Here is a 208,968-nt window from a genome sequence, read left to right as displayed (position 1 = left end):
GTGGCGGCCGCTCCGGTTCTTGGCCGTGTTCACCCGTCGAATTCTTCGCCCGCGCTTCTGAGCGCCTGGGTCGGGAGAGTTCCGGGGTAACGGACACGGGCCTTGGAGCAGGCCGCCATCACTGTTTTTTCATGCCGCCGTTCGGGCCCCTTGAGGTGCGGACGGCCAGAGCAGTGCCAGGCTCGTGATGTACTGGTACGTCTTCTGAACAGTGGTGGCCGCCGGTACACGGTGGAGCAGGGCGCCCGTCATCCGGCGCGCCCGCCCGGGCCCAAGCAGCTTCCGCGTGCGACGACGACGTTCTCAGGCACGAGCACACGAACGAAGCACCAACAGCAATCACGAAGGATTGGGAGTCATGGCCGGCGAGCCCGACAGGCAGCGTCCTCGATCGAACGACTACGGCAAGGGCGGTTCCGGTAGAGGACCTGCCGGCCCCCGTGGTGGTCGGGACGGGCAGTCGCGCGCGGGCGACCGTGACCGCGCCCCGTCCCGTGGTGGCAACAACTTCAGCTCCGGCCGAGTAGCCGGTCAGCGCAACTCCCGCTCGTCCGGCGAAGGTCGTGACGGCGCTCGTTTCGGTGGCGACCGTGACTTCCGTTCCGGCGGTGGCCAGGGCGGTTTCCGCGGTGGCGACCGTCCCGGTGGTTTCCGCTCAGGCGGTGCCGGCGGCGATCGCGGCGGTTTCCGTTCCGGTGGCTCCGGCGGCGACCGCGGTGGCTTCCGCTCTGGTAGCGATCGCGACAACCGTTCCGGCGGTTTCAACCGTGACGACCGTGGCGGCTCTCGCCCGGGTGGTTCCGGTGGGTTCAACCGTGATGACCGTGGCGTTTCGCGTCCCGGTGGTGACCGTGGTGGCTTCCGTTCCGGTGGTCCGGGTGGCGATCGTGGTGGTTTCCGCGGGAACGACCGTGGCCAGGGCGGTGGCTTCCGTTCCGGTGGCCCCGGTAGTGACCGTGGTGGTTTCCGCTCTGGTGGCGATCGCGACAACCGCTCTGGCGGTTTCAACCGTGACGACCGTGGCGGCTCTCGCCCGGGTGGTTCCGGCGGCTTTAACCGTGACGATCGCGGTGGTTCGCGGCCTGGTGGTGACCGTGGTGGCTTCCGTTCCGGTGGTCCGGGTGGCGATCGTGGTGGTTTCCGCGGGAACGACCGTGATCAGAGCGGCGGCTTCCGTGGCGGCGATCGGGACAACCGTTCCGGTGGTTTCAGCCGTGACGACCGGGGCGGATCGCGTCCCGGTGGTGACCGCGGCGGGTACCGTTCCGGCGGTCCGGGCGGCGACCGTGGTGGATTCCGTGGTGGTCGTGACTCCGGTGGCGAAGGTGGTCGCGGCGGGTTCGGCGGCGACCGGGACAGCCGTTCCGGTGGTTTCAGCCGTGATGACCGGGGCGGTTCGCGTCCCGGTGGTGACCGTGGTGGCTTCCGCTCTGGTGGTCCGGGCGGCGACCGTGGCGGCTTCCGCGGTGACCGGGACAGTCGGCCGGGTGGGTTCAACCGTGACGACCGGGGCGGATCGCGTCCCGGTGGTGACCGTGATGGCTTCCGGTCCGGTGGCGACCGCGGTGGGTTCCGCGGCGGTCGTGACTCCGGCGGCCAGGACGGTGGGTTCCGTGGCGGCGACCGCGACAACCGTTCCGGCGGCTTCAACCGTGACGACCGTGGCGGCTCTCGCCCGGGTGGTTCCGGTGGCGACCGTGGTGGATTCCGTGGTGGTCGTGACTCCGGTGGCGAAGGTGGCCGCGGCGGGTTCGGCGGCGACCGGAACGACCGTGGCGACCGTGGCGGTTTCCGGGGCGACCGCAGCGCTGACCGCGGTGGCTTCCGCCCTGCTCAGCGTGAAGGTGGTTTCCGTTCCGGCGGTGACCGCGACAACCGTTCCGGTGGGTTCAACCGTGACGACCGGGGCGGCTCTCGCCCGGGTGGTTCCGGTGGCTTCCGGCCCGGTGGTCCGGGCGGCGACCGCGGTGGTTTCCGCGGTGGTCGTGACTCCGGCGGCCAGGGCGGTGGGTTCCGTGGCGGTGACCGCGACAACCGTTCCGGCGGCTTCAACCGTGACGACCGTGGCGGCTCACGCCCGAGCGGTCCCGGCGGCAACCGTGGTGGATTCAGCGGTGATCGCGACAACCGGGGTGGATTCTCTGGTCAGAAGCGCAGCTGGGGCGATGACAGCCGCAGCGGTTCTGGTGCTCCGCGCGCCGACCGTGGTGGCGAAAGCGGGTTCTCCGGCCAGAAGCGTGGCTGGGGCGCCGACAAGCCTCAGGAAGCGCGTTCCGGTGGCAGTGACTTCCGCAGCGACCGTCCCCAGGCTGACCGTGGTCCCCGGCGCGAGCAGTCGCAGGGCTACGGCGGGCGTGAGAAGCGTGAGCGTCGTCCCGCGGCCCTCACGCGTGACCAGCGTTCCGACGACGGGCGTTCGCTGCGTCCGATGCCGGTGCGCAAGGCCGCCGGCCGCGACCCGGAGATCCCCGAGGGGATCAGCGCGAGCATGCTCGACAAGACGGTTCGCCACGAGCTCTCGGGGCTGAGCCGCGAGGTCGCCGTGCAGACCGGCGCGCACCTGGCCGCCGCCAACTACTTCATCGAGTCCGACCCGGAGCTGGCCTGGGAGCACGCCGTTGCTGCCCGGAAGCGTGGGTCGCGGCTGGGCGTGGTTCGTGAGACCGCCGGCCTGGCGGCTTACCGGACCGGTCGTTACGCGGACGCTCTGGCGGAACTGCGTACGGCGCGCCGAATCACGGGCTCCAACCAGCACCTGCCGGTGATGGCCGACTGCGAGCGTGGCCTGGGCCGTCCGGAGCGGGCGCTGGAGCTGGCGCGCGGCGAAGAGGCCAAGACGCTGGACGCGGACAGCCGGATCGAGCTGAAGATCGTGGAGTCGGGCGCCCGGGCCGACATGGGCGAGTTCGACGCCGCGGTCGTGGTCCTGCAGATTCCGGAGCTGGAGAGCAACCGTCGTTCGCCGAGCCTGGCGCGGCTGCGGTTCGCCTATTCCGAGGCGCTGAAGCAGGCCAAGCGGTCGCAGGAGGCCGACACCTGGCGGGACCGGGCGATCGCCGAGGACCCGGACGGTTCGGCCGGCGTGAACGACCTGGACGATGATGATCTCGAGGTCATCGACCTGGAGTGGGACGGCGACGAGGACGGCGAGGGCGCCCAGAGCTCGCTCGACGACCAGGAAGACGGCCAGGAAGACGACCTGGACGAGGACGACGACCAGGACGATGAGGACGAGGACCGGGACGCCCGGGCCGCGGACTCGGCCGACGTCGATGACCTCGCCGACCAGGACGACGAAGACGGCCAGGACGACGAGGACGACGAGGACGACCTCGACGACGCGGCCGACGCCGAGCTGACCAAGCAGACCGACGACGACAAGGCCGGCAGCAGGGTCGACGGCAAGGTCGGCGAAGCTCAGTTCACGGACGCCGAGCCCGAAGGTGGCAAGGGCACGAAGCCGGAGGGTTCCAAGGCAGAAGCTGCCTCGGGGACCGCTTTCGAGATGCGCTTCGCCCACGGTGCGCAGGAAGATGCCGAACGGAGCGCCGACCGGCAGGACTGATCAGGGCTGATCCAACGGCCGGCGGCCTGAGCTTTCGAGCTCGGGGCGTCGGCCGAGTCCGTTCCAGCGGCGGAACAGGAAAACCGGGTTCAAGCACCGCCGAGCCCGGACCACCCTGATTCGGCCGTGCCGGGGCCGGACGGCATTACGCCGCCCGGTCGCACGGACGCCGGCGCCCGCCACGGACGGAGCACAGCCATGGTCAGTTCGACGGAAGTCTCGGACGGCGGGTACGAGGGCGACAGCCTGGAACTGATCACCGGCGCCGAACTCGAACCGGAACGGCCGGAGCCCGGTCAGGGGCTCCACCATCCGGATCAAGGGCCGGAGCGCCACACCCTGATCCTCGGTGACCAGGCTGAAGAGCCCGTTGAAGAGACCGAGGCGAGCACCCCGTCCTCAATCACCGAAACCACCGACGAGACCGCCACGCCCGCGGTCCCGCACGACGACGTCTATGTGGGCGACGGCGACGAGATCGATCTGATCGACGGCATCGACCCCGAGCCGGTTTACGAGCCCGCGCTGATCGACTTGGACAACGAATGATCACGGGGACGGGCTACCGTGACCTCCTGTGAGTTCTTCCTCCACGCTGATCGGGCTGGACCGCGCCCCGTCCGCCGAATTCGACACCGTGCTGCTCGACCTGGACGGGGTCGTCTACATCGGCCCCAAGGCAGTTCCTGGCGCCCCTGAAGCGCTCGAGCGCGTACGGGCGGCCGGAACGCGTACGGCCTTTGTCACCAACAACGCTTCCCGTCCGCCGCGGGTGGTCGCCGAGCATCTGCGTGAGCTCGGCGTCCACGCCGCGGACGACGACGTGGTCAACTCGGCCCAGGCGGCCTCGGCGCTGTTCGCCAAGCGGCTGCCCGCAGGGGCACCAGTTCTCGTCGTAGGGGGCCTCGGGCTGTACGAGGCGCTCGAGGAGGCGGGGCTGAAGCCGGTCGGCTCCATGGACGAGGACCCGTCCGCCGTGGTGCAGGGATTCTCCCCGGACATCGACTGGAAGCTCCTGGTGGAGGGCACGCGGGCGGTACGGGCCGGGCTGCCGTGGATCGCCACGAACATGGACGCGACGGTTCCCACGCCGTACGGTCCGGCTCCGGGCAACGGCACCATGGTTCAGGCCGTCATCACGGCCACGAAGGTTCAGCCCGAGGTCGCGGGCAAGCCCCAGCCGACGCTCTTCCTGGAGGCGGCGCACCGGTACGGCAGCCAACGGACGATTGTGGTCGGCGACCGTCTGGACACGGACCTTGAGGGCGCCCGGGCGGCGGACATGGTCGGGTTGATCGTGTTCACCGGCGTCCACCGCGTGAGTGAACTGGTCTCCGCCGAGGCCCACACGCGTCCCCACTTGATTGCCCGTGACCTCGGCGGGCTCATGGAGGCGCACAACGGGCCGGAAATTGAAGACGGTGTGGTAGCCGTGGGTACGTCGCGTGCCCGGGTGGTGGATGGTTCGGTCTCCGTGGTGGAAGCCGGTACCGACGCGCTCGATCTCGTCCGCGCCGGCGTGGTTGCGGCCTGGGAGCACCGGGACGCTTCGGGGGAGATCGCCGATGCGCAGGCACTGCTGAACGCTCTGTATGCGATGGAGGGCGACGGCCCCTGGGGCCGGTAGCGTGGCGCCCAGCATGACGAGCTCAGAGCAGGACCCGCAGCAGCACCCATTCGGAGGCCACCCCGTGACGAGCGAGTATCCGCCCGTCGTCGAAGACCTCCCCGATGCCGATCAGCCCGACGAGGCGACCTCGGAGCTTGAGGCGACCACCCCGTCCGTTGGTAGTGAAGCCCATGTACCCCCGAAGCCGCCGGTGACCGGGGACCGAGAAGTGGACGAGGCGATGGAACTGGTCTCGGACGCGTTCGGGGGCGACCTGGATTTCCAGCTCGAGGCGTACGAGTCCGCGCACCAGACGCTGCAGGACCGCCTCGCGGACGTCGAGAGCTAGCACGTTCGATGGGACGACTACGACGGCTCGACAGCGAACTGGTGCGGCGGAAGCTGGCTCGTTCGCGTGACGCAGCGCAGAAACTCATCCTTGACGGCCGGGTGAAGGTGGGGGGAACGATCGCCGCCAAGCCCGCCACCCAGATCGACCCGGCGGTCGCGATCCTGGTCAGCGAGGACGATTCCGATCCGGGGTACGCCAGCCGCGGGGGCCACAAACTGGCCGGCGCGCTGGACCATTTCACCGACCTGGACGTGACCGGGCGACGTTGCCTGGATGCGGGAGCCAGTACTGGTGGCTTCACCGACGTACTGCTGCGCCGAGGAGTGGCCCACGTGGTCGCGGTCGACGTGGGGTACGGCCAACTGGTCTGGGGTCTGCAGCAGGACCCGAGGGTCACAGTGCTCGACCGGACCAACATCCGGGAGCTGACCCCCGAGCAGGTCGCGCCGGCGCCGTCACTGGTGGTGGGCGATCTGTCGTTCATCTCCCTGCGGCTGGTGCTGCCCGCCCTGATCGGCTGCACCGCCCCGGACGCCGATCTGCTGCTGATGGTGAAGCCGCAGTTCGAGGTCGGGCGCGATCGCCTGGGAGCCGGTGGGGTGGTGCGGGATCCGCAGATCCGTGCCGACGCCGTGCGCACCGTCGCGGACACCGCGCTGGAGCTGGGCCGCGGCGTCCGGGGGGTTGTGGCCAGCCCGCTTCCGGGGCCCAGCGGGAATGTCGAGTACTTCCTGTGGTTGCAGGCGGGGGCGCCGGCGCTGGAGACAGCCGATCTGGAACACGCCATCGAACAGGGACCGCGCTGACACGAGCAGGGACCGCACTGACTGAGGGAGCTTCATGAGCACACCCGATCGCCGGGTGCTCGTCCTGGCCCACACCGGCCGCGAGGCCGCCGTGCTGGCTGCCGAGGAACTCGTCCATCTGCTGGTCGACGCAGGGATGAAGCCGATCGTCAGGTCGAGCGATTCCGAAGGACTCACCGACAAGACGCTGGAGCTGCTGCACCCCGCCGGTTCTGCGGACCCGCTGGACGAGATCGAGCTGGTGATCGTGCTCGGCGGCGACGGCACCATCCTGCGCAGCGCCGAACTGGTGCGTGGGCACCAGGCGCCGTTGCTGGGCGTGAACCTGGGGCACGTCGGATTCCTGGCGGAGTCCGAGCGGGACGACCTGGCGTACACGGTGCAGCGGGTGGCCGCGCGCGACTACGAGGTCGAGGAACGGATGACGCTGGACGTCACCGTGCACGTGGACGGGGAGCGGATCGCCGACCTGTGGGCGCTGAACGAGGCGTCGGTTGAGAAGGCCAATCGTGAGCGGATGATCGAAGTGGTGATCGAGGTGGACGGCCGCCCGGTCACCGAGTTCGGGTGCGACGGGGTGGTGATGGCTACCCCCACGGGTTCCACCGCCTACGCGTTCTCGGCCGGGGGTCCGATCGTCTGGCCCGAGGTGGAGGCACTTCTGCTGGCGCCGCTGAGCGCGCACGCGTTGTTCGCCCGGCCGATGGTGGTGGCGCCGACTTCGGTGCCGGCGGTGGAACTGGTCCCGGACGCGCCCGGGCGGGCGATGCTGTGGTGTGACGGTCGTCGCAGTCTGGATCTACCCCCGGGAGCGCGCGTCGAGGTCCGGCGCTCGGCGATTCCGGTGCGTCTGGCTCGTCTGGCCCGACCCCCGTTCACCGATCGCCTGGTGGCCAAGTTCGGCCTGCCGGTGCACGGCTGGCGTGGGCGGGCGCTGCGCGGACCGGAAGCGCCGGTGAGTGGGTGGGGTGCCGTGGCCCACTCCGATTCGTCGCGAGGTCAGGCAGAAGGTCCGGAATATCCTTCGAACACCGTTTCGAACGGCGGATCCGGGAAGAACCCGGGCACAACCGGGCCACACGTCTCGCCGCCCGTCCGAAAACTGCCCTAGAGTCGTCGACGTGCTTCAGGAGATGCACCTGCGCGGTCTCGGTGTGATCGACGATGCGGTGCTGGAATTCGGACCCGGCCTGACCGTCGTGACAGGTGAGACCGGCGCCGGTAAGACCATGGTCGTCACCGGACTAGGCCTGCTCATGGGTGGCCGCTCGGATGCGGGCGCGGTCCGTGAGGGCTATCAGAGCGCGCTGGTCGAGGGCCGGCTCACGCTCGACCCCGAGGGCCCCGCGGCCGTGAAGGCGGTGGAGGCGGGGGCCGAGCTGGACGACGGCGACACGCTGGTGATCTCGCGGACGGTCGCGGCCGAGGGTGGCCGCTCGCGGGCGCACCTGGGTGGCCGGGGCGTTCCGGTCGGGATCCTCGGCGAGCTGTCCGGCGACCTGGTCGCGGTGCACGGGCAGAGCGACCAGATCCGGCTGCAGTCCACCACCCGCCAGCGCGAGTCGCTGGACCGGTTCGGTGGCGGTGCCGTGTCCAAGGCCCTCGCGGCGTACCGCAAGACGTACGCGGAGCTGCGCAAGGCCGAGAAGAAGCATCAGGAGATCACCCAGCAGTTCGCCGAGCGCGCGGCCGAGGCCGAGCGGTTGCGGACCGGGCTGGAGGAGATCGAGAAGGTGGCTCCCCAGGCCGGGGAGGACCACGAGCTGAAGGCCGAGTCGCAGCGCCTCTCGCACGCCGAGGGACTGCAGCAGGCGGCGGCCACGGCCAACCAGGCGCTGTCGGACTCCGAGGGCAGCGGCTTCGCGGTCGCCTCGCTGATGAACACGGTGCGGCGGGCCCTGGAGAGCGGGGCCGCGCACGATCCGGCGCTGGGTGAGCTGGGCAAGCGGGCCGCCGAGATCGGCTACATGGTCGATGACCTGGCCACCGAGTGCGCCTCGTACGCGGCCGGGGTCGAGGCCGATCCGGTCCGGCTGGCCGCGGTGGAGGACCGCCGGGCCACGCTCAGTCATCTGGTGCGCGGGTACGGCGAGGACGTGGACGCCACGCTGGCCTGGGCCCAGACCGCCTCGGTGCGGCTGCTCGAGCTGGACAACGACGAGCAGGCCGTGGACGAGCTGGCCGCGCAGGTCGCCGAGCGGCGGCAGAAGCTGGCCCAGCAGGCGTTGGTGCTGACCAAGGCCCGGCGGGCGGCGGCGGCCCGGCTGGGCAAGGCCGTCACCTCGGAGCTGCAGGAGCTGTCAATGGTCGGCTCCCGGTTGTTCGTCGAGGTCAACCACCGCCCGGACGAGGACGGCCTGGTCCTGGACGGCGAGGGGACGATCGACCTGACCGACCCGGCCGGAGACACGTCCACGATGCTCGGCGAGGGCCCGCCGGTGGCGTTCGGCCCGGACGGTGCCGACGAGATCGAGATGCTGCTGGCCCCGCACCCGGGCGCCTCGCCCCGGCCGCTGGGCAAGGGAGCCTCAGGTGGTGAGCTCTCCCGGGTGATGCTCGGCCTGGAGGTCGTGCTCGGCGCGGTCGACCCGGTGCCCACGTTCGTCTTCGATGAGGTCGACTCCGGGGTGGGCGGTAAGGCCGCGCTGGGGATCGGCCGCCGCCTGGCCCGGCTCGCCCGCAACAGCCAGGTGCTGGTGGTGACCCACCTGCCACAGGTCGCGGCGTTCGCCGATCAGCACCTGCTGGTCCGCAAGGCGCATTCCGGCGAGGTCACCAGCAGCGGGGTGCACACCCTGGACACCGAGGGCCGGATCCGTGAGCTTGCTCGCATGCTCGGTGGTCTGGAGGACTCCGGCTCGGCCCAGGCGCACGCCGAGGAGCTGCTGGAAATGGCCGAGGCGGACCGGCAACTGGTCTGATCCGGCTGCGGCACTCGGGTTCGAATCAGATTCGGAGTTGGGTGATCGGTTCCGAATCGTTGTCATCCGGGCCCTTCCCCGGCCGAGGCACGTGGGCGGACATGGCACGATCGTTCCCGTGAAGTTGCCGTCGCTGTCTCGAGGTCGCCGTCCGGAACCGGCCGAAGGCCCTGGCCTGCACGGCATCGCCAAGGTGGACAGGCGCACCAAGGACCTGACCAAGCGGATCCGGCCGGGCGACATCGCGGTGATCAACCACACCGACATCGACCGGGTGGCCGCCGACGCGCTGGTCGCGGCCAAACCCGGCGCAGTGGTGAACGCGGCGGCCAGCATCTCCGGCCGCTACCCCAACCTGGGCCCGCAGATCCTGCTCGCGGCCGGGGTCCCGCTGATCGACGGGGTGGGCGAGTCGGTCCTGACCACGATCACCGAGGGCACCCCGGTCCGGATCGACGGCAACGAGATCTGGGTCGGCGACAAGGTGGTGGCCCGGGGCACCAAGCAGGACGCGGCCACGGTGTCGGCGGCGATGGACGACGCCCGGGCCGGACTGAACGTCCAGCTGGAGTCGTTCGCCGCGAACACCATGGAGTACCTCAAGAAGGAGCGCGACCTGCTCCTGGACGGCGTCGGCGTGCCCGACGTGACCACGTCGTTCGAGGGCCGGCAGACGCTGATCGTGGTGCGCGGCTACCACTACAAGGAAGACCTGGCCACGCTGCGCCCGTACATCCGCGAGTACCGCCCGGTGCTGGTCGGGGTGGACGGTGGGGCCGACGCCATCCTGGAGGCCGGCTACACCCCCGACATGATCGTCGGGGACATGGACTCGGTCTCCGACAAGTCGCTGACCTGTGGCGCCGAGATCGTCGTGCACGCCTACCGGGACGGCAACGCACCCGGACTGCAGCGGGTGCGCGAGCTCGGGGTCGACCCGGTGGTCTTCCCGGCCACCGGGACCAGCGAGGACGTGGCCATGCTGCTGGCCGACGACAAGGGGGCCTCGCTGATCGTGGCGGTCGGCACCCACGTCACCCTGGTCGAGTTCCTGGACAAGGGCCGGGCCGGCATGGCCAGCACCTTCCTCACCCGGCTACGGGTGGGCAGCAAGCTCGTCGACGCCAAGGGCGTGTCCCGGCTGTACCGGCAGCGGATCAGCAACTGGCAGCTGGCCGTCCTGGCCATCGCCGGGCTGGTCGCGCTCGGCGTCGCGCTCGCCTCCACCGAGGGCGGGCAGACCTTCTACTCCCTGATCGGGGCCCGCTGGGACGACCTGACCGCCTGGGTGCGGAGCTGGTTCACCGACCCGGCCCCCGAGGCACTGACTCAGAACTGGCGGGGATTCCTCAGCTCATGATCGACTTCCGGTACCACCTCGTCTCGCTCATCTCGGTGTTCCTGGCCCTGGCGGTCGGCATCGTGCTGGGCGCCGGGCCGTTGCAGAACTCGATCGGCACCCAGCTCACCGAGCAGGTCAACCAGCTGCGGGCCGACCGGGACGAGCTGCGCGAGCAGCTGGCCACCTCGACCGCCGCGGTCACCCACCGCGACGAGTTCACCCTGGCCTCCACCCCGGCCCTGGTCTCCGGCACGCTCACCGGCCGCTCGGTCGCGGTGATCGAGCTGCCCGGGGTCGAGCAGGACGTGGTGGAGCCGCTGACCGAGGCGATCGCCACCGCGGGCGGCAGCGTCACCGGCCGGATCCGGATCACCGAGAACTGGACGGCCGCCGACAAGGAGGCCGACCGCACCGGCGCGCTGAGCAGCCTGACCGGGGAACTGCCCAGCGGCTACGTGCCCACCGACGGGAGCACCGCCGAGCGGCTGGCCCAGGTGCTGGCCACCTCGACGGTCACCTCGGCCGGGACCACGCTGACCGGCACCAGCTCGACCGATGCCGCCAAGGCGCTGAACGGCCTGTCCACCGCCGAGCTGATCGAGGTGGACGGCGATCTGAACGGCCTGGCCTCCGGCGCTCTCCTGGTCGCTCCGGTCAACCCCGAGGCCACCGGGGCCGCGCAGGCCACGGCTCCGGTCACCGGCGAGGTTGCCTCGGCCTACGTGGCCCTGGCCGGCCGGCTGGACTCGACCGGCGGCGGCGCCGTGATCACCGGCCCGGCCTCCTCGGCGGCTTCCGGCGGCGTGCTCACGGCGATCCGGGAAGACGACGCGGTGAGCTCCGACGTGTCCACGGTGGACACCGGCAGCACCGCGATGGGCGTGATCACTGCTGTGCTGGCGCTGGAGGAACAGCTGTCCGGCGGCTCCGGGTCCTACGGTTTCGCCGAGGGGGTCGACGAGATCTCCCCGCCGATCACCGCCCGTACCTCTACTTCCGAGCCTGAGTCCGGTAGCAGCGCCAACTCATCGAAGAAGGGGGACGGCGAGTGATCCGTCGTCTGATCGGGACCGCCTCGCTGGCCGCCTGCGCCGCCTTCGCGGCCCGGGACGCCTGGAAGCTTCTGAAGAAGTACCCGCCCGGTGGCGCCGAGCTGTGGGAGCGGCAGAACCACCGCGGCGAGACGCTGACCCTGCTGGAGGGCCCGGCGTACACGCTGGGTTCGGCGGCGGCGGTGCTGATCGCGCCTGGGGTTCCGGCCCGGACCAAGGCTGCGGCGGTGGTGGCGACGCTGGGCAGCGGGGTGTTCGGCGCGGTCGACGACCTGCGCGAGACCGGCAAGAGCAAGGGCCTGCGCGGTCACCTCGGTGAACTGGCGCGTGGGCACGTGACCACCGGTGGGCTGAAGGTGCTCGGCATCGGGGCGACCGGCCTGGTCGCGGCACTGCTGGTGCCCTCGCGGCGGGAGCTGGGCGATGCCGGGGCGGTGGTGCGCGGTCTGAGCCGGACCACCGACACGCTGATCTCCGGTGCGGTGGTGGCCGGTTCGGCCAACCTGATGAACCTGTTCGACCTGCGCCCCGGCCGGGCGATCAAGGTCATGCTGCTCTTCGCGCCCGCCGTCGCGGCCCCGGAGAAGGCCGGCAACCTGGTCGCGGTGGTCTGCGGTGCGGGGGCCGGGCTGCTGCCGTACGACCTGGCCGAGAAGGCGATGCTCGGTGACACCGGGGCGAACGCGGCCGGTGCGCTGCTGGGTACGGCGGCGGTGAGCGGGCTGGACCGTAAGGGTCAGCTGGCGGTACTCGCGGTGGTCGGCGGTCTCACCCTGGCCAGCGAGAAGATCAGCTTCACCAAGGTCATCGCGAACACGCCGGTACTGCGGGAGCTGGACCAGCTGGGCCGCCGCCCGGCCCAGTGAGCACTCCCGTAGCCAGAGGCCTGCTTGCCTCGGCCGCCCTGATCGCCGCAGTCACCGCGGTGGCCCGGGTGGTGGGATTCGGCCGCTGGTTGGTCTTTTCCACCCAGGTCGGCGCCGAGTGCATCGGTGGTGCCTACGCGGCGGCGAACCTCCTGCCCAACCTGCTGTTCGAAGTGGTCGCCGGCGGAGCTCTGGCCAGCGCGGTGGTGCCGCTGCTGGCCGGCCCGCTGACCCGGAGCAGCCGCGAGGAGATCGACAAGATCGTCTCGGCGCTGATCGGCTGGGTGCTGGTGGTACTGGTGCCGCTGTCGGTGCTGCTCGCGCTGCTGGCCGTTCCGCTGTCCAAGATCCTGATCACCGAGAACCCGGATTGCGGTGGGGGTCAGCAGGAACTGGTGGCCCGGATGATCAGCGTGTTCGCGCCGCAGATCGCGCTTTACGGCATCGGGGTGGTCCTCACCGGGACGCTGAACGCGCATCGCCGTTTCTTCTGGCCGGCTGCCGCGCCGCTCCTGTCCAGCATCGTGGTGGTGGGCGCCTACTTTGCCTTCGGAGCTACTAACCAGGGCGCGAGGACGGTGGAGAATCTGCCGGGGACCGCGGAGGCCTGGCTCGCCTGGGGGACAACCGCGGGGGTAGCGGTGATGACCTTGCCCTTGTTGTGGCCGGCCTACCGCGCCGGAGTTCGGATTCGCCCCACGCTCACTTTTCCGCCGGGGGTAGCCAGGCGCGGTCTGGCGCTCGCCTCCGCGGGTATCGCGGCGCTTCTGGCGCAGCAGGCGGCGCTACTCACCGCAATGCTGTTGGGCAGCCGCAGCGGGGACACCGGCGCTTTCGTGGTGTTCCAGTACACCCAGGCCGTTTACTTCCTTCCCTACGCGGTGCTCGCGGTGCCTCTGGCCACCAGCGCCTTCCCGCGTCTGGCAGAGAGTGCATCAACAGGGGACGAGGCGGGGTTCGCGGCCACCGCGGCCTCCAGTACCCGAGTGGTTGTGTTGGTCTCGCTCTTCGGCACGGCGGTACTGGCCGGCGTCGCCGTCGCGGTGGGGGAGTTCTTCACCGGCATCGACGCGGCCAAGAAGGCATCGGTGAGCCTTGGGGAGATGGGCAACGCTCTCACCGTGATGGCACCCGGTCTCGTGGGTTTCGCACTGATCGCGCACATCGGCCGGGCGCTCTACGCCCGGGAACGTGGCCGCGCGGCTGCAGTGGCAACGTCGCTCGGCTGGGCGGCCGTCATTGTGGGCTCCATCGCAGGCGTCCAGATGGCGCCTACGGTCACGGGTTTGGCGTGGGGTAACACCATCGGCATGGTCGTGGCCGCAGCGCTCCTCGTCGTGGCGCTGCGGCGGGTGGCCGGCGCTGCTTCCACCGCAGGTCTGGCCCGGCTCCTGCTTCTGGCCGGGGTAGCAACGGTGGTCGCGGCGGTCGCCGGTCGAGAAATCTCCTACCTGGTGCTGGACGGGCGGCAGTCCACCGTGATCTTGTCGCTGTTCGCCGGTGTGGTTGCTGCAACCGTCTCGGCGGTGGTCTTCGCCGGGCTGCTCGCAGTGCTGGACCGCAAGAACCTGGGCATGCTGATCGGACGGATCACCCGGAAGGCGTAGGTATGAGTGCGGATCGTGTGCTGCTGGTGACCGGACCGGCCACCGGGGGAGTGGCCGGGCACGTCGCCGGGCTGTCCTCCGGCCTGGCTGAGCTGGGCTGGGACGTAAGCGTTTTCACCAGCCCGATCACGGCCACCCGGGTCACCGACGCCCGGGTCGAGGTCGTCTCGAACTGGCCGGCGGGGCGGCACAACCTTCTCGCCTCGATGAAGACGTTGCGCCGGATGATCGGCGAGGCCGGGGTGGTGCACGCCCATGGGCACCAGGCCGGCCTGCTGGTCGTGCTCGCGGCCGCCACCCTGAAGCAGCGCCCCCCGGTGATCGTCACCTGGCACAACGCCGTGCTCGGCTCCGGGCCCAAGCGCCGCGCGCTCGGAGTTGCGGAGCAGATCCAGGCCAAGCGCGCCGACCTGCTCACCGGCGCGTCGTCGGACCTGGTCGCCCGGGCGCAGGAGCTGGGTGCGAAGCAGGCTGAGCTGACGATCGTCTCGGCCGAACCCCCGCAGGCGAGCGTTGACGCGTCTCAAATTGGCTCTGAACTGCCGCCCCGCCGCGGACCCCTGGTGCTGACCGTCTCCCGGATCGCCCCGCAGAAGCGCCTGGACGTCCTTGTCGACGCCGCCGCCCTGGTGGCCGCGGACGTCCTCGGGGTGCAGTGGGTGGTGGCCGGAGACGGCGATCTGGAGCTTCTGGACCGGCTGGAAGTGCGACGCAACCGAGCGAACGCCCCTGTCACGTTTCTGGGCCGCCGCGAGGATGTTGCCTCCCTGCTGGCCCAGGCCGACGTGTTCGCGCTCGCCAGTGAGTGGGAGGCGCGTCCGCTGGCCGTCCAGGAGGCGATGACGGCGGGGGTACCGGTGGTCGCCACCCGGGTCGGTGGAGTGGCCGACCTACTGGGCGACGCGGGTGTCCTTGTCGGGCCCGGATCCGCGCCGGCACTGGCGGCTGCGGTCCGCGATCTGCTGACCGATCCGGCCCGGGCCGGCGAAATGGCCGAACGGGCGCGCGCCCGGGTCGCCACTTTCCCCAGCGAGGGTGATGTCACTCAGGGTTGGCACGATCGCTACCGGCGGTTGGTGGCGGCGGCCGTTCGAGGCCGGTAAAAGGGGACTTCCGTCGCCCTCTTGGGCATACCGGGCGGGTGATGTCTCGGTGAACTGCAGACCCTGATAACGTGAAAGCCCGTGGCTCAGCGGATACCAGAACGCACTAAGCAGATCTTCGTCACGGGTGGCGTCGCCTCCTCTCTCGGTAAAGGCCTGTCGGCGTCCAGCCTGGGTCACCTTCTCCGGGCCCGTGGCCTTCGGGTAGCGATGCAGAAGCTCGACCCGTACCTCAATGTCGACCCCGGCACGATGAACCCGTTCCAGCACGGCGAGGTCTTCGTGACCGACGACGGCGCCGAGACCGATCTCGACATCGGTCACTACGAGCGCTTCCTGGACGTGGAGTTCGGTGAATCGGCCAACGTCACCACCGGCCAGGTCTACTCGGCCGTCATCGCCAAGGAACGGCGCGGCGAGTACCTCGGTGACACCGTGCAGGTCATCCCGCACATCACCGACGAGATCAAGGCCCGGATGCGGGCCCAGGCCAGCGTGGCCGACGTGATCATCACCGAGATCGGCGGCACGGTCGGTGACATCGAGTCGCTGCCCTTCCTCGAGGCCGCCCGGCAGGTGCGGCGCGACGTGGGCCGCGACAACGTGTTGTTCATCCACGTCTCGCTGGTGCCCTACCTGGCACCCAGCGGTGAACTGAAGACCAAGCCGACCCAGCACTCGGTCGCGGCGCTGCGCAACATCGGCATCCAGCCGGACGCGCTGATCTGCCGCTCCGACCGCGAGATCCCCGAGAGCATGAAGCGCAAGATCGCGCTGACCTGCGACGTGGATGTCGAAGCGGTGGTCAATGCGGTCGACGCGCCCTCGATCTACGACATCCCGAAGGTGCTGCACTCCGAGGGCCTGGACGCCTACGTGGTGCGCCGCCTGGGTCTGTCGTTCCGCGACGTGGAGTGGGACAGCTGGAACGACCTGCTGCGCCGGGTGCACGAGCCGGCCCACAAGGTCGAGCTGGCCCTGGTCGGCAAGTACATCGACCTGCCGGACGCCTACCTGTCGGTGACCGAGGCGCTGCGCGCCGGTGGTTTCGCCCAGGACGCCAAGGTCAACATCCGCTGGGTCGCCTCCGACACCTGTGACACGCCGGAAGGCGCCGCCAAGGCGCTGCGCGGGGTAGACGCGATCTGCGTTCCCGGTGGCTTCGGTGTGCGGGGTATCGAGGGCAAGCTGGGCGCCCTGCGCTACGGCCGCGAGAACCAGATCCCCACCCTGGGGCTGTGTCTCGGCCTGCAGTGCATGGTGATCGAGTACGCGCGCAACGTCGCCGGCCTCAAGGACGCCAGCAGCACCGAGTTCGAGCCGAAGGCCAAGCACCCGGTCATCGCCACCATGGACGAGCAGAAGCACATCGTCTCGGGCGAGGGCGACATGGGCGGCACCATGCGCCTGGGCGCCTACCCCGCGGTGCTTGCCGAGGGCAGCATCGTGCGGGACGTCTACGGCGCCGCGAAGGTCTCCGAGCGTCACCGGCACCGCTACGAGGTCAACAACAAGTACCTCAAGCAGCTTGAGGACGCTGGACTCTCGTTCTCCGGGATGTCTCCCGACCGGTCCCTGGTCGAGTTCGTGGAGCTGCCGCGCGAGGTGCACCCGTACTACGTGGCCACCCAGGCCCACCCGGAGTTCAAGTCCCGCCCCGACAAGGCGCACCCGCTGTTCTCCGGTCTGATCGGTGCGGCCGTGGACCGTCAGCGCGCCGAGCGTCTGGTCGAGGTCGAGGCCCCGCGTTCCGCCGAGCCGGTGGCTCAGGACGCCGCCCCGGTGACGGCGTGAGTTCCGTCCCGGAGTTCGAGGACTTCCTGGCCCCGCGGCCGGTGCTCTCCCACGACCTGATCCACCAGGGCAAGGTCTGGAACATCGTCTCGGAGAAGGTCGACCTCGGTGAGGGCGGCCAGGTCACCCGCGAGCTGATGGACCATCCCGGGGCGGTCACCGTGCTGGCCCTGGACGAGTCCGACCGGATCCTGATGATCCGTCAGTACCGCCACCCGGTGCAGATGGAACTGTGGGAACTGCCCGCCGGCCTGCTCGACGTGCCGGGGGAGAACCCGGTCGAGGCGGCCAAGCGCGAACTGCTGGAAGAGGCCGACCTGAGGGCCTCGCAGTGGGACCTGCTGGGTGAATGGTTCAACTCGCCCGGGGGCAGCAACGAGGCCCTGCGGGTCTACCTGGCCCGCGGCGTCTCCGAGGTGCCCGAGGCCGAGCGGTACCAGCGCGGCGAGGAAGAGCTGAACATGCCCACCCGCTGGATCCCGCTGGACGAGGCCCGTGACGCGGTCCTGGCCGGCAAGATCCACAACCCGGGCGCCGTGATCGGCATCCTGGCGGCCGTGGCCTCCAAGGCGGCGGGCTGGTCCACCCTGCGTCCGGCCGACGCACCGTGGCCCGCGCACCGGCACTATCGCTAGCGCTTGAGGACCCCAGGGTCCCGGCCGGAGAACCTGGCCGGGACCCTGGGGCGCTTAACAAAAAGCGACCCTCCTGCTGATCGCTCCGTAAAGCTCAGGTCAGCGGCTTGCGTTGGCTCACCGGGAGTGGATTGTTCAGCAATCTCCTGGGAGCCGTTTCCTGCCCGGCCCAGCCACCCAGCTCTGGTGACTGTCACTTCTCCGGTGCGTACGCCGTCCCCCATTTTCTCTGTGGCTCTTGGCCACAACCTCGGCAAATATTGCCACCGGCGCGATGGACCGCCCACGCGTCGGCGTCACCAGGGCCTTACGCTGTGCAGCTATGCGGCGATACACGCGCGACGGCCTGAACTTCGACGTCCGTGACAGTGGCCCGGACAACGGCATCCCGGTGATCCTCCTGCACGGGTTCCCCCAGACCTCCACCAGCTGGAGCAAGGTCGAACCCCTGCTGCACTCGGCCGGCATCCGCACCATCGCCCCCGACCAGCGCGGCTACTCACCCGCCGCCCGACCTCTCGCCCGCCGCGCCTACGCCATGACCGAACTGACGGCCGACGTCGTAGCCCTCCTCGACGCGATCGGCCACAAGAGCGCCCACGTCGTAGGCCACGACTGGGGTGGCGCCGTGGTCTGGGGCCTGGCCGGCCAGCATCCCGACCGATTCCGCTCCGCCACCGTGCTCTCTACCCCGCACCCGGCCGCCCTGACCAAAGCCTTCCGCACCAGCACCCAGGCCCTCAAGTCCTGGTACATGGCCGTCAACCAGATCCCCGGCCTGCCCGAGTTACTGGTGCGCGACAAGGCTTTCAAGCGAAACCTGATGCGCACCGGCCTGCCCGAGGCGATGGCCGAGCGAGACGCCGGCCGCCTGCGCCAGCCGCACGCCGCGACCGGCGCCCTGAACTGGTACCGCGGCATTCCGTTCACGGGCCCGATCGGCCGCGCCAAGCTGCCGCTCACCTACATCTGGGGCTCTCAAGACGCCTTCCTGGGCCGGGCCGCCGCCGAACTCTCCGAAGAATTCGTCGCCACCAGCCACCGCCCCGACTACACCTTCATCGAACTGGACACCGGCCACTGGCTGCCCGAAACCCATCCCGAAGACGTAGCCCGAGCCGTCATCGCCCGGGTCCGCAGCGCCGACGGTGCCCCGCCGAAGTCGCCCCCGCGGAGCAAGCCGCTCAGGCACCAGCCCTGACCTGTTTCGGGCGTGGTCTGTTCGGCACCGCTGGTGCTATTTCAGGCCGGCTGATCGCAATTCCAGCGCGGCCAGCCGTTTGACCACTTCCTGATCGCCCGTGCGCCACCCCTCCAGCGGATCTGCCGAGACCCCCAGCAGCTTGGGCATCGGCCGGTTGGCCAGCGCTCGCAGGGCCAGCAGGTTTTCACCACCCTCGCTCCTGGCCAGCGCAATGGTGGCCCCGGCCCGCCGGGCGAACCGCAGCCGCAGCAGCAGCCAGGGCAGCACCAGGGCCAGGATCGGCGGGACGGAAACTGCAAGGGCCAGCAGGATGGCCAGGAGCGTGGCCTTCTCGTCGAGCCCCTGCCCGGCCCCGGCGATCTCCTGCGCCGCCCCGGCCGCGGCGTTCAGCGGCTTGGCCAGGGTGTCTCCGGCCAAGGGGATGTTGCCCGCGCTGTCTCCGGCGCCGTTGAGGTTGCTGGAGATGCCGTTGGCGCCGTTCTGCACGTTGGCGCCGACCTGGGCGATGGCCGACAGCGCCGCATGCACGGCCTTGGCGACGTAGTACCAGAGCACCACCCACAGCAGCACGCTGATGTCGGCGACGACCTGCACGAGAGCGCGACCGGGGGTGGCCGCGTAGGGAACGAACCGACCGCTCATGCTCATGATCAGATCACAACGCACCGACACTTTCCGGTTCAGAAGCCCGCCGGGGCGGCCCGCGGCCGGTTTGCCGCCTCCGCCGCGTCGCGTCACGCGGTGACTGTCGGACGTCCGTCCTAGAGTGGGCCTCGAAGCGATCATTGACCGGGTCTGCTGACGAGAGGCGGCTGATCGAGTGAGGGTCGGGGTTCCGCGCGAGATCAAGAATCACGAGTACCGGGTCGCGATCACCCCGGCCGGGGTGCACGAGCTGGTCAGAGCCGGGCACGAGGTCGCGATCGAGCAGTCCGCGGGGGAGGGCTCGTCCATCTCCGACGCTGACTACGTCTCGGCCGGAGCCCGCATCCTGCCCAGCGCCGACGAGGTCTGGGCCGGCGCCGAGCTGGTGCTCAAGGTCAAGGAGCCGATCCCGGCGGAGTACCAGCGGATGCGCCCGGGGCAGGTGCTCTTCACGTACCTGCACCTGGCCGCCGACCGGCCGCTCACCGAAGAGCTGATCAAACGCCAGGTCACCGCGATCGCCTACGAGACGGTGCAACTGCCGGACCGTTCGCTGCCGTTGCTGGCCCCGATGAGTGAGGTGGCCGGCCGGCTCGCACCCCAGGTCGGTGCGCACACGCTGATGCGGGCCCAGGGCGGGCGGGGCATCCTGCTCGGCGGTGTGTCGGGGGTCTACGCGGCCAAGGTGGTCATCATCGGCGCGGGCGTGGCCGGGGCCAACGCGGCCGCGATCGCGCTGGGCATGCAGGCCGAGGTGGTGCTGCTCGATCGCAACATCGAGCGGCTGCGCGAGATGGACCGGATCTATCAGGGGCACCTGCAGACGGTGGCGTCCAACTCGCTGGAGATCGAGACCGCCATCCGCGACGCCGACCTGGTGATCGGCGCAGTGCTGGTGGCCGGGGCCAAGGCGCCCAAGCTGGTCACCAACGAGCAGGTGGCCACCATGCGCCCGGGCAGCGTGCTGGTCGACATCTCGATCGACCAGGGCGGCTGCTTCGAGGACTCCCGGCCCACCACGCACGCCGACCCGACGTACCAGGTGCACGAGTCGGTCTTTTATTGCGTGGCCAACATGCCCGGCGCGGTGCCCCACACCAGCACGTACGCCCTGACCAACGTCACGCTGCCGTATGCCGTCGAGTTGGCCAACCGCGGCTGGCGCGAGGCGCTCAAGGCCGATCCGCCGTTGGCCCTGGGACTGAACACGTACGACGGAGCAGTGGTCAACGCCCCGGTCGCCGCGGCGCACGAGATGCCGTACGTGGCCCTGACCGAGGTGCTGGCCTGACGGCGACCCCGACGTCCGCCCCGGGGGCGCGGGGGTCGAAGCAGGGGACGGCTCGGCAGCTACGAGGGGAGAGTGGCGCTCGCCGGGATCAGGTTGCGGACAAGGGTGTTCGGCGAGAACAGGCGAGCGACGGCGTCGCTCGGCCGGATCAGATTGAGGACGTGGTTGCTCACCGAGAGCAGCTTGAAAACGTGGGTGCCGGGCGGGATCCGGCCGGGAACAAGGGTGCTCGGTCAGATCACCTTGAGGACGTGGGTGTTCGGCTGACCGGGTTCGAGGACGTGGGTGCCCGGTCGGCTGGGTTGGAGGACGTGGGGGTTCGGCTGACCGGGTTCGAAGGCGTAGGCGCCCGGTCGGCTGGGTTCGAAGACGTGGATGCCCGGTCGGCTGGGTTGGAGGACGTGGGTGCTGGGCGGGCTGGGACAGGGGACGTAGCTGGTGGGCGGGTTCAAACGGCGAGCGCGGGTGTTGAGCGGGATCGGAAAGTGAAAGTGGCCGGCGGGCGGGACCAGGTAAGGGCTGTGGCCGACGAGCGTGGCCGGGCTGAAGCCACGCGCAGCCGCAGCAGCACGGCCGAGAGGCCGCGGGCCGACGAGCCGCGGGTAGAAGGACCAGGCGGCGAACCGGCGCGAGCCGGCCAGGCGCGCGCCGAACCGCCCGTCCGCCGAACCCCGCTGGACGAGGCACTGACCGGCTACCTGGACCATCTCGCGGTCGAACGCGGCCTCGCGGCGAACACGCTCGGGGCCTATCGCCGGGATCTGCGCCGTTACGTCGACTTCCTCTTGTCCCTGGGCCTGGACGATCCGGCGAAAGTCGCGGAGCGAGACGTCACCAGTTTCCTGGCCGCCATCCGCACCGGCGAGGACGGGGCCGCAGCCCTTTCCGCCAGCTCCGCCGCCCGGCATGTCGTTGCGGTAAGAGGGTTCCACCGGTTCCTGCTGCTCGAGGGCCGCACCGCCATCGACCCGGCCGGTCAGGTCCAGCCCCCGTCCCCACCCAAGCGCCTGCCCAAGGCGATCAGCCTGGACGCAGTGGAACGAGTGCTCGCCGCAGCAGGCCCGCCCGAGACCGCCACGGGTCTGCGCGATCGGGCACTGCTGGAGCTGCTCTACGGCTGCGGCGCCCGGATCAGCGAGGCGGTGGGCTGCGCCATCGACGACCTGGATCTGCAGTCCGGCCTGATCCGGCTCAAGGGCAAGGGCGACAAGGAACGCATCGTCCCGGTCGGCAGCTACGCCGTGGCCGCGCTCGAGGCCTACCTCGTCCGGGGCCGCAAGAGCCTGGCCGAGAAAGGACGGGGGTCACCTGCGGTGTTCCTCAACGCCAGGGGAGGACCGCTGTCCCGGCAGAGTGCATGGGCAGTTCTGGCCGGGGCCGCGGACCGGGCCGAGCTGTCCGGCAAAGTGTCTCCGCACACCCTCCGGCACTCCTTCGCCACCCATCTTCTGGAGGGCGGGGCCGACGTCCGGGTGGTTCAGGAACTGCTCGGCCACGCCTCGGTGACCACCACCCAGCTCTACACCCGTGTCACCGCGGATACGCTGCGTGAGGTGTATGTAGCGGCCCATCCCCGGGCCCTACAGGCCTGACATCCGCTCATAGCGCGGAAGTCGGCTTGAGTACCAGGCGACGCGCCGACTAGCCTCGCCAGGTCCCGACCGGCGACGCGCGAGGATGGACATCGACGAAACGCCCGGTGTCATGTCCCGATGTCGGACAGGCGTCGACAAGCGCTACCGAGGAGACGACGTGACGAACAACACGACCGCTGCGGCTGTGTCGACGAACATAGCCGTCGAGCGGGGCGGCGGCGACGGCCTGCTGCTGGTGAGTTCCGGTGGTGACGGCCCGACCGGTCGGCCGATGCCGGCCTTCCCCGACCCGCATCCGCTCACCGCGCACGGACCCGCGCGGATCATTGCGATGTGCAACCAGAAGGGCGGGGTCGGCAAGACCACCTCGACCATCAACCTGGGGGCGGCGCTGGCGGAGTACGGGCGCAAGGTGCTGCTGGTGGACTTCGACCCGCAGGGCGCGCTGTCGGTCGGCCTGGGGATCAACCCGCACGAGCTGGACCACACCGTCTACAACGTGCTGATGGACCGTTCCACCGAGGTCGGTGAGGTGATCCGGCCGACCGAGTACGAGAACCTGGACCTGCTGCCGGCCAACATCGACCTGTCCGCGGCCGAGGTGCAGCTGGTCAGCGAGGTGGCCCGGGAGACGGTGCTGAGCCGGGCGCTGCGGCCGGTGCTGGACGAGTACGACGTGGTGCTGATCGACTGCCAGCCCTCGCTCGGCCTGCTCACGATCAACGCGCTCACCGCCGCCCACGGTGTGGTGATCCCGCTGGAGTGCGAGTTCTTCGCGTTGCGCGGTGTGGCCCTGCTGGTCGAGACGATCGAGAAGGTCAAGGACCGGCTGAACCCGGGCCTGGAGGTCGACGGCATCCTGGCCACCATGTACGACCCGCGCACCCTGCACAGCCGGGAGGTGGTGGCCCGGGTGGTCGAGGCCTTCGGCGAGCGGGTCTTCCACACCGTGATCGGCCGGACCGTGAAGTTCCCGGACGCCTCGGTGGCCGCCGAGCCGATCACCACCTACGCGTCCTCGCACGCCGGCGCATACGCCTATCGCCTGCTGGCCCGCGAGCTGATCGCGCGCGGCGACGCCGCCTGAGACCTGCCAACCCTGACTTGAACAGCGAAGAACAAGAACCAGCAACGGACGCCCCCCGCGCGGAAGTCTCGGAAGGAGACTTCGCTTCGGGGTCGGGTGGAGCGCGGACGCAAACGCTCGACGACGTCCCTGATCCGGACGCAACCGCAGCGCCAGGTGACGGTGAGACGCAAAGGCCCGAGAGCGTCTCCAGTTCCGAAACCACACCCGGGGGAGTTCTGCCCGGCCGTAGTTCCGGCTTCGAGGTGCACCTCGACAACTTCGACGGCCCCTTCGACCTGCTGCTCGGCCTGATCTCCAAGCACAAGCTGGACGTCACCGAGATCGCGATCGCCCAGGTCACCGACGACTTCCTGGCCTACGTCAAAGCCCTCGGGGCGGACTGGGACCTCGGCGAGGTGAGCGAGTTCCTGCTGGTCGCGGCCACCTTGCTCGACCTCAAGGCGGCCCGCCTGCTGCCCGCCGCCGAGGTCGAGGACGACGAGGACCTAGCCCTGCTCGAGGCCCGCGACCTGCTCTTCGCCCGGCTGCTGCAGTACCGCGCGTTCAAGGACGTGGCCAAGACCCTCTCCGGCCGGATCGAGGCCGAGAACCGCCGCGCCCCGCGCGACGTGCCGATGGAGGAGCAGCTCACCAAGCTCCTGCCCGAACTGGTGCTGGGCCTGACCCCGCTGCAGTTCGCCGAGCTCGCGGCCAAGGCGCTCACCCCCAAGGAACCACCCAAGGTCAAGCTCGACCACCTGCACAATCCGGCGGTCAGCGTGCGTGAGCAGGCCGCCCTGATCGTGGACCGGCTGCGCCGGGCCGGGACCGCCAGCTTCCGCCAACTGGTCACTGATGCCGACGGCAAGCTGGTGGTGATCGCCCGGTTCCTGGCCCTGCTGGAGCTGTTCCGCGAGGCCGCCGTCGCGTTCGACCAGGTCTCCCCGCTGGGCGAGCTGACCGTGCGCTGGACCGGCGCCGACCTGGGCGAGATCGACGTGGACGAGTTCGAGGGCATCGAGGCCGTCACCGAGGAGCCGGGCCCCGACCCCGACGGCATCGTGACCGAGGAAGACCTCCGGGCCCTCTCGTGATGTCAGAGCTCGCCGCTGGACAAGGCATGATAGAGCGGTGAGCGACGAGGAACCGCCCGAGGTGGGCAACGGGAACAGCGAGGCCGAGGGCGAAGACCCCGCGGCCGGTGACGTCCCCGACCTCGACGACCTTCCCGGCGGCGCCCGTGCCGCGCTGGAGGCCGTGCTCATGGTGGTCGAGAACCCGGTGGACGAGGTGCAGCTGGCCTCGGCGCTGGACGTCACCGTCGAGCACGTCACCGAGCTGCTGGCCGGCCTGGTGGCGGACTACGACAACGATGCCCGCGGTTTCGAGCTGCGGCGGGTGGCCGGGGGCTGGCGGATCTACAGCCGTCCGGAATTCTCGCCGGTGCTGGAACGCTTCGTCCTGGACGGGCAGACCTCCAAGCTCAGCCAGGCCGCCCTGGAGACTCTGGCGATCGTGGCCTACCGCCAGCCGGTCAGCCGCGCCCGAGTCTCCGCCGTCCGGGGCGTGAACGTGGACGCGGTGATGCGCACGCTGGTCACCCGCGGCCTGGTCGAAGACGCCGGCAACGATCCGGAGACCGGCGCCACCTTGTACGCAACCACCCAGACCTTCTTGCACAAACTGGGCCTGACCTCGCTGGACGCGCTGCCTTCCCTGGCGCCGTTCCTGCCCGAGATCGACGCCCTCGACGACTTCCCGGCAGGTGTTTCATGACTCCCCCCAAGCCCCGTAAATCCGCGCACCGCGGCCAGAGCCCCAAGGTTCCCGGTGCCCGTAACGCCATTCGTGGCGGGCGTGACCGCAGTGGCGCCGCCTTCGGCTCCAAGCCGGTCGCGCGTGCCCCCAAGGAACCGGCCAAGGACGTGCACGACCCGGACGGCGTGCGTCTGCAGAAGGTGCTGGCCCAGGCCGGCGTCGCGTCCCGGCGCGCCAGCGAGGACCTGATCGAGGCCGGCCGGGTGCAGGTCGACGGCGCCACCGTGCGTGAGCTCGGGGTCCGGATCGACCCGGCCAAGTCGATCGTGCACGTCGACGGGGTCCGGCTGCAGCTCGACCAGTCGCTGATCTACCTGGCGCTGAACAAGCCCCCGGGCGTGGTCACCACGATGAGCGACCCGGAGGGCCGGCCCTGCGTCGGCGACATCCTCTCGCAGCGGCCCAACGCCCTGGACGAGCGGCTGTTCCACGTCGGCCGGCTGGACACCGCCACCGAGGGCCTGCTGATCCTGACCAACGACGGCAACCTGGCGCACCGGCTGACCCACCCCTCGCACGAGGTGCCCAAGACCTACCTGGCCGAGGTGGCCGGGCCGGTGGCCAAGGACATCGGCAAGAAGCTGCGCTCGGGGATCGAGCTGGAGGACGGCCCGGTCAAGGCCGACTCCTTCCGGATGGTCGACTCCCGCCCGGGCAAGGCGCTGCTGGAGATCACCCTGCACGAGGGCCGCAACCACATCGTCCGGCGGATGCTCGCCGAGGTCGGCTACCCGGTGCTGCAGCTGTGCCGGATCCAGATCGGCCCGGTGGTGATGGGCGGCCTGCGTTCGGGCCGCACCCGGGCGATCCACGGCGAGGAACTCAGCAAGCTGTTCGACGCAGTGGACCTGTAACCGGCGATGAGTCTCGATCCGGCGGCCGCGGCCGAACTCGGCACCGTCCGCATCGTCGGCACCGGCCTGCTCGGCACCAGCATCGGGCTGGGCCTGCGCAGCATGGGTGTGCGGGTGCTGCTGCACGACCCGTCGCCCACCGCGCTGGCCCTGGCTCGCGATGTCGGGGCGGGCGAGCCGGACCCCGGTGGTGTGCCGGTGCAGCTGGTCGTGGTCGGGGCGCCGCCGGACGTGACCGCCGAGGTGGTGGCGGCCGAGCTCCAGGCGCACCCGGAGGCCGTGGTCACCGACGTGGCCAGCGTCAAGGGCGGGATCACGGCGTCGATCAAGGACGTCGTGGGCGCCGAACGCTACACCGGTGGCCACCCGATGGCGGGTCGGGAGCGATCCGGCCCCACCGCGGCGCGGGCCGATCTCTTCCTGGGCCGGCCGTGGGTGGTGTGCGGCACCGAGCGGCGCTACACCGAGCCGGTCCGGATGCTGGCGATCTCGCTGGGCGCCTCACCGGTGTTCATGCCCGCGGCCGAGCACGACGAAGCGGTGGCGCTGATCTCGCACGTGCCCCAGCTGGCGGCCAGCCTGGTCGCCTCCCGGCTGGTCAAGGCCGCCGATCCGGCCGTGGGCCTGGCCGGGCAGGGGCTGCGCGACGTCACCCGCATCGCCGACAGCGACCCGATGCTGTGGGCCCAGATCCTCTCGGCCAACGCCCCGCAGGTGGCCGAGGTGCTGAAGGACGTGCAGCAGGACCTGATCGGCCTGATCGCCGCCCTGGACGCCCTCGGCACCGACGACGCGGTGGGCGCCCGGGCGGCGGTGGCCCAGGTCATCCACAACGGCCGCGAAGGCCGCGAGCGCATCCCCGGCAAGCACGGCCAGCCGCCCACCCGGTACGCCGTGGTCACCGCGCTGCTGCCGGACCGGCCCGGTCAGCTGGCCCGGCTGTTCGAGGACATCGGCGCGGCCGGGATCAACGTCGAGGAGTTCAGCCTGGAGCACTCGCCGGGGGCCCGGGTGGGTCTGGGCAGCGTCTCGGTGCTGCCCGCGGTGCGCGAGGAGCTGGAGACCGCGCTGCGGGCCAAGGGCTGGAACGTGGCGTAACCGGCAGATCGGGCGAGCCGTAAGGGTGGCCTGATCGGCGCGATGTCGGATGTGGCCCGCGACTCGACTAACCTAGGAAGGTCACGGGTCTGCCAGGCGTTGTTCACCACCGTCGCCGGTAGCCCGGCCATGCCGTCAAAGCCGAACCAGTCCACGGAGGTATCACCGTGTCCGCGCAGTCCGACCGGATCGCAGACCTGATCGAAGCGCGACCCCTGGTGATCGCCGTGGACGGCCCGTCCGGGTCCGGCAAGTCCAGCGTCTCGCGTGAGGTGGCGCGCCGGCTGGGCCTGGAGTACCTGGACACCGGCGCGATGTACCGCGCGGCCACCTGGTCGGTCGTGGAGTCCGGGATCGACCTGGCCGACGCCCCGGCGGTGGCCGGGCACGTGGCCGGGTTCGACCTGACCATGGCCACCGACCCGTCTGCTCCCGGGGCCTGGGTGGCCGGTCACGACGTCAACGCCGCCATCCGCGAGACCCGGATCTCGACCATCGTCTCCAAGGTCGCCACCAACCTCGACGTGCGGGCCAACATGCTCAAGCGTCAGCGTGACCTGATCGCGGCCGCCGCGGCCGGCCCGCACGCGGGCGTGGTGGCCGAGGGCCGGGACATCACCACCGTCGTCGCCCCCGACGCCGATGTGCGCATCCTGCTCACCGCCAGCGAGGCCGCGCGCCTGGCCCGGCGGGCCAAGGAGCTGCACGGCACGGCCGACGCCGCCTCCGTCGAGGCCACCCGCGACCAGATCGTGCGCCGGGACTCCGACGACTCCACCGTTTCCAACTTCGAGGTCGCCGCGGACGGCGTGCTGCACCTGGACTCCTCGGCGCTCGACTTCGAGCAGACCGTCGATGCCGTGCTGACCGCCATCGCCCGGACCGTCACCGGTACCGGCTCCGTCGCCGACCTCGACGAAAATGCCAGGGCTGGTGCCGTTTCCTGATGTCCACGCAAGACCCCTCCGAGTTCGCCGAACCGACTGTCGTCCACGACATCGCCGCGGGCTACGGAGCCGAAGAACCTGAGACCCCCGGCCTGGACCACGCGCTGCGCGCGGGCCTGGCCGACTACGACCTGTCCGAGTCCGACCTCAAGCTGCTTGACGCCGAGGGCGAGGACTTCGACGAGGACTCCTCCGCCGGGGCGCTGCCGGTGCTGGCCATCGTCGGACGGCCCAACGTGGGCAAGTCCACGCTGGTCAACCGCGTGCTCGGGCGCCGCGAAGCGGTCGTCGAGGACGTCCCCGGCGTCACCCGCGACCGGGTGCGCTACGAGACCGAGTGGGCCGGGCGGCGTTTCGTCGTGGTCGACACCGGTGGCTGGGAGCACGACGCCAAGGGCCTGGCCGGCCGGGTGGCCGAGCAGGCCGAGATCGCGATCGAGCTGGCCGACGCCGTGCTGTTCGTGGTCGACGGCCAGGTCGGCGCCACTGCGACCGACGAGGCCGTGGTCAAGCTGCTGCGCCGGACCAAGAAGCCGGTGATCCTGGCCGCCAACAAGGTCGACGACACCCGCGGCGAGCTCGAGGCCGCGTCGCTGTGGTCGCTCGGCCTGGGCGAGCCGTACCCGGTCTCCGCGCTGCACGGGCGGGGCAGCGGTGACCTGCTGGACGCGGTTCTGGCCGCGCTGCCCGAGGTTTCGGCGGTCGGCGAGGAGCGGGCCACCGGCCTGCGCCGGGTCGCCCTGCTGGGCCGGCCCAACGTGGGTAAGTCCAGCCTGCTGAATGCGCTGGCCGGGGAGAACCGGGTGGTGGTCGACTCCACCGCCGGCACCACCCGCGACCCGGTCGACGAGATCATCGACATCAACGGTCGGCAGTGGCAGTTCGTGGACACCGCCGGCATCCGCCGCCGCGTGCACCTGACCCGCGGCGCCGACTTCTACGCCTCCCTGCGCACCCACGCCGCGCTGGAGAAGGCCGAGGTCGCGGTTATCCTGCTGGACTCCAGCGAGCCGCTGTCCGAGCAGGACCAGCGGATCATCTCGATGGTCCAGGAGTCCGGCCGGGCGATGGTGATCGCGTACAACAAGTGGGACCTGATGGACGAGGAACGCCGCAAGTTCCTCGAGCGCGAGTTCGAGACCGACCTCGTGCAGATCCAGTGGGCCCCCCGGATCAACGTCTCGGCGAGCACGAAATGGCACGTCAACCGGCTCACCCCGGCGCTCGACACGGCGCTGGAGTCGTGGGAGACCCGGGTGCCGACCGGCAAGCTGAACTCGCTGCTGGCCGAGATCATGCAGTCCCACCCGCACCCGGTGCGTGGCGGTAAGCAGCCGCGCATCCTGTACGGCTCGCAGGTCTCCACCAAGCCGCCGCGCTTCGTGCTGTTCACCAGCGGCTTCTTCGAGGCCGGCTACCGCCGGTTCATCGAGCGGCGGCTGCGTGAGACGTTCGGGTTCGAGGGCACCCCAATCGAGGTCTCGGTGCGCCCCCGCGAAAAGCGTTCCCGCAAGAAGTAAGTCAGAACCAACGGACGCCCGACAGCCTCACGCTGCCGGGCGTCCGCTGGTTTGTGGGTCGCCTTCCAGGCTTTCGGGGAACGTCGTGTCGTCGGTGGGGGCGGCCTGCTCGAACGGCAGGCCGAAGTGCGACATCCGGAGCAGGGTGTGGCTGCTCTCGGGGTAGATCCAGCGCGACTGCCCGTCCGAACTGCTGCCCGCGGAGAAGCCGCTGTCCACCATGAGCCAGCGATCGAACCGGACGACCCGGCCCGAGGAGTCCAGGCAGATCTGGACGTCCATCGTCTCGATGTAGTCGAAGTCCCCGCTGCGCAGGCTTGCGTACAGGCGCGGCTCGAGGTACTCGATCGCCTCGACCGCCAACTGCCCGGAGATCCTGGTCGTGGTGATTCCGTCCTCCTGATGATCGGGCAGGATCGAGACGTGCGGCTGCTCGAGCAGGCTGCGGGCGTAGCCGTTCACGTCCGGAACAAGCAGCGGATTGGGTGAGTACTCGTGTTCCAGCCACGGATCCGGCTTCTCGTCCACCTTCTTGAACGCGGCGGAGTCGGTCCGGATCCACTCCTCGTGGTGGGCCGGAGTGTCTTCGGTGGCGAACGTCTTGGTCCTGAAATGGCCCGTGGTGTCGTCGTCCTCAAAGGTGGCCCAGGCGTCGAACGTGTAAAAGGTTTCGGTATCCGACTCTTCGGTCATGGAGACGCGGGCTGAGTGAGGCTCGTTCTGCGGACTCTGCAGCAGCAACTCGCCGAGCTCGTCAGCGGTGCGAGCAGGCTGGCGCTCGGCCGCCGGTTCGACAGCTTTCGGGCTGGACGAGCAGCCGGCGATGAGGGCGGAGACCACGAGAAGGCAGGCGGTGCGGGTGAACACACAGTGAGTGTACTAGGGTAAAACGGTCTTTTCGCCCACTGGACCACCAATGAGGGACGCCCGCCAGCGGTAGGGCTGGCGGGCGTCCCTCATTGTGCTGTTGGGGTTTTCAGCTACTGGCACTTGCCGTCGGCTGCGGAGCGCCGCTGGGCGGGGTACCCATCTCGCCGGAGGGCGCGCCGCTCGGGGGAGTGCCGCCCTCACCGGGACCACCGCTCGGAGGGGTACCGCCCTCGCCGCCGGGGGCGCCGCCACCGCCACCCATCTGAATTTCGTCGTCCGTACCCGTCGGATCGATTGCGGCGGTCAGCTTGGCCACGTACCCCGCGGAGACGCTTCCGGTGACAGTTCCCATCTCGGTGGCCGCATCGTCGTCCCCAAAGACGTTGTCGTCCTCCAGCGTCACCTGGCTCATATTGCTGACGCTCGCGCTGTAACCGTCCTCGGCGTAGACCACGTCGTTGATCTCTTCCGGCAACGCCATCTGCGAGGTCTTGCGGATCGTCCCCTCGCCACTGGTGGCGTCGGCCAGCGAGTCGTAGACCTCGAAGTGGATGTGCGGCCACCGGCCGGTGTAACAGGCCGGGAAGATGCTGGTGAAGCTGACCACGCCGTTGGCGTCGGTCTCCTGGATGCCGCGCAGGTAGTTCTCCTCGGTGATGCCCTCGGAGTACAGCGAGTACAGGCCCTCGCGGTCGCAGTGCCAGACGTACACGGCCGCGCCGGACAACGCCGCGCCGGTGAGGTCGGTGATGGTGAACTCGATGGTCAGGGGCACGCCTTCGGCGGTCTTGGTGGAGTCGCCGAACGAGGAGGTGATGTCGCTGCGCACGATGCCCGACTCGGTGCGCACGTCGATGCCGTTGGTGCCGTCGGCCGGGTAGGGGCCGTTGGTCTCGGACTCGATCTCGGTGATCCCGCTGCTGGTGGTGCTGCTCGCGTCGGAGCTGTCCGAGGTACCGCCGCAGGCGGCGAGCAGGAACACCGAGCCCAGACCGCCGAGCATGTTGCGCCGCGACATGGTGCGCAGGTCGAAGCCGAGCCCCTTGTCGTGCACGGCCCGCACATAGGCGGCGTTGTCCGTGACCGGGTCGGGAATCTGCTGGTCGGTGCTCACATCGGCTCCTGAAGTGTGCTGGCTTCTTGAACGGTCCCCAGCACACCAACGGCAGCTATCGATCTGCTGTGGAGGGTCTGCGGCCGATCTCCAAGATCTCTGGGAGTTCCCTGGGAGCGCTCGGGTTGTGATCCGAGCAGCCGATGCTTTTAGTCCACTAGGCTTGGAAGGTCAACCCTCCGGTTTCGCGTAGATGTTGGACATGATGAGCGAGCATGACGAGCGGCGGGACACCGTCGACCAGATCGACCTGGACCAGTGGGTCAAGGTATGGGAAGAGCGCAGGACGTTCGAGGCCAAGGGCCTTACCGCGCCCGAGCCCGGCCTCGACGAGACCGGCCAGAAGCGCTCGTACATCGTCAGCATGTACCCCTACCCCTCCGGCGACCTGCACATGGGGCACGCCGAGGTGTATTCGATCAGCGACGTCATCGCCCGGTTCGACCGGCTGCGCGGCTACAACACGCTGAACCCGATCGGCTGGGACAGCTTCGGTCTGCCCGCCGAGAACGCCGCGATCAAGCGGGATCTGCACCCGCGCACCTGGACGTACGACAACATCGCGGTGCAGGCGGCGTCGTTCAAGCGCCTGGGCGTCTCGTTCGACTGGCGCACCCGGCTGCACACCTCCGACCCCGAGTACTACCGCTGGAACCAGTGGATCTTCCTGAAGCTGTTCGACCAGGGCCTGGCCTACCGCAAGGCCTCCCCGGTGAACTGGTGCCCGAAGGACCACACGGTGCTGGCCAACGAGCAGGTCGTGCAGGGCCACTGCGAGCGCTGCGGCACCGCCGTCGAGCGCCGCAACCTGACCCAGTGGTTCTTCCGGATCACCGACTACGCGCAGCGCCTGCTGGACGACATGGACCAGCTGCAGGGTGAGTGGCCGGAAGACATCCTGGCCATGCAGCGCAACTGGATCGGCCGGTCTTCCGGGGCGCACGTCGACTTCAGGATCGTCGGCCGTGAGGAGCCGGTGCGGGTCTTCACCACCCGCCCCGACACCCTGTACGGCGCCACCTTCTTCGTGGTCGCCGCGGACGCCCCGCTGGCCCGCGAGCTGGTCACCGACGAGCACAAGGAGGCCCTGGAGGCGTACATCGCGCAGCTGGGCGGCACCTCCGAGGTCGAGCGGCTGGCCTCCGACCGCGCCAAGACCGGTGTGTTCCTGGGCACTTACGCGATCAACCCGGTCAACGGCGAGCAGATCCCGGTCTACGCCTCCGACTACGTACTGGCCGACTACGGCACCGGTGCGCTGATGGCGGTGCCGGCCCACGACCAGCGCGACCTGGACTTCGCCAAGGCGATGGGCCTGCCGGTCCGTAAGGTGGTCGAGACCGGCGAGGACGACCCGGCCGAGACCTGGGTGGCCACGGCCGCTCGCGGGACGATGGTCGCCTCGGGCGAGTTCGACGGCCTGAACTCCGGCGACGCGCTGCCCGCGATCATCGCCCACCTGGAGAAGCAGGGCGTCGGCGAGGGGGCGATCACCTACCGGCTGCGTGACTGGCTGCTGTCGCGGCAGCGGTTCTGGGGTACGCCGATCCCGATCATCCACTGCGAGGACTGCGGCGAGGTCGGCGTCCCGGTCGAGCAGCTGCCGGTCAAGCTGCCGGAGAGCGGCTTCTCGCTGAAGCCCGACGACAACCAGTCGCCGCTGGGCACCGCCACCGAGTGGCTCAAGGTCGAGTGCCCCAAGTGCGGCAAGCCGGCCCGCCGGGACACCGACACGATGGACACGTTCGTCGACTCGTCCTGGTACTACCTGCGTTTCCCGAACCCGGACTACGACCAGGGGCCGTTCGACCCCGAGGGCGTCAAGCGCTGGCTGCCGGTCGATCACTACATCGGCGGCAAGGAGCACGCGAACCTGCACCTGCTCTACGCCCGGTTCATGACCAAGGCCCTGCACGACGCCGGTCTCCTGCACTTCGTCGAGCCCTTCAAGCGCCTGACCAACCAGGGTCAGGTGATCATGGAGGGCAAGGCGATGAGCAAGAGCCTGGGCAACATCGTCAACCTCCAGGAACAGATCGCCCAGTACGGCCCGGACGCGGTCCGCGTCACGATGATCTTCGCCGGCCCGCCGGAGGACGACATCGACTGGGCCGCGGTCTCCCCGGCCGGCTCGGTGAAGTGGCTCAACCGGGTCCGCCGCCTGGCCTCCCTGGTGCCTGAGTCGTCCCTCGGCGCGGATCTCGCTTCGGGGGACCAGAAGCTCCGCCGCGGCGTGCACGTCCTGCTGGACGAGATCACGCAGAAGATGGAGGGCGGCCGGCAGAACGTCGTCATCGCCCGCCTGATGGAGCTGACGACCCTGCTGCAGCAGGCCGTCGACAGCGGTGCCGGGGCAGCCGACCCGGCCGTCCGCGAAGGTGTGGAAGGCCTGGTCATCGCGTTGTCCTGTTTCGCCCCGTTCACCGCCGACGACGCCTGGGTCAAGCTCGGCCACGAGCCCTCGGTCGCCACCACCAGCTGGCCCCAGGTGGACAAGTCGCTGACGGTCGCCGACGAGGTCACCTGCATCGTCCAGGTCAACGGCAAGGTCCGCGACCGGCTGCAGGTACCGGCCGGGATCACCGAGGACGACCTGCGCGCCCTGAGCCTGGAGTCCGACGCGGTGAAGAAGGCGGTCGGTGAGGCCACCATCGCCAAGGTCGTGGTGCGGGCGCCCAAGCTCGTCAACATCGCCCTGGCCCGCTGACGCGGGCGCACTCCGGGCCGTGCACGAGCATGGTCCGGAGTGCGCTAAGCTAGCGGAGCGTTCTGAGGCACTGAAAAGGGCCTGAGGAGCGGTTCGGGCTGTAGCGCAGCTTGGTAGCGCACCTGACTGGGGGTCAGGGGGTCGCAGGTTCAAATCCTGTCAGCCCGACCATCGTTCGAATGGCTGGGGGCTTTCAAAGCTCCCAGCCATTCTGCGTTTGGCACTTTCGTCAGACGCTCATCCGAGATCAGTACGAGGTTGGCTGAGCGTTCTTGAGCCGCTGCCCGGCTCGGCATCCCCCGCGAGGTGGATTTCCGCAGACCCCCTGCGGATGGACGACGCCCGCCCGGCCGATCCCTAGCGTGGGGTGAGGCGAAGGCGCTGCAACGGTCTTCGCTCAGCTAGTTCCTTTGCCGAGAGAGGACCTCACCTCATGAAGCGCCCCAGCATCCTGGCCCTGGTGACCGTGGTCGCCGGGCTCGCCCTCACCGGCCCTTCCGCGGCTGCCGCCGCGCCCAACGACCTGCAAAGAACGGCCCAGGCAGTGGTGGACGCCGGCCCGGTCGGATACCTGGCCCGAGTGAACGCGAAGGACGGTGTCCACACCGCCACCGCCGGACTTGCCGACCAGGCCACGCAGCGCCGGCTCAAGAACAAGGACCAGTACGAGGCCGGCAGCCAGACCAAGACCTTCGTCGCCGTGTTGGTCCTGCAGATGGTCGCCGAAAAGAAGGTCGCGCTCGACGCCCCGATCGAACGCTACTTGCCCGGAACAGTTCCCAACGGCAAGAACATCACCGTGCGGATGCTGCTCCAGCACACCAGCGGACTGTTCAACTACACCAACGACAGCGACTTCGCCGTTCGGGCGCTCGGTGAGCCGACCAAGCCGATCCCGGTCGAAGAGATCCTGGAGACCGCGTTCTCGCATCCGGCGGACTTCGCCCCGGGCACCGGCTGGTCGTACTCGAACACCGGGTACGTGGTGCTGGGCGAGTTGCTTCAGGAAGTGACGGGCAAGCCGGTCGGCGAACTCCTGCAGCAGCGCATCGCCAAGCCACTGCGGCTGCGGGACACGTACTTGGCCGACCCCTTCGCCAAGAACACTGGTCCGGGATTCGCGCACGCCTACATCAGCGATCTAAGCACCGACCCCGCTACCTACATCGACACCGCCGACTGGTCGCTGAGCTGGGCCGGTTCCGCCGGCGCGCTGGTGTCCACCTCCCGCGACCTGAGCACGTTCTACTCGGCCTTGCTGTCGGGAAAGTTCCTGCCCAAGGCCCAACTGAAGCAGATGCGCACCACCGTCGACGTCAGTGAAGGCATGGGCTACGGCCTCGGCGTGTACTCCTTGGAGACGCCGTGCGGCACGATCTGGGGCCACGACGGGGCCACCTTCGGCAGCGTGAGCATGACGTTCACAACCCCCGACGGCAAGCGCTCTTTCGCGCTGGACACCACCACCCGTCTGTACGGCCTGGACCCGGCCGACCCCCGGCTCCAGAACTTCGCGGCCGCGTTCGGGCAGGCCCAGATGACGGCGATCTGCAAGATGCACGGCAAGCCAGTCCCGTCGGGGACCGCAACTCAGCGGACGTCGTCGCCGGAACTGCAGTTCCTCGACCAGCAGCAGATGCAGACCGCTGTGGCGAAGGCCATCGCTGCATCCTGACGGTTCGTTCGGGATCTGAGGTTCTCGGCCCATGCCACCTGGTGGGGACGGTCGCCGTCCCCACCAGGAGCGCTGTTCACCGTTACAGCGGATGGCTGCTTGGCGAGCCAGGCCGTGAGGGTCGGCCGCAATAGCGCCGAAGGGCCGGTATGATTCGGATAAGGAGATTCAAGAACGGATTAGCCGATGGGGGATGGAAATTGTCCAGGCTTGTTCATGGACGACGTGGTCGCCGAGTCGTACGCTTAGCGGTACGCCTCGAAGGGAAACTGATGGAGATCAACGCGTCCGAAGCCCGAGCCAACCTGTACAAGCTGATCGAGCAGGTCGATCGAGAACAGGAGATCGTCACCGTCACCACCCGCGATGGCAAGCGAGTTCACCTTGTCCCCGACGACGAGTTGTCCGCCATGCAGGAGACGCTGCATCTCCTGGCGAGCCGACGTGGTGCCCGTCGCCTGCTCGACAGCCTTGACAACCTGGAACGTGGTGAAAGTGTCGCGATGACCCTGGAGGAGTTCAACGAGTTCGCCGACCGAGCGGTAGCCGTGGCTGAGGTTCGCAATCCGAAGAGCGCATGAAGATCCAGTTCAGCCCCGAAGCTTTTGACGACCTGCTGCACTGGGTGACTATCGGCGAACATCGTACGTTTCGGAAGATTCATCGTCTGATCACCGATATCCAGCGCGATCCGGAGAATCCTGGTCTGGGCAAGCCTGAACGACTGAAAGCTCCTCTGGCGGGCTGGCTGTCGCGCCGCATCACGCAGGAGGACCGGCTGGTCTATCGGATCGAGGGCGATACTTTGCTTGTCATCAGTGCCCGCGGGCACTACTGAGGAAAGTTTCACGGGAGGTGCGGCATCCACGTCTCATGGCGTGATCAGCGGAGTGAACGGGACGGCGAGGCCGCCTGGAACCACGTTCGTTCCGGCGCCGTCGAGGGTCGCTTCCTCCGGTAGCGGCTGGGCAGCACCTACGGTGAGCTGGGCGTCGTAGGTGTGCACCGCAATCTCCTGGACCTGGTGCCGGGCGACCGCGCCCGAAGTGCTCGGCGACTGCGACCGGCTCCACCACGTCCAGCACCTGCGATCCGGACCGGCCTCCTGCAGAGCGTCCAAGAGCAACTGAGTCGAGGTCGCCAGCCAGGCCAGCAGGGCTTCCCGCTCCTGAGGCGCAACCGTGTCGCCTTTCGCTGCGACCTTCGCCGTGGCAGCAGGACCCGCGGCGACAGTGGCGGCCCAGGAGCGGCGCCCGACCCCGATGTGCTGCGCCAGATCGAACAGCGTCCAGTCCGGGCAGGTCGGCACCTGCACATCGAGACCGGGCGCGGCCGCCATCGCGGCGCGGAAGGCGCTCGATCGCTCCTCGATCAGGCGCAGCAGGTCAGAGAACTCCAAGGACTCTTCCACCGGGATTGTCTATCAACGTGCTCCGTGCCACGCCAACGGTTTGATGCGTTCTACGGAACCCGGTAACCCGCAGCCCGGAAGAGCTCGTACCACTCCGCCCGCGACAGCGGGATGTCCGACCCGGCCGCCGCCGCGGTGACCCGCTCGGGCTTGGTGGTGCCCAGAATCACCTGAATACCGGCCGGGTGGCGGGTGATCCAGGCGGTGGCGATGGCCGTCGGGGTGACGTCGTACTTGGCCGCGAGACGATCGATGACCTGGTTCAGCTCGGGGTAGTCGGGCGAGCCGAGGAACACCCCGTTGAAGAACCCGGCCTGGTAGGGCGACCAGGCCTGAACGGTGATGTCGTGCAGCCGGCAGTAGTCCAGGATGCCGCCGCCGTCGATCGTGACCGACTGCTGCAGGTCGGCCATGTTCGCGGCCACCCCCTGGGCGATGATCGGGGCGTGGGTGATCGACAGCTGCAGCTGGTTGGCCACCAGAGGCTGCTTCACCGACTTCTTCAGCAGGTCGATCTGCCGCGGCGTGTGGTTCGAGACGCCGAACGCGCGCACCTTGCCGGAGCTTTCGAGATGATCGAAGGCCCGGGCCACCTCGTCCGGCTCGACCAGGGCGTCGGGCCGGTGCAGCAGCAGGATGTCGATGTAGTCGGTCTCCAGAGCCCGCAGCGAGCCTTCGGCCGCCTCGATCAGGTGCTCGTAGGAGTAGTCGAAGTACGGGCCGTCCGGCACGATCCCGGCTTTGGTCTGCACCGTGACGTTCGCGCGATCGGCCGGGCTGAGCTGCATGGCCTGGGCGAAGCGCCGCTCGCACTCGTGCAGGCTGGGGCCGTAGACGTCGGCGTGGTCGAAGAAGTCGATGCCGGCGTCCCGGGCCGCCCCCACCAGCTTGCGAATGGCGTCGTCGTCGAGTTCGGCGATCCGCATCAGGCCGAGCACCACGTTCGGCACCTGCTGCTGGGTCGGGCCGAGGGGGACGAGCTTCATGGGGTCTCCTGTTCGATATGGGTCGCGCCCCATCCTGGCACCTGCGCCGCTACGCGCTCGGTCAGCCGTACCTCAGAACTGTGCGTCGAACCCCAATTCGTCGGCCAGTCGGGCCAGCACCTGGTCGAAGTACCCGGCCAGGTCCGACACCGAATAGGTGTAGTGGCCGAACAATTCGAACGACACCGTGCCGAACACGGTCGTCCAGGCACTGAGCGTGCGCAGCACCATCTCGGGCGGCGCTGCGTCCTTCTGCCCGCGTGCTTCGAGAAAATCCAGAGCATCCCCAACAACGGACGCGACTGGCGCGGGTGCCGTCGCGGGCGTCACCGCTGCCTCGGATCGCCAACCGCTGGTCCCCGTCGCGTCGATCACGATCCCGATGAGCACCAGGATCGCGCGCGTTGCCGGTGTCACCGTGTCTCGAGGCGCTGAGTATCCGGGCACAGGACTGCCGAACAACAGGGCGAAGTCGCTGGGATGCGCCAATGACCAGGCCCGGATCGCCCGGCCGGCAGCCACCCAACGTGCGCCGACCTGCTCACGGGGATGCGACGCGTCCCCTTGTTCGGCGGCCGCACCGAGTTCGTCGTACGCCTCGACCAGCAGCGCGGTGAGCAGGTCGTCGCGGCTGGGGAAGTAGCGGTACACGGCCGAAGAAACCATCCCGACGTCGCGGGCGACCGCGCGAAGGCTGAGCTGGGCTGGGCCTTCGTCGGCCAGGCGGGCTCGGGCGGCGCGCAGGATGTTCGCCCGGACGCTCTCACGTGCCAGTTCGCGGGCGGTCGGGGCCTTGGCTGACATGTCCTCACCCTCTCATTCAAGAGCGATGCTCACAAAAGAGAGCGCTGCTCTTGCTTTGGCAGCGAGGGAGCGTCATGCTGCTGGAAGCGAGAGCGGTGCTCTCTCAAAGCGGAAGGATCTGTCATGTCCGAGGTTCATTTCATCGTCGGCGCCGGTCCCGTCGGCCGGCACCTGGCTGCCCTGCTCGTCGAGCGCGGCCACGAGGTCGTCGTGGCCACTCGATCCGGGCGCGACACCGGTATCGACGGCGTGCATCATGTGGCGATCGACGCTGCGGATGCCGAAGCGCTGACGTCTGAATCGAAAGGCGCTGCGGTGCTGTACAACTGTGCAAACCCAACCGATTACACCCGGTGGGCCCGAGAGTGGCCGCCGCTCGCCGCGTCCATGATTGTTGCTGCTGAACGTACTGGTGCCGTCTATGCTGCCACCGAAAACCTTTACGCTTACGGGCCGGTCGACGTGCCGATGCACGAAGGTCTTCCCGAGATTGCCACCGATTCCAAAGGTGCGCTCCGTGCGCGACTCTGGGCGCAAACCCGAAAAGCTCACAATGATGGACGTATCCGCGCAGTCCAGGTGCGCGGCTCGGATTACATCGGGCCGGGTGTGGGTGCCAATGGGCATCTGTCCCGCGTGTTGCCAAAGGCTTTGGAAGGCAAGAACGTAACGGTCATTGGTTCGCCCGACCAACCCCACACTTTTACCTACGTGAATGACGTGGCGCGCACTTTGGCTGCTGCCGCAGCCGACCCGACCGCTTACGGACGATCGTGGCACGTGCCGTCCAACGCGCCCCGAACGCAGCGGCAGGCTCTCACCGACCTGCTTGCGACTGCGGGACGTCCGCCAGTCAAAATTCGCGGTCTGCCGCCGATTCTGCTGCGCACACTGGGCCTGGTTTCCCCACTGATGCGGGAGGTGGCCGACATGAGTTACCAGTGGACGCGTCCATATGTTCTTGATGATTCGGCGGCTCGGCAGCACTTCGGGCTGGAACCGACTCCGTGGGAGGAGATTTGCCGACGCTCCATTCAGCCGGCCGAGGCCTCGGTCTCCCGGTGATCGGCTGAATCGGCAATGTGCTTGGCCACCCGCTTCGCCTCGATCCCGACCTGACGCAGCATCCCGCCCAATGTCACGTCGTAGCCGACGAAATACAGCCCGGGTCGGACCGGATCACCCGCATGAACCACCGGAATCCCGTCGCTGTTGATCAAAGTCGGATCGGCCAAGAGCTCACGTAGTCCCGTGGCGTAACCGGTAGCCGCGATCAAGACATCCGGCTGCAGCCTCGTTCCGTCCTCAAGCTCTACGGAATCGGCCGAAAAGCTCTGCACGGCAGCAACGGGCTGCACTCGCCGCTGCCGAATGTCCGTGACGATCCCGACGTCCTGCAGAGGCACATAACGCCTGGTCCGAAGGCGCTTCTTCAGACCTTCGGACGGTCGGGCCAGGCCGTACGGCCGCAAGTCTGGCATCTGAACCTTCATCAGGCCGGCCGCTATCGGGTCAAAGATCCGCTCCGGCAGACCGCCCAGCAGGATACCGTTCATCTGTGCAGGCCAGCCCGCCACCGCGCGAGGAACGATGTGCGGCGGCGTACGCACCGCCAGACTTACCGACGCAGCGCCGCCCTCGGCAAGATCACTGGCGATCTCGGCGCCGCTGTTGCCGGTTCCGACGACCACTACGTCCTGGCCCTGAAACGGTTTCGCATTGCGGTACTGAGCCGAGTGAATAATCCTTTCGGACCAGGATTCCCGACCAGGCCACGCAGGAATGAATGGGGTGTGCAGGTACCCGATGGCGACGATCAGAGTGCCAGTGCTGCGGGTGGTGCCGTCCGCCAGCTGCAGCGACCAGCCGCCATCAGGCGCCGCCTCAATCCGCTGAACCGACGCCCCGGTCCGCACATCAAGCTCGAACTTCTCGGCGTAGTCCTGGAGGTAGCTGACCAGGTCGTTCCGGCGAACCCACCGCCCGTACTCACGAGGAATTGCCAGCCCAGGCAAGGCCGACAGCCGTCGGGTGGTGTGCAGGCGCAGACGGTCGTATCGGCCCCGCCAACTGGCCCCGACGCCGTCCCCACGTTCCAGGACGACGCTGTCCACCCCGCGGCTCTTCAGCTGCGCGGCCACGGCCAGGCCGGCCGCCCCGGCGCCCACGATCGTCACGTCAGACACGAAAGACCCCTCATCTTCGAGTCGCCATAAGGTACAGAAGATGGCATAGCGGACCCTGGGCGGCAATGGGGCATTGTCCGTCTGTTCTTCCGTGTTTACGGTCTGGCCCACACAGTCCCGCGGTCCGAGCACGAGCCCAGAGCGAGGGACGGTGTCCGCGCCGGAGCGGCGAGGCGTCCCCAGTTTGTTGCCCTGCTGAACGGCTACCGTAGGCCGAATGGAGCTGGTGATCGCCCGTAACCCCGACCCGGACAGCCGCCTGCCCTACCTGCTGCGGCTGCCGCTGGGGGAGGGGCTTGTCTTCGCGACGAAGGACGTCTGGCCCCGCACCACGGGTCTGTACTGTCATCCGCTCCCGCTGGACGCGTGGCCGATCGACGCCCAGGAGGTCGAACGGATCTCCCTGCGAGCGTGCACCAAGCGGGGAGCCGCGATCGACGTCGTGGCCGATCGGTCCCGGGAACACCGCTCACAGATCGTCTACACGCAGGCGCGCGGACGTCAGATGATCTTCTGGCAGTCTCCCCGCACCCGTAAGCAGTCGCGTCCGCAGGTCAGTACGCCCACCGCCAGGGCGGCGGGCCTCCGGGAACTGGAATCCTGGTAGACGCTCAGGAGAAGTACCCCTACAAGTTTCCTCAGCAGGCGGTCACCACCAACAAAAGGACGCTTGCGGCTGGGGATTACGCGGTGGCGTTGGGAACGCGGGTGGTGGCGTCTGTGGAACGCAAGTCGATGGCCGATTTCGTGGGTTCTCTGACCAGCGGCCGGCTGCGGTACGCCCTGGCCGAGATGGCCACGCTGCCGCGGGCTGCAGTCGTGGTCGAGGAGCCGTACTCCAAGATCTTCGCGCAGGAGCGGGTGCGTCCGGCCCTGGTCGCCGACGGCCTGGCGGAAGTGCAGGTGGCCTGGCCGTCCATCCCGATCGTGTTCTGCGACAACCGGAAGATGGCTGAAGAATGGACGTATCGCTGGCTCGCGGCTGCGCAGGTGTGGGCTGAGAACGAGCTGGAGATGCCGCCGGAGGTTCCAGCCGGCGAGCCCTCGACCAAGGAGTTGCGGGCCTGGGCCCGGGCACAGGGGATAGAGGTGCCGGACCGGGGGAGACTGCGACCTGAGATCTTGGCTGCCTGGCGGGCTACGCAGGATTGATCGGTCTCAGTCCAGCAGATTGCGGATGTCGTCGGCGGTGCGCCCGGTCGACGGCCTGGGCCCGGTTCCTGGTCTTGCCGTCGAGGTAGGAGTACTTCAGACCGGGGTTGAGGCTAGGTGCTGGGATAGGCTCCAAAAGGACGGTAAAAGCGTCGCAGCAACGGATAATCCGTATCATCATCTCGGGCATCGCACGGTTGCGCCGGCCGTGAGACGGCGACGGTTCGTACGTACTATCCGTGGAGGAGCGATCATGGCTGCTGACCCAGGTCGTCCGGACGAGCTGACCCGGCTGTTGGCTCTGAACGCTCAACGGCCGCTGACCGTCCATGACCTTCCTGCCGAAGGTCCCCGCTTCGGGCTGATCGACGGGGAATTGTTCGTGGTCCCACTGATGGCAGACGGGCCGCACCAGCAGGTGGTCGGCGACCTGACCTTCCAGCTCAAGTTGCGGGCGGCCGATCCGGGCAGCGGCCTGCCGTCTGGGCTTCAGATCTGGCCCGGCGGCAACGTCATCGAGAACGACGAGACGATCGTGGCACCGGATGTGATGGTGGTGGATCCGGCCTTTCTCGTGCACGGCGATCTCGGTATCGCCCCGCCGGGAATGCTTCTGGCGATCGAGGTCAGCTCGCCGTCCACCCGCCGTCATGACTTGATCGACAAGCGCGCGCTCTACGAGCGGTGGGGCGTTCCGTTCATTTTCGTCGACCGTGAACCGGATCCGTGGGAGATCCGGATCTTCGGGGATTTGCCGCAGTGGGCCGAGAACCTTCTCTGAACCTGCTCGGGCTGACGGCGACGGGCCCAGTGTGTTCCCGTCGCCGTCCGACTGCCGCCTCGTGCAATCAGGTGGTGGACTTGGCCACCGGCAGCAAGGTGTACACCGGCATGTTGCTCGTGCCGGTCACCGGGCTCTTGTAGACGGTGTACGTGCCGTCCTTCTGGACGTAGTAGTCCCGCTTACGGCCCATCTCGTCCCAGACATAGATCCCGCTGACGTAGTACTTGCCAGTGGCAGCGGTGGCCGGGATGCGTCCGTAGACGGTCCAGAGGCCGTCCGCGGTGCCCGGAGCGTTGGAGTCCAGGCGGGCGCCTCCACCGGTCGTGATGAAGTTGATCGCCACATGGGAGACACCGCTGACGTCGTCGCTGACGCGCAGTTTGATCTGGACGGGGCGGTCGGTGCTGTTGTCGCCCGAGGTCGCGCCCACCATCTCGCCGTAGGACATGTCGACCGTGGGCGGCTGCAGGTCCGACTTCGTGCCCGTGATCATCAGGGGAACGAGAGTTTTCGGATCCGGCGTGACGGTTGTCGTGTGGCCGACCCGGTCAGTGGCGGTGATGTCCGTGACTTTCCAGTCGCCGACCGGCAGGTACTTGGGCAGGGTTCCGGACACGGTCCAGATGCCGTTGGTGGAGGAACCAGATGACAGCACTCCTCGGCTGAGGGGCACCTCGAAGTCGTCGTTGCCGGTCTCCAGTGTCGCCTTGACCCCGGTGACGCCGCTGTAGTCGTCGGTGACCGGGATCCGGAAGCTGACCGAACGTTCATCCTCGTTGGTCAAGGCGGTCGACGAGATCCACTCGGCAGCAGCAGTGTTCGCCTGAGGTGCTGTGACGTCAGAAGTGCCGGTGACGACCAGCGGAGGGAGACCGATCTTGCCCTGATAGCCGTACTCGCTACCGGTGTAGGTCCCGTCCGGCTGCACCGTGTAGCGGGTGTAGCCCTTGGCCCGGTCCTGGACGTAGACCTCACTCACAGTCCAGGAGCCGGTGGCGGACTGCGCGGGCAGTTCGCCGCTCACTTCCCACACGCCGTCGGTGAGTGTTCCGGAAACCAGTCGCTGACTACTGAATCCCATGGTCAGAATCGGGGCGGCCGGATCCGGGCTGCGCAGCCGCACACCCACGTAGACTACGCCGCTCACATCGTCCGTCGCTCGAACCCGAACCTTGATCTGACGGTCCTGGCTGTTGTCGACCGTCGGCGTTGTCACCCAGGTCAGTGAGTTCATGTCCGCAGCCGGGTAGCGCAGATCCTGGGCGGGAGCGGGTGCGGTGGGTTGTGTCGTGGGGGTGGGAGGAATCGTGACCGGCGGGGTCGTCGGACCCGGAGCCGGCGTCGTCGGCTGGACCGTCGGGGTTGGGGGCGTCGTGGGGACGACCGGAGTCGTCGGGGGCGTCGTCGGTGTAGCCGGTGTGGTGGGGACAGGTGTGGTGGGGGTCGGAGCGGGTGTACCGATGCAGATCTCGCCGTTCAGGATGCTGCCGGAGCCTCCCAGGCAGATGTTGACGCCGAGACCGGGAAGGACGATGTCGATGCCGGCCTGAGCATCGGTGCGGTTGGTTCCCTTACCGCCGTCGATGGTGTCCTTGCCGGCTCCGCCGAGTAGCTTGTCGTTGCCGTCACCCCCGAGCAGCTTGTCGTTGCCCGCGCCACCGCTGAGGGTGTCACCGGCGGCCGCGCCGATCAGTAGGTCGTTGCCGGCACCCCCGGTCAGCAGGTTCGCCAGAGCATTCCCGGTGATCCGGTCATTGCCGGTTCCGCCGAGAACGTCCTCGATACCCGCGAAGATCCGGTCGTTCTCGTTCTTGCCGCCAACCCCGGCCTTGCTGCTCAGGTCGACGGTGACGGGCGTGGTTCGGTCGGCATACGAGAGGGTGTCGGTTCCGGAGCCCCCGATGAGGACGTCGGCGCCGAGGCCGCCGTTCAGGATGTCGTCCCCCGCACCACCGTCCAGAGTGTCCTTGCCGGCGGAACCGAGCAAGACATCGTTACCGCCCAAGCCGCACAGGACGTCCCCAATGCGCTTGGCGACCAATCGGTCATCGCCCTTGGTCCCAATGACCGTACAGGTCTGGCCATTTGCGGCGCGAAGCGCGCCTGCCTGAGCGGGGTAGGCACCCAGGCCCTGGATCAGGCCGAAGGTCGCCACCAAGGCCAGGCCCATCCCGCCGGTACGACGTAGCGGAGCAGAAATGTGTCGGAACGTGGACATCGATCATCGCCTTTGGTCGCTCGGTCGGCAGGGCAGTGGCCTGTCCGTCGGCGTGGACCCAGAGGACGTGAGAAGGGGGTTGCGTTACGGCCAGTAAGCGGATGAGCCGACCGAGAAGGGCAAGTCGTCTCGTAGGGGCGCAGCGTCGTACATCCAGTAGCGCTCAGATCGTCATCGGGACCGCATTGGCCCGAAATATTCGGTCAGGTAAGCCGCTTGGGCGAATGTGTGAGTGCCCGGTCACAGGGACGTGTGCCGGTGAGGCAGGGGATGATCAGCCCAGCCGCTCCACCTCTACTGACGTCACCGAGGTGGTCTCCGTAGTAGCCCAGATCCCCGCAGGGACGAAGCCCGGATCAGGACTGTGGAGTTCATTTTCGGAATTCGCTTCACGCAGGAGGGCTGTCAATCTGTCCGGCATGGGGAATCGAAAGAAGCGGCGGCCACACCGGACAGCTACACGGGGAACGACGTCCGCGTCACAACCCGCAGTCGGTACCCTGTCAGGGACTGTCCCGGAATTGGACCTGAGTCAGGTACCGGTGCTGATGCCGGCTGATCAATTGCCCCCGGAGTTCGGTGCCGCGGTCCCGGAGATCGCCGCCGGGCTGCTGAACCAGATGCATGAGAGCCGGCACCGCTACGACGCGGAGCTTGCTCTGCTGGCCTTCTTCGAGGCGCTGGACGAAGGAATGCCTACTGACTTCAGCGACACCAGGCGTGATCTGAACATCGCCAACCTGACGATGCTGGTGATCGAGCGCCTGGTGTTGAGTCCGAGCTCCACCGTCCTCGGAGTCCTGACGATTGTGGGTGACTTGGGGCCTGCGCCGAGTCGGCAGATGGCCCGCGAGGCAGCGCGGCAACTACGGGTGGGTGGGCTGGAGCTGCCCCGGTGGGCGGCAGCGCAGCCGCTCAAAGTTCTGCGGGCGTGGAGTTACGAGGACATCGGCCCGGACGAGCAGATCCTGGGGATGGTGTTCGCGTACGGCCACCGCGAGCACGCCTTTCTTGCCTCTTCGGTGGGCAACTATTCCGAGGTGCATCAATTGCGACAGCTGTGGCTCCAGGTGCCGGACAGTATCGACGAAACCCGCGTCCAGTTGAACGAGCGCGCGGCAGGTCCGCCGCTGACCCGCCATCAGAGCCTGGACGAGCGTCAAGTCCTGAACGAGATCCGGTATCTGCTGGAGGCCGAGCCCGTGAGGCCGGAGAGCGGGGGGACCGAATTCCGGATCCGGTCCTACCTCCTGCGCCTGCGTGGGTCACAGCTGGCCCAGGCCTTGGGGGAGACCGAGGTGGAGCTGTGTCACGACCTGATCCTCGATGACATTGTCCAGCACGGCCGGAGCGAGACCCTGCAGGAACAGGGATATCGCCTGCGGCTGGCGATATTCGGAACACAGTCACCGGTCTGGTGCCAGGTCGAGCTCGGGAGTGATGCCACGCTGGAGCGGGTGCACGAGGTCGTCGCCGATCAGTTCGGCTGGGAAGGAGAGAGTTTCGCCTTCGCCGAAACGATCGAAGCCGGTGGTGAGGTGGTGGAGGAGTTCCCTGCGGGTCGCCTCTCCTACACCACGCTTTCCTCGATGCTTCGGCGGACCGGTGGTCGGCTCCTGTGCCTCCATGGAAACGACAGGCCGTTCTTGGTCGTGATCGACTTGGAGGCGACGTTCCCGCCTGATCCGGAAGTCCAGTACCCGCGCAGGATCGGTGGGAGTGGCATACCCCCGAGTGACAGGTACTACGACGAGGAGGGCGAGGGCATTGAGTGGGAAGTCATCGATCTTGCGCAGGCTGAAAAGGGGATCTTTGCGAAAGATCGAGATTGATCGACCTGGTTCATCTTTGGGGCAGGCCCGAGCTCCGGACACCGGCGCGACCAGGATGACTCGCAAGAGCGCGTGCAGCTGCTTGACGTGACGGTGGGTGAACGAGTGATCCACTGCGCGAGCTGCACAGGAACCACTCTCTGAACCTGTGACGATGCGAGTCGCAGCCATCTGCATAAGGAATGCTGCTTATGTCACCCAGATGGGCGAGCCTAGAGTCATTTGGCGACGCTCGTCACGTGTTCCGGATGCAGCGGCCAAGGTCTGCGGATGGCTATGCTGACGCACCGATCAGGATGGCGTGGGGTGGAGCGACATGTCCGGTGGCCCCCGCTCAGAAGCTGAACGACGCCGCTGACACCTTCGATGCCTACGCCCAGGCCTGCCGCGACCGCATCGAGATGATCGCAGCCGCCGAGCGCCGCGTCACCGGCTGGCTGTCAGATCTAGGCACCGATCTTCGCAACGCCTCGGAAGACATGGCTGTTGAGGCCACGAAGCACCTGGTCGAAGTGAACAAGTACTCCGCAGGACTACCGCTGCCCGGGCACCTGGACTGGCTCAGCCTTCCCACCACCGTCAGCGGTCCCTGGCCCGGTTCCGCACTACCCTTCCCCTGGCTGTCCCGATGACCGATGCATCCGTCGCAGCGCCGCAGCCCCAAGTCCGCTTCAACGAGCGGGCGCCGGTCCCTCCGGCCCGCCGACTGCTTCTGTCCGAGGCTGCCTGGTCGTTCCTCGTCGCCCTGACCCATCCTTCTTTGCCGTCCGAATTCGCTCCTCAGGCAAAATCGGTCGTCTCAGACCCAGTGGCCCAGCACAATGCGGGAAGCATCCTCGCCGCGCTGAGTGGTGCCCCACTTGCAGACGAATCAACAGACACCACAGATGAACTCGAGCAAGCCGGCGTCCTGGAACGCGACGGCTCCAGCACCCGTCCCATGGTTCATCGCTCGGTCATTTCCAGCCGCAACCCGGGTGCGTGAGCTTGATGCCGCCCCGGAACCGCAGAACGGCCCTCAGCCTCTAGTGACAATATGCTCATAAGGGGTATCTTTCCGTCGACAGATGTCGGAGGGGCGAGGGGTGCCGAATGCGCGATCGAGTGCTGGTGAAGCAGTTCAAGGACGATGCGGGCCTGGCATTCATCGAGGTGATCCGACGCACCGGCGATCCCGTCCGGACCCAGGAGATCAAGGCCGAGATCATCGAGGCCGGTGCGGCGAAGGCCGAGGTGGATCGCTGGTGGAAGAAGCTTCAGCCGCTCTTCAAGGAACATCCGCGAATCACCTGCCCCCGGCCTGGGGTGTATGAGTGGTCGCTCAGCACCGAGTTGTCGCACGACTCGCTGGAGAAGCTGAGTGCTCTGGCCGGCAAGCGCTCGGCCGGTCGTGCTTGGCTGGTCGAGGCGTTCACCGACAACATTGCCGACACCCTCGCCCAGGTTGAGAAAAGCGGTTCTGGGGCTCAAATTTCATGGTCCCAGCAGCGAGAGCGAGAGAAAGCGACCTTGCTGGCCGAGGTTGTCGCATCGGTGGATGCGCTGACGTCTGACGGAAGCTCCAGCGCGAGTATTCTCGAGTGGCTCACGCAGCAGGCGCGAAACCAGCGCCTCACTCCGTTGGGCCGTTCCGGCGAGAAGGCCGAGTTCGATCGAGAGCTGCACGAGCCAGTGGGAGCAGCCAGGCCCCGCCCCGGTCAGGCCGTACGGGTGGTGCGCGCGGGTTATGCCTGGTCAGGAGCCGGTCCGGAGCGTGTCGTCGTGGTCAGAGCGCTGGTCGAGGAGAGCTGACCGGAGTTCTGCTCGCTGATCCGGATGCGTGATGAGGGGGCCGCATTGACGGGGGCGTCGCAGCCTGAGCAGATTGTCTCTGCCCGAGGCATCACGGTGGGGCAGGCATTCGAGGACCGGGCCTACTATCTGGAGAGCTACCAGCGAAGCTACGTCTGGCAGCAGGCGCAGGTTGAAAAGCTCATCGATGACCTGCGGAAGAAGTTCGAAAGGGATTGGCAGCCAACCCACGACGACGAGGCGTACCGCAGTTTTCCCACGTACTGTCTGGGCTCGATCGTCGTGTACCGGGAAGGTACCAGGATCTACCTGGCGGACGGCCAACAGCGGATCACCACCCTGCTGCTTCTGCTGATCATTCTGTACGACCTCGCCCAGGAACACGGGGATGCACAGCACGAGGTCTCCCGGCTCGGAGGCACCATCCGGGGCGAATCCCGATCGGACTTCGCGGTTAAAGTGGCAGAGTACGAGCCGGCCTTCAGAAGCCTGCTGCAGCGGCACCCGTACAACCCGGATACCCTTGCCACGCGGATGATCTGGGATGCCGGTGAGCAGATGGCTGCGCACCTGCCCGCAACTATCACGGGTGAGGCGCTGCCCCACTTCGTGAACTGGTTGCTGGACCGCGTCTCGCTGGTGGAGATCGACGCCGGTGACTCGCAGCGCGGGAACGAGCTCTTCAACCGGATCAACGATCGCGGCGTGCGTCTGTCCCCGGTCGATCACCTCAAGGACTACCTACGCAGCGACATTCCGGCACGGGAGCGAGACGACTTCGATCCTCAGTGGAAAGCCATGACGGACCGCTTGGGATACAGGGACGCCAACGAGCCGATGACGTTCATCAGAAGTATTCTGCGCTCGCAGTACTCGGATGTCCCGCAGAAGTCGTCGGAGCGCGAACGGGCCCGCAAGATGCTGGATGAGTCACCGCACGATTGGCTGGTCGAGAACCAGTCAGAGATATGGCCGAGGCCCAAGCACGGCGATCGTTACCTACTGTTCAAGAGCCAGATTCTGCCAAGGCACGAGTGGTACAGCCGGATGCTGGATCACGCCAAAGTTTTCAACGCCGACTTCCCGACCTTGTGGCTCAATCAGCGCAACGGTCTGCTGCAGCAGTTCGACCTCACGCTGGCCGCGATGGTTCCAGGCGAGAGCCGGACCGCGGTGGAGAAGAAGACCAATCTGGTGGCCAACTTCATCGACCTCTTCGTGCTGAAGCAGGGCTTGCTGGGCCAGTCGTACTCCCAAGCCGAACTGGATGCAGAAGTGGACCGGATGCTGCCCCGGCTGAGGCAGGCCAAGGACGTCAAGGACGTGGCTCGAGAACTGGGATCGGCTTCCCAGCCCTGGTTCGCGAGTCTCGACGAAGTAAGAACGCTCCTCTACGGTCAGGCCAATCGTCCCTTCGTCCTGTACTTCCTGGCTCGGATCACCGCATGGCTGGAACAGCATGTGGCGGAACGAGGTTCCGTCGCCGATCTGCTCGCCCGTCCTGACGGACGCCGTCCGGTCGAGATCGAGCACCTCGTCACCCAGAAGCCCGGTGTATACCTGGACAACGGGATGAACGCGTTCGAGATCAAGCGACTGCGGAGCCAGATCGGTGGTCTGGTTCTGCTGGACGGCAGCGAGAACGCCAGTTTCGGTCCGTTGAGCCTGATCGAGAAGGTCGAACGTTACGCACCATACAACTGGCTGGCAGCCTCGCTGGCACCTAGCAAGTATGAGGGCCGTGGTGTCACCAGATTCCGGCAGTTCCGCAAAAAGAGCGGTCTGGAAGCGCACTTCAAACCGTACGAGTCGGGACAGTCGCTCGGGGCCCTGGTGGAAGAACGATCCCGCCTGTACGAGGAAATGGCCCGTCGCATCTGGTCGCCTTCATCGCTGGGGTTCATTGTCGGCAAAACCCCCGCTGGCCCGGCCTCTGCTACCTCCGAGCCGGTCGCTTCCGGCGCCCGCGGCGTGCGGTTGTCCGACCTGATTCGCACCGGGCTGCTGCTGCCGAACGAGTCACTGCTGGGCAACCGTTCAGGCCAGAAACACCGCGTGACGCTCTTGGCCAATGGTCACATCCAGACTGAGCTCAAGACCTACACCTCCCTCAGCACTGCCGAACAGCAGTTGTGGGAAACGACGTCGTCCCGGGGCTGGAAGATCTGGCAGGTCGAGTCCAACGGCGAGCGGCTGGAGACGGTGCGGGAGCGATACCTGAGATCGCGCTACGCTCAGCGGCGTCCGGGTTCGGCCTGAAAGTGGAGGAGCCACCGTACGGGGGTGAGCCAGCAGGCCGTTCTGCTGATCGATCTCGAAAGCAGGGTCGGGCAGAAGGCCCGATCCAGCGTTCTGGCATCCAAGATGGAGGCTCTGCTGGGCCTACGCCGACCCGCAGGCCCAGATGGTTGCTGCCTGCGCAGGAAGCCGGATCAGCGCCGAATCACGGAAGTTCTGCGCGAGCGTGGCCTCAGGCTGCTCGTGGCCGGCGACGGCAAGGGTGCTGCGGACGCTGTGCTTCTGAGTGAAGCACAGCGGCTGGCTGACTCTGCGGTGCACTGGACCGCTCCGGCTCAATGCACCAAACGTCCTACGCCGCCGCTTCAGAAGCAGCGCGATCGTCTGCTTGTCCGCATCGACATCGCCGGTCAGGACCAGGCTGTCGGCCGGTTCGAGCAGCAGCTGACTGAACACCATTCCAACGACCCACTGGACGGGCGACAGTCGCCGTGCTGCCGTTGATCGGGAGCATCAGCTGCACGGGTCGTCCGGCCATGTACCACTGTGGCGGATCCGGTTCGAACTCATATTCCCCCATAGATCCAAGACGTTTCACAAACGGACCAGCCTGCACCGAAGATCTCCAGGAACAGGCCGAGAGCGAGGGACCGTCCCAAGGTTAGAGCCCAGGCGGCAGATTCAGTACGGCACCGATGGTTTGTGGGGCACGAGTACGGTCGTCGATACCGAGGCCGTGGATCACGAACGCCCGATCGCGCGGATCGCCTTGGCGAACGAGGCCTTGCTGATCCGCGTTGCGCAGCGGATTGCCTTCATCCTGCTGGCCGACCCGATCGAGCAGTTGCCGTACCCGCCGCGGATCACTCTGGGCGATTACGAAATTGACGACGTCCGGGTGCGGGAGATCACCGGGCGCCTGGTCGAGGCGGCGGACTTCGTGGAAACCCTGGGCTTCTCGCGACGTCCACGGTTGGTGCTTCGTGGCTGAATCGACCGAGTCACTGGGTTGCCCGATAGCGGCTCTCGCGTCGGCCAGGGCTGCCGATCAAGGTGACCAGTCCGGCGTCTCTCATCTGCTGAAGGGCGTACTGGATCTGCCGGGCGCTCAGGCCCGTGGCCTCGGCCAGTTCTGAGGCTGACTTCTCGCCGGTCTGCAGTTGTTGCTGGATGGGCTCCCAGTTCTGGTGTCTACCCGATCCACGGCCTGAAGGCACTGAGACAGGGAAGCCTGCAGGCACCGAAGCGGGAGGGGACGACCGGCGTCGGCTGGCCGGGGCAGGTGCGATTCGGTAGACGCGTCCGCCGCGTTCGCCATCGGCGGTGGCGACGCCCGCTTCTACAAGCCCGGCGAGTTCGGCGCGGGCTTGGCGAGAATCCATCGGGAAGGTCTCGCGGAAGCTCTGGTTGGTCCAGGTCTGGCCGTGCCGCATGGCCACCAGGGCGTGCCGTTGCTGGTCGCTGAGACTCGCGGCGGCGGGGAGAGAACCTAGCCAGGCCAGATCGTCTACTGCGAGAAGCGCGTGGTTGGGCACAACGACGGTGAAGCTGATGCCCTGGTCGCGGAAGAGGGGCGGCACCATGCCTGCGTTGCGCAAGCTGGACAGGACGGTGGGGATGCCGGAGGCGAGGGCTTCGACCACGCGACTACCTTCCTGGCTGCGCACGTTCTGGCAGATTCTCAGGAGGTGGCCGTTCCGCGCCGAGGTGGTGCCGGTCTTTCCTAGCCGGTCGACGGTGATCCCCCACAAGCCACCGGGGTTGGACAGCACCAGTTGTTTGTCGTCGAGCCGCAAGGTGATGGCCTGAGTAAGGGTATGGGGGCCGAGATCTCGGTGGATCAGGGCATTGGACAGCAGTTCACGCACTGCTTCGACGGGGAATTCGGGTTCGTCGCGGCCTTGGCCGTCAACCCCGAATCGGACCCGGGTGCGGGTATTGCGCTGCACCCAGCGCAGAGCCTCGTCGAGCATCAAGGGGATCGGTCCGTCGAAGCGGCGCACGTCGGCGGCTCTGGTTCCCGACGGGTCGCTGTCGCGAGGGGCTACAGAGGCCTGGATCACGCAATTGGGAAGGTGCTGCTGGGGGTAGGTGCCCAGGGCGAGCAGGCCGGCGAGGCTGGGGATTCGGTCGGGGTCGGTGGTTACGCCCGTGCGGAAAAGAATCTCCTCATCGGGCATAGCGGCCAAGGCAGTGGAGGACGCCCGGCAGGAAGCGAGGTACCCGGACAGGAGGTCTGGGCGCAGGTCGTCTGTCGTGGTTCCGGAAACGGGTTGTCGGTCGAAGCCGGGCGTACTGCGGTTGGCGATGAACGCTTGTTCTTCGACCTGGGAGAGCTCGTAGTCGCCGTCGTAGGCTCGCAGGTACGCCTTGCCCGACGCGATGACTCGGCACGGCTTGCCATGAGCGGGCTGCTCATGGATCTTCACCACCAGGACAGCGGCACCTTCGAATGTCAGATCCCAGGACTCGAAGGTGACTGGCGGGTCGAGTGCCTGACGAGATTTCGCAGCAAGCGCGGATTTGCAAGCAGCGGTGTCGTAGACGCCTACGGCGGCAAAACCGGCCTTTTCGTCCAAGCCGAAGAGAACCGTTCCGCCGCCTGGCGTGTTGGCGAAAGCGGACATCGTAGGCGACAGGCTTTCGGGAAAGCCGTTCGACGCCCGCTTGACCTCGACTGCGGGTGTGTCGCTGCCCTCTTGTCGAAGGTCGGCGACCAGGACTGCGAGTTCAGCAAGCTGCACAAAATAAATATACACAAAAATTGTAGAGCTGCGGGGTTGTAGAGGTGGCCCTCTCGGGGACGTCATCGCCTTCCTGACGACGCAGAGCAAGCTCGCCCGGACCGCTGGCACCGTGCCTACTGCGCTGAGGCACTTCTATCCTGAGGGTTGCGAACGCAGGGGTGCGACGTCAGCTGAACCTGTATTGCCGTTCTATGAGCATCTGGTCGCCGGCCCAGCACACCGTGCATCAGAAAGTAGGGCCTCCACCATGGGACGCGCGTTCTGGGTGGGCCGGCTTGCGGTCTGTCTGGGTGAGGGCGGTGACCTCGTCGGCGTCCACGGTTGGTGCCTCGTGGTTGAGGAGCGTCTCAGCTCACCAGGGTTCGCAGCCCCAGCCGTCTCCGTCGGCGTCCAGGTCATAGATGTCCGAGCCGACGATCTCGGCCGGCTCGGAGAGGTAGGCCGGACCGTCACCGCTCCCACCGGCGCAGTCCACGTCGCTGGCGATCGGGACGCAGGCGCCCGTGTAGTTGGGGTCGCAGGAACTGTTCTCCTGCTGGGGTTTACGCTCCTCCCGGGTCTTGACCGGCTTTGGCTCCGGGTCTGCGGTTGGTGCCGCCTTCGACTTCGTTTCGGGCTCGGCTGCAGCCTGCGGTTCGGGTTCATCCAGGGCAGAGATACCGGTGGGCACCTCCTTGGTCAGGATGTACAGGCCCTGGCCGGGAACGAGGGTGGCCCCGGCCCGGGGCCAGGTCCCGGCGACCGGGTCGTCACCTGCAGCCTCATGCAGAGCCGGAGGTTTCAGCTGGGCGTGGCGCTTGGCCATGGCCTTGGGTGCGTTCGGCAGCAGCGCTGGCACCGGCGACGGGTCCGCCTGACGAGGTTTCTGTCCCCGCAGGTAGGCGGGCTGGCGGCCCTTGGCGTAGTAGAACTCGACCAGTTCGTCCACGCCGGCGAACGACCCGCCGTCTCGGGTGAGGTCCGACGCGGACTGCACCTTGCCCTCAACTTTGGGCATCTCGGCGTGCTTCGCGAACCACTGGGCCTCGGAGTTCTTCAAGACGTAGAGCATGATCTCGTCGGATTCGCTGACCTGCTCGCCAGCAGCAGGTACCTGGTCGATGACCGTCCAGTTGCCTCTGTCCCAGACACTGCGGTCCAGCGTGGAAGCATCGATGTCCTCACCGCGCAGATCGAGGTCGTCGAGCCGGTCCTGAGCCTCGTCGAATACCAGGCCGACGACCTTGGGCATCGACGCGGGAGGCTCGTCCGCGCCGGGAACGTCGCTGCAGCCGCTCGCCACGCCGATCACGGCGAAGACCAGCAGAGCCACCCGCCAAGGCGAAGACGAACGTGAACCCGAAACCCAACCTGCCATCGTCCTGTGCTCCCCGTGTCTGGTGTGATGGCAAGGTTAGGAGGAATAAATCGGGACGCGGGGCTAATACCCCAGAACGTAACCGGTCAGAGACCTGACTCAGCTGAACGTCCCGGGCCGGCCGGCCGTTCGGCGCTTCATCAGGTGCGGCGGGTCTGGAATTTCGCTGGATCGGTTGTGAAACGGGTTAAGGGGTCGAGGAGAGCCCTTGCTCGGGTGAGTAACCGGGGTAGTTGCTGATGAGTAGCTAGATGCGATCCAGCGTGACTGGTCTGCAGGCCACTTTCGGGCCCGACGACCTGTTCCCGGCCGGGCAGCCCCGAAGCTGACGCCTCAGGGTGCGCTCAGCGGGGTGAACGGGATCGCCAGACCGGTCCAGTCGCCCAAGGCCATTCGCAAGAGAAGGAACAACACGCGCTCCAATTCCCAGGTCGCGGAAAGCACAAAGCACGGGCACTCGCTGAGGGGGATGCCAGCCCGCTGGCAGAGGGCGATGCCGAGCATCTGCAGGGCACGGGCCGCCGCCAGATCCGCCTCGCTGCTCTGCGCGGCGAGCGATGATGACGTTGCGGTAGCAATCTCTTCTATTGCGCTGGGTCCGCCGAAGAGCTCCCACAGGAACCCCCACCCCTGCGAATCAGGCTTTCTGGTATAGCCTTCCATGAGAAGGAGGGCTACTGCATCCGCGATTTCCTGACAGTCGGCGGCGGCAAGTTCCAGCGTTCCGCTGGTCTTCGTTCGCTGGATCGCCTGATGGAGGACGCCGTCGGACCAGTCACGCTTGCATCGAGCCTCGGCCTTGCCAGCACGTTTACGGAGGCGATCCCGCCGGTTGCGCTGCTTGGCCTTGGTAGGTGGCGTCGCTCCAGCCGCCCAGGGGCGGTTGGATCTCCCTTGGGCAATGGGTCTTTGCGGTGGCTTGTACTTGCTCCGGCCTTCAGGATGATGGCGGCAAAACGTCCGGTGCCCGGCAACGCGACAGCCGCAGGGCTTGCCCTTCGTGTTGAGCACTCCGCAGGTTCTGCTGGCCATGGGTCTCCCAACGCTTCGAGAAGTGCGCGGCGGATCACGGTAGGCACAGAGTTCGGCGAGAAGGTACCCCCTCTGATTCGGCACCGTGGTGTAAACGACCTCCGCCGAACGCTTGCTGCACTCCTCGATGCCCGAGGAAGCGGCTATCGTCTTCAATTGGGCTCTGATTCTTGGTTCTTCGGCGAGCCGAACGGGGGAGCAATGTGATGTGGGAGGCTCTTTCAGATCCGAAGAGCATCGCCTCGATCAGCGGTTTCGTGTTCCTTCTGCTGACCTTTGGTGTACCGCTGCAGTGCAATCACCCGAAGGGTCCGGCGCCCTTTCGTGGCTGCTGGTTCTGGGTCTACGGTTTCGCCGGCAGTTGTCAGCACCATGGGCGCCCGGTTGGATCCCGGATCATGGGTCTACTGGGCGGGAAGAGCCTGATTGCGCGACGGCAGTGCGACAGGTGCGGGTACCCGCGGGTCTATGCCCGGCATCGCGACTCCGGCCGTTCATACCTGGGCTGCATGCACCATCCGAACTGCAAGAACCCGCGTCTGTTAGGCAATTACACCTTGTGAGCGTTCGGCGAGCGACCCTGGATCACCACGGAGCGGGCCAGGCGATCGGCAAGTCCTTGCCGGGCCGGGGCCCAGAGAACCCAGGCCGCGGTACGGATGGCCAGGGGAAACAGCACGATCTGCAGATCTATCAGGGCCGCCCGGACAACGAGTTCCTGCATGGAGAGCGGCCGCGATTCCCACACTGAGATCGCCTCGACACGCATCAGTCGCTTGCCCACGGTTCCTCCGGTCAACGAGGTGGCGGGCTCGTACACCAGGGCTACCACCAGAGCGACGATCGCGGCGTGCAGACTGGGCCATGAGGAGATCAGCCCAGCGCTGTCGCAGCCAGCACCCGGCCGAAACGGATCCGTTCCTGCTCCAGTCGCAGCCCCACGGCATACCGGTCCTCGACCAAATCGACGTACAGGGCCGCCTCGTCGACGCTCAGATGCTCCAAGTCGACATTCACCGGTGAATCCTCCACGCCCCAGTGAGCCTCGTGCTCCAGCAAGGTTGCCCGGTCCATCAGCATGGAGCGTACCTGCGGGAATCGCGCCCGCAGTCGGTCCAGCATGACGAAGCCGTGAGTGTCCAGATCTCCCCAGTAGGTCACCGGCCGGTCCGCCAGCCAGTTGACGGCAATGAGCCGGGAGACCCCGTAGCCGGCCCCGAGGAACAGCAGGGCATTCGGGGCAGGCGGGAACGCGTGGTAGGTGACCTCGTTCTCGACGACGAAGACGTGCCCGGGCAAGTCCAGGGCGTCGAGTTCGGAAACCCGCACCGTCATTTCCGAAACACCCGGCAGCAGGGCGGTTCCATCGGGGCGGCGCACACGCGCATAGGCGGGTTTGACGGCGAAGCCGTAGCGCTGCGCGAACGAGTTGCCGGTGTGAAGACGTTCCGGAGGGAGGCACACCTCGAGCAACGCGGCGAGGGTCTCGCGGTGGACCTCGACGAACTTGGTGTCCACCCCGGGGACGTCGACCTGGCGAACCCAGGCATCGGCAGGCATGGCATCGCGAATCCAGTTGACGACCGCGATGAACGATGGCCAGTGCGCAGCCTCGGCGAGGACACGCTGGGGATGACGACTGACCCAGTCGCGGGCGTCCGGAAGCCGGCTACCGACGTCATCAAGGATGTTCTCGAACACGTGGACCTGCTGAGCGACCTGCAGCAGCCGCCAGAGGTCGCCGCGGGATTCGACCACAACCCGGACCGGAAGCTGAACGACGCCGGAGCGCCGACCCCCGACAGCCTGCCACTCCACGCGAAGCCCGGCCGGAAGCCGGGCACGCCAGCGGCCTGCCCAGGCCTGGACCGCGTCGAAGTCGTTGGCGTACTGGGCCGCCGAAGGCGGGCGCAGGCCGATGACCAGTGGTTCCCACGCTTCGCCGAGAGCCAGTTCGCTGAGGTCAGTACCAGCTGACCACCGCCTGCGCAGGAGGCTGAGGACGTCATCGCTGGTGGCCCAGCGCGTTCCTCGGGGCAGCGACAGTGTCCTCACGAGACCGTCTCGACCTTGACGACGTCCACCATCCGGTGCCGTTCGCGCCGGGCCCGGAACTCCTCGATGGTCAGCGTCTGCAGCCGGGAGTTGCTGCCGGTCTTGTTCTCCACGAAACCCACGGCGTCGACGTACGGTTCGATGACGTGGATCTTCTGCAGCGGTGTCACGATGAGCAGTTGCAGGCCGATCCGGCGGAACAAGGTCAGCGCGAACCGGGTGGACTCGTCCGAGCCGCGTCCGAAGGCCTCGTCGATCACCACGAAGCGGAAGGTCTTCTCCTGCTCGCCGTCGAGCTGGAACTGGTAGGCCAGCGAGGCGGCGAGGATCGTGTAGGCCAGTTTTTCCTTCTGACCACCGGACTTACCGGCCGAGTCCGTGTACGTCTCGAACTCGCTGTCGTCGTCCCGGTGCCGTTCCGAAGCTGAGAAGACGAACCAGTTACGCACGTCGGTGACCCGCTTGGTCCAGGCCTTGTCCGCATCGACCTGGCCGGCCCGGCCCCGGAAGCGCTCGACGAGCTTCTGGACCTGCAGGAACTTCTGCTCGGAGTACTGCTCGCCGTCTCCGCCCAGCGCCTCGTCGGTACAGGCGTGCAGTTCGGAACGGAAGTCGCGGATCTCGATGTTCGGGGTGCGGGTGGTCTCGAGGGTGATGTACCGGCCCGGATTGTAGTCGATGTCGGCCAGGGACATGTTGATCCGGCCTACCCGCTCGCGGATCAACTCCTCCTCCTGAGCCAGTTTCGAGCGGAACATCGCGATGTCGCGGATGGTGTTGGTGTTGAGGAAATTCTTGAACTCGGCCTCGAACCGGGGCAGGTCGTCCTGCAGAAGCCGGTGGTGCATGGCCCGGTAGTCGGGCAAGGCCTCCACCGAGGCGTCCATGTCGACGGTCTCGGTCCGGTTCGCCTCACGGAAGGCGCTGATCAGCCTGACCAATGTACTTTCACAGGTGCGCAAGAGCTTCTGGCGCCGGTCGATCTCGCTGTTGACCGTGTCGCTGGTGGTGCGTTGCCAGTTCTGCCAGGCATCGGCCGTGACCGGAGCTGGATCGGGTACGTAAGAGCTCATCGCCTCCGGAGCCGGAACCTGCTCGGCGGCCTTCAGAACGGCCCGGCACTCGAGTTGCCCGGCCTGAGCGCGTTCGAGGTCGCCGCGAGCCCGCCCCAGATTCTCGCTGGTCTGAGCGATCCGGCCGGCCAGCGCCTGGATCTCGTCGGCGACAGCTTTCAGCTCCTCAGTGATGCGTTCCAGATCCTTGGAAGAACGCTCGATATCATCCTTCTCGGCCTGATCCCGCGCGATCTGCCGGCCGACCGACTCGTGATCCAGGTCGTCATACGTCTGGTAGACGTCGAGCTGGTCCAGCGCGGTGCCCTTGCGGCGCAGTTCCTCGCGCTGGCCCAGAAGGCTCTTCTGCTCACTGGCCAGAAGCTGGCGGCGCTCGTTGAGCTCGAGGGCCTGGGCCAGCAGGGCGTCGACCTTGGCCTGGTTGCTCCAGCCCAGCACGTAGTTCCGGCGATCGTCGATCGCTTTGGAGTCGTCCTTGACGTGCCGGCGGGACTCCTTGATCTGTCCGGTGACCGTGACCGCGCGTTCTTCCTGCCGGAACACGTCCATCGAGACAGCACAGACGTGTGAGGCTCGGGAGGACAGTTCGCGTTCGATCCAGCCGTAGAACTCGCTGTCGGCCTTGATCTCCAACCGGTGGAAGAGCGTTTCCGGTCCGGGAACCTGATGACGATTGGTGGAGGCCAGGGTGGCGGGCACCCGGTAGTAGACCAGCCGGACCCCCAGATGACGATCGTTGATCCAGGCCGCCACCGACCCGTAGTGGCTGTTCGGCACGAGTAACGACAGACCGAAACCATGAAGGACGCGTTCGGCGGCGCCTTCCCAGGCAGCCGCGTCCTCGCGGACCTGGATCAGCTCTCCGGCGAACGGCAGCGTCTCGGTGCCTACTCCGAGGTGCTCGCACAGCTCCTCGCGCAACTGCAGACTGCGTCGGGGGATGTTGCTGCGCCGCTGCTGAAGGCTGGCGAGTTCGTCGCGGATCTCGTCGCTGTCGGTCTTGATCTCCTTCTGCTCGACGGCGATGTCGGTCAGCCGGTTGTCGATCTCGGCGCCGGCTGCCTCCAACCCGGGCCGGACCCCGTCCAGAGCCTCGCGCATCTGGACGAACCCCGGCGCGCCGGTGACCGGCGTCAGCTCGAGGCGCCCCAGCAGGTCGTTCACCTTTTCGGCAGTCACCCGGCGACGTTCGCGCTCGGTCATCGCCCGGGCAATGCTTTCTTCCAGGACGTGCAGCCGATCACCACCCAGCCCGGCGCGCTGCAGCTGAAGCTGTTCCCGCTTGCTGCCGAGTTCCCCCGAACGCTCGGTGAGTTGCGACGACTCCTGGAGCAGAGCGTCAATACGTTTCTCGCTCGCTTCTGTGTCGGCGGCGAAGGCATCCAGCCGGCGAGCCGCCGTGAAGTACGGCAGATGCGCTCTGACCTCGGCGAGCCGGGCCTGCTGGGCGCTCAGGGCGTCGTACCTGGAGCCCTCCTCCAGAATCGGGCTCAGAGCATCGAGCTGGCGGCGGGCGCGCACCACCGCATCGTGGGCTTGGGTCAGGTCCTCGAAGTGCAGCAGAATCTGGTTGATCCAACGGTCGGCGTCGAACGGCTCCAGCATGTGGGTGCGCACGAAGTCGTTGAGATTGCTGACCGACTTCATCGAGACCGTCTGATGGAAAAGCTCCATCGCCTGATCCGAGGCAATGCCCATCCGCCGGCGGAAATCGTTGCCGTAAGGCGGGAAAGAATCATGGACGCCGGTGCCCGGCTGCTTCTTCAACCGTCGCTTGAGCGCGGCGATCTCCGAACCGAAACCGGCCAGGTCCCCACTGATCGACAGTTCGTGATCGGCGACCACGAACATCCGCTCCGGCTGACCGGCCTGTCCCTCCTTCAGCCAGTACACCTGAGCCAGACTCACCACCGCCTCGTCGGAGGCGAACACGGCCACCAGCGCCGAGTAGTCCTGGCCCGGGCTGCGCAACGGGACCGGCCTGGTGTTGCCGGTGAGCTCGTTGCGCTCGAACTTGTGATGCCCCAGAACATATGAGCGCAGGTCACGCTCGCGGTTCTGCGCACCGGCGGCCTTGTTGTAGGAGATCCGGTTGGCGGGCAGCAGAAGCGTGGTCACCGCGTCGACCAGCGTGGACTTGCCCGAGCCGATGTCGCCGGTGACCAGGGCGTGCCCGCCGGCGATCTCCAGCGACCAGACCTTGTGGTGGAAGGTGCCCCAGTTCCAGACCTCCAGGCGGCGCAGCCTGAATCCCGACGAAGAGGACGGGTTCTCAAGATCGACCATCGGTTTCTCCCTGCGCTGTCGGAACACCCAGCTCGGCCGCGTAACGCTGCAGCCCTTCCTGGACCCCGGCCAGCCACTGCGCATCGACGAACGCTTTCAGGATGCGGCGAACCTCGTACGAGTCGTCCTGGTCCTTCAGCCGCCGCAGAAACCCGAGTTCGACCACCTTGCCGATCAGGGCGTCCACCTGGTCGGTCATCCGTGCCTCGGTGCTCCCCGCCGGAAGGAACAGCGTGATCATCTCGAGGATCTGCTCGCGGGTGAGCACACACCGCGTGTCGCCGTCGGCAGCGTCCGACTCGGCCAGCCGTTTGCGCAACAGGGCCAGCAGGATGCTCTGATGAAAAGTCAGCTGCCGTCGGGGAATCAGCCGCGGCACCGCAGCGCCCTCGGCGTTCTCGTCGTCCGGCAACTGCCGCAGAAACGCATAACCTTCGGACGGGTCCACGACCAGGGTCAGGCCGATCACCGCCACGTGGTCGCGGATCTGCGGCTGCAGTGGAACCAGATGCCGCCAGACCTGCGGATGTAGATCCTCGTACACCACCCCCTTCATCAAAGAGGTGATGGCCAGAGGCAAGTTGAGTTCGCTGCGGGGGACCGGGGCTGCGCTCACTTTTCCTCCTCGCTCGATTCGCCGACGGCCCGCACGTAGGTGACCGAGGGAAGAGTCGCTTGTCTGGTCACCCCGTCGTCCTCCCACCGGACGTGTTCCTTGCGGGTCTCGTCGAAGCGCACGTCGAAGCCCGGATCGTTCAGCGAAAGATATCCGACCAGCTCAGCCAGCCCCTGCTCGAGCGGCCGGGCCAGCAGAACCTCGTTCAACGGCACCCGCTCACGGCCCTGCATCATCTGCCGCACCCCCGAGGCCAGCTCCTGCGTGTCCACCCTGACCTGGTCGTAGAGCACCGAGGCGTCCACCTCGTCGTCGGCCTCATGTACCTGATCGCTGACGATGGCCGACCGCGCGGCCGGCTTGTACAGCGGACGCTCCATCGGCAGCGCGATCTGAGGCGCGCTGCCGTCGATCTCGCTCTCGAAGGTGATCGGTGCGTGCTCGCGCAACTGCAGGGCGACGGACTCGATGCCGTGCAGCAGATCGACCACCCGCCGGTTCTCCAACCAGACCCGATCGTCCAGAAACCGCCGCAACTGCTCCGACAGCTGCCGCACCGTCGACTGAGTCCGCTCACCGGCGGCCAGCCAGTCGTGGTGGATGTGCCGTAGGCGGGGGTCGTGCTCACCGATCTCGGCCATCTCCTGCACCCGGGCCAGCATCTGCACGAACTGTTCCTGGCGGGCGGGGGAGAGCAGGAAGTCGTAGAAGGCGTGAAAGCTACGCCCCTGGTCGGATTCGGTGATACTGGTGCGGCTGCCGAGCACCTCGTCCAGCAGACCGGCCTTGGTGCCCGACCAGGTGGCGATCTGTTCGCGCAGTTGCCGGTCGAGCTGGCGGAAGTTCGTCTCGACCTGCCGGAAGTCCGACAGCAGCTCCCGGGCGGTGGTGGACAGCTGCTGGTAGCGATCGCGCAGGCCGGCCGGCTCCATCATGGGCAGGTCACCGGCCTCGACCTGGGCGATCTCCACATCGATCTCCGCGCGCCGGGCCTTCAGTTCAGCCAAGCGGGTCTGCGGATCGGTCTCGGCACCGTGAACCATCTGCCGCAGCAACTCGAACACCGTGTTCAGCCTGGACTCGGTGCCCACGAAGCTGCGGGCCGGCAGGTTGTGAACCCAGGCCACGGCCTTCTCCAGGTCGGCGCTGGCGTCGAAGTGCACCGACTCCGACCCGGCCGGGTAGTACTTGCGCAGCCACGCGTTACCGGGCGCGGCCCAGTCGTCGAGATAGGCTCGCGAGCTCTTCGGGAAGGCGTTGTCGCCGAGCTGCTCACGCAGGGCGAAGAGCAGATCGTCGAGCCGGGCCTCCAGCGCGCTGCGCTCGATCGATCGGACGTTCTCCTGGACGAACACCTGCCCGAGAAAAGCCAGGATCAGCGCGGCGTTGTCAGCTTTCAGCAGCCGCCAGGCCGGGTGATGGGTGCGTAGCTGCTCGATCTGGTCGTAGTCCATTCGCCCTCCCGGTTCACAGCAGCGAGACGACGCCGTGCTGCGGGGTCGTTTCGGATACCGGGGTCATGACGAACGGCGTCGGTGAGGTCACCACCCGAAACAGCCCTTGGGGAACCCGGCACTGCCCGATCAGTTGTTCTTCCTGGATGCCCTCGGCCGCCAGCATGGCGATGGCCCTGGACAGCAGCGAGGGCTGCTCGACGATGCTGAGCAGACCGGGCTCCTTGCGACGCCAGCCCCGGTTCGTGACGGTGTTCATGGCGTTGCGGTACGACACATCGCTGAGCCGTCCCAGCCGCCGGGCCCGGTACAGCAGAGCCTGGATGCTCACACCCCAGTGTTCCTTCAGCCGCGCCAGGTCTGCCCAGGCCTGAGCGCCCGTCCTGGACGGGAGGGCCTCCCGGATCGTCCGGGCCGGCATGAGCAGCTCTTCGGCGAAACGGTTGGCCTGCTCCTCGACGATCCGGCCGCCGGGCTCGGCATCGTTGTGCATGACCAGATGGCCGAGCTCGTGAGCGACGTCGAAGCGCTGCCGGTAGTAGTCACGCTTGATCGGGTTGAGCACCACGATCGGCCGTAACGCGCTGGAGAACGAGTAGGCATCGACCGAGGCCGCCTGCTCAGGACTGAAAACCACCAGAATTCCGTGAACCTCCAGCAAGCGAACGAGATGGCCGACGGGATCGCCACCGAGCCCCCACTGCTTACGGACGAGTTGCGCGGCTCGTTCGGGTCCCTCGCCTTCGGTGCCACTCACCGGGAAACAGGGAACATCAGGGTCCGGGAACACGACGTGCCGCTCCAGGCTGCTGGTGATCTCGACCGCCAACTGCCCGTAGGCGAACGCCTGGTCCCGGGCGAGCTGGGGGGTGGAACGCAACGAGCGGAAGTGCGGGGTGCTGCTGAGCGCTGCGATGTCGTCGCCCCGGACAGCGAAGAACCCCGGATCGACCGAAAGCCGCAGCGCCAGCTGGGCCACTGTTGCCGCGGCAGGCCGTTTCGCGCCGGACTCCCAGCCGGCTACCGCGGTCGGTGTCTTGGCCAGAACCTCGGCCAGGTCGCTCTTGCGCAGACCCGCCAGCTGCCGGGCCAGGGTCAGCCGCGCTCCGTCGAAGCGAGGGGCGACGTCTGCAGCACGATCTGGGGGAGACTTGCGTGAGTTCACCGGTCATCACTAGCACGACGAGCATCGTCCTCGCCGATTTGGGGCCGCCTCTTGACGAGCGGATCGCCGGTTGGGGCAGCCGGACCCGCTGGATCGAGGACGGTATCTCCCACACCGTTCCCGTCCAAGCCGGTGGGAAGAAAATGAAGCCAGTGCCAGGCTTTCTCGCCCCTGAACCCTTGCCGAGGCAGGCCGACGGCGAGCTCTGACGCAGAAGCCACCGCGTCCAAGGCATGGGCGATCACGAACGTGTGCTTGTCGAGCTCGACCTCGGAATCAGGTCGGCGCATGAGCGCTTCCGCGTCGAACAGCGCGCCCTGGCGAGGGTCGACCCGGCCCGACTGCCGGGCCACCGCCTGTTTGGTCGGGCTCTTCTGCGACCAGGGGATGCGCTCCAACTGGCCGAGCTCACCCGACGTCAACAGCAGCCGCCAGGTCGCGAACGTCCAGCCGGGGCTGCTGTTCAGATTGTCGCGGCGAACCGTGCCCGCCGGTAACCGAGGCATGCTCGTGCGGTCAAGGGGCGACAGTTCAGCGAAGAGCTCGTCCTCGCCGAGATGTTCCTCTCCCGGGCCGACGTCGTAGTGCTCGCAGCCGAAGACCCGGTCTAGGCGGTCGCGGAGGAGCACATAGCGCGTCTGGCCGAGCCACTGCTCGTCGTACCCGGCCCTGGGCACGTAGTCGTCGAGCGACCGGCGCACCGCCGAGTCGAAGGCCCACTGCACGGCCTTCAGCAGGCCCGCCCTGCGCAGCGTACCGACGACCTCATTTTCCCCCAGCATGCGGCAAACATACCCTGTATGCAGTAATCAGCGTAGGAAAATGAACCGGACTTTCGGGTCTGTTCCCGCGCCATCGCATCGTTCAACCATCCTCGCGGGGCGTTCGCTTCAGAGCTCCCCGGAGAACCGGCCGCCGGACGGGTGGCCCTTCGGCATCCGCGCCTGTGGGGCCCTCGCCTTTGCTCGTGACTTGGCGACTGGTGGTGCAAAAGACTTATGGAGCTCGTCATTCAGTCTGGCAATTTTCGAATCGACGATTGCCCAGGCGGCTTCGCCTACGCCCGGATGCCGATCGCGGTCGATGGCGCTGGATGCGGCCTCCAGCCGTTCTAGCGTGTCACGGACGATGCTGACCGCCCGCCGACGGGAGATCCGCCAACTGAGCGCCTCTTCGATCAGGTGCGCTGCGCCGAGGATGTTCATGTCGCGCTCACCGGCCACGTCCATCGCGAACCGGTGCTCACCGGTGTTCTGATGCAGGTGCATGGCGATGTCATAGGCAGGGGCCAGCTGGTGACGGCCCTCTGGACCGTGCAGCACGGAGATGTTCTTGGCGTGGGCGTCGACGTTTCCGATGGCCAGATTGAGTGTGGTCAGAGCCAGCAGCGGATCGAGAGCGACGCCGATGTCCGAGAGCTTGGTCGCGATGGCGGCCAAGGAGGGGAGTGCTCCTCCGTACTGGAATTTGCGCAGCGGGTCGTCGGTGTTGAGGCCCAGCATCTGAGCCGCGTCTTCTTGGTGCAGACGCTGGACCGTCGCGGTCTCGAGGTCGGCAACGCGGTCGTACCGGGTGACGACGATGGCCCGCTTGCCGGCGAAGGTCTGCAGGTGGGCCTGCACGTTGCTGATCCCGGCGCGGCAAGCGAGCTCGAGGGCCGCGGCCTCGGTGTCTATGAGGTCCATGGTTCGGCTGCCCTCGGGGCGTGAGAGCTTGACGATGTGGGTGGACGGAGCCTTCGGGGTGGGCATGGACCAGCCCGTGGCGGTGCGGGTGAGAACGATCTTGGTCTCAAGGCCCGCGAGCGAGCTGGCCTGATCGGCCGCTCCGTTCATGTCCGCCAAGGCGAGCTGGTCGGCGATCTCTTGCTCGGACAGGTCGTGCAGGGGGCGATCGGGCTGTCCGGGGTCGTCTCCTTCCGGAACCAGGACGAGGGCCCCGGCGGTGTCGCGACCGTAGCGGGCGAGGAATCCGAGGACATCGTTCGGGTCCACACAGGCGCGTTCGGCCAGGCGGGCGCGGGCTCGCCCTTCGGGTAGAAGACCACGTAGCCAGGCCTCGATGACGACGGAAGGAGGACTGTTCGTGAGCAGAGGCAGTTGTACAGAGATCATTCGCGCACCCAGGCCCCATCGGCGATGGGCGTCTTCGGTGTACTGAAGGCTGAGTCGCCCGGCCTTGGTGCGGCGGATGACCGCGACGCGCGTGCCATACAGCCAGGCGTCGAGGTCGGTCATCGGACGTGGACCTGCAGTTCGACTCCGAGCTCACGCAGGAGGGCGAAGAGACGCATGGTGTACAGCGGGCTCTGGCCTGTCTCGACCTGATGGACGAACCGGCGATCCGCTCCGATGCTCTCGGCCAGGTCTTCCTGGGTGAGGTCAGCCTGCAGCCGTATTTCGCGGAGGAAAGTACCCAGATCGCCCGGACCGCCGATACGTGCCCATGGTGCATCGCTCTTCTGGGGCATCGCTGAACCTCCGTGTCAATATTCGATCACACCGTCCGTGCATCAATAATGATACACCAACGGTATGTGCAGATATTGATACGCGGGGCCTCGGCCAAGCGGGATGCGCGGCACCGTCTGGGTGCGGCGCAGATGCTCCGTTGAGAGCCGGAGACTCAGCGCCCGTCGTCCAGGGCTCGTGAGAGGGTGACGCCATGGCTGCGGACTACTACTTGGCCCGGACCGAGAACGGCGACGAGATGGAAGACCCGTCGGAAGACGGTCTCTTCATGCTTCTGGAGGACCTGGAGTCGCGCCGGAACACCTTCGTCAAGATCGTCCCGACCGACGGCGCTGACTGGCACGCCAGTGTCACGCTGCTCAAGGGAAGCAAGTACCAGGTTGAGCGCTCAGATCCTGGCGTCGGACTCCACGAGATCACTACGCAAGACGACCCAGACGCCATCGCCAGGGCCCTGACCATCTGGTTCGCTGGTCTTGGCACGCCCGAGAGCGGCGTTACGTCGGGTTGATGCTTCGGGTGCCGGCGTCCTGAGCCGCTTTCTCGCTCCGGCCGCGCCTGATCTCCGGAGCCAGCACGCGGGCCTGATCGATCGCTCCTTCACGCAGCGCCTCGCATTCTGGCCGGGTCAGATGCTCGTGGGTCAGGAGCCAGAGGCCGGCGATCTGGATCTCGCCGAGAACGTCGCCGGGAATGCCGATGACGAAGTCGGCGGCGTCGGTCTCGGCTGCCCGCAGAGAAGCTTCGACCATCCAGAGTTTGGCGTCGGACTCGCACCGTTCCAGAAGTTTCCGGCAGAAAGCCATGCGGGCGGCCTGGTCCCATCGGGGTTGCTGATGGCGTGCGGCCGAACTGAAGGCGGCCACCATCGCGGTGATCAGATCATCCTCTGGAAGTTCCTCGATCAAGGGCTCGAATGCTTCGTCCACCGGCAGGAGGAGCGGTACCACGCGGGCAAAGTCGGTGTGCATCAAGGCAAAACCCTTCACCTCAGGATTCATCGTCCACCTGATCGAACTGCTCGACCACCTCGGCCACGAAGTCGTCCAGTGCCTCGCCGGTCAGGTCGAGGTCGCTGATCAGGGCGCGGGTGAGGACGATCTGGACTCGGAGGGTCTCGTCCAACGAGAGATCGTCCACTGATCCGTTCTCAACGATGGCGTCCAGCAGGGACCATTCGGCCAGGACCGGGTTGAGGGATTCGGGCCGAATCCACCGGGTCCGCGCGCGGACCACGAACTCTCGTACCTCCTCGACGCTCGCTGTCTCGCTGAATCGTCGCTCGACAGCAAGAAGAAAGGCGCAATAGGCGAGACGGTGAAAGGTGAAGGAACCGATCTCGGAGACCCGCACCTTCTCAAAGTTCTGCCCGCTCACCATCGCACGGACGAGATCTCTGAACTGCTGGCTGAGGTCGCTCGGAAGCGGACCGTCCCATCGGCGTCGGTACTCCAGGGCGTGAACAAGCGCGGACGCCTGCAGCTTGCGGCTCTCGGTGGCGCTCAGGTACTCGTCCCTGATCAGGTAGAGCCCGTGCATGTGGATCGCGCTCATCACCGTGGAATCGGCACCGACGACGGCATCGGCATCGCCCTGCGTTCCGCGCAGCGCAGCCTCAACCATCCAGGGCTGGACGTCGCCGGCGGACCGGGCCGCGAGCCGGTGGCAGAACTGCTCACGTTCGGCCGCATCCAGCCGTTCCAACAGGGAAAGGACCGCAGCGGTGAAGGCTCCCAGCGACGCGGCCACAACGTACGTCTGGTTCTCGTCCGTTGTTCCGAAGGCGGCCTCGGCCGATTCCTGTTCGATGGGAAGAAATCCCAGAACCAGCTTGAGTAGAGACGGCTCGGGAGAGCGGGCGGTCACCCCGCCCTCGTCCCATGGTTGCCGATTAGCTCCGCCGCCTCCCGGACGAACTGTTCCGGAAGCCCACCGAAGAGGTTGGTCTCGTGGACGAGCGCGTACGTCATCAGGTTCTGGGCACTGAGCACCTCGGTAGGAGAGGTGCTGCCCAGCAGGCTGTGCTCCCGGTACATCGCTTCCAGAACCTGCTCGGCCAGAACCGGATTGAGCGCTTCCGGCGCCACGCGAGGCCCCCGAATCTGGGTGACGAACCGCTGTACCTGATCGTGTGTCGCATGCGTCCCGAACCGGAGGTCCACCGCCAGCGCGAACGCGGTGGCGGTCGTTCGCTGCACGAGCGGGGCATCGAGTTCGATGGAGGACGAGGGGCCCAGGCCAACGATGCGCCGTAACAGTTTCCGGGTAATGAGTGGATCTTGTTCACCCGTCAGATGCGGCGCACTCTGCTCGTCGGCGACGTAGTGTGCAACGGCGCGGTTCCGCTGGTGGACCACCGCGGCTGCCGCTGCGAAGACCACCGACGGCCGCACGCCTGTGGCGAGTTCTGAACTGGGGACGACCCCCGGGCTGGGCAGGGAAGGCGAGGCGAGTGCGCGACCCGAGCCACTCGTCCGCGGGTGGCGCTGCCCTTGACCGAGACGGTCGAGCACCGCGTGGACAAACGGGGCATCGTGTCGGCTCTGGGTGAGCGCCCTGTCGATGAACTTCTCGAGTTCGGCAGGACCGTGGCGCTCTCGACGTCCCCGAGGCCTCATACCCAGGTCCGGAGCGAGGCAGCCCAGTATTGGTGAGACGCGGAGACGGTAGGAGAACCGGAGCGAAGCTGGCGCACCTGCATGAAGATACGGTCAATGGGCACCCCAATTGGCAAAATGACGATTGGGGTGCGGTGTCGGTTCCATGGACAGTCGGGCGTTTCCGGGCTGACGACCAGCTCGCACCGACTGGCTCGTCCCGGTTCCGTGCGGGCGATCTATCGCCAGGCTCAGGCCTTGGTCGTCGGTGCCGGTTCTTCTGGCAGTGTCACCGTCACCTCGGCGCCAAGCCTTCGCAGCAGGAACAGGGCCCGATCCAGGAGTTGCACTGAGGCTCCGGCCTCGAGCCGAGCGAGGTAGGTGCGCTCGATGCCGGTCTCTTCGGAGAGCTGTTCTTGGGTCAGGCCACGGATGAGGCGCGATTCGGCGACCGCAGCGCCGAGGTCGGACCCACCTCTGACCAGAAATTGCTGCATGTGAGATTCTCCTTTGTGCGATTATCTGCACATTGGGCCGTGGAGGACCGTTGTGTCAATATCGCCACAGCGTGTTCAGGTGGAGCGCTGCGGGAACATCGGCACAGCTCGGTAGCCTGGGGTCCAGCCATCTCGAAATCGTTGCCCACCGCGACACGAGCCAGGCTCGGCTGAGCAGGTCACGCCTATCGGCAGCGCGCGAAAGTCACGCACGCCGGTTACCCGCCGATCCGCTGAGCCAGCAGCCAGTCCAGGATCTCGCGGCAGGCAGCCGGATCCCAGGTGAGCCCGATTCCCGTTGACCACAGGAAATAGTCAAAGGCCCGGACCAGAAGCCATCCTCGGGCGCGATCGCGGTCCAGTTCGGCCGACTCGACCAGCAGATCGAAGCGCTGGGCGATGGGCATTTCGTCGAACCGCCGCCACATCAGGGGCGCAAGGGCGAACTCGGGATCGCCCAGCAGGCCGCGCGGATCCACGGCCAGCCAAGGTTCGCGCTCGCCGGCGAGGACGTTGGCGTAGTGCAGATCATGGTCAACCAGAAGACGTCCGGCCTGGGGGCCGAGGGCACGGCAAGTCTCGTGGGCGGCTTGGAAGTACCGGTGGGGGAGTAGATCGGATGCTCCAGCGGCCCAGCGTTCGGGCCAGCCGGCTACATGATCGGTCAGTGTGGGGAGTGAGGCGGAGCTGGGCAGGGACAGACGCCGAAGAAGCAGTCCGGCGGCGGGAACGGCCTTCAGGATGGGCAGGTGCTCGAGCGCGCGGGTGTAGTCGAGCCGCTCCAGCAGAAGCGCCCCTTCGGCCGGCGAACTGTCCAGCAGCTGAACCATTCCACGGCCGTCCCAGGCATCGAGGGCGGCGGCCTGGTTAAGCGTTTCCGGCGTGACCTGGGAGATCTTGAGCGCGCCCGGCAGAGCGCCCTGGCGGACGGGGAGCACGAGGCCGAGGTAGCCGTGCATGGGTGATCCATCAGGTTGCAGGTCCCACCGTTCGAGCAGTTGCAAGGCGAGCGAGGGCAGATCCCGTAGCCAAGCGCGGCCGGCGTCTCCGGTGTGGCCGACAACGCCAGCCGCGAACTCCGCGGGGATCTTCAGCGCCCAGGAGGAATCCATAGCTTGCTAGCATCGCAGCATGGAGCAGACGGCGGCCGCGCGTGAGGTGCGCAGCGCTGTCATCTTCGGTGATCACTCCTTCCGGCAGGACTTCTACGGCTAGGGCCCTTGAGCCCCTCTGCCCTACAGCCACGTCCATTCCGCCAGAAAGTGCTCCGAAATGATCTCTGAATCAGTCCTGCCCAGATCCGCCCATCGCCTGATCGACCTTCATCGCCATCTCGAAGGCTCGCTGCGGGTGGCCACCATTCTTGAACTGGCCCACCGCGACGGGCATCACCTGGCCACGGCCGATGATCCCGAGGACCTGCTGGTGGCGAAAGGACCGCTCGGCGGACTGGTGCCGTACCTGGACAAGGTCGACGTGGCCGCATCAGCGTTCAGCCGGGCCGAGGACTGGCATCGGGCTGCGCAGGAAGCGGTGAAAGACGCGGCAGACGACGGTTTGGATTACCTCGAGCTGCGATTCAGCCCATGGTTCATCCAGCAGGAGACGCCGCTCAGAGCCGAAGAGATCATCGATGCCATTGCGGACGGCGTGTCACAGGCTTCGGATGAAACTGGTCTCAGAACCGGCCTGATCGGCATCCTGCTCAGGGATCTCGGCCCGGAGAACGGCGTGGCCCAGGTCAAGACTCTGCTCAGCCGGCGGGAAACTTTCTGCGCGGTCGACCTGGCCGGCAATGAGAACGGTTTCCCGGCGTCTGGATTCACCGAAGCCTTTGCGCTCGCCCGCGATGCCGGACTTCACGTCACGGTGCATGCGGGGGAGGGCGCGGGAGCACAGAGCGTTTGGGACGCAGTCCGCCACTTGGGTGCCGAGCGGATCGGGCACGGGGTGCGGTCGGTGGAAGACCCAGCACTGCTGGAGCACCTGGCCAAGCACCGGATCACTCTCGAAGTGGCGCTGACCAGCAACCTTCACACCAGCACGGCAACCAGCTACCGGGAGCACCCGATCCACCGGCTTCTTGCGGCCGGCGTTCCGGTGTCGCTGGCCACCGACGATCCCCGTGCTTCGGCCATCACCCTGTCAGGCGAGTACCTGAAAGCCCGGGAAGAGGCCGGGCTGAGCGAGCAGCAACTCCAAACCATCCGTGAGGACGCAGATCGGGCCTGCTTCGCCTGATCGGAGCAGTGCACTGGCCCGGCGGGGAGCGCCCGCCGGGCCATCTGCGGCCATAACGCTACGCTGGAAAGCATGACCGACAGTCAAATGTCTGTTCAGGTGATCGTGGACTACCTCGCCCACGACGGCAGCCGCCGCAATCCGGCCTATTTCAAGGCTTTGGAGCACGATCTGCCGGAGATCCCGTTGCCCGGCGATCTGGTCGCGTTGATGGGCAAGGACATTGAGATCATGGGCGTGAGCGCCAGTCCTTCGGGCGAGACTTTCATCAGCATGTCCGACCAGACCGGCCGGGCCCTGCTGATTCAGGGCGAAGTGCTCACCCGCCGGTGGTCGACCGTCGGCGTGGACCTGATCTGCAAGCCCTACCCTTCGTCGATGCCGATCGAGAACACCGATGAGGCGATGGAGATCATGGAAACTCTGATCAAGCTCGGCTTCCAGTCAGCCCACGACTGAGCCGGGCCACGTCAGCGGATCCAGCCACAAATAGAACTGCAGCTTCGTGGCGTCGAGTTCGATGCCGTAGCGCGCTGCGAATTCTGCATCGTGGTCAGAATCCGTCCAGGTTTCGCGCGAATTGGCCAGCAACAGCGCCAGGTCCGCATACCGATCGGCCAGGCCCAGGCGTCCCACATCAATCAGACCGGTCACTTGGGCCTTTCGCGGATCGACCATGATGTTCGGCAGGCACAGGTCCCCATGGCACACCACGGGCGTTTCTGCAGAAGGGCGCCGAGCTTCCAACGTAGCCAAGATCTCCGCAGGTGGAGTAGCCAGCAATTCCTCGGGCAGGAACTCGGCCTGCACCAACCTGGCCGCGACCGTCGACCGCGCCTGTTCCAAAACCGTTCCCAACGGACGCTCGAACGGACAGTCGGTGCGTTGATGTAGCGAACGCACCACGTCGGCAATGGCAGGCCAGGCCTTCAGTAGCTCATCCGGTGCGAGCTCGGACGCGGGAACGCCCTTCACCGCCGACGTGAGAAGGCAAGCACCATCCATGGTTTCCCGCCAGCCCTCAACTTTGGCCCCCGGAATGCCGGTGTCAGCAAGCCAGGTAATCCGATCACGTTCGGCCGCCAATTCAGCGACCGGCCCCAGCTTCGCGTACCAGCGTCCGCTCTTCTCCCGATAAACCACAGCACCGGATTCGCCACTGCGAACGGCCTTCCAGCCAGCACAGCCGACCGGTAACAGGTGGGTGAGATTCACGCGTCCATTGTTACTGCTTTCAAACTATGGACGTGGTGCTCGCCGCCGCTGCTTTTCTCACCTCCCAGCGGCAAGGGTGATGATCAGAGGAAGCGTGACCACGGCGAGGATGGTTTGTACCCCGGTGATCGAGGCCATGAGCCGGGTGTCGCCGCCCATCCTCCCGGCCAGCACGTAGGACGAAGGGGCTGTGGGCAGCGCGCAGATGATGACGATGCTGGCCAACGTAGCCCCCGAGACGCCGAGCGTGGTGGCCAGGGCCGCAGCCGCCGAGGGCAGGGCCACCAGCTTGAGCAGTGCAGCGGCGCCGATGTCGAAGGTGTCGCGGGCCCGGAGCTGGAACGTGATCGCGGCCCCGGCGACCAGCGTGCCGCAGACCAGGGCGGGCTCGGCGAGCATGCTTATCGTGGTGGCGGCGAACGCGGGTAGTTCCAGGCCCGAGACGTTGATCGCCAGCCCGAGCGCGCAGCCTTGGATCAGGGGGTTCTCCATCAGCTCGCGCCGTAGCCCAACCCGACGTTGCTCAGGCTCTTTCTCGCCGTAGACCGAAAGAGTGGTCACGGAGATGACGTTCACCAGGGGAACCATCACCGCCGCCGCGAGGGCAAAGGTTGCGACCCCCTCTGCCCCGTACAGCGCCGATGCGAACACCAGGCCGATGTAGGTGTTGAGGCGAATGCTTCCTTGGACCATCGAAGTCAGCTGCGGACCCTCGAAGCGCAACGGCCGCCGTAACGCGATCACGAACAGCGCGACGACGAGCACCGGCACCATCAGACTGACCAGCAGAGGTCCAGGCGGCACGGCGGTCAGGTCTGCGGCGGAGATCGAGCTGACGAACAGGGCTGGGGTGAAGACCTGGTAGCTGGCCCACTCCAGGCCGCGCCAGAACCCGTCCTCACGCAGAAAGAACCGGCGCAGCACGGCACCCAGGCCGAGCAGCACGACGATCGGGATCACCCCAGTGGCGACGAGATGCATGCCCCCGACCGTGCTGCAATGGGTCAGTGCAGTTCAACCATGACAACATGACCGGCACCTTCCTCGCCGCCGACCTGGTCAACCTTGCCCTGGCCACCCCGTGGACCGCCGAACAGGCCGAAAACACCTTGCGCAAGCACGACATTCGCTGGCCCGAGCTGAACCGCGCCAGCTCCGATGCGCTACGGGAATGGGCTCAGCGCGTACGCCACGTGTTCGAAGTCACCGACCCGGAACAGCGCTGCCTCCTGATCAACGAGCTGCTCGAAGAAGGCTCGGCTGGCGTGCACCTCACCACTCACGACGGCCTGCGCCCCCACCTGCACTTCACCCCGGACGAGAACGACGTGGTCAGCCGGGTGAAGGCAGTGACCGCCGGCGGCCTGGCCATGTTCACCGTCGAGTCCGAGGGCCAACGTCTGGGCGTATGCCTGCGAGCAGGCTGCGGCACGGTCTTCGTGGACACCAGCCGCAACGGCCGCCGGGCCTACTGCTCGACCCGCTGCGGCAACAGCGACGCGGTGCTACGGCATCGCACCAGCCGGAGGCCGTAGCTCACTGCACGGGTCAGTAGTCGCGGGTACGGACCAGCAGCCAGGCGCCGGCCAGGAGCACCGTGGCATAGGTGGCTGCATGCAGCATGGCGGAAGGGTCCAGCGCGAGCGAGTCCCGGGCGGCGCCGAAAGGCATTCGTTCGGCGTTGTTCTCGAGCCAGTCCGAATACTCGATCCCGGCGATCTTGACCAGGGGCTCGAGCAGCAGCATGTCGAGCAGGACGACGCCGACCGTGGCCCCGGCCGAACCGGTGAGCCACCCCAGGGCAGCACCGACCCAGGTGAAGACGATCAAGGCGGCCAGGTGCGGTGCGGCGGTTTCGAGGACCAGGCTGAAGTCGGGGGTGCGGCCGAACGCCACGGCGCTGATGGACGACGCCAGCATCTGGGCAACGCCGACCGGCAGGGCAACGGCGGCCAGGACCAAGAGGCGCGCGAGCATCAGGGTGCTGCGTCGAGGTTGTGCGACGAGGACGACGGTGGCGAGCTTGTGCCGGGTGTCTTCGAGTACGGCGATAGCACCGGCGAAAAGGAGGGGCAGGCCGACGAAGGGCAGCACGGCGGCTGAGGAGCCACCGGTCAGGACCGCCATGGTCTTGTCCGCGGTGAGCGGGCCACGCGCGGGGTTGGTGGCCACGAAGGAGGAGGCGAGCACGCCGATCAGCAGAGCCGCCGACACCAGGTACCAGAACGGCCGGAGGGTGCGGATGCGCTCGGCCTCCATCCGCAGTGTGTAGCTCACGCAGTCCCCTGGTAGTCGGTGGTCGCGGCGGTGGCCTCGAGGAAGGCTTCTTCCAGGGAGGACGAGTGAGAGCTCAGTTCGTGCAGGGTGATGCCGTAGTGCCCGGCCAGGTCACCGATCTGCGCGGTGTTCACGTCGCCGGTGATCAGCAGACCGTCCGTGCCCGTGGCGGTGAAGGGCCCGATGTCGTTGGCTTTCAGGCAGCCGGCGAGACGGTCGACGGCGGGGGAGCGGACCAGGACCTGCTGGTGGGAGAACTGGTCGACGAAGTCGCGGAGCAGGCCTTGGGTGACGATCTCGCCGCGTCCGAGCACGATGACCTCGTCGGCGGTCTGGGCTATCTCGGCCAGCTGGTGGGAAGAGAGCAGCACCGTGCGGCCCTCGTCGGTGCGAGCGGTGAGGAAGTCGCGCAGCCAGCGGATGCCCTGCGGGTCCAGGCCGTTGGCGGGCTCGTCGAGGATCAGGTACTCCGGGTCGCCGACCAGCGCGGCGGCCAGAGCCAGGCGTTGCTGCATGCCCAGCGAGAACTCGCCGCTGGAACGGGATGCGGCGTGGGTGAGCCCGACCAGGTCCAGAACCTCGTCGGCTCTCGAGGCGGGCATTCCGGCTGCGGCGGCGAAGATGCGCAGGTGGGCGCGGGCGCTGCGGTGCGGATTGTGGGCGGCCGGGTCGAGTACGGCCCCGATCGTGCGCAGAGGCCGGCGGAGTTGGTCGATCCGCTGCCCGCCGAAAGTGGTCACCCCGCCGCCCCGGACCAGGTGCAGCATCAGGCGCATGGTGGTGGACTTGCCGGAGCCGTTCGGGCCGAGGAATCCGGTGACGATGCCCGGGCGGACGTCGAAGGACAGGTCGCGGACGGCGTGAACCCCGCTGAACGCCTTGTCCAGGTGCCGGGCGCTGATGGCCACCCGTTCCTACCCCCCTCACCACGGCCGGAAGGCGAGCATATCGGGCGAAAACCGGCAGCGGTCAAGGCGGCTGCGGCGCTACCGTCGAAGGCATGTTCCAGGACGAGATCAAGACCGAACGTTTGATCCTGCGCGACATCACGGCCGCCGACGTGGACGCCGTGCAGGTCTATGCCAGTGATCCGGCGGTGACCCGGTTCATGGTCTGGGGGCCGAACACTCCCACTGATTCGTGGAACTTCGTCAAGGAGCAGCTCGAGGCGCAGGCAGCGGACGATCGCCGGGTGTTCAACAAGATGGTGGTGCGGGCGGACAACGGCCTGCTGATCGGGGCGATCGAGCTGCGGCTGCTCAATCGGCTGCACCAGCGCGCGGAGTTCGGGTACGTGTACCGCAGCGATCAGTGGGGCCAGGGCTTTGCTACCGAAGCGGCGCAGGCGCTGGTCGCCTTCGGCTTCGAGGAGCTCGGCCTGCAGCGGATCGAAGCCACTTGCGACCCGGAGAACCAGGCTTCGGCGAACGTGCTGCGCAAGACCGGGCTCACTCTTGAGGGCCGGATGCGTAACCACATGAAGATCAGAGGACGGTGGCGAGACTCGTTGCTGTTCGCTCGCCTTCGCGACGACTGATCAACTACTGCTTACGGACGTCGTCGGGCACGAACGTCCGTAAGCACTAGTTCTAGACGCCCCGCCGCATGGCCCTGGTGGCCAGCCACAACCCGCCGGCCGCCAGGAGCGCGGCTGCGAACAGACCCTGGGCCACCTCAGCGGTCAGGAGCTCGCCGCCGAACAGGACCCGTGCGGCATCGACGATGTACCGGCCCGGGTTGACCGTGGAAATCGTCTGCAGCCAGCCCGGTCCGGCCTCGATCGGCAGCAGTACTCCGGAGAGCAGGATGATCGGGAAGACGAAGACCTGGGTCACGATCCAGAACAGATTGCCGCTGGGCAGAGCCGCGATCGCCAGCAGATAGGAGAACCCGCTCAGCCCGACCCCGAGCACGGCCAGCAGGGCGAGCGCGGCCACGGCGCCGGGCAGATGCAGGTCCAGGCCCAGCGGGACGGCGACGGCCATGATCAGCACGGCCTGAAGCAGCAGCGTGACCAGGTCCTTGGCGGTGCGGCCGACCACCAGCGCGGCCCGGTTGACCGGGGTGGCCAGGAAGCGTTCCATCTGGCCGCCGGACAGCTCCACCATCAGCGAGTGCCCGGCCCCGAGCGGACCGAACAGGCACATCATCACCAGGATCCCGGGCACGAACCAGCTCCACGACGAACTGGCCTCGGTCAGATCGGCGCCGGAGAGCATCGGGCCGAAAAGCACCAGGAACAGCACCGGCTGGATCATGGCGAACAGCAGGCCGATCGGCGAACGTAGCTCCGGCCTGATCTCCCGGGCGAACACCGTGCCGACATCGCGCAGGAACTTACGCATGGGAGTAGGCCTCCCCGGTGGCCTGAAGCCGGCGCCCGGTCAGGGCGATGAACACATCGTCGAGCGAAGCTGCTCCCGGAACCCGGCCCCGCAGCTCGGCCGCCGATCCCTGCGCAACCACCTCACCGGCGTCCACAATCACGATCTGCCCGGCCGCCCGCTCCACCTCGTCCAGGTAGTGCGTGGTCAGCAGCACCGTCATGTCGTGCTCACGGCGCAGCCGCTCGATCTGCTCCCAGACTCCGGCCCGGCTGTGCGGATCCAGCCCGGTGGTCGGTTCGTCCAGGAACAGCACCCGCGGCCGGTGTACCAGGCCGAAAGCAATATCCACTCTTCGCCTTTGCCCACCCGAGAGGGTGCCCGGCGCCCTTTTCCCCAGCGAAGCGATGCCCAGCATCTCCAGCGCCTCGTCGGCGCGCTCGCGGGCCACGGCCTTCGACAGGCCGAAGAGCCGCGCCTGGGTGATCAGTTCGTCGCGGATCCGGTAGTTCTCGCCCGCGGCGTGTTTCTGGCCCACGTACCCGATCTGGCGCCGGGCCAGCGCCGGCTCGGCCACGGCGTCGATCCCGGCGACGTGCACCGAACCGGCCGTGGGCGGCAGCAGCGTGGTGAGCATGCGCATGGTGGTGGACTTCCCGGCCCCGTTCGGGCCGAGCAGTGCGAGCAGGCCACCGGCGGGGACATCGAGGCTGACGTTGCGTACTGCCTCGACGGGTTGCCGGCCGACCATGAACGTCTTGCGCAGGCCTCGGGCCTGAACCATCAGCGGCTCGTCCATGACTGGAACTCTAGACTTCAAAAGTGGAACTGCAAAGTTCCATTTTCGGATGTCGGCATTCCGCTTGCTATCGTGAGAAGGTGTCCAGCCCTACCCGTAACCGCACTGAGCGGGCCATTCTCGAGGCCGCGGCCAGTGTGCTGGCCCGGGACCGGGCGGCGACACTTCCGCAGATCGCCCAGGCGGCCCAGGTCGGGCGGACCACGTTGCACCGCTACTTCCCCGACCGCGAGAAGCTGCTGATCGCGGCGGCCGAGCGGGCGCTGGAGGCGATGGACGAGGCGATGATGCAGGCCGGCGCCGACCAGGGCACTCCCCGGGAGGCGATGCACCGCGTGGTGGCCGCGTTGTGCTCCACCAGCGACCAGATCATGTTCCTCTGGGGCGACAAGTGCATGCTCACCGAGGTCATCCCCAGGGCGGCGCCGCACCTGTCCACCGACCAGGATCCGGTGATCGACCTGATCCGGCGCGGCCAGGCCGCCGGTGACTTCGACGTCGAGGTCGGCGCGGAATGGATCCAGCAGGTGCTCTGGGGGATCTGCTACACCGCGTTCGAGCAGGTCGAGGCGGGCACGCTGGCCAAGCACGAGGTGGTGCCCACGGTGATCCGGACCCTGGAACGCGGCATCGCGGCCGACTGAGCAGCCGGCCGCGACACCACCGGTGTCACCCCTGGGCGGGCACGGCGTCCCCGGTCAGGTGCACGCCCTCGGCGAAGGCGACCATGGTGGCGTCGTCCCACTTCAGTTCCGAGGGGATCTGGAACAGCAGGAAACCGTCACCGTCCGGCACCAGCAGACCGGCCGAGGCATCGGGTCCGGGTCGCGAGCCGCCCTCTTCGCTCCACTCGGAGTCGTAGGTGAACCGGGTGGCCTCCACGTCGCCGACCTTCAGCGGGCGGGCCTCACTACGATCGCTCGACACCTCGAGTTCGTTGGCCTTGCTGATCAGGATCTTGCCCTCGAACTCGTTCGCGTCCTGGTTCTTCGCCCCGACCGGCGCGACCACCAGGCTGGTCACGGTCAGCCCCTGGACCTCCCAGCCGTCCGGAACCCGATCGATGGTGAAGCCCACCGGCTGGTCACCGGTGTACGAGACCAGGGCGATCGCGGCCGTCGAAGTGGCCGTGGCCTGCGGTGCGGCTGGTTCGCCGGAGGATCCGCCGAGCATCGAGAACGCCAGCACACCGGCTGCTGCCGCCGCCAGGCCGGCCGGGACGAAGGCCAGCCGGTTGCGCCGGGTCCGCGCGGCCTTGCGGGCCCGGGCCAGATCGAGCTCGGGAGCGGGCTGGCCGGTGGTCGTGATGTCGGCCACCGCTTCGTTCATCAGATCGCGCAGATCAGGCATGGTAGGCCCCATTTCCACGGTAAGAAGGCGAAAGCTGCTCGGTCATCCGGGCCCGCAGCTTGTCCAGGGCCCGCTTGGCCTGGCTCTTGACCGTGCCACCGGAGCACGACAGCGTCTCCGCGGTCTCCTCCACGCTCAGGTCGTGGAAGTAGCGCAGCACCAGCACCGCACGCTGCCGGGGCGGTAGTTCGGCCAGCGCCGCGTACAGGGCTTCGGTGCGCAGGCTGCTGTCGATCTGGTCGAACGGCAGGACCGTGTCTTCCGGCAGTTCGTCGGTGGCCTGCTCACGGCGCCAGGGCCGGCGCTTCTCGTCGATCAGCGCGTTCACCAGGCTGCGCCGGGCGTACCCGCCCGGGTTCCGCGCCTGACGGAACGAGTCCCAGCGCACGTAGAGCTGAGTCAGCGTGGTCTGGACCAGATCCTCCGCCAGGTCGCGGTCGCCGGCGGTGAGCAGAACGGCGGTTCGCACCAGTTCGGTCCGGTGTTCCCGGACAAAGGTGAGGAACTCCTCGTCCCTCGTTGATGCTCTCATGCCCTCATCGACGGAACCTTCGCCTGCTCAGGTTGCACGGACTACCGGGGCTACCGGTACCCCGTCACGTCGGCCGGCTTGCCCGCGTCCTGAACCTCCACGACATACCGCCACGCATCCGGCCGGGAACCGTCCAGGTCATCGAACTGGTACTCCTTGGCCAGCTGACCGCTGGACAGGGACTGGCCGTTCCATCGGGCCCTGTCCGCATCGGCCGCCAGCGCAGCCACAGCCCGGCCGACGAACCGAGGGCTCTCCGAGATGGCGAAGTGCGGCTCCTGCGCCAGCGCCTCCCGCCACGTCTCCTCGGTGACCTTGAACGCGTCCAGCATCATCTCCGAGCGCAGCCAGCCCGGCGTCAGCGAAACCGCGGTGGCGCCGCGCTTTCCCAGATCCTGAGCGTGCGACCAGCCCATCCGGTTCACCGCCACCTTGCTCAGGTCGTAGAACGGGTTCAGCCGGTAGTTCTTCGCGTTGTACTCGGTGGTGCCGTCCGTCATCTCCACCAGCAGCCCGCCCGGGTTCTCCAGCAGCAACGGCAACGCGTAATGCGCAGTGATCAGGTGAGTGTCCACCGCCAGCCGCAGCATCCGCAGGCCGTCGTCGAGGCTGTGCTCCCAGACCGCCTTGTTCCAGTCCGTGAGGTTCTCCCCGCCCCACACGTCGTTCACCAGCACGTCGAGCCGCCCACTGGCCCGCCGGATCTGCTCGACCAGGGCCTTCACCGCGTCCTGGTCCAGATGATCCGTCGGCACCGCGATCCCGGTACCCCCGGCCGCCGTGACCAGATCGGCCGTCTCCTCGATCGTCTCCGGCCGGTTGTACTCCGAAGCCTGTGAACGCGTGGTGCGCCCGGTGACGTACACCGTCGCCCCGGCTGCGCCCAACTCTGTTGCGATTCCCCGTCCGGCACCGCGGGTCGCTCCCGCCACGAGAGCTACCTTGCCCTGAAGTGTCGTCATGGCCCCACTCTGCCGCACTGAAATACTGCCGTCATGCAGTTTCCTGACTCCGCTCCTGACCGGCCCCAAATGCATTAGTTCGTCGAACGTTTGGCCGACTACTGGGCGGCCACCGGCGGGTCGCGGATCGAACGGCTGATCGCCGGGGACCTGCTGGTCGACGAGTCGGACGGATCAGCCCGAGCGAACTGGCCGAGCGCCTGCAGATCAGCGCGGACTCGGTGTCCTCGTACACCCGCGCGCTCGTCGAGCGGGGTTTCGGCCGCCGGGTGCGCAAGCCGGGGGCAGCGCTCGCACTTCTTCGTGATGGACGACGACGTCTGGGCCAGGTAGGCAGCCAACTGGGCGGCCGCGTCCCGTAATTCGACACTCACCATGCACTGGGAGACTGCGTAGGCCGCCTGCCCAGCTCCTGTGCTCAAGCCGATGACGTCCGGGCCCGGCTTACTGGTCCAGCTTCGCGACGGCCTCGTCGCGATCGGCGGGGGCGAAACGCTCGAGCGCCCACGGCACGGTCAGCGGTTGGTCATCGAGGACGCCGTGGCGAACGGTTGTTCGGTCGGCGCTACCACGCAGCTGTGCTGGATCGCCGTGATCTCGGGGAGTTGGACTCGGCGGTGAAGGTGTTGCATAGTGAAGTAGCTACACAATGAATGATGCTCTCAAGTGTTGGCGGGGTCGGCCGACGGACGGGGTGAGGGCTCGGGCGGTTCGGTGGCCGTCGGTTCGGGCGGGCTGGTCATGCAAACGGACGTTCGTGCCCGGCTCGAGCGGGCGGAGCGGGGTTGGTTGGGCGGCGATGTGTACACCTGGTGCGCATTTCATCGAGGAGGGAACATGGGTGAGGTAGCTGCGAGCAGGCGAGCGGGCACGTCGTTGCTGGCGCGAGCGCTGAAGATGGAGGCCGGCGGGTGGCGCAGCTTGTACCGCTGGATCGGTAAGAAGCCGCGAACCTCGGCCGGAGCACAAGCTTTCGCCTACACGATGCCGATGGTGGCGCTGTACTGGGCCTTCATCGGGGTGTCGGCGGTGGAGGTGATCGCGGTCGACTTCCTGCTGCACCGCTGGCCCGTCCCGCGCGTCATCCTGCTGGTCGTCGGGCTGTGGGGAGTGGTGTTCATGGTCGGGATGCTGGCCAGTATGAAGGTCAATCCGCACGAGGCCGGTCCGGACGGGCTGGTGGTGCGCAACGGCGTGTTCTTCGAGGAGCGCTTCGCCTGGGCCGATGTTGCCGGGATCGCCCAGAAGGTCTGTAACCTCGACAGGTCAAGGACCTTTCAGACGGTGGACGGGGCGCTGCACGTCGCGATCACCAGCCAGACGAATCTGGTACTCACCTTGCGCGAACCCCGGGTGGTGCGGCTGCCGGACCGTGATGAGAAGATCACCGAGCTCCGGTTCTGGGCCGACGAGCCCGCCCCACTTGCGGCCCTGGCCAAGCAGCAGATCGAGAAGGTAGCGCGATGACCACGAAGCCGGAAGCCGCGCAGGACGCGCTGAACAAGCTGCTGCAGGTGGTGACTCTGCTGAACGAGGACATGCGGCAGGACTTCGAACGCCGTGGTCTCACCCCGGCTCGGACGCATGCGCTGTGGGTGCTGGCCGAGCTCGGGCCCTCACCGCAACGAGCCCTGGCCCAGGCTCTTGGAGTCACCGCCCGCAATGTCACCGGCATCGTGGACGGCCTGGTGGAGACCGGTTTCGTCACGCGTGAACCGCATCCCGGAGACCGCCGGGCCACTCTGGTGACCTTCACCGACAAAGGCGCCCACACCGTCCATCATTTGCAGGAAAGTCAGAGGACGCTTGCGGTACAGCTTTTCGGGCAGATGCCGGCCGAGCGGTTCTCGGCTTTCGTGAACGGTATGGACGATGTGCTGCAGGTGATCCAGCGCGAGCTGGCTAAGGGATGAAAGCCTTCAGCAGGGCCTCGATCTCGGCCTGGTAGTCCTCGACCGGCGGGGTCAGGTTCAGCGCGCGCACCTCGGCGACGGCCGGAAGCCGTTCAGCATCAGCCTCTTGCAGCACTCGCGTGCGCTGGGTCGGCTGCTGCGGCGGTAGATGCGGGTGCCGTTCGAGCAGTTCGCCCACGGTCAGATGCCAGCAGGCTCCGTACGCGGTGACGGCCCGGCGGGCCGAGAGTCCGGCGTCCATGAAGTCGGTCAGGCAGGCATTGCTGAACGCGTACGCGCCCTCGGCCACCAGCTCACCGCGGATCAGGATCTGCATCACCCAGCTGTGCCGGCTCATGTGATCGTGCGCGCCGACCAGGCGGTTCAGCAACCGCCGGCGAGGTGTGCGACCGGGGACCTCGACCGGCAGGCCGGCGGCCACCTGCTCCAGCAGAGCGATCAGCAGGGCGTCCCGATCGGCCACGTGGCGGTAGAGCGAAGTCGCGGCCGTGTTCAGTTCGGCGGCCACCGCCCGCATCGACAGCGCTTCCAGGCCTTCGCGCTCGATCAGCGTCCGACCCGCGGCGACGACCGTGTCCGGGGTCAGGCCGGGCCGGGCCCGGCGCGGGGTGCTCATGCGCGTGATCCTCCCATTGATCTGCGGCCGGCCTGGAAGTTAGGTCAACCTTATGCGTACAGTGTTCGCGTTGGATGCGAACACTGTACGCATAGAGAGCTGTCTTCCCGATGACCGAACCGCAAGAAGTGCCCCGGCGTACCGGCCTGCTGCTGGCCGCCGTCTGTCTCTGCCAGGTGATGGTGGTGCTCGACGTCAGCGTGGTGAATGTCGCGCTGCCCTCGATCGCCAAAGATCTTTCATTCAGCCCCGGTTCGCTGTCCTGGGTGGTGAACGCCTACACCCTGCTCTTCGGCGGTCTGCTGCTGCTCGGCGGGCGGTTCGGCGACCTGATCGGGCACCGCCGCGCGCTGTTCCTCGGCCTGGGCGTGTTCGGCGTGGTCTCGGTGCTCGGCGGTCTGGCCCAGGACCCGGGCCAGCTCATCGCCGCCCGTGCTGCCCAGGGCCTGGCCAGTGCCGTGCTGGCACCGCTGAGCCTGACGATCATCATGGTCACCTTCCCCGAGGGCAAGGAACGCAGCCGGGCGATCGGCATCTGGGCCATGGTCGCGGCCTCCGGCAGCGCGCTCGGGGTACTGCTCGGCGGCGTGCTCACCGAATGGCTCTCCTGGCGTTGGGTGATGTGGGTGAACGCGCCGATCGTGCTGCTCGCTCTGGCCCTGGGCTGGACCTCGATCCACGACACCCGCACCGCTCGCCCGTCCCGGCTCGACGTGCCCGGCGCAGTCCTGGTCACGCTCGCGCTGACGTCCCTGGTCAACGGCGCGATCCGGGCTGGGGAGGACGGCTGGGGTTCGGCCTGGGCGCTCGGCTCGTTCGGGTTGGCCGCCCTCAGCGGCGCGGTGTTCATCTGGTGGGAGTTGCGGGTGCCCGAGCCCTTGATCCGGCTGGGCGTGTTCCAGTCCCGCCCGGTCTGGGTGGCCAACCTGATCTCGGCCTTCATCGGAGCCTCGGCCGTGGCCGGCTTCTACTTCGCCTCGCTCGTCCTGCAGGACGTCCTCGGTTACTCACCGCTCCAGGCCGGCGCTGCGTTCCTGCCCTTCTGCGCGGGAACCGTTCTCGGCGCGATGCTCTCCGGCCGGCTCTCGGCCCGCTTCGGCCTGCGCTCGGTGATGACCGTCGGCCTGTTGTGCAGCGCCATCGGCATGGGCCTGTTCGGCCAGATGCACCTGGATGCGACTTTCCTCGGCACCTTCCTGCTGCCCTCGATCATCGCCTCGGTCGGGGTGGGCCTGAGCATGGTCGCCAACACCTCGCTCGGTACCACCGGGGCCCAGCAACACGAGGCCGGGCTGGTCAGCGGTCTGATCAATGCCAGCCGTCAGTGTGGTGGCAGTCTCGCCCTGGCCGCCTTGGCGACCGTCGCGCTCTCGGCGACCAGAGCGTCCTCTGCTGGAGATCCCCTGGAAGCACTGATCCAGGGCTACGACCGGGCTTTCCAGGTCACGGCTGCGCTGACCCTGGTGGCGGCCGTGCTCGCGTTCCTCTACGTGCCCCGGCCGGATGCAGTCCAGGAGCCGGTGGCCGAGCAAGCCGTCAGCTGAGCGAACGGCCCGGCGCCACATCGGCGTCGGGCCGCAGGGATTGATGTTCGACAGGCATGACAGCTTCGTTCAGATCAGCTACCCGGGTGCTGTGGCGCAAGAGGGCGAGGGCTTCGGCCGACGCCGATCCAGGGGCCGCCGTGTGCGTGAGGATGCGGGTACCGGCAGCATCCGGCAGGTGCAGCACCTCGAAGCTCAGGTCCAGGTCCCCGACCAGCGGATGATGCAGCAACCGCGTGCCGCTCGAGCACAACCGCACCTGATGCCGAGCCCACAGCCCGGCAAACTCCTGACTGCCCAGGCTCAGCTCACCGATCAGCGCAGCCAGCGCCGGATCATCCGGATGATGCGCCGCTACGTACCGCAACGACGCCACCGCCGTCGCGGCCTCCTCCGCCCAGTTCCGATGCAGCTCCCGAGTATGCGCATCCAGAAACAGCATTCGGGTCAGATTGGGACGCCCGGGACCACCGGGGGCGCCTCGGTCGAGATGGCTCGCCAAGAGCGCGTGCCCGAGTTCGTTCCAATGAAGGACGTCGTTGCGCCGTCCCAGCGCAAGCGCCGGCACGTCCGTCATGGCTTCGAGCAACTGCACCACACCCGGCTCAGCCCGCTCCGGCTTCCGAGGCCTGGCCCGCTTACGCGTTGGATTCGGTCGGGCCAGCTCGAACAGATGAGCTCGTTCGTCCTTACTCAGGCGCAGCGCCCGGGCCAGCGACTCAATGATCGAGTCCGACGCCGCCTGCGACTGCCCTTGTTCCAGCCTGGTGTAGTACGCCGTCGAGATCCCGGCCAGCTGAGCCAGCTCCTCCCGCCGCAGGCCGGGCACCCTCCGCGTTCCGTAGCTGGTGAGACCCGCAGCATCTGGCGAGATGGCCCCGCGTCGGGTGCGCAGGAAGTCGCCGAGCTCGCTGGCCTCGCGGACGGTGGGCATAGCAACGATTGTGCGACAGGACAGGCCGGGCCCGCCTGTCCCCGTCAGGGTCAGGCAAGCAGGGCCGGCCGGGGTGCGCGACTGATCTGAGGGTGACCCTGACGAGCATCGGCTGGTGAAGCATCGACTGCCCCGGTGGCTGGTTGCGGGAGACCGGCCCCCTCAGCGTTGGGGGCATGCTTGATACCTCTACGACGCAGCGTCCGCACACTTCGGCGCTGGCTCTGACTGTCCTGCTCACCGCCGGTTTCACCTTGGCCGTCGACTTCTCGGTGCTCAACGTCGCCCTGCCGGTCATCGGCCGTGACGTGGGGCTGAGAACGGCGGATCTTCAATGGATCGCGACCAGTTATGCGCTCTGTGCGGCGGGCTTGACCTTGTTGTTCGGGCGGTTCAGCGATCTGCTGGGGCGGCGTCGGGTCTTTCTGCTCGGCATGGTCCTGCTGGGCGTTTCTTCGCTGGTCGGGGGACTGGCTCAGACTGCGGTGGTGCTGCTGGCGGCTCGGGCGGCGCAGGGGGTTGCTACGGCGATGGTTACGCCGGCGGCGTTGTCGCTGCTGACCACCGGGTTTGCCGAGGGGCCGGCCCGGGATCGGGCGCTGGGGTTGAACGGCGCTCTGATGGCCGGTGGGTTCACCTCCGGGGCGATGCTGGGTGGGTTGCTGACCGACACACTGAGTTGGCGCTGGGCGTTCTTCCTGAACGTGGTTGTGGCGGTGGCTGTGCTGGCGGTTGCTCCTCGGGTGTTGCCGCGGGATCAGGAGCGGGTCAAGGGGGTGCGGCTTGATCTGCCGGGTGCGCTACTGGTCACCGGCGGGCTGGTGGCTTTGGTGTTCGGTGCGACGAGCGCGGGTGAAAAGGGTTGGACGGCAACGGCTACCTGGACAGGACTGGTGACCGCGGGCGTCCTCTTGCTGGGCTTTGTTCTGGTTGAAAGGCGCGCGGCTCAGCCTTTGGTGGCACTGGGAATTCTGCGCAGGCGTCAGGTGGCAGCGGGGAATGCAGCTGGGGCGCTGGCCTTTGCGACCGAGACGTCGCTGGTGTTTGCGCTCACGCTGTATCTGCAGGATGTGCTTGGGCTGAGTCCGCTCGCGGCGGGTGCGGTGTTCGGGGTGCTGGGGGTTGGCACGGTGCTGGGTGGGCTGGTTGCGCCGCGGGTGTTTGCCCGGACTGGGCTGCGGCAGGGCATCGTGATCGGTTTTGTGGTGCAAGGGTTGGCGACGTTGCCGCTGGCCTTTGCGGGGAGCGGACGGGGTTGGGTTGTGCCGCTGTTGGTTCTGGTCTTCGTCGGGGGAGTGGCGAACTTGGTGGCGATCGTGGGGTACGTGGCTACGGCGACGAGTGGGTTGCCGGACGGGGAGCAAGGGTTGGCCACCGGGCTGGTGACGATGAGTCAGCAGGTCGGGATCGCTTTGGGGACGCCGGTACTGTCGGCCGTCGTGGTGGCCGGTACCGCTGCCGGTGGGTTGCTGAGTGGTCTGCATCTGGCCATTGGCGTGAATGCGGTGGCCTGCCTGGGTTCGGCGGTTCTGGTGCGGGTGGCTCTGCGGGGCTGACGCGAATCTTCAATGCCTGCGGTCAGTCGTCTGGCTAGGGTCGGGCGCATGACAGAGATCGTGGCGGACTTTCAGGTGACCCGGTGGGACGCAGAGCCCTACGCGGAGCAGGACACGGTGATGAGCCAGGTGGTGGTCGAGAAGACCTTCACCGGTGCGATTTCCGGTACCAGCACGGCTCGGGTTCTGACCGCCCAGGCCAAGACCGGGCAGGGGTACGTGGCCTCGGAAAGATTCGAGGGAACGATCGACGGGCGCAGCGGGACCTTGGTGTATCAGCACGGCGGCATCATGGACGACGGTGACGGCAGCACCTTCGGGACGATCGTTCCGGGTTCGGGTACCGGTGATCTGGCTGACCTCAGGGGCACGGTCTCCTTCTGGCACGACGAGAAGGGTGCGACCGTGACCCTGAAGCTCAGCTAGCGGGTCCCGCTAGAAAACAGGTGCGAATTGACCGGTTTTCCGACTATTCTGGGGCCGGTCCCCTGGTAGCTCAGGTTGGTAGAGCGCCGCCCGTCACGGCGGAGGACGCGCGTTCGAGTCGCGCCCAGGGCGCCATTCAACTGGGCGGCAGCGGCACCACGTACGAGTCGATCTGGCAGATCAGGTCGTCGCGGAAGGTGAACGTGTCGTTGAAGGCGAAGCGGAACGGCCCGGCCTCGCGCAGAAAGCCCACACCCACTCCGAGGCAGACGACCACGTCCCCCGCCTCGATCGTCCGTTCGACCGCGAGTTCCGGGCTGCCCGCGAACGCCGGGTTCTCGATCTCGGTGTCGAACTCGGCCTTGCCCTTGGTGTTCCGGGTGCCCGGGATGTTCCAGACCACGTCGTCGGTGAGGCAGTCCAGGATGACCGCGTGGTCGCTGCGCCGAAACCCCTCCATGTAGCGGTGCACAGTGTCGGTGCGCTGACTCATCTGATCCCCTTCAGCTGAAGCGTCTTGACTTCGGGGAGCCTAGCGCAATACTTAAGCGCGTGCTTAACCAATCTGCGGTGCTCGACCGGACCTTCCAGGCACTGGCTGATCCCACTCGGAGGGCGATGATCGAGCGTCTCGGGGAGGGCCCGGCGTCGGTCAGTGAGTTGGCGAAGCCGCTGAAGATGTCGCTGCCGGCGGTGGTGCAGCATCTGGCTGTGCTGGAGGCCGGTGGGCTGGTGCGCAGCCGAAAGCAAGGACGCGTGCGCACCTGTGAGCTGGATATTGAGGTGCTTGACCAGGTGGGGCAATGGATTGCCGACCGGCGGCAGATCACCGAGCAGCGCCTGGACCGGCTGGGTACCTGGCTGGCCGAGAACCCTGAAGAAGGAGAACGATGAGCGAGCGTTCCGTTCGGCACGACACCTTCGTGGTCGAGAAGGTCTATCCGGCAAGGCCTTCGCGGGTGTACTTCGCGTTGTCGGACCAGAAGGCCAAGAAGGCCTGGTTCTCGCACCCCGAATCGGCGGTGGTGGAGGAGGTCTGGGACTTCCGGGTGGGCGGCACCGAGATCAATCACGGCCGGCTGAACGACTTTGAGCACCGCTTCGTTGCTACGTACCACGACATCGTGGAGAACGAGCGGATCGTCTACAGCTACGAGATGTACGTGAACGGGGTGAAGCTGTCGGTCTCGCAGACCACGATCGAGATCCGGGCCGAGGGGGAAGGCACCCGGCTGGTGTTCACCGAGTACGGCGCGTTCCTGGACGGCAACGACAACGTGAAGGACCGGGAGCACGGCACCGGCGTACTGCTGGACCTGCTGGGGTCGAGCCTGGCCGGCTGAGGATAGATTGGCCGGATGCTGGTGCGTCGTGCGTACGTCGAGGGTGCCGATCTGGACGCCTGGCCGTTCACCGTTCCGGCGGTGACCGACCTGGCCGAGCAGGGGCTGACCTTCACGAAGCCGATCACGTTTCTGGTGGGGGAGAACGGGTCCGGCAAGTCGACGGTGGTGGAGGCGCTGGCCGAGGCGTTCGGCCTGGACTCCTACGGGGGTAGGGCGGGCACGAAATACGCCAGCTCACGCCCGGTGTCGGAGCTCGGCGGGGCGCTGAAGCTGGACGCCACCACGAACGGCCAGCGGATGATGACCGGTCCGCGCAAGGCCCGGCGGGGTTTCTTCCTGCGGGCCGAGACGGCGATGGGCCTGCTGGCCCGCCTCAGTGGGGTTCCGGGGTACTGGGACGGCGACACCGAGGAGATGAGTCACGGCGAGGGCTTCCTCACTGCCTTCGACGCGATGTTCGCCCGGCCGGGTTTCTACGTGCTGGACGAGCCTGAATCCGCACTCTCGTTCACCTCGTCGCTGCGGCTGGTCGAGCTGTTCACCCGGCTCGGCCGCAGCGGCGCCCAGGTGGTCTGCGCGACGCACTCGCCGATCCTGGCCTCCACCCCGGGCGCGAGCATCCTGGAGTTCGGCGCCAATGGGATCAGCGAGGTGGCCTGGGAGGACCTGCTGATCGTGGAGCACTGGCGGCGCTACCTGGACGATCCGCAGAGCTATCTTCGGCACCTGCTGGACTGAGGTCTACCGGCCCTGCCAGCTGACCGGTCGTTCCAGCTCGTCGGGTACCTTCTTGGCGGCGTAGGCGAAGTGCTCGTCCAGGTGGGTGTTCATCTGCGCCCCGGCGGCCACCCCGTCTGCGGCAGAAAGGGCCTGGTGGATGAGCCGATGCGCCTTGAGCACCGACTGCCGTCGGCGTAGCGAGGTCTCGACGTCCACGTCCAGCGGCTCGACCAGGGCCTCGATCAGGAAACCGAACAGCGAGTTGCCCGAGGCCCAGGCGATGGTGCGGTGGAAACGCCGGTCCGCGTCCAGGAAGAGCGCCTGGTCCTCCAGGCCGGCCTCCATGTCCTCCAGGGTGCTGCGCAGTGCGGACAGCTGCTCGGCGCTGATCCGGCCGGCCGCCAGCTGGGCCAGCCGGGGCTCGAACACCGAACGGGCTTCGAGCAGTTCGCGGTGCCGGGCGCCGTCGAACTGCAGCAGCAGGGCCAGGCTGGTGGCCAGCATGTCCGCGGTGGGCTTGCGGACCATCGGCCCACCGCCGGGCCCGGGCCGGAACGTGAGGATGCCCTGAAGCTCCAGGAATCGCAGGGATTCGCGCAGCGTGCCGCGACCCGTCTCGTAGGCATCCATCATCGAGCGCTCGGGCGGGAGCATCTGCCCGGGCCCCAGACCCTGCTGCTCGATGTCCCGCACGATCCGCTGCGCCAGGAGCAACGCCGTCTTTTGCGGTTTGATCGGATTGCTTTTCACCACGATGGGAATGCGCTCCTTTCCGGCATCGGTGAAGCGTACTGCCCGATCATGAGGGTCAGCTCAGGTCGAGTTCGTCCTCGTGCAGATCGATCGACGTGCGCTGCGGCCGGTAGGCGCTCATCCACTCGCGCAGCATCTCCACCCGGGCCCGGTTCGCGTCGTCGCCCAGGACGATCGGCGGATCGTTGTAGGCCACTGCGTCGGAGGACCGGCGCAGCTTGATGTAGAGGTTCGAGGCCTCGATCGCGTAGCGCTCCATGTCGTCCTGCAGGGCGCCGATCACGGTGATGTTGCGGTCGCGGCCGATCCGCTCGAACAGCGCCACCGCTTCACGCCGGTGCTGCTTGCCCAGGTTGCGGCCCAGTTCGTCGAGAATCAGCAGCAGCGGCCGGTCGTTGCCGCCGGCCAGTGCCGAGGCGCAGACCAGCTTGACCGCCTTCTCGTCCATCATCGCGGTGTTGGCCCGCAGGTTGTAGCTGGACATCCGCTGGTTCTCGGCCCGTCGCCAGCGCGGGGTCAGGCTCCAGCGCCAGGGCTTGTCCGGCTCGGTCGGCGGCTCGGGCTCGGGGTACTCCAGCCCGGCGCCGTACCCGCCGTATTCCCGGTCCAGCCGGTCGAACTCGTCCGAGACCAGCTTGAGCTTGGCCTTGATGCCCTGGGCCAGAACGGCGCGGTGCGCGCGGGTGGTCTGCTCGGACTCGGCCAGGCCGGACTGCGCGGCCTCCAGGTCGGCCCGGCGCTGGGCCCGCTGCTGGTCGATCATCGCCTGGTCGTGGGCGTCCTGCTGAGCGGTCACGTCGAGGTGGGTGCGCATGGCCCGGACCAGGTCGGGGACCATCGGCACCCGGGTCTCGATCGGGCTGCTGCGCCACTTCTGCTCGTGGATCAGCGTGCGCAGCTCGGCCGGGTACTCCTGCGTCGGGGTGTTGTCCGGGAAGCACCGCCGGACAACGTCTTCCAGCTGGTACACGACCAGCGCGTTCCACTCCGAGGTGCTGCGCTTCTGCTCCTCCTCGGGCAGTTCCAGCAGATGCTGCTCGGCCGAGCCGGAAGTGGCCCCCCAGGCCACCGCGCGGGCATCGACGTCCACCGCCTGCAGCTCCGACTCCAGCTTCTCGGCGATCTGCTCGGCCTGACTGACCTCGCTCTTGCTGCGCGAGACCTCGCCGCGCAGCGTGTTGATCTTGTCCAGCCGGGTCTGCCGGTCCACCGCTGCCCGGGTGTGCGCGGCCTCGGCGTCCTCCAACGGGCCGATCAGCTCTTCCAGGTTCTCCTGCAGATCGCCGGCCTGCTCACGAAGCCGCTCGATCTCGAACTCGGCCTCCTCGACCTGCTGTGCGGCCTTGGCCCCCTCCAGCCGTCCGGTCGCGGTGACCAGCCGGGCCCGGGCCTTCTCGAGCGCGGTGCCGATCTGCTCGAGCTGCTCCTGGGCGGCCTCGTGCTGATCACGGGCTGCCCGCACCCGGGCGTCGCGGCCGGTGAGCGGACGCTCGAAGCCGGCGATCACGATCACCCCGGCCGCCTCGTCCACCTGCTGGTCCAGTGAACCAGCGCGCTCGGAAAGGGTTTTCAGGAAGGACGCCAGGCCGAACTCGGCCGTGGTGCTGGAGGGCAGGCCGGAACCGGGCTGACCGTCGGCCAGGACGATCATCGAGCCGGGCTCGTCGGCCAGCGCCTCGCGGGCCTCGTCGGCGCGTGCTGCGGGCACTGCTACCGCGTGCCGATAGGGGGCCAGGCGGGGCTCCCACACCGCCCGCTCGCTCTCGGCCAGGTCCAGGACATCGACCACGCTGGCCGCCGGAATCCCGGCCTTCTGAAGGAGTTTCAGCTGCTGCGCGGCCACGTCGTCACCAGCCTCGGCGGCCTTCACCTGCTTGGCCGCAGCGCTCACGGCATCTTCGGCCGCGCCCCGCCGGGAGATGACTGCCTCCAGTGCCTCCTGCACGGACGCAACCTCTTCGCGGGCTTTGGCCACGTCCCGGCCGTCCGCCGCCCGGGCTGCTTCCTTCAGGTCGCGCAGCTTCGCGCTGAGCTCTTCCACCTGCCGCAGGTTCATCCGGGCCTGGGTGTCGGCGTTGCTCCGGCGCTCACGCAGTTCGTTGCGCAGGCGCTCGGTCTGGCGGAAGGTCTCCTGCAGCCCGTCGTCGTTGCCGAGTTCCTCCATCCGGGCCTCGTTCTCGGCCAGGCGCTCGCGGGCCTCGGCCTGCCCTCCGCGGACATCGCCCAGGTTGCGCCGGATCTCGCTGATCCGCTCCAGCCCGTCGACCACGTGGCGAGCGCAGCGCGAGTGCCACGATTCGCGAGCCTGGCCGAGAATCTGCCGGGCCACGTCGCGACGCTTGATCCCGGCCTCGACGCCCTCCATCTCGCGCTGCCAGTTGGCCAGATCCTGCTCGGCCTCGACCACGTCCACCCGCCGGGCGTGCTCGCCCGAACGCAGCGCCTGCTCCTGCTCCAGCTCGCGATCCAGGCCGGTCAGGGTGGCCACGGCGTCGAACATGCGCCAGGGGGAAAGTTCGTTCAGCGGCTGGGCCAGCAAGTTCGCGGCGGGAGACGCGCGCACCGAGGTGGAGAGGAACGAAACGCAGCGCACCTGGCCGCCGTACAGCACGCGGGCCAGCCGACCGGCGTGAAAGTCGTCGCGACCGTTCGAGTTCGGCAGCTGCGCCCAGAGATGCTGCACCCCGGCCGCCCGTTCGGCATCGTTCGCGCCGTAGGGAACGTGCAGCCCCTGCTTCCAGCGCAGGCTCAGGTACGGCGACTTACGGTTGATCCGCAGCCAGACCGTCAGCGATCCGGCCTCGAGCTCCTCCACGGTCTGGGCCGACGGATCGGCGAAGACCCCGATGACGAAACCGTGGTCGGCATTGGCCCAGCGTGCTTCCTGCGCGGCAAGTTCCGCGGTGAACAGCAGTTCGGCCGAACCCGGCGCGCCACCGGCCAGGCGCCACTGCTCGTCTGCGTGCAGCAGGCTGAGCGCGGCGATGAAGGATGATTTACCGGCACCGTTGGAGTCTTTCGGACCCTGGCCGGCCACGGTGATCAGGCCGCCGTTGGTCAGTGGGACAGGGTGCGCGGAGAGCCGGGAGATGTCGACCATCTGGACGCCGACCAGTACCCGCGGCCCGACGATGTCGTTCGGGTCGCTGCGGTCGACGGCGATGAGCGGCGCGGTGGTCACGAATTCTCCTGCGGTACAGAATTTTCAGAAGCAAAGGACGCGTCTGCGCGAGTGGGCGGCTGGGTGCCGGTGCTCGTGCTTGCGGCGGAACTGGAGACGTCGGTGGCAGCGGGCGGTTCGGCCGCCGGTTGCGGGGGCACGTCGGTGTGGGCTTCGGCGGGCTTGGGGATGCCGTCTTCGGAGGGGCGCGCTCGGCGGGCCCGGATCGCTGCGGCCAGGGGCGTGTCGGCTCCGGCGGCGAGGATCAGTTCTTCCTGGAGCAGGCGTCGGGCGGCTGGGGTGAGGCGGGCCAGCTGAGGGCCGGGGAGGTAGGAAGCTCCTGCGCTGGAACTGCTTCCGGCCTTCTGGGAGTTCGGGCGTCGGTCGGGGGCCAGCTGCACCAGGCCGGAGGCGCGCAACCGGGCCAGGCCGGCCCGCACTGCGGTGCGCGGGAGTTTGGAGTAGCGGGTCAGTTCTTCCGCCGTCGTGGGCTGGTTGGAGATCCAGGAGTCCAGGTCGACCAGGCCCTGGCTGCGGGGGATCGCCACCGAGTGGATCAGGATCAGGACGAAGACCGCCCGGTCGACCAGGGGCAGCGAGTCCAGCATCTCGGCGCTGAGCTCTCGGGAGATGTCGTCACGGTAGCCCGAGGTCCAGTTGTGCGGCCCGACCTTGACCAGGGTGCGGCCCAGCGGGTGCAGCAGCTGCTGCAGCGAGCGGCGCAGGGTGGCGTCGCGCAGGGCCAGCAGCTGGGACTCGTGCAGCGGCTGCCAGCTGTGCTCCAGGGCCGCGTAGGCCGCCAGCACCTCGTCGCGGTGCCGCTCCGACAGGTCCGCCACCGCCGCCGTGAACGCGGGGTGCATCTCGGTCACGCGGAAGGCTCCTCAGGCTCGGTGTCGTTCTCGGCTTCGGGCTCAGCTGGGGTGTCGGCCTCGTCCACGTCGTCCGGCTCGTCGGTACGGGGGTCGGTGTCCGGCGTCGCTACGGATTCGGCATTGTTGTTCAGTTCGGCCTGGTTATCCGGTTCGGGCCGGGAGGCGACCGATCCGGACCCGGTCTCGCCGGCGTCCTCAATCTGCTCTTCCAGCTCGGGCGCCTGGTCGTCGGGCTCGTCCGGAGCAGGCAACGAACGCCACAACTCCCTTAACACCGTCAGGTCCGCGTTCACCCAGGTGCCGCAGCGCGGCCCCAGACGGACCACCCGCCGGTTCTCGTCCCAGATCACCCAGCCACCGCTGTGCAGCCGCCGGATCGCGCCGGTCGCGGCCCGGTGCACCACCAGTTCATCGCGATCGCCGAAGGTCCGGTACACCGACATGACGGCGTCCCAGTCGACGTCCTGGCCGGGCCAGATCGCGTCGTCCGGGTCGGCCCAGCAGCAGCGCACCACGGCGGCCAGCATCCGGGCGGTGTCGTTCGGCTGCTCCACGGTGGGCCCGTTCAGGCCCAGCTCGTCCAGCACCCAGGGCCCGGCCGTGCCCGGGTGGGCGGGCAGCAGCCACACCTGCGCGGCGTCCGGTTCCAGCAGCCGCAGGAACCCGTCGGGGGCCGGGGTGCCGGTCTCGTACTGCGCCGGGCCCAGCGCCCGGGCACGCGCCCACCAGAGGGCGGTCTCACTACTGTTCACGCCTGGACAGCCTCAGTGCTTTCTTCGGAGCCTTCTTCGGAGGAACGGCCGGCCGGGACGGCGGTGCGCCCGAACATCCCGCCGGAGACCCAGGCGACCGGTCCTTCGGGGTCCACCCGGAACCCGTCCGACCAGGTCAGCTCGGCATTCACCTCGGGGGAGTGGTGCGCGGCGACCATCAGCGACAGGATCCGGCGGGCCTGCATCCAGTCGTCCGCGTCGTCCAGCAGCTGGGAGACCCCGACCCGGCGGTGCCTGGCCAGCACGCGGTCGGTGAACTCGATCAGGTCGCTGTCCGCCGAGACCGGGCGATCGGTGGGGGCGTCGGTGTCGCCGGTGGGCCGGGGCGGGGGCATCCGGACCGGCCCGGAGGACTGGGCGTTGTCCACGGCCAGGGCCATGGCCTGGGGCGAGAACCACGGCGCGACCGCGTCGAAGGTCTGGCCCTTGAGCACCCCGGCCAGCGTCTCGGCGTCGGCGGTGCGGGCGAAGCTGCGCCAGGTCTCGACCGGCAGCAGGCCCAGCGCCCGGGTCGACCCGGCCTGCTCGATCAGCCGGGCCGCGGCTGACTCGCTGGCGTCGGCGTATGCGGCCAGGGCGGTGCGCAGCTGGGCGCACTCGCGGTCGAGCTCGGGCCAGCGGCCCAGGGCCTGTGAGTGCACCTCCTCGGCCTGGCGGATCAGCGCGCGGTTGCCCCACAGCAGCTCGGCGTGCTCGCGCAGCTCCTCGACCGGGCTGGTGGTGGTCAGGCTGGAGAGCTGGTTGGCCATCAGCCGGAACACGCGGGAGAGCCGGTTCACCGAGCCCTGGCCGTCCTCCACCCCGGCGCTGGGCGAGCGGATGCTCAGCCCTTCCAGGGCCAGCAACTGGTGCAGCTCACCTTGGCCACCGGCGGCCGCCAGGCGGCGCAGGAACAGCAGCATGACGTAGGGGGCGAAGGCGGCCCGGTGAAAGCGCTCGCCGGGATGGTCCACGACCCGGGTGATCGCCCCGTAGCCGCGCAGCACCTCGAAGCGCCGCGAGACGATGTTCTGGTCGAACCGCCGGCAGGAGGCGACCGCGGTCTCCAGGGTCATGCCTTCGGTGCCGGCCTCGGCGAACGCGGCCATGATCGCCTCGTCGACGTCCAGGAGGTCGACGTCGCTGATCATCGCGCCGTGCTCGCGGGCGAGCACGGCGAACACCTGGCGGTAGATCCGCAGGACTCCGGCTTCGGGGGCCAGGTCCTCCAGGGAGAGCGTGCTGGAGCCGTCGGTCACCCCGAGACCTTAGAGGATCGGGAGGGATCGGATCGCCGGGCCGCGGAGGGTCGCTTTCCGAGGCCCGGCGATCAGACCCGTCCAGGGGGTGTCAGCGCTGGCCCGGGCGGCGCTTGCGACGCCATCCGGTCCGCGGGAAGTCACACTCGCCCGCGGAGTGCACCTGCAGGAAGCGAGCGCTCTGCGTGTGCAGCCGGCACTCGACCTCGGGGTCAGGGACGACCAGCCCGCACGCCGCCTTGGCGCAGGGGCAACTCGCCTCACGGAACGGGAACATGCCCGGCAGGGACAGGCCTACGTGCCAGACCTGGTCTGCCGACAGGACAGCGGGGGATCCGGGCGACGCTGCACCGTGATCGACGGCCGCCGGCGTCTCGACCGGCAGACCGGGTGACTGCTGCTGCTTGGCTTTGGCGCGTCGTCGAGCCGGATAGGGCATGGCCAGTGACATGAATGAACCCTTCGCACTACTGCACAGGGACCGTCGCCCGCTTCCATCGGCGCGCGTAGTGGAAGCGTTACACCTCGCTTGAGACAGATTTTGGTTCCAATTACGACAGGCTCGACAAAAGTCGAGACTGATTTCACCTCCCGTGCGGAGCTCGTGACCCTCCGTATGGTGACGGTGTCACTCCGTACGCAGGAGCTGGGATCGGCATGTCAGAGGGTTAAGGAAACCGTTACAAACCGACGGTGACCGAGGGGCCTCGGACGGTGCGTGCCCGGCCCGTCGGTGCAGTGCTGGTTCCGTCGCCTCGGTAACGCCTGGGGCGGGTGTTCAGGCGGGCAGGTCGCTGAAGCCGGACTTCCAGGCGGTGAGGGCGATGTCGAGATAGTTGATCAGGTCGGCGTCGCGGCGGGCCACCCACTGGTCGAAGGCGGCCCGGCAGACCCCGAGCGCGCTGAACCCGATGGCCTGCGGGATCAGGTCGTCGGGCTGCTGGCCCAGGCGCTGGGCGGCGAACGCGGCCAGGGCCCCGGCCCAGTTGTCGTAGTGCGCGGTGGAGGAGGCCTGGATGGCCGGGACCCCGGCGATCACCTGCATCCGGGTGCGCAGGCTGGCCACGTCGGCGACGCCGTAGTGGTTGGCGGTCAGCACGGCCTGGCGGATCGCCTCGGTCAGCGGCTGGTCGGCCGGGGCCGCGGCCAGCAGCCGGTGCAGGCTGGCCACCTCGGCGTCGAAGTCCGACCAGAGCACGTCGGCCTTGGTGTCGAAGTAGCGGAAGAAGGTGCGCCGGCTGACCCCGGCCTGCTCGGCGATCTGCTCCACCGTGGTGGCGTCGAAGCCCTGCTCGGCGAACAGCTCCAGGGCGATCCGCTCCAGGTTGTGGCGGCTGGTGGCGCGGGGCCGGCCGCTGCGGGCCTCCGCCTGTTTGGAACCTGTCCCCGCCGGCATCGCCGTGCACTCTCCCTCGTGTGGCACTGCTGTTGCCGCTCATTCAATCATCGGAGTGATCTTTTCCCCCGCTTCGGGCGATCGGTCTACCTCGCGAACGCGTCGATAACCAGTCTTGACGTTTACGACACGCAGTGTCATAAACTCCGATCACCAGCATTCAACGTGGAAGAGAGGTCGTTTCGATGGACAACACGAACGCGCCCCAGGACGCCGTCGAAGTTCAGGACTCCGTCGAGGAGCTGCTCGTCGAAGAGGTCTCCATCGACGGGATGTGCGGCGTCTACTGACGTCCACCTGGCCATGACGACCCAGACCAACCGGATGTCGGTGCCCCCACCGGCTGCACAGGGCTTCGATCTCGACGTCGCGTGGGAGCTGCACCCCAGCGTCTCCATCCGGCCCGAGCCCTTCGGCGCCCTGATGTACCACTTCGGGAATCGGCGCCTGTCGTTCCTGAAGACCCGTCAACTACTGGACGTCGTCAATGGTCTGGCCGCCGCCCCGGACGCGCGTACTGCGTGTCTGGAGGCGGGGGTCGACCCGGCGCACCTCCCGGCCCTGGGCCGGGCGCTTGCGTCCCTGGCGGCGGGTGACCTCATCCGTCCCAAGACGACGTCCACGGAGGAGCCTGCATGACGGCTGTGCTCGAACCGGCTACCCCGGCCGGTTTCACCCCGAATCCCAGTAAGCCCGCTACCCCATCTCCCGGCCGGCTGGTCGACAAGTTCGCCCTCGGGCTGGACGCGCCGATCTGCCTGACCTGGGAGCTCACCTACGCCTGCAACCTCGCCTGCGTGCACTGCCTGTCCTCCTCGGGCCGGCGTGACCCGCGCGAGCTGACCACCGCCGAGGCCGAAGCGGTCATCGACGAGCTGGAGCGGATGCAGGTCTTCTACGTCAACATCGGCGGCGGCGAGCCGACGGTGCGACCGGATTTCTGGCACCTGGTGGACTACGCGACCGAGCACCACGTCGGCGTGAAGTTCTCCACCAACGGTGTGCGGATCAACAAGGAAGTGGCCGAGCGCCTGGCCAAGTCCGACTACGTGGACGTGCAGATCTCGCTCGACGGCGCCACCGCCGAGGTGAACGACTACGTCCGCGGGGCCGGCAGCTACGACACCGCGATGCGGGCCATGCAGAACATGTATGACGCCGGCTTCCACGGGTTCAAGCTGTCGGTGGTGGTCACCCGCCAGAACGTCGACCAGCTCGACGAGTTCAAGGCGATCGCCGACAAGTACAAGGCCCAGCTGCGGCTGACCCGGCTGCGTCCCTCGGGCCGCGGCGCCGACGTCTGGGACGAGCTGCACCTGCTCGCCCCGCAGCAGAAGCAGCTGTACGACTGGCTGGTCGCCAACGGCGAGGAGGTCCTCACCGGCGACTCCTTCTTCCACCTGGCCGCCTTCGGCGACGCCCTGCCCGGGCTGAACCTGTGCGGCGCCGGCCGGGTGGTCTGCCTGATCGACCCGGTGGGCGACGTGTACGCCTGCCCGTTCGCCATCCACGACGAGTTCCTGGCCGGAAACGTCCGGGACGAGGGTGGTTTCAAGGGCGTCTGGCAGACCTCGGAACTGTTCCAGGAACTGCGGCAGCCGCAGAGCGGTGGGGCGTGCTCGTCCTGCCAGTTCTTCGACTCCTGCCGGGGCGGCTGCATGGCGGCCAAGTTCTTCACCGGCCTGCCGCTGGACGGTCCGGACCCGGAGTGCGTGCGCGGTTTCGGTGAGTCGGCGCTGGACGCGGTCGAGGGTTCGGTCCCGAAGCCGAGTCTCGATCACTCGCACAAGAACCCGCTGCGCAGCCAGAAGCTCAAGAAGAAGCCGGTGGCCCTGACCCTGGGCGTACGCCCGGCCACTGGTGTGGTCTCGGCCCCACCGGCCCGGGGCTGCGACGAGAACCCGCTCGCTGGTTTCGATCCCAGCGCGGCCGGGGTCCGGCCGCCCACCCGCGGCTGTGACGAGAACCCGCTCACCGGGTTCACCCCGCAGCCGGGCCTCGAAACAGGCTCTCAGGCGGTCTGATCGGTGAAGAACGCCGGCGCGCGGTTCTCTTCCTGCGGAAGAGGGCCGCGCGCCGCCGTTTTGCCAACTACATAAAGCCTTCGAAGGCAAGCTCCGAGCGACCAGCGGTCCCGGGGCATTTCGTCATGCCCGCGAGCAGATCCTCCGGAAAAGGGCCAAAGTCCTTGTCTACCAGGGAAAACGTAGGACATTCGACACTTGTCGATGAGAGCAAGGTCACGGCCGGATTGCTCCTTTGGGGAAGGCGCGCAGGTAGTTGACGGGGCTACTAATAGGCGGAGGGGATGCACAAGCCGTTCACTGACAACGAAGTTGGAGAGGTGCCCCATGGCTGGACGTGTCGAGGGCAAGGTCGCATTCATCACCGGAGCGGCGCGCGGGCAGGGCCGTAGCCACGCGCTCAAGCTGGCCTCGGAAGGGGCCGACATCATCGCGGTCGACATCTGCGCACCGTTCGAGGACCTGGAGTACCCGGCGGCGACCGAGGAGGATCTGGCCGAGACCGTACGCCAGGTCGAGGCGCTGGACCGGCGGATCGTCGCCTCGGTCACCGACATTCGCGACGCCGAGGCGCTGACCAAGGCCGTCGACGACGGTGTGGCCCAGCTCGGCCGGCTGGACATCGTGGTCGGCAACGCCGGCATCTGCCACGTCGGCGCCTGGGACAAGGTCACCCAGAAGCAGTGGCAGGACACGCTCGACGTGAACATCACCGGCACCTGGAACACGGTGCGGGCCGGGGCGCCCCACCTGATCGCGGCCGGCGGCGGCTCGATCATCCTGACCAGCTCGGCGGCCGGTCTGGTGGGCCTGCCGTTCCTCACCCCGTACGTGGCCAGCAAGCACGCCGTCACCGGCCTGGCCCGCACCTTCGCGGCCGAGCTGTCCCGGCACCACATCCGGGTCAACAGCCTGCACCCGACCGGTGTGGAGACGCCGATGGGCGCGATGGGCAACGCCTTCGGCCCGCTGCTGGAGCAGGACCCGCGGCTCGGCGCGATGATGGGCAACATGCTCCCGATCGCCGCGACCCAGCCGGAGGACCAGTCCAACGCCGTGCTCTTCCTGGCCTCGGACGAGTCCCGCTACGTGACCGCGCTGGCGATGACGGTCGACGCCGGAACCACCCAGCTGTAGAGATCCTTTCGACGGAGAAGGAGCATCACCATGGCAGGACGTGTCGAAGGTAAGGTCGCGTTGATCACCGGGGCGGCCCGCGGTCAGGGCCGCAGCCACGCGATCCGGCTGGCCCAGGAGGGCGCCGACATCATCGCCCTGGACATCGCCGAGTCGATCCCCAGCGTGGACCGGTTCTATCCCGGCGCCACCGAGGCCGACCTGGCCGAGACGGTGAAGCAGGTCGAGGCACTGGACCGGCGGATCTACTCGGCCAAGGTGGACGTGCGCGATTACGCCGCGCTGAAGGCCGCCACCGATGCCGGGATCGCCGAACTGGGCCGTCTGGACATCGTTTCCGCGAACGCCGGGATCTTCCTGCACAGCGACAAGACGCACGAGGTCAGCGACTCGGACTGGAACGACGTGCTGGACATCAACCTGAAGGGTGTCTGGCACACCACCAAGGCCGTCACCCAGTTCCTGATCGACCAGGGGCAGGGCGGCTCGATCATCATCACCAGCTCCTCGGCCGGGCTGAAGGGCACGCCGAACGTGGCGCCCTACACCGCCTCCAAGCACGCGGTGCTGGGCCTGGCCCGCACCCTGTCGAACGAGCTGGCCGAGCACTCGATCCGGGTGAACACCATCCACCCGACCGGCGTGGCCACCCCGATGATCCTGAACGAGACCACGTTCAAGCTGTTCCTGCCGCACGTCGAGCACCCCACCCAGGAGCAGGCCGCCGAGGTCTTCCGGACCACCAACAGCCTGCCGGTGCCGTGGGTCGAGGCCATCGACATCAGCAACGCCCTGCTGTTCCTGGCCTCCGACGAGTCGCGGTACGTCACCGGAACCGAGCTCAAGGTCGACGCCGGGTACACCACCAAATAGCGGACGCTTCGTCCCCGGCACCCCCGCGAAGGTGGGGGTGCCGGGGAGGCGAGACAATCGTCCATAATTGCCCCGCGGACCGAGGATCGAGACGTGACCGAAACACCCGACGTCGCCCAGACCCGCAACCGGGTCGCCACCCATCTCGTCGGCCGTGAGCACGAGCTCGAGCTCATTCTCTCGGCCGTGGCCGCCGGCCGCGACCTCGTCCTCGAGGGCCCGCCCGGCACCGGAAAGACCACGCTGCTGCGGGCCATCGCCGAGGAGTGGGGCATCCCGTTGTTCTACGTCGAGGGCAACGCCGACCTCACCCCGGCCAAACTGGTCGGCCACCACAACCCGGCGCGGGTGCTCAAGGAGGACTACTCCGAGGACAACTTCGTGCCCGGCCCGCTGCTGGAAGCCATGCAGCAGGGCGGATTCCTCTACCTCGAGGAGTTCAACCGCGCGCCCGACGACACCCTGAACACCCTGCTGGCCGCGCTCGCCGAACGCCGGATCACGGTACCGCGGGCCGGCTCGGTCACCGCCGTCCCGACGTTCCGGCTGATCGCCTCGATGAACCCGTACGACAACGTGGGCACCACCCGGCTGTCCACGTCGATCACCGACCGGCTGTGCCGGCTGGCCGTGGACTACCAGGACGAGGCCGCCGAGATCGGCATCGTCAACCTGCGCACCGACAAGGGCGGCGCGCTCGGCGAACTGCTGGTCAAGGACGCGGTGTGGGTGAACCGGGCGACCCGGCGTCACCCGGACCTGCGCCAGGGCAGCAGTGTGCGCGGCGCGATCGACATCGTGCTGGTGGCCAACCAGCTCGCGGCTATGCGCGGGGTTGCCGAGGCCGCTGACTCCACCACCCGGCTCGACGCCGAGAGTGCCTACCCCAAGCTGGTTCTTGATGCCATGACGGTGGCCCTGTCCGGCCGGATCCACCTGGACGAGGCTTCCGACACCACGGCCGAGCGAGTGGTGAAGGAGATCTGGGAAGACCGGTTCATCCTTTCCCCGGCCGCGGCCCAGCCGGGTTGAAGAGAAGTTGACGCCGACTCTCCCGTAGAGAAACCCGATGGTCGCCGCGATCGGCGCCCACGACGTCCGTTGCGCCGTAAACCCAAGGACCTGCGGGCTGAACCGATGGTGTTCAGCATCTCCGAAAGCGGCGGCGGCCCAGTGCTGCAGGCGTTGGGACGAGGGACGAAGGCGGCGGCGAAGGCATCCTCGAAGGGTTCGGGAGGACCCGGAGAAACGGACGACGTCGGCGAGAACGTGCCCCTGGAACCGGATGCGGACGATCCGGAACAGAACGCGGTCAAGGCGCGGGCCAAGCAGATCGCCGCGCGCCTGTCGTTGCACCGTCCGGTTCACGGCCGGGGCAGTCGGCGGGGTACGGGCGAGCTGGTCAGTGTGCGCTACCGCGAGGGCGCGGACGACATCGATCTGGACCGGACTCTCGAAGTGCTGGCCGAGAAGCCGTTTCCTGAGGACGAGGACATCATCGTTCGCGAGCGGGTGCGGCGCCGGCGTTCGGTCGAGCTGGTGGTCGACGTGTCAGGGTCGATGCGCGGCGAGCGGATCCGGACCGCAGCGGCCACGGTCGGGGCTCTGGCCGGGGAGCTGGGCAGTGACGACGTGGGCGTGATCGCGTTCTGGTCGGACTGCTCGATCCTGCTGCCGATGGGCCGGCCGTTCGTGGCCCAGAAGCTGCTGGACGATCTGCTGAAGCTGCCTGCGCGCGGGCTGACCAACGTCGGCTTCCCGTTGCAGCTGGCGGCGGCCGAGCTCTCAAGGCGGCCCAACCCGGAGGCCCGGGTGCTGTTGCTGTCGGACTGCGTGCACAACGCCGGGCCCGACCCGCGAGGCCCGGCCGGGCTGTTGCCACGCCTTGACGTGCTGCTCGACTCCTCGGGAGAGAAGGACGAGGTCTTGGGACGCGAGCTGGCGGCGGCGGGCCGGGGCAGGATGTTCTCGATCCGGGATCACCGGCAGGTGGCTCCCGCCTTGTCCCAGATCTTCCGGAGCTGAGCGTTCCTTTTAGCAGAACACGGGTTGGGACCGGCGGTGGGGGTCGCGCAGCGTACGGAAAGTGACCAGGCGTAGATTCGCCCGGGTGGCTTTCCTTGACCTGGCCGCAATGACCAGCCCGCAGATCGCCGAGCACGCCGCGGGCGACGGCATCATTGCCATCCCGATCGGCTCGACCGAGCAGCACGGTCCGCACCTGCCCCTGGGGACCGACCGTGACGTAGCGGTTGCCGTCGCTCAGGGGCTGGCCGAGCTGATGCCCTCGGTCGCGGTGGCTCCGGCGGTCGGCTACGGCTCCAGCGGGGAACACGCCGGTTTCCCGGGCACCCTGTCGATCGGGCAGGAGGCACTGGAGCTGATGCTGCTGGAGCTGGGCCGCTCGGCCGGGGAGACGTACCGGCGGCAGATCTTCGTCAACGCGCACGGCGGCAATGCCGTGCCGGCGGTGCGGGCGGTGCGGCGGTTACGCGCCGAATCGCGCGATGTGCTGCTGTGGATGGCGATGTGGGACGGTGACGCGCACGCCGGGCGGGCCGAGACCTCGCTGCAGCTGGCGATCCAGCCCGGGCTGGTGCACGAGGAACTGGCCGAGGCGGGTAACACCACGCCGGTGCGCGAGCTGATCGACGAACTGCGGGCCGGGGGAGTGAAGGCGGTCAGCCCGAACGGCGTGCTCGGCGACCCGGCCGGGGCCAGCGCCGAAGAGGGTGATCGGCTGCTGCAGCGCCTGATCGACGGTTTGCACACGCAGGTTCTGGCCTGGGATCCCCCGTACGGCAAGCTGGGGATCTAGAGTGCTGGAGTGACGACGACGGGGAACAGCCAGACCGGCGGGTTGCCGCTGGGCATGTCGGTGCAACTTGACCCAGAAGCCGTGATCAAGCCGGACGGCACCATTTTCGGCGGTTCCCCGGCTCGCTTGTTCCGGCTCAATCCGGCCGGGCAGGAAGCTTTCTCACGGCTGCAGGAAGGCACCGTCAGCAGTCCGGCGGCCGCAGCCCTGGCCCGGCGCTTCTCCGATGCCGGGTTGCTGCACCCCGAACGCCGTGGCCTGCCCGAGGGTGACGAGCGTCGGCCGTCGCGGCAGAACGTGGTCACCGTGGTGATTCCGGTGCGTGACCGTTCTGCCGAGCTCGACCGTTGCCTGGAAGGCCTGGCGGCCGCCGCCCAGGGCGCGATTGCCGATGTGATCGTGGTGGACGACGCTTCCCATGATCCGGCTGCTGTCGCTGCGGTCGCCGACAAGCACGGCGCCCGGGTGGTGGTGCGCGAGGTCAACGGTGGTCCAGGTCCGGCCCGCAACGACGCGCTGCGCCTGGTGGACACCCCGCTGGTGGCTTTCTTGGACAGCGACTGCCTGCCCCCGGCCAACTGGATCGACGATCTGGTGGGGCATTTCGACGATCCGCTGCTGGCTGCCGTGGCGCCCCGGATCGTGGCGGGGGGCAGGGCGCCGCGCACTTTCGCCGAGCGTTTCTCCCAGGCTCGGCCGGTGCTCGACCTGGGTGGTCTGCCGGCTCGCGTCGCTCCGCTGAGCCGGGTTTCGTACCTGCCCACCGCCGCGCTGATCCTGCGGCGCGCGGCGCTCGAAGACATCGCCGGAAAGCGTGGTTTCGACGAGGATCTGCGGTATGGCGAGGACGTGGACCTGGTCTGGCGGCTGCTGGAGTCCGGCTGGCGGGTGCGGTACGACCCTTCGGTCGAGATCGGGCACGAGGAGCCGGCCGAATGGAAGTCATTGCTGCGCAGGCGGTTCGCCTACGGTACCTCGGCGGCGTTGCTGGAGGAGCGGCATCCGGGCAAAGTAGCTCCGCTGGTGATGGTGGCGGCGCCGGTGTCCACTGCGCTGGCTCTGCTGGCGCGGCGTCCTCTGCTGGCCGGGGCCACTTTTGCTGCGGGGTATGCCGATTCGTACCTGGCGCTGAAGAAGGCCGGCAGTAAACCCGAGGATCTGGCTCGTCCACTGGCGATCGGCGTTCGGGAGACCTTCTTCGGAATGGGCCGATGGACGTCCCAGTTCGCTCTGCCGGTAGCCGTCGCCGTCGCGGCGGCCCCGGTCGGCAAACGCCGGGGACGGCTGGTGGCCGCCCTCGCGCTGGTAGCCGCGTCCCCCGTCCGTGAATGGTTGCGGGTCAGGCCGGATGTCGACCCAGTGCGCTGGACCATCGCCGTGCTGATGGACGACGCGGCCTACGGCGCCGGGGTATGGGCGGGAAGCTTCCGCAGCCGCCACTTCCGCGCGGTCCGGCCGACGTGGAAGTGGCGGCTGCTGGGCTCGGTGAAAAAGGGCTCCTAAAGCAGCTGCTCGGCCCGATCCCGGGCCTGCTTGGCGTCGTGGTGGCGCTCCAGCGCCTCGTACACGTCGCCGATCGCGTGCAGCACCTGGCCGAGCACGTCGGGGTGGTCCTCCAGCAGGGCCACCGCCCGTTCCATCAACGGCAGCGACTTCTCCGGCCGCTCGTTGTTGAAGTGGATCCCGGCGGCCAGCATCAGCGCCCGCCCACCGGGCACCGCCTCGTCGATCGCGACGAACTGCTCGGCGGCCTGGTGGGCCAGCTTCAGCGCCTCGTCCTCGTGATCGGTGACCAGCGCCCGGGCCAGCGAGTCGAGCAGGTCGGCGTGCTCGAAGGCGGCGGCCGGGTGCTCGTCGGCGGCGGCCCGGGCGGCCCGGTCGATCGCCTCGCGCAGCACCTCGGCGGCCTTCTCGTCGTCGTCGGCCATGCTCAGCGCGCGGCCGTGCATGTGCATCGCCCGGATCACCCACATCGGGTCGTCCTCGTCCAGGTGCCGGGCCGACTCCACCGCCCCGGCCAGCACCGCGATGCCCTCCTCGTCCCCGGACTCGGTCATCAGATCGCCCAGCGCGAGCGCGGCGCGGGTGGCCAGCGCCCAGTCCTCGGCCTTGGAGGCCAGGGCGACCGCGTCGCGGTAGGCGTCCAGCGCGTCCTGCGGCTCCTGCATCGCCACCGAGCCCTGGCCGATCCGGCGCAGCGTCTCGGCCCGCTCGGCGTCCGGGGCGCCGGTGGCGCTCTGCCGCCTGAGCACCTCGCGGGCCTCTTCCACGCCCTCCTCGGCCCGGCCCAGCGCCTGCAGCAGCGAGCCCAGCTCCAGCCGGGCGCTGAGTTCCTGCGGCAGCTCGGCCTGCGCCGCCTCCCGGATCGCGATCCGCCAGCGCTCGATCGCCAGGTCGGCCTTGCCCGCGTCCTGAGCCAGGTGAGCGGCCAGGATCGCACTGGTGGAGGCCCATTCCCGGGCGCCCAGCCGCAGCCCGATGGCCAGGCTGGCGTCGGCCGCGGCCAGACCGGCGTCGTACTGGTCGTCGGCCCCCAGCAGCTGGGCCTTGGTCCGCAGCAGCGCGGCCCGCCGGCCCCGGCCGCGGCCCTGTTCCAGTTCCGGGTCGGACAGCGCGGTCTCGGTCATCGCCAGCGCCGCGTGCAGACCGTCCGAGGCCGCGATCTCGAAGATCCCGGCCAGCACCTCGTCACCCTCGCCGGCCGCGTCCAGACGAGCCTTCAGCCCGGCGATCTCGGCGATCTGGGCGGCGGTCAGTGGTTCACCACCGGGTGAGTCGCCCAGCGCCTCGGCCGCGGTGAGGACCTGCCGGGCCTGACCGCGTTCGTCCATCACGAGCAGGTCGTTGGCCATGATCAGCCGGCCGTCGAGGTCTTCGGGCAGGGCGGCCGCGGCGGTCTCGGTGCGGTCGGTGACCACCCGGGTGGCCCCGATCGGCAGCTCGTACGAGACCTCGGCGAGCGCGTCGTCCGCGCGCAGCCGGGAGGCGTACCACTCGTTGCCGTTGCGCTCGTCGAACTTGGTGCCCAGCTCGGCGGCGGCCTGGCGGGCCGCCGTCTGCAGTTCGCTCACCGTCCAGGGCCCGGTGTGCTCACCGAAGATGCTGTGCAGCTTGGGGTCCGAGGCGGCGTTGACGGTCTGCGCGCCGGCCCCGGCCCGCTCGGCCGCGGCCAGCAGCACGGCGGCCGCGGACAGCGCGTTGAAGTGTGCCTCGGCGTTCAGGCCGTCGTGGACCAGCCAGCCCAGGTGCCGTTCCAGGATGTCCAGCCCCCGCGCGGCGTTGCCGGTGACCGCGCAGAACCGCAGGTGCTGGGCGATCATCGGCAGGTGGTCGGCATTGCCGCGGGCCATCCGGTAGCCGCGCAGGTGCAGCTGCCGGGCCTGCTCCAGCCGGCCCGCCCGCAGCAGTGGCAGCAGCGCCTGAGCAATCGTGTTCTCCGGCTCGTCGCCGCAGGTCATGCCCTCACCGAGGATCTCGTCGGCGAGGGCCAGGCCCTGTGTGTCCTCACCGACCAGGTAGTGGTACTCGGCCTCCTCGGCCCGCACACACGTCTCGCAGTGGCTGTAGGCGTCGCGCGGAGTGCGCTTGAGCTCACCCAGCCACTTGCCGGCCTCCTCCAGCCGGCCCTGCCCGCCGGCCGCCTGGAACCGGGCCTGCAGCACCCCGGAGACGCCCACGCCCTCCTTGACGTACTGCCGCTCCATCGACTCGATCGCCGACTCCACGTCGGCCAGCGAGAACAGCGGGCTGCCCATCAGCGAGCTGACCACGTGCTTGTGGTACCAGAGCAGGTCGAAACCGCCCACCTGGAGCGGGAAACGCTGTGGGTCGGCGGCGTTGCGCCCGACGCACCAGGCGAACGCGGACAGCTGGGCGTCGGTGTCGCCGAGCATGCTGGCCGAGGGCAGCAGCCGCAGCCGGGCGGCGTAACCGAGCTCGTCCAGGCCGTGCTCGTCGGCCAGAGCCACCGCCTCGTCGATCAGGGCCCGCTCGGCCGCGCCGAAGTACATGCCGTCGATCTCGCCGAAGAGCTGCTCGATCCGGTGCTCGGCGCTGTCCATTGCTCAGAGGCTCCTTCGATCAGGACGGGGTGAACCGGGGGTCGGCCGGTCGGAAACGCAGGGTGTCGGCCCGGGTCCGGGACAGGTGGGCCTCGCCGGTGCGGCCCATCCGCTCCTGCAGCCCGGCCAGCGAGTCCAGGCAGGCCAGCAGCACCTCCGGGCGCTCGGCGGCGAGGCCGGCGGCCCGTTCCATCAGGGTCAGGGCCTGCCCGGGCTGGTCGTGCTCGAGCATCGAGGCGGCCATCAGCAGGGCCCGGCCGGCCTCGGAACGGGCCGAGGCGGCGGCGAAACCGTCGGCGGCGCGCTGGGCCAGCTCGACCGCCTCGTCGCGGCGGGTGGGGTCGGCGCTGACCGCGCGGGCGATCGAGTCCAGCACATCGGCGTGCTCGTAGCGGATCGCCGGGATCTCCGGCGCGTTGTCGGCCAGCTGCAGGGCCTCGCGCAGCACCCGCTCGGCCAGCTCGTCCTGGTGCATCGCGCCCAGCGAACGGCCGAGCAGGTGCAGGGCGCCGATCTGGACCTGCGGGTCGCTGGTCAGGTTGCGGGCCGAGACCACGGTGCCGGCCAACACGGTCAGGCCGGCCGGGTCGTCGCGGGAGAGCAGCAGCTCGCCCAGGGCCAGACCGTAGCGGGTGCTGGCCGCGTGATCACCCGAACGTGAGGCCAGAGCCACTGCGTCGCGGTAGTTCTCGCGGGCGGAGCCGAACTTGCCCTGGGCGGCCTCGGCCTGCCCGAGCTGGTGGTGCCCGACCGCCAGCTCCCCGGCCGGGGCCCCGGCGATCCGCAGCTGGCGCAGGGCCTCCTCGATCTCCAGCCCGGCCTCCTCGGCCCGGCCGCCGCGGAACAGCGCGGCCCCCAGCTCCATCCGGAACGAGGGCTCGGCGGGCAGTTCGGCGGCGGAGGCCTCGTCCACCGCCACCCGGCAGAACTCGATCGCCGCCTCGTCCTCGCCCATGGTCATCGCGGCCAGCGCGCCGAACCGGGCGGTGGCGATGGTGAGTTCCCGGTTGCCCAGCGACAGCGCCAGCCGCAGGCCCTCGCGGGCGGCGGCCAGGGCGCGGGCGGGCTCCTTGTCGGCCAGGTTCTCGGCCTCGGCGCGTAGCTGACGGGCCCGGGCGTGCAGGTCCTCGGCGGAGTCGGTGACCATCGGCCGGGCCGCCGGGCGGGTGGCCAGGGGCAGGTCGTACCGGGTGTTCAGCAGCGCCTGGTCGCGCTCCAGCCGGGTGCTCTCGAAGTCGTTGCCGTTGCGCCGGTCGAACTGCACGGCCAGGGCGGCGGCCCGGGCCCGCAGCGCCACCTGCAGCTCGCGGATCGTCCAGGGGGCACCGGACAGTACCGCCTGCTCACCCGCTCCGGACTGCTGGGCCGCCGACAGCAGCACCACGGCGGCCGAGAGCAGGTCCAGGCGGGCCAGCTGGTTCAGGCTGTCGTGCTCCAGCAGCCGCAGGTGCTGCACCAGGATCTCCAGGCCGCGCGCCTCGTTGCCGGTGACCGCGCAGAAGCGCAGGTGCTGGGCGATCGCCCGGACGCTGTCGGGACTGGAGCGCACCAGCCGGTAGCCGCGCAGGTGCAGCCGGCGGGCCTCGGCGGTGCGGCCCGCCCGCAGCAGCGGCAGCAGGGCGTGGGCCATCGCGTTGGCCGGCTCGTCGCCGCAGCTCAGGTCGCCGGCCAGGAGTTCGGCGGTGAGCGCCAGCCCGGCCTGGTCGTCGCCGGTCAGGTAGTGGAACTCGGCCTCTTCGGCCCGCGAGCAGGTGAAGCAGTGGCTGTACTCGTCGCGCGGGGTGCGCTTGAGCGCGGCCAGCATGCCGCGGGCCTGCTCGGGCCGGCCCAGGCCGATGGTGGCCTGGAACCGGGCCTGCCAGACCCCGGACTGGCCCACCCCGGCCCGCAGGTACTGCTCCTGCATCGCCTCGATCGCCGACTCCACGTCGTCCAGCGAGAACAGCGGGCTGCCGGTCAGGGCGGCCACCACGTGCTTGTGGTACCAGAGCAGGTCGTACTCGCCGACCTGGAGCGGGAAGCGCTGCGGCTCGGCCGCCTGCCGGCCGGCGCACCAGGCGAACGCCGACAGCTGGGCGTCGGTGTCGCCGGTGTGGTTGGCCGAGGACAGCAGCCGCAGCCGGGCCGCGTAGCCCCATTCGGGCAGGTTGTGCTGGTCCGCCAGGGCGATGGACTCGTCGAGAAGCACCCGCTCGGCCACGCCGAACGGGGTCACGTCGACCCGGGCCAGCAGCCCGGCGATGCGCTTCTCGACGGCGTCCGTGCCGCCCGGAACCGGTCCCAAGGGCTAGCTCTGCGAGGTTCTCATGTGCTCCGACATCTCCTCGGCGGCCCGCGCGTCCTCGGTGCGGCCCAGCTGGGCGTAGGTGGCCGCCAGGATGTCCAGGCAGCCGACCAGGTGCTCGGGCTCGGCGGCGAGGACCGCGGTGGCCCGCTCCAGGAACGGGATGGCGTCGGCCGGTCGGTCGGCCGAGGTGAGCAGCCGGGCGGCCAGGGCCAGCGCCCGGCCCGCGTCCACCTTGGCGTTGATCACGGTGAAGGTGTCGGCGGCGTTGCCGGCGCACTCCAGCGCCTCGTCCAGCCGGGCCGCGTCGGCGCCGCTGATCAGCAGGGCCAGGCCGTACAGCACCTCGGCCCGGGCGGCGCTGACCGCCGGGTGCTCGGAGGCCGGCGGGGTGGAGGCCAGCTGCAGGGCCTCACGCAGCACGTCCTCGGCGCCCTTGAGGTCGGTGGCCCGGCTGCGGGCCTGGCCCAGCAGGTGCAGCGAGCTGATCAGGCCGAGCAGGTCGCCGTGGGGCTGACGGGGCGGCTCGACGATCACGATCGGCTCACCGGCGGCGGCCTCGGTCAGCGCCAGCCGGTACAGGTCGGCCGCCTCCTGGTAGCGGTGCAGCTCCAGGGTGGCCTGGGCGGCGGTCCGCGAGAGCTGCACGCAGAAGCCGTGCGCGCCCAGGTCCAGGCCGATCCGCAGGGCTTCCTCGGCGGTGTTGAGCATGTCCTCCAGCTGGCCGGCGCCGGCCAGCAGCCAGGCCCGGGCGCGCAGCAGGGCCGCCTTCTGGCCGCGGTTCCAGCCGTCCAGGGCCAGCTGCTCCTCGACGATCGCGGCGACCTTCAGCGGGTCCGCGTCGTCCGGGGCGGCGACCACCGGGGCCAGTGCCTCGTCCAGGTCGGGCGGCGTCTCGCGGCGCGCCCGGGCGACGGCCAGGCGCTGGGCCTGCTCGTCGGTGAAGGTCGTCTTCAGCAGCATCCGGCGGGTGGCGATCAGGTCGAGCAGCTGGCCGGCCAGGCCGAACTCCTCGAGCACCAGAAGGCACTCCACCCGGTCCAGCAGGACGTCGGTGTCGATGGACCGGGCCGGCTTGGCCTCGGTCGCACCCGGGTTCTCGGTGGTGGTGTTCATACGATCAGTTCTCCCCGGGGGCGTGCGGCAGGTCGCCGAGATCCGCCCCGAGCCCGGCACTCAGGTGCACGATGTCGGTCAGTGCGTCGGTGAGCGAGGCCCGCTCGACCGCGCGGAGCGGGCGGTGTGCAGCCAGCAGGGCCTGCACGTGGACCACCCTTACGGTACGGGCCAGCAGCAGTTCGTCCTCGCTCTCGGCCAGGGCTCGCACCAGCCGATTGCGCCAGTTGAGGCAGAGCTGGCCGGCCGCGCCGACCGCCTGCGTCTCACCGTCGGACGTGTTCGATGCGTCTTGTGCGTCGTCGATCCGCTGCAGGATCGAGGCCCACATTCCGCTCCCGGCCTCCTTGGCCCGCTGCCGCTGCAGCCGGCGCAGGACCCCGGCGTCGGCGATGTGCAGGGCGGGCAGGGTGTCGGGAGCGAACGACCGCACGAGCACCGTGCAGTCGAGATCTTTGAGGGCGGCCTCGGCCCGGGCCTGCAGCCGCTGCGCCGCCGGGCGCTCGGCCAGGGCAGGCACGTCCAGCGAGGCCAGCTCGTCGGTGATGGTGACCGTCTCGACCACGGTGCCGGGGATCAGGTCGGGCAGCCGGCGCAGGATGTCGGAGTCGTAGACGTAGCCGCCGTTGATCACCGGGGCGTCCGGCCGGGCGATCGCCGCGATCTGGCGGAACTCGTCCACCGTCTCGGCGAAGCGCAGCGGCTCACCCCGGCGCAGCAGCTCGCGGTAGGTGGTCTGGCCGTTGCTGGTCTCGATCGGCAGCCAGGGCACGATGAACGCGGCCAGCTCGTCGTCGTGCAGCACCAGCGCGCGCAGGGCCAGGTGGTGCACGCCCAGGAAGGTGCTCAGCCGCACCGGGTCGCGGTTGGCCATCGTGGCCACCCAGCGGCGCAGCGCGGCGCCCAGCTCGGCCCGGGTCTCCTCCAGCGCGTCGTCCTGGATCAGCGACTCGCGGCTGGCGGTGGGGCGCAGGCCGGTGGTGTCCACCACGCAGCGGGCGAAGAACGCCCATTCGGGCAGCAGGTCGTCCACCCGTTCGGACAGCAGCATGCCGCGCAGGTACACCCGGGTGGCCTGGCGGGCGCCGGGGGAGGGGGCGAACGGCAGCACGAAGGCGGTGCCCCGGGTGCCGGTGGCCGGCACGTGCAGCGCGATCGCGTCCAGCGGCTCGGCCCCGATCAGCTCCTTGCCCAGCGCCAGCAGTTGCGGCGAGGGCAGGCTGAAGGGCTGGGCGAACAGCGGCTGCGAGCTGACCGTCTGCTCCCCGCCGCCGGGCAGGTCCACCCGCACCGGGACCGGCAGGTAGGCGCCGTACCGGGAGGCCAGGTCGAGCACCCCGGCCGCGGAGGTCAGATCACCCTCACCGGCCCCCACCGAGCGCGGCCGCAGTCGCACCTGGGTGCCGATCGCCAGCCCACCGGGACCAGCCACGTCCAAAAGTTCTGATTCGGGGATCTCGCGCACCGTGAAGGTGCCGTCCGCGCTGCCCACCCACTCCACCGGCGGTTCGCCGCCGGCGCTGCGGGACAGGACCCGGATGTCGTCGCTGACCATGAAGCAGCTCAGCAGGCCGATCCCGAACTGGCCGAGCCGGTCGGTGCGGGGCAGGTCCAGCACGTCCCGCTTGGAACTGCGGCCCACCGTGGCCAGCAGTTCGCCGACCTCGGCCGCGGTCAGCCCGATCCCGTTGTCGGTGAACACCAGATCCTCACCGGGGGCGCTCGCCGGGGTGATCCGGATCGCCCCCGCCGGGGCCCCTGGCAACGCCTGCCGGGCGGTGATCGCGTCCACCCCGTTCTGCAGGAGTTCGCGCAGGTAGACCTGGGGGCCGGAGTAGATGCTCCGGCTCAGGAGATCGACGATGCCCCGCAGGTCGACCTGGAAGGGCCGCGAGGTGGGCTCGGGGGGTGGGGGCACCTGCGAAAGCCTAGGGGGTCCCGGGGGTTTGTCCGAAACCGCCATGGGTATGAAATCAGGCGGTTTCGATCACTCTGCGAGCCGGTTCCCTCACGCAGATCACAACCCGGTACCGGACAAACTGGAAAGCCCGCCGTAAACCAGTGCAGTGGGCTGGTTTACGGCGGGCGGTCAGGTGGGGCCCGGCGCCGTGGGCGGTGCCGGACCGGTTCACTGCTTACGCAGATTTCACAGCGGCCTCGACCACCTTCTGCGCGGGCGTCACACCCAGCGATCGGGTGAAACCGTCCGGCACGATCAGGTCGTCGGCGCTCAGGTCGTGGATCGAGGAGTGCCCCAGGCCCAGCACCGCGGAGTCGATCCCGCCGCGCAGGATGTCGATCACGTTCTCGACCCCGGCCTGGCCGTTGGCGGCGAGGCCCCACAGGTACGCGCGGCCGATCATCACGGCCTTGGCGCCCAGCGCAACCGCCTTGACCACGTCGGAACCGCGGCGGATGCCACCGTCCAGAACCACCTCGATGTCGTTGCCGACCGCCTCGGCGATGGCCGGCAGGGCGCGGATCGAGGCCGGGGTGGCGTCCAGGTTGTTACCGCCGTGGTTGGACACCGAGATCGCGGTGACGCCGGCGTCCCGGGCGGCCTTGGCGTCGTCCACCCGCATCACGCCCTTGAGCATGAAGGGGCCGTCCCACTGCTCGCGCAGCCAGGCGATGTCCTCCCAGGTCGGCAGCGGGGTGCCGTACCACTCGCCGTAGGCGCCGAAGAACGTCGGGGCCGGGCCGCCGCCGGCCGGGGCCAGGTTCGGCGTGGTCAGGTCCGGGATGGTGCGGGACTTGGCCCACTGGAGCGCGTACTTCGGGCGCAGCGCGATCTGCGGGCCGTAGGCGAGCGCCGCCTTCAGGTTGATCTTCTCCGGGATCATCGGCGAGCCCCAGTCCCGGCCCATCGAGAATGACCAGTCCGTGGTCATGATCAGGCCCTTGGCCCCGGCCGCCCGCGCGCGCTCCATGCGCTGCAGCAGGACCTCCCGGGTGCCGACCCAGTACATCTGGAAGAACGTCTTGTCGTTGACCGCCGCGACCTCTTCGATCGACTTGCTGGCGAACGAGCTCAGGCCCATCGTGATGCCGCGGGCGGCGGCGGCCCGGGCCACCGCGACCTCGCCCTCGGGGTGCACGGCCTGCACGCCGGTCGGCGAGATCATCACCGGCAGGGCCAGGTCCTGGCCCATCACGCGGGTGCTCAGGTCGCGGGTCTGCGACAGTCCGGCGATGTGCGGGGCGAAGCCCAGCTCCCCGAACGCGTTCATGTTGTCGTCCACGGTCAGACCACGCTCGGAGCCGCCGACCAGCGCCATGTAAACGCCCTTGGGCAGCCGCTTCTTCGCGCGCCGGTGCGCCTCGGCAACCGTCTCGAACCACGCGTTCGCCATACCTGATCTCTCCTCTTCGAGACGCTTGTCTGATCCACCCCGGGACCTATATTGGCACGTGGTGTCAATATAGCCGGTCCCAAGACCCTGGACTCACTCGGAAGGTGGATAGATTGCCGCCGTGGCAAGACTGAACCCCTGGTTCGAGAGCGTGGCCGAGGCCCAGCGGCGAGCCCGCCGGCGACTGCCCGAACCGGTGTACAAGGCGCTGATCGCCGGCTCCGAGCGTGGCCTGACGATCCAGGACAACCAGTGGGCGTTCGCCGAGCTCGGCTTCGCCCCGCACGTGGCTGGGCTGTCCGACCAGCGCTCGCAGCGGGTGACGGTGATGGGCCAGGAGCTGTCCCTGCCGGTGCTCATTTCGCCCACGGGGGTACAGGCGGTGCACCCGGAGGGAGAGCTCGCGGTGGCCCGGGCGGCTGCGAGCCGGGGTACGGCGATGGGGCTTTCGTCGTTCGCCAGCAAACCGATTGAGGACGTTGTGGTTGCCAATCCGGTGACCTTCTTCCAGACCAGCTGGACGGGTTCGCGAGAGCACGTCATGGCCGGCGTTGAGCGCGCGGCCGCCGCGGGTGCTTGCGGGCTGATCCTGACGCTGAACTGGTCGTTCTCGGAAGGGCGGGACTGGGGCTCGCCGTCCATCCCCCTGCGGATCGATCTGCCTACGGCCATCCGGTTCGCCCCCGCCGTGCTCTCGCGGCCTTCCTGGCTGCGGCAATGGATATCGGCCGGTCAGTTGCCCGACCTGACCGTGCCCAACCTGGCCGAACCGGGTCGGCCGGTACCTACGTTCTTCGAGGCCTACGGCGGCTGGAAGAACACCCCTCCGCCTTCATGGGAGGACGTCGCGTGGTTGCGTTCGCAGTGGGAAGGCCCCTTCATGCTCAAGGGGGTAACCCGAATTGGAGACGCTCGACGCGCCGTCGATGCGGGGGTCACCGCGATCTCGGTGTCCAATCACGGCGGCAACAACCTGGACGGTGAACTCGCTTCGGTGCGGAGCCTGCCCGGGATCGCCGCGGCGGTCGGCCACGAAGTGGAAGTGCTTCTGGACGGCGGAATCCGGCGAGGCTCCGACGTGGTCAAGGCGCTCGCCCTGGGCGCCCGCGCGGTGCTGATCGGCCGGGCCTACCTCTGGGGGCTGGCCGCCAACGGGCAGGCCGGGGTGGAGAACGTGCTGGATCTGTTGCGTGGGGGGATCGACTCGGCGCTGCTCGGGCTCGGGCGCTCAGACGTTCGGGAACTGAGCCCGGACGACCTGATCGTGCCGCCGGGGTTTGCCCGGGGCTGATCGTTTCTCGGTGCGCTTCGTGCTCGGTGCGCTTCGTGGGTCACCGGCTGCGGCTGCGGGGACTGCCGCGCGATGTGTGCCTCGCTCCGATGCACACGCGAGCCGCGCCTACCTCAGTGCTATTGCACAGAACCCTGCGAACGGCTGCTCGCGATGTGTAAAGGTGGTCCATCTGGTGCCAGGTGTACACATTGTCGAGCTGCCCCCATCCGCCGCCCTCGCGGTCCGAGGCTGCTTCTCCTGGCCCAGTGCGTTGACCACGAACCTTGACCGGGTCGGCTCCGCCCCCATTCATTGCCCTCGCGGAGCCTGGCGAACCTTGGTGGCTCGTCAGGGGACGACGGTGACCGGGCAGCTGGCGTTACGGACCAGGTGCACGGCGAGCGACCCGACGAACCGGTGCCCGGCCTGCTTGGAGGCGCCCACGATGATCGCGTCGGCGCGGCGCTCGGCGGCGATCTGGTTCAGCGCCTGGAACGGGCTGCCGGTGCACTCGATCAGCTCGGCGTCCAGCTGCGGGCCGGGCTCGGCGGCCAGCGTGGTCATCTCCTTGCGCAGCTCGGCGGCCACCTCGTCCTCCGCCTCCTCGATCGCGGCGGTGCCGGGGCCGGGGGCGAACGCCGTCATCGTGCTCAGCTGCCGCACGTAGACCATGATCAGGTAGGCGTGCGAGCGCCGGGCCAGGCCCACGGCGTAGGCGCGGGCGCGCAGCGAGCTCTCCGACCCGTCCACTCCCACCAGCATGATCAGCCGCTTGGGAGAGGCCTCGGGGGAGAGGTCCGGAATGTCCGAGCCAGACATGTCTCAACTCTATCGGTGCAGTGCACCCGCGCGGCCAGTCAAGACTGTCGGACGGTACGGGTACAACTGTGCCTATGCGGACGCGGCCGGTGATCCTCCATCTGGATCTTGACGCGTTCTTCTCCGCCGTCGAGCAGTTGCACAAGCCCTCGCTGCGCGGCAAACCGGTCATTGTCGGCGGTACCGGTCGCCGCGGTGTCGTGGCCACCGCCTCGTACGAGGCCCGCAAGTTCGGCGTCGGCTCGGCCATGCCGATCGTCGAGGCGCGCCGGCGCTGCCCGAACGCTGCGTATCTCACACCCCGGTTCCAGGCCTACCGGGCCGCCTCGCGGGTGGTGATGGGGGTGCTGGCCGAGGTCTCGCCGCTGATCGAGCAGGTCTCGGTGGACGAGGCGTACGTCGATCTGACCCCCACCCACCCGGGGGTGGACGTGCCGGCCGTCACCGAGCTGGCCGAGGGCATCCGGGCCCGGATCCATCAGGTCACCGGGCTGACCGCCTCGATCGGGGTGGGCACCAGCAAGCTGATCGCCAAGATCGGCTCGGACCTGAACAAGCCCGACGGGCTGACCGTGGTGCCGCCCGGTTCCGAGCGGGAGCTGCTGGCCGGGATGCCGGTGCGCCGCCTGCCCGGCATCGGCCCGGCCACGCAGGAGCGGCTGCACAAGTTCGGCATGCACGTGGTGGGCGAGGTTGCCCAAGCCACCGAGCAGGAGATCGTCGGCATCCTCGGCCAGGCCCACGGCCGGGCGGTGCACCAGCACGCGTTGGGCCGCGACAACCGTGAGCTGGAGCCCGAGCGCGACGCCAAGTCGGTCTCGGCGGAAGAGACCTTCTCCCGCGACCTGACCGACCGGCGGGAGCTGATGGAGCATGCCCGCCGGATGGCCGAGCGGGTGGTCGGGCGGATCACGAAGGACGGGCTGTGCGCCCGCACCATCACGATCAAGGTCCGTAGCTACGACTTCAGCACCATCACCCGCTCGTTCACCCTGGACCAGCCCACCGATTCGCTGCCCAAGGTCCTGGCCGGGGTGCGTCAGCTGCTGGACGCGGTGGAGGTCAGCGACGGTATCCGGCTGCTCGGCGTGGGCGTGGCCGGGCTGACCGCGTTCGCCCAGACCGATCTGCTGTCGGACCTGCTGGCCGAGATCGGCGACGAGCCCGACGAGGTGCTGCCGGTGAAGGTGACCGAAGACCTGCCCAGCTCCAAGGGTTTCGGCTGGACCGCCGAGCTGAACGACGAGCCGGCCGATACCGAGCTCACGCCGGACTGGCGGCCCGGGCAGGACGTGGTGCATGCCGAACGTGGGGCGGGCTGGGTGCAGGGGGCCGGATTGGGGCGGGTGACAGTGCGTTTCGAAGGGCCGCACACCGGTCCCGGGCCGATCCGGACGTTCCGCTCGGACGATCCGGAGCTGGAGGTGGGTGAGCCGCCGGTGTGGTGAATGCGGACGTTTGCACGTTTTCGGAACATTGTGATCAGCTAGTGTCGCGCAGACTGGGGGAGGGCTGGCGATGCCGAGCAGGGCCGAGGGGGCAGCGGGTGTCATGGCGGGGTGGGGCCGGCGCCGAGGCCGCTGTCTCAGGAGCGGGGGTCGGGGCTGCTGCCTTCACCCCTCTTACCGGTGTCGAGACGGGCTGAGGTAGATGCTGAATCGAGTCGAAGCGGCGGAACTGCTCGACCTGGCCGCAACCGCCGGCAGCGAGACCCGTCTGCAGTTGTTGCTGCGTCTGCTCGGTGAGTTGCCCCCGGCCCTGTGGCAGGAGTTCGGACGGCTCGCACTGCGGGTGGCCCAGGTTCCGCCGGGCACCGATCACCGCCGCGAGTTCATCGAGCTCATTGCCCGGATGCCGGTGTTGCAGAAGTACACCGTTCTGTTCGAACTGGCCCGGGACACCACCGATCCGGACGACTCCACGGTGATGAGCGTGCTGCTGGCCAGCCTCACTCGTGACGGGTTCCCGCCGCCGGTGCAGCTGTTCCGGCTGCGCAGTGCGGGTAGCCGGGCCGCGCATCCCTGGGTGGCGATCGACTTCGAGGGCTCTGCGCAGCAGGCATCGTCGTACGAGCGGATCGACGGCGCTGCTGCGCAAGCGCCGCCGGCCTTTCCGCCGAGCGCTGCCCTACCGCCAGACGTTGCCGTACCACCTGACGTTGCCGTACCACCTGAAGTGGCCCCACCGCCTGCATGGGGGCCGCCGCCTGGTCCGGGTTCGGCGCCTGGCCCGTCCTCGGAGCCGGATCTGCCGCCGACACCGGGTGAGCCGGCACCGCCGGGGGAGCCGGGGCAGTCGAGGGAGCCGGGGCAGTCGGATGAGACAGAGCGACCAGGAGGGACAGAGCGGCAGGGCGAGACCGGGAGCCCGGGTGAGCCGGAAACTGCGGGCGAGAGTGCACACCGCCCGCGGCCCAATCGTCTGCCGCCGCATCAGACCCGGACGATCCCTCAGCCTGGTCCGCGCCCAGAACCGGTGCATCCCCGCCTCGATGCTCCCGACCGGGTTGCCCCCGGCACCCCGTTCACCGTGGTCGCCGGTCTGCGGCCGGACCGGGATCTGAAACTTGTCGGCCCGCCTTACGTCCGGCTTCCTCAACATCCCGAGACCATCGAGCTGCAGATCGCCTTCCAGTTCGACCCGCACGCGTTCATCCTGCTGCCCGAAGTCGAGTCGAGGGGCCGGGGGCTGGACAGCGAACAGCCCGGGGTCTACACGCTGCTGCGTACCCCCGAAGACCCTTGGCCTTCTGTCGCCGTCACCTTCGTCGGTCTGGCCCGACCGGAACTGACCGTCGAACGCCGGATCGACGTCAGCTTCGTCCGCGAGGGTGCCCTGATCGGCTTCGTCTCCCGTTCGGTCCTGATCCTTCCGGACGCTGGACCGGCGGGTGGCGCCGGGCTCGGCAGCGGCTGGGGCCCGCAGGACCAGCGCCGAACCGGCCCGCAACCGCCCGAATCAGGTGAGGTCGAATCGTCCTCAATCACTTCCACCCCACACCCGGCACCACCACCGACCTCGCCGACCTCGCCGCCCACGTCGGCCCGTGAACGTCCGGGGCATCCTCCGTGGGCCCTGGACAGCCTGGCCGTCGAGACGGTCGAGGCCGATACCGCTACCGGTCCCGAACTGGAACTCAAGTTCGAGCCCGAACGGCCGCGCCGGGTGAGCACTCTGGACCTGGGCCCGCTGCTGGACTCCGATCGTCCCGACCTGCTCATGGTGATCCGGCGCAGCGACGAGGCGGCCGGGACCCGCCTGGTGTTCTCCGCGTTCAGCCGGCACCCGCACATCGCCGATCAGTGGGAACCACGCACCGAGGTGATCGTCGGCGAGGCCGCTCGCGGCGCCACTCCGCACGAACTGGGCGCGCAGGCTCGGGCGAAGGTGGCCACCACGGTCAACCAGCTCGATCTGTACGCCTGGCTGCTGGGGCTGGGACAGCGCATCTACCGTTCGATCCCGGCGCCGATCCGGGACGCGTTGCGGGCCACGGTGGCCACGGGCACGCCGGAGAAGCCGGCCACCGTGCTGGTCCTGAGCGATGAGCCCTACGTGCCCTGGGAGCTGGCGGCGCGTCCGGAGGGATGGTTGCCGGACGAAGCCGGCGAGTTCGGTTCCGAGAACGAGCCGGTCTTTCTGGGCGCCCACGTGGCGATCAGCCGCTGGCTGCTGAGCGACGAGCCGCCCCCGTCGCCACGTCCGCCCTCCACCCTCACCGTCCGCAGCACCGCGGTCGTCACCGCCCGCTACGAAGGTCTGCTCGGCGCGCAGCCCTTGCCGCACGCCGAGGTCGAGGCAGCCCGGCTGATCGAGGCGCTGGAGCCGGACGTGGTGGCGGTGCGTCCGCTGTTCACCGATGTGCTCGACCTGATCGGCGGACGGCCCGCGGTTGACCTCATGCACTTCGCCCTGCACGGCCGTTTCGACCCGCAGGGCGTGCAGGGCGGGCTGCTGCTGCCGCCCGAGAACACTGCCGCACGCACGCCGGATGTTCTGCACGAGAACCATATTCGGGGCCGAAGGCTGGAGTCCTCGTCCTTCGTCTACCTCAACGCCTGTCAGGTCGGGGCCGGCGACGGCCGGGTGCTGGGCGACTACGGGGGCATGGCGTCGGCCTTCCTCGAGGCCGGGGCCGGTGGGGTGGTGGCGCCGCTGTGGAACATCTCCGACAGCACGGCCGCCGACCTGGCCGAGGAGTTCTACGAGCGTTGTCTGCAGGGCCCCGAGCAGCTGCCGGTGGCCGAGTTCCTGCGGCAGATCCGGGCCCGGTACACCGAGGGTGCAGTACGTCTTGAGGCGCCGGGCATCGATGCCACGCTTGTCTCTTTCCAGTTGTTCGGGCATCCCCGGCTGCAGCTGGTCAGCAGCCCTCGCCCGGCAGACCAGACCCGCTGAGGCAGAAAAGAGCAGTCATGGCCCAGGCTCTCAACCCCGACGGCACTCCGGTCACGATCGACGGCGTCGTCCTGAGCACGCCCGGCCTCAGCGGCCAGGCCGAAGTCCTGCCCGCCGGTGCTCCCGGGCTGCGGATGCGGGAGGGCACGGCCGATGCCTTCACCGGGGCCCTGGCCTCGGCCGGGTTCATGGAACAGCTCACCGTCGAGATCAGTGAGCACACCGAAGTCGCGCAGGTCGGTGGGCTGCGTGGGGGTGGTGGACCGGAGATCTCGGTGACGGTGCCCGGCCCGGGCCGGTACTTCGCCCAGGTGCTGCTGTACACGGCCGAGGACGGCAGTCAGTCGTGGCACCTGCCGATCGAGTCGCAGGCGGTAGCGGCGGTGGGCCCGCAGGATCAGGCATCGCTGACCTACGTCGTTCCCCGAGCAGTACAGCCCACCGAATCCGGCGCTCCGGCTTATCGCGGCCTGATCTGGGCGTTGGGCCGGAAGCTGCTCAAGGTACTGGCTTTTCCCTTGCTGGAGCGCGGCACCGCCGTGGTGGCCGATCGGCTGGCCACGCGCTGGGAGGCCGAGCATCGTCCGTACCTGCTGCGCACCTTCACCCCGGACGACTACTCCCACACCGAAGGCCGGGGCCTGGACGCGCAGGACTGGGCCCGGTTCGCCGAAGGTCCGGCGCTGCTGTTCCTGCACGGCACGTTCAGCCGCTCCGACCTGGCGTTTCGGGAGCTGCCGGCGCAGCGTTTGCACGAACTGCACGAGCTGTACGGCGGTCGGGTGTTCGCCTTCGACCACCCCACGCTCTCCGCCGACCCGGCCGCGAATGCCCGCGAACTGGTCACTCGGCTGCCGGGCAGCACCAGGCTCACCGTCGATGTGATTGCCCACAGCCGTGGCGGACTGGTCGGCCGGGAGCTGGCCCAGGTCGGGGGTGGCGCGCCCACCGTGCGCCGCCTGGTGATGGTGGGCACCCCGAACGCCGGCACCGTGCTGGCCGACTCCAAGCACTGGGGCGCCCTGATCGACCGGATGACGAACCTGCTGCAGTTCGTGCCGGACAACCCGGTCACCGACACCCTCGACGCTGTGCTCACCGTGCTCAAACACCTGGCCCTGGGCGCGGTCCGAGGTCTGGACGGGCTCTCGGCGATGGACCCGGCAGGCACCTATCTGCGTGAGCGGCTGAACCGGCCCCTGGCCACGGACCAGCAGGCGCCGCCGGTGCTGCGCGCCATCGCCTCCGACTACGACCCGCCGGCCGAGTCCCCGCTCGCCCGGGTGAGCCGCAACGGCCTGACCGATCTGGTGTTCGGCCGGGACGGCAACGACCTCGTGGTGCCGACCCAGGGCGTCTATCGGCTCGACGGTGTTCCGGGTTTTCCGGTGCCCGAGCCGCTGCTGCTGGAGCCGCACGCGGGGGTGGAGCACACGCGGTACTTCGCCGATCCGCTGGTGGGGGAGAAGCTGCTGACCTGGCTGAGGTAGGCCGGCCCGGAAATGACAAGCCTGGCTGCGGTGAGCGGTCGTAGGGCCAGTACATTGTCCGGATGACTAGCCCGGAACGCGAAGTTCTCACCTGGGATCTGTTCGGAGAAGCGAGCCGGGATCTGGCCCAGGGCATTGCCGACAGCGGCTTCCGCCCCGACATGGTGATCGCCGTGGCCCGGGGCGGGCTGCTGCCGGCCGGGGCGATCTCGTACGCGCTCGGGGTCAAGGCCGCGGGCACCCTCAACGTCGAGTTCTACAGCGACATCGAGGAGACCCTGCCCGACCCGGTTCTGCTCGAGCCGCTGCTGGACACCGCGGCGATCGTGGGCAAGCGACTGCTCGTGGTGGACGACGTGGCCGACTCCGGCCGCACCCTCGACCTGGTGCTCGACCTGCTGCGCAACCACCATCCGGACGAGGTGCGCTCGGCCGTTCTATACACCAAGCCCCGCACCATCGTTCAGCCCGACTACTACTGGCGCTCCACCGACCTCTGGATCAACTTTCCCTGGTCCACCCAGCCGCCGGTGAGCTGACCGGGAGCCGGCGACGAGCGGCCGGGCGCGCCGTCGAAGCCAGATCGTGATCTTCTGATTGCATACGGTCATGGCGCAGAGATGGGCACACCACACCACCGCCCGGGCTCTTCGGCCCGTCTTCACCGTGCTGGACCGGCGGATCGAGCGCCTGGTGCGCAACCGGGCCCGCCAGGTGCTCAGCGAGAGCACCGACGTGCTGGACCTGCGCACGGAGGTCCTGCAGCTGCGCACCGAACTGGAGAAGATGCGCAGCCAGGTGCGCACCCCGGGCTATGCGGTGGACCTGCTGCTGGGCTCGCAGGGCCGCCGCAGCACGCGCCTGATCAGCGAAGAACGGCTGCGGGCGCTGGCCGCGCAGGTGGCCAAGGTGTCCAAGGCGCCGGACGCCTACGGGCGGGTGGTGCAGGCCTATCGCACGCTGTTCGAGCTGGAGCTGCGCGGGGTGGACCGGCTGGCCGGGGCCGCGCCGAACATCCTGGGCAAGCTCGCCACCACGGCGCTGCTGGCTCCGCCGAACGGTGAGATCCTGGAGATCGGAACGCATTTCGGCCTGTTCTCCGGCGGCATGGTGCGCCAGATCAGCCGGATCGGCCTGCACTACCAGCTCACCATCATCGATCCGCTGACCGATGTGGAGGGTACCGGCGGCGCTGCGGTGACCGAAACCGTGGTGCGGGAGAACCTTTCACTCTCCGGAGTCGACCCGAACCGGATGCGTCTGGTGAAAGGCTTCTCGGAGGACCCGAAGATCCAGAAGAAGGTCAGCGACCGCAAGTACGGCGTGATCGTGATCGACGGTGACCACACGGCCCGCGGTGTGGCGAACGATCTGCGTTTCGCCGAAAAGGTCGCGGCGCCCGGGGCAGTGGTGGTGCTGGACGACTACGGCGACCGCAACTGGCCCGGGGTGCAGGACGCGGCCGACTCCTACCTGACCGGCGAAACCCGTTTCGAGCTGGTCGGGGTGGTGGCCACCAGCGCCTTCCTGCGGGCCCGGCCGGTGCCGTCCGCCACCCGAAAGCCCGCCGTGATCAACCTGCCCGAGGCTCGCACGGCGAGCTCCACCGAGCTCGGCCAGCGCCAGCGCTGAGCCGTAACAGGACGGTGATGCGTCCCCTTCGCCGGAAGGCAGACACCGACAGCCTGAGCAAGGCGGTCGAGGCGTACTGTCCGGGACCGGACCGTAAATCGCTGGACTAGTCGGTAACCGGACCGCCATGCTCCCTTTTCAGCACTTGCCATCAGGGCGAGGACGAACAGGAGGTGGACGGTGACGGTCGAACGTCTGGGGAAGAAGCTGTACAACTGGGCGAGCATCCTGGAGGAGAAGACCCGGGAGCAAGCCGTCCGGACCGCCGAGATGCCGTTCATCTTCCCGCACCTGGCCCTGATGCCCGACGCCCACCTGGGCAAGGGCGCCACGGTCGGCTCCGTGATCCCGACCGACCGGGCGATCATCCCGGCCGCGGTCGGCGTGGACATCGGCTGCGGCATGATCGCCGTGCGCACCCAGTGGAACGAGTCGCAGGTCCGCGCGGCGGGCAACCTCAGCGAACTGCGAGTGGCGATCGAGCGCGAGATTCCGCTCTCGGCAGGTGGTTACAACTCGGAAACGCGAGTCCTGGAGAGCGTGGTCGCCGAGCGCCTGGCGGTGCTGGAGGCCAAGGCGGACCAGGCCGGCTTCGACCCGGCGTCGTACACCGGCAAGTGGAAGCGCCAGCTCGGCAGCCTGGGCTCGGGCAACCACTTCATCGAGGTGACGGCGGACGAGGCGGGCACGGTCTGGCTGTTCCTGCACTCGGGCTCGCGCGGCGTGGGCAACCTGATCGCGCAGAAGCACATCAAGGTGGCCCGGGCGCTGATGGACAAGTGGCACATCAACCTGCCCGAGGCGGACCTGGCCTACCTGGTCCAGGACACCGACGAGTTCTGGGCCTACATCACCCAGATGCGCTGGGCCCAGGACTTCGCCCTGGCCAACCGCGAGGAGATGATGCACCGCCTCGAGCTGTGCGTCGCCGACTTCATGGGCGAGCCGGTGCAGAACCTCGAGCAGATCAACTGTCACCACAATTTTACTCAGCAGGAGAACCACTACGGCAAGAACCTCTGGGTGAGCCGCAAGGGCGCGATCCAGGCCGACGAGGGCCGGCCGGGCCTGATCCCGGGCTCGATGGGCACGGCCAGCTACGTGGTCGTCGGCAAGGGCAACAAGCTCTCGCTGAACTCGTCGCCGCACGGTGCGGGCCGGGAGTACTCGCGAACCGCGGCGCGCAAGAAGTTCACGGTGGAGGATCTGCGGGCGGCGATGAAGGGCATCGAGTACCGCGACACGGATGCCTTCGTCGACGAGATCCCGTCGGCGTACAAGGATATTGACCGTGTCATGGCAGACGCCGAGGACCTGGTCGAGGTGAAGCACACGCTGCACCAGATCCTGAACGTCAAGGGCGACTAGAAGCTGTCCTGGAACGAAATGGTAGACGTCGGTGGGCCCCTGGAGCGCCCACCGACGCCTTCCGTTCGTGGCCGAGCTGCGCTCAGCGATGCGGGGGTTCGGCCTGAGCCGCGTCCCGCCACCGGTCGATCTCGCTCTCGTGCGAGCCGGTCCGGGTACCCGCCGCCACCCGCTCGCAACGCTCGGACCCCGCCACTCCGTGGCGGTCAGCAAGCAGGGCCAAGGGCCAGCCGGGAACTCCGCCCTGCCCGTCGAGGGCGCCAATCTCCCACACGCCGGAGAAATGCCAGGCCCGGCCCAGACTGTCGGCCATCTCGTCGCCGATTTCGACGAAGGCGTACGGCCGGAACAAGCGCTTGATGCGGTAGGGGATCTCGTCGTCCGGGTTCAGGAAGGCCTCCTGCTCGAGCATGTGGCGGTCCTCGGACACGCCTTGCCGTAGCACTCCGATCTCACGGTTCGGCCGGGGCAGATACCCCGTCTCGAGCAACGGGTCGAACCACTGCACCTGCGTCACGTGCACGATGGTGACGGGTATGCCGACCCGACAGGCCGATCCGGGTTTGAGGACGTCGGCGGACGGCTCGGTACAGAACAGGCCCCCGGCGTCCGGGGCAGTCCTCCGGTCGATGGCCACGTCTCCGTCCCAGATCATTCCCTTGGAATCCGGGTCACGCCGCCACCAGGGCCAGCGAACGCTCACGTGCGCGAGGGAGACACCGTTCACTATGGTCTCGGTGAACGGACAGGAGATCTCCAGCACGTCGCCGGCGCGGAAGTCGAGGTCGGTCACCGGTTCTGCTCGGTCAAGCCTGGCTGCGCTAAGGTCACGGGCAGCATTGTTGCCGCATTCATACCGAATGTGAAAGTAGCTCCACCCAGAGTCGCAGTACATCAAAGGAGTTCCCGGTGTTTCCGCTGGAGCAGTCCGATCCGGCGTCGATCGGCCGGTACCGCCTGGCCGCCCGGCTGGGCTCGGGTGGCATGGGTACCGTCTACCTGGGCCGTACCCCCGGCGGGCGACCGGCCGCGATCAAGGTCGTGAAGAGCGGTATCCAGGACCAGCCCGGGGCCCTGAGCCGGTTCCAGCGTGAGGTCGAGACGCTACGCACGGTCCGGAACCCGTTCACCGCAGCGCTGATCGACTTCGAGGTCACGCAGCCGCCGTTCTGGATGGCCACGGAGTACGTGCCCGGCCCCACCCTGGCCGAGGCGGTGAAGCAGCACGGCCCGCTCGAACCGGACCTGCTGCGCGGCCTGTTCGCCGCGCTGGCCGAGGGGCTCGAGGACGTGCACGCCCACCGCGTGCTGCACCGGGACATCAAGCCGGCCAACATCATTCTGTCGGTGACCGGGCCGCAGCTGATCGACTTCGGCATCGCCCGCACCGAGGACCAGCCCGGCCTGACCGAACTGGGCATGACCATCGGGACTCCCGGCTACCTGGCCCCCGAGGTCATCATCGATCAGCAACTCGGGCCCGCCGCAGACATTTTCGCCCTGGGCGCGACCATGGCCTACGCCGGCACCGGGCGCCCGCCCTACGGCAAGGGCAGCGTGCACACGATCAACACCCGCTGCATCGAAGGCGCCATCGATCTGGAGGGCCTGCCGCAAGACATCGCCGAGCTGGTGGAAGACTGTGTCAGCCGCGATCTCTCACGACGGCCGCTGCCCGAGCAGATCGTAGAACGCTGCCGGGCCCGCACCGCGCTCCTCGAGCACGTCGGCTACCAGCGCATCATCAGCGGCAGCGGCGCTCAGGAACGACGGCCCGAGCCGGCATCGGACCAAGAGCCAGAACTGGAGACGGTTCAGGTCGGGTCGGTCCCCAATGTTCCAGCCACCGTGCTGGCCGGAAAACCACTCAGCCGCAAACGTTCCCGAATCACCTTGGCCATCGCCGCGGCAGCAGCCCTCGCTCTGACAGCAGGTGCGGTTGCCGTCTACGGCCTGGACCGGCAACCCGACAAAAACCCGACGACGCAACCGACCGCGTCCTCAAGCCCTTCTCCCGAACCCGAAAACGCCACGTTGACGGTGCCTGGCGGCGGATGCCTCAGCGTCCCGGAAACTCTCGCCAGCGGCGACATCCCCACCGTCCAGGTCTGCGACGGCTCCCCCGCCCAGCAGTGGGAATTCACCCCCACCGGCGAGATCAAGGCCCTGGAGCGCTGCCTCGACGTCGCACCCGGCGAACGAGGCAACGGCACCGGCGTGCAACTGTGGGACTGCAACGGCACCGAGGCCCAGGTCTTCGCCCGCCACGGCAACCAGACCCAGCACCTCAGTTCCGGCCGCTGCCTGACCACCGAGGCGAACGAGGCCGAACCCGGTGCCCAGGTGTTCCTGTGGGACTGCTCCGGCGACAACCTCAACCAGGAGTTCCCCCTGCCGGGGCTGTGACCTGTGCTTTAGGTACTTTAGGTTTGGTCTTCCAGCAACTGCCACGGAAGGTCAGGTACGTGCCCGGAGACAAGCCGCTGTGGGGTACGCCCGGTGAGCCCACTTCCTCGTCGAAACCGGAGCCCGGCGCCCCGCCCGCCTATCCGGCCCCGTACCAATCGCCCGGCGGGGGGAACCTCGGGTCGCCGGGCAAGCCCAACCGGAACCGCACGGCTGTCTTGCTAGGTGGCGGCGTCGTGCTCGCGTTGGCCGCCGTCGGCTGTGTCAGCTTCATCAGCTCGACCGGCGGAAGTTCCTCCGGCTACCAGCAGATCACTCCGGAAGAGAGCGAGATGTGCCAGTCGCTCTCCGAGCAGGAGGTCTCGGACGTGCTCGGCGGGACTGCCACCTACAAGGACCGTCTCTACGACACTGACGTCTGCGAGTACCTGGTGATGGACACCGACCTCGACTACCACGTGACGATCCGGGTGCGCCAGGATCCGATCGACCCCGACCTGATCGACTACCGCACGCAGTCGCTGCGCGACGACATCACCTCGACCGAGAGGGTGGCGGTCCCCGGCCTGGCCGAGATCGCCGCGATCGACCGGCCGCGCCACGAGCTGGCCTTCATCGCCGACGGTGTGCAGTACGAGCTGACCCTCGACAACAACGACTACGACGACAAGCTCCCCTCCAGCGAGGAGGAGATCGCCGCGTCCAAGGAACTGGCCGAGATCATCCTGCGGAACGTGAACTGAACCAGAAAACAATGGGGGACGTGGGCGCACCAGGTGCGCACCCACGTCCCCCATCGGTGAGAACTCAGTCGGTACCGAACTCCATCGCCGCCTGGTCGAGCAGGGCGTCCTCGTCGGTGTCGACCTCGGTGTTGCGGCTGATCCGGTCGGCGCCGCCCGGCTCCAGCTCGCCCACGATCCGGGCCTGGCCGTCCAGCTGCCCCAGGCCGGCGAACAGTTCGAGCTTCTGCCGGGAGTCGGCGATGTCGAGGTTGCGCATGGTGAGCTGGCCGATCCGGTCGACCGGGCCGAAGGCCGCGTCCTCGGTGCGCTCCATCGAGAGCCGGTCGGGGTGGTAGCTGAGGTTCGGGCCGGCGGTGTTGACGATCGTCCAGTCGTCGCCGCGGCGCAGCCGGACCGTGACCTCGCCGGTGACCGCGCGAGCCACCCACTGGGTCAGGCTGCTCTGCAGCATCAGCGACTGCGGGTCCAGCCAGCGGCCTTCGTACAGCAGCCGGCCCAGGCGACGGCCCATCGTGTGGTACGAGTCGACCGTGTCCTCGTTGTGGATCGCATTGACCAGGCGCTCGTAGGTCAGGAAGAGCAGGGCCATGCCCGGCGCCTCGTAGATCCCGCGGCTCTTGGCCTCGATGATCCGGTTCTCGATCTGGTCGGACATCCCCAGCCCGTGCCGGCCGCCGATCTCGTTGGCCTTCATCACCAGATCGACCGCGGTGGCGAACTTCTCACCGTTGATCGCGACCGGGCGGCCGTTCTCGAACTGGACCGTGACGTCCTCGGTCTCGATCACGACCGACGGGTCCCAGTGCTTGACGCCCATGATCGGCTCGACGATCTCGAGCGACTCGTCCAGGTGCTCGAGGGTCTTGGCCTCGTGGGTGGCGCCCCAGATGTTGGCGTCGGTGGAGTACGCCTTCTCCTTGCTGGCCCGGTAGGGCAGGTCGTGCTCGGTCAGCCACTGGGACATCTCGGCGCGCCCGCCCAGTTCCTCCACGAACTGCGCGTCCAGCCACGGCTTGTAGATCCGCAGCGCCGGGTTGGCCATCAGGCCGTAGCGGTAGAACCGCTCGATGTCGTTGCCCTTGTAGGTCGAGCCGTCGCCCCAGATCGAGACGCCGTCCTCCTGCATGGCCTGGACCAGCAGGGTGCCGGTGACGACCCGGCCCAGCGGGGTGGTGTTGAAGTAGGCCTTGCCGCCGGAGCGGATGTGGAAGGCGCCGCACATCAGCGCGACCAGGCCGGCCTCGACGAGCGCCTCGCGGCAGTCGATCAGGCGGCCGATCTCGGCGCCGTACTGCTGGGCGCGTCCAGGCAGCGAGGCCATGTCGTCCTCGTCGTACTGACCGAGGTCGGCGCTGTAGGCGCAGGGGACGGCGCCGTGATGGCGCATCCACGCAACGGCCACGGAGGTGTCGAGACCACCGGAGAAGGCGATTCCGACGCGGTCACCGACGGGGAGAGCTGTCAATACCTTGGACACGGAACCTAAAGATAGGGCATGTCGCCGGGTGGTTCTCACCCCGGCGACACGCCGCCATTTCTTCCCGTTCAGGCCGCGGTGATCAGCAGGATTTCGCGTTGTACAGGGTGTTCAGCCCGGCGATCTCGTGCTTGGTGAGCGTGGTCGGCGAGCCGACGTCGGAGATCGGGTACATCAGCGCCTGCTTGTCGGTGACGTGCCCCAGGCCCAGCGCGTGCACCACCTCGTGCACGATGAGCGCGCCCCGGCCGGGCACCCCGTCGTAGCGGCCGTACCCGGGCTGGGCCACCCAGCGCGAGGCGGTGTTGAACCAGACCGAGCCCTTGGTGGCGTTGGTCCCGTTGCCGGTGGAACCGCCCAGGCCGTCGGCGTCGGTCTCACCCTCCGGGAACTGCTTCTCCCCGGCCCAGGTCAGGCCGATGGTGGCGCCTTTGGAGACCTTCTTGAACCTGATCCCGGTGGCCTGGCTGATCTGCTTGAAGCCCTCGGCGATGTCGTCCACCATGCCGGCCGCCCGCTCCGGCTCGTTCTTGGCGTTGTACGACCAGGTCAGCGTCTTGCAGCGGGCGAACGGCGGGTTCATCGGCGCCCAGCCGGCCGTGACCGAGGTGGTCAGCCTGACGGTCTTGCCGCCGCCCTTGACCGCCACGGTGTAGGTGCCGGGGGCGGCCTTGCCGGGCGTCCAGCTGAACGAGGCCTTCTTGGTCTTCTTCGTGCCCAGGTTCTTGACCAGCTTCGAGCCCTTGTAGAGCTTGGCGCTGACCCCGGCCTTCGATGCCGAGACCGACACCGAAAGCGTGCGGTCGGCCTTCTTCTCCGAGGTCGGCGCGATCCAGCGGTTGGCCTTGTTCACGTGCACCGGCTGGCTGATGGTCTTGTAGCCGATCCCGTAGACCGGGTAGCGGTTGGTCTTGGAGCAGCCCACCGCGTAGACGGTGATCTTGGTCTTGCCCGCCTTCAGGTCCTTCAGCGTGACCGGCAGGGTGTACGGCTTCTTCATGTCCTGCCGGGGCACCGACTGCTCGATGATCCCGCAGACCCGGCTGTCCCCACTGACCTTCACCTTGTACGTGGCGTTCGCCGTCATGGTGGACGGGCCGGAGATGCTCACCCGGGCCGCGGCCGCACCGTACGTGGTGCTGCTGGGCGCGCTGGGCCTGAACACCCCGTTCGGCGTGACCGTGCCGATCACACCCGGGTCGCGGGTGACCGGGGTGCTCTCGGCGGCGCCCGCCGGGGCGATGGACCCGACCGCGACCGGCAGCACCAGCAGGCTGGCGATGCTCAGGGCCCGGACGGTCCTGGTGACGGTGCGTGAACGTATGGGGTCAGCGGAAGGGCTCGGCAACTGCGGCTCTCGCTCTCTGGGGCGACGGCGACGGATTCCAGCTGGTGCGGCGAGCCCGTCGTTCTGCGACTACGGCTGATGAGATCTGTGCACCGACTGTCAACCGGTCGGCCGACGTCAACCTACCCGAGCGGTGGAGCACAAAGTGCCCGTTCAGGCTAGTTGATCATGCACTTTGCGCTCAGTGCGTGATGCAGGGCGGGTACCACTACGCCGAGCGGGGCATCGAGCCGGATGTCGCTGTACGTATCGCCCCGAGTTTCACCTTGGTTGACGATTGCCACAGGAATGCCCTGTTTGCTCGCGTGTAGCACGAACCTGAAGCCCGACATCACTTTGAGTGAGGAACCCAGGACCAGCAGGGCCTTCGCGCGGTCCACTGCGGCGAAGCATTTGTCCACCCGCGGCCGGGGCACCGTCTCGCCGAAGAACACCACGTCCGGCCGCAGCGGCCCACCACCGCAGTGCCTGCAGCCGACCATCACAAAGGCGTCCAGCTCGTCCTCCGGCAGGTCCACATCGCCGTCGGGGTTGATCTGCTCGGCCCGCGTCGTGAAGTCCGGGTTGGCCGCGGTGAGCGCCTGGTCCAGGTCGGCGCGGCCGGTCTCGCCGCCGCACTCCAGGCAGATCACCCGGTCGAGCCCACCGTGCAGCTCGATCACGTCCTGGGCCCCGGCGGCCTGGTGCAGCCCGTCCACGTTCTGGGTGATCACACCCTCGAGCAGACCCTGGCGCTGCAGCCCGGCGACCGCCTCGTGGGCCGCGTTGGGCCGGGCCAGCGCGATCTGCCGCCAGCCCAGGAAACTGCGGGCCCAGTAACGGTGCCGGGCCGCCGGATCGCCCATGAAGGTCTGGTACGTCATCGGGGTGTGCCGGCGCAGCGCCCCGGACGGCCCGCGGTAGTCCGGAATGCCCGAGTCGGTGGAGATACCGGCCCCGCTGAGAACCACTGCTCCGCCCTCGGCGAGGAGGTCGACGAGCTTTTCGAACGCTGGGGTTGCCGGGGTGTTCACCTGCTCATTGTGCGCCGATGAGAGAATCGTGGCGATGCTTCCCCCCGACAACCACGTGCACTCCCAGTTCAGCTGGGACACCCGCAGCAACGGCTCGATGGATCTGACCTGCGCGAAGGCCGTCGAGATCGGCCTGCCCGCGATCGCCTTCACCGAGCATGTCGACTTCACCGCCTGGGCCCACGACGACCTGCCGCCCGGGGAGACCTCGATCGTCTTCCGGGACCGGGTCCTGCCCCTGGACGTGGAGGCGTACCAGGCCGAACTGGAACGCTGCCGGGACAAGTACCCCGAACTGCGCATCCTGTCCGGCATCGAGACCGGCGAGCCGCACCTGTTCCCGGGCAGCGTGGCCGCGGTGCTGAACTCGGGCGCGTTCGAGCGGGTCCTGGGCTCGCTGCACTCGGTGGTCCACGAGGGCCGGATGATCTCGCCGGAGCGGGTCTTCGGGCTGAACGTGATGCCCACCGAGGACCTGATGCGCCGCTACTTCGAGGGCCTGGTCGAGCTGATCAAGGGCTCGGACGTGTTCCAGGTGCTGGCGCACTGCGACTTCCCGCGCCGCTACTGGCCGCAGAGCGCGAACGCGTACGACGAGAAGCTGTTCGAGGAGGAGTACCGCAGCGTCTTCCGGGCGCTCGCCACCTCGGGCCGGGCGCTGGAGATCAACACCCGCAGCCCGCTCTGGTCGGCCGAGCTGATGCGCTGGTGGTACGAGGAGGGCGGCGAGGCGGTGTCTTTCGGCAGCGACGCGCACGTGCCGTACCGGGTGGGGGCGCAGTTCGACCTGGCGGTGGACGTGGTCGAGGCGGCCGGTTTCCGGCCCGGGCGCGACCGTTTCGATTTCTGGCGGCGCTGAGTTCGGTCCGGTAGAACACCACAGAGCAAACCTGGGGACGCTGGTGCGCAACTCGCGCACCAGCGTCCTCCATTGGTTTGCTGGTGGTTTCGGGCACCTCGACGGGCCCGGCGCCGGTACGTTTTGCGGTAATGCTTACGGATGCGGTGGTGTGGCGGATCGCCGGTGGCGTGGTCGGCGCCGCGTTGAAGAGCGCGCCGGTCAAGAACACGGCGTTGCGCGCGGTGGGCCGCGAACCGCTGCAGTTGGCGGTGAAGAACTCGCTGGCCAAGGCCCTGGAAGTGCTGCAGGAGCGGCACCCGGGCTGGACCGGCTCGCTGTTCGACGCCTCCTTCCTGGAGCACGAGGCGGCACCGCTGATCGCCCGGGTGATCACCCGGGGCCAGCAGGTCGTACCGGCCGATCTGGCCCGCAGCTACGTCCGGTCGCTCAGTTCGTCCGGCGAGCGCCTGCCCCTGGTCCGGGAGGTCGAGCCCGCCGCAACGACCTTCCTGGAAGCATTCACCGCGGCGATCACTTCCGAGTCGGCCGCCGGTCCCGTCCTTGACGCCAGGGCGATCGATGAGCTGAGAACCGATCTGGCGGCCGTGCGTGCGGCGCTCGGCGCGGGAGCGGCGACCGAGGCCACCACCTGGGACTACCTGGACTGGGCGATCGACCGGAACCTCCATCTGGATCCCCGCGGCACGTTCCAGACCCAGCGTCAGGTCAAGCTCAGGCTCGAGGAGATCTTCGTCAGCCTGGACGCTGCGGTACTGAACGAACTGAACGGGCCGGACACGGAGCACGACGAGCCGTCGGCTTCGGAGAGCAGCGGCAGCCGGGTGGTGCTCGGGTGGAAGACGGTGCTCGGTGCGCATCCGCAGGTGGTGGTCCTGGGCGATCCAGGCGCTGGAAAGACCACTCTGCTGCGGCATCTGGCCCTGGCCAACGCCCGGGCGCTGGCCGATCCGGATGCTCCTCGCGAGGATCTGCCCGAAGGCCGGGTCCGCCTGCCGGTGCTGATCCGGATCGGCGACTACGCCCAGGACGAGACCTGGCGCCGTAGTTCGCTCACCGACTTCCTGGAGAAGTTCCACGACCTGGCGGACTGCCCGGCCGACGCGCTGGGGGACTTGTTCACCCAGCGCCTGGCCAACGGCGATGTGCTGATCCTGCTCGACGGCCTGGACGAGATCACCACCGTGACCGACCGCACCGGCGTGGTCAAACGGGTGGAAGAGTTCGTCCGCCGGCACGCCGGGGCGGGCAACCGGTTCGTGATCACCAGCCGGGTGGCCGGCTACCGCGAGGTCCCGCTGACCGGCGACTTCGTGCACTTCCGGGCCAGGGACATGGACCGGGAGCAGATCGAGGGCTTCCTGCGGCGCTGGTGCCTGGCCGTCGAGCAGGCCCAGGCACCGCACGCCTCGGCCGAGTTGCATCGTGGGGCGGCCGGCGCCGAGGTCAGCGCGATCCTGGCCGCCGTGGACCACGCCCCCGGCGTGGCCCGGCTGGCCGTGAACCCGCTCATGCTGCGGATCCTCGCTCTGATTCACAGCACCGGGGCGCAGCTGCCGCAGAAGCGGATCGAGTTGTACCGGCTGGCCGCCGACACCCTGGCCCGGACCTGGCGCACCGCGCAGGGCGTGCCCGCCTCCGCCCTGGCCGAGGAGCGCCACGTGACCCGGCTGCTGGGCGATCTGGCCTACTGGATCCACTCGAACCGGCCGGACGGCATGGCCCGGCACGACGAGATCCTGCAGGTGCTGGGGCCGCGCTGGGCCAAGATCAACGGACAGCCGTGGGACGAGGAGGACCCGTCGCCCACGGTGCTCAGCGAGGTGGAGAAGTTCCTGGCCACGGTGCGGGTGCACACCGGTCTCTTCGTGGAGCGGGCGCCCGGGCGATACGGCTTCCTGCACCTGACCTTTCAGGAGTACTACGCCGCGCGCTACCTGGTGGCACTGCCGAGGCGCCGGATCGGCCTGATCCGGGCCCAGCTCCACGACCCGCGCTGGCAGGAGCCGATTCTGCTGGCGCTGGGCTTCACCGGCCTGAGCTCGGCCGAGGCCTCGAACGACCTGGTGGCGGCGGCAGTGCTGGCGCTGGGCGACGAGGACGAGGAGCCAGCGCCCACCCCGCACGAGGAACTGCTGGGCCGGGACTTCTTGTTCGCCCTGCGCTGCCTGGCGGACGAGATCCCGGTGGACCGGCCACTGGCGGAGAAGCTGCTCGGTCAGGCCGCCGAGGAACTGATGCATTGCCAGGGCCGAGCGCAGTACTCCGGCTACCGGGCGAGTGTGCTCGCCGTGCTGAGTTCGATGCAGAGCGCCTCCTATCGAGAGGTTTTGGCTGGGCGGTTTCTTCAGGCGGTGCCCGGGGGCAGCGAACAGCGCTGCCGGTGGATCGGAGCGGCGGCTGTAGTCGCCGCTGAACCACGGATGCTGGAGCAGCTTCTGGAGTTCAGCGTCGGTGCAGACCGGCAGGTGCAGTTCCACGCGGCCGGCGCGTTGGCTACCTGGGTGCCCGAGATCGAGTCGAGGATCCTTGACCTGAGCCGGGACGAGAGTGTGGATCTGGGGGTGCGGGCCCGATTGGTCGCCGCCTGGGCCGAGGCAGGGATGCCCGGGCTGCAGGTGGAGGAACGCCTTGTCCAGTTCAGCCTCGATCCCGGTCTCGACCCCCTTGGTCGCGCTCAGGTCCTTCTGGGGCTGGAGGTCACGGCTGAGACGGTCGGGCAGTTGCTGGAACTGGGCAAGGACCCGAAGCTCACCAGTGCTGAGGAACTAATGGTTCTGACATCCCTTGCGCAGGAGGCGGGCGATCCGCGGGTGGGCGATCGCCTGCTGGTGCTGAGCCGGGACGAGACGCAGGATCTCTCACTGCGTGATGCGGCGATCGGGGCGCTGGGACGAGCTTCGAGCAGCCCCGAAACGACCGAGTATCTGCTGGAACTGATCTCGGCCCCGGAGCTGGAGCCGTTGCTGAGGTCTCGGGCGGTCAAGGCTCTGAATCGGGCCGATGGCCGGCAACAGGTGAACGATCGCTTGCTGGCCTGGGCCGCCGACGAGGCTCAGCCGGCGGTGGTGCGTAGCTCGGCCGTGGCAGCGTTGGGTGAACGGCCACTGACCGACGAAGTCACGCAAGTGCTGCTGCCACTGGCCTGTGACACTCAGCAGGGTTCCGCTCTGCGGGCAGCGGTGCTCACTGCTCTCGGCTGGGCTGACCGGCGTACTCCGGGCTTGGCTGAGTGGCTGCTGAAGGTCGGCTCCGACCCGGAAACAGAACTGGCGCTTCGCCGGCCTGCGCTCGTGGCATGGATCCAACTGGCTGGCTGGGATCTGGCGTCGAGGCTGATCGGTGATCTCGATCCCGGCCGAACCGATTGTCTCATCGGCAGTCTGAGTTGCTGTCTGCAGTCCAGTGAGCGAATTCTAGGCGTTCGTGCCCGCCCGGCTGTGCAGCTGCTGTTCTACTTGCGGCTGCGGCAGCCCGTGGTCGATTTCGTGCCGTTGGTGAACCTGATGCTGACCCCGCACTTGGGTGCACGTGGCGCAGTGGTGGATGAGCTGGTGAAGGTCGGGGCCTCGCCGGTGCACCACGTGCAGGTGTGTGAGCTGCTGCTCGCCGCCCTTGATGACACCCGGTTCGGTGAGATCGGCAGACCTCACGGGCGGCCGGCCCGGGACTACGCCTACGACGCCCTGCGCCGGCTGCTCGCCGACGAGGTCTGAGCCGCTCAGCGCTTCATCCGGATGTGACCCGCGATGCCGGTGCCCGAAACGCCTCAGAGTGATGGTTTGCGCCTGCTGCTCTTCAACCCCCTGAGGAGACCCATGTCAGACAGCACGGTGAACGACGACGAGTCGGTCCTGGCCCGGCTCGGCTACAAGCAGGAACTGCACCGCTCCTGGTCCGGCTTCTCGAACTTCGCCATCTCGTTCTCGATCATCTCGATCCTGGCCGGCTGCTTCACCACCTTCGGCCAGGCCTGGAACAACGGCGGCCCGATCGCGATCTCGATCGGCTGGCCGGTGATCTCGGCGTTCATCCTGATCATCGGCTTCTGCCTGGCCGAGCTGGTCTCGGCCTACCCCACCTCGGGCGGGATCTACTGGTGGGCGGCGAAACTCGGCGGGGCCAAGGCCGGGTACTACACCGGCTGGCTGAACCTGGTCGGGCTGGTGGCGATCCTGGCCTCGGTGGCCTACGGCGCCGCGATCTACCTGAACACCTTCATCGACCTGTTCTCGGACGGGTACGCCACCGGCTTCCTCGGCGGGAACTACCTGTACCAGCAGTTCTTCTGGTTCGTCGCGCTGCTGGCGCTGATCACCGCGGTGAACATCTTCAGCTCGCACCTGCTCGCGGTGATCAACAACGTGAGCGTCTGGTGGCACGTGTTCGGGGCACTGATCGTGGTGCTGGTCCTGGTGTTCGGGCCGGACTCGCACCAGAGCCTGTCGTTCGTGTTCACCGAGCGGATCAACAACGCCGGGATCGGTGGCGACGGGGACAGCACGTTCTGGTTCTACGTGCTGCCGCTGGGGTTTCTGCTCACGCAGTACACCATCACCGGTTACGACGCCTCGGCCCACCTTTCCGAGGAGACCCAGGGAGCGGCGAACGCGGCGGCCAAGGGGATCTGGCAGTCCATTCTCTATTCGGCGATCGGCGGCTGGATCCTGCTGCTGGCCTTCCTTTTCGCCGCCACCGAGACGGACTTCATCAATTCCTTCGACCCGGCGGTGAACCCCTACGGCGGCGGTAGCGTGCTGGCCGTGCTCTCGAGTGCGCTGTCTCCGGCGTTGTTCAAGCTGGTGGTGTTCATCAGCATGAGCGGCCAGATCTATTGCTCGACCGCCTGTATGACGTCCACCTCGCGGATGTTGTTCGCTTTCAGCCGGGACCGGGCGGTGCCGGGTTCGGGCTGGTGGGCCACGGTCGATGCCAAGGGGGTGCCGCGCAACGCGGTGTTCGCAGCCGGGGCAGCGGCTTTGGTTCTGACCTTGCCGGCGCTGTACGAAAGTCCTTCGGGTGCGCCGACCGCGTTCTACGCAGTGGTCTCGATCGGCGTGATCGGTCTGTACCTGGCCTTCGCCATCCCGATCTACCTGCGGTGGCGAATCGGGGACGACTGGCAGCCCGGGCCTTGGACGCTGGGTTCGCGGTATCGCTGGCTGTGTCTGCTCGCGGTTGCCGAGATCGCCGTCACCTCGGTGTATTTCGTGCTGCCGTTCTCACCCGCGGGCTGGCCGCTGAACGACGACTTCAGCTGGACCGCGGTGAACTACGCACCGATCGTGCTGGCGCTGCTGCTGGGTGCGCTGTACGCCGGGTGGCACATCTCGGTCAAGCACTGGTTCCACGGCCCGCGCAGCAATCTGCAGTGAGGGCGTGGGGGCCGCTCACAGATGCAGCAGATCGAGTTCCGGCAGCGGAACCGGTTCGCCGTAGAGCGGCCCCTGCGCCAGGTCCACCCCGAGCGTGTGCAGCCGGTCGGCCTGCACCTGGTGGCTGACCCCGTCGGCGATCAGCGTGAGTTTCAGTCCCGGCGTCATCGCGATGGTGCCGGCCAGCACGGCCTCGGAACGGCTGCCGGGTTCGGCGGCGGCGAGCGAGCGGTGCAGCGTGAGGTTGTCGATCGGCAGGCGGGTCAGGAAGCCAAGGTCGCCCGGGCCGGCGCCGAAAGCCTCCAGGCCAAGGCTCACGCCCAGAGCCCGGACCCGGCCGAGCACCCGCGCGGCGGCGTTCAGGTCGGGGGAGGGGCCGTCCTCGGTGATCTGCAGCACCAGGGCGCTGCCGGGCAGGTCGTGGCGGCGCAGGGTGCGTTCGAGCACGGTGACCAGGCGGTCGTCGGCCAGGTACAGGGTGGGCAGCGGCACGTGCGCGGTGAGTTCGTCCCAGTCCGGCGCCTTGCGCAGCAGGGCCAGGGCGGAGCAGATCGAGTCCAGCAGGCGTTCTTCCAGCGGCCGGCGCAGCCCGGCCTGCTCGGCGGCGGACATCAGCGCGTCGACCGGCATCGGGCCGTGCACCGGGTGCTGCCAGCGCACGGCGGCGGCGAGCGCGGTCAGCTGCCCGGTGCGCAGGCTGAGCACCGGGCGGTAAAGGACGGAGATGTGGTCGGAGGAGAGGGCCGCCAGTTGCTCGGCCCGTTGCAGGGTCTCGGCCTCGCTGACCGGCCCGGCGTTGCGGGGCTGAGTGCTCGGGGCGGCAGCCGCCTGGGACTCGGCCGCGTTCTTGGCCCGGCGGGTGGCCTCGACCGCTTCTGCCTCGACCGCCTCGGCCTCAGCAGCCTCGATCTGCAGGGTCTCGGCGGCGGCTTCGGCCTCGGCAGCCTGTTTCTGCGCGCGGAGGTCGACGGCCCGGCTGAGCGGGATCACCTCGGCCTCGGGACGGGTGCCGGCCCGGACCTCGGCCTCGATCTGCAGGGCCTCGGCGGCGCGGCGCTCGGCGGCGGCCCGTTCGGCCTCCCGCCGCTCGGACTCCTTCTCCAGCGCCTGGTACTCGGCCAGGCTGCGTTCCACCGACCGCTGGGCGGCCGCGGTGAGCCGGGCCCGTTCCTGGGCCTTGAGCTCTTCTTCGGTGGCGGGCGGGCGCGGCGGCTCGGGACGGGCCTGGCCGGAGGCGCGGTACTGGGCGGCGGGGGTGACCGGATGCATGGTGGAAGAGGTGCCGTTTCGGGGGATCGGGCCGGTGGCCGGGGCAAGAACCGGGTTCGGCGCCAGGGCCGGGACAGAGTTCGGAGGGGGCGCCTCGGGGTCGGGCAGAGGCAGGTAGCGCGGGTCGGGGCTGTCCGGGGTGCCGTGCCGGAAGGTGACCAGCTGATTCTTGCCGCGCCGCTTGGCCGCGTACATCGCCTGGTCCACCCGGGCCAGCAAACTCTCCGGCGAGGCGTCCTGATCCACCTTGTCCAGCACCGCGACCCCCACGCTGGCGCCGACCAGGACCCGGGTCGCCCGCCCCCGGTGCTCCAGCTGGAACGGCTTGCCGACCGCCCCCAGGATCCGGTTGCCGATCACGTCCGGCGACTCCGCCGCGTCCTCCATCAGGATCGCGAACTCGTCCCCGCCGAGCCGGGCCACCGTGTCCATCGGCCGCACGCAGGCCCGCAGCCGGCCGGCCACCGCGCGCAGCACCTCGTCGCCCGCGTTGTGACCCAGCCGGTCGTTCACCGCCTTGAAGTCGTCCAGGTCGCAGAAGATCAGGCCGAGCGGGCGCCCGCCCCGGATCGCCCGGCGCAGCCGCTGGTCGAACAGCGCCCGGTTGGCCAGGCCGGTGAGCGAGTCGTGGTACGCCTGGGCCCGCAGCCGGTCCTGGCTCTCCTGCAGCTCCCGGACCAGCCGGACGTTGTCCAGGCCGGTGAACGACTGGCGCAGCATCACCAGCAGGGCCAGGCCCAGGGCGACCGCGGTCTCGGCGGGGCCCAGCTCGCGGCCGGCCAGCAGGTGCCAGGAGGTGACCAGGGCGGCGCCGAGCAGGGGCAGCCACAGCAGCGGCGCGGGGATGGCGGGCAAGGGCCGTGAGCCGAGCCGGGCCAGGGCGACGGTCAGGCCGACCAGCAGCAGCGCGGTCAGCGCGATGACCAGTACCCCCAGGGCCGAGTCGCGGCTGCCCGGCACGGTGCTCCAGACCAGCACGAACGCCGATCCGGCCACCGCCAGCGCGTCCAGGACGTAGACGGCGCCGGCCGTGGTGACGGAGTCGGCCATGGTGGTACCCGGCCTGCGCCCCACGCCACCTCCCCAACCCGCCACTCACGAACCGGTTACCCCGCGTACGGTCCCCGACACAGCATAAGGAGTTAATGCCGCCAATCGCCCGCCTCGCCGGGACTGCAGATTTATACCTGAAGCCGGGTGCCCGGTCGCAGTACCCGGCGCCCCGTAGGCTGTCCTGGCGGCTCAGGCCCGGTTCGCCGCGGTGGGCATTCGGGGAGAACGGAAGAAGGAGGAACGTGCCGGTGGGAGAGAACCCGGTGAGCGGCACTCGGGTGCTCAACATTCCCAACCTGCTCAGTTTCGGCCGGTTGCTGCTGGTGCCGGTCTTCGCCGCGCTGATCCTGCTCGACCACGTCGGCTGGGCGGTGGTCGTGCTGATGGTGAGCGGATTCACCGACTACCTGGACGGCACCCTGGCCCGGCGCTGGGGGCAGACCACCCGCCTGGGGCAGATGCTCGACCCGGTGGCCGACCGGCTGTACATCCTGACCACGCTGCTCGGCCTGGCCTACCGCGAGGTGATCCCGTGGTGGCTGGTGCTGCTGCTGATCGCCCGGGACGCGGTGCTGGTCGGCTCGCTGCTGCTGATGACCAACGACGAGCGCCGCCCGCTGGAGGTCAGCTTCCTGGGCAAGGCCGCCACCGCCAACCTGCTCTACGCCTTCCCGCTGCTGCTGCTCGGCGACATCGAGGGCCGGTTCGGCGACATCGCGATGCCGGTCGGCTGGGCCTTCGCCTGGTGGGGCACCGCGCTGTACTGGTGGTCGGCGCTGATCTACCTGCGCCAGGCCGCGGCCGTGCTGGCGCTGCGCGAGCACCTGACCAAGAAACCCCCGATCAGCTCCGCACCGCCCGGGGCGCAGGGCGAGGCGGCCGGATGAGCGAGCGTCCCCGCCCGCTCGACGCCTCGATGACCCTGCTGCGCGAGGTGATGGAACGCCCGCTCGACCCCGGCTACGCAGCGGCCGCGGCCGACCCGAAACCGCGCACCCCGCTGCGGATCGCGCTCACCCTGGTGCTGGCGATCGTCGCCGGGGCCGGGTTCGCCGTGTCGGTCGTCTCGATCCGGGTGCCGCAGCGCGAGTCCGACGCGGTCAGCCGGGAACTGCGCGAGGAGATCGAGCACCGTTCCGAGGCGGTGGCCGAGCAGAAGCAGCACAACGCCGAGATCGCCGCCGCCAATGCCGCCGCCCAGCAGACCCTGCTCGGGACCCGCGGCGCCGCGCTCAGCCGTCAGGTGCAGGAACTCGGCGCCCTCACCGGTGAACTCGCCGTCCACGGCAAGGGCATCCAGGTCACGCTGGACGACGCCCCCGGGCGGGACGCGGTCGGCAGCGATCCGCGGGCGGCCACCGGTTACGACGAGGGCGTGGTGCTCGACGCGGACCTGCAGGTGGTGGTGAACGGGCTGTGGGCGGCCGGGGCCGAGGCGATCTCGATCAACGGCGAGCGGCTGACCGCGATCTCGGCGATCCGCTCGGCCGGGCAGGCGATCCTGGTCGACTTCCGGCCGCTGGTGCCGCCCTACGTGATCTCGGTGGTGGGTGAGCCGGGCTCCCTGCAGTCGGAGTTCGCCGAGGGGCAGGCCGGGCCGTACGTGCAGTCGTTGCGGGACAACAACGGTATTCGCGTGGACATCGCCGCGGCGCCGGAGCTCACGCTCCCGGGGGCCGGGCAGTTCGTGCTCAGAGAGGCCGAACCTATTTCTGGAGGACGTACGTGATCGCGGCGATCGGACTGCTGGTCGGGGTGGTGGCCGGCCTGGTGCTGCAGCCGACCGTCCCGCTCTGGCTGCAGCCCTACCTGCCGATCGCCGTGGTGGCGGCGCTGGACGCGGTGTTCGGCGGGGTACGGGCGATGCTGGACGGGATCTTCGACGACCGGGTGTTCATCGTCTCCTTCCTGTCCAACGTGGTGGTGGCGGCGCTGATCGTGTTCCTGGGGGACCATCTGGGAGTGGGGGCGCAGCTCTCGACCGGGGTGGTGGTCGTGCTGGGCATCCGGATCTTCTCCAACGCGGCGGCGATCCGCCGGCACATCTTCAAGGCGTGATGCATGGCTGAGCAGAAGCCCGGCGAGCAGCCGGAGGACGAGCAGAGCGCCGACACGGCGCCGATGCCGATCTCGCGGCCGGCCAATCCCGGCCGTACGCGGGTGATCCGGCCCGCAGGGGGACGTCGGCCGTTGCCTTCGGGGGCAGTGCCGCCAGTGCTCGGTGAGAGTTCGGGGGAGCAAGAGCAACAGCAACGGACGGGTGGCGCGGGGACGTCGGCCGGGTCGCCGGGGGTAGGTGGCCGGGACACTGAGCCAGGATCTGCCTCGGACGACGACACCTTGCCGATCCCGCCTCAGGAACCCGCCCGCCCGGAAGCCGAAGCCACGCGGGCCACGGGCGCTGCCGCTACTGGTCCTGAATCCGCAGCTACCGCAACCACCGGCACCGGCGAGACCACGGCGAGCACCCCGTCCGTTGCTCCTGAAGACCCGGCCCCCGCCGCCGGTGACGGTGCCCAGCCGGCGCGCGTCCCCCGTCCTCGATTTCGGGTGACCAGGTTTCAGATTCTGGCCGCCGTCCTGCTCGGCGCCCTCGGGTTCGGCCTGGTCGTGCAGGCCCGGCAGACCACGTCCAACGATCTGAGTTCGCTCAGCCAGAGCGAGCTGGTGCGAGTTCTGGACGACGTCAGCCGGCAGAGCGAACGGCTCGATGCTGAGGCCCGCACTCTGGAGGAGACCCAGAACGAGTTGCAGTCCGGGACCGACCGGGCCGCGGCTGCGGAAAAGGCCACTCGGGAACGGCTTGACGTACTCGGCATCCTGGCCGGCACCGAACCCGCCCAGGGCCCGGGCGTGGTGATCCGGATCGAGGACCCGCAGGCCCTGCTCGACGCCTCCACCGTGCTCGACGCCGTCCAGGAGCTGCGGGACGCGGGCGCCGAGGCGATCCAGTTCGGCCAGGTCCGGGTGGTGGCCAGCACCTCGTTCACCGATCCGCCGACCGGTGGCGCGGTGGTCGCCGACGGCCTCGAGCAGTCCCCGCCCTACCGGCTGCTGGCGATCGGTGACCCGGCGACGATGGAATCGGCGCTCAACATCCCCGGCGGCGTGCTGGAGACGCTGCACCAGGTGGGTGCGAGCGGTACGGTTCAGCGCAGGCAAGATCTCGAGGTGCCGGTGGTGCGGGAGGCGGTCGGACCGACCTACGCCGTGCCCCGCACCGACGAGCCCCAGGACTGAGAGGAAGACGAGGGCGCAGTGAGCGACTTCGAGTACCCGGACGAGCTGCAGTACACCACCGATCACGAGTGGGTGCGGATCGAGGGCGACGTCGCCCGGGTGGGCATCACCGCGTTCGCCCAGGACGCGCTCGGCGACATCGTCTACGTCACGCTGCCCGAGGACGGCACGGCCGTGCAGGCCGGTACCACCTGCGGCGAGGTGGAGTCGACGAAGAGCGTGAGTGACGTCTACGCCCCGGTGAGCGGTACGGTGACCACTCGTAACCCGGCGTTGGACGCCACACCCGAACTGGTCAACTCCGACCCGTACGGCGACGGCTGGATGTTCGAGGTCACGGTGGCGGGGCCGGAGGCGTTCGAGGGCCTGCTCAGCGCGGCCGAGTACCAGACTCAGCTGGACTGAGGACCGGATCGCCCCCGGCCAGGGGCCGGAACGGTCCGGCGAGTCGGTTGATGCCCGGGTGAACGGGGGGCAACCGGTACATGCCTCAACCACTAGGTGAGGGTTACGCTAGTCAGACTTCACGAGACAGGAGATCGACATGTCGGAACCGAGGTTCCTGAGCGGTCAGGGGCCGGAGGGTGCCAGGCGTGAGTACGACGCGCCGATGGTCGAGACGACGATCTCCTTCGGTGCCATACCGGGGATCGACGAGGAACAACGCCCCACCGGTCTGTCCGGCCCCGAGCAGGCCGCGGTGGACGCCCTGCCCGGTCAGTCGGCGCTGCTGGTGGTGCAGCGGGGGCCGAACGCCGGCGCCCGGTTCCTGCTGAACGACGAGCGCACCACGGCCGGGCGCAAGCCGGACAGCGACATCTTCCTGGACGATGTCACGGTCTCGCGCAAGCACGCCGAGTTCCTGCGCCGCGGTGGGCAGTTCTTCGTGCGCGACGCGGGCAGCCTGAACGGCACCTACCTGGCCGGCGACCGGATCGACGAAGCCCTGCTGAAGGACGGGGACGAGGTCCAGATCGGCAAGTACCGGCTGGTCTTCCACCCCAGCCGCCGTACCTCCTGAGGCCGATGAGGGGCGCGGCGGCGGGGCCCCACGCCAACAGCGCGGGTGACCCCAGCGGTGCGATGAGCATCGGGGCGGTCCTGGAGCTGCTGCGGCAGGACTTCCCGGACATCTCGATCTCGAAGATCAGGTACCTGGAGGACCAGGGACTGGTCGAGCCGCTGCGCACCGCCGCGGGGTACCGCAAGTTCACCCCCGAGCACGTCGACCGGCTGCGGTACGTGCTCGGGGTACAGCGTGACCACTACATGCCGCTGCGGGTCATCCGCGAGCACCTGGACGCGATCGACGCCGGTCTGCAGGCCCCGGTCAGCCGGTTCCCGCGGCTGGTCGAGCCCCTTCCCGAGGCCCTGGACGCCGAGGCCCTGGACGCCGAGGACCCCGAAGTGCTCGGGCCGCCGCTGCAGGGCCGGTTCAGCCGGGCCCAGCTGCTGGCCGCCGCCGAGATCAGCGAGGCGGTGCTGACCGAGCTGGAGTCGCACGGCCTGGTCGCGGCCCGGCCCGCCGGGACCTTCGACGCCGAGGCCCTGGCCGTCGCCCACACCGCCGGTGAACTGGCCGCCTTCGGCCTCGAGCCGCGTCATCTGCGGGCCTTCCGGACCGCCGCCGACCGTGAGGCCGGGCTGATCGAGCAGGTCACCCGCGGCCAGGGGCAGGCCTCCGGCGAGAGCGCCCAGGAAATGGCCGAAGAACTGATGGCGCTGTGCGTGCAGCTGCACTCGGCGTTGCTGAAAACCGCACTGGAGCGCGGGCAGTTCTGACTCTGCTCGCCGTACTGCGCGGCCCCGGGGTACGTTTGCGGGGTGCGGGAGCTTGATGTGGTTGGTGTCAGGGTCGAGGTTCCCTCGAACAACCCGATCGTGCTGCTGAAGGAGCGCGACGGGGATCGCTACCTGCCGATCTGGGTGGGAGCGCCCGAGGCGAACGCGATCGCGAACGCCCAGCAGGGTCTGGTGCCGCCGCGCCCCCTCACCCACGACCTGATGAAGGACGTGATCGAGGCGCTCGGGCGGCGGCTGTCCCAGGTGCGCATCGTCGCCCTGAAGGAGAACGTCTTCCACGCCGAGCTGGTCTTCGACGGCGGCCTGGCGGTCAGTTCCCGGTCCTCCGACGCGATCGCCCTGGCGCTGCGGGTCGGCTGCCCGATCGTGGGGGCCGAGGAGGTGCTGGAGGCCGGCGGGGTCTCGGTCCCGGACGAGGACGAGGACGAGGTGGAGAAGTTCCGCGAGTTCCTCGACAACATCTCCCCGGAGGACTTCGGCGAGACCGGCAAGGGCCCGGGGAATTCCTGAAAGGCCTTCGCGGCCCGCACCGGCCGGTGGCGATGCGTTCCGATTGGTCCGAATGAGGGGTGATCTGCCGACACGCCGCCCGCCTCGGCAGCCGGTTCGTTGACGAGGCCCGGTGGGCAGCCTACGGTTCAAATGAAACGACCCCGGTGTAGTTCTCCCGCTGCGATCCGTCCCTCGGACCAGCGTGCCGGACTCGGAACGTTTGAATGGAGCCGCCGTGAGCGAGCGTAGCGAGCGAGATGCTGTGCCCGGTCACGTCGTCGCGCAGGCGCAGGGAATGCTCTTCACCGACGACCTGCCCGAGCTCGACGAGGAGGCCGGTTACCGCGGCCCGATCGCCTGCCGGGCGGCGGGCATCACCTACCGCCAGCTCGACTATTGGGCCCGCACCGGCCTGGTCCAGCCCACCGTGCGCAACGCCACCGGCTCGGGCACCCAGCGGCTGTACAGCTTCCGTGACGTGCTGGTCCTGAAGGTGGTCAAGCGGCTGCTCGACACCGGCGTCTCGCTGCAGCAGATCCGGATCGCGGTGAACCACCTGCGCGACCACGGCGTCGAGGACCTGGCCCAGATCACCCTGATGAGCGACGGCGCCAGCGTCTACGAGTGCACCTCGGCGGACGAGGTGATAGATCTCGTCCAGGGCGGGCAGGGCGTGTTCGGCATCGCCGTCGGCCGGGTCTGGCGCGAGGTCGAGGGCACCCTGGCCGAGCTTCCGGCGGAGCGCGCCGGGGACGAGACCCTGGCCGCCGATGACGAGCTCTCGGCCCGTCGCCGGGCCCGCGCGATCAGCTAGCCTCCGCGACGAATCAGGCTGCGCCACAACCACAGATCTGCAGAAAGGCCCCGGGCTCCGGTACCCCGGGGCTTTTCTGCGAGTGGGGTGTGGCGCCGGCGAGCCTCAGCTGGCGCTGGCGGTGGGACGGCGGCCTCGGGTGTTGGCTCGCAGGACGCGGGCCAGGTGGGCGTCGAAGGCACCGGCCAGTTCCTGGGCAGGGGCGCCGGGCCAGCGGTGGATGGGCTGGCTGGCGCCCTGGGCCTGCTGCAGGGCGCTGCGCTCGCGGATCGAGGGGCCCAGGACCAGTGGACCGAACATGTCCGAGAGCTCCTGCACGCGGTACCGGTGCTCGGGGGAGCGCTCGCGGTAGCGGTTGATCACCACGCCCAGCGGCTGCAGGGAGGGCGCGATGTTGCGGCGGACGTCCTCGATCGCGTGCAGGGCCCGGTCGGCGGCGGTGACCGAGAACAGGGCCGGCTCGGAGACCACGATGGCGCGCTGGCTGGCGGCCAGGCCGGAGCGGGTGATCGTGCCCAGCGAGGGCGGGCAGTCGATCAGCACCAGCTGGTAGCCCTCGAGCTGGTGGATCGCGTGCGAGAGCCGGGCCAGGGTGCGCTCACTGCCGGTGGGGCGGTCCAGCGCGGCCATGTCGTGCGAGCCGGGCAGCACGTCCAGGGTGCCGCCGTTGGCCGCCCAGCCGCTGGGCACCAGGTTCACCTTCTGGGCATTACGCCGCGAGGCACCCATCACGGTGGCCACGTTGGTGGTGATCTCGGCGGTGATGTCCAGACCCAGGGTGGCGTCGGCCTGCGGGTCGATGTCGACGATGAGCGTGGGCACGCCGCGGGCCAGCGCGGCCGAAGCCAGTCCCAGGACCACTGACGTCTTCCCGACGCCACCCTTCAAACTGCACACGCTGACGACGATCACGGTGGTTGACGCTACCTCGTTATCAAGTTCCGACAGGCGATCCGGGGGTGGCCAACCGGGTGAACCAGGGGTGAGTCAGGACGCACCGCGGGTCATCGGCGGCCGGGCCGGTAGGCCAATTGCATCGCCTAGCCGGGCTCGCGTGCAACCCTCCGTTCGCCTGCCGTACGCCGGACCCGGTAACCTCGTACCCGTCGGTCGCGTGCCGGCAGCTGAAGACCCCGGCGGGAGAGACCCCGTCCAACGGGGCGCCGAAGGGGCAACTCTCCCCGGAACCTCTCAGGCGCCAGGGACCGCCAGGGCGAGGCAGCTCCGAAGGGCGGTGTGGCCCGACGGATGGGGAGGTATCCGTGCGACCCGACTCAGTGGTCGCTACGCCTGACGCGTGGGAGCCTCCGATGACCACCTTCATCGATGCCGAAGACCAGCCGGACACTGTCCCTGGCGAACCGACCGGCCACCGGGTGAGCGCCTTCGCCGACCGGCACATCGGTGCCGACGCCCCGCAGGTCGCCACCATGCTGCGCACCGTGGGCCTGAACTCGCTGGACGAGCTGGAGCAGGCCGTCATCCCGCCGGTGATCCGCGACTCCGGGGTGCCCGCCCTGCCCGAGCCGGTCTCCGAGGCCGAGGCGCTGGCCGAGCTGCGCGCCCTGGCCGGCCGCAACACCGTGCGCGTGCCGATGATCGGCCTGGGGTACTACGGCACCCACACCCCGGGCGTGATCCTGCGCAACGTGCTGGAGAACCCGTCCTGGTACACGGCCTACACGCCGTACCAGCCGGAGATCTCGCAGGGGCGTCTGGAGGCCCTCCTGGCGTTCCAGACCGTGGTCTCGGACCTGACCGGGCTGGACACCGCCAGCGCCTCGCTCCTGGACGAGTCCACCGCCGCCGCCGAGGCGATGACGCTGATGCGCCGCGCGTCCAAGCTTCCGGTCGGGGCCGCGTTCGTGGTCGACACCGACGTCCTGCCCCAGACCCTCGCGGTGATCCAGACCCGGGCCGAACCGCTCGGCATCCCGGTGGTCGTGGCCGACCTCACCAACGCCCCGGCCGCGGCTCTGGACGCGATCGAGGAAGGCGTGTTCGGCGTCCTCGCGCAGTACCCGGGCACCTCCGGGAAGGTGACGGACCTGCGTCCGTTGATCGAAGCTGCCCACGAGCGCAAGGCGCTGGTGACCGTGGCCGCCGACCTGCTGGCGCTGACGCTGCTGCGCTCGCCCGGTGAGGACGGCGCGGACGTGGCGGTGGGCAATACCCAGCGCTTCGGTGTGCCCCTGGGCTTCGGCGGCCCGCACGCCGGGTACATGAGCGTCCGTAAGGGCCTGGAGCGCTCGCTGCCGGGTCGCCTGGTGGGTGTCTCCAAGGATGCGGACGGCAACCCGGCCTACCGGCTGGCGCTGCAGACCCGCGAGCAGCACATCCGCCGGGAGAAGGCGACCAGCAACATCTGCACGGCGCAGGTGCTCCTGGCCGTGATGGCCGCGATGTACGCGGTGTACCACGGTCCGCAGGGGCTGCGCCGGATCGCCGAGCGCACCGCTTCCAGCGCCGCCACGCTGGCCGCCGGCCTGCGCGCCGAGGGTGTCAAGGTCGTGCACGAGAACTTCTTCGACACCGTGCTGGCGCAGGTGCCGGGCAAGGCCGAAGCTGTGGTGGACCAGGCGCGCGAGCTGGGCGTGCTGCTGCGCCGGGTAGACGGCGACCATGTGGGTATCTCGTGCGACGAGACCACCACCGAGGCCCACTTGGCGCTGGTTCTGCAGGCTTTCGGGGCCTCCCCGGCACCTCAGGTGAGCGAGCCCGCGATCCCCGCGGCCCTCGTCCGGACGTCCGAGTACCTGACGAACCCGCTGTTCAACACCCACCACAGCGAGACCTCGATGCTGCGCTTCCTCAAGCGCCTGGCCGACGAGGACTATGCGCTCGACCGCGGGATGATCCCGCTCGGCTCGTGCACGATGAAGCTCAACGCCACCACCGAGATGGAGGCGATCACCTGGCCTGAGTTCGGTGGGCTGCACCCGTTCGCGCCCTCCGCCGACACCGAGGGCATCCGTGCCCTGGTGAAGGATCTGGAGACCTGGCTGGCCGAACTGACCGGCTACGCCGCGGTCTCGCTGCAGCCGAACGCCGGCTCACAGGGTGAACTGGCCGGGCTGCTGGCGATCCGGGCCTACCACCGCTCCAACGGCTCGCTCGAGCGCAACGTCTGCCTGATCCCGTCCTCGGCGCACGGCACCAACGCCGCCAGCGCGGTGATGGCCGGGATGAAGGTCGTGGTGGTGGCCTGCGACGAGAACGGCAACGTCGACCTCGATGACCTGTCGGCCAAGATCAGCCAGCACGGCGAGAAGCTGGCCGCGATCATGGTGACCTACCCGAGCACGCACGGGGTGTTCGAGGAGGGCATCGGCCAGATCTGCGCCGAGGTGCACGCGGCCGGCGGTCAGGTCTACGTGGACGGCGCGAACCTCAACGCGCTGGTGGGTCTTTCGCGGCCGGGCCAGTTCGGCGCCGACGTGTCGCACCTGAACCTGCACAAGACGTTCTGCATCCCGCACGGTGGCGGTGGCCCGGGCGTGGGCCCGGTGGCGGTGCGCTCGCACCTGGCGCCGTTCCTGCCCAACCACCCGCTGGACGCGCTGGCCGGACCCGCCACGGGCATCGGGCCGGTGAGCGGGGCGCCGTACGGCTCGGCCGGTATCCTGCCGATCTCCTGGGCCTACGTGCGGATGATGGGCCTGGAGGGGCTGACCCGCGCCACCCGGACCGCCATCCTTACGGCCAACTACGTGGCGGCCCGGCTGCGCCAGCACTACCCGGTGCTGTACTCCGGCCGGGACGCGCTGGTCGCGCACGAGTGCATCCTCGACCTGCGGCCGCTGACCAAGGCCACCGGCGTCACCGTGGACGACGTGGCCAAGCGCCTGGTCGACTACGGCTTCCACGCCCCGACGATGTCGTTCCCGGTGGCCGGCACGCTGATGGTGGAGCCGACCGAGAGCGAGGACCTGGCCGAGCTGGACCGGTTCTGCGACGCGATGATCGCGATCCGGGCCGAGATCGACCAGGTGGCCGCGGGCGCCTGGCCGGCGGACGACAACCCGCTGGTCAACGCCCCGCACACGGCCCAGTCGCTGACCGGGGAGTGGGCACACCCGTACAGCCGCGAAGCTGCGGTTTACCCGCCCGGAGTGACGCCGCGGTTCAAGTACTGGCCGCCGGTGCGCCGGATCGACGGTGCGTTCGGTGACCGGAACCTGGTCTGCTCCTGCCCGGCGCCGGAGGCGTTCGAGGACTGAGAACGGTTCTGAGAAGCCCGGTTCCGCTTCGGTGCGGGACCGGGCTTTCTCTTAGGACGGCCGCAGCGCGCCCAGCCGCAGGTGCGAGCCGTTGCGGCCCTTGACCACCTCGAGCTGGGCCGGGATCCGGTCGCGCAGGTCGGCCACGTGGCTGACCAGGCCGACCGCCCGGCCCCCGCTGCGCAGGCCGTCCAGCACGTCCATCACCTCGTCCAGGGTGTCCTGGTCGAGGCTGCCGAAACCCTCGTCCACCAGCAGGGTCTCGATCGCGGCGCCGCCGGCTTCGGCCTGCACCACGTCGGCCAGGCCGAGGGCCAGGGCCAGCGAGGTGCAGAACGTCTCGCCGCCGGACAGGGTGCTGGGATCACGCTGCACGCCGGTCCAGCCGTCGACCACGGCCAGGCCCAGGCCGGTGCGGGCGCCACCCTTGGCCGGGCCGTCGGTGTGCACCAGCGAGTACCGGCCGCCGGACATTGCAGCGAGCCGGACGCTGGCGGCCTGGGCCACCTGTTCCAGCCGGGCGGCCAGGACGTAGGAGCTCAGGCGCATCCGCATCTGATTGTCGCCGCCGGTGCCCTCGATGCAGCGGGACATCGAGTCCAGGGTGGCGAACGAGGTGCGGAGTCCGGCGGTGGCTTCGGCGTGGCGTTCCAGTTCGGCGGCGAGCTTGGTGAGGGCCTGGGCGGCGCGGGTGGTCAGGGTATGGCGCTGCTGGGCGAACTGGTGTTCCGCACGGGCGGTTTCGTAGAGCTTGCGCAGCGCCTCGGCCAGCTGGTCGAGGTCGAGGTGCTCCCGGCCGGCCTCGGGCTCGGCGCGGGTCGTGCCTGTACCGGTTGTGTCTGCACCGGTCGGGTCTGCGCCGGTCGGGTCTGTGCCGGTCGGGTCGGGGCTGGTCGGGGCGGGGTCGGCTGGTTCGGTGCCGGCCCAGAGGTCCAGCATGGGCTGCCCGGCGTCTGCCTTACGAGCCCGCTTCTTCCGCGGCTTCTTGGCTGTCGGCAGCGTGGCGGCCGTCGGCAGAGTGGGGGCCGGTGGCGCAGAGACCCGCTGGGCGGCCTCGGTGCTGTGCTCCTGCTGACCCAGTTCTTCCAGCAGCGCCTTCACCCGGGCCAGCCGGGCATCGTGATCCGCGATCGTCTCGGCCAATGCCGTGCGCTCGCGGTCCGGCAGCGCTGCCGCGGCCGCAGACTTCCGATCGGCGAAACCGGCTGCCGCAGCAGCATCGTCGGCGGCCTTCCGGGCCCGCTTCAGCCGTTCCCGCGCGCTTTTCAGCTGCCGGTCCGCCTCCTCGTGCTCGGTCACCGCCTCCACCGCGGCCGTCACCTGAGCATGCCGGGACTGCACGTCCTCGCTCTCGCCCCGGGCCTGCTGCAGCCGGCTGATCAGGTCGGCGCGGCGACTTTCCAGCGCGGCCAGCTCTTCTCGCCCGGCCGCAGCCGCTTCGGTGGTGGACTCCAGCCGGGCCCGGGCCGTTTCCAGCTTGGGCGTCAGGGCAGACACTTCGGCGTTGAGCTCGGCCACTGCGGCGGCCGCCCGATTAGCCTCCGTGAGCCGGTCCTGCGCGGCGCCCAGTTCGGTCAGAGCCGTCTCGGCATCGGCGCCGCCGGTGATCGCGGTGAGGGCGGCCAGCTCCTGACGGCCCGCCTCGACGAACTGCCGCGCCTGCTCCCGCCGCGCCTCGGTCTGAGCCTCCTGCTGGGCGGCCCGCTCCTGCTCTTCCTCGGTCACCGGCCGGCCGCGGTGCTTGGCCCGCCGGGGATGATCGAGCGAACCGCAGACCGGGCACTCCTCGTTACGCCCCAGCTGAGCGGCCAGTTCGGAGGCCATCCCGGCCAGCCGCCGGGCCTGCAGTTCCTGGCTGGCGGCAACCGCCGCCTGGTGCACATCGGTGACGGCCCGCAGCGTGTCTTCCAGCCCGGTCTGCCCCTCGGCCAGCCGCTGCGCGCGCAACACCGCCTCGGCCACCTTCTTGGCGCGCTCCAGATCGTGGTCGCGATCGGCCACCGAGGAGGCCAGCACCTCGCTCTCGGCGCGGGCCGCCAGCAGCTTCTCGGCCTGCTCGTTCAGCCGGGCGCCGGCCTTCTCGGCCTGCAACCGCTGGGCCTCGGCCTGCTGCACCTGCTCGCGCTGGAGGACGGACTGCTGGTCCAGCCGGTGCAGTTCGACCTCGGCGGGCAGCAGCGAACCGAGAGTGGCCTGTTCCTGCCGCAGTTGCCCAAGATCGGGACGGGGCCGGTCGCCGAACCGTTGCTGGGCGGACCCGGCGCGAAGTTCGGCGGTCTCGACCTCCGTCGACGCCGCGCCGAGTTCGTCCAGCAACGGGAGCAGCACCGGGGCATGCCCGGCGGCCTGCAGACGCGCCTTACGGGAAGCCTGCTCCAGCGCCTGCGAGACCAGTAGATCATGCTCAGCGCTCAGTTCACGACGCCGGTCCCGCAGCCGCACCGTCTCGGCCACGGACTCGTACTCGCCGCGGGCCTTCTCGTGAGCGGCCTCGGCGCGGGTGACGGTGGCGTGGGCGGTGTGCCGCTCGGCCTGGGCCTCGGTGGCCCAGCGGCGCACCGTGGTGGCCACGGCCTCGGTGTCGGCCAGATCAGGAGCATCAATGGGGGACGTGGGTGGCTGGCCGGGTGTGGGGGCGGCCTGTGCGTTGGGCGAACCAGCAACGGACGTGGGTGGCTCACTACCAGAGTCGATGGCCTGCGCGGGGGTTGGGCGCCCCGGGGCTGTGGCTGGCTGGCTGGGCGCGGGGGTGGCCTGTGGGTCCGGTGAACCAGCAATGGACGTGAGTGGTTCACCGGGGGAGTCGGTGGCCTGCGCGTGCGTTGGGTGGCCTGGGGACGCGGGTGGCTGGCCTCCTGAGTGGTCCGCCTGGGCAGGGGCCGGCTCCAGCCGGGCTTCTTCGGCCCTCGCGAACAGCCGCGCCGTTTCGTTGCGCGCGGCCGTCACCGAACCGGCGCTCTCCCGGCGCCGATCGCCCAGCCAGCTCTCCACCGCGGCGAACCGGTCGGTGCCGAACAGCTTCTGCAGCAGCGGCCGCCGTTCCTCGGCCGAGGCCTGCAGGAACGCCGCGAACTCGCCCTGGGGGAGCAGGATCAGCTTGGTGAACTGTTCCGGGCCGAGCCCGATCAGCTGCCCGATCAGGTCTCCGGCCTCGTCCATCCGGTTGGTCCGGCTCACCCACCCGTCGGCCACCCACTCGCGCACCACGACGTGCGCCTGCTCGCGGGTGAAGCCCTTGCCGCGCTTCTTCGGCCGATGCCACTCCGGCGAGCGGGTGACCTCCAGCCGCCGCCCGGAGACGGTGAATTCGCAGACCACCTCGGAGCGCACCGCCGGATCGGCATGATCGCTGCGGTAGCGCCCCGCGGTGCCCCGATGACCCGGAACCCGGCCGTACACCGCGAAACACAAGGCATCGAGCACGCTGGTCTTGCCTGCGCCGGTGGGGCCGTGCAACAGGAACAGCCCGGCGCTGCTGAGCTCGTCGAAGTCGATGTGCTGGGGCTCGGCGAACGGGCCGAAAGCGGTGATTCCCAGGCGGTGCAGGCGCATCAGGCACTCCGGCCGCGCGAGTCCCGCTGAGAGCCCCGACGAGGGCTCCGGCCGGACAGCAGCTTCTGCAGCTCGGCGTCGGTGACCTCGGCCTCGGCGGTCAGGGCGGTCAGCTCGTCGTAGGCCACCCCCTCCATGCCCTCGATCAGCGCCGCCTCCAGAGCCTGCTGCAGCAGCAGTGTCTCGGCGGGGGTGGCGCTGCGGCCACGCACGTGCTCCAGGAAGCCGCAGCACACGTCCAGATCCGGCCGCCCGGCGATCTTCTCGGTGTAGCCGGCGGCTTCGGTGGATCCGGTGCGCTCGGGCTCCAGCCGCAGCTCCAGCAGGTGCGGAAAACGCCTGCGCAGCTGCTCCATCGGCTCGGCCGGGCGCTGCGGATCGGTCAGCGTGATCTGGGCCCAGGCGCTTTCGTGCGGCGCGAAGCGCGGCTCGGTGAGCAACTCCGAGAGGTGCCCCCGCAGGCGAGCCAGCCGCCGCGGGACCGGCGCCGCTACTGGCTCCACACCGGCCACCCCGTCCTCAGTCAAAGACACCAGCCAGCTGCCCTTGTGGTGATCGGCCTCGGAGAACGAGAACGCCAGCGGGGAACCGCTGTACCGGGCGTGCTCGGCGAGCTGCTGGCGCCCGTGCAGATGCCCGAGCGCCAGGTAGTCGATGCCCTCGAACAGGCTCAGCGGCACCTGCCCGAGCCCGCCCACGGCCAGCTCACGCTCGCTGTCGGAAACCGTGCCGCCCATGACGAAAGCATGCGCCGAAACCACCGAGCGCGCGCCCTTCAGCCCCTTCAGCGAGGCCCGCACCTGCTGCATGGCCGCCTGCAGCACCGCGGCATGACTGCGCTCGGCGCCCAGCACCCCGGCCGCCAGCGCGGGTTCGAGGTAGGGCAAAGGGTAGAAGGCGACCGGGCCGTGCTCGTCCTCCAGCAGGACCGGTTCACCCACCCGGGCCGGATCGGTGCGGATGTGCAGCCCGGCCGCCTCGAGCAGCCGCGAGCTGAAACCCAGCCGCCGGGCCGAGTCGTGATTACCGCTCGAGACGATCACCTGCGCACCGGCTGACACCAAACGGTGCAGGCCTTCGTCCAGCAGGGTGACCGCGTCCACCCCGGGCAGCGCCCGGTCGTAGATGTCCCCGGCGACCAGGACCACGTCGACCTTCTCGGCCCGCACCACCTCGGCCAGATGGTCGATGTGCGCGGCCTGTGCGGACAGCAGATCCACCCGGTGGAACGACCGGCCCAGGTGCCAGTCGGAGCTGTGAAGGATGCGCACGAGGGACCACGGTAGGGACCTGCACCGACAAAACCACTATTGGCTCGCCGCAATTGGGGCAAAACTGGATCTTCCGCCCGCCGCACACCTAGATCATCTCCTCTCGCCAGCACCGCGAAGGTGTGGTTTGGTCGTGGACATGGGTGACGAGATCTCGGCGAGCCGGTACTCGGCCGAGGAGCGCCAGCGCTACCGCGAGAAGGTCGACCTGTGCCTGAACGTCTTCGAGCGGCTGCTGGCCACCTGGACGTTCGACGACGAGCGGGCGATGACCGGGCTGGAGATGGAGCTGAACCTCGTCGGCCCGGACCACCGCCCGACGCTGCGCAACGCCGCGGTGCTGGAGGGGATCGGCGACCCGAACTTCCAGACCGAGCTCGGCGCCTACAACATCGAGCTGAACGTCGAGCCCTCCCCGCTGAGCGAGCTGGCCGGGACCGAGCAGCGGCTGCGCGAGGTGCTCAACCACGCCGAGCAGGCGGCCAACCGCCACGACGCGCACATCGTGATGGTCGGGATCCTGCCGACCACGATGCCCGAGCATTTGAACCAGCCCGAGTGGATGACTCCCTCGCCCCGGTACAAGGCCCTGAACGACTCGATCCTGGCCGCCCGCGGCGAGAACCTGCACCTGGACATCCACGGCAACATCCACGGCGAGCGGCTGTCCACCTTCGCCTCCTCGCTGGCCCCCGAGTCGGCCTGCACCAGCGTGCAACTGCACGTGCAGGTCCAGCCGGACGACTTCGCCCGGGCCTGGAACGCCGCGCAGGTCCTGGCCGGGCCGCAGCTGGCGGTCGGTGCCAACTCACCGTTCTTCTTCGGCCGCCGGCTCTGGGCGGAGACCCGGATCGAGCTGTTCAAGCAGGCCACCGACACCCGCCCGCAGGAGCTGCAGAACCAGGGCGTGCGGCCCCGGGTCTGGTTCGGCGAGAAGTGGATCTCCTCGATCTTCGACCTGTTCGCCGAGAACGGCTGGTACTTCCCCTCCCTGCTGCCGGAGCTCAGCGACGAGGACCCGGTGGCGGTGCTGGACTCCGGCCGGGCCCCGACGCTGCAGGAGTTGCGGCTGCACAACGGCACGGTCTACCGCTGGAACCGGCCGATCTACGCGGTGGCCGACGGGGAACCGCACCTGCGGGTGGAGAACCGGGTGCTGCCGGCCGGGCCCACCGTGGTCGACACCGTGGCCAACGCGGCGTTCTTCCACGGCGCGCTGCGCTCGCTGATGGACGATGCCCGCCCGGCCTGGTCGAAGCTGTCGTTCGCGGCGGCCGAGGAGAACTTCCTGGCCTGCGCCCGGGACGGGCTGGACGCCACGGTGTACTCGCCGCAGCTGGGCCAGACCGGGGCGGACGAACTGGTGCTGCGCCGGCTGCTGCCGATGGCCGCCGAGGGGTTGGCCTCGGCCGGGGTGCCGGGGGCGGACGTGGACAAGTACCTGGGCATCGTCGAGCACCGGGTGAAGACCGGCCTGAACGGCGCGGCCTGGCAGGTTGCGGCGGTGGAGCGGCTGGAGCAGGGCACGGCCGGGCGCTCGGGGATGGAGCGGGCCGAGGCGCTGCGCCGGATGGTGGAGCAGTACTGCCAAGGGATGCACGCCAATCAGCCGGTGCACACCTGGGCACTGCCGTAGCGTTCGGGCGGTGGAGCAGGAGCGTGATGTCGAGGCTGTGATCGGGGACTGCGCGGTGTACGAGACCGGGCTGCGCAGCAGTACCCGGCTGCCGATGCAGCAGGCCGCCCAGGCGGCGCGGCGCACCGACGGGTTCGTCTGGATCGGACTGCAGAACCCCACCGCCGAGGACGTGCTGAAGGTGGCCCAGGAGTTCCGGTTACCACCGCTGGCGGTGGAGGACGCGATCAAGGCCCGACAGCGTCCCAAGTTGGAGATCTACGAGGACGAGCACGTCTGGTTCATGGTGCTGCGGCCGGTGCGCTACGTCGATCGCGAGGAGATCGTCGAGGTCGAGGAGATCGCGCTGTTCGTCGGCGAGCACTTCCTGGTCTCGGTCCGCCACGGCGACAACGACGTGCTGACCCGGGTGCGCCGGGAGCTGGACGCCGGAAAGCTCGAGGCCAGCCAACGCGGGCCGATCGCCGTGCTGCACCGGGTGGCCGACCTGATCGTGGACGAGTACGCCCTGGTGGCGGCCGCGATCGAGGACGACATCGCGGAGATCGAGCAGCAGGTCTTCGGCGAGCGCGAGGCCGACCACACCGAGCGGATCTACAAGCTCAAGCGCGAGGTGCTGGAGTTCCGCCGGGCGGTGCTGCCGCTGGGCGAGCCGGTGCTGAAGCTGATGTCCGGGGCCGGGGCGCTGGCCGGGATCGACAAGGGTGCGCGCAAGTACTTCCGCGACGTGCACGACCACATCATGCGGGTGACCGACGAGATCGAGCGCCAGGACAGCCTGCTCTCGGACGTGCTGCAGGCCAACGTGGCCCGGCTCTCGGTGACCCAGAACGACGTGGCGATGCGGCAGAACGAGGACATGCGCAAGATCTCGGCCTGGGCGGCGATCGGCCTGGCCCCGACCGCGATCGCCGGGGTGTACGGGATGAACTTCGAGCACATGCCGGAACTGGGCTGGAAGTACGGCTACCTCTACGCCCTGGCGCTGATCGCGTCGATCAGTGTGGGACTGTGGGCGTTGTTCAAGCGCAACGACTGGCTCTGAGGACCAATCCGCGGACCGCTCGGCCCCGAACCAGCGTCTGACCCTGACGGAAGGCGAATCATGGTGGGACGGCGAGAGGCGGCACCGGTGGTGGTGCCCGATCCGGCGGAGACGACCGAGGCCCTGCTGGGCCGGGTCGGCCGGGGTGACGAGGCGGCGTTCGAGTTGGTCTACGCCCGGGTCGCGGACGTGGTGTTCGGCCTGGCCCGGTCGGTGCTGCGCGACCCCCACCAGGCCGAGGAAGTGGCCCAGGAGGTGCTGCTGGAGGTCTGGCGCAGCGCCGCCCGTTTCGACGAGGCCCGGGGCAGTGCCCGGGCCTGGATCGCCACCCTGACCCATCGCCGCGCGGTGGACCGGGTGCGCAGCTCCCAGGCCGCGCGCAACCGCGACAACGCGGTGGCCTCGCGCAGCAACGAGCGGGAGTACGACGAGGTGGTCGAGAAGGTGGAGCGCCGGCTGGAGGCCGAGCGGGTGCGGCACTGCCTGGACGGGCTCACCCCGCGCCAGCGCGACACCGTGACCCTGGCCTACTACGGCGGGCGCAGCTACACGGACGTTGCCGACGTGCTGAAACTGCCGTTGGGAACGGTGAAGACGAGAATGCGCGACGGGCTGATCCGGCTGCGCGACTGCCTGGGGGTGGGCTCCGATGCATGATCTCTCGGCGGCCTATGCGCTGAACGCCCTGGACGAGGTGGAACGCCGCCGGTTCGAGCGGCATCTGGACGACTGCCCGGCCTGCACGGTCGAGGTGCGGGAATTCGCCGAGGCCGCGGCCTCGCTGGCCGAGCGGGTGGCCGAGCCCGCGCCGGGAGCGCTGCGCGAGCGGGTGATGGCCGATGTGGCCCGCACCCGGCAGGTCCCGTCCCGGCCGGCTCGCTCGGTGCGCGGGCCTTCCTGGCGCCGGGCCCTGACCGGAGCTGCGGCGGTGCTGCTGGTGACGGCCGGGGCGGCGCTGGGCACGGTGGCCTGGCAGCAGCATCAGGCGGCGGAACAGGCCCAGGAGCTGGCCGACGGCATGGCGCGGGTGCTGACTTCACCGGAGCGGGTGGAGGCCCGGCACACGGTGGCCGGCGGTGGGACCGCGACGATGGTGATGGCGGAGGGCGACGCGGTGCTCTCGGCGGCCGGGATCCCGGCGGCGCCGCACGGGCACGGCTATCAGATGTGGGTGATCGCGGCCGACGGGAGCATGCAGTCGGGCGGCATGCTGAAGCTGGCCGACGGTGATGGTTCGGCGTTCATGACCGGAGTTTCGCCGGACGTCAGCCTGGCCCTGACGATCGAGCCGGAGGGCGGGTCGGACCAGCCCACCACCGAGCCGCTGGTGCAGCTCGGCTGATCGGGGGAGCGGGCGAGGGGGCGTTTCGCTCGAGCCGGGGCGGGGCGGGGCGCAGCAGGCTGGAGCCGGAAAATCCGTGTCTGCCAGGAAAGAAGGCCAGCTCCATGATCACGTCGATCCGCCGCCTGCTCGCCGTCGGGGCCGCTGTCACGATGACGCTCACCCTGGCCTCGTGCAGCGGCGACGACGCCTCCGAGGCCGAGCCCAGCACCAGCCCCAGCCTGGCCGCCCCGATCTCGGCGGAGAAGGCCGCCCTGGTCGGCCCGGGCTGCGCCGCCTACGCCGCTCAGGTGCCCACCGGCAAGGGCTCGGTGGAGGAGATGGCCAAGGACCCGGTGACGACCGCGGCACAGAACAATCCGATGCTGAAGAAGCTGACCGAGGCGCTCTCCGGCGGGCTGAACCCGCAGGTGAACCTGGTCAGCACGCTGGAGGGCAAGGGTTACACGGTTTTCGCCCCGGTCGACACCGCTTTCGCCCAGGTGCCCGGAAAACGGCTGAACAAGCTGAAGAAGGACGCCAAGGCGCTGACCGCGACCCTGAACTACCACGTGGTGACCGGTGAGCTGGCGCCGGCCAAGGTGCTCGGCCGGCGGGACAGCGTGGCCGGCCCGAAGCTCGACATCACCGGCAAGGGCAACGAGATCAAGGTGAACAACGCCCACGTGATCTGCGGGGGGATCAAGACCGCCAACGCCACGGTCTACCTGATCGACAAGGTCCTCGACCCGGCCGACGCGTAGTCCGTAGGCCCGGATCCACGGCAGCAGTACCCGGCGTCACCGGCTGCTGCGTTCGGGTGGTTGCCCGCCCGGCATTCCGTCGACGGGCCGTGACCTGCGCACACTGGAACCAGGAAAAGCAGGTCAAGGGTGGGGGTAAGGATGAGGTCGATCGCCCGCGGCAGCCGGCTGGTGGCCGGCTCCGGCGAGGTCACCGTGACGATGCGCTCGCTGCGCACGGTGGAGCTCAGCGGAACCGGCTGGGCGATCCCGGTGATCGCCGATCTGGCCGCCCTGCAGGCATCGGGGCTCTCCGGCCGGACCGTGGCCGTCGACGTCAGCACCGAGGCCGGTCCGGTGCAGCTGGAGGTCGAGATCGTCGCGACCTCGGGCGATTTCATGCTGCGGGCGCCTCAGGTCCGCCCGTCCCAGGCGATCCACCCCGCCGCGCTGAGCGGGCAGCGGCGGGAGAACGTCCGAGGCCCGGTACGGCTGGAGTTCCGGGGCGCCGTGCTGGACGCCCGGGCGGCCACCCCGCGCGGCCGGCGTCGGCACGGCCCCGGCTACCTGGCCGCGATGGGACCGGGCGAGGGCGCTCAGGCGGACCTGGTCGGCGCCACCACGTCGGTCTCGGCCGGCGGCGTGTGCGTGGACCTGGAGTACACGGTGCCGCTGGCCGAGAACATGCCGCTCTACGGCGAGATGACGCTGCCCAACGGTGATCTGGTGCCCGCCCTGATGGTGGTGCGCGAGCAGACCCCGAAAGGCTTCCGGGCCGAGTTCACCGACATCTCACCGATCGACTCCGAACGCCTGGTGCGCCTGGTCTTCCAGCGCGAGCGCAGTGAACTGGCCGGCCGCCGCTAGGTACTTCAGGCTGGTGAGCTGGTCCTGCCGGGAGTCCAGTTCGATCGCCACCTGGCCCTGGTAGCCGAGGGCCTCGAGCTGGTTCAGGGCAGCCCCGACGTCCAGCGTGCCCGCCCCCAGGGCCAGATGCCGATCGATCACCCCGTCGTTGTCGGTGAGCTGGACGTGCCCGATCCGGCCCGCCATCGCCTGGACGAAGTCATGCGCACCGCCGGGCAGGAGGTGCGCATGACCCAGGTCGACGCAGGCGGTCAGGGCCGGGTGACCCTGCAGGATCTGCAGCACTTCCTCGGCGGTGCAGCCCAGGTAGCGGATCTCCGCCTCGGCCGGCAGCACGTTCATGTTCTCCAGGGCCAGAGTGATCCCCAGATCGGCGGCGTGGTCCGCGACCAGCGCCAGGGTGTGCGCGGCCTGCTCCACCCGGGCCGCGTGGTCGTCGCCGAACCAGTAGCCGCCGTGCACGATCACCACCGGGCAGCCCAGACCGGCGGCAAGATCGACATATCCGTTCAGATGGGTCACCACCGCCGCCCGGATGCCGGGTGTGATCTCGGCGACGTTCACCGCCGAGTCGGTGTGCAGAACGGCCCTGAAGCCATCGCGTCCGGCCCGTTCGCGCAGGCCGTCGATCCGGGCCCGGTCGAAGGCGGGAGGCCGGTTGAGCGGATGCTGGCAACTGAATTCCAGCTCTCTGAGCCCTTGTTCGCGAGCCCAGGCGAAAGCGTCTTCCAGTGGTGCCGGTCCGGTGGCCAAGGCGATCCGCAAGCTCAAGGGTGACCTCTCAGGTCGTAGGGGGCCTCAGCCAACACCACATTGCCTTCTGTAGACAATGTTAGGTAAACCTATCCTCATGTCTGCACGATCTTCGCTGGGCCTGACCGCGGCCCTCGCCCTGCTGCTCACCGCCTGCTCCTCCTCGGCCGAGGCCGAGCCCGCCCAGGAGGGGGCCGTCCGTACGGTCCAGACCGAGCTCGGCCCGGTCGAGGTGCCCGAGAACGTCGACTCGGTGGTGGTTCTGGAAGGCCGCCGCGACCAGGACCTGGTGCTCTCGCTCGGCCTGCCGCTGACCGGGATGCCGCAGATCGACCCGGAGGCCGGGTACGAGCTGCAGAACCCGCTGGCCGAGGCCACCGACGCCTCCGGCGCCAAGGAACTGTTCCTCGAGGGCGAGATCAACCTCGAGGCGATCGCGGCCACCGACCCCGACCTGATCGTCACCCGGGCCAGCGACGTCGAGGGCATCCAGGCCGAGCTGGAGGCGATCGCCCCGGTCGTGGCCGTGGGCGAGCAGACCACCTCGACCTGGCAGGACGACCTGACCATGCTCGGCGCCGCCACCGGCACCGAGGCGAAGGCCGAGCAGCTGATCGCCGACTACGACGCGCGGGTGGCCGAGATCAAGGAGACGTACGCCGACGAGATCGCCGCCACCAAGGTCGCCCCGATCGTCTACAACGTCGAGGGCACCGGCATCCGCGCCCAGCGCATGCAGTCGCAGGTGCTGCGGGACATCGGCGCCACCCCCGCGCAGGCCTTCGCCGACGCCATGGCCGATGCCGACACCGAGGTCGAGTTCAGCCCGGAGCAGACGCTGAAGGCCTACCAGGACGCCGACGCCATGCTGGTCGCGGTCAACACCGCCCCGGAATGGGAAGCGGCGCAGAAGGACTCGCTGTTCCAGGAGCTTCCGGCGGTGAAGAAGGACCGGATCGTGCGCACCGACAAGTTCACCTTCGAGGGCGGCCCGACCACCGCGATGCACACGCTGGACGTGGTCGAGCAGCTGTACTCGGGGAAGTGAGTATGTTCCGGCCCATCATCGGGGCGGCGGTGACCGTGCTGCTGGTCTCGGGCTGCTCGTCCGCAAGCACCCAGCAAGAGGGCGCCACCCGCGCCGTGGACACCTTCCTGGGCGAGGTCAAGGTGCCCGAGAAGATCGACTCCGTGGTGATTCTCGACGGCCGCCGCGATCAGGACATCGTGCTCTCGCTGGGCCTGCCGCTCACCGGAGGGCCGCAGCAGGATCCGGCCGCCGGGTACGAGCTCCCGAGCCCGATGGCCGAGGCCCGCCAGGCCGCCGCCCCCGAAGAACTGTTCCTGGAGAACGAGGTCAACCTGGAGGCGCTGGCCGCCGCCGCACCCGATCTGATCGTCTGCCACGAGGACGATCTCGGCGAGATCCGCGAGCAGCTGCAGGCCATCGCCCCGGTGCTGGTGGTGGCCGCTTCGCCCGAACAGACCTGGCAGGACGACCTGCTGATGGTCGGCGCGGCCACCGGTACCTCGGCCAAGGCCGAGCAACTGATCGCCGACTACGACGCCCGGGTGGCCGAGGTCAAGGAGAACTACGCCGACGAGATCGCCGCCACCAAGGTCAGCCCGATCTCCTGGAGTGTCGGCGAGGGCACCGGTGTGCGCGGGGCGCGACTGCATTCCAGGGTGCTTTTGGACGTCGGTGCGCAGCCGGCTGACGGGTTCGCCAAGGCACTGGAGACTCCCGACGACAGCGTCCGGTTCAGCCCGGAGCAGACCCTGGAGGCACACCAGGACGCCGATGCCCTGCTGGTCTCCGCCACCTCGGCCGAGGAGTGGCGCTCGGCCACCGAGGACCCGCTGTTCGGGCAGCTTCCCGCGGTGCGGGCCGAGCGGGTGGTCCGGACCGACCGGCTGACCTTCGAGGGTGGCCCGATCACCGCGATGCACACGCTCGGCCTGGTCGAGCAGTTGTACGGCGGCTGAGATGAGTCTGTCCGGATTGGTGCTCACCCGGGCCCCGGCGCTGCGCTCGAGAACCGTTTCGGCGCAGGCCGGCTGGCTCGCGATGACGGCCAGCGCGCTGCTGCTGGCGGTGCTGCTCAGCCTGGCGGTCGGCTCCCGGGGCCTGATCCCGGGTGAACTGTTCGACGTCGTGCGAGGTTCCGGCACGGCTGAGGCCCGGGCGATCGTGCTCGAGCTGCGGTTGAGCCGGACCATCGCCGCGGTGATCGCCGGGGCAGGGCTCGCGGTGGCCGGAGCGGTGATTCAGGGGCACACCCGCAACCCGCTGGCCGATCCCGGGCTGCTCGGCGTGACGTCGGGTGCGGCGGTGGCCGTGGTGCTGGCGATCTTCCTGCTGGGCATCACCGATCCCGCCGGATACTTGTGGTTCTGCCTGCTCGGCGCGCTGCTGGGCACGGTGCTGGTGACCGCAGTGGGCCTGGCCGGGGCCAAGCGGCGAGATGCGTCACCGGCCTCCCTGGTGCTGGCCGGAGCGGCCGTAAACGCCTTGCTGGGGGCGGTGACCGGGGTGATGCTCCTGCTGGACTCGGCTTCCCTGGACGTGTACCGGTTCTGGACGGTGGGCTCGCTGGCCGGTGGTCCGGATGCTCAAGTACTGGCCGTGGCCGGGCCGTTGGTGCTGGCCGGGCTGGTGATCGCGATCGCGCACGCCCCGGCGCTGGACTCGCTGGCGCTGGGCGATGATGCGGCCAAGGCTCTGGGGCGTAACCCGTTGCGCACCCGGCTGACCGGGCTGGCCGCGGTGACGCTGCTGGTCGGGGGAGCGGTGGCGTGTGCCGGCTCGCTCGGGTTCGTCGGGCTGGTCGCGCCGCACGTCGTGCGGCGCCTCACCGGGCCGGTGCACCGGTGGCTGCTGCCGCAGTGTGCCCTCGTCGGCGCGGTTTTCGTACTGCTTGCGGACGTCGTGGGCCGGCTGGTCGTGCATCCGGACGAACTGCCGGTCGGGGTGGTGCTGGGCATCTTCGGAGGGCCCGCCTTCGTGCTGATCGTGCTGCGCTTCAGAAGATCCCGGAGGGGACGATGACGGTTCCCGCAGTAAGAGTTCTCGGCGTCAGTGCCCGGCTCCGGCCGCGCTACCTGGTGGTGCTGGTGACCGGTGCCCTGGCGGCCCTGGCGCTGTCCGTCGTCTCGGCCGGGGTCGGCGACTACGCCGTGCCGCCGGGCCGGGTGGTCGCTGCGCTGCTGGGTAACGGCGATCCGATGGAAGAGCTGGTGGTCACCACGATCCGGCTGCCGCGAGTGCTGCTGGCGCTGGTGGTCGGCGCTGCGCTCGGCGTCTCGGGGGCGATCACCCAGGCCACCGCCCGCAACGCCCTGGCCAGTCCTGATCTGCTCGGCGTCACGGCCGGGGCGAGTGTCGGCGCGGTGCTGGTGATCGTGATCGGTGGCCGGGACGCGGCCGGATCCGGAATCCTGCGCACGGTCGGCATTCCGGTCGCAGCCCTGATCGGCGGCACGATCGCGGCCGGGCTGGTGCTGCTCCTGCTGCGGACCACGGGAGCCGACGGGCTTCGTCCGCTGCTGGTCGGGGTCGGGGTTTCGGCGTTCCTGTCCGGCATCGTCAGCTGGCTGATGGTGGTGGCCACGATCAACGATGCGGCCCGGGCCAACGTCTGGCTCACCGGAACCCTGAACGGCCGCTCCTGGGCGGAACTCTGGGCCGCGGGCGCAGCGCTGACGGTGATCGCGCTGCCTCTGGTGGTCCTGGCCCCGCGGCTGCTCACCCTGCGGCTGGGCATCGACGTGGCCCGTGGTCTGGGCCTGAACACCGGCCGTACCCAGGCGATGTTGCTGCTGGCCGCGGTGGTGCTGGCCGCCGCGACCACCGCCGTGGCCGGGCCGATCGGCTTCGTGGCCCTGGTCGTGCCGCACCTGGCCCGCCTGGCCACCGGCTCCGCCGGCCCACCCCTCGCCGCCTCGGCCGTCCTGGGGGCGCTGCTCCTGGTCGCCGCCGATCTGGTGGCCCGCACCGCCTTCGCCCCGATCCAGATCCCGACCGGCGCCGTCACCGCGTTCGTCGGCGCCCCGTTCCTGATCTGGCTGCTCATCCGCAACCGTCGTGGAGTCCTGACATGAGTTCCTCGGTAACCGGTGAAGGGCTGCGGGTGGTCTACGACGGCGACCCAGCCCTGCACGAGGTCAGCCTCAAGGTCGAACCCGGCACCGTGACCGCGGTGATCGGCCCCAACGGCTGCGGGAAGTCCACCCTGCTGCGCACTCTCGCCCGGCTGCTGAAGCCCGAGGCCGGGGTGGTCACGCTGGACGGCACCGACATCAACCGGATGCCCTCGCGGCAGGTGGCGCAGCGGATGGGCGTGCTGCCGCAGTCACCCACCGCCCCGGACTCGCTCAGCGTGCTGGACCTGGTGGCCCGCGGCCGCGACCCGCACCGCCGCTGGTACGACCAGTGGTCGGCGCAGGACGAGGAGATCAGCCTGGCCGCCCTGGAACGCTGCGGGCTGCTGGACTTCGCCGCTCGCGACCTGGACTCGCTCTCCGGCGGGCAGCGGCAGCGGGCCTGGATCGCGATGGCCCTGGCCCAGCAGCCCCGCCTGCTGCTGCTCGACGAGCCCACCACCTACCTCGACGTGGTGCACCAGATCGAGGTGCTGGACCTGCTGCGCTCGCTGCACGCCGAGGCCGGCACCACGATCGTGATGGTGCTGCACGACCTGACCATGGCCGCCCGGTACGCGGACCGGCTGGTGGCGATGCGGGCCGGTAAGGTGATCGCCGACGGCGGTTTCGCCGAGGTGATGGTCTCCGAGGTGCTGGCCCGAGTGTTCGATCTGGACTGCGACGTGATCACCGACCCGCGCACCGGCCGGCCGGTGGTCCTGCCGCACGGGCGCGCCCGGTGAATGCCCCGGTGAATGCCCGGGGACGTCGCGCCAACGTGATGATCGGCGATCCGCCGAGCATGACCGATCTGGCCGCCGAGGCGCTGCGCGGGATGATCCTGCGCGGTGAACTGGCCCAGGGCGAGCGGGTGGTGGAGAACCAGCTGACCGGCACGCTCGGGGTCAGCCGCCCGCCGCTGCGCGAGGCGCTGCGGATCCTGCAGCAGGAGGGCCTGATCGAGCAGCTGCCCCGGCGCGGGGCGGTGGTGCGGGTGCTCTCCCTGCACGACGTGTACGAGATCGTCACGCTGCGCACCACATTGGAGACGATGGCGGTGCGGCTCGCGGTACCGGGCACCGATCCGGCCCGGCTGGCCCGGTTGCGGGAGGCCCTGGAGATCTGGGAGGCCAACGCCGCGGCGGGCCGGGAAGACCTCTCCACCGAGGACTCCGCCCGCTTCCACCTGGCGCTGGTCGGCCTGGCCGGGCACTCCCGGCTGGAAGAGGCCTACCGGGCGATCGGTCTGCAACTGCGGATGTGCATGCAGCTGAACCGCAACGCCCGGGCCGGGCACGAATCGCTGACCGACCGGGCCGCGCGGCACCGCCGGATGTTCGAGCGGGTGGAATCCGCAGATGTGGAGGCCGTTCTCGCCGAGCTGTCGGACCCGGCGTCGCTGAGCTTCGTGCTGACCTACGCGCAGGACCATCCGCCCACCACGGCGCAGTCGCAGGCCTGGCTGGCTAGCCTGAGCCAATGAATCAGGTGGTGGAAGAAGCACTTGCGCTGTGCGGTGTGATCGACGGGCACAACGATCTGGCGGACGCCTGCCTCGAGCGGCGGGGGTACCGCACCGACGGCCTGGACACCGGAGTACCCGAACTGCACACCGACGTCCCTCGTTTGAGGGCCGGTGGGGTTTCCGGCCAGTTCTGGTCGGTCTACGTCAGCGCCATGCTGGAGGGCCCGAGCGCGGTCCAGGCCACCCTCGAGCAGATCGACTTCGTGCACCGGCTGGCCGGGGAGCATCCCGAGCACTTCGTGCTGGCCCGGACCGCCGCCGACGTGGAGAAAGCGCGGGCCGCAGGCAAGATCGCCTCGCTGATCGGGGCCGAGGGCGGGCACTCGATCAACGATTCGCCCGGGGTGCTGCGGATGTTCGCCCGGCTCGGGGTGCGGTACCTGACGCTGACCCACTTCATCAACACCAGCTGGGCCGACTCCTGCACCGACAACCGGGTGCACGGTGGCCTGAGCGAACGCGGGGTGCAGTACATCCGTGAGATGAACCGGCTGGGCATGCTGGTCGATCTCTCCCACGTCTCGCACGAGACCATGCGCCAGGCCCTGGACGTCTCGAGCGCGCCGGTGATCTTCTCGCACTCCTCCTGCACCGCGATCACCTCCAGCGTGCGGAACGTGCCGGACGACGTGATCGCCCGGCTGCCGGAGAACGGTGGCGTGCAGATGGTCTCGTTCTACGCCGGGTTCATCTCACAGGCCGCGGTCGAGTGGGGTGAGGGCGACCGGTTCGACCCGGAGCCGGCGCCGACCATCCAGCAGGCGGCCGATCACGTCGAGCACGTGCGGTCGGTGGCCGGGCCGGCGCACGTGGGTCTGGGCGGTGACTACGACGGCGCCAGCCCGTTCCCGATCGGAATGGAGGACGTGTCCGGTTACCCGAGGCTGCTGGAGGAACTTGCGCTTCGGGGCTGGAGCGCGAACGAGCTGGCGGATCTGGCCGGGCGCAACATCCTTCGGGTGCTGCGGGAGACCGACGAGGCGTTCACCACGGCCTCCGGCGGCACCTTCCGCTAGAGCTTTCGGGCCAGGTCGAGCACGGATTCCGGGGCCGGCCGGGGCGTCCAGCCGAGCTCGTCGCGCGCCTTCGCACTGGAGATCTCCCGGACCACACCGAGTTCGGAGACCACCAGGGCAGCCTTCGGGTTGAAGCGCGCGGCGAGCCGGAACACCCAGTCCGGCAGGGTTCGGGTCGGGACCTTCGCCGCGTCCTCACCCAGGTGTTCCCGCAGCAGGGCGGCAACCTGGGCCAGGGTCAGTTTCTCCGAGCCGGCCAGGAAACGCTGCCCGGCGGCGGCCGGGTCGATCAGGGCGCGCAGGTGCAGGTCGGCCACGTCCCGCACGTCCACCACGGCCATCGACATCCGCGGCAGCGCGGGCAAGGCTCCGCGCAGCAGCATCTCGACCAGGCCGGCGTACAGCGAGCGGTCCGGGCCCAGCGCGGGGCCGAAGACCGCACCCGGGGCAACCACCGCCAGTTCCATGTCGATGTCCCGGACGAAGTCCCAGGCCGCCCGCTCGGTAACCAGTTTCGAGGTGGGGTAGGCCGCCATCTGCTCGCGCTCCGGATCGCTCCAGTCGGCCTCGGTGAACACCCGCTGGTCGCCGTGGCCGTACTTGACCGCGGCGAACGACGAGGTCAGGACCGTCCGCCGGACACCGGCGCGGTGCGCCGCCCGCAACACCCGCAGCGCACCTTCCCGGGCCGGTACGACGACCTCGTCCGGATGGCGTGGCTGGGACTGCGGAACCGGGGAGGCGATGTGCAGCACGTACTTGCAGCCGGTCATCGCCTCGTCCCAACCCGGATCAGCGGTGAGATCGGCGACGGCGAACGACAGGCTGGGGCCTTCCTCGCCGACCATGGCCCGGACATCCGCCTCGCGCTGCGGCGACCGGACCGTCGTCCGAACCTGATAGCCGTTCTTCAGCAGGTGCGCGACGCAGTGCGCCCCGATGAAACCGGTCCCGCCGGTCACCAACACCAGATCGCTCACGCCGCCCCATCCGTAGGAATCAGGCAGCAGACCCTAGTAGGCCCGGATTTCCTGCAGGATCCGGGCCCAGGGCAGGCCGGGCTCCTTGCGGGGCGTGGTGAGCGGCCAGATGTCCTCGCCGACCAGCAGATTCACGTCGGCCGCACGCAACGCGGCGAGATGCCCGGCCCAGGCCGGGTGCCGGGTGTGCGCCAGATTGATGCAGGGAAAGGCCAGAACGGGCACATCGGGGCGGCCGATCATCTCGTTGGCCGCGGTCATCGCCTGGTTGTCGCTGATCCCCAGGGCCAGCTTGGCCACGGCGTTGGCGGTGGCCGGGACCACCGCGCACAGGTCCGGCTCGGGATGCGGGCGGGGCTCGCCGGGCAGCCGCGAGTTCCAGCGCACCGCAAGGCCGGTCAGCTCGGCCAGCGCCGCGGCCTCACCGTTGCCGGAGAGCCAGGTGCCGGCCGTCGGCGTGAGCGTGATCGCCACCTGCCAGCCGTCCCGGACCAGGGGTTCGACCAGACTCGGGCGCAGCCCGTGAATCCCGCCCGCCGCGCAGGCGATCAGACTCAGGACCGGCAACTCAGCTGTCCCAGCGGAACCAGCGCATCGTGGCCAGCGTGCCCGCGGCCGTCCAGGCGGCCAGGACCAGCAGGTCCAGCCACGGCCAGGAGCCGCCGGTCAGGGCCACCCGCAGGCCGTCGCCGAGCGCCCCCGAGGGCAGCCAGCGCACGAAGTCGCCGAACGGGCCGAGCTGGTCGGCGGCCAGCACCACGCCGCCCCCGGCCAGCAGCAGCACCCAGATCACGTTGGCGGCGGCCAGCACCGCCTCGGCGCGCAGCGTCCCGGCCAGCAGCAGGCCCAGGCTGACGAACGCGGCCGAACCCAGCACCCCGACCAGTACCGCCGGCAGCAGCCCGGCCAGCTGCGGCTGCCAGCCCAGGGCCAGGCCGACCGCGCCGAGCAGGACCACCTGGATCGCCGAGACCACGGCGACCGCGCCGAGCCGGCCGGCGATCAGGCCGGAGCGGCCCAGGGGAGTGGTGCCCAGCAGCCGCAGCAGCCCGGCCCGGCGGTCGAAGCCGGTGCTGATCGCCTGCCCGGTGAACGCGGTGGAGATCAGCGCCAGGGCCAGTACCCCGGGCGTGGCCAGGTCGATCCGGCGCCCCTCGCCGAGGTCGACCACCCCGCTGCGGGCCAGGCCGGCCAGCACGAACAGCGGCAGGATCACGGTGAGCAGCAGCTGCTCGCCGTTGCGCAGCATCGCCATCGCGTCGAACCGGGTCTGGGCCAGGATCCGGCGCACCGGTGCGGCCGCCCGCTCCTGCTCGCCCTCGGCCCGCGTCGTCGCCGGCACGGTCAACTCCAGCGCACTCACGCCCCGACCACCCCGATGACCTGAGTTGCGCCGCTCTGGCGGGCTGCGATCTCCAGGAACACGTCTTCCAGACTCCTCCGGCCGAGAACCAGCCCCTCCGGCATGATGCCGAGACGGGCGCACCACGCAGTGGTAGCAGCCACGTCGCCCGGCAGCAGGTGGGCCTCAGGGGTGCGATTGGCGATCACGTAGTGGCCCGGGCGCACCTCGGTGGCGGCGATCCCGGCCGAGAGCAGGGGCGCCAGCGGGGCCAGGTCGAGCCCGGCCGGGCCGTCGAAACTCAGGGTGCGGTCGCTGCCGCCGGTCAGCTCGCCCGGCGTCCCGGCCGCGACCACCCGGCCCGCGGCCATCAGCACCACGTGGTCGGCCAGCCGCTCGGCCTCGTCCAGCAGGTGCGTGGTCAGGACCACGGCGACACCCGAACGGCGTAGTTGCGCGATCAGCTCCCAGACCACCAGCCGGGCCTGCGGGTCCAGCCCGGCGGTGGGCTCGTCCAGGAACGCCACGTCGGGGCGGCCGACCAGGGCCACCGCCAGGGCCAGGCGCTGGCGCTCGCCGCCGGACAGCCGCCGGACCGGGGTGCGCAGCCGCGAGCCCAGGTCGAGCGTGGCCACCAGTTCCTTGCGCTCCAGCGGGCGGGCGTACATGGCGGCGGCCAGGTCCAGCACGTCGCCGGCCCGGGCGGCCTGCGGCATGCCACCGTCCTGCAACATCACGCCGACCCGGGGGCGCAGCCAGGCGCCGTCGGCGATCGGGTCGCGGCCGAGCACCCGCACGGTGCCCCCGTCCGGCCGGCGCAGGCCTTCGCAGCATTCGATCGTGCTGGTCTTGCCCGCGCCGTTGAGCCCGAGCACGGCGGTGACCGCGCCCGCGGCGGCGCTGAACGAGGCACCGTCGACGGCCGGCTTCGCTCCGTAACGCTTGACCAGCCCGCTCACCTCGACGGCGGCGGACGCTGAAGAACCTGGCACAGGACCACCATAGGCAAGTGGGCTGGGCGCGGTGGCAGGACCCCGCGCGAGGGCTCCGGCGATTCGTGGTTTCCTTGGTGCGCCAGGGTTTCCGTCAGGTGGAAGTTAGGTTTACCTTCCGTGACGCACCAGACAGAACTCGGGGGCCCCGGGCGCGCGGGCCCGGGTTGAGCCCGGCGCTGAATAACGTCACACTGGTGTGGTGGAAATGACCGAGGCCGATCGCCTGGAGGATCGGGGTACCCGCGACCGGGTCTCCCGCGAGATCCTCCACCACGGTCCTGTCACCGCGAGTGACCTGGCTGCCACGCTCGGGCTGACCCCCGCGGCGGTCCGCCGGCACCTGGACACTCTGACCGAACAGGGCCTGGTCTGCACCTGGGATCCACCGGAGGGTGCGCCGCGGCGCCGGGGAAGACCGGCCCGCCTGTTCGTGTTGACCGACATGGGCCACTCGGCGATGTCCACCGCCTACGACGACCTGGCCGTGCACCTGCTGGAGTTCCTGGCGGACACGGCCGGCCCGGAGGCGGTGCGGGACTTCGCGGCGGTCCGGGCCGAACGGCTGGCCCAGCGCTACCGGCCCGCCGTCGAGGCGGCCGGCGAGGATCCGCACCACCGCGCCGGGGCCCTGGCCCAGGCGCTGAGCACCGACGGCTACGCGGCCAGCGTGCGCTCGCTGACCGAGCGCGGCGCCGCCGAGGTCGCCCCCGGCACCGGTAAGCAGCTGTGCCAGGGGCACTGCCCGGTGCAGCAGGTCGCAGCGCAGTTCCCGCAGCTGTGCGAGGCCGAGACGGACGCGTTCTCCAGCTTGCTGGGGGTTCACGTGCAGCGTCTGGCCACGCTGGCGCACGGCGAGCACGTCTGCACCACGCACATCCCGCTGGGCGCGGTCACCTCCTCGCTCAGCAAGCGAACCGAGAGCACCGAAGCTTCCGAGAACCCCGAAGCTCCAGAGAACACCGCCAGCACCACGACCAGCCGGCCGCCAGCACACGTCGCGCCGGACGTCATGTCAGACGAGGAGAACGCAGCCGATGAGCACCGTGTCGCATCCTGAACTCGAGGGCCTCGGTAACTACGAGTTCGGCTGGGCCGACTCCGACGTCGCCGGAGCTGCCGCGCAGCGGGGCCTGTCCGAGGCTGTCGTGCGCGACATCTCGGCCAAGAAGAACGAGCCCGAGTGGATGCTGAACCAGCGCCTCAAGGGCCTGAGGCTGTTCGGCAAGAAGCCCATGCCGAGCTGGGGCTCGGACCTGTCGGGGATCGACTTCGACAACATCAAGTACTTCGTGCGCTCCACCGAGAAGCAGGCCACCTCCTGGGACGACCTGCCCGAGGACATCAAGAACACGTACGACAAGCTGGGCATCCCCGAGGCGGAGAAGCAGCGCCTGGTGGCCGGCGTGGCCGCGCAGTACGAGTCCGAGGTGGTCTACCACCAGATCAACGAGGAGCTCGAGAAGCAGGGCGTCATCTTCGTCGACACCGACACCGGCCTGCGCGAGTACCCGGAGCTGTTCCAGGAGTACTTCGGCACGGTGATCCCGGTGGGCGACAACAAGTTCGCCTCGCTGAACTCCGCGGTCTGGTCCGGCGGCTCGTTCATCTACGTGCCCAAGGGCGTCCACGTCGAGATCCCGCTGCAGGCCTACTTCCGGATCAACACCGAGAACATGGGCCAGTTCGAGCGCACCCTGATCATCGCCGACGAGGGCTCGTACGTGCACTACGTCGAGGGCTGCACAGCGCCGATCTACAGCTCCGACTCGCTGCACTCGGCGGTCGTCGAGATCGTGGTCAAGAAGGACGCCCGGGTCCGGTACACGACCATCCAGAACTGGTCGAACAACGTGTACAACCTGGTCACCAAGCGGGCCACCGCGGCCGAGGGCGCCACCATGGAGTGGGTCGACGGCAACATCGGCTCCAAGGTCACGATGAAGTACCCGGCCATCTACCTGCTCGGCGAGCACGCCAAGGGCGAGACGCTCTCCATCGCCTTCGCCGGCGAGGGCCAGCACCAGGACGCGGGCGCCAAGATGGTGCACGCCGCGCCGCACACCTCCTCGAGCATCGTCTCCAAGTCGGTGGCCCGGGGCGGTGGCCGTACCTCCTACCGCGGCCTGATCCAGGTCCTGGAGGGCTCGCACCACTCGGCCAGCACGGTGCGCTGCGACGCGCTGCTGGTGGACACGATCAGCCGCTCCGACACCTACCCCTACGTCGACGTCCGCGAGGACGACGTGGCGATGGGGCACGAGGCCACGGTCTCCAAGGTGAGCGAGGACCAGCTGTTCTACCTGATGTCGCGCGGCATGACCGAGGAGGAGGCGATGGCGATGATCGTGCGCGGTTTCGTCGAGCCGATCGCCCGGGAACTGCCGATGGAGTACGCGCTCGAGCTGAACCGCCTGATCGAGCTGCAGATGGAAGGCGCGGTCGGCTAGTCCGTACCGCCTTTACCGTCCCGTCGAAACCATAGACAGAGAGCCATGACTGAGACTTACACGATCGAAGGCGGACCGGTCGAGCTGCACCGCTCGAGCTTCGACGTAGCCGACTTCCCGCTGCCCACCGGCCGCGAGGAGGACTGGCGGTTCACCCCGCTGGACCGGCTGCGCGGCCTGCTCGAGGACCAGCCCTCGGGCGCCGAACTGAGCTGGACCACCGACCTGCCCGAGGGCGTCACGCTGACCAGCGTCGGCGCCGAGGACGCGCTGCTGCGCACCGTGCCCAAGGTGTTCGACCGGGTCGGCGCGCTGGCCCTGCAGAACTCCACCGGTGCGGTGGTGGTGAAGGTCGCCGCGAACGCCGAGCTGGATCGGCCCGTGGTGCTGAAGCTGCACGGCTCCGGCGCGGACGTGGTCTGGGGCCACATCGTGCTGGACGTGGGCGCCAACTCCCGCGCGCAGATCGTGATCGAGCACAGCGGCACCACCCGTTACGCCGGGGTGCTGTCGGTGCTCGTCGCCGACGGCGCGAAGCTGACCCTGGTCGGCGTGCAGGGCTGGGACCGCGACGCGGTGCACGCCCAGCACGTCAACGTCCGCCTCGGCAAGGACGCCACGATCGCCTCCACCCAGGTCACCCTGGGCGGCGACCTGGTCCGCTTCGTCGAGAACGTGGAGTACACCGGCACCGGCGGCGACGCCGAGATGGCCGGCCTGTACATCGCCGACGCCGGCCAGCACCAGGAGCACCGGCTCTTCGTCGACCACAGCGCGCCCAAGTGCCGCAGCAACGTGGTCTACAAGGGTGCCCTGCAGGGCGAGGGTGCGCACACGGTCTGGGTGGGTGACGTGATGATCCGCGCCACCGCCGAGGGCACCGACACCTACGAGATGAACCGCAACCTGGTGCTCACCGACGGCACCCGGGCCGACTCGGTGCCGAACCTGGAGATCGAGACCGGCGAGATCCTCGGCGCCGGCCACGCCAGCACCACCGGCCGGTTCGACGACGAGCAGCTGTTCTACCTGCAGGCCCGCGGGATCCCCGAGGAGGAGGCGCGGCGCCTGGTGGTGCGCGGCTTCTTCGCCGAGCTGATCCACCGGATCGGCATCCCCGACCTGCAGGAGCGCCTGCTCACGGCGATCGAGGCCGAGCTGGGTGGCGAGCCGGAAGCCGCGATCGGAGCGGTGAACCAGTGAGCCGCGAACGCGTCGCCTCGCTGACCGACCTGACCCCGGGCGAGGCCGTCCAGGTCCGGGTCGGCGGCGAGTTCGTCGCGCTCGCCCGGGAGACCAACGGGGACGTGCACGCGGTCGCCGACCTGTGCACCCACGCCGCGGTCTCGCTCTCCGAGGGCCTGGTCGAGGACTGCACCATCGAGTGCTGGCTCCACGGCTCGGCCTTCGACCTGCGCACCGGAAAGCCGACGGCCCTGCCGGCCGTCACCCCGGTAGACGTGTACGCCGTCTCGATCGAGGGCGACGACGTCTACGTGGACACCGACATTGTTGTGAACGCTGCATCTGCCAAGGAGAACTGAACCGTCATGGCCACACTGGAAATCCGCGACCTGCACGTCAGTGTCGAGACCGAGCAGGGCCCCAAGGAGATCCTGCGCGGCGTGGACCTGACCATCGCCTCCGGTCAGACGCACGCGATCATGGGCCCCAACGGCTCCGGCAAGTCCACCCTGGCGTACTCCATCGCCGGGCACCCGAAGTACACGATCACCTCCGGCACGGTCACCCTCGACGGCGAGGACCTGCTGGAGATGAGCGTGGACGAGCGCGCCCGGGCCGGCCTGTTCCTGGCCATGCAGTACCCGGTCGAGGTCGCCGGGGTCACCGTGTCGAACTTCCTGCGCACGGCCAAGACCGCGATCGACGGCAAGGCGCCGAGCCTGCGGCACTGGGTCAAGGACGTCAAGGGCGCCATGGACAACCTGAAGATGGACCCGGAGTTCGCCGAGCGCGACGTCAACCTGGGCTTCTCCGGCGGTGAGAAGAAGCGCCACGAGATCCTCCAGATGGAGCTGCTGAAGCCGAAGTTCGCGGTGCTCGACGAGACCGACTCCGGCCTCGACGTGGACGCGCTCAAGGTGGTCTCCGAGGGCGTGAACCGGGTCCGCGAGAACAGCGAGGTCGGCGTCCTGCTGATCACGCACTACACCCGGATCCTGCGCTACATCAAGCCGGACTTCGTGCACGTCTTCGTCGACGGCAAGGTCGCCGCCGAGGGCGGCCCGGAGCTGGCCGACGAGCTCGAGGCGAACGGGTACGACCGCTGGACCAGCGCGTCCGTCTGAGCAAGACCAATGGTGGACGTGCGTGCGCGACTTGCGCACGTACGTCCCCAATTCTCTCTAGAACACTAAGGATCCGACGTGACCCTCACGTACACCGGGGCCCAGCCCCTGGCCGCGGCTGAGGTCGAGACGATCCGCGCGGACTTCCCGATCCTGCACCGCACGGTGGGGGACGGGGCGCAGCTCGCCTACCTCGACTCGGGTGCCAGCTCGCAGCGCCCGAAGCAGGTCCTGCAGGCCGAGTACGACTTCGCCACAACGTCTTACGCCGCCGTGCACCGCGGCGCGCACACCCTGGCCGGTGAGGCCACCGACGCGTTCGAGGACGCCCGCGAGGCCGTCGCCCGGTTCGTCGGAGTGCCTGCCCAGGGCCTGATCTGGCTGCGCAACGCCACCGAGGGCCTGAACGTGCTGGCCGCCGCGCTGAGCGACCCGCAGGCCGGCCGGTACGCACTGCAGCCCGGCGACGAGATCCTGATCACCGAGCTGGAGCACCACGCCAACCTGGTGCCCTGGCAGCAGGCCGCCGCCCGCACCGGCGCCAAGCTGCGCTGGATCCCGCTCACCGACGACGGCCGGCTCGATCTGGCGAACATCGACGAGCTGATCAACCGGCGGACGAAGGTGGTCGCCTTCGCGCACGCCTCGAACGTTCTCGGCACCGTCCTGCCGGTGGCCGAACTGGTCGCCAAAGCCAAGGCGGTCGGCGCGCTTACGGTCCTCGACGCCTGCCAGTCGGTGCCGCACCTGCCGGTGAACCTCACCGAGCTCGGGGTGGACGCGGCGGTGTTCTCCGGCCACAAGATGCTCGGGCCCACCGGGATCGGCTGCCTGGCCGCCCGTCCGGAACTGCTCGACGCGCTGCCCCCGGTGCTCACCGGCGGCTCGATGGTCGAGCTGGTCACGATGGAGACGGCGACGTTCCGCGAGGCGCCGCAGCGGTTCGAGGCCGGCACCCCGCCGGTGGCTCAGGCCGTTGCCCTGCACGCCGCGGTGAACTACCTGAGCGGTGTCGGGATGGACCGGATCGCCGCTCGTGAGCACCAGCTGGCCCAGCTCATGCTCGACGGCCTGGCCGGAGTCGAGGGTGTCCGGGTGATCGGCCCGCACACCGCCGAGAACCGCACCGCCACCGTGGCCTTCGCGGTCGAGGGCGTGCACCCGCACGACGTGGGGCAGGTGCTGGACGCGGCCGGGATCGCGGTCCGGGTCGGCCACCACTGCGCGCAGCCGGTGCACCGCCGTTTCGGGGTCAACGCCTCCACCCGGGCCAGCGCCTACCTCTACACCACCGACGCGGAGGTGGAGCGCTTCGTGCAGGCGCTCGGCACCGTCCGCGGATTCTTCGGCAGGAGCTGAACGTGTCCTCTCTGGAAGCGCTCTACCAGCAGGTGATCCTGGATCACTCCAAGGAGAAGCACGGGCGCACAGACCTCGCGGACGACGAGATGTTCGACCCGGCCAGCACCGCGCGCAGCCGGCAGTACAACCCGCTGTGCGGCGACGAGGTGACCCTCCAGGTGACGCTGGGGGAGCAGGACGTCCGGGAGATCGCCTGGACGGGTGAGGGCTGCTCGATCAGCCAGGCCGCCACCTCGGTGCTGCACGACCTGGTGGTCGGCAAGCCGGTCGAGGAGGCCCGCAGCATCCTGGCCGACTACCGCACCATGCTGCGCAGCCGCGGCGCGGGCACCCCCGACGAGGAGGTGCTCGGTGACGCCGTGGCCTTCGCCGGGGTCTCCCGGCACGCGAACCGGGTGAAGTGCGCGATCCTGGGATGGACCGCCTTCGAGGACGCGTTGCTGCGGATCGAGGCCGCACGACCTACTGCAAAGGAAGCATGATGAGCGAGCAGGCAGTGGACACCAACCCGGCGGACGTGCCGGCGGATGTCGCGGACGTCGAGGAGGCGCTGCGCGACGTCGTCGACCCCGAGCTCGGCATCAACGTGGTCGACCTCGGGCTGGTCTACGGGATCACCATCGACCAGCACAACCACGCCACCATCGACATGACCCTGACCTCGGCGGCCTGCCCGCTCACCGACGTGATCGAGGACCAGGCCCAGACCGCGCTCGACCCGCTGGTCAAGGGCATGGCGATCAACTGGGTGTGGATGCCGCCGTGGGGCCCGGACAAGATCACCGACGACGGCCGCGAGCAGCTGCGTGCCCTGGGGTTCAACCTCTAGTACCACGCTCGGCTCAATCCCGGCGGCTTTCTGGACGAAACCTGCTGGGTGCAGGACATGTGGCGGCTCGTCGTGGCACCGAACCCGGTGCTCGACGACGTCGTCCGCCAGGAACTGCTGATCCAGTCGTCCCAGGCCTCCCGGCTCAGCAGCCTGCTCGGGCTGCCGCTGTCGGCCGTCGTGTACACCGTGATGGCCGTCAGTGGGGCGGACCGCACCGAGATCCTGGCCTGGGCCGGGCTGGTCCTGGTGGTGATGTTCGTCTACGTGCTGGGCGTGGGCCGTTTCGTCACCCGCCCCGCGAGCACGCGCTCCTACCGTGAGCGGCTACGCATAGCGGTCGTCTTCCAGGCCCTGGGCGGTACCGCCTGGGGCTCGCTGCCGGTGATCGTCACCCCGGTGCCGGGGGAGACCTCGGTCGTGGCCATCTCCTGCGCCGTGATCACCCTGGCGGTGGCCGCCAACGTGGTGTTCGCCTCGGCCACCCCGCTGCCCTGGCTGGCCTTCCACCTGTGCTGCCTGCTGGTCGGCTCGGCCGGGCTGATCGTGCACGGTCAGGGCCCGGTGGCCGGGCTGAACGCGCTGACCGTGCTGGCCGCCTTCCCGCTCGCCCGGTACATGTACCAGCAGGTAGCCGGGGCCCGGCTGGTGGCCCGGCAGAACGAGCTGCTGGCCGCCGAGCTGCGCACCGAACGCGAGGCGGTGGAGCGGATCAACCTGCAGCTGTCCGAGGCCAACACCGAGCTGCGCCACCAGGCCACCCGGGATCCGCTGACCCAGCTGCCCAACCGCACCCTGTTCTTCGACCACCTGGTGCGCTCGATGCGCCACGGCCGGCACAACGGCACGCCGGTGGCGGTGATCTACTTCGACCTGGACAAGTTCAAGGCGGTCAACGACACCCTCGGCCACGGCGCCGGCGACGATCTGCTGTGCCAGGTGGCCCAGCGGGTGACGGCGGTGCTGCGTAGCCCGGACGTGCTGGCCCGGCTCGGCGGCGACGAGTTCGTGGTGCTCACCCACGACTTCGAGGACAACGCCGACCAGGACACGCCGGTGGCCGTGGCCGAGCGGATCCGGCAGGTGCTGGACGTGCCGTTCGACCTGTCCGGTGCCCCGGTGGTGATCTCCGGCAGCCTGGGCCTGGCCATCGACGAGTCCGGCCTGTCCGCCGAGGACCTGGTGGAACGCGCCGACCTGGCGCTGTACCGGGCCAAGCAGCAGGGCCGCAACCAGGTCAGCGTGTTCGACGACGCGCTGAACCGGCTGCGGCAGGGAATCGACTCGTAGCCGTGCGGGACATCTTGCTCATGCTCCGGGCCCCGGACCCGGAGTTGGACGACGTGGTCCGCCGGCAGCTGCTGATCCAGTCGGCCGAGGCGGCCCGGGTCAGCAACCTGCTCGGCTTCGGGCTGATCACCACCGCGGTGACCGTCCTGGCCCTCGGTGGGGCCCCGATCGGCGGCCTGATCGGCTGGGCGGTGCTGCGGGTGGCCTGGACGGTGTTCTTCCACCTGGCCGCTCCGGCCTGGATCACCGGCCCGGCCCGAGACCCCTCCGGCCCGCCGCCGCAGCGTCTGGCCCACCGGTTCACCGCCGCGCAGATCGTCGCCGGAGCCACCTGGGGCAGCGGCTGCCTGTGGGTGCGCCCGGACGCCGAGCACGCCTCGCTGGTCGCGGTGCCGGTGGCCGTGCTGATGCTCGCCAATGCGGCCAACCTGCTGTTCTGCAGCGCCACCCCCAACACCTACCGGGCCTTTCACGCCTCGATCTGCGCGACCGGGGCGGTGGGCCTGCTCAGCCAGGGCAACTGGGCCCTGACCGCGTTCGTCGTCTTCGGGGCCCTGGGCGCCCCGCCGCTGGCCCGCTACGGCTACCAGCAGGTGGCCGGCGCCCGGCTGCTGGCCCGGCAGAACGCGCTGCTGGCCGAGGAACTGCGGCAGGAACGCGAATCGGCCGAGCGGGTCAACCTGCGGCTGTCCGAGCTGAACGTGGAGCTGCAGCACCGGGCCACCCGGGATCCGCTGACCGGCCTGCCCAACCGCTCGCTGTTCTTCGACCACCTGACCAGCGCCCTGCGCCGCAGCCGGGAGAGCGGCCGGGCGGTGGGCGTGGTCTTCTTCGACCTGGACCACTTCAAGCAGGTCAACGACAAGCTCGGCCACGGCGCCGGGGACGACCTGCTGCGGCACGTCGCCGGGCGGGTGACCGGGGTGCTGCGCAGTTCCGACGTGCTGGCCCGGCTCGGCGGCGACGAACTGGTCATCCTGCTGGCCACCCGCTCGGGCACCGAGGAGTTCGCCCGGGTCGCCGAACGGGTGCGGCAGGTGCTGGAGGCCCCGTTCGACCTGGCCGCCGGCCCGGTCCGGATCTCCTCCAGCCTGGGTCTGGCCCTGGACGACGGGCACTGCACGGCCGAGCAGCTGGTCGAGTACGCCGACGTCGCGCTCTACCGGGCCAAACAGCTCGGCCGCAACCGCTCGGTGCTGTTCCAGCCGGCCATGCTGGACACGACCTAGTTCTTACAGGCCCATCGTTCGGAACGGGTCGCACTGGTCGATGTCGCCGCTGGAGTAGCCGGTGGTGAACCACTGCCGGCGCTGCTCGGCCGAGCCGTGGGTCCAGGAGTCCTGGTCCACCCGGCCGGTCGCCTTCTTCTGGATCCGGTCGTCGCCGACCGCCTCGGCCGCCCGCTGCGCCTCGGCGACGTTGTCCTTGGTCAGGTCGATCCCGCTGCTGCGCTGGTCGGCCAGGGTGGACCAGACCCCGGCGTAGCAGTCGGCCTGCAGCTCCATCGCCACCGAGTACTCGTTCTCCTGCTCGGGGTCGGCCTGCTGGGCCTTGCGCACCTGCTGCTCGGTGCCCAGCACGGTCTGCAGGTGGTGGCCGTACTCGTGGGCCACGATGTAGGCCTGCGCGAACTCGCCCTCGGCGCCGTACTCGCGCTGCAGCTGGTCCAGGAAGTCCAGGTCGAGGTAGATCTCCTCACCGGCCGGGCAGTAGAACGGCCCGACCTGGGCGGAGGCCTGTCCGCAGCCGGTGCTCACCGCGTCGTTGAAGAACACCAGGGTGGCCGGGCGGTACTCCAGGCCGCGCTTGCCGAACTCGTCGTCCCAGGTCTCGTCGGCGATGTCGTAGACCTTGATCAGCCGGCAGTCGGTGTACTCGTCCAGGGCCCCTTCGGTGTTGCACCGGTCGGACAGCTCCTGGCGCGACTCCTGCTTGCCGGTGCTGTTCGCGCTGCCGGCGCCCAGCTGGGGCAGCCCGCTACCGTCGCCGGAGTTGCCCCCGAGCACCGCCACCAACAGATAGATGACCAGGCCGACCACCCCGGCCCCGCCGCCGATGGCCACTCCGCCGCGGCCCAGCCCGATGCCGCCACCGCCGCGCCGGTCGTCGACCCCGCCGACGTCCACCCGATCGTCATCGAACTCGATACCCACCGCGTACCCCTGACTTAAGCGTTGGCGTCCGGACAAGAGCGCCCGCGTAGAATGCTGCCACCAGGTTTGGTCCGGTTCGACTGCTGCTGCACACCGGGCGAATGTCCCAGAACTTTTCCGCAGGAGTAGTCCCACGATGATCACCGCCACCGGTGTAGAGCTGCGCGCCGGCTCCCGCCTTCTGGTCGAGAACGCCAACTTCCGGGTCGGCCCGGGCCAGCGGGTCGGGCTGGTCGGCCGCAACGGGGCCGGGAAGACCACGCTGACCAAGGTGCTCGCGGGGGAGGGCCAGCCCGCCGCCGGCACGGTCTCGCGCGGGGGCCAGGTGGGTTATCTGCCGCAGGACCCGCGCACCGCCGACCTGTCCATCCTGGCCCGCGACCGGGTGCTCAGCGCCCGCGGCCTGGACGACATCATCCGCCGGATGCGCGAGACCGAGGGCGAGATGGCCAGCGTGATCGACGAGACTCGGGACGCGGCGATGGAGCGCTACTCCCGGCTCGAGGCGGAGTTCGTGGCCGGTGGCGGGTACGCGGCCGAGAGCGAGGCGGCCACCATCTGCGCCAGCCTGGCCCTGCCCGACCGGGTGCTGGAGCAGCCGCTGGGCACCCTCTCGGGTGGTCAGCGCCGCCGGGTCGAACTGGCCCGGATCCTGTTCTCCGGCTCCGACACGCTGCTGCTGGACGAGCCCACCAACCACCTGGACGCCGACTCGATCGCCTGGCTGCGCGACTTCCTGAAGGTCTGGAGCGGCGGCCTGATCGTGATCAGCCACGACGTCGAGCTGCTGGAGGCCGTGGTCAACCAGGTCTACCACCTGGACGCCAACCGCTCCGCGCTGGACGTGTACAACGTCGGCTGGAAGAAGTACCTGGAGGCCCGCGAGACCGACGAGAAGCGCCGGCGCCGGGAGCGGCAGAACGCCGAGAAGAAGGCCTCGGTGCTGATGGCCCAGGCCGACAAGATGCGGGCCAAGGCCACCAAGGCCACCGCCGCGCAGAACATGGCCAAGCGGGCCGAGAAGCTGCTGTCCGGCCTGGAGGAGTCCCGCAAGGCCGACAAGGTGGCCAAGCTGCGTTTCCCCACCCCGGCCCCGTGCGGGCGCACCCCGATCACCGCCGAAGGGCTCAGCAAGACGTACGGCAGCCTGGAGGTCTTCACCGACGTCTCGCTGGCCATCGACCGGGGCTCGCGGGTGGTCGTGCTGGGCCTGAACGGCGCCGGCAAGACCACGCTGCTGCGGATGCTGGGCGGGATCGAGAAGCCCGACACCGGCGAGGTGGTGGCCGGTCACGGGCTGCGCCTGGGCTACTACGCGCAGGAGCACGAGACCCTGGACACCAGCCGCACCGTGCTGGAGAACATGCGCTCGGCCTCGCCCGACCTGACCGACACCCAGGTGCGCACCGTGCTCGGCTCGTTCCTGTTCAGCGGTGACGACGCGGACAAGCCGGCCGGGGTGCTCTCCGGCGGTGAGAAGACCCGGCTGGCGCTGGCCACCCTGGTGGTCTCCGGGGCCAACGTGCTGCTGCTGGACGAGCCCACCAACAACCTCGACCCGGCCAGCCGGGAAGAGGTCCTGGACGCCCTGCGCCGCTACGAGGGCGCGATCATTCTGGTCACCCACGACGAGGGTGCGGTGGAGGCACTCAACCCCGAACGGGTGGTTCTGCTGCCCGACGGCGAAGAGGATCTTTGGAACAAGGGCTACCTGGATCTGGTCACCCTCGCCTGACCTGCAGCACAGGGCTTTCCGCTTTCGTCCCTCCTGAACCGCCTTGAAAAGAATGCCCGAGGCGTCACTTTGCGTGGCGCGTCGAGTGGCCGGATGTGTCAGTCGCGATCACCATGGTCGAGAACGACACACGTTCGAGGAGGATTCGTGGCCGAGAGTGTCAAGAAGGGAGCCCGGATCACGGGCACCGATCGTTCGAAGCTGGCGGGCGAACTGAAGAAGAAGTACACGTCGGGCTCGAGTATCCGCGCCCTGGCGGAGGAGACAGGACGGTCCTACGGGTTCGTCCATCGCATCCTCACCGAGAACGAGGTCCAGCTGCGCGGCCGGGGTGGAGCCACCCGCGGCAAGGCCAAGCAGCACTGACGACCCGTCGAACCACAGCACCACCAGCAACCAGCTGTGTTGACGGCCGGGAGCGCGTGGCAGCATCTGCGCTCCCGGGCCGTCAGCCCGGAGTTCCCTCGTGAGGAACCGGACACCGCACCACCGGCTCACCCACAACTGGAAGTCGGCCGGGGCAGGCGTACGGTTACCGGGTGAACAGAGGCGAAGAGGAACCGGTCCACAGCATCACCGGCGCCGCCTCACCGCATTCGGACGACCTGGATGCGCGGATCCGCCGCTACCTGATCTCGATGAGCCTGCGCGTGGTCTGCGTGGTGATGGCCATCGTCGTGCACGCCCAGTGGCGCCACTGGTCCTGGTGGCTGTTCGCGATCGGCGCGGTGATCCTGCCCTACATCGCGGTCGTGATGGCCAACGCCGTGGACAAGCGCCGCAGCGGTGCGGGCCCGGCCCCGGTCACCCCGCAGATCCACGTCAGTCTGCCCTCGTCCGGCGCGCCGGTGGACGAGCAGATCAAGATGACGATCCACGAGCCCGAACGCCCGATTCGGCCGGATTCGCGCGATAAGTCAGTGTCCGCGCAATCTTTCGCCCAGGACAACGCGCGCCCGGATGCCGTTTTCGCGGCGGATTCGCCCACCTCGTCCGAACCGGCGGGCTGAGAAGTCACACGAATGGCCTCCTGATTGGTGGGTCAGTCTGACACCGATCCGTGTCATACTTCTGGAGCGCGGCCTGCATCCCCCGTCGGGCCGCGCACCAGAACGCCGGGCGGCATCCCCCGTGGCCGCCCGGCGTTCGCCTTTTGGCAGACTGTCGTCGTGACCGAACGGCAGGATCCGACGTGCAGTGCCCGAGGCTGCCGCGCGGCCGCGCAGTGGGCGCTGCGCTGGAACAACCCCAAGCTGCACACGCCCGAGCGGCGCAAGATCTGGACCGCCTGCGACGATCACCGGGCCTCGCTGGAGGAGTTCCTCAGCCTGCGCGGCTTCCTGAAGGACACCGTGAGCACCAAGGAACTGACATGACGCGCAAGCGTGGCTTCTGGGGCATGACCAAGGCCGCGGCCGCCCTGCTGCGCGAACGCGGCTGGCTGGCGGCCCTGGTCGGGATCGTGGTGATCTCGGTGATCTTCGTGATCCTGGGCCGCTGGCAGTTCGGCCGGCACGAGGCCCGGTCCGAGCGCAACCAGCTGATCGAGGCCAACTACGACGCCGATCCGGTGCCGCTGGCCGAGCTGATCCCGGCCGGGCAGCGCACCCCCACCGGCACGCTGCCCGCCGATCTGGAGTGGCGCCAGGTCACCGTGACCGGCGAATACCTGGCCGAGCAGACCGTGCTGATCCGCAACCGCCCGCACGAGCAGGTGGGCCAGGCCGGGCAGGTCGGGGTGAGCGGCGGCAACCAGCAGAACGGCTACCTGGTGGTGGTTCCGCTGCAGACCGAGGACGGCTCGGTGCTGTTCGTCGACCGCGGCTGGATCCCGGCCGGGGTCGCCGACGCCGCCAAGCCCGACTCGGTGCCGGCCCCGCCGAGCGGGGAGGTCACCGTCGTATCGCGGCTACGGCCCAGCGAACCGGTGAGCGATCGCGGCGCCCCCGAGGGGCAGGCGGTGCGGATCAACGTGCCCGCGCTGACCGAGCAGACCGGCGTCGAAGGGCCGGTGGTCGGGGCGTTCGGGGCTCTGGTGAGCGAGGACCCGCAGGCCGCCGACACGCCGGCCGCCGCGGAGGAGCCGGAGGTCGGCCTCGGGATCAACCTGTCCTACTCGGTGCAGTGGGACAGCTTCGCGATCATCGCCTACATCCTGTTCGGGGTGGCCCTGGTCCGCGAGGTGCGCCGCCGCGACGAGGAGGCGGAGGAAGAGGAAGAGCCGGAGGACGAAGGCCCCCCGACTCTCACCCGCGCCACCTACCGCTGAACCTGCAGGCGCTGCTGCTCGCGGAACGGGCTGGCCCGGTACACCCCGAGCATCCGCACCTCGGCGAAGAAGCTGAGCTCCTCGAACGCCCGGGCCACGTGCGGCTCGTCCGGGTGCCCGTCGATGTCGGCGAGGAAGCGGGTGGCGGTGAACTGCCCGTTCACCATGTAGCTCTCCAGCTTGGTCATGTTCACGCCGTTGGTGGCGAACCCGCCCAGCGCCTTGTACAGCGCCGCCGGGATGTTGCGCACCCCGAACACGAAGGTCGTCACGATCGGCCCGATTCCGGGCGCGGCGCGCAGGTTCTCAGGGGAGAGGATGATGAACCGGGTGGTGTTGTGCGCCTCGTCCTCGATGTCGGCGCGCAGGATCTCCAGGCCGTAGACCTCGGCCGCCAGGGTGGTCGCGATCGAGGCGACCGTCTCGTCCCGGGACTCCGACAGCTCGCGGGCGCTGCCGGCCGTGTCCAGCGCCACCTCGGCGCTGATCCCCAGCTCGCGCAGGGCGTTGCGGCACTGGTCCAGCGCCTGAGGGTGGCTGCGCGCGGTCTTGATCGCCTCCAGCCGGGTGCCCGGCAGGCCGAGTAACTGGTGGCGGATCGGCAGGAAGTACTCGCCAATGATGTGCACCTGGGACTCGGGCAGCAGGTAGTGGATGTCCGCCACCCGGCCGGCGGTGGAGTTCTCCACCGGGATCATCGCCAGATCGGCGGTGCCGTCGCCGAGCGCGCCGAAGCACTCCTCAAAGGTGCGGAACGGCAGCGGCTCGTAGTCGGGATAGACGTCACGGCAGGCGATGTGCGAATTGGCGCCCAGTTCTCCCTGGAACGCGATCCGCCGGGTGCGGGTATTCATGATGCTCAGATCATGCCGCATCCACCGGGAGGGTCGCACCGCAGTTCAAGGCCGTCCGATCGGAGGACCCGCGCTGCGCGACCGTCCCGGCAAATCACTCTAGAGTGTTCGATCAGTCACCGTGCGTCGTTGGGGTGATGCGGGTGGGTGCGACGACCGGTGCAGGGGGCCCCGGCGCGTGCGGGTAGAACGGAATGAACTCGATGGATCTGGGTCTGTCTGACCGGGTGTACGTGGTCACCGGGGCTTCTCGAGGGCTCGGCCGGGCCTGCGCAGAACTGCTGGCCGCCGAAGGCGCCCGGATGGTGCTCTGCTCGCGCAGCGAGGAGGAGCTCAAAGCCACGGCGGCCGCGCTCGGTGGCCCGGAGCGGGCGATCGCGGTCCCCGGTGACATCAGCGAACCTGGCATCGAGACCTGCCTGGTGGCCGCCGCCGTAGCGCGTTACGGACGGCTGGACGGCGGGCTGATCAGCGTGGGCGGGCCGCCGCCGGGCACGGTGATGGACCTCGAGGACGGCGCCTGGCGCAGCTCGTTCGAGGAGACCTTCCTGGGCCCGCTGCGGCTGGCCCGCACCATCGGCAAACTGGCCTCTCGCGAGGGCGGTTCGGTGGTGATGGTGCTGTCCACCTCCGTCCGCGAACCGGTGTCCGGCCTGGCGCTGTCCAACGGGCTGCGGCCCGGGCTCGCGATGGCGGCCAAGTCGCTGGCCAACGAGCTGGGGGAGCGCAACGTCCGGGTCAACGGCATCCTGCCGGGCCGGATCGACACCGACCGGGTGCGCTCGCTGGACGCCGCCTCCGGGCGTCCGGAGGAGGCCCGCCGGCAGCAGGAGGCGCGAATTCCGTTGGGGCGCTACGGCGAACCGCTCGAGTTCGCCCGGCCCGCGGTCTTCCTGCTCTCTCCCGCAGCCAGTTTCGTCACCGGCACGATGCTGGCCGTCGACGGCGGGCTCTCGCACGGCTACTGAGAACCCAGGAACTTACGGACGTCCGCGGGCCTCGGGAAGGCTCGCGGACGTCCGTACGTGGTTGCCTTTCAGGATCCTTCAGCGACCGTGGACATGTTGAAGTCGCTGATCCGCAGGGCCGGCATGGCGGTGCGGGTGAACCACTCGCCCCATTCCCGGCTCAGGCAGATCTCGCTGGCGCCGTACGCCTCGACCCGGCCGAGCAGGTCGACCGGGCTCTCGTTGTAGCGGAAGTTCGAGGTGGCGCCCACCACTTCGCCGTTCTCCACCACGTAGACGCCGTCCCGGGTCAGCCCGGTCAGCAGCAGGGTCTGCGGATCCACCTCGCGGATGTACCACATCGAGCTCAGCAGCAGTCCGTTGCTGACCCCCTCGAGCAGGTCCAGCGTGCTGCCGGTACCGCCCTCGCCGGTCAGGATCAGGTTGTCGGCCGGGGGATTCACCGGCAGCCCGGTCAGGCCCGCGGTGTGCCGGGTGGTCGGCAGCGCGCTGATCGTGCCCCGCTCCAGCCAGGTCGCCGAAGGAGCGTCCAGGCCGTTGTCGAAGACCGAGGCCATCGGCGAGGAGGAGGTGCTGAGAACCCGGTCGGCGCAACCCAGCCCGAAGTGGTGCGGGTCGCTGAGCAGACTGAGCGGGGTGCTGCTGATCTGCTCGCCCACCCGGGTACCGCCGCCGGTCCGGGAGAACACGCTGCGGCCCTCGTGCGCGGTCCGCGCGTCGGACGACCACAGGTAGTAGATCATCAGGTCGGCGGTGGAGGTCGGCGGCAGCACGGTGGTGTAACGGCCCGGCTTGACCTCGATCTGGCGTTCCTGCCAGCGCAGCCGGGTGGCGATCTCGTCGTCCATCGCCAGCACGTCCACGTCGCTGAAGTCCCGGGTGGCCCCGGCCAGGTAGGCGGAACGGCTGCGGGCCCCGGCCTTTCCGGTCAGCTCGATGGTGCCGCGCGGCTGCTCGTGCCGGTAGCGCAGGCCGCCGCTGGTGCCCAGCCAGGTGGTGACCACCTCGTGCAGGGCGAAACCGAACGACTCGCGCTGCTGCGCGCGGGAGCGCCCGAACACCTCGCCCAGCGCCTCGGCGACCCCGGCCAGGGTGGAGGCCCCGGTCTCGGCGGCCGGATCGGCGAAACCGGGCAGTTCCTCGCCGGTGACGAAAGGTGCTGCATCCTCGGCGGGTTCGGCCTCGCGGGCCAGGGCGACGGTGTCGCGGACCAGGGCCCGCACACCCTCGGCGTCCAGCCCTTCCCGGCTGAGCACCCCCGCGCCGGTGCCACCGCTGACCGGGGCGCCGACGATCACGGTGACGCTTCGCGAGGAGGTCAGGCCGTTGGTGGTCAGCCCGCTCAGCGCCCAGCGCAGGTTCACCGTGGAGGACTGCGAGACCAGCACCGCGGCACCGAGATCCGGGCCCAGGGCCTTGACCTCGGCCAGCGCGATCTCGACGAAGCCGGCGCTCATCGTCCCCCCTCGCTGCGCGTGTTCAGCACCTTGACCTGCTCGAAAAGCGTTGCCGGAGCGCCGTGGCTGACCCAGGCGGCCTGCCCGGGCTGGGCCTTGCCGCAGTTCGAGGCGCCGCCGAGGTAATACGTGCCCGAGCCGCCCAGGCCCTTCAGCGAACCCCAGAAGCTCGGCGTGGAGCCCTGGTACGCGGCGTCCTTCACCTGCCCGGCCAGCTCGCCGTTGCGGATCCGGTAGAAGCGCTGCGCGGTGAACTGGAAGTTGTACCGCTGCATGTCGATCGACCAGGACTTGTCGCCGACCACGTACAGGCCGTCCTGCACCCCGCCGATCAGGTCCTGCGTCGTGGTGGAGTCGGCGGCGGCCTGCAGGCTGACATTGGCCATCCGCTGCACCGGCACGTTCAGCGCCGAATCGGCGTAGGCGCAGCCGTTCGAGGCCTCGAACCCGCAGCGTGCAGCCATCGCCCGGTCCAGCTGGAAGCCGGTCAGCACACCGTCCCGGACCAGGTCCCAGGAGCGGGTGGCCACGCCCTCGTCGTCGAAACCGATGGTGGCGCCGCCGTGCTCGACGGTGCGGTCGGCGGTGACGTTCATCAGGTCGCTGCCGTAGCCGAACGTGCCCAGGCCCTCGAGCCGGGCGAAACTCGTCCCGGCGTAGGCTGCCTCGTAGCCCAGCGAACGGTCCAGCTCGGTGGCGTGCCCGACCGACTCGTGGATGGTCAGCCACAGGTTGGACGGGTCGATCACCAGGTCGTAGTCACCGGCCTCGACCCCCGGCGCCTTCACCCGCTCGGCCAGGTGCTCCGGCAGGCCGGCGATCTCGGCGTCCCAGTCCCAGCCCTCGCCGGTCAGGTACTCCCAGCCGCGCGCGGTCGGCGGGGCCAGCGAGCGCATCGACTCCGGGCCGTCGGGGGCGATCGCCACCACGGTGATCTCCGGCTCGATCAGGACCCGCTGCTGCCGGGTGACGGTGCCGGCCAGGTCGGCGTAGAACTTCTGCTCCTTGGCCAGGTTCAGCCGGATGTCGCAGTGGTCCACCCCGTCGGTGGCCAGCAGCGTGCCTGCCCAGCCGGCCAGGTGCCGGGCCCGCTCGGCCACCGGCACCGCGAACGGGTCCTGCCGGTAGGAGGAGACCCAGCGGGCGTCGGCGTGCACCGGCTCGGGCGCCAGTTCGACCCGCTCGGCCACCAGTGGCCGGGAGATCCGGGCCACCTCCAGCGCCCGCTCGGCGGTGGCCACCGCAGCGGCCGGGGTGAGCTCGTCGGTGGCGGCGAAACCCCAGACCCCGTCCAACAGCACCCGCACGGCCAGTCCGGCGGCCGCCACGTCGGAGCTGGAGGAGAGCCGGGCGTCGCGCAGCTGCATCGTGCCGGTGCGCATCCGCTGCACCCGAAGGTCGGCGTGGCCGGCCCCGGCCGAGCGGGCGTGTTGCAGCGCCGCGTCGGCCAGAGTGTCCAGGGGCAGGGCGAGAAAGTCCTCGTCGAGGTTCAGCTGTCGCTCTCCTTGACCGCGGTGACACCCTTCCCGGACACGTCCAGGACGAGCTTGCCGGTGGTGCGCCGGCTGCGCAGATCGGCGTGCGCCCGGCCGGCCTCGGCCAGCGGGTAGCTGCCGCCCAGGACCGGCTTCAGCACCCCGGCCCGGATCATCGAGCTCATCTCCTCCAGCGCTGCGGCCAGCAGCCCGGGCTGGGCCAGGGCGTGCGGCAGCCAGAAGCCGGTGAGGGTGATCGAGTGCCGCATCAGCCGCCGCACCTGGACCGGTTCGGGCGCGGTGTTCGAGGCCATCCCGAAGACCGCCAGCCGGCCCAGCGGGCGCATCGCCCGCAGCGTGCCGTCGAACACGTGCCCACCGGTCATCTCCAGCGCCACGTCCGGGCCCCGGCCGTCGGTGGCCTCGCGCAGCGCGTCGCGCACCTGCTCGGCGGTGTTCAGACCGGAGATGTCGATCGCCGTGGTGGCGCCCAGCGAGCGGGCCAGGGCGCACTTGGCCTCGCCGGAGGCGGTGGCCACGATGGTGCCCGCGCCCCAGGCCCGGGCCAGCTGCACGGCCATGTTGCCGACCCCGCCGGCCGCCGCGTGCACCACGAGCGACTCGCCCGGGCGCACCTTGGCGCTGCGCCGCAGCAGGTGCCAGGCAGTGGTGCCGTTCGCCAGCAGGGCCAGCGCCTGGGCGTCGGTCAGGTCGTCCCGCACCAGGTAGGTCTGCTCCACCTTGGCCACGGCACGCTCGGCGTAGCCGCCGGAGGCGGCGAAGGCCACGACCCGGGTGCCGGGTTCCAGCGTCCCGCTCTCGTCGGCCACGACGCGCCCGACCACCTCGCTGCCCGGCACGTACGGCAGGGTCTGGCGCACCAGGTAGGAGTCCTCGGCCTGATGGGTGTCCGCGTAGGTCACCCCGGCCGTGTCGACCTCGACCAGCACTTCACCCGCGCCCGGCGCCGGGTCGTCGAGGTCGGTGACCCTGAGTACCTCGGGCCCACCGAACTCGGTTATCTGTACAGCTCGCACGCGGCGAACCTACCCCTTTGGCGGCGGCGGTGTGGCCCAGGTCGCACGGGCGGCTCCGGCAAGAACACGGTCTGTTCCCTTCCGGGCGGCCGGGGCTTGTACGTTTGCTACAGGTTTCCGGCGCGACCTTTGCTACGGGTGCGCTGGTGCGTCGCGGTTCCGGCGTCGGATAACGTCAGGCCGGGCTTCCGGTCGCCCGCGCGGCAGCAAGCCGCGTCGGGTCACGCACAGCAAGCAAAGGCGCGTGACGTGTGACCGGACAGACAACAGGATTCCGTTTCGGAAGGGTGATCGTGGCGCGCAGCGTGCTGGTGACGGGTGGTAACCGGGGGATCGGGCTGGCGATCGCCCGCGCGATGGCCGAGGACGGCGACAACGTCACCGTGACCCACCGCAGCGGCGAGCCGCCGGCCGGGCTGAAGGGTGTGATCTGCGAGATCACCGACGGCGAGTCGGTGAAGAACGCGGTCGCCCAGGTCGAGGCCGACCAGGGCCCGATCGAGGTGCTGGTGGCCAACGCCGGCGTCACCCGGGACACCCTGCTGATGCGGATGAGCGACGAGGACTGGGACGCCGTCGTCGACACCAACCTGGGTGGCACGTTCCGCTGCGTGCGGGCGGTCAGCAAGTCGATGATCAAGGCCCGCAAGGGCCGGATCGTCCTGGTCGGCAGCGTGGTCGGGCTGATGGGCTCGCCCGGCCAGGTGAACTACGCGGCCACCAAGTCCGGCCTGGTCGGCATGGCCCGCTCGATCACCCGGGAGATCGGCGGCCGGGGCATCACCGCGAACGTGGTGGCGCCGGGCTTCATCGACACCGACATGACCGCCGCCCTGCCGGAGAAGGTCCGCAACGAGTACCTGAGCCGGATCCCGGCGGGCCGGTTCGGCAACGTCGACGAGATCGCCTCGACCGTGAAGTTCCTGGCCTCGGAGCAGGCCGCGTACATCAGCGGCGCGGTGATCCCGGTCGACGGCGGGATCGGCATGGGTCACTAAGGATTTTTCAAGGACTTCCGCCCGCGGCCGAGGTGGCCGCGGGCGATTTTCGCGCTAATCGGAAGGACTGCACGAAATGGGTTTGCTCGAGGGCAAGAAGCTGCTGGTGACGGGGGTGCTGATGGACACCTCCATCGCCTTCCACACGGCCAGGGTTGCCCAGGAGGAGGGTGCCGAGGTCGTGCTGAGCTCCTTCGGCCGGCAGATGAAGCTCACCCAGGCGATCGCCAAGCGCCTGCCGAAGACCCCGCCGGTGGTCCAGCTCGACGTCACCGACGCCGACGACCTGGCCCAGCTGGCCGGGCGGGTCTCCGAGCACGTCGACGGCCTGGACGGGGTGGTGCACTCGATCGGGTTCGCCCCGCAGGACGCGATGGGCGGCAACTTCCTGAACACCGGCTGGGACGACGTGGCCACCGCGCTGCAGATCTCCGCCTTCAGCTACAAGTCGCTGGCCACCGCCGCGCTGCCGCTGATGAAGCCGGGCGGCGCCATCGTCGGGCTGACCCTGGACGCCCGGATCGCCTGGCCGGCCTACGACTGGATGGGTGTGGCCAAGGCCGCCCTGGAGTCGACCAGCCGTTACGTGGCCCGCGACCTGGGCCCCAAGGGCATCCGCAGCAACATCGTCTCGGCCGGCCCGCTGCGCACCACCGCGGCCAAGGCGATCCCGAGCTTCGAGAAGTTCGACGAGCTGTTCCAGACCCGCGCCCCGCTGGGCTGGGACGTGAAGAACGCCGAGCCGACGGCCAAGGCCTGCGTGGCCCTGCTGTCCGACTGGTTCCCGGCCACCACCGGCACGATCGTGTACGTGGACGGTGGCTTCCAGGCCATGGCGGGTAACGTCTGAACCTCCAAATCAGCAACGGACGCCCGACTCGAGTCGGGCGTCCGTTGCTGATTTTGGTTCTGGTCGGGTTCGGCTCAGCCGATCGAGCCGCCGCCCTGGGCGCGCGGCACCACGAACTTCTCCAGCCGCCCGTCACCGGGGGCGAAACCGGCCCAGCCCCGCTCGACCGCCAGCACCGCGATCCCTCCGGTCGGGAAGCCGGACTTAACGTGCTGCACCGCGTCCGGGTCGGAACCGGCCCCCGACAACGCCGCAGTGGCCTCGGACATGATCGGCTCGTGGCCCACGACCACCACCACGGCGGCGCCTTCCGGGGCCTTGCGCACCGTCTCGACGATGTCGAACGTGCTGGCCTCGTACAGGGCGTGCACGTAGTGCACCTCCGGATGCACCTCAGCGGGGTTCTCACCGCCCCTGAGCTCCGAGTTCACCCCGTCCAGCACCGCTCTCCAGGTCTGGCGGGTGCGCCGCGCGGGAGAGCAGAACACCACGTCCGGCACCGCGATCCGGGCCAGTTCGTGCCCACCCAGTTCCGCATCGAGCAGACCGCGCTGGGTCAGCGCGCGGTCGGCGTCGGCCTGGCCGGGAGCGGGCTGCTCGGCCTTGGCGTGCCGGATCAGGATCAGCCTGCGGGTCGGGGCGGTGCTCATTCTCGGGTCCCTCCGGTGGTGTCGTCCTGCTCGTCGATCGGGCTGTCTTCGTCGGCGTCCTCGATCTCGCTGCGGGGGATCCCGAGCAGATACAGAACGGCGTCCAGATAGGGCACGGTGACCGAGGTGTCGGCCTGCTCGCGGACCACCGGCTTGGCGTTGAACGCCACCCCCAGGCCCGCGGTGGCCAGCATGTCCAGGTCGTTCGCACCGTCGCCGATCGCCACCGTGCGGCTCAGCGGCAGGCCCTCGAGCTCGGCGAAGCGGCGCAGCGACTCGGCCTTGGCGGCCCGGTCGACCACCGCGCCGAGCACCTTGCCGGTCAGCCGGCCGTCGCGGATCTCGAGCTTGTTCGCCCGGACGTGGGTGATCCCCAGATCGCGGGCCAGCGGCTCGACCACCTCGATGAAGCCACCGGAGACCACGCCCAGGGTCATCCCCAGACGGCGCAGCGTACGGGTCAGGGTGCGGGCCCCGCGGGTGAGGCGGACCGAGTGGTACACGTCGGTCAGCACGCTCTCGGGCAGGCCCTCCAGGCACGCCACCCGCTCGTGCAGGCTCTGCGCGAAGTCCAGCTCGCCCCGCATCGCCCGCTCGGTGACGTCCGCGACCCGCTTCTCCACCTCGGGCCCGGCGTGCGCCGCCAGCAGCTCGATCACCTCGTCCTGGATCAGCGTGGAGTCCACGTCCATCACCACCAGACGCCGCCCCCGCCGGGCCAGCCCGGCCGGGCAGACCGCCAGGTCCGCGCCGTGCGCCATCGCCTCGGCGGCCAGTTCCCGGCGCAGCGCGTCGGCCTCGCCCTCGGAGATGTCCGAGACGTCCAGCTCGAGAGTCGTGACCGGGAAGCGTGAGATCCGCCGGATCCGGTCGATGTTGGCCCCGTGCTCGGCGATCCGCCCGGCCACCCCGGCCACCGCCGAAGGCAGCAGCGGAGCCCCGAGCAGGGTCACCGCCAGCCGGTTGCGCCGCCGCTTGGAGTTGTCCCCGCGGCCGGGCTCACCCTCGACCGTCAGCCCCAGATCGCCACCCACCAGGCGCACCGCCGCGATCATCCCGGCCTCGTCCGGCCCGGCGGTGACCAGCACGGCCAGGGTCAGGTGACCGCGGACCACCACCTGCTCCACGTCGAGAACCTCGACGCCGGAACGGGTCAGGACCTGGAACACGGCCGTGGTCACCCCCGGGCGGTCCGGCCCGGTCAGGGTGAAGAGCACCGTGCGGGCGGGATCGGCGGGGTGTTGGCCCGGAACGGTGAGGACGTCCTGCTGCGTGGTCACGGCACCGAGGCTAGTCGAGCGTTGCCGGATTGAAACCATCCCGTCCCTGAGGACTTCATCCCAACGGCCTCACCCCTCACGCCGGTTCTGGCCGTCGTGGCCGGGCCCGGACGTGCAGGCGCTCGCCCTGCGGGCCGAACAGCCCGATCAGCTCGGTCGGCCGGGAGCCGGGGTTGCCCATCCAGTGCGGGGTGCGGGTGTCGAACTCGGCCACCTCCCCGGCCTCCAGCACGAAGTCGTGCTCGCCGAGAACCAGGCGTAGGCGTCCCTGCAGGACGTAGATCCAGTCGTAGCCCTCGTGAACGCGCTGCTGCTCGGGGGTGGGCTCGTAGCCGGGGTAGTTGGGTGGATAGATGATCTTGTAGGCCTGGAGGCCGCCCGGACGCCGGGTGAGCGGGAGGTACGTGGCCCCACCGCGTTCGAAGCGGGCCAGCTGGACCCGGGGGTCGCCGGTGGGCGGGGCGTCGACCAGCTCGTCCAGCGGCACCTGATGGGCCCGGGCCAGCCGGAGCAGCAGCTCCAGGGTGGGCCGGCGCTGCCCGGCCTCCAGCCGGGACAGGGTGCTCACCGAGATCCCGGTCTCCTCGGCCAGCTCGGCCAGCGTGGTGTCGCGCTGCTGGCGCAGCATCCGCAGCCGGGGGCCGACCGCGGTGAGGACGCCTTCGAAGTCGTCGGTCATGCGTCCATTTGCCGTTCCGGCAACAAAGCTTGTCAACCCTGGAAGTCGCGGCGCAGTCTTTCAGGACCGTCTTCTGGGAGGAACGAAATGCTCGACAAGTACGACGTAGTAGTGGTCGGCGGCGGCGCGGCCGGGCTGAGCGGCGCGGTGGCGCTGGGCCGTTCGCGCCGCTCGGTGCTGGTCGTGGACGCCGGTGAGCAGCGCAACGCGCCGGCCGAGGCGATGCACAACTACCTGGGCCGCGAGGGCCTGAACCCGCTCGAGCTGGTCGCGATCGGCCGGGAGGAGGTGGCGGCCTACGGCGGATCCACCGTGCGCGCCCGGGTGTCCGACGTCTCGGTCGTCGCGGGCGGGTTCCTGGTCGCGCTCGACAACGGGGTGTCGGTCGAGGCCCGGCGGCTGCTGCTGGCCACCGGTCTGCTCGACGAGCTGCCGGAGATCGAGGGCCTGGCCGAGTGCTGGGGCAACGACGTCATCCACTGCCCCTACTGCCACGGCTACGAGCACCGCGACCAGGCGATCGGGGTCCTGGTCACCACCCCGATGTCGGTGCACCAGGCGCTGATGTTCCGCCAGCTCTCCGACGACGTGGTGGTGTTCGCCCACACCGGCCCGGCCATCTCGGCCGACGACCGGGCCCAGCTGGACGCGCTGGGCGTCCGGGTCATCGAGGGCGAGGTGAGCGCGGTGGAGAGCCATTCCGGCGGGCTGAGCGGGATCCGGCTGGCCTCGGGCGAGGTGGTGCCCCGGCAGGTGCTGGTGATCGGGCCGAAGTTCGAGGCCCGGCTGGACGGGCTCAAGGGCCTGGGGCTGGAGGTCGTCCCGATGGCGATCGGCGACTTCGTGCTGGGCCACTCGGTCAAGGCCGACGCCAACGGCAAGACCGACGTGCCGGGGGTCTGGGCCGCCGGCAACGTGGCGAACCCGATGGCGCAGGTGGTGATCTCGGCCGGTCAGGGGCTGATGGCGGGGGCGCAGATCAACGCCGACCTGATCATGGAGGACGCCCGGGCGGCGGTGGCGGCCCGATGAGCGGTTCGGAGCACGCGGTCTGGTTCGAGGCCCCGGCCTGGGAGGAACGCTACGCGGCGGGCGAGAAGGTCTTCAGCGGCCGGGTGAACCCGCAGCTGGTGGACGAGATCGCCGGGATCCCGCCGGGCTCGGCCCTGGATGCGGGCTGCGGTGAGGGCGGTGACGTGTTCTGGCTGGCTTCGCAGGGCTGGCGGGTGACCGGCGCAGACTTCTCCTCGGTGGTCCTGGAGAAGAACGCCGCCCAGGCCGCGGAACTCGGCCCCGAGATCGCCGCGCTGACCGAATGGGTGCACGCCGACCTGCGCACCTGGAACCCGCCGCGCGGGCAGTACGACCTGGTCACCAGCCACTTCGTGCACGCCGCGGGGGACGACGGGCGGGCTTTGTTCAGCCGGCTCGCGCAGGCGGTGGCGCCGGGTGGGCAGTTGCTGATCGTGCTGCACAGCCCGCTGGACCTGCAGACCACCATGGGACGCCCGAACGTCCCGGAGGGTTTCTGGACGGCCGAGGAGATCGCTGCCGGGCTGGACCTTTCCGGGTGGGAGGTGCTCACTTCGCAGGCCCGGCCCCGGCCGGCGACGGATCCGGAAGGCCGGGAGATCACCATCCACGACACGGTCTTCCGGGCCCGGCGCGGGTAGGTCCTGCCCTGCGCCCTCACTCCACTCCTGTACTGGCGCAGGCAGTACCCCCTGTTTACCTTCGCCGTGGTGGCCGACGGGCTACCTGACCGAACCACCAGGGATGGAGTGGTGATGAAGGCGATCGTGCAGGAAAAGTACGGCGCGCCAGACTCTTTACGGCTTGAGGACGCTGGTGAGCCGGTTGCCGGGGACGGTGAGGTCCTGGTTCGGGTCCGGGCGGCGGCGCTGAATCCGGCCGACTGGCACATCCTGAGGGGCTCGCCCGTGATCGCCCGGCCGGGGATGGGCTGGACTCGCCCCGGCCATCGGATCGCGGGGACCGATGCGGCCGGGGTGGTGGAACGGGTCGGCGCCGGGGTGAGCGATGTTGCGGTCGGAGATGAGGTCTACGGGTATGTGGCGGGAGCCTTCGCCGAGCGGGCCGTCGGCTCGGCGGGCAAGCTGGCGCCCAAGCCGCCGAACCTGACCTTCGCCGAAGCCGCGGCCCTGCCGATCGCCGCGACCACTGCGCTGCGAGGCATCCGCGACGTCGCGAAAGTGCGCGCTGGCCAGCGGGTCCTGATCACCGGAGCCTCGGGCGGGGTGGGGCACTTCGCCGTGCAGGTCGCGGTAGCGCTCGGCGCCGAGGTGAGCGCGGTGTGCAGCGCCGCCAACGCCGATCTGGTGCGGGAGCTGGGCGCCGAGCACGTCATCGACTACCGCGTCCAGGACTTCACCGCCGGTCCCGAGCGCTACGACGCGATCCTGGACAACGCCTCGCGCAAGTCCCCGAACGTCGTGCGCCGCGCCCTGACCCCGACCGGAGTCCTGGTGCTGAACGACGGCGGTACCCCCGGAGGTCTGCTCGGCCCGCTCGGGCCCATGCTGCGCGGGGTGGCCCTGAACCGGTTCGTCGGCCAGACGATCAGCCTGCTGCCGACCCGCGAGGACCGCAGCAACCTGCTGGAGGTGAACCAGCTGGTGGCCGAGGGCAGGCTGCGCCCGGTGATCAGCCGAACCTGGACCCTGCCCGAGACCGCCCAGGCCCTGGCCGAACTCGAGCAGGGACACACCCGCGGCAAGGCCGTGATCGAGATTCCCTAGAACCAGACCTAGACCGTGACGCGCTGCCCCTTGCCGATCACCGTGATCCCCGACTCCGTCACCACGAAGCCCCGGGCCCGGTCGGCCTCCGGGTCCATCCCGATCCGCGCGCCCTCCGGCACCACCACGTTCTTGTCCAGGATCGCCCGCCGCACCACCGCGTGCCGGCCGATGTCCACCCCGTCCATCAGCACGCTCTCGCTGACCGTGGACCAGGAGCGCACGTTCACGTTGGGCGAGAGGACCGAGCTCTCCACGAACGCCCCGGAGACCACCGTGCCGGGCGAGACGATCGAGTTCACCGCGTGCCCGATCCGGCCCTGCCAGCCGTGCACGAACTTGGCCGGGGGCCAGGGGCCCTGGTGCGTGTACAGCGGCCACTCGTAGTTGTAGAGGTTGAACACCGGGTGCACCGAGATCAGGTCCATCTGGGCCTCGAAGTAGGCGTCGATGGTGCCGACGTCGCGCCAGTAGCTGCGGTCGCGGTCGGTCGAGCCGCGCACGTCGTTGTCCTTGTAGTCGTACACCGCGGCCTCACCCCGGCCGACGAAGTAGGGCACGATGTCGCCGCCCATGTCGTGCCGTGAGCCCGGGTCGTCCGAGTCGCTGGTCACCGCCTCGATCAGGGCCTTGGCGTCGAACACGTAGTTGCCCATCGAGGCCAGCACCTCGTTCGGCGAGTCCGGCAGCCCGACCGGGTTCGACGGCTTCTCCAGGAACGCCTCGATCCGCCGCGGGTCCTCGTCGTAGGTCTTGATCACCCCGAACTGGTTGGCCTCGGCGATCGGGGTGCGGATCCCGGCCACCGTGCAGCCCGCGCCGGACTCGATGTGCTGCTGCACCATCGCCGAGAAGTCCATCCGGTACACGTGGTCGGCGCCGACCACGACCACGATGTCCGGCTTCTCGTCGTTCACCAGGTTCAGGCTCTGGTAGATCGCGTCCGCACTGCCCAGGTACCAGCGCTTGCCCACCCGCTGCTGCGCCGGCACCGGCGCGATGTAGTTGCCCAGCTGCGTCGACATCCGCCAGGCCTGGGCGATGTGCCGGTCCAGGCTGTGCGACTTGTACTGGGTCAGCACCACGATCCGCAGATACCCGGAGTTGACCAGATTGCTCAGCGCGAAATCGACGAGACGGTAGACGCCTCCGAAGGGCACAGCGGGTTTGGCACGGTCCACCGTGAGTGGCATCAACCGCTTGCCTTCCCCGCCGGCCAGAACGATCGCCAGAACCTTCGGATTCGCCATAGTGCAGACCTTAGGTCCTTGGCTCGTCCTCGCACTACGGTGGTGGGCATGCGCGTCGACGTTCTCACCCGTGAATACCCGCCGGATGTCTACGGAGGGGCGGGTGTTCACGTGGAAAATCTGGTCGAGGTCCTGCGACAGCGGATCGACGTCGAGGTCCGCACCTTCGGCGAACCGCGCGACGAGCGGTCGGTGACCGCCTACCCCGAACCCGCCACCCTGGCCGGGGCCAACGCCGCCCTGCGCACCTTCGGGGTTGACCTGGGCATCGCGGCCGACTGCGGCGGCGCCGACCTGGTGCACTCACACACCTGGTACGCCAACCTGGCCGGGCACCTGGCCGGTCTGCTGCACGGGGTGCCGCACGTGCTCACCGCGCACAGCCTGGAGCCGCTGCGGCCGTGGAAGGCCGAGCAGCTGGGCGGCGGTTACGCCCTGAGCTCCTGGGCCGAGAAGACGGCCTACGAAGCGGCGTCCGCGGTGATCGCGGTCAGCGCCGGCATGCGCGAGGACATCCTGCGCTCGTACCCCGCGGTCGACCCGGCCAAGGTCAAGGTGGTCCACAACGGCATCGACCTGAGCGGCTGGAAGCGGATCGAGGACGAGGAGACCGTCCGTCGTCTGGGCATCGACCCGGAGCGGCCCTCGATCGTCTTCGTGGGCCGGATCACCCGCCAGAAGGGCCTGCCCTACCTGCTGCGCGCGGCCGCCCAGCTGCCGCCCGAGATCCAGCTGGTGCTGTGCGCCGGGGCGCCCGACACCCCGGAGATCATGGCCGAGGTCAGCGCCCTGGTCGAAGACCTGCAGAAGACCCGCGACGGGGTGATCTGGCTGCAGCGCATGCTGCCGCGCGAGGAGCTGTGCACCGTGCTGTCGGCGGCCACCGCGTTCGTCTGCCCGTCGGTCTACGAGCCGCTCGGCATCGTCAACCTCGAGGCGATGGCCTGTGAGGCAGCGGTGGTCGGCACCGCCACCGGGGGCATCCCCGAGGTGGTGCAGGACGGGGTCACCGGCCGGCTGGTGCCGATCGAGCAGGTGAGCGACGGCACCGGAACCCCGCTGGATCCGGCCCGGTTCGTGGCCGATCTGGCGGCGGTGCTCACCGAGGTCTGCGAGGACCGCGAGCGGGCCCGGCAGTGGGGCCGGGCCGGCCGGCAGCGCGCCGAGGAACACTTCTCCTGGTCGGCGATCGCCGACACCACCCTCGAGGTCTACCGCTCAGTGCTCTAGAAATTGAGGACGCGGGGCGGCTGCGGCTTGGGTAGGTGGAAACCCCAGCCGCAGCCGACCGCCGTCCGCAACCACCATCGTTCGGAAAACAGCGGCAGCCCGCGCTGACCGGCCGACTCCTACCGGCTGAGTCTCCTGCGCCGGAACCGGTGCCGACCGCGCGCCCCGGCCACCCAGAAGTCTCCCCGCGCCGGAGCCGACCATGACCGGCTCAGTCCGCGCAAACGTCCTCGTATCTGTTCTCAGTCGTCCTTCTCCAGCATGCCGTTCACCGCAGCGACCATGGCCCGCCGCGAGACCCCGTCCAGCCGGCGCAGCGCCTGCGCCCGCCGTTCGGCCTCGTGCTGTGTGACCGCGGCGCCGTCGTCCTCGCTGGCCAGTTCCACGATCGCGCGCACCCGTGCGGCCCGGGACAGCACCTGCACACACCGCTGCGGCGTGGTCGGCGGAATGATGCCGCGTTCCAGCCCTCCGTCACGGATCGCGGCCACCCGGTCGGCCGCGTCGTCCCGCCACCGCGCAACGTCCAGTCGTCCCAGTTCCTCGATCGCCTCGGCCAGCGCTGAGCGCAACTCCCGGTCGGCTTCGCCCACGCTGCCCAGGTCGGTGACCCGGCGCGTACCCACGGCGTGCGCCTGCCAGGAGACCATCGCCCCCGGCTCGTACACGGACCCGAATTCGGTGACCTGAGCCACGATCCCGATCGCTGGCCCGGGGCCGTCACCGGCGAGAACGCACTCCCCGGCCTCGACTGCGGCCTCGTTGAACGACGGCGGGCCGGGGAGCCCGAGCATGTCCCCGGGGGCCGGAAGAGCGACCGTAAGGCTGCGGGTGCCGTGCCGCTGCAGACTGTTCAGCAGGTCGAGAAGACCCCCCTTGGGCGCCAGGCCGAGCGTGGCCGAGACCTCGAAGTCGGCTGTTACCGCGTGGGGTTCGTCGTCCCGGGTGACCGCGGCGACGGCCAGGGCGGGGTCCAGGCCATCGGTGAGCACAGCGGTGCCCCAGGCGGCGAGGCGGGCGGACCGGGGCAGGAGCAACATCCCGTCAGACTAATTCGTGTCCGCTTCATCCGTCCCGAACTGCTGCGGCTGTGATCTGTGCCGGTAACGACCCCTCCTGGGCGCGGACAGCCTTACCTATCCCATAGGGTCCTGTTCATGGCCGACGTGCTTGACCTGGACAGCGTCACGATCATGCGTGGCGGCAACGCTCTCCTGGACGATCTGAGCTGGGAAGTCAGCGAGGGGGAGCGGTGGGTGGTGCTGGGCCCCAACGGGGCCGGCAAGACCACGCTCCTGCAGGTCGCCGCGGCCCGGATGCACCCGACCAAGGGCAGCGCCGAGATCCTCGGCGAGACGCTGGGCGGCACCGACGTGTTCGAGCTGCGCCCGCGGATCGGTCTGGCGAGTGCGGCTCTGGCCGAACGCATTCCGGCCGACGAGGTGGTCCGCGACGTGGTGCTGACCGCGGCCTACGCGATCGCCGGGCGCTGGCGCGAGGACTACGACAAGCTCGACCACGGCCGGGCCGGTGACCTGCTGGCCGCGTTCGGGGTGGAGCACCTGGCCGAGCGCACCTTCGGCACACTCAGCGAGGGCGAGCGCAAGCGGGTGCAGCTGGCCCGCTCGCTGATGACCGATCCGGAGCTGGTGCTGCTCGACGAGCCGGCCGCCGGCCTGGACCTGGGCAGCCGCGAGACCCTGGTGCGCGACCTGGCCGAACTGGCCGGGGACAAGAAGTCGCCGGTCCTGGTGCTGGTCACGCACCATGTCGAGGAGATCCCGCCGGGCTTCACCCACGTGCTGATGCTGCGGGCGGGCTCGGTCGTGGTGGCGGGCCCGATCCAGGAGACCCTGACCGACGAGAACCTGACGAAGACCTTCGACGTTCCTCTGAATGTGCAGCAAGTGGCGCAACGCTGGTCGGCGGTCCTGCGTCAGGAGTAGTGGAGGGCAGGCCCTCCGCCGGAAGAACGGAGGCGTGCGGTGGACGACTGGGGCGACAAGGCCTGGCTGTTGTGGCTCGGTGCGGCCGTGGTGCTCGGCCTGATCGAGATCACCACGCTCGACTTCTTCTTCCTGATGCTGGCCGGTGGTGCGCTGGCCGCGGCCGGGGCGGACGCCCTGGGGGCCGGCCTGCCGATCCAGGTGCTGGCGTTCGCGATCGCCTCGGCGGTCCTGATCGGGGCGGTGCGCCCGCCGCTGAAGGCCTGGATGCTGAGCGGCAAGGACACGGTGACCGGTACCGCGGCGCTGGTCGGCGCCGACGCCCTGGTGCTCGATCCGGTCAGCGAGCACTCCGGTCTGGTCAAGCTGGCCGGTGAGACCTGGACCGCGCGGATCCTGCCCGGAGGCGTCAGGCTGGAGCTGGACAGCACCGTGCACGTGGTCCGGATCGAGGGCGCGACCGCGATCGTGGCCGCCACCAGCGAGATCCCGCAGATCCCCGAACTCGCCGAGATCCCCGAGCTCGCCGACGAGAGCGAAACGCCGCGGCACCCCGAACGCCCGGCGGGCGAGCTCCCCGAAGGCCCCGAAGGAAGGCTTTAGTCATCATGGAACCAGGAGACACGATCCTGCTCATCGTCCTCGCCCTGGTGGTCCTCATGGTCGGGACCACCATCGCCAAGGCGATCCGGATCGTCCCGCAGGCCACGTCCGTCATCGTCGAGCGGCTGGGCCGCTACTCCCGGACCCTGGAACCGGGCCTGCACTTCCTGGTGCCGTTCGTCGACCGCCCGCGCGCCGTGGTCGACCTGCGGGAGCAGGTGGTCTCGTTCCCGCCGCAGCCGGTGATCACCTCGGACAACCTGGTGGTGAACATCGACACGGTGATCTACTTCCAGCCGACCGACCCCAAGGCCGCGGTCTACGAGATCTACAACTACATCCAGGGCATCGAGCAGCTCACCGTCACCACGCTGCGCAACGTGATCGGCTCGCTCGACCTGGAGCAGACGCTGACCAGCCGCGACCAGATCAACGGGCAGCTGCGCGGGGTGCTGGACGAGGCCACCGGCCGCTGGGGCATCCGGGTGAACCGGGTGGAGCTGAAGGCGATCGACCCGCCGGCCTCGGTGCAGGACTCGATGGAGAAGCAGATGCGGGCCGAGCGGGACCGGCGCGCGGCGATCCTGAACGCGGAGGGCGTCAAGCAGTCGCAGATCCTCACCGCCGAAGGTGACAAGCAGTCGGCCATCCTGCGGGCCGAGGGCCAGGCCCAGGCCGCGGTGCTGAAGGCCCAGGGTGAGTCCAAGGCCATCCTCCAGGTGTTCGACGCCATCCACCGCGGGGACGCCGACCCCAAGCTGCTGGCCTACCAGTACCTGCAGATGCTGCCGCAGATCGCGAACGGCACGGCCAGCAAGATGTGGATC

194 protein-coding genes, 1 tRNA gene, 2 pseudogenes and 1 riboswitch (1 of these 198 cut by a window edge) are annotated in these 208,968 nt (G+C 69.2%); of the genes and pseudogenes, 123 read left to right on the top strand and 74 right to left on the bottom strand.

Going from position 1 to position 208,968, the window contains the following annotated elements:
* The first annotated feature begins 590 nt into the window (after positions 1-590).
* The 16 genes from LR394_RS16235 to LR394_RS16160 all read left to right on the top strand — a co-directional run bounded on the left by LR394_RS16235 (position 591) and on the right by LR394_RS16160 (position 18,853).
* A complete protein-coding gene (locus LR394_RS16235; protein WP_231442692.1) occupies positions 591-2,528 on the top strand; it encodes a hypothetical protein in 1,938 nt (645 codons plus the stop codon).
* Entirely contained in the window at positions 2,429-3,565 is a 1,137-nt protein-coding gene (locus tag LR394_RS16230) for a tetratricopeptide repeat protein (RefSeq protein WP_231442668.1), read from the top strand. Before LR394_RS16235 ends, LR394_RS16230 begins: the two co-directional genes overlap by 100 nt.
* 198 nt (positions 3,566-3,763) lie before the next feature.
* Positions 3,764-4,114 (top strand): hypothetical protein, encoded by a 351-nt coding sequence (locus LR394_RS16225; protein WP_231442666.1) that lies wholly within the window; start codon positions 3,764-3,766, stop codon positions 4,112-4,114.
* Positions 4,115-4,142: 28 nt separating this feature from the next.
* Positions 4,143-5,192 carry an HAD-IIA family hydrolase gene (locus LR394_RS16220; RefSeq protein WP_231442664.1) on the top strand — a complete coding sequence of 350 codons (1,050 nt, stop codon included), beginning with the start codon at positions 4,143-4,145 and terminating at the stop codon, positions 5,190-5,192.
* A gap of 64 nt (positions 5,193-5,256) precedes the next feature.
* Positions 5,257-5,523: a hypothetical protein gene (locus LR394_RS16215; RefSeq protein WP_231442662.1), complete on the top strand. Its 267-nt coding sequence runs from the start codon at positions 5,257-5,259 to the stop codon at positions 5,521-5,523.
* Between the two features lie 8 nt (positions 5,524-5,531).
* Positions 5,532-6,332 (top strand): TlyA family RNA methyltransferase, encoded by an 801-nt coding sequence (locus LR394_RS16210; protein WP_231442660.1) that lies wholly within the window; start codon positions 5,532-5,534, stop codon positions 6,330-6,332.
* A gap of 34 nt (positions 6,333-6,366) precedes the next feature.
* Complete coding sequence (locus LR394_RS16205) at positions 6,367-7,443, top strand: NAD kinase (protein ID WP_231442658.1); 1,077 nt, start codon at positions 6,367-6,369, stop codon at positions 7,441-7,443.
* Positions 7,444-7,465: 22 nt separating this feature from the next.
* Positions 7,466-9,253, top strand: coding sequence for a DNA repair protein RecN (gene recN, locus LR394_RS16200; RefSeq protein WP_269329283.1), 1,788 nt, complete (start codon positions 7,466-7,468; stop codon positions 9,251-9,253).
* 118 nt (positions 9,254-9,371) lie between these two features.
* Positions 9,372-10,613 (top strand): putative cytokinetic ring protein SteA, encoded by a 1,242-nt coding sequence (steA, locus tag LR394_RS16195; protein WP_231442653.1) that lies wholly within the window; start codon positions 9,372-9,374, stop codon positions 10,611-10,613.
* Complete coding sequence (locus LR394_RS16190) at positions 10,610-11,647, top strand: copper transporter (protein ID WP_231442652.1); 1,038 nt, start codon at positions 10,610-10,612, stop codon at positions 11,645-11,647. The genes steA and LR394_RS16190 overlap by 4 nt, the downstream gene beginning before the upstream one ends.
* A complete protein-coding gene (locus LR394_RS16185) occupies positions 11,644-12,513 on the top strand; it encodes a hypothetical protein (protein ID WP_231442650.1) in 870 nt (289 codons plus the stop codon). The genes LR394_RS16190 and LR394_RS16185 overlap by 4 nt, the downstream gene beginning before the upstream one ends.
* Positions 12,510-14,120: a murein biosynthesis integral membrane protein MurJ gene (gene murJ, locus LR394_RS16180; RefSeq protein ID WP_231442648.1), complete on the top strand. Its 1,611-nt coding sequence runs from the start codon at positions 12,510-12,512 to the stop codon at positions 14,118-14,120. Before LR394_RS16185 ends, murJ begins: the two co-directional genes overlap by 4 nt.
* 2 nt (positions 14,121-14,122) lie before the next feature.
* Entirely contained in the window at positions 14,123-15,223 is a 1,101-nt protein-coding gene (locus tag LR394_RS16175; protein WP_231442646.1) for a glycosyltransferase family 4 protein, read from the top strand.
* Positions 15,224-15,316: 93 nt separating this feature from the next.
* Positions 15,317-17,017, top strand: coding sequence for a CTP synthase (locus LR394_RS16170; RefSeq protein WP_231442690.1), 1,701 nt, complete (start codon positions 15,317-15,319; stop codon positions 17,015-17,017).
* The gene (locus LR394_RS16165; RefSeq protein WP_231442644.1) at positions 17,014-17,652 is read left to right on the top strand and encodes an NUDIX domain-containing protein; all 639 of its coding nucleotides are present in this window, start codon (positions 17,014-17,016) and stop codon (positions 17,650-17,652) included. The genes LR394_RS16170 and LR394_RS16165 overlap by 4 nt, the downstream gene beginning before the upstream one ends.
* A 322-nt stretch (positions 17,653-17,974) precedes the next feature.
* Entirely contained in the window at positions 17,975-18,853 is an 879-nt protein-coding gene (locus tag LR394_RS16160) for an alpha/beta fold hydrolase (RefSeq protein ID WP_231442643.1), read from the top strand.
* Between the two features lie 36 nt (positions 18,854-18,889).
* On the opposite strand, the gene LR394_RS16155 is transcribed toward LR394_RS16160, so the two are convergent.
* On the bottom strand, positions 18,890-19,498 hold the full coding sequence (locus tag LR394_RS16155; RefSeq protein ID WP_231442641.1) for a hypothetical protein: 609 nt from the start codon (positions 19,496-19,498) through the stop codon (positions 18,890-18,892).
* Positions 19,499-19,676: 178 nt separating this feature from the next.
* Here LR394_RS16155 and ald point away from each other — a divergent pair, with 178 nt between their 5' ends.
* The 9 genes from ald to der all read left to right on the top strand — a co-directional run bounded on the left by ald (position 19,677) and on the right by der (position 29,693).
* On the top strand, positions 19,677-20,792 hold the full coding sequence (gene ald / locus LR394_RS16150) for an alanine dehydrogenase (RefSeq protein WP_231442639.1): 1,116 nt from the start codon (positions 19,677-19,679) through the stop codon (positions 20,790-20,792).
* A 674-nt stretch (positions 20,793-21,466) separates the two neighbouring features.
* Positions 21,467-22,384 (top strand): site-specific tyrosine recombinase XerD, encoded by a 918-nt coding sequence (gene xerD / locus LR394_RS16145; RefSeq protein ID WP_407937063.1) that lies wholly within the window; start codon positions 21,467-21,469, stop codon positions 22,382-22,384.
* Positions 22,385-22,658: 274 nt separating this feature from the next.
* Complete coding sequence (locus LR394_RS16140; protein WP_231442688.1) at positions 22,659-23,474, top strand: ParA family protein; 816 nt, start codon at positions 22,659-22,661, stop codon at positions 23,472-23,474.
* Between the two features lie 17 nt (positions 23,475-23,491).
* Positions 23,492-24,550 carry a segregation and condensation protein A gene (locus LR394_RS16135; RefSeq protein WP_231442635.1) on the top strand — a complete coding sequence of 353 codons (1,059 nt, stop codon included), beginning with the start codon at positions 23,492-23,494 and terminating at the stop codon, positions 24,548-24,550.
* A gap of 37 nt (positions 24,551-24,587) precedes the next feature.
* Positions 24,588-25,232 carry an SMC-Scp complex subunit ScpB gene (scpB, locus tag LR394_RS16130; protein ID WP_231442633.1) on the top strand — a complete coding sequence of 215 codons (645 nt, stop codon included), beginning with the start codon at positions 24,588-24,590 and terminating at the stop codon, positions 25,230-25,232.
* Positions 25,229-26,128: a pseudouridine synthase gene (locus LR394_RS16125; RefSeq protein ID WP_231442631.1), complete on the top strand. Its 900-nt coding sequence runs from the start codon at positions 25,229-25,231 to the stop codon at positions 26,126-26,128. The genes scpB and LR394_RS16125 overlap by 4 nt, the downstream gene beginning before the upstream one ends.
* 6 nt (positions 26,129-26,134) lie before the next feature.
* Positions 26,135-27,226, top strand: a complete 1,092-nt coding sequence (locus LR394_RS16120) for a prephenate dehydrogenase (protein WP_231442629.1) — start codon at positions 26,135-26,137, stop codon at positions 27,224-27,226.
* 161 nt (positions 27,227-27,387) lie between these two features.
* A complete protein-coding gene (cmk, locus tag LR394_RS16115) occupies positions 27,388-28,173 on the top strand; it encodes a (d)CMP kinase (protein WP_407937062.1) in 786 nt (261 codons plus the stop codon).
* Positions 28,173-29,693: a ribosome biogenesis GTPase Der gene (der, locus tag LR394_RS16110; protein WP_231442624.1), complete on the top strand. Its 1,521-nt coding sequence runs from the start codon at positions 28,173-28,175 to the stop codon at positions 29,691-29,693. Before cmk ends, der begins: the two co-directional genes overlap by 1 nt.
* 27 nt (positions 29,694-29,720) lie before the next feature.
* Here der and LR394_RS16105 read toward each other — a convergent pair whose 3' ends face one another.
* Positions 29,721-30,560: a hypothetical protein gene (locus LR394_RS16105; protein WP_231442622.1), complete on the bottom strand. Its 840-nt coding sequence runs from the start codon at positions 30,558-30,560 to the stop codon at positions 29,721-29,723.
* Between the two features lie 109 nt (positions 30,561-30,669).
* Complete coding sequence (locus tag LR394_RS16100; RefSeq protein ID WP_231442620.1) at positions 30,670-31,677, bottom strand: intradiol ring-cleavage dioxygenase; 1,008 nt, start codon at positions 31,675-31,677, stop codon at positions 30,670-30,672.
* A 205-nt stretch (positions 31,678-31,882) separates the two neighbouring features.
* On the opposite strand from LR394_RS16100, the gene leuS reads away from it, so the two are divergent.
* From leuS to LR394_RS16075, 5 genes are all read left to right on the top strand, one after another.
* Positions 31,883-34,384, top strand: coding sequence for a leucine--tRNA ligase (gene leuS, locus LR394_RS16095; RefSeq protein ID WP_231442617.1), 2,502 nt, complete (start codon positions 31,883-31,885; stop codon positions 34,382-34,384).
* 94 nt (positions 34,385-34,478) lie between these two features.
* Positions 34,479-34,555 (top strand) — tRNA-Pro (locus LR394_RS16090).
* A 262-nt stretch (positions 34,556-34,817) separates the two neighbouring features.
* The gene (locus tag LR394_RS16085) at positions 34,818-36,059 is read left to right on the top strand and encodes a serine hydrolase domain-containing protein (RefSeq protein WP_231442615.1); all 1,242 of its coding nucleotides are present in this window, start codon (positions 34,818-34,820) and stop codon (positions 36,057-36,059) included.
* Between the two features lie 272 nt (positions 36,060-36,331).
* Positions 36,332-36,640 carry a type II toxin-antitoxin system Phd/YefM family antitoxin gene (locus LR394_RS16080; RefSeq protein WP_231442613.1) on the top strand — a complete coding sequence of 103 codons (309 nt, stop codon included), beginning with the start codon at positions 36,332-36,334 and terminating at the stop codon, positions 36,638-36,640.
* Positions 36,637-36,897, top strand: a complete 261-nt coding sequence (locus tag LR394_RS16075; RefSeq protein ID WP_231442611.1) for a Txe/YoeB family addiction module toxin — start codon at positions 36,637-36,639, stop codon at positions 36,895-36,897. Before LR394_RS16080 ends, LR394_RS16075 begins: the two co-directional genes overlap by 4 nt.
* A 96-nt stretch (positions 36,898-36,993) precedes the next feature.
* On the opposite strand, the pseudogene LR394_RS16070 reads toward LR394_RS16075, so the two are convergent.
* From LR394_RS16070 to LR394_RS16060, 3 genes and pseudogenes are all read right to left on the bottom strand, one after another.
* Positions 36,994-37,470 (bottom strand): annotated as a pseudogene (locus LR394_RS16070) (maleylpyruvate isomerase N-terminal domain-containing protein); the annotation flags it as partial.
* Between the two features lie 50 nt (positions 37,471-37,520).
* Positions 37,521-38,456: an aldo/keto reductase gene (locus LR394_RS16065; RefSeq protein WP_231442607.1), complete on the bottom strand. Its 936-nt coding sequence runs from the start codon at positions 38,454-38,456 to the stop codon at positions 37,521-37,523.
* A 72-nt stretch (positions 38,457-38,528) separates the two neighbouring features.
* Entirely contained in the window at positions 38,529-39,260 is a 732-nt protein-coding gene (locus LR394_RS16060) for a TetR/AcrR family transcriptional regulator (protein ID WP_231442605.1), read from the bottom strand.
* 123 nt (positions 39,261-39,383) lie between these two features.
* On the opposite strand from LR394_RS16060, the gene LR394_RS16055 reads away from it, so the two are divergent.
* On the top strand, positions 39,384-40,325 hold the full coding sequence (locus tag LR394_RS16055; RefSeq protein ID WP_231442603.1) for an NAD-dependent epimerase/dehydratase family protein: 942 nt from the start codon (positions 39,384-39,386) through the stop codon (positions 40,323-40,325).
* Here the strand turns inward: LR394_RS16055 and LR394_RS16050 are convergent.
* Positions 40,295-41,557, bottom strand: a complete 1,263-nt coding sequence (locus tag LR394_RS16050) for a flavin-containing monooxygenase (RefSeq protein ID WP_231442601.1) — start codon at positions 41,555-41,557, stop codon at positions 40,295-40,297. The two genes, LR394_RS16055 and LR394_RS16050, sit on opposite strands and share 31 nt — an antisense overlap.
* Before the next feature lie 106 nt (positions 41,558-41,663).
* Between LR394_RS16050 and LR394_RS43660 the strand changes: the two are divergent.
* A pseudogene (locus LR394_RS43660) lies at positions 41,664-42,598 on the top strand (ERCC4 domain-containing protein).
* A gap of 25 nt (positions 42,599-42,623) precedes the next feature.
* Positions 42,624-43,379: a Uma2 family endonuclease gene (locus tag LR394_RS16035; protein ID WP_231442597.1), complete on the top strand. Its 756-nt coding sequence runs from the start codon at positions 42,624-42,626 to the stop codon at positions 43,377-43,379.
* 67 nt (positions 43,380-43,446) lie between these two features.
* On the opposite strand, the gene LR394_RS16030 is transcribed toward LR394_RS16035, so the two are convergent.
* Positions 43,447-45,600 carry a calcium-binding protein gene (locus LR394_RS16030; RefSeq protein WP_231442595.1) on the bottom strand — a complete coding sequence of 718 codons (2,154 nt, stop codon included), beginning with the start codon at positions 45,598-45,600 and terminating at the stop codon, positions 43,447-43,449.
* Positions 45,601-46,121: 521 nt separating this feature from the next.
* On the opposite strand from LR394_RS16030, the gene LR394_RS16025 reads away from it, so the two are divergent.
* The 5 genes from LR394_RS16025 to LR394_RS16005 all read left to right on the top strand — a co-directional run bounded on the left by LR394_RS16025 (position 46,122) and on the right by LR394_RS16005 (position 51,482).
* On the top strand, positions 46,122-47,432 hold the full coding sequence (locus LR394_RS16025; RefSeq protein ID WP_231442593.1) for a plasmid pRiA4b ORF-3 family protein: 1,311 nt from the start codon (positions 46,122-46,124) through the stop codon (positions 47,430-47,432).
* A gap of 323 nt (positions 47,433-47,755) precedes the next feature.
* Positions 47,756-48,064 carry a hypothetical protein gene (locus tag LR394_RS16020; RefSeq protein ID WP_231442591.1) on the top strand — a complete coding sequence of 103 codons (309 nt, stop codon included), beginning with the start codon at positions 47,756-47,758 and terminating at the stop codon, positions 48,062-48,064.
* Positions 48,061-48,417, top strand: coding sequence for a hypothetical protein (locus LR394_RS16015; RefSeq protein ID WP_231442589.1), 357 nt, complete (start codon positions 48,061-48,063; stop codon positions 48,415-48,417). Before LR394_RS16020 ends, LR394_RS16015 begins: the two co-directional genes overlap by 4 nt.
* Positions 48,418-48,524: 107 nt before the next feature.
* Complete coding sequence (locus LR394_RS16010) at positions 48,525-49,223, top strand: hypothetical protein (protein ID WP_231442587.1); 699 nt, start codon at positions 48,525-48,527, stop codon at positions 49,221-49,223.
* A gap of 24 nt (positions 49,224-49,247) precedes the next feature.
* On the top strand, positions 49,248-51,482 hold the full coding sequence (locus LR394_RS16005; protein WP_231442585.1) for a GmrSD restriction endonuclease domain-containing protein: 2,235 nt from the start codon (positions 49,248-49,250) through the stop codon (positions 51,480-51,482).
* Positions 51,483-51,605: 123 nt separating this feature from the next.
* Here LR394_RS16005 and LR394_RS16000 read toward each other — a convergent pair whose 3' ends face one another.
* Complete coding sequence (locus LR394_RS16000; protein WP_231442583.1) at positions 51,606-51,920, bottom strand: hypothetical protein; 315 nt, start codon at positions 51,918-51,920, stop codon at positions 51,606-51,608.
* Positions 51,921-52,197: 277 nt separating this feature from the next.
* Between LR394_RS16000 and LR394_RS15995 the strand changes: the two genes are divergently transcribed.
* Positions 52,198-52,452, top strand: coding sequence for a hypothetical protein (locus LR394_RS15995; protein ID WP_231442581.1), 255 nt, complete (start codon positions 52,198-52,200; stop codon positions 52,450-52,452).
* Between the two features lie 10 nt (positions 52,453-52,462).
* On the opposite strand, the gene LR394_RS15990 is transcribed toward LR394_RS15995, so the two are convergent.
* The 12 genes from LR394_RS15990 to LR394_RS43655 all read right to left on the bottom strand — a co-directional run bounded on the left by LR394_RS15990 (position 52,463) and on the right by LR394_RS43655 (position 67,716).
* The gene (locus LR394_RS15990; RefSeq protein WP_231442579.1) at positions 52,463-54,205 is read right to left on the bottom strand and encodes an ATP-binding protein; all 1,743 of its coding nucleotides are present in this window, start codon (positions 54,203-54,205) and stop codon (positions 52,463-52,465) included.
* Between the two features lie 355 nt (positions 54,206-54,560).
* On the bottom strand, positions 54,561-55,520 hold the full coding sequence (locus LR394_RS15985) for a PASTA domain-containing protein (RefSeq protein ID WP_231442577.1): 960 nt from the start codon (positions 55,518-55,520) through the stop codon (positions 54,561-54,563).
* A gap of 378 nt (positions 55,521-55,898) precedes the next feature.
* The gene (locus LR394_RS15980; RefSeq protein WP_231442575.1) at positions 55,899-56,597 is read right to left on the bottom strand and encodes a hypothetical protein; all 699 of its coding nucleotides are present in this window, start codon (positions 56,595-56,597) and stop codon (positions 55,899-55,901) included.
* 550 nt (positions 56,598-57,147) lie between these two features.
* On the bottom strand, positions 57,148-57,453 hold the full coding sequence (locus LR394_RS15975; protein WP_269329271.1) for an RDD family protein: 306 nt from the start codon (positions 57,451-57,453) through the stop codon (positions 57,148-57,150).
* A gap of 17 nt (positions 57,454-57,470) precedes the next feature.
* Complete coding sequence (locus tag LR394_RS15970; RefSeq protein WP_231442572.1) at positions 57,471-58,652, bottom strand: Wadjet anti-phage system protein JetD domain-containing protein; 1,182 nt, start codon at positions 58,650-58,652, stop codon at positions 57,471-57,473.
* Complete coding sequence (locus tag LR394_RS15965) at positions 58,649-62,011, bottom strand: ATP-binding protein (RefSeq protein WP_231442570.1); 3,363 nt, start codon at positions 62,009-62,011, stop codon at positions 58,649-58,651. The genes LR394_RS15970 and LR394_RS15965 overlap by 4 nt, the downstream gene beginning before the upstream one ends.
* The gene (locus LR394_RS15960; protein ID WP_231442568.1) at positions 61,998-62,627 is read right to left on the bottom strand and encodes a DUF4194 domain-containing protein; all 630 of its coding nucleotides are present in this window, start codon (positions 62,625-62,627) and stop codon (positions 61,998-62,000) included. Before LR394_RS15960 ends, LR394_RS15965 begins: the two co-directional genes overlap by 14 nt.
* Positions 62,624-64,081 carry a DUF3375 domain-containing protein gene (locus LR394_RS15955; protein WP_231442566.1) on the bottom strand — a complete coding sequence of 486 codons (1,458 nt, stop codon included), beginning with the start codon at positions 64,079-64,081 and terminating at the stop codon, positions 62,624-62,626. Before LR394_RS15955 ends, LR394_RS15960 begins: the two co-directional genes overlap by 4 nt.
* A 13-nt stretch (positions 64,082-64,094) precedes the next feature.
* Positions 64,095-65,246 carry a helix-turn-helix domain-containing protein gene (locus LR394_RS15950; RefSeq protein ID WP_231442563.1) on the bottom strand — a complete coding sequence of 384 codons (1,152 nt, stop codon included), beginning with the start codon at positions 65,244-65,246 and terminating at the stop codon, positions 64,095-64,097.
* Positions 65,243-66,028, bottom strand: coding sequence for a hypothetical protein (locus LR394_RS15945; protein WP_231442562.1), 786 nt, complete (start codon positions 66,026-66,028; stop codon positions 65,243-65,245). The genes LR394_RS15950 and LR394_RS15945 overlap by 4 nt, the downstream gene beginning before the upstream one ends.
* Positions 66,029-66,136: 108 nt before the next feature.
* Entirely contained in the window at positions 66,137-67,483 is a 1,347-nt protein-coding gene (locus LR394_RS15940) for a HipA domain-containing protein (RefSeq protein WP_231442560.1), read from the bottom strand.
* A complete protein-coding gene (locus tag LR394_RS43655; protein WP_407937058.1) occupies positions 67,480-67,716 on the bottom strand; it encodes a helix-turn-helix domain-containing protein in 237 nt (78 codons plus the stop codon). The genes LR394_RS15940 and LR394_RS43655 overlap by 4 nt, the downstream gene beginning before the upstream one ends.
* Positions 67,717-67,910: 194 nt before the next feature.
* Here LR394_RS43655 and LR394_RS15930 point away from each other — a divergent pair, with 194 nt between their 5' ends.
* Positions 67,911-68,228 carry a hypothetical protein gene (locus tag LR394_RS15930; RefSeq protein ID WP_231442555.1) on the top strand — a complete coding sequence of 106 codons (318 nt, stop codon included), beginning with the start codon at positions 67,911-67,913 and terminating at the stop codon, positions 68,226-68,228.
* Here LR394_RS15930 and LR394_RS15925 read toward each other — a convergent pair.
* The 5 genes from LR394_RS15925 to LR394_RS15905 all read right to left on the bottom strand — a co-directional run bounded on the left by LR394_RS15925 (position 68,215) and on the right by LR394_RS15905 (position 71,923).
* Positions 68,215-68,718 (bottom strand): hypothetical protein, encoded by a 504-nt coding sequence (locus LR394_RS15925; RefSeq protein ID WP_231442553.1) that lies wholly within the window; start codon positions 68,716-68,718, stop codon positions 68,215-68,217. The genes LR394_RS15930 and LR394_RS15925 overlap by 14 nt on opposite strands.
* Complete coding sequence (locus LR394_RS15920; RefSeq protein WP_231442551.1) at positions 68,708-69,583, bottom strand: hypothetical protein; 876 nt, start codon at positions 69,581-69,583, stop codon at positions 68,708-68,710. The genes LR394_RS15925 and LR394_RS15920 overlap by 11 nt, the downstream gene beginning before the upstream one ends.
* Positions 69,580-70,098: a hypothetical protein gene (locus tag LR394_RS15915; protein WP_231442549.1), complete on the bottom strand. Its 519-nt coding sequence runs from the start codon at positions 70,096-70,098 to the stop codon at positions 69,580-69,582. Before LR394_RS15915 ends, LR394_RS15920 begins: the two co-directional genes overlap by 4 nt.
* A 467-nt stretch (positions 70,099-70,565) precedes the next feature.
* A complete protein-coding gene (locus LR394_RS15910; RefSeq protein WP_231442547.1) occupies positions 70,566-70,811 on the bottom strand; it encodes a helix-turn-helix domain-containing protein in 246 nt (81 codons plus the stop codon).
* A gap of 218 nt (positions 70,812-71,029) precedes the next feature.
* Positions 71,030-71,923: an aminoglycoside phosphotransferase family protein gene (locus LR394_RS15905; RefSeq protein WP_231442544.1), complete on the bottom strand. Its 894-nt coding sequence runs from the start codon at positions 71,921-71,923 to the stop codon at positions 71,030-71,032.
* 160 nt (positions 71,924-72,083) lie between these two features.
* Between LR394_RS15905 and add the strand changes: the two genes are divergently transcribed.
* Both add and LR394_RS15895 read left to right on the top strand, forming a co-directional pair.
* Positions 72,084-73,052 carry an adenosine deaminase gene (add, locus tag LR394_RS15900; protein ID WP_231442542.1) on the top strand — a complete coding sequence of 323 codons (969 nt, stop codon included), beginning with the start codon at positions 72,084-72,086 and terminating at the stop codon, positions 73,050-73,052.
* A 72-nt stretch (positions 73,053-73,124) separates the two neighbouring features.
* Complete coding sequence (locus tag LR394_RS15895) at positions 73,125-73,511, top strand: hypothetical protein (protein ID WP_231442540.1); 387 nt, start codon at positions 73,125-73,127, stop codon at positions 73,509-73,511.
* Here the strand turns inward: LR394_RS15895 and LR394_RS15890 are convergent.
* Together LR394_RS15890 and LR394_RS15885 are read right to left on the bottom strand one after the other, a co-directional pair.
* On the bottom strand, positions 73,497-74,267 hold the full coding sequence (locus LR394_RS15890) for an aminoglycoside 3'-phosphotransferase (RefSeq protein ID WP_231442538.1): 771 nt from the start codon (positions 74,265-74,267) through the stop codon (positions 73,497-73,499). The two genes, LR394_RS15895 and LR394_RS15890, sit on opposite strands and share 15 nt — an antisense overlap.
* Before the next feature lie 57 nt (positions 74,268-74,324).
* Positions 74,325-75,248 carry an AEC family transporter gene (locus LR394_RS15885; protein ID WP_231442537.1) on the bottom strand — a complete coding sequence of 308 codons (924 nt, stop codon included), beginning with the start codon at positions 75,246-75,248 and terminating at the stop codon, positions 74,325-74,327.
* 26 nt (positions 75,249-75,274) lie between these two features.
* Between LR394_RS15885 and LR394_RS15880 the strand changes: the two genes are divergently transcribed.
* The gene (locus LR394_RS15880; protein WP_407937057.1) at positions 75,275-75,802 is read left to right on the top strand and encodes a CGNR zinc finger domain-containing protein; all 528 of its coding nucleotides are present in this window, start codon (positions 75,275-75,277) and stop codon (positions 75,800-75,802) included.
* Between the two features lie 13 nt (positions 75,803-75,815).
* On the opposite strand, the gene LR394_RS15875 is transcribed toward LR394_RS15880, so the two are convergent.
* Together LR394_RS15875 and LR394_RS15870 are read right to left on the bottom strand one after the other, a co-directional pair.
* The gene (locus LR394_RS15875; protein ID WP_231442534.1) at positions 75,816-76,544 is read right to left on the bottom strand and encodes a hypothetical protein; all 729 of its coding nucleotides are present in this window, start codon (positions 76,542-76,544) and stop codon (positions 75,816-75,818) included.
* On the bottom strand, positions 76,541-77,452 hold the full coding sequence (locus tag LR394_RS15870) for an ABC transporter ATP-binding protein (RefSeq protein ID WP_231442531.1): 912 nt from the start codon (positions 77,450-77,452) through the stop codon (positions 76,541-76,543). Before LR394_RS15870 ends, LR394_RS15875 begins: the two co-directional genes overlap by 4 nt.
* Positions 77,453-77,544: 92 nt before the next feature.
* Here LR394_RS15870 and LR394_RS15865 point away from each other — a divergent pair, with 92 nt between their 5' ends.
* Positions 77,545-78,081, top strand: a complete 537-nt coding sequence (locus tag LR394_RS15865; protein WP_231442530.1) for a GNAT family N-acetyltransferase — start codon at positions 77,545-77,547, stop codon at positions 78,079-78,081.
* A 52-nt stretch (positions 78,082-78,133) separates the two neighbouring features.
* Here LR394_RS15865 and LR394_RS15860 read toward each other — a convergent pair whose 3' ends face one another.
* Both LR394_RS15860 and LR394_RS15855 read right to left on the bottom strand, forming a co-directional pair.
* The gene (locus LR394_RS15860) at positions 78,134-78,889 is read right to left on the bottom strand and encodes an ABC transporter permease (protein ID WP_231442528.1); all 756 of its coding nucleotides are present in this window, start codon (positions 78,887-78,889) and stop codon (positions 78,134-78,136) included.
* Entirely contained in the window at positions 78,882-79,667 is a 786-nt protein-coding gene (locus LR394_RS15855) for an ABC transporter ATP-binding protein (RefSeq protein WP_231442526.1), read from the bottom strand. Before LR394_RS15855 ends, LR394_RS15860 begins: the two co-directional genes overlap by 8 nt.
* Positions 79,668-79,747: 80 nt before the next feature.
* On the opposite strand from LR394_RS15855, the gene LR394_RS15850 reads away from it, so the two are divergent.
* Positions 79,748-80,311: a TetR/AcrR family transcriptional regulator gene (locus tag LR394_RS15850; RefSeq protein WP_231442525.1), complete on the top strand. Its 564-nt coding sequence runs from the start codon at positions 79,748-79,750 to the stop codon at positions 80,309-80,311.
* A gap of 25 nt (positions 80,312-80,336) precedes the next feature.
* Here the strand turns inward: LR394_RS15850 and LR394_RS15845 are convergent, their stop codons facing one another.
* The 3 genes from LR394_RS15845 to LR394_RS15835 are packed head-to-tail and all read right to left on the bottom strand — an operon-like array spanning position 80,337 to position 82,511.
* Entirely contained in the window at positions 80,337-81,017 is a 681-nt protein-coding gene (locus LR394_RS15845) for a hypothetical protein (RefSeq protein WP_231442523.1), read from the bottom strand.
* A complete protein-coding gene (locus LR394_RS15840) occupies positions 81,010-81,549 on the bottom strand; it encodes a SigE family RNA polymerase sigma factor (protein ID WP_231442521.1) in 540 nt (179 codons plus the stop codon). Before LR394_RS15840 ends, LR394_RS15845 begins: the two co-directional genes overlap by 8 nt.
* A 50-nt stretch (positions 81,550-81,599) precedes the next feature.
* Positions 81,600-82,511, bottom strand: a complete 912-nt coding sequence (locus tag LR394_RS15835; protein ID WP_231442519.1) for an SDR family oxidoreductase — start codon at positions 82,509-82,511, stop codon at positions 81,600-81,602.
* 101 nt (positions 82,512-82,612) lie between these two features.
* On the opposite strand from LR394_RS15835, the gene LR394_RS43650 reads away from it, so the two are divergent.
* The 3 genes from LR394_RS43650 to LR394_RS15820 all read left to right on the top strand — a co-directional run bounded on the left by LR394_RS43650 (position 82,613) and on the right by LR394_RS15820 (position 84,424).
* Positions 82,613-82,873 (top strand): winged helix-turn-helix transcriptional regulator, encoded by a 261-nt coding sequence (locus LR394_RS43650; protein ID WP_407937061.1) that lies wholly within the window; start codon positions 82,613-82,615, stop codon positions 82,871-82,873.
* A gap of 475 nt (positions 82,874-83,348) precedes the next feature.
* Positions 83,349-83,978 carry a hypothetical protein gene (locus LR394_RS15825; RefSeq protein WP_231442516.1) on the top strand — a complete coding sequence of 210 codons (630 nt, stop codon included), beginning with the start codon at positions 83,349-83,351 and terminating at the stop codon, positions 83,976-83,978.
* The gene (locus LR394_RS15820) at positions 83,975-84,424 is read left to right on the top strand and encodes a MarR family winged helix-turn-helix transcriptional regulator (RefSeq protein WP_231442514.1); all 450 of its coding nucleotides are present in this window, start codon (positions 83,975-83,977) and stop codon (positions 84,422-84,424) included. The genes LR394_RS15825 and LR394_RS15820 overlap by 4 nt, the downstream gene beginning before the upstream one ends.
* On the opposite strand, the gene LR394_RS15815 is transcribed toward LR394_RS15820, so the two are convergent.
* Entirely contained in the window at positions 84,414-85,040 is a 627-nt protein-coding gene (locus LR394_RS15815; RefSeq protein WP_231442512.1) for a TetR/AcrR family transcriptional regulator, read from the bottom strand. The genes LR394_RS15820 and LR394_RS15815 overlap by 11 nt on opposite strands.
* Positions 85,041-85,150: 110 nt before the next feature.
* Here LR394_RS15815 and LR394_RS15810 point away from each other — a divergent pair, with 110 nt between their 5' ends.
* Positions 85,151-86,584, top strand: coding sequence for an MFS transporter (locus LR394_RS15810; RefSeq protein ID WP_231442511.1), 1,434 nt, complete (start codon positions 85,151-85,153; stop codon positions 86,582-86,584).
* On the opposite strand, the gene LR394_RS15805 is transcribed toward LR394_RS15810, so the two are convergent.
* Positions 86,577-87,518, bottom strand: coding sequence for a helix-turn-helix transcriptional regulator (locus LR394_RS15805; RefSeq protein ID WP_231442508.1), 942 nt, complete (start codon positions 87,516-87,518; stop codon positions 86,577-86,579). The two genes, LR394_RS15810 and LR394_RS15805, sit on opposite strands and share 8 nt — an antisense overlap.
* Positions 87,519-87,694: 176 nt before the next feature.
* Here LR394_RS15805 and LR394_RS15800 point away from each other — a divergent pair, with 176 nt between their 5' ends.
* Both LR394_RS15800 and LR394_RS15795 read left to right on the top strand, forming a co-directional pair.
* Complete coding sequence (locus LR394_RS15800; protein ID WP_269329264.1) at positions 87,695-89,074, top strand: MFS transporter; 1,380 nt, start codon at positions 87,695-87,697, stop codon at positions 89,072-89,074.
* 48 nt (positions 89,075-89,122) lie between these two features.
* Positions 89,123-89,500 (top strand): DUF3224 domain-containing protein, encoded by a 378-nt coding sequence (locus LR394_RS15795; RefSeq protein ID WP_231442504.1) that lies wholly within the window; start codon positions 89,123-89,125, stop codon positions 89,498-89,500.
* Positions 89,501-89,636: 136 nt separating this feature from the next.
* Here the strand turns inward: LR394_RS15795 and LR394_RS15790 are convergent, their stop codons facing one another.
* Positions 89,637-89,993: a nuclear transport factor 2 family protein gene (locus LR394_RS15790; RefSeq protein WP_231442501.1), complete on the bottom strand. Its 357-nt coding sequence runs from the start codon at positions 89,991-89,993 to the stop codon at positions 89,637-89,639.
* Positions 89,994-90,052: 59 nt separating this feature from the next.
* On the opposite strand from LR394_RS15790, the gene LR394_RS15785 reads away from it, so the two are divergent.
* From LR394_RS15785 to LR394_RS15775, 3 genes are read left to right on the top strand one after another with little or no spacing between them, the layout of a single operon-like run.
* Complete coding sequence (locus tag LR394_RS15785) at positions 90,053-90,394, top strand: ArsR/SmtB family transcription factor (protein ID WP_231442499.1); 342 nt, start codon at positions 90,053-90,055, stop codon at positions 90,392-90,394.
* Complete coding sequence (locus LR394_RS15780; protein ID WP_231442496.1) at positions 90,391-90,843, top strand: SRPBCC family protein; 453 nt, start codon at positions 90,391-90,393, stop codon at positions 90,841-90,843. The genes LR394_RS15785 and LR394_RS15780 overlap by 4 nt, the downstream gene beginning before the upstream one ends.
* 15 nt (positions 90,844-90,858) lie before the next feature.
* On the top strand, positions 90,859-91,584 hold the full coding sequence (locus LR394_RS15775) for an AAA family ATPase (protein WP_231442495.1): 726 nt from the start codon (positions 90,859-90,861) through the stop codon (positions 91,582-91,584).
* 3 nt (positions 91,585-91,587) lie between these two features.
* On the opposite strand, the gene LR394_RS15770 is transcribed toward LR394_RS15775, so the two are convergent.
* The 7 genes from LR394_RS15770 to mftR form a co-directional block, all read right to left on the bottom strand.
* Positions 91,588-92,319 (bottom strand): FadR/GntR family transcriptional regulator, encoded by a 732-nt coding sequence (locus tag LR394_RS15770; RefSeq protein ID WP_231442493.1) that lies wholly within the window; start codon positions 92,317-92,319, stop codon positions 91,588-91,590.
* Between the two features lie 55 nt (positions 92,320-92,374).
* Positions 92,375-95,500: a hypothetical protein gene (locus tag LR394_RS15765; RefSeq protein WP_231442491.1), complete on the bottom strand. Its 3,126-nt coding sequence runs from the start codon at positions 95,498-95,500 to the stop codon at positions 92,375-92,377.
* Positions 95,497-96,351, bottom strand: a complete 855-nt coding sequence (locus LR394_RS15760; protein ID WP_231442489.1) for a hypothetical protein — start codon at positions 96,349-96,351, stop codon at positions 95,497-95,499. The genes LR394_RS15765 and LR394_RS15760 overlap by 4 nt, the downstream gene beginning before the upstream one ends.
* On the bottom strand, positions 96,348-97,106 hold the full coding sequence (locus LR394_RS15755) for a hypothetical protein (protein WP_231442487.1): 759 nt from the start codon (positions 97,104-97,106) through the stop codon (positions 96,348-96,350). Before LR394_RS15755 ends, LR394_RS15760 begins: the two co-directional genes overlap by 4 nt.
* On the bottom strand, positions 97,103-98,365 hold the full coding sequence (locus tag LR394_RS15750) for a hypothetical protein (RefSeq protein WP_231442485.1): 1,263 nt from the start codon (positions 98,363-98,365) through the stop codon (positions 97,103-97,105). Before LR394_RS15750 ends, LR394_RS15755 begins: the two co-directional genes overlap by 4 nt.
* Positions 98,366-98,456: 91 nt before the next feature.
* Complete coding sequence (locus LR394_RS15745; RefSeq protein WP_231442483.1) at positions 98,457-98,816, bottom strand: hypothetical protein; 360 nt, start codon at positions 98,814-98,816, stop codon at positions 98,457-98,459.
* Positions 98,817-99,143: 327 nt separating this feature from the next.
* Complete coding sequence (gene mftR / locus LR394_RS15740; protein ID WP_231442481.1) at positions 99,144-99,761, bottom strand: mycofactocin system transcriptional regulator; 618 nt, start codon at positions 99,759-99,761, stop codon at positions 99,144-99,146.
* 185 nt (positions 99,762-99,946) lie between these two features.
* Between mftR and mftA the strand changes: the two genes are divergently transcribed.
* The 9 genes from mftA to mftF all read left to right on the top strand — a co-directional run bounded on the left by mftA (position 99,947) and on the right by mftF (position 108,116).
* Positions 99,947-100,051: a mycofactocin precursor MftA gene (gene mftA / locus LR394_RS15735; protein WP_231442479.1), complete on the top strand. Its 105-nt coding sequence runs from the start codon at positions 99,947-99,949 to the stop codon at positions 100,049-100,051.
* 13 nt (positions 100,052-100,064) lie between these two features.
* Entirely contained in the window at positions 100,065-100,400 is a 336-nt protein-coding gene (gene mftB, locus LR394_RS15730; protein ID WP_231442477.1) for a mycofactocin biosynthesis chaperone MftB, read from the top strand.
* Positions 100,397-101,785, top strand: coding sequence for a mycofactocin radical SAM maturase (mftC, locus tag LR394_RS15725; RefSeq protein WP_231442476.1), 1,389 nt, complete (start codon positions 100,397-100,399; stop codon positions 101,783-101,785). Before mftB ends, mftC begins: the two co-directional genes overlap by 4 nt.
* A gap of 327 nt (positions 101,786-102,112) precedes the next feature.
* Complete coding sequence (locus LR394_RS15720) at positions 102,113-102,922, top strand: mycofactocin-coupled SDR family oxidoreductase (RefSeq protein WP_231442474.1); 810 nt, start codon at positions 102,113-102,115, stop codon at positions 102,920-102,922.
* Between the two features lie 30 nt (positions 102,923-102,952).
* On the top strand, positions 102,953-103,795 hold the full coding sequence (locus LR394_RS15715) for a mycofactocin-coupled SDR family oxidoreductase (protein WP_231442472.1): 843 nt from the start codon (positions 102,953-102,955) through the stop codon (positions 103,793-103,795).
* 93 nt (positions 103,796-103,888) lie between these two features.
* Complete coding sequence (locus LR394_RS15710; RefSeq protein WP_231442470.1) at positions 103,889-104,827, top strand: AAA family ATPase; 939 nt, start codon at positions 103,889-103,891, stop codon at positions 104,825-104,827.
* 105 nt (positions 104,828-104,932) lie between these two features.
* Entirely contained in the window at positions 104,933-105,820 is an 888-nt protein-coding gene (locus tag LR394_RS15705) for a vWA domain-containing protein (protein ID WP_231442468.1), read from the top strand.
* 61 nt (positions 105,821-105,881) lie between these two features.
* The gene (gene mftE / locus LR394_RS15700; RefSeq protein ID WP_231442466.1) at positions 105,882-106,613 is read left to right on the top strand and encodes a mycofactocin biosynthesis peptidyl-dipeptidase MftE; all 732 of its coding nucleotides are present in this window, start codon (positions 105,882-105,884) and stop codon (positions 106,611-106,613) included.
* A gap of 9 nt (positions 106,614-106,622) precedes the next feature.
* Positions 106,623-108,116: a mycofactocin biosynthesis glycosyltransferase MftF gene (gene mftF, locus LR394_RS15695; RefSeq protein WP_231442464.1), complete on the top strand. Its 1,494-nt coding sequence runs from the start codon at positions 106,623-106,625 to the stop codon at positions 108,114-108,116.
* On the opposite strand, the gene LR394_RS15690 is transcribed toward mftF, so the two are convergent.
* The 5 genes from LR394_RS15690 to mftD (LR394_RS15670) form a co-directional block, all read right to left on the bottom strand.
* Complete coding sequence (locus LR394_RS15690) at positions 108,113-110,674, bottom strand: hypothetical protein (protein ID WP_231442462.1); 2,562 nt, start codon at positions 110,672-110,674, stop codon at positions 108,113-108,115. The genes mftF and LR394_RS15690 overlap by 4 nt on opposite strands.
* A 19-nt stretch (positions 110,675-110,693) precedes the next feature.
* Positions 110,694-112,958, bottom strand: a complete 2,265-nt coding sequence (locus LR394_RS15685; RefSeq protein ID WP_231442459.1) for a hypothetical protein — start codon at positions 112,956-112,958, stop codon at positions 110,694-110,696.
* A gap of 3 nt (positions 112,959-112,961) precedes the next feature.
* Positions 112,962-114,074, bottom strand: a complete 1,113-nt coding sequence (locus tag LR394_RS15680; RefSeq protein ID WP_231442458.1) for a tetratricopeptide repeat protein — start codon at positions 114,072-114,074, stop codon at positions 112,962-112,964.
* Positions 114,075-114,078: 4 nt separating this feature from the next.
* Entirely contained in the window at positions 114,079-115,992 is a 1,914-nt protein-coding gene (locus tag LR394_RS15675) for an HSP90 family protein (RefSeq protein ID WP_231442456.1), read from the bottom strand.
* A 217-nt stretch (positions 115,993-116,209) separates the two neighbouring features.
* Positions 116,210-117,427 carry a pre-mycofactocin synthase MftD gene (mftD, locus tag LR394_RS15670; RefSeq protein WP_231442454.1) on the bottom strand — a complete coding sequence of 406 codons (1,218 nt, stop codon included), beginning with the start codon at positions 117,425-117,427 and terminating at the stop codon, positions 116,210-116,212.
* Between the two features lie 130 nt (positions 117,428-117,557).
* Between mftD (LR394_RS15670) and mftD (LR394_RS15665) the strand changes: the two genes are divergently transcribed.
* Entirely contained in the window at positions 117,558-118,718 is a 1,161-nt protein-coding gene (gene mftD, locus LR394_RS15665) for a pre-mycofactocin synthase MftD (protein ID WP_269329259.1), read from the top strand.
* Positions 118,719-119,048: 330 nt separating this feature from the next.
* Here the strand turns inward: mftD (LR394_RS15665) and LR394_RS15660 are convergent, their stop codons facing one another.
* Entirely contained in the window at positions 119,049-119,519 is a 471-nt protein-coding gene (locus LR394_RS15660) for a universal stress protein (protein ID WP_231442451.1), read from the bottom strand.
* Positions 119,520-119,593: 74 nt separating this feature from the next.
* On the opposite strand from LR394_RS15660, the gene LR394_RS15655 reads away from it, so the two are divergent.
* The 6 genes from LR394_RS15655 to LR394_RS15630 all read left to right on the top strand — a co-directional run bounded on the left by LR394_RS15655 (position 119,594) and on the right by LR394_RS15630 (position 128,407).
* Complete coding sequence (locus LR394_RS15655; RefSeq protein ID WP_231442448.1) at positions 119,594-120,967, top strand: DNA polymerase IV; 1,374 nt, start codon at positions 119,594-119,596, stop codon at positions 120,965-120,967.
* 202 nt (positions 120,968-121,169) lie between these two features.
* Positions 121,170-123,917 carry a CHAT domain-containing protein gene (locus LR394_RS41670; RefSeq protein WP_269329197.1) on the top strand — a complete coding sequence of 916 codons (2,748 nt, stop codon included), beginning with the start codon at positions 121,170-121,172 and terminating at the stop codon, positions 123,915-123,917.
* 17 nt (positions 123,918-123,934) lie between these two features.
* Complete coding sequence (locus LR394_RS15645) at positions 123,935-125,407, top strand: esterase/lipase family protein (protein ID WP_231442447.1); 1,473 nt, start codon at positions 123,935-123,937, stop codon at positions 125,405-125,407.
* 62 nt (positions 125,408-125,469) lie between these two features.
* The gene (locus LR394_RS15640) at positions 125,470-125,946 is read left to right on the top strand and encodes a phosphoribosyltransferase (protein WP_231442445.1); all 477 of its coding nucleotides are present in this window, start codon (positions 125,470-125,472) and stop codon (positions 125,944-125,946) included.
* A gap of 70 nt (positions 125,947-126,016) precedes the next feature.
* A complete protein-coding gene (locus tag LR394_RS15635) occupies positions 126,017-127,039 on the top strand; it encodes a class I SAM-dependent methyltransferase (protein WP_231442443.1) in 1,023 nt (340 codons plus the stop codon).
* A 180-nt stretch (positions 127,040-127,219) separates the two neighbouring features.
* Positions 127,220-128,407, top strand: a complete 1,188-nt coding sequence (locus tag LR394_RS15630) for an RtcB family protein (RefSeq protein WP_231442442.1) — start codon at positions 127,220-127,222, stop codon at positions 128,405-128,407.
* Positions 128,408-128,489: 82 nt separating this feature from the next.
* Here LR394_RS15630 and LR394_RS15625 read toward each other — a convergent pair whose 3' ends face one another.
* On the bottom strand, positions 128,490-129,200 hold the full coding sequence (locus tag LR394_RS15625) for a hypothetical protein (protein WP_231442440.1): 711 nt from the start codon (positions 129,198-129,200) through the stop codon (positions 128,490-128,492).
* 116 nt (positions 129,201-129,316) lie between these two features.
* Between LR394_RS15625 and LR394_RS15620 the strand changes: the two genes are divergently transcribed.
* Entirely contained in the window at positions 129,317-130,813 is a 1,497-nt protein-coding gene (locus LR394_RS15620) for a serine/threonine protein kinase (protein ID WP_231442437.1), read from the top strand.
* Between the two features lie 236 nt (positions 130,814-131,049).
* Positions 131,050-131,556, top strand: a complete 507-nt coding sequence (locus LR394_RS15615; RefSeq protein ID WP_231442435.1) for a hypothetical protein — start codon at positions 131,050-131,052, stop codon at positions 131,554-131,556.
* 64 nt (positions 131,557-131,620) lie between these two features.
* Here the strand turns inward: LR394_RS15615 and argG are convergent, their stop codons facing one another.
* The 3 genes from argG to LR394_RS15600 all read right to left on the bottom strand — a co-directional run bounded on the left by argG (position 131,621) and on the right by LR394_RS15600 (position 135,397).
* The gene (gene argG / locus LR394_RS15610; protein WP_231442433.1) at positions 131,621-133,036 is read right to left on the bottom strand and encodes an argininosuccinate synthase; all 1,416 of its coding nucleotides are present in this window, start codon (positions 133,034-133,036) and stop codon (positions 131,621-131,623) included.
* A gap of 82 nt (positions 133,037-133,118) precedes the next feature.
* The gene (locus LR394_RS15605) at positions 133,119-134,384 is read right to left on the bottom strand and encodes a matrixin family metalloprotease (RefSeq protein ID WP_231442431.1); all 1,266 of its coding nucleotides are present in this window, start codon (positions 134,382-134,384) and stop codon (positions 133,119-133,121) included.
* 158 nt (positions 134,385-134,542) lie between these two features.
* Positions 134,543-135,397: an NAD-dependent protein deacetylase gene (locus LR394_RS15600; protein ID WP_231442428.1), complete on the bottom strand. Its 855-nt coding sequence runs from the start codon at positions 135,395-135,397 to the stop codon at positions 134,543-134,545.
* A gap of 34 nt (positions 135,398-135,431) precedes the next feature.
* Between LR394_RS15600 and LR394_RS15595 the strand changes: the two genes are divergently transcribed.
* The 3 genes from LR394_RS15595 to LR394_RS15585 all read left to right on the top strand — a co-directional run bounded on the left by LR394_RS15595 (position 135,432) and on the right by LR394_RS15585 (position 141,631).
* Positions 135,432-136,256: a PHP domain-containing protein gene (locus LR394_RS15595; RefSeq protein ID WP_231442426.1), complete on the top strand. Its 825-nt coding sequence runs from the start codon at positions 135,432-135,434 to the stop codon at positions 136,254-136,256.
* A 131-nt stretch (positions 136,257-136,387) separates the two neighbouring features.
* Positions 136,388-139,972: an NACHT domain-containing protein gene (locus LR394_RS15590; RefSeq protein WP_231442424.1), complete on the top strand. Its 3,585-nt coding sequence runs from the start codon at positions 136,388-136,390 to the stop codon at positions 139,970-139,972.
* 102 nt (positions 139,973-140,074) lie between these two features.
* A complete protein-coding gene (locus tag LR394_RS15585; protein ID WP_231442422.1) occupies positions 140,075-141,631 on the top strand; it encodes an amino acid permease in 1,557 nt (518 codons plus the stop codon).
* A gap of 15 nt (positions 141,632-141,646) precedes the next feature.
* On the opposite strand, the gene LR394_RS15580 is transcribed toward LR394_RS15585, so the two are convergent.
* Complete coding sequence (locus LR394_RS15580; RefSeq protein ID WP_231442420.1) at positions 141,647-143,950, bottom strand: bifunctional diguanylate cyclase/phosphodiesterase; 2,304 nt, start codon at positions 143,948-143,950, stop codon at positions 141,647-141,649.
* Between the two features lie 251 nt (positions 143,951-144,201).
* Between LR394_RS15580 and LR394_RS15575 the strand changes: the two genes are divergently transcribed.
* The 9 genes from LR394_RS15575 to LR394_RS15535 all read left to right on the top strand — a co-directional run bounded on the left by LR394_RS15575 (position 144,202) and on the right by LR394_RS15535 (position 150,302).
* On the top strand, positions 144,202-144,840 hold the full coding sequence (locus LR394_RS15575) for a CDP-alcohol phosphatidyltransferase family protein (protein WP_231442417.1): 639 nt from the start codon (positions 144,202-144,204) through the stop codon (positions 144,838-144,840).
* A complete protein-coding gene (locus tag LR394_RS15570) occupies positions 144,837-145,682 on the top strand; it encodes a DUF881 domain-containing protein (protein ID WP_231442415.1) in 846 nt (281 codons plus the stop codon). Before LR394_RS15575 ends, LR394_RS15570 begins: the two co-directional genes overlap by 4 nt.
* Positions 145,679-146,011, top strand: a complete 333-nt coding sequence (locus LR394_RS15565; RefSeq protein ID WP_231442413.1) for a small basic family protein — start codon at positions 145,679-145,681, stop codon at positions 146,009-146,011. Before LR394_RS15570 ends, LR394_RS15565 begins: the two co-directional genes overlap by 4 nt.
* Before the next feature lie 3 nt (positions 146,012-146,014).
* Positions 146,015-147,193 carry a DUF881 domain-containing protein gene (locus LR394_RS15560; RefSeq protein WP_231442411.1) on the top strand — a complete coding sequence of 393 codons (1,179 nt, stop codon included), beginning with the start codon at positions 146,015-146,017 and terminating at the stop codon, positions 147,191-147,193.
* Positions 147,194-147,211: 18 nt separating this feature from the next.
* The gene (gene gcvH, locus LR394_RS15555) at positions 147,212-147,598 is read left to right on the top strand and encodes a glycine cleavage system protein GcvH (protein WP_231442408.1); all 387 of its coding nucleotides are present in this window, start codon (positions 147,212-147,214) and stop codon (positions 147,596-147,598) included.
* A gap of 139 nt (positions 147,599-147,737) precedes the next feature.
* On the top strand, positions 147,738-148,214 hold the full coding sequence (locus LR394_RS15550) for an FHA domain-containing protein (protein ID WP_269329195.1): 477 nt from the start codon (positions 147,738-147,740) through the stop codon (positions 148,212-148,214).
* Positions 148,215-148,219: 5 nt separating this feature from the next.
* The gene (gene ftsR / locus LR394_RS15545) at positions 148,220-148,975 is read left to right on the top strand and encodes a transcriptional regulator FtsR (protein ID WP_231442406.1); all 756 of its coding nucleotides are present in this window, start codon (positions 148,220-148,222) and stop codon (positions 148,973-148,975) included.
* Positions 148,976-149,017: 42 nt separating this feature from the next.
* Positions 149,018-149,506, top strand: a complete 489-nt coding sequence (locus LR394_RS15540; protein WP_231442404.1) for a bifunctional nuclease family protein — start codon at positions 149,018-149,020, stop codon at positions 149,504-149,506.
* Between the two features lie 277 nt (positions 149,507-149,783).
* On the top strand, positions 149,784-150,302 hold the full coding sequence (locus LR394_RS15535) for a MerR family transcriptional regulator (protein WP_231442680.1): 519 nt from the start codon (positions 149,784-149,786) through the stop codon (positions 150,300-150,302).
* 105 nt (positions 150,303-150,407) lie between these two features.
* Here the strand turns inward: LR394_RS15535 and LR394_RS15530 are convergent, their stop codons facing one another.
* Positions 150,408-151,199 carry a ParA family protein gene (locus LR394_RS15530; RefSeq protein WP_231442402.1) on the bottom strand — a complete coding sequence of 264 codons (792 nt, stop codon included), beginning with the start codon at positions 151,197-151,199 and terminating at the stop codon, positions 150,408-150,410.
* Between the two features lie 230 nt (positions 151,200-151,429).
* A riboswitch (glycine riboswitch) is annotated at positions 151,430-151,520 on the top strand.
* A 92-nt stretch (positions 151,521-151,612) separates the two neighbouring features.
* Between LR394_RS15530 and gcvP the strand changes: the two genes are divergently transcribed.
* Positions 151,613-154,522, top strand: a complete 2,910-nt coding sequence (gene gcvP / locus LR394_RS15525; protein ID WP_231442400.1) for an aminomethyl-transferring glycine dehydrogenase — start codon at positions 151,613-151,615, stop codon at positions 154,520-154,522.
* Between the two features lie 51 nt (positions 154,523-154,573).
* Here the strand turns inward: gcvP and LR394_RS15520 are convergent, their stop codons facing one another.
* Both LR394_RS15520 and LR394_RS42980 read right to left on the bottom strand, forming a co-directional pair.
* Positions 154,574-158,074, bottom strand: coding sequence for an AAA family ATPase (locus tag LR394_RS15520; RefSeq protein ID WP_231442398.1), 3,501 nt, complete (start codon positions 158,072-158,074; stop codon positions 154,574-154,576).
* The gene (locus tag LR394_RS42980) at positions 158,074-159,345 is read right to left on the bottom strand and encodes an exonuclease SbcCD subunit D (protein ID WP_231442396.1); all 1,272 of its coding nucleotides are present in this window, start codon (positions 159,343-159,345) and stop codon (positions 158,074-158,076) included. The genes LR394_RS15520 and LR394_RS42980 overlap by 1 nt, the downstream gene beginning before the upstream one ends.
* Before the next feature lie 139 nt (positions 159,346-159,484).
* Between LR394_RS42980 and LR394_RS15510 the strand changes: the two genes are divergently transcribed.
* The 6 genes from LR394_RS15510 to LR394_RS15485 all read left to right on the top strand — a co-directional run bounded on the left by LR394_RS15510 (position 159,485) and on the right by LR394_RS15485 (position 164,957).
* Positions 159,485-160,981: a glutamate-cysteine ligase family protein gene (locus tag LR394_RS15510; protein WP_231442678.1), complete on the top strand. Its 1,497-nt coding sequence runs from the start codon at positions 159,485-159,487 to the stop codon at positions 160,979-160,981.
* Between the two features lie 10 nt (positions 160,982-160,991).
* Positions 160,992-162,026 (top strand): magnesium and cobalt transport protein CorA, encoded by a 1,035-nt coding sequence (locus LR394_RS15505; RefSeq protein ID WP_231442394.1) that lies wholly within the window; start codon positions 160,992-160,994, stop codon positions 162,024-162,026.
* Positions 162,027-162,086: 60 nt separating this feature from the next.
* A complete protein-coding gene (sigK, locus tag LR394_RS15500; protein ID WP_231442391.1) occupies positions 162,087-162,683 on the top strand; it encodes an ECF RNA polymerase sigma factor SigK in 597 nt (198 codons plus the stop codon).
* A complete protein-coding gene (locus LR394_RS15495; RefSeq protein WP_231442389.1) occupies positions 162,676-163,368 on the top strand; it encodes an anti-sigma factor in 693 nt (230 codons plus the stop codon). Before sigK ends, LR394_RS15495 begins: the two co-directional genes overlap by 8 nt.
* 104 nt (positions 163,369-163,472) lie before the next feature.
* Positions 163,473-164,111, top strand: coding sequence for a fasciclin domain-containing protein (locus LR394_RS15490; RefSeq protein WP_231442387.1), 639 nt, complete (start codon positions 163,473-163,475; stop codon positions 164,109-164,111).
* Positions 164,112-164,252: 141 nt separating this feature from the next.
* Positions 164,253-164,957: a PilZ domain-containing protein gene (locus tag LR394_RS15485; RefSeq protein WP_231442385.1), complete on the top strand. Its 705-nt coding sequence runs from the start codon at positions 164,253-164,255 to the stop codon at positions 164,955-164,957.
* Here LR394_RS15485 and LR394_RS15480 read toward each other — a convergent pair.
* Positions 164,883-165,728, bottom strand: a complete 846-nt coding sequence (locus LR394_RS15480; RefSeq protein WP_231442374.1) for a sugar phosphate isomerase/epimerase family protein — start codon at positions 165,726-165,728, stop codon at positions 164,883-164,885. The genes LR394_RS15485 and LR394_RS15480 overlap by 75 nt on opposite strands.
* Positions 165,729-165,807: 79 nt before the next feature.
* On the opposite strand from LR394_RS15480, the gene LR394_RS15475 reads away from it, so the two are divergent.
* The 7 genes from LR394_RS15475 to LR394_RS15445 are packed head-to-tail and all read left to right on the top strand — an operon-like array spanning position 165,808 to position 172,394.
* Positions 165,808-166,758: an ABC transporter substrate-binding protein gene (locus tag LR394_RS15475; RefSeq protein WP_231442372.1), complete on the top strand. Its 951-nt coding sequence runs from the start codon at positions 165,808-165,810 to the stop codon at positions 166,756-166,758.
* A gap of 2 nt (positions 166,759-166,760) precedes the next feature.
* A complete protein-coding gene (locus LR394_RS15470; RefSeq protein WP_231442370.1) occupies positions 166,761-167,696 on the top strand; it encodes an ABC transporter substrate-binding protein in 936 nt (311 codons plus the stop codon).
* A 1-nt stretch (position 167,697) separates the two neighbouring features.
* A complete protein-coding gene (locus LR394_RS15465; RefSeq protein WP_231442368.1) occupies positions 167,698-168,759 on the top strand; it encodes a FecCD family ABC transporter permease in 1,062 nt (353 codons plus the stop codon).
* Entirely contained in the window at positions 168,756-169,811 is a 1,056-nt protein-coding gene (locus LR394_RS15460) for a FecCD family ABC transporter permease (RefSeq protein ID WP_231442366.1), read from the top strand. Before LR394_RS15465 ends, LR394_RS15460 begins: the two co-directional genes overlap by 4 nt.
* Positions 169,808-170,596 carry an ABC transporter ATP-binding protein gene (locus tag LR394_RS15455; protein ID WP_231442363.1) on the top strand — a complete coding sequence of 263 codons (789 nt, stop codon included), beginning with the start codon at positions 169,808-169,810 and terminating at the stop codon, positions 170,594-170,596. Before LR394_RS15460 ends, LR394_RS15455 begins: the two co-directional genes overlap by 4 nt.
* Positions 170,593-171,336, top strand: a complete 744-nt coding sequence (locus LR394_RS15450; RefSeq protein WP_231442362.1) for a GntR family transcriptional regulator — start codon at positions 170,593-170,595, stop codon at positions 171,334-171,336. The genes LR394_RS15455 and LR394_RS15450 overlap by 4 nt, the downstream gene beginning before the upstream one ends.
* The gene (locus LR394_RS15445) at positions 171,333-172,394 is read left to right on the top strand and encodes a dipeptidase (protein ID WP_231442360.1); all 1,062 of its coding nucleotides are present in this window, start codon (positions 171,333-171,335) and stop codon (positions 172,392-172,394) included. Before LR394_RS15450 ends, LR394_RS15445 begins: the two co-directional genes overlap by 4 nt.
* Here LR394_RS15445 and LR394_RS15440 read toward each other — a convergent pair.
* Genes LR394_RS15440 through LR394_RS15425 form a run of 4 tightly spaced genes read right to left on the bottom strand, consistent with a single transcriptional unit; the run spans position 172,391 to position 175,708 of the window.
* A complete protein-coding gene (locus tag LR394_RS15440) occupies positions 172,391-173,374 on the bottom strand; it encodes an SDR family oxidoreductase (RefSeq protein WP_231442359.1) in 984 nt (327 codons plus the stop codon). The two genes, LR394_RS15445 and LR394_RS15440, sit on opposite strands and share 4 nt — an antisense overlap.
* Positions 173,375-173,407: 33 nt before the next feature.
* Positions 173,408-173,941 (bottom strand): flavoprotein, encoded by a 534-nt coding sequence (locus LR394_RS15435; protein ID WP_231442357.1) that lies wholly within the window; start codon positions 173,939-173,941, stop codon positions 173,408-173,410.
* A gap of 1 nt (position 173,942) precedes the next feature.
* Entirely contained in the window at positions 173,943-174,737 is a 795-nt protein-coding gene (locus tag LR394_RS15430) for an ABC transporter permease (RefSeq protein WP_231442354.1), read from the bottom strand.
* Positions 174,734-175,708: an ABC transporter ATP-binding protein gene (locus LR394_RS15425; protein ID WP_231442352.1), complete on the bottom strand. Its 975-nt coding sequence runs from the start codon at positions 175,706-175,708 to the stop codon at positions 174,734-174,736. The genes LR394_RS15430 and LR394_RS15425 overlap by 4 nt, the downstream gene beginning before the upstream one ends.
* Before the next feature lie 208 nt (positions 175,709-175,916).
* On the opposite strand from LR394_RS15425, the gene LR394_RS41655 reads away from it, so the two are divergent.
* The 10 genes from LR394_RS41655 (at position 175,917) to LR394_RS15375 (ending at position 185,177) form a co-directional block, all read left to right on the top strand.
* Positions 175,917-176,768 carry a helix-turn-helix transcriptional regulator gene (locus LR394_RS41655; RefSeq protein WP_269329245.1) on the top strand — a complete coding sequence of 284 codons (852 nt, stop codon included), beginning with the start codon at positions 175,917-175,919 and terminating at the stop codon, positions 176,766-176,768.
* Complete coding sequence (sufB, locus tag LR394_RS15415) at positions 176,746-178,158, top strand: Fe-S cluster assembly protein SufB (protein WP_231442351.1); 1,413 nt, start codon at positions 176,746-176,748, stop codon at positions 178,156-178,158. Before LR394_RS41655 ends, sufB begins: the two co-directional genes overlap by 23 nt.
* Before the next feature lie 45 nt (positions 178,159-178,203).
* The gene (sufD, locus tag LR394_RS15410) at positions 178,204-179,361 is read left to right on the top strand and encodes a Fe-S cluster assembly protein SufD (RefSeq protein ID WP_231442349.1); all 1,158 of its coding nucleotides are present in this window, start codon (positions 178,204-178,206) and stop codon (positions 179,359-179,361) included.
* Positions 179,358-179,702, top strand: coding sequence for a non-heme iron oxygenase ferredoxin subunit (locus LR394_RS15405; RefSeq protein WP_231442347.1), 345 nt, complete (start codon positions 179,358-179,360; stop codon positions 179,700-179,702). Before sufD ends, LR394_RS15405 begins: the two co-directional genes overlap by 4 nt.
* Positions 179,703-179,708: 6 nt before the next feature.
* On the top strand, positions 179,709-180,467 hold the full coding sequence (gene sufC / locus LR394_RS15400) for a Fe-S cluster assembly ATPase SufC (RefSeq protein ID WP_231442345.1): 759 nt from the start codon (positions 179,709-179,711) through the stop codon (positions 180,465-180,467).
* Between the two features lie 78 nt (positions 180,468-180,545).
* The gene (locus LR394_RS15395; RefSeq protein WP_231442343.1) at positions 180,546-181,826 is read left to right on the top strand and encodes an aminotransferase class V-fold PLP-dependent enzyme; all 1,281 of its coding nucleotides are present in this window, start codon (positions 180,546-180,548) and stop codon (positions 181,824-181,826) included.
* A 2-nt stretch (positions 181,827-181,828) separates the two neighbouring features.
* A complete protein-coding gene (sufU, locus tag LR394_RS15390; protein ID WP_231442341.1) occupies positions 181,829-182,311 on the top strand; it encodes a Fe-S cluster assembly sulfur transfer protein SufU in 483 nt (160 codons plus the stop codon).
* On the top strand, positions 182,308-182,658 hold the full coding sequence (locus LR394_RS15385; protein WP_407937056.1) for a metal-sulfur cluster assembly factor: 351 nt from the start codon (positions 182,308-182,310) through the stop codon (positions 182,656-182,658). Before sufU ends, LR394_RS15385 begins: the two co-directional genes overlap by 4 nt.
* Positions 182,659-182,715: 57 nt before the next feature.
* Positions 182,716-183,948 (top strand): GGDEF domain-containing protein, encoded by a 1,233-nt coding sequence (locus LR394_RS15380; protein ID WP_231442337.1) that lies wholly within the window; start codon positions 182,716-182,718, stop codon positions 183,946-183,948.
* A 2-nt stretch (positions 183,949-183,950) separates the two neighbouring features.
* Positions 183,951-185,177 carry a GGDEF domain-containing protein gene (locus LR394_RS15375; RefSeq protein ID WP_231442335.1) on the top strand — a complete coding sequence of 409 codons (1,227 nt, stop codon included), beginning with the start codon at positions 183,951-183,953 and terminating at the stop codon, positions 185,175-185,177.
* Between the two features lie 3 nt (positions 185,178-185,180).
* Here the strand turns inward: LR394_RS15375 and ypfJ are convergent, their stop codons facing one another.
* Positions 185,181-186,095 carry a KPN_02809 family neutral zinc metallopeptidase gene (ypfJ, locus tag LR394_RS15370; protein ID WP_456238330.1) on the bottom strand — a complete coding sequence of 305 codons (915 nt, stop codon included), beginning with the start codon at positions 186,093-186,095 and terminating at the stop codon, positions 185,181-185,183.
* A gap of 142 nt (positions 186,096-186,237) precedes the next feature.
* On the opposite strand from ypfJ, the gene LR394_RS15365 reads away from it, so the two are divergent.
* The 5 genes from LR394_RS15365 (at position 186,238) to LR394_RS15345 (ending at position 190,105) form a co-directional block, all read left to right on the top strand.
* Positions 186,238-187,836 (top strand): ABC-F family ATP-binding cassette domain-containing protein, encoded by a 1,599-nt coding sequence (locus tag LR394_RS15365; RefSeq protein WP_231442332.1) that lies wholly within the window; start codon positions 186,238-186,240, stop codon positions 187,834-187,836.
* 147 nt (positions 187,837-187,983) lie between these two features.
* A complete protein-coding gene (locus LR394_RS15360) occupies positions 187,984-188,202 on the top strand; it encodes a helix-turn-helix domain-containing protein (RefSeq protein WP_231442330.1) in 219 nt (72 codons plus the stop codon).
* A gap of 173 nt (positions 188,203-188,375) precedes the next feature.
* Positions 188,376-188,846 (top strand): DUF3099 domain-containing protein, encoded by a 471-nt coding sequence (locus tag LR394_RS15355; RefSeq protein ID WP_231442328.1) that lies wholly within the window; start codon positions 188,376-188,378, stop codon positions 188,844-188,846.
* A gap of 159 nt (positions 188,847-189,005) precedes the next feature.
* On the top strand, positions 189,006-189,212 hold the full coding sequence (locus LR394_RS15350) for a hypothetical protein (RefSeq protein ID WP_231442326.1): 207 nt from the start codon (positions 189,006-189,008) through the stop codon (positions 189,210-189,212).
* Positions 189,209-190,105 (top strand): SURF1 family cytochrome oxidase biogenesis protein, encoded by an 897-nt coding sequence (locus tag LR394_RS15345; protein ID WP_231442324.1) that lies wholly within the window; start codon positions 189,209-189,211, stop codon positions 190,103-190,105. Before LR394_RS15350 ends, LR394_RS15345 begins: the two co-directional genes overlap by 4 nt.
* Here LR394_RS15345 and LR394_RS15340 read toward each other — a convergent pair.
* A complete protein-coding gene (locus LR394_RS15340) occupies positions 190,096-190,959 on the bottom strand; it encodes a prephenate dehydratase (RefSeq protein ID WP_231442322.1) in 864 nt (287 codons plus the stop codon). The two genes, LR394_RS15345 and LR394_RS15340, sit on opposite strands and share 10 nt — an antisense overlap.
* A 203-nt stretch (positions 190,960-191,162) precedes the next feature.
* Here LR394_RS15340 and LR394_RS15335 point away from each other — a divergent pair, with 203 nt between their 5' ends.
* A complete protein-coding gene (locus LR394_RS15335) occupies positions 191,163-191,927 on the top strand; it encodes an SDR family oxidoreductase (protein WP_231442320.1) in 765 nt (254 codons plus the stop codon).
* A gap of 68 nt (positions 191,928-191,995) precedes the next feature.
* Here the strand turns inward: LR394_RS15335 and LR394_RS15330 are convergent, their stop codons facing one another.
* Genes LR394_RS15330 through LR394_RS15320 form a run of 3 tightly spaced genes read right to left on the bottom strand, consistent with a single transcriptional unit; the run spans position 191,996 to position 195,896 of the window.
* On the bottom strand, positions 191,996-193,384 hold the full coding sequence (locus tag LR394_RS15330; RefSeq protein WP_231442317.1) for a metallopeptidase TldD-related protein: 1,389 nt from the start codon (positions 193,382-193,384) through the stop codon (positions 191,996-191,998).
* Positions 193,381-194,877, bottom strand: a complete 1,497-nt coding sequence (locus tag LR394_RS15325; RefSeq protein WP_407937060.1) for a TldD/PmbA family protein — start codon at positions 194,875-194,877, stop codon at positions 193,381-193,383. The genes LR394_RS15330 and LR394_RS15325 overlap by 4 nt, the downstream gene beginning before the upstream one ends.
* The gene (locus tag LR394_RS15320; protein ID WP_231442314.1) at positions 194,874-195,896 is read right to left on the bottom strand and encodes a quinone oxidoreductase family protein; all 1,023 of its coding nucleotides are present in this window, start codon (positions 195,894-195,896) and stop codon (positions 194,874-194,876) included. The genes LR394_RS15325 and LR394_RS15320 overlap by 4 nt, the downstream gene beginning before the upstream one ends.
* A 293-nt stretch (positions 195,897-196,189) precedes the next feature.
* Between LR394_RS15320 and fabG the strand changes: the two genes are divergently transcribed.
* Both fabG and fabI read left to right on the top strand, forming a co-directional pair.
* On the top strand, positions 196,190-196,894 hold the full coding sequence (gene fabG / locus LR394_RS15315) for a 3-oxoacyl-[acyl-carrier-protein] reductase (protein ID WP_231442312.1): 705 nt from the start codon (positions 196,190-196,192) through the stop codon (positions 196,892-196,894).
* A 76-nt stretch (positions 196,895-196,970) separates the two neighbouring features.
* Entirely contained in the window at positions 196,971-197,744 is a 774-nt protein-coding gene (gene fabI / locus LR394_RS15310) for an enoyl-ACP reductase FabI (protein ID WP_231442310.1), read from the top strand.
* A 74-nt stretch (positions 197,745-197,818) separates the two neighbouring features.
* On the opposite strand, the gene LR394_RS15305 is transcribed toward fabI, so the two are convergent.
* The 3 genes from LR394_RS15305 to LR394_RS15295 form a co-directional block, all read right to left on the bottom strand.
* Entirely contained in the window at positions 197,819-198,394 is a 576-nt protein-coding gene (locus tag LR394_RS15305) for a SixA phosphatase family protein (protein WP_231442308.1), read from the bottom strand.
* Positions 198,391-199,674, bottom strand: a complete 1,284-nt coding sequence (serB, locus tag LR394_RS15300) for a phosphoserine phosphatase SerB (protein ID WP_231442305.1) — start codon at positions 199,672-199,674, stop codon at positions 198,391-198,393. The genes LR394_RS15305 and serB overlap by 4 nt, the downstream gene beginning before the upstream one ends.
* Before the next feature lie 76 nt (positions 199,675-199,750).
* Entirely contained in the window at positions 199,751-200,353 is a 603-nt protein-coding gene (locus LR394_RS15295) for a helix-turn-helix domain-containing protein (RefSeq protein WP_231442303.1), read from the bottom strand.
* Positions 200,354-200,440: 87 nt separating this feature from the next.
* Between LR394_RS15295 and LR394_RS15290 the strand changes: the two genes are divergently transcribed.
* From LR394_RS15290 to LR394_RS15280, 3 genes are all read left to right on the top strand, one after another.
* Positions 200,441-201,385, top strand: a complete 945-nt coding sequence (locus LR394_RS15290; protein ID WP_231442301.1) for an NAD(P)/FAD-dependent oxidoreductase — start codon at positions 200,441-200,443, stop codon at positions 201,383-201,385.
* The gene (locus LR394_RS15285; RefSeq protein ID WP_231442299.1) at positions 201,382-202,026 is read left to right on the top strand and encodes a class I SAM-dependent methyltransferase; all 645 of its coding nucleotides are present in this window, start codon (positions 201,382-201,384) and stop codon (positions 202,024-202,026) included. The genes LR394_RS15290 and LR394_RS15285 overlap by 4 nt, the downstream gene beginning before the upstream one ends.
* A gap of 114 nt (positions 202,027-202,140) precedes the next feature.
* Complete coding sequence (locus tag LR394_RS15280) at positions 202,141-203,112, top strand: NAD(P)-dependent alcohol dehydrogenase (protein ID WP_231442297.1); 972 nt, start codon at positions 202,141-202,143, stop codon at positions 203,110-203,112.
* Between the two features lie 8 nt (positions 203,113-203,120).
* Here the strand turns inward: LR394_RS15280 and glgC are convergent, their stop codons facing one another.
* Positions 203,121-204,362: a glucose-1-phosphate adenylyltransferase gene (glgC, locus tag LR394_RS15275; protein ID WP_231442295.1), complete on the bottom strand. Its 1,242-nt coding sequence runs from the start codon at positions 204,360-204,362 to the stop codon at positions 203,121-203,123.
* A 48-nt stretch (positions 204,363-204,410) separates the two neighbouring features.
* Here glgC and glgA point away from each other — a divergent pair, with 48 nt between their 5' ends.
* Positions 204,411-205,592, top strand: a complete 1,182-nt coding sequence (gene glgA, locus LR394_RS15270) for a glycogen synthase (protein ID WP_231442293.1) — start codon at positions 204,411-204,413, stop codon at positions 205,590-205,592.
* Positions 205,593-205,834: 242 nt separating this feature from the next.
* On the opposite strand, the gene LR394_RS15265 is transcribed toward glgA, so the two are convergent.
* Positions 205,835-206,632 (bottom strand): hypothetical protein, encoded by a 798-nt coding sequence (locus tag LR394_RS15265; protein ID WP_231442291.1) that lies wholly within the window; start codon positions 206,630-206,632, stop codon positions 205,835-205,837.
* A gap of 117 nt (positions 206,633-206,749) precedes the next feature.
* Between LR394_RS15265 and LR394_RS15260 the strand changes: the two genes are divergently transcribed.
* The 3 genes in view from LR394_RS15260 to LR394_RS15250 are tightly spaced (at most 39 nt apart) and all read left to right on the top strand, a layout consistent with a single transcriptional unit that may run on beyond the window.
* Positions 206,750-207,538, top strand: coding sequence for an ABC transporter ATP-binding protein (locus LR394_RS15260; protein ID WP_231442289.1), 789 nt, complete (start codon positions 206,750-206,752; stop codon positions 207,536-207,538).
* Positions 207,539-207,577: 39 nt separating this feature from the next.
* Complete coding sequence (locus LR394_RS15255; RefSeq protein WP_231442286.1) at positions 207,578-208,141, top strand: NfeD family protein; 564 nt, start codon at positions 207,578-207,580, stop codon at positions 208,139-208,141.
* A gap of 5 nt (positions 208,142-208,146) precedes the next feature.
* A protein-coding gene (locus LR394_RS15250; protein ID WP_231442285.1) for an SPFH domain-containing protein crosses the window boundary here: on the top strand, positions 208,147-208,968 show its 5' portion. 288 nt of this gene lie beyond the right edge of the window; 822 of the gene's 1,110 nt are visible here — the first part of the coding sequence; the start codon lies at positions 208,147-208,149; the stop codon falls past the right edge of the window.

Source organism: Kineosporia babensis (assembly GCF_021129305.1).
Lineage (GTDB): Bacteria > Actinomycetota > Actinomycetes > Actinomycetales > Kineosporiaceae > Kineosporia > Kineosporia babensis.
Note: the sequence above shows the minus strand (reverse complement) of the source record. Positions and strands in the feature narration are given on the sequence as shown.

What these genes read in the sequence shown, in the direction of transcription:
- LR394_RS16230 (WP_231442668.1), top strand. Translation starts at nt 2,429, where the DNA reads ATGCCGGTGCGCAAGGCCGCCGGCCGCGACCCGGAGATCCCCGAGGGG.
- LR394_RS16225 (WP_231442666.1), top strand. Translation starts at nt 3,764, where the DNA reads ATGGTCAGTTCGACGGAAGTCTCGGACGGCGGGTACGAGGGCGACAGC.
- LR394_RS16210 (WP_231442660.1), top strand. Translation starts at nt 5,532, where the DNA reads ATGGGACGACTACGACGGCTCGACAGCGAACTGGTGCGGCGGAAGCTG.
- LR394_RS16205 (WP_231442658.1), top strand. Translation starts at nt 6,367, where the DNA reads ATGAGCACACCCGATCGCCGGGTGCTCGTCCTGGCCCACACCGGCCGC.
- recN (WP_269329283.1), top strand. Translation starts at nt 7,466, where the DNA reads ATGCACCTGCGCGGTCTCGGTGTGATCGACGATGCGGTGCTGGAATTC.
- LR394_RS16190 (WP_231442652.1), top strand. Translation starts at nt 10,610, where the DNA reads ATGATCGACTTCCGGTACCACCTCGTCTCGCTCATCTCGGTGTTCCTG.
- LR394_RS16175 (WP_231442646.1), top strand. Translation starts at nt 14,123, where the DNA reads ATGAGTGCGGATCGTGTGCTGCTGGTGACCGGACCGGCCACCGGGGGA.
- LR394_RS16160 (WP_231442643.1), top strand. Translation starts at nt 17,975, where the DNA reads ATGCGGCGATACACGCGCGACGGCCTGAACTTCGACGTCCGTGACAGT.
- LR394_RS16155 (WP_231442641.1), bottom strand. Translation starts at nt 19,498, where the DNA reads ATGAGCGGTCGGTTCGTTCCCTACGCGGCCACCCCCGGTCGCGCTCTC.
- LR394_RS16140 (WP_231442688.1), top strand. Translation starts at nt 22,659, where the DNA reads ATGCCGGCCTTCCCCGACCCGCATCCGCTCACCGCGCACGGACCCGCG.
- LR394_RS16125 (WP_231442631.1), top strand. Translation starts at nt 25,229, where the DNA reads ATGACTCCCCCCAAGCCCCGTAAATCCGCGCACCGCGGCCAGAGCCCC.
- LR394_RS16120 (WP_231442629.1), top strand. Translation starts at nt 26,135, where the DNA reads ATGAGTCTCGATCCGGCGGCCGCGGCCGAACTCGGCACCGTCCGCATC.
- der (WP_231442624.1), top strand. Translation starts at nt 28,173, where the DNA reads ATGTCCACGCAAGACCCCTCCGAGTTCGCCGAACCGACTGTCGTCCAC.
- leuS (WP_231442617.1), top strand. Translation starts at nt 31,883, where the DNA reads ATGAGCGAGCATGACGAGCGGCGGGACACCGTCGACCAGATCGACCTG.
- LR394_RS16085 (WP_231442615.1), top strand. Translation starts at nt 34,818, where the DNA reads ATGAAGCGCCCCAGCATCCTGGCCCTGGTGACCGTGGTCGCCGGGCTC.
- LR394_RS16080 (WP_231442613.1), top strand. Translation starts at nt 36,332, where the DNA reads ATGGAGATCAACGCGTCCGAAGCCCGAGCCAACCTGTACAAGCTGATC.
- LR394_RS16075 (WP_231442611.1), top strand. Translation starts at nt 36,637, where the DNA reads ATGAAGATCCAGTTCAGCCCCGAAGCTTTTGACGACCTGCTGCACTGG.
- LR394_RS16065 (WP_231442607.1), bottom strand. Translation starts at nt 38,456, where the DNA reads ATGAAGCTCGTCCCCCTCGGCCCGACCCAGCAGCAGGTGCCGAACGTG.
- LR394_RS16060 (WP_231442605.1), bottom strand. Translation starts at nt 39,260, where the DNA reads ATGTCAGCCAAGGCCCCGACCGCCCGCGAACTGGCACGTGAGAGCGTC.
- LR394_RS16055 (WP_231442603.1), top strand. Translation starts at nt 39,384, where the DNA reads ATGTCCGAGGTTCATTTCATCGTCGGCGCCGGTCCCGTCGGCCGGCAC.
- LR394_RS16035 (WP_231442597.1), top strand. Translation starts at nt 42,624, where the DNA reads ATGTCGTCGGCGGTGCGCCCGGTCGACGGCCTGGGCCCGGTTCCTGGT.
- LR394_RS16030 (WP_231442595.1), bottom strand. Translation starts at nt 45,600, where the DNA reads ATGTCCACGTTCCGACACATTTCTGCTCCGCTACGTCGTACCGGCGGG.
- LR394_RS16015 (WP_231442589.1), top strand. Translation starts at nt 48,061, where the DNA reads ATGACCGATGCATCCGTCGCAGCGCCGCAGCCCCAAGTCCGCTTCAAC.
- LR394_RS16010 (WP_231442587.1), top strand. Translation starts at nt 48,525, where the DNA reads ATGCGCGATCGAGTGCTGGTGAAGCAGTTCAAGGACGATGCGGGCCTG.
- LR394_RS16005 (WP_231442585.1), top strand. Translation starts at nt 49,248, where the DNA reads ATGCGTGATGAGGGGGCCGCATTGACGGGGGCGTCGCAGCCTGAGCAG.
- LR394_RS16000 (WP_231442583.1), bottom strand. Translation starts at nt 51,920, where the DNA reads ATGGTGTTCAGTCAGCTGCTGCTCGAACCGGCCGACAGCCTGGTCCTG.
- LR394_RS15980 (WP_231442575.1), bottom strand. Translation starts at nt 56,597, where the DNA reads ATGGCCAGCAGAACCTGCGGAGTGCTCAACACGAAGGGCAAGCCCTGC.
- LR394_RS15965 (WP_231442570.1), bottom strand. Translation starts at nt 62,011, where the DNA reads ATGGTCGATCTTGAGAACCCGTCCTCTTCGTCGGGATTCAGGCTGCGC.
- LR394_RS15955 (WP_231442566.1), bottom strand. Translation starts at nt 64,081, where the DNA reads ATGGACTACGACCAGATCGAGCAGCTACGCACCCATCACCCGGCCTGG.
- LR394_RS15945 (WP_231442562.1), bottom strand. Translation starts at nt 66,028, where the DNA reads ATGCTGGGGGAAAATGAGGTCGTCGGTACGCTGCGCAGGGCGGGCCTG.
- LR394_RS15940 (WP_231442560.1), bottom strand. Translation starts at nt 67,483, where the DNA reads ATGACCGACCTCGACGCCTGGCTGTATGGCACGCGCGTCGCGGTCATC.
- LR394_RS43655 (WP_407937058.1), bottom strand. Translation starts at nt 67,716, where the DNA reads ATGCCCCAGAAGAGCGATGCACCATGGGCACGTATCGGCGGTCCGGGC.
- LR394_RS15930 (WP_231442555.1), top strand. Translation starts at nt 67,911, where the DNA reads ATGGCTGCGGACTACTACTTGGCCCGGACCGAGAACGGCGACGAGATG.
- LR394_RS15925 (WP_231442553.1), bottom strand. Translation starts at nt 68,718, where the DNA reads ATGAATCCTGAGGTGAAGGGTTTTGCCTTGATGCACACCGACTTTGCC.
- LR394_RS15910 (WP_231442547.1), bottom strand. Translation starts at nt 70,811, where the DNA reads ATGCAGCAATTTCTGGTCAGAGGTGGGTCCGACCTCGGCGCTGCGGTC.
- LR394_RS15905 (WP_231442544.1), bottom strand. Translation starts at nt 71,923, where the DNA reads ATGGATTCCTCCTGGGCGCTGAAGATCCCCGCGGAGTTCGCGGCTGGC.
- add (WP_231442542.1), top strand. Translation starts at nt 72,084, where the DNA reads ATGATCTCTGAATCAGTCCTGCCCAGATCCGCCCATCGCCTGATCGAC.
- LR394_RS15895 (WP_231442540.1), top strand. Translation starts at nt 73,125, where the DNA reads ATGACCGACAGTCAAATGTCTGTTCAGGTGATCGTGGACTACCTCGCC.
- LR394_RS15885 (WP_231442537.1), bottom strand. Translation starts at nt 75,248, where the DNA reads ATGCATCTCGTCGCCACTGGGGTGATCCCGATCGTCGTGCTGCTCGGC.
- LR394_RS15865 (WP_231442530.1), top strand. Translation starts at nt 77,545, where the DNA reads ATGTTCCAGGACGAGATCAAGACCGAACGTTTGATCCTGCGCGACATC.
- LR394_RS15860 (WP_231442528.1), bottom strand. Translation starts at nt 78,889, where the DNA reads ATGCGTAAGTTCCTGCGCGATGTCGGCACGGTGTTCGCCCGGGAGATC.
- LR394_RS15855 (WP_231442526.1), bottom strand. Translation starts at nt 79,667, where the DNA reads ATGGACGAGCCGCTGATGGTTCAGGCCCGAGGCCTGCGCAAGACGTTC.
- LR394_RS15845 (WP_231442523.1), bottom strand. Translation starts at nt 81,017, where the DNA reads ATGCCTGATCTGCGCGATCTGATGAACGAAGCGGTGGCCGACATCACG.
- LR394_RS15840 (WP_231442521.1), bottom strand. Translation starts at nt 81,549, where the DNA reads ATGAGAGCATCAACGAGGGACGAGGAGTTCCTCACCTTTGTCCGGGAA.
- LR394_RS15835 (WP_231442519.1), bottom strand. Translation starts at nt 82,511, where the DNA reads ATGACGACACTTCAGGGCAAGGTAGCTCTCGTGGCGGGAGCGACCCGC.
- LR394_RS15825 (WP_231442516.1), top strand. Translation starts at nt 83,349, where the DNA reads ATGGGTGAGGTAGCTGCGAGCAGGCGAGCGGGCACGTCGTTGCTGGCG.
- LR394_RS15820 (WP_231442514.1), top strand. Translation starts at nt 83,975, where the DNA reads ATGACCACGAAGCCGGAAGCCGCGCAGGACGCGCTGAACAAGCTGCTG.
- LR394_RS15815 (WP_231442512.1), bottom strand. Translation starts at nt 85,040, where the DNA reads ATGAGCACCCCGCGCCGGGCCCGGCCCGGCCTGACCCCGGACACGGTC.
- LR394_RS15810 (WP_231442511.1), top strand. Translation starts at nt 85,151, where the DNA reads ATGACCGAACCGCAAGAAGTGCCCCGGCGTACCGGCCTGCTGCTGGCC.
- LR394_RS15805 (WP_231442508.1), bottom strand. Translation starts at nt 87,518, where the DNA reads ATGCCCACCGTCCGCGAGGCCAGCGAGCTCGGCGACTTCCTGCGCACC.
- LR394_RS15800 (WP_269329264.1), top strand. Translation starts at nt 87,695, where the DNA reads ATGCTTGATACCTCTACGACGCAGCGTCCGCACACTTCGGCGCTGGCT.
- LR394_RS15795 (WP_231442504.1), top strand. Translation starts at nt 89,123, where the DNA reads ATGACAGAGATCGTGGCGGACTTTCAGGTGACCCGGTGGGACGCAGAG.
- LR394_RS15790 (WP_231442501.1), bottom strand. Translation starts at nt 89,993, where the DNA reads ATGAGTCAGCGCACCGACACTGTGCACCGCTACATGGAGGGGTTTCGG.
- LR394_RS15780 (WP_231442496.1), top strand. Translation starts at nt 90,391, where the DNA reads ATGAGCGAGCGTTCCGTTCGGCACGACACCTTCGTGGTCGAGAAGGTC.
- LR394_RS15775 (WP_231442495.1), top strand. Translation starts at nt 90,859, where the DNA reads ATGCTGGTGCGTCGTGCGTACGTCGAGGGTGCCGATCTGGACGCCTGG.
- LR394_RS15745 (WP_231442483.1), bottom strand. Translation starts at nt 98,816, where the DNA reads ATGTCACTGGCCATGCCCTATCCGGCTCGACGACGCGCCAAAGCCAAG.
- mftR (WP_231442481.1), bottom strand. Translation starts at nt 99,761, where the DNA reads ATGCCGGCGGGGACAGGTTCCAAACAGGCGGAGGCCCGCAGCGGCCGG.
- mftA (WP_231442479.1), top strand. Translation starts at nt 99,947, where the DNA reads ATGGACAACACGAACGCGCCCCAGGACGCCGTCGAAGTTCAGGACTCC.
- mftB (WP_231442477.1), top strand. Translation starts at nt 100,065, where the DNA reads ATGACGACCCAGACCAACCGGATGTCGGTGCCCCCACCGGCTGCACAG.
- mftC (WP_231442476.1), top strand. Translation starts at nt 100,397, where the DNA reads ATGACGGCTGTGCTCGAACCGGCTACCCCGGCCGGTTTCACCCCGAAT.
- LR394_RS15720 (WP_231442474.1), top strand. Translation starts at nt 102,113, where the DNA reads ATGGCTGGACGTGTCGAGGGCAAGGTCGCATTCATCACCGGAGCGGCG.
- LR394_RS15715 (WP_231442472.1), top strand. Translation starts at nt 102,953, where the DNA reads ATGGCAGGACGTGTCGAAGGTAAGGTCGCGTTGATCACCGGGGCGGCC.
- LR394_RS15705 (WP_231442468.1), top strand. Translation starts at nt 104,933, where the DNA reads ATGGTGTTCAGCATCTCCGAAAGCGGCGGCGGCCCAGTGCTGCAGGCG.
- LR394_RS15690 (WP_231442462.1), bottom strand. Translation starts at nt 110,674, where the DNA reads ATGGACAGCGCCGAGCACCGGATCGAGCAGCTCTTCGGCGAGATCGAC.
- LR394_RS15680 (WP_231442458.1), bottom strand. Translation starts at nt 114,074, where the DNA reads ATGAACACCACCACCGAGAACCCGGGTGCGACCGAGGCCAAGCCGGCC.
- mftD (WP_231442454.1), bottom strand. Translation starts at nt 117,427, where the DNA reads ATGGCGAACGCGTGGTTCGAGACGGTTGCCGAGGCGCACCGGCGCGCG.
- LR394_RS15660 (WP_231442451.1), bottom strand. Translation starts at nt 119,519, where the DNA reads ATGTCTGGCTCGGACATTCCGGACCTCTCCCCCGAGGCCTCTCCCAAG.
- LR394_RS15655 (WP_231442448.1), top strand. Translation starts at nt 119,594, where the DNA reads ATGCGGACGCGGCCGGTGATCCTCCATCTGGATCTTGACGCGTTCTTC.
- LR394_RS41670 (WP_269329197.1), top strand. Translation starts at nt 121,170, where the DNA reads ATGCTGAATCGAGTCGAAGCGGCGGAACTGCTCGACCTGGCCGCAACC.
- LR394_RS15645 (WP_231442447.1), top strand. Translation starts at nt 123,935, where the DNA reads ATGGCCCAGGCTCTCAACCCCGACGGCACTCCGGTCACGATCGACGGC.
- LR394_RS15640 (WP_231442445.1), top strand. Translation starts at nt 125,470, where the DNA reads ATGACTAGCCCGGAACGCGAAGTTCTCACCTGGGATCTGTTCGGAGAA.
- LR394_RS15635 (WP_231442443.1), top strand. Translation starts at nt 126,017, where the DNA reads ATGGCGCAGAGATGGGCACACCACACCACCGCCCGGGCTCTTCGGCCC.
- LR394_RS15595 (WP_231442426.1), top strand. Translation starts at nt 135,432, where the DNA reads ATGCTTCCCCCCGACAACCACGTGCACTCCCAGTTCAGCTGGGACACC.
- LR394_RS15590 (WP_231442424.1), top strand. Translation starts at nt 136,388, where the DNA reads ATGCTTACGGATGCGGTGGTGTGGCGGATCGCCGGTGGCGTGGTCGGC.
- LR394_RS15585 (WP_231442422.1), top strand. Translation starts at nt 140,075, where the DNA reads ATGTCAGACAGCACGGTGAACGACGACGAGTCGGTCCTGGCCCGGCTC.
- LR394_RS15580 (WP_231442420.1), bottom strand. Translation starts at nt 143,950, where the DNA reads ATGGCCGACTCCGTCACCACGGCCGGCGCCGTCTACGTCCTGGACGCG.
- LR394_RS15570 (WP_231442415.1), top strand. Translation starts at nt 144,837, where the DNA reads ATGAGCGAGCGTCCCCGCCCGCTCGACGCCTCGATGACCCTGCTGCGC.
- LR394_RS15560 (WP_231442411.1), top strand. Translation starts at nt 146,015, where the DNA reads ATGGCTGAGCAGAAGCCCGGCGAGCAGCCGGAGGACGAGCAGAGCGCC.
- LR394_RS15550 (WP_269329195.1), top strand. Translation starts at nt 147,738, where the DNA reads ATGTCGGAACCGAGGTTCCTGAGCGGTCAGGGGCCGGAGGGTGCCAGG.
- ftsR (WP_231442406.1), top strand. Translation starts at nt 148,220, where the DNA reads ATGAGGGGCGCGGCGGCGGGGCCCCACGCCAACAGCGCGGGTGACCCC.
- LR394_RS15535 (WP_231442680.1), top strand. Translation starts at nt 149,784, where the DNA reads ATGCTCTTCACCGACGACCTGCCCGAGCTCGACGAGGAGGCCGGTTAC.
- gcvP (WP_231442400.1), top strand. Translation starts at nt 151,613, where the DNA reads ATGACCACCTTCATCGATGCCGAAGACCAGCCGGACACTGTCCCTGGC.
- LR394_RS15520 (WP_231442398.1), bottom strand. Translation starts at nt 158,074, where the DNA reads ATGCGCCTGCACCGCCTGGGAATCACCGCTTTCGGCCCGTTCGCCGAG.
- LR394_RS15510 (WP_231442678.1), top strand. Translation starts at nt 159,485, where the DNA reads ATGGGTGACGAGATCTCGGCGAGCCGGTACTCGGCCGAGGAGCGCCAG.
- sigK (WP_231442391.1), top strand. Translation starts at nt 162,087, where the DNA reads ATGGTGGGACGGCGAGAGGCGGCACCGGTGGTGGTGCCCGATCCGGCG.
- LR394_RS15495 (WP_231442389.1), top strand. Translation starts at nt 162,676, where the DNA reads ATGCATGATCTCTCGGCGGCCTATGCGCTGAACGCCCTGGACGAGGTG.
- LR394_RS15490 (WP_231442387.1), top strand. Translation starts at nt 163,473, where the DNA reads ATGATCACGTCGATCCGCCGCCTGCTCGCCGTCGGGGCCGCTGTCACG.
- LR394_RS15485 (WP_231442385.1), top strand. Translation starts at nt 164,253, where the DNA reads ATGAGGTCGATCGCCCGCGGCAGCCGGCTGGTGGCCGGCTCCGGCGAG.
- LR394_RS15475 (WP_231442372.1), top strand. Translation starts at nt 165,808, where the DNA reads ATGTCTGCACGATCTTCGCTGGGCCTGACCGCGGCCCTCGCCCTGCTG.
- LR394_RS15470 (WP_231442370.1), top strand. Translation starts at nt 166,761, where the DNA reads ATGTTCCGGCCCATCATCGGGGCGGCGGTGACCGTGCTGCTGGTCTCG.
- LR394_RS15465 (WP_231442368.1), top strand. Translation starts at nt 167,698, where the DNA reads ATGAGTCTGTCCGGATTGGTGCTCACCCGGGCCCCGGCGCTGCGCTCG.
- LR394_RS15460 (WP_231442366.1), top strand. Translation starts at nt 168,756, where the DNA reads ATGACGGTTCCCGCAGTAAGAGTTCTCGGCGTCAGTGCCCGGCTCCGG.
- LR394_RS15455 (WP_231442363.1), top strand. Translation starts at nt 169,808, where the DNA reads ATGAGTTCCTCGGTAACCGGTGAAGGGCTGCGGGTGGTCTACGACGGC.
- LR394_RS15445 (WP_231442360.1), top strand. Translation starts at nt 171,333, where the DNA reads ATGAATCAGGTGGTGGAAGAAGCACTTGCGCTGTGCGGTGTGATCGAC.
- LR394_RS41655 (WP_269329245.1), top strand. Translation starts at nt 175,917, where the DNA reads ATGACCGAGGCCGATCGCCTGGAGGATCGGGGTACCCGCGACCGGGTC.
- sufB (WP_231442351.1), top strand. Translation starts at nt 176,746, where the DNA reads ATGAGCACCGTGTCGCATCCTGAACTCGAGGGCCTCGGTAACTACGAG.
- sufD (WP_231442349.1), top strand. Translation starts at nt 178,204, where the DNA reads ATGACTGAGACTTACACGATCGAAGGCGGACCGGTCGAGCTGCACCGC.
- sufC (WP_231442345.1), top strand. Translation starts at nt 179,709, where the DNA reads ATGGCCACACTGGAAATCCGCGACCTGCACGTCAGTGTCGAGACCGAG.
- LR394_RS15385 (WP_407937056.1), top strand. Translation starts at nt 182,308, where the DNA reads ATGATGAGCGAGCAGGCAGTGGACACCAACCCGGCGGACGTGCCGGCG.
- LR394_RS15380 (WP_231442337.1), top strand. Translation starts at nt 182,716, where the DNA reads ATGTGGCGGCTCGTCGTGGCACCGAACCCGGTGCTCGACGACGTCGTC.
- LR394_RS15365 (WP_231442332.1), top strand. Translation starts at nt 186,238, where the DNA reads ATGATCACCGCCACCGGTGTAGAGCTGCGCGCCGGCTCCCGCCTTCTG.
- LR394_RS15345 (WP_231442324.1), top strand. Translation starts at nt 189,209, where the DNA reads ATGACGCGCAAGCGTGGCTTCTGGGGCATGACCAAGGCCGCGGCCGCC.
- LR394_RS15340 (WP_231442322.1), bottom strand. Translation starts at nt 190,959, where the DNA reads ATGAATACCCGCACCCGGCGGATCGCGTTCCAGGGAGAACTGGGCGCC.
- LR394_RS15335 (WP_231442320.1), top strand. Translation starts at nt 191,163, where the DNA reads ATGGATCTGGGTCTGTCTGACCGGGTGTACGTGGTCACCGGGGCTTCT.
- LR394_RS15330 (WP_231442317.1), bottom strand. Translation starts at nt 193,384, where the DNA reads ATGAGCGCCGGCTTCGTCGAGATCGCGCTGGCCGAGGTCAAGGCCCTG.
- fabI (WP_231442310.1), top strand. Translation starts at nt 196,971, where the DNA reads ATGGGTTTGCTCGAGGGCAAGAAGCTGCTGGTGACGGGGGTGCTGATG.
- LR394_RS15305 (WP_231442308.1), bottom strand. Translation starts at nt 198,394, where the DNA reads ATGAGCACCGCCCCGACCCGCAGGCTGATCCTGATCCGGCACGCCAAG.
- LR394_RS15295 (WP_231442303.1), bottom strand. Translation starts at nt 200,353, where the DNA reads ATGACCGACGACTTCGAAGGCGTCCTCACCGCGGTCGGCCCCCGGCTG.
- LR394_RS15290 (WP_231442301.1), top strand. Translation starts at nt 200,441, where the DNA reads ATGCTCGACAAGTACGACGTAGTAGTGGTCGGCGGCGGCGCGGCCGGG.
- LR394_RS15285 (WP_231442299.1), top strand. Translation starts at nt 201,382, where the DNA reads ATGAGCGGTTCGGAGCACGCGGTCTGGTTCGAGGCCCCGGCCTGGGAG.
- LR394_RS15280 (WP_231442297.1), top strand. Translation starts at nt 202,141, where the DNA reads ATGAAGGCGATCGTGCAGGAAAAGTACGGCGCGCCAGACTCTTTACGG.
- glgC (WP_231442295.1), bottom strand. Translation starts at nt 204,362, where the DNA reads ATGGCGAATCCGAAGGTTCTGGCGATCGTTCTGGCCGGCGGGGAAGGC.
- glgA (WP_231442293.1), top strand. Translation starts at nt 204,411, where the DNA reads ATGCGCGTCGACGTTCTCACCCGTGAATACCCGCCGGATGTCTACGGA.
- LR394_RS15265 (WP_231442291.1), bottom strand. Translation starts at nt 206,632, where the DNA reads ATGTTGCTCCTGCCCCGGTCCGCCCGCCTCGCCGCCTGGGGCACCGCT.
- LR394_RS15260 (WP_231442289.1), top strand. Translation starts at nt 206,750, where the DNA reads ATGGCCGACGTGCTTGACCTGGACAGCGTCACGATCATGCGTGGCGGC.